The following is a 230,686-nucleotide window of genomic DNA, read 5'->3' as shown; positions in this document are numbered from 1 at the left end:
CAGACGCTACGACCCGGCGGCGCAACGGCCGACGGCTTCGCGCTTTGGCCACGCGACTTTCGGGAATTTCTGGACAAGCGCCTGAAGGACCTGTTCGAGCTCAACGCCCATATTTTGGACCCTGCGAGCTTCACCACGACAGGGCCGGTGGAGCCAAATCCCCTGCCGCCCTTGTCGGAGGGGATCGGTGCGAACCCATTTGCTGGCCTCATCCACATTCGTGAGATCAACGCGCAACGCGGTTTCGCAGATGCAGGAGACAGTAAGGGCGACGACGATGAGCCGAGGAACGCAACCAGCCGGAAGATCGCCAGCCAGATACAGCCTTATTTTCGCAAACATATCGACCCCGAAACAGACCCCACGCCGAACGACATCAAAGCGCTCAAAGCCATCCATGATGCCGAAACCACCTTCAATGCCCGTCTCAAGGATGGTTTCGCCGATGCCATCAAGGAACTGGAAAATCTTGGCTACCCCGGCGGACTTAACAATCCGAAACTCTCCATTGCCACGCAGATCAAACCCGTTGACGGACTCGATCACCCGGCGGCCGTGCAATACGATATCTCTGGCAACGCATCTGGGGTGAAACTGCCTGAAAGCTACAACGGCTTGGGCTTCCAGAACCTGATCTCCATGGTTTTTCAGCTCATGCGTTTCCGGGATGACTGGATGCAGGTGGGCAAGTTCAAATCACAGGTGGTGACCCCGGACGACAGGGGCATCGAACCCCTGCAACTGGTGCTGATTGAGGAGCCGGAGGCGCATCTGCATGTTCAGGTGCAGCAGGTCTTCATGGCTAGGGCACATAAGGTGCTGCGCAACCATGAGGATCTGGAGAGGGAGGACTCGGCTTTTACCACGCAACTGGTGGTGAGCACCCATTCGGGCCACATTGCGCACGCCGCTGCGTTTGATGAGTTGCGCTATTTCAAGCGCGAGCTACCCGGTAACGGAGTTGTGCCTACGGCCAGTGTGGCGAATATGACGGGGCTCTTTGGCGCGGACACACAAACCCGTCGCTTCGTGACGCGCTATCTGCTGAGCACACATTTTGACCTGTTCTTCGCCGACGCCATCATCGTGATCGAGGGCGCCGCGGAGCGGATTCTGCTGCCGCATCTGATCCAGCATCACTACCCTGACCTGGCTGCGGCCTATCTATCCTTCCTAGAGCTGGGGGGCAGCCACGCGCACCGCATGCGTCCCTTGATCGAGGCACTGGAGGTGCCGACGCTGATCATCACCGATCTCGATGCCGTGGCGAAGGTCGACAAAGACGGAAAGACTGTCTCGCAATCGGCCCGACCACGCTCGGGAGCGGCTCAAATCACCGTGAACCACGTGCTGAAAACCTGGCTCCCCGGAATCGTGGAGATCGATACGCTAATGGCCGCGCCGCCGAATACGCTCTGTCATACCGATGCCACCCGCCCAATCGCCGTCGCCTACCAGACCCCGCAAGAGGTGACGCAGGGTGCGCAGACCCAAGCCATCACGCCCATCACGTTTGAGGATGCTCTTGTTCTGGCCAATGCGGAGACCGTGACGGACGCAGCAAAGGCAGGGTTCGCTTGCCGCATGACTCGTGCTTTTGCGAAATCCATCACCGCAGAGCCCACGCCTGAGGACCTTGCCACGGCGCTCTTTGATCGATTGGCAAAATATCCGGAGAAGGCCGCCTTTGCCCTGGATCTTCTATACATCGAAGACATCAAAGTGTTGCGCGCGCCCCCCTATATCGAGAAGGGCTTGATCTGGCTCGCCGACACACTGACGGGCGGGGAGGGCGCGGCGTGACAGACGTGACCGACGACAACCGCGATGCTGACGCTGACGCGACGATCCGCGCGTGCCTGTCCCTCGATAAGCCACGCAGCTTCTTTCTCTTTGCCGGGGCGGGATCTGGAAAGACGCGATCTCTCAAGGAGGCACTTGAGGGATTGGACGCACAGACCCTGACCACCTTACGCAAACACAGCCGCAAGATTGCCGTCATCACCTATACTAACGCCGCCGCAGATGAGATCACACGCCGCGTCAAGGCCGATCCGGTGTTTCAGGTGCAGACTATCCACAGTTTCGCCTGGTCGCTGATCGAGGGGCGCACAGCTGATATTCGGGGCTGGCTAGAAAGCAACCTGCGGACAGAAATTGCCAAGATCCAGGCAGCCCATGCGAAGGGCCGGGCGGGCAACGCCCATGACGAACGCGTCAGGAAGATGGCCTCCAAGACAAAGCGGCTGGAGCGCCTGGCCGAGATCCGCACCTTCACCTACGCGCCAGAAGGGGACAATTTCGGCCGCGATGCGCTTCAACATACCGAGGTAATTGCGCTCGCCGCGCATTTCCTGACCGAAAGCGAGACGTTTCAGAACATCGTTCTGGCGCGCTACCCGTTCATCCTGATCGACGAGAGTCAGGACACGATGAAACCGTTGATGGAGGCGCTTTTGACCTTCGAAGCGCGCCATCGCGGCCGCATCGTCTTGGGGTTGCTCGGGGACACGATGCAGCGCATTTACACCGATGGTTTGCGCGATCTCGACAAACGGGTGGGGGATTTCGCGCAACCGGCCAAACAGATGAACCACCGCAGTCGCGCGCGGATCGTGGACCTGGCGAATGCGATCCGGCGCGACGATGATGGCCGCCAGCAGCGGGCGCGCGCAGACAAGCCGGGGGGCACCGTGCGTGTCTTTCTTGCGCCAAACGAGGGCACGGATCGCGCAGCCTTCGAAGCCTCCGCCCGAGCGGAAATGGCCCGCATCACCGGAGATTCCGCGTGGCAGAACGCGGAGGCGATCAAGACCCTCACGATTGAGCGTCACATGGCCGCCGCGCGTCTTGGTTTCAGTGAGCTGTTTGAGCCCCTGAGCAAACCCGACAAGCTCAAGGACGGGTTTCGCGACGGTACCTTGCCCGCGATGCGGCTTTTCACCCACCGGGTCTTGCCTTTGGTGACGGCACAACGGAATGGGGATGCCTTTGCCGCGATGGCAGTGCTGCGCGACGGCTCACCGCTGGTCGACAAGCGAGATATCCGGGCAGGGCGCGCGGGCCAAGCCACTGGCCTCGACGTGGCACGGGCAGGCGTCGCGGCGCTGAAGGCGCTGTTTGAGGGCGAACGGGATCCGAGTTGTGCCGAAGTGTTAGCGGTCGTGGCCGAGCACCGGCTGTTCCCGATTCCCGACCAGCTTCGGCCCTGTTTGCCGGACGGCAGTCCCGTGGCTCAGGACATGGCCGACATCCTTGCCGAGCTTGGTTCCTTCTTTGACGAGCTGGACCAGACCGCGTCCAAGGCCACACCAGCCACCGACACCACTATCACCAAGGCTTGGACGCTGGCGCTTGGTGCCCCGTTTTCCCAGGTGGCGCGCTACCTCGCCTATGTTGAAGACCGCAGCCCCTATGGCACCCACCAAGGGGTCAAGGGGCTCGAATTTGCCCGGGTCATGGTGATCGCCGATGACGCCCACACGCGCTTCAAGGGGCTTGCTTCCTACGAGACACTGTTCGAGGTGAAGCCCCTTGGGTCAACCGCGCAGAAGAAAGCAGACAACGGTGAGGAATCCACGATCGAGCGCACACGCCGCTTGCTCTATGTCACTTGCACCCGTGCTGAAGAGAGCCTCGCGCTTGTGCTCTATTCCGAGGCCCCCGACACGATCCGCACGTTCCTGAGCTCCAACGGATGGACGGCCGAGGACGAGGTCGTGATGGCTGCGGCCGACGGAACCTATCAGGAAGCTTCAGTGCAACGCTGAACCAGTTCTGTAGTGACCGCTTTGGGCTAACAGGATTCAGAATTGCCAAGCAAAGCGTCTACAAATCTAGGGACACCTCATTGCACCCATCGTGCTTCTTGCGCTTTCTATGGTTTGTACCCATCTTCGGTGTATGGACCTAATATACCCAATAAATTTCGTCGGCCACGATGAGTGGATAGACAGTGGATACGAACCCAAACTGGCGCATGGCGACGTCGTCACTCGCGACGGTGAAGTTCTCGGAAGCTGGCGAGTCGTAGATTACGACTCCAAAGACGAATATTCGAGTGGGCGCTTTGAGTTCATCTTGAACGGGGCAAGTGCGGTGAAATTCTCTGAGGATTTTGCGATGCTCGATGTCCGGACCAGCCGTGGGTTCACGTTATCAAACCTGACAAGAGCAATCCGCGCATGGCACCAAAATGAACAGCAATGAGAATTGGCCCACGTTTGCTTGCCTTGGTTGGGGGTCATTGATCTGGGAGCCTGGAGGCCTGCCCATTTCGCACGAATGGCACGGAGACGGACCAGACCTGCCGCTTGAATTCGCGCGAAAATCAAAGGATGGCCGCATGACACTTATTGTGTGTAAGCAGGGTACTCTGTGTTCGACACTTTGGAACACTTTGTCATCTACATCGCTAGATGAAGCGCGCGAGGCACTTGCCGAGCGCGAAGGCCTTCCAAGTACTAAGAATGCAGCATTTTGGACTGGTTCTGGCTCATCTGGTCACCATGGTGCGGAGCTTGTTGGGGCTTGGGCGAATAAACGTGGCTTCGCGGGCGTCGTATGGACTGGTCTTCCCCCAAAATCACCAGTCACGGATCAGAACGACGACCATCCGTCAATTGAGGATGTCATCTCGCATCTTCGCGGTCTCAAGGGAAACTCTGCGGTTCGGGCCGAAGAGTACGTTCGCAGAGCTCCAAACCAGATTTCGACTTCATACCGAGCTCGCATTATCGAAGAGTTCGGTTGGAACTGACTGATCCATCGTAGAATCCCAAACCAAGGTCGGCTCTAAAGACGCTGCAATGCCGCATCGGTTGGCAAGGCCAATGTCCTCAATTGGTCGTTCATGAAATTGCGAGCCGGTGACGGGCAGGTACGAAAGGCGGCGAGAACTGTTCTACGGATCATTCATCGCTTGTGTGGGCGGGTTGTGTGCCAATGGGCTGGCGCCTCGCTGACAGGCTGGGTTCAGGGGCGCAGCGCCTGATCGACATTTTGCGGGTGGGTGCGTCAGCAGCCGGGCCCCGCAAAATAATATTCGGTCACCAATACTTAGCGAGAACCACGAAGTTGGATCATGATGGATCAACTTAGGTCATTTTCCCGACCCCGATATCAGTCTGACGTGAAACGAAACACAGCCTTGGATTGTGGCGGGTCAGACACCGCATTCTGGGGGACTAGCGCGGCAACACCAAGCGCACGGTCGAGATCTCGCCGCGCTGAGGCTTCGATGTCGCGCCACGCTGGGGTTGCTTCAATTGTCCCCGCCAGAGTGTCAGGCCGTGAGGGCCAGCCGAACATCCGCTGCGCCGTGCGGGCGATCCGGTCTGCCAGTTCTTCCCACCGGAACCAGCGGGGTATCGCGGCGGCCAACCGGCTGGTCCAGTCCGTCACCATTGCCAGCATGTCGCGAAACCTCTCCGAAAGGCTGACACCCGGAGAGTCTGCGCTCAACGCATCGAGCCCCTCAAGAATGATCGGATCGACGCAGGCATGAAGTGCCGCGTTTTCATCGGCGTTTCGGGCCGGATAGCCACGCGGGTCTGTCCGGCGATCCAGACGCGCCAGCAGACGTTCATCTGTTTCTGCGACAGCAAGTGCGCTGATCAAACCTTCCGCTGCCAACCTCTGCCCAAGTTCAGCTTCTTGCAGCCACTGCGCAGCCGAGCGCTGTGAAGCGGCCAGCTCGCGTGCTTCGGCCTGCTCGGCCCGATCGTTGGCTGACGTCGCGCGTCGTTCTGCTTTTTCCGCATCCTTCAGGAGTGCGATACGGTTCTGCTCAGCCTTCCAGGTTGTCCTGTCTAGGCGGCGGCGCTTTGGCCCGGTGCGGGCCTGCCCGTGTTTTGATCCGACCTCGCTGTGATAGCGATCCTGCCAAGTGCTCATCACCCTCCGATAAGATCGCGATGGCGATCCTGACCAGCGATTCCTTATGTGCTCGTCCTGGGCAACGTGCCCTTCATGGCACAGCTTTGAATTCATGCGCGGGTTGGCGTCTGAGATCAGGGGCAAGGCGAGAATATGCAGGTGCGGATGAGACTCATCGCGGTGTTCGACGATCGTCATGACTTCGAGGCTGTTCGCCTCTGCATCGCGCTTGGCGAAGGCAATCACGGCTTCGCGCCACGCCTGATATTCTTCATTATCCGCGTCTTCGACGGTATCGGGATAGCTGAACACCGATGCCACCAGAACGTGCGTATCGACACGGATCCCGCGCAGTTCGGCCTTCTGGTCGGGGCATTGCTTGCGCAATTTTCTTAAGACCCGGTTCTGCTCGGCCACGCGTGCCTCGATCATGCCAATCAGGTCGCGCGGCTGCATCCCTTCTAGGATGCCGGGAGGCTGAGGGCATGGAACATACGGACAAGCACCCTCCAGCCGCTCAAGCTCTTCGATGATCGAGCGAACGGACCTGCTCTTGGAATTACCTTTCTGGCTGTAGGTTTGCTTATGGGCGAAGATAGATTTTCCCGTTACTGGCGGCACGTCAGTCATGGCACCCACCTTTGGCGAAAGCGATCAGTTCACCCAGCAGCCGGTCAAGAACGGCACTTTGGCGTGCTTCGCTCCGCACCATGCTGATGAACGCCGCAGCAGTATCCCTCACCCGGCATTTATCAGAGCGCCCAGCATTGTGATCGGCCACCAAAAGGCACAGAGCTGCCCTCGATCCGCCCAAAATCTCGCACTGGCGCTGCCAGATACCCTGCGCGATACCGATCTGACAGCCGCGCTCCCGCGCCGCCAGCTTAAGGCTTCGCCATGTTGCTGATCCCCCTGGCTCACCCATCGCGTAAAACTCAATAAGCTCACGAAACTCCAGGCCAGCCAGTCGCAAAGCAAGCGCGGGGCTGACGCGCACCGGCCGCGCTTCGCACTGCTTCTCAGCCCTACAGGTTTTATTGATATTTTCTTTACTTGTATTGGGTGGGGGTGAAATGTCGCACTGGTGGGGCTTTTCACCCCTACGGACTTCCGCAGAAAAATCTTCCCAGACCTCTTCCAAGGCTTCGGCCACCTGCTTCAGGCGCTCGAAGCTCTGAATGGTAGACGGGCGGCGGTTCGGCAGGATTTCTTCAGCGGCCTTTATTGCACCCTCGAAGCACAGCCTGCGAATGTCTCCGAACAGCTTTTTGATCCGGGCGCGCAGCCGTTCGGCCTCCTCCTCTTCAAAGGTCGCCATTCGAGCCGCCGCCTGAATCTCGGCGGCACGCGCAATCAGGGGCGCGAGGTTGATCCCGAATTCGTGGCCGATCCTGCCATCTCTTCGGGAGCCTACGCGGCGACTGTGATCGGAAGCTGATTTCGCCAGAAAGCCCCGCTCAATTAAACTAGCCTCGATCCGTGCGACCTGCCGCCGGTCAAGCCCGGCCTGCGATGCGGTTTTCGTTATCGAAATCCAGAAACCGCAAATCCGGCCAGCAACGTAATCTTCATCCATTATGTTGGAGATCGCGACCTTCAGATAGGCGATTGCGCCCTTGCTGAGTCCGAGCTGCCGCCGGGCTCTCTCGATCAATCCAAAGAACTGCCAGCGCGTCATGCCCTCCGGGAGGCCACCATGCGTAAGATGCTGCGTCATGACAGCACCTCTTTTCTGGACGGCATCTCTCTGGTGATGCTATAAGCGTCGGGAAAGTCGGATACTTTCACATGCACTTTGACCCCGGTTTCGGTTACCGCCGAGCCGGGGTTTTCATTTGGGCTGCACCTGGCCGCAGCAGCGTGAAGAGCGGATATCTGTACAGGTTTTGTACAGACGAAGCCCGGATTCCGTCCGAAATGGACCGGAAAATCATGCAAACTGCTGCATGAAGCTCCAAGGTTAATCCGGCAGTCATTTGATTTTAAATAAGAATTTGGTGACCCCGGCAGGATTCGAACCTGCAACCTGCCCCTTAGGAGGGGGCTGCTCTATCCAGTTGAGCCACGGGGCCGTGCCAGGCTCTCTGTAACCGGGATTTTCCGGGTTGTCATCGCCTTTGCACAATTGTTGTACACACTGACCTGTTCACGCTACCATCGGACAAAACAACAACGCAGGTGCCTCCCGTGAACAGTGAAACCAAACGCCCGCTTACCCTTCGTGATGTGTCCGAGGCTTCCGGAGTATCCGAGATGACGGTAAGCCGGGTTCTGCGTAACCGGGGGGATGTGTCTGACGCCACCCGCACCCGCGTTCTGGCCGCCGCCAAAGAGCTTGGCTATGTCCCCAACAAGATCGCGGGCGCATTGGCGTCCAGTCGGGTTAATCTGATCGCGGTGATCATCCCTTCGCTTTCGAACATGGTCTTCCCCGAGGTGATGACGGGCATCAACCAGGTGTTGGAAGACACCGAATTGCAACCCGTGGTCGGGGTAACCGATTATCTGCCCGAGAAAGAGGAAAAAGTGCTGTACGAGATGCTCTCGTGGCGGCCCTCTGGCGTGATCATTGCGGGGCTTGAACATACCGAAGCTGCGCGCGCCATGCTGGATTCGGCGGGTATTCCAGTGGTCGAGATCATGGACACGGATGGCAAGCCGGTGGATGCGATGGTGGGGATCTCACACCGCCGCGCGGGGCGCGAAATGGCGCAGGCAATCCTGAAGGCCGGATATCAGCATATCGGTTTCATGGGCACCAAGATGCCACTGGATCACCGCGCACGGAAGCGGTTCGAAGGCTTTACCGAAGTTCTTGGCAAACACGGGATCGAGATCGAGGATCGCGAGTTCTACTCCGGTGGATCGGCCCTGGCCAAGGGGCGCGAAATGACCCAGGCTATGCTGGAACGCTCGCCCGAGCTGGATTTTCTGTATTACTCGAACGATATGATCGGGGCCGGTGGTCTGCTGTACCTGTTGGAACAGGGTATCGATATTCCGGGACAGATCGGCCTGGCAGGCTTTAACAATGTCGAGCTTTTGCAGGGCCTGCCCCGAAAACTCGCGACGATGGATGCCTGTCGTCTGGAAATCGGCCGTCAAGCTGCCCAGATCATCGCCGAACGTCTGGAAAATCCTGATACCGAGATCGAGACACGCGTTACTCTGACCCCCACGATCAGCTATGGTGACACGCTGAAACGGCGATGAACACACCCCTGAAAAGGCTCGACAACCGGACGGCACGGGCGATCTTCATGGACCGCCACGCTTTGGGCGAACAACCCTCGGGTTCAGGCAAAGGTGTCGCGCTTCTGGATCTGATCCAACGGCTTGGGTTTGTTCAGCTTGACAGCATCAACACCGTTGCCCGAGCACATGACATGATCCTGTTCTCGCGCAGGCCCGCCTATCGCAGCGCCAACCTGAAAAGGCTCTATGAAAGGGACAATGCGCTATTCGAGCATTGGACGCACGATGCGGCGGTCATTCCGATGGAGTTCTATCAGCATTGGCATCTGCGCTTTCAGCGGGATGCGGATATGTTGAAGGCGCGGTGGAAGAACTGGCGGCGGGATGGGTTCGAACAGCAGTTTGACACAGTGCTGCAACACATCCGCGACCATGGGGCGGTGTCGTCATCGGATGTTGGCAAGGATGAAAAGAAGGGCTCGGGCGGGTGGTGGGACTGGCACCCATCTAAAACCGCGTTGGAGTATCTGTGGCGCTCGGGTGCCCTGACCGTCGTTGGTCGGGATGGCTTCCAGAAACGCTATGATCTGACAGAGCGCGTGATTGAAACACATCTCTGCCCCGGCAGCACGCCCTGTGATGCCGAGGGGACCGTGGATTGGCTGTGCAACGCCGCACTGGACCGGCTGGGATTTGCAACATCCGGAGAGTTGGCGGCTTTCTGGGACACCGTCAGCGCGGCTGAGGCAAAAGACTGGTGCGCCGCGGCGCTGGAAAGTGGCGATATTGAAGAAATCGAGGTTACCTGTGCCGATGGGCGCTTGCGCAAGACATACGCCCGACCAGATCTGACGACCGAAGTACCGCAGCCACCAGGCCGCATTCGCGTGCTCAGCCCGTTTGATCCCATGCTGCGCGACCGCAACCGGGCCGAGCGGCTGTTCGGCTTTCACTACCGCATCGAGGTTTTCGTCCCCGAGGCCAAACGAACCTATGGATACTACGTTTTTCCGCTGCTTGAGTGCGACCGTATGATTGGCCGTATCGATATGAAAGCCCACCGCGATCGTGACCTGCTTCACGTCAAAGCGCTCTGGCCCGAGCGCCGGGTCCGCTGGTCAGATGCCCGTACCCGACGCCTGAACGCCGAGCTGGACCGGGTGCGGCGACTGGCCGGTGTGGAACATGTGACTTTCGCCAAGGACTGGCTGAAAGAACCTGTTTAGGGTCTATTCTGCGTCTGACAGGGTCAACTTGACCGGCTCCAGCCTATCAATCTTACCTGTCAGAACATCCCCCGCAACAACCGGACCAACACCAGCCGGTGTACCGGTCAGGATCAGGTCACCGGGGCGCAGGTGGTAAAAGCCGGACAGGTGCATGACAATCTCGTCGATCTTCCAGATCAGCTCCTCCAGGGTCGCGTTCTGGCGCAACTCTCCGTTTACGCTTAGCTGAATGCGTTTGTCATCCTCCGGGGTCCAATCGGCAGCTGGTGTCAACGGGGCAAAGACCGCTCCGTTTTCGACGTCCTTTCCCAGATCCCAGGGCCGCTGCTTGTTGCGCTCGCGGATTTGCAGATCACGACGCGTCATATCCAGGGCGCAGCCATAGGCATAAACGGCTTCCCACGCCTGCGCACTGGTTGCGCGAAACACGGGCTTTCCAATGGCCAATGCCAATTCCATCTCATGATGGTAATTCTGGGTCCCGGCAGGATAAGGAACCGTCGCACCCGAGAGTACGGCGTTCGGGGCGGATTTGGTGAAGTAGAAAGGTGCCTCGCGATCCACCTCATTCCCCATTTCTGCGGCATGGGCGGCATAATTTCGACCGACGCAGAAGATCCGTCCAATGGGATATCCGGCTGCCGCGCCGACAACGGGGATGGTGATCGGGTCCGGAAGCGAAAAAAGGCTGTTTGGCATGATAATCCCTGAAGGTTGCGTAGCTGCCATATTACGTCTGCCAGACCCTCCAGCAAGCCCGGAAAACACGCTGTATTTCGCCAATCTCGAAGTGGTGTTTCAGCGTGAAACGGCTCAATTCTGACCTGATTGACTGACGCCGTGTCAAAAATTGGTTTCATCAGTTTTTATGGTCTCACCAGTACACAAACAGGTCGAAACAACTCTTGGCTCAGTCAAAAGCCGGGCAAAATCCTCAGGTGGTCAGGACCGCTCCGATTTCGGTGCGGTGTCATAATTCAGAACAGCAGCTTTGGTAAAGCATTCCACCAAAGTGACGTCGGCAAACCATAGGCTGACCCATTTACCGGTCGGCTAAGCCTAAATCAGTTTCGGAGAATATAGGTGCAAGGCCCCTCCCCCAAGGGCCGAAAGACCCTGTTCAGAGCCACATCACAGGCTTTTCATATACTCCGAAGCACAGGCCGGACCGTCAGGTTTGACGTAACCGGTCTTGGGCCAGGCACCAACGACCAGTCCGGGTCTGGCCGCCCCGTCGGAGACTCCCCCTACAGTTTCCGGCGGGGTCACTGCCGAAGACATCTCATGCAGTGCCAATGATCAGGATTCGAGGTCCTTCAACTCGTTCAGCAGATCCAGCAGTAACTCATGCTTGTCCGGTCCAAGCTGAGATCGAATACGTTCCGCCTGGGCCGTGCTTGCAGCCAGATTGGCACGAATGATCTGAACCCCTTTTGTGCTGATCTCAACAACCTGACGTCGTCGGTCTGCCGGATGGCTGCGCCGCGTGATCAGTCCGCGGTTCTCCAGCTTTTGCAGAATGCGCGTCAGGCTTGGCAGCAACAGGCAGGCGCGATCGGCGATGTGGGTCGGCTCTTGCGGGCCTTCTTCATTCAACACCCGCAACACCCGCCACTGCTGTTCCGTGACACCAGCGTCAGCCAGCATTGCTCGAATGGGTCCCATAACCTTTTCCCGCGCCCGCAAAAGCGCAATGGGCAAAGATCGCGACGTCAGAGGGAGATCGTCGGTCATAAGAAAATTATCACCGAAATCCGGGATATAAGCAAGCAACCCGACACGCAGCAGCAGCGCCCACTCCCGTATACGCACGTTATGCGGGCCGATTTCAGGCTGGACAATTAGGAACGACCGTTGATGATGCGACCGAGGTCCATTTCATGTCCTTCTCACCTGCTCCGGCTCAAATATGAGGTTTCAGCATGTCAGCCCCAAAGAATATGTTCAAACAGGCTCTAATAAAGGGCGAACAGCAGATTGGTTGCTGGATGAGCTTTGCTGAATCCGTCACCGCCGAGATCATGGGAACCGCGGGTTTCGATTGGCTGGTGATCGATGGTGAACATGCGCCAAATGAGATCCGCTCGATCCGGGATCAACTGACAGCTTTGGCCGGTAGCGCATCTCATCCCGTTGTTCGGGTCCCTGTTGGAGAGACCTGGCTGATCAAGATGGTTCTGGATGCTGGTGCCCAAACAGTACTGGTTCCGATTGTCGAAAGCGCCGCGCAGGCGCAGGATCTGGTCCGTGCCTGCCGCTATCCACCGGACGGGGTGCGGGGTGTTGGCGCAGCGGCATCGCGCGCCACGATGTATGGGTCGACAAGCGACTATATCCAGACCGCAGATCAGGAAATCTGCCTGTTGTTGCAGGTAGAAACCCGCGCCGGAGTGGCCGCGTTGGATGACATTCTTCAAGTCGAAGGTGTGGATGGCGTTTTCATTGGCCCCGCTGATCTGTCAACCGACATGGGGTACAAGGGCAACAGCACCGCACCCGAGGTGCGTGCGGTCATCGCGGACGCCCTGGCCCGGATCAAGGCCGCAGGCAAAGCGCCGGGCATCCTTGCCACCAATGACGAAGCGCGTCAGGCCTATCTGGACATGGGCGCCCAATTTCTGGCGGTCGGCATTGATGTGATGCTGCTGGCACAGGCGGCACGCGCGCTGGCCGCGCAATGGAAACCTTCCTAGACATTCAAGTGCGCATGGCCGTAGCGGCCTGCGCATAGCCGCCCGAGGCACCATCAACAAAATGCACATGGTCATCCCGTGTGGCCGAGGGGACGATACATGTCATCATCGCCTCGTCCTGTGCGTGCAAACCGTATCTGATTTTCCCACGGCGACGCGCCTCTTCAAGCAGGTGTTCGATTTGGCGCAATGTGTCCGGATCGCAGTCGAGCGTCATTTTCAGCCCGTCATCAAACTTTCGGTAATCGGCATTACTACTGACCATATGTCTGTAATGGTCCGGCTCAAAGCGTCCCATCCGCAGGCCAGTTTTGAACAATACCGCGATCAACAGGTTTTGAACCAGCAGAACGAGCTTGTGCAAAATCACATGACGCCCGTTGCGCGACACATGTGCGTCGATGTCAAGGCCGGGTGGAGGCCATGTCATGGGCGGACCCTTTTCCGACACCGGATGGCCAGCACGCTCAAGCGCTTCCGACGCGGACAAGACGGATTGCGCAAGATCGGCAAAGTCCCGTTCGGTTGCTGACGGTGTGGGCTGTACGACCAGTGAAACGATCTGACCGTGACGGGCCGGGCTGTTGGACCACCTGCAAGAAAGGCCTGTCAGATCCGGCTGCGCACCTGGCCCTGCGGGTGTGACCATATTTTGCCCGGCTTTCATCCCGGCCTCGGCCCAGGCCAGACCGCCGCCGGAAAACATGGCGTAATCCACTCCGGCAGAGGGTGCATAGCGCGCAACACGCAGATCCTTACCCGCTTTGCGAATATCAGCCACCGACACCAGCGCCGCCCGTAATGGCATGGAGAACTCTTCATCCGCCCAGCGCCGCAAATCCGCCAGCGTAGTCCGGGCGGTTTCAGCTTTTCCGGGTGGAACAGCAAACCCAGCCCCATCGCCGCCAAAGACGTATGGAAACAGCGCGCCGTCCATTGCATTGATCATGGCCGAAATTACCGCAGCGCCCACAGTATTGACGGTCTTGTACCGGCCCCGCGCGATTTCGCCTGTTGAATCGACAATGTCAGCAACACCCAGAACCCAATCATCGGGCAGTTTTGAAAACTGTGCGGGGTCTGCCAGGCGGGTAAAATCGCGCTGCAAGGGAAGGTTTTCGTAAAATGTGAACTGGAGGTCTTTCATGCTCCCCCTCGGAATCAATGTTTTGACAAAGATAGCCGGAAGGCGAGCCATGTCCTGACTTTGAAACATAATACACAGGCTTGTGCGTTGCATCACGGCGTGCCAAGCATTTTCCTCGGACGAGCAGGAAAGGGCTGAAGATGCAGGCAGGTTTGGTGGTTTTATGCCTGGGCTATGTGCTCAGCCAATTTTTCCGCGCTTTCCTTGCGGTTCTCAGCCTGGATCTGGAACGTGACATAAGTGCCATGCCCGAAGATTTGGCCTTTGCTTCCGGTCTTTGGTTTATTGTATTCGCCGTCATGCAGATCCCGGTCGGATGGGCGCTGGACAGGATTGGTCCCCGCCTCACGTCCGCCGCGCTGCTTCTGGTGGGCGGGGCAGGTGGAGCGGCGGTTTTTGCAGCCGCAACAACGCCCCTGCACATCAGCATAGCCATGGGCCTGATCGGTGTCGGGTGCTCTCCGGTCCTAATGGCCTCCTACTATATCTTTGCGCGTGAATACCCCCCGGCGCGGTTTGCCACATTGGCCGCCGTGATGTTGGGCGCAGGGTCCGTTGGAAATCTGGTGGCTTCTTATCCAACCGCGCTTGCCGTGGAATGGATGGGGTGGCGCGCAACGATGGTCGGGCTGGCCACAGTGTCCGCCGCAATCGCATTGGGCCTGTGGCTGACTGTTCACGACCCGGCGAAGGTCGAAACAGAACACAAGGGATCCCTGCTGGATCTGCTGAAGGAGCCTGCCCTGTGGCTGATCCTGCCCTTGATGCTGGTTGCTTACGCCCCCTCTGCTGCGCTGCGAGGGCTTTGGGCCGGGCCTTACCTGAACGATGTCTTTGGCTTAAGTGCCACTCAGATCGGCACTGCAACGCTGATCATGGGTGCGGCTATGATTGCGGGCACTTTTGTCTACGGACCGCTGGACCGCGTTTTTGGTACCCGGAAATGGGTGGTTTTCGCTGGCAACGCACTGGGCGCAGCTGCGTTGGGCTTGCTCTGCTTGTGGATCGAGGATGCAACATGGCTGTCTGTCCTGCTGATGGCCGTAATCGGCTTTACCGGTGCCAGCTTTCCGGTCATCATGGCCCATGGTCGGGCCTTCGTGCCTCCGCATCTGGTGGGGCGTGGTGTGACATTGCTGAATCTTTTCGGCATCGGCGGCGTTGGCATTGCTCAATTCGTCACCGGACGTATTCACGCAGCCACCGTGCAAGACGGATCAACGGCACCCTACACCGCAATATTCGGGTTTTTTGCGGTCACCCTTGCCATTGGTTGCGTGATCTATCTATTCAGCCGGGATAGTGTGGATTGACGCAGCCATCAGGAGAGTCCGTTGAAAGACCCCGTTGTCATAGCCCCAAATCTGAAACGCAGACTTTCGGGCGTAACAGCAACCATCGCAAGGCTGGTTCCTCTGCAGGCGCAATGGATCGAAATCGCCGCCACTGGACCGGGTCTGCCCGCCGACACGCCGCACATCCCGCTGGGTCGACTGCCCTTCCTGTCGCGTCGTAAAAGGCGGGTCTGGCACGCACGCCGCAACACCGAGATGTTGCTGGGGCTCATCCTGCGCGATGTGTTCCGGTTAAAGCTCAAAATGCTGTTCACAAGCGCGTCCCAAAGGCCGCACACAGGCTATACCAAATGGCTGATCGGAAAGATGGATGCGGTCGTTGCAACCTCGCGCAAAACCGCAGGGTATCTTGAGCGAGACTCGCAGGTGGTGATGCATGGCATCAACGTAGAAGACTTCGTTCCGCCTTCAGACAAGGCCGCCGTCCGTGCTCGGCTGGGGCTGCCGGATGGGGTACTGTTAGGGTGTTACGGCCGTATTCGACACCAAAAAGGCACGGATGCCTTTGTCGACGCCATGATTGACGTGTGCGGGCGGTTCGACACAGTGTCAGGCATCGTCATGGGCCGGGCAACCGAGAAACACACCGCATTTCTGGCCGAACTGAAGGATAAGGTCGCGAAGGCTGGCTTGTCGGATCGCATCCTTTTCAAGCCCGAGGTGACCGTAGATCAGGTTGCTGAATGGTATCAGGTTCTGGACCTGTTTGTTGCGCCACAAAGGTGGGAGGGGTTTGGTTTGACCCCTCTTGAAGCAATGGCCTGCGCTGTTCCGGTTGTAGCCACAGATGTCGGTGCGTTCTCCGAGATCATAACTGATCCATCCTTTGGAAAGGTGGTGGCCCCCGATGATGTTCCCGCCTTGGTCGAGGCGATTGCCCAGATGTTGAAATGCAATGATTCCCTGTCACAAGCGGGTCAGGCATCCCGCACCCATGTCGAGCAGAATTTTGACATTCAGGGCGAAGCAAAGACGCTGGTTGCGCTATATGAACGACTTTTGAACGATTGAACCGCTTGAATTCAGCATCAGTCGTTGAAAACCCCGCTGATAGCCCTTTTTTCTTCGCCGCAACGCGGCTATGAACGCGCGTCCTTAACTTTGGAGACATGAAATGGGCTATCGCGTCGTAGTCGTCGGCGCCACGGGCAACGTGGGCCGCGAAATGCTGAACATTCTGGCTGAACGCCAGTTCCCGGTTGATGAACTTGCCGCCCTGGCAAGCCGTCGCTCGCTGGGTACCGAAGTAAGCTTTGGCGACAAGACCCTTACGACCAAAGATCTGGACACGTTCGATTTCACCGGCTGGGACATGGCGCTGTTTGCCGTGGGTTCCGAGGCGACCAAAGTCTACGCTCCAAAGGCGGCGGCCGCGGGTTGCGTGGTGATCGATAACTCGTCGCTCTATCGCTATGACCCGGAGATTCCGCTGATCGTGCCGGAATGTAACCCGCAGGCGATCCACGACTACAAGAACAAGAACATCATCGCCAACCCCAACTGCTCGACAGCGCAGATGGTTGTCGCACTGAAGCCGCTGCATGACCGCGCCAAGATCAAGCGCGTTGTTGTGTCGACCTATCAGTCAGTTTCGGGTGCCGGCAAAGAGGGCATGGATGAGCTTTGGGATCAAACCAAGGCCGTCTACAACCCAACCACCGAAGTCGCTCCGAAGAAGTTCCAGAAACAGATCGCCTTCAACGTCATTCCGCAGATCGACGTCTTCATGGAAGACGGCTCGACCAAGGAAGAGTGGAAGATGGTTGTCGAGACCAAGAAGATCGTCGATCCGTCGATCAAGGTCACCGCAACCTGCGTCCGCGTTCCGGTCTTCGTCGGCCATTCCGAGGCCGTGAATATCGAGTTCGAGGAATTTCTGGACGAAGACGAAGCCCGCGATATCCTGCGCGAAGCGCCGGGCATCATGGTGATCGACAAGCGCGAAGCCGGTGGCTACGTCTCGCCCATCGAGTGCGCAGGCGACTTTGCCACATTCATCAGCCGCATCCGCCAGGATTCGACCATCGAAAACGGTCTGAACCTGTGGTGCGTCAGCGACAACCTGCGCAAGGGTGCCGCCCTGAACGCGGTTCAGATCGCCGAACTGCTGGGCCGTGAGGTCCTGAAAAAGGGCTGACAATCCAGCCTTTGCAAAAACTAAAAAAGAAACCCGCTGTTTGATCAGCGGGTTTCTTTTTAGAAAGCCAAACTTGCGGAACAAGACTGGCTTTGTGCATCAAGCATTTGGAATGTTGATAATATATTCAAACTACAATATTCAACTTTTCTGATCCGATAAAGCGTTGGACTTACTAAAACACTATCTCGGTTAATTAAATGGTGAACCGCCGTGGCTCGAGCCTTTTTCGATAAGCTAGAAGCAATCTTACGTCCAACTCCCAAAATCCGTATCGAAAATTTCGAGCGCGACCCAAAAGTAAGCTACGTCTCATCTAATAGCCCATTGAGCCAAGGCCCGTTAGGTTCAGAAATCGCTCGAACAGGACGCCTAAACTCGAATGAGTTTGCCGCCTGCATTGAAGAACTCAATCTTCCTCATACTCACCATCGCAAGTATTGGGAGCTGGCTTTCATTTTACAAGCTTTGCGCGAACGCGACCTACTCCAGCCCGGAATCAAGGGCTTGGGTTTCGCAGTTGGTAAGGAAAGAATCCCTGCCTACCTCGCAGCGAAGGGCTGCGAAGTTCTAGCGAGTGATCTGGCTGACAACAACAAGGGTAATGAAGGTTGGGAGACAACTGGCCAATGGAGCGCATCAGTCGAAGATTTACTTTTCTCTGAGATCTGCTCAAAGGAATTATTTAAGAAGAGCGTCAAATTTCGCCCCATTGATATGAACGATATTCCCAGCGATATCTCAGGGTACGACTTTACCTGGTCCACGTGTTCTTTCGAGCACTGCGGTTCTCTCGAACTCGGAGTTCGTTTTTTGGAGAAACAGATGGACTGCCTGCGTCCCGGTGGGGTCGCTGTGCATACAACGGAATTCAACCTATCATCAAACACCCGGACGTCAAAAGGCGGAAAGACCGCAATCTATCGCCTACGTGACATTGAAGATGCTGTGAAACGCCTTCAATCCAAAGGACACAAAGTGGAGCCGTTGGATATTCGCTTAGGCGACGATCCACTTGATTTAACCGTGGACAGGCGCAAAGGGGATCCAAGACAGTACTCTGGCACCAAGCACATGCGATTGCTGATGAAGGGGTACGTTACAACTTCTATAGGCTTGATAATCACTAAGTCTACAAAGCCAGTGCTGCGTTAGTTTAAGAAACGCGCAATGAAATTGTGTTGAATAGACCCGAGAATTTTCGGCACCTCGGGTGGCAACCGTTAATCAGAAAGCAAGGACGACAAAACCTTGCATCTGGGCTCGAAGCGGACCTCCGGTAACTTACACAGACCCACTTTCATCACCCGTTCCTCTCTAGTGGAACCTTTAGGCTCATCAGTCCGAACGAAATGTTCAAATACCGGTCCTGAATTCGGAACATTCCCCCGACCAGTTGACAAATTCAGGCGTGCTTGCCAGCTAAGCACGGATCTGAACGCAACGGATGAGACAGAGCAGACAACAGGTGGTGCCCTGCACAGGGCATCAGAGGCAGAGCATGGGAAATTCGGCCAAACGCAGAATTGGAAGATACCTGATCACAGGATGTACAGGCATTCTGGTTGGGCTTATCCTCATCGGGTTTACCGGACAATTCCTGGCGGTCGGAGATTCCTTTGCGCTTTTCCGCCCGCAAGCTGGCGTTCTGCTTTTGCCGTGTGCGGCGATCCTGCTGTATATGCGCGCCAGAAACCTTGCTTTGGTCACCCTGGCCTTTGCCGCTGTTGCTGTGGGATCAATCGCAACCAGTTTCGCCGCCCCGCCCAAGGACTGCGACGGTCCGTGTCTGACCCTGTATCAAAAGAACCTCATGAGCCGGGCGTGGCCCCGGTATTCGCTGGCCGACGACATCATTGAATCCGATGCTCAGATCGTGACGCTGCAGGAAGTCTCGAGTCACAACCGCGAATACATGAGCAACCTGTTCGAGCATTACCCCGAAAAGGTGATCTGTGAGTTTCGTCCCGAACAAAACGTTGCCATCCTGACAACTTTGCCGATTGTCGAAGGGTCCGGGTTCTGCCTGAAAGGTCATGGTCTTGTCGGAATACAAGTCGAAGCTCCGGACGGGTCTTTGGTCTGGATCGTATCGATCCACCTGAACTGGCCTTTTCCTTATGACCAATCAACCCAAAGCCGGATCATTGCGGAACGCATTGCGGATCTGGATGGCCCGGTTCTGATAGCCGGGGATTTCAACATGGTTCCTTGGGGTGCAAGCGTCCGGCGGATCGCGGCGGCAGCAGACAACCAGAGTTTTGGGGCCGTCCTGAACACTCATGATCTTGGCAGCTGGCACCTACCGTTGCCAATCGACAACCTTTTGTTCCCGAAGGGAACAACCGGAACAGTCGAACTGCGCCCCTTCATGGGATCCGACCATTTCGGCAAATTCGCGCGGTTTCGCTTGGACTAATCCGCGAGGTCTCCGCCGCCTTGGTGGACATACCAGAACGCATGTCGTGATCCCAAGAAGGGTCTAGGTGTTATTTTCGATCAGCACTTTCAGATTATTCAACCCCCGCTCGTAATCGCCGCCAACCCATTTATCCATCATCACCCCCATCCAGCGGGACATGGGGTTGAGCCCCAGATCGGATTCGAACCCCCAAGTCACATTGGTTGCGTCACCATCGGGTTTCAGAGTGAACGAAGCCGACGCCGTGCCCATCTGCCCAAAGTCCAGATCTGTTTTGACCAGTTGATTTTCCACGCTTTCGACGATTTCCTGCGACCCCGTACCGACCTGTGCGTGATCCGAGCTCCAGTTCAACTTGTTACCGACACCTTCCTCGGGGCCACTGTAGCTTAGTTTCGTCTCCGGATCGCGTGACAGCCAGGGTGACCATTTCTCGGTCGCTTGCATGGAATTCACAAACGGAAAGATCACTGCAGCCGGGGCGTCGATGGTGATGCTGCGGGACACTTCCGCCTTGCCGGGCAACACGTATGAGACGGCGACGAACAGAAAAACAAGAAGGCACAGCCCTGCGAGAATTCGTTTAAGTATCTTCATAGCAAGCTCCAAAATCAAACGTCATGTGTGGAGCATACGAAAAAACGGCCCGGAATCAGAGCCGTATTCCGCATCATTTATTTGCTATGAACTGTCGTCAGACCGGAACGAATTTCTTCTGTATGGGGTCGAAACTCTCTAACCCGCCAGCGCCGATATCGGTCCACAACCCGTGCAGGCTCAGGGTGCCCTGTTCGACCGCTGACGAGATGAACGGGAACGTCATCAGGTTTTCAAGAGACGCAACAACCGACTGGCGTTCCAGCTGCCGGGCTTGTTCGAGGCTGTCTTCGATATCAGCGACAAGTTCGAATTTTGGTTTCAGAATGTCCATCCAGCGACCGACAAAGCTTTCCTTTGCGTCCAGTTGCGGCGCCTGACCCTTGCACATGTCGATACAGCCCTGAACACCACCGCATTGCGAATGGCCAAGAACCATCAGATGCGCAACCTTGAGAGAAGTGACGGCGTACTCGATTGCTGCGCTGGTACCGTGATGATCGCCGTCCGGCGCATAGGGTGGCACCAGATTGGCGATATTGCGGTGGATAAAGAAATCGCCCTGATCGGCACCGAACATCGAGGTCACATGGACCCGGCTGTCGCAGCAGGAAATCACCATCGCCCGGGGCCGCTGCCCTTCATCTGCCAGCCGCTTGAACCAGACCTGGTTTTCCGAATATGTGGTCGCTTTCCAGCCGTGATACCGCGTGACCAGATAGCTCGGCAAAGGTTTGGCAAATTCCATTACGGTGTCCCCGTTCTTGTCGCTGACCGATCCTCTAAACCGAATTCTAGGAAAATTCGAGCAATTATCCGATTTCTCTGCAAGGTTTTGCAAAGGAATTTGTCACCAGTATCAAACCTGCGCCGTGGGGGCGTCAGAATTAGGGTGAATGTGGTGGAAAAAATAATCACGCTTGAACACAAGGAATCCGTCCGTCTGGATTCGGATCAACTAAGTGGCCTTTACCGTCAACTGGGCGACAAGAACGCGCTGGATGTGCTGTGCCGCACCATCGAAGAACTGGCAGTGCGCCTGTCGAACTGCGAACGCTTTTGGCGTCAGCGCGAATGGGCCGAACTGCGCAAATGCGCAAGGTCCCTGGTCGCGATTTCCGAACAGGTCGGGATGACGGTTCTGGCCAGGGTTGCAGGGGACGTGGCGCAGGCCGTCGATGCCGGTGACGCGGTAGCCGCAGGTGCAACGCTGGGACGTCTGATCCGCGTTGGTGAGCGATCATTGACAGCCGTCTGGGATCAACAGGACCTTTCCGTCTGACAGGGGTTGCGGGCAGAATATGCGCGGCTAGTCTGTGCACAGAAACAATCTGTCGAGGCGCCCATGACACTGTCCTTCGCCCCATCCTCTGACCCTTCCGTACCGCTTCATGTGATCGCGCAGCCGGATTTGGACGGCTGGCTTCTGGATCAGCCCGAGCGCGTGCAGTCCTGGGTCGCAGCAAACGGGTTTTCCGGTGCGCTGGGGCAGGTCCTGCTTGTGCCAGCCACGAACGGCGCAATTGAATTCGCGCTGGCCGGTTACGGAACCGAAGAAAAACGTGTGCGCAAACGGTTCCCCCTTGCCGCGGCGGCCATGGCCCTGCCGGAAGGCACCTACGGCATTGCTTCGGGCATTCCTGCGGATTTATTGGAGATGGAGTGTCTTGGCTGGCTGATGACCGCCTATGCTTTTGATCGATACGCGTCCCAGACCGGAGGGTCAGCGGCATTGATTGTGCCTGATGGCATCAACGCCGCCCGTATCGAGGCCATGGCAAATGCCGAGGCTCTGACGCGCGATCTGGTCAACACGCCCACTTCGGACATGGGACCGGATCAGTTACAGCAAGCGGTCGAGGTTCTGGCGAATGAGTTCGGCGCGTCTTGCAAGGTGATCACCGGCCATGCGCTGCTGGATCAGAATTTTCCCATGATTCACACGGTAGGGCGGGCCGCGGCGCAGGCCCCCCGGCTGATCGAGCTGAACTGGGGCACTAGTGGCCCCAGACTGACACTAGTGGGCAAAGGTGTATGTTTCGACACCGGCGGGCTGAATTTGAAACCGGGCGCTTCCATGGGCCTGATGAAAAAAGACATGGGCGGCGCGGCCAATGTGCTGGGACTTGCCCGGATGATCATGGCGCTGAACCTTCCCCTGCAACTGCAGGTTCTGATCCCGGCCGTTGAAAACGCGGTATCAGGCAATGCCTTTCGCCCCGGTGATATCCTGACCTCACGCAAGGGCCTGACCGTTGAAATCAACAACACCGATGCCGAAGGGCGTCTGGTTCTGGCTGATGCGCTGACTTTGGCGGATGAAGGGAGTCCCGATCTGGTGATCTCGATGGCGACGCTGACCGGTGCGGCGCGCGTGGCCGTGGGCCCTGATCTGGCACCGTTTTACACCGACGACGAAAGCTGCGCCGTGGCCTTGGCACAAGCGGCCAAAACGTCTGCTGATCCGGTCTGGAGAATGCCCTTTCACACACCCTACGAGGCGATGATCGAACCCGGCATTGCCGATCTGGACAATGCCCCCTCGGGCGGGTTTGCCGGGTCTATCACCGCCGCGCTGTTTCTGCGCCGGTTCGTAGGGTCCACCCGCTATATCCATTTTGACATCTACGCGTGGCAACCCAGTAATGAACCCGGCCGCACAAAAGGTGGTCTGGGTCAGGGAACACGCGCAGTGCTGTCGGCCTTACCGGAGGTATTGGGGTTATGACCAAGCACCGCATATCCAAACCGGTCGTCGACCTGTTGCGTGTCCCTGACGGGCCGCGTGACCGGCAATTGCTGCTGGGGGACACGGTTCATGTCAAAGAAAACCACGGCGGGTGGAGCAGGATCGTCGCGGAAAAAGACGGATATGCTGGTTGGCTGGAAACAGACCACCTGTCCGAGGATATGCCTGCGACTCATTGGATCAATGCGCCAGCAACACATGCCTACGCGGCCCGCGATATCAAAAGCTGCGATCTCGTGTCTCTGAGTTTCGGAAGTAAAATCCATGCGACTGCCGAAACGGATCGGTTTGTGCAGACCGAGTTGGGTTTTGTCCCAAAGGTTCACACGGCCCCAATTGCAGAAAAACCGCGTGATCCGGTTGCCGTGGCCGAGCTGTTCCTGGGCACGCCCTATCTGTGGGGCGGCAACAGCCGGTTCGGTATCGATTGTTCAGGGCTTGTTCAGGCCGCGCTGCTGGCCTGTGGTATTCCGTGCCCCGGCGACAGCGGCGATCAGGAACAAGCCTTGGGCGCTGTCCTGTCAGCTGAATCACCTGCGCAGCGCGGGGATTTACTGTTCTGGAAAGGGCACGTGGCCTGGGTTTCGGACGACAACATGATTTTACATGCGAACGCCAGCCATATGGCGGTTGTGTACGAGCCAATGGACCGGGCGATTCAGCGCATTCAGGATCAGGGCGACGGGCCTGTTACAGCGCGAAAAAGGCTCTAATCCGGGTTTACGGCCCGGATGAGCTTGCGTTCCAGCACCCGCAGTACCGCGCGCAGATCATGGCCGCGTTTCAGGATGCGGCCATCCATACCTATGACTGAGTACATCCCCTGCCGGGACTTCAGGCGCGGGTGCTTTTCGACGCGGTAGATCGGGTGCTCAGCGGTGCGACGGAAGATCGAGAACACTGCCATATCGCGCAGGTTTGAGATACCATAGTCTCGCCACTCTCCAGCGGCGACCATCCGTCCATAAACGGACAGAATTTGCGACATCTCATGCCGGTCAAAGGCCACGGGCATCTGCGCTGCGTTTGCCGAAAACCGGTTGGGAGGCTGCATGTTCATACCGCCAGCCTTGCCGGAAATCATGTTTGAATCAAGCCTGATGCGCTGTTGCCCGGCTTTTACAACACAAGTGTTACCGTCGACCAACCTGACGGCAGATCAGGATTACCGGCAGCAGGCCGACCGCCAGAATGACCAGCGACGGCACGGCGGCGCCCTCAAGCCTCTCATCCGAGGCAAGCCTGTACGCCTGTACGGCCAGTGTGTCGAAGTTGAACGGGCGCATGATCAGGGTGGCAGGCAATTCCTTCATCACGTCCACAAAGACGATCAACAGCGCGGTCAGCAGCGACGGCGTTAAAATGGGCAGGTGAACGCGCCGCAATGTTCCCAGCGGGGTTTGCCCCAACGAGCGGGCCGCGGCATCCATATTGGCATGAACCGTGCTTTGACCCCCCTCATATGCGCTGAGCGCGGCGGCAAGGAATCGCACCATGTAGGCGGCGACCAACAGCCAGATTGAACCGGTAACCAACAACCCCGTGGACACATCGAATGTCTGCCGCATCCAGGCATCCAGCGCGTTGTCAAAGCTGGCGAAAGGTACAATCAAACCGACTGCGATGACGCCACCGGGCACGGCATATCCCAGCCGCGCCATGTAGGCCGTCGCCGACGACGCGCGCCCGGGTCTCAGACGTTGAAAGAACCCGACACAGATCGCCGCAAAGACAGTGACGACCGCGGCCGTGCCAGCAAGGGTCAGCGAGTTCTGGATGAAACCGATATAGCGCCGCGACAGCAGGTTCTGTTCCGATTCCAAACCCATCTCGACCAGTATGATAACGGGCAACAGAAACCCGAAAATAACGGGTATCGTACATAACAGGAATGCCGCGACGGCGCGAAGACCGGTCAGGTGTTCCGCCGGTTGGGCAGCATGTTTCTTTCCGGCCTGATAGTATTTTGCCTTACCGCGCTGGGTGCGTTCGGCCACAGCCATGATCAGTGCAAAGACAAGCAGGCACCAGGCCAGCTGCGCCGCCGCCGCACGGTCGGCCATTGAAAACCAGCTGGTGTAAATCCCGGTCGCAAAGGTCTGCACACCGAAATAAGACACGGTTCCGAAATCGGCGATGGTTTCCATGATGGCCAGAAGAACACCACCGGCAATTGCCGGGCGCGCCATCGGCAGCGAGACGCGCCGAAACGCCAGCCATGGATTGTTGCCCAGCGCCCGAGCAGCCAGAAACGCCGAAGCACTTTGTTGCAGGAACGCAGCCCGCGCCAGCAGGTAGACATAAGGGTACAGCACCAGAATCAGCATCACCGCAGCGCCCCCGGTCGAACGGATTTCAGGGAACCAATAGTCGCGCGGCCCCCAACCCGTTACATCCCGCAAAGTGCTTTGAACGATACCCGGATGATCCAGAATAAAGGTGTACGCATAAGCAAGCACATATGCCGGAAAAGCCAAGGGCAAGACCAGCGCGATCTCAAGGATCCTGACACCGGGAAAGCGGGTCATCGTCACCAGCCAGGCAGCGCCCGTGCCGATACTGAACGTACCCGCCGCGACCAGCACCACAAGGATCAGGGTCGTCACAGTATAGCTGGGCAGCACCGTTTCCACCAGGTGCGAGATCGTATCTGTCCCGCCCGTCACTGCCGCCAGAACCACGGCCACCATGGGCAACAGGCATGCGGCAGCCACAAGATAAGCAACTGCGGCCAACAGCCGTGTGCCGCGTACACCGCGATTGCGTGATCCGTTTTCTGAATAGTCGATCTGGGCCATTATCCCGGCTTTTGATTGGCAAAGGCTTAGGGTACGCCTTTAATCGACCAAAATGCTCGGAAACACCAGTGCGTCGGTCAACAAATCTGCGGCACAAACTGCCGCAGACCTGTTATTCACCACTATTCGTAGACGCGCTGATCCTCGATCACCAACCCGTCTTTGGGCAGCGAGCCGGGGGCGACGACTTCGATTGCGCCTTTCAGTTTCAGCACTTCGGCCACCGATCTGGCATATGCCGTATCATCCCCGCCTGTGCTTTCGATCTGGACAGTCATCGAATCCATCTCGCCCTGACGGGTGGCGATGACACGAGCCTTGACGATTTCCTCATGCTTGTCGACCAAAGCGGCAACCTGTTCCGGACGCACGAACATACCTTTGATCTTGGTCGTCTGATCTGCACGCCCCATCCAACCTTTGATCCGGGTGTTCGTGCGACCGCAGGGGGAAATCCCCGGCATCACGGCGGAAAGGTCGCCTGTCGCAAAGCGGATCAGCGGGTAATCGGGGTTGAGAGAGGTCACCACGACCTCACCCACCTCACCCGGTGCCACCGGAGTTCCGGTTCCAGGTGTCACAATCTCGACAATCACGTGCTCGTCGATGATCATCCCGTCGATCGCGGCGCTTTCATAAGCAATATTGCCCAGATCCGCTGTCGCGTAACATTGCAGGCACGAGATACCCCGGTCGGCGTATTCCTGTCGCAGAGACGGGAACAAGGCCCCACCTCCAACGGCGGCTTTCGAGAAATGCAGTGAAACGCCCATCTCATCGGCTTTGTCCAGAATGACCTTCAGGTAATCCGGCGTTCCTGCATAGGCCGTACAGCCAACGTCGCGGGCGGCAGTCACCTGCAACTCGGTTTGTCCGGTTCCTGCGGGCAGAACAGCCGCGCCGACAGCCCGTGCGCCATTTTCAAAGATCATACCGGCTGGGGTTAGGTGATACCCAAAACAGTTCTGGACAATGTCCCCTGCGCCAACACCCGCGGCATTCAGGAAACGGCCCATGCGCCACCAGTCGTGATCAGTGCTGCCCGGCTCATAGATCGGTCCCGGCGACTGGAACACATGATGGAAATGCCGCGCCGGTTTCACTGTAAATCCACCAAACGGGGGGCGTTTGGCCTGTGCTCTGGTCAGGTCCGATTTCCGCAGAACCGGCAATGTTGGCAAATCTTCAACTGATTTTACCTTATTAGTGTCTGATTCTGACAGATGCGACGCAAATCCAGGGGCCGACATCGCGCGTTTGATCTGCTCCACTAGTGCCCTGGCCTGGTCCGAGGCGCGTTCGTCTGCCGAGCGTGTTTCGAGTGCGTCGAAATAGGTCATAGCCATATCCTCCATCCGCTCACAGCCACCTTTTGCGACGACGATAGGACCGCACATCGCGAAAGCTTTTGCGGCCTTCGTCGGACATGCCCAGGTAAAACTCTTTCACATCCGGGTTTTCGCGCAGGTCGGCTGCCGGGCCATCCATCACGACACGCCCGGATTCAAGAATGTAACCGTAATGTGCAAAGCGCAGGGCGACGTTGGTGTTCTGCTCTGCCAGCAGAAAGGACACGCCCTCTTTTTCGTTGAGGTCCTTCACGATACTGAAAATCTCTTCGACCAGCTGCGGAGCAAGACCCATTGAGGGTTCGTCCAGCAAAATCGTCTCGGGCCGCGACATCAAGGCCCGCCCCATGGCAACCATCTGTTGTTCCCCACCCGAAGTATAGCCTGCCTGCGACCGGCGGCGTTCCTTGAGCCGGGGAAAATATGCGTAAACCATCTCAAGATCCCGCTGGACCGCAGCCGCCCCGTCTTTGCGGGTGTAGGCGCCGGTCAGCAAGTTTTCTTCGACGGTCAGGTGCTCGAAACAGTGGCGGCCTTCCATCACCTGAATGACACCCTTTTCAACCAGATCGGCCGGATCGCTTTCATGCACGTTCTGGCCGCGATACTTGATCGAACCTTTGGTGACTTCTCCGCGTTCGGAATGCAGCAGGTTCGATACGGCCTTGAGCGTGGTTGTCTTGCCCGCACCATTGCCGCCCAGCAACGCTGTGATGCCGCCCTTTGGAACGCTCAGGCTGACGCCTTTCAACACGAGGATCACGTGGTTGTAGATCACCTCGATATTATTGACCTCAAGCAGGGTTTCCGCCTGCACGTCAGTGGTTTGTGCCGCATCCAGCATCAGCGCGTTTCCTCATGCCTGCCCGTTCCGGGGCTGTTCGTGAGGAGCGGCAGGTGACCCGCCGCTCCGGTTGTCTGAACGCCCCGGATCACATCCGTGGCGCAACATGCCTTACTCGCAACGTGGCGAGATGCTGTTTTCGGTTGCGTAGGCACCGGAATCTTCTTCGATCAACGCGCCGATAACTTCGGCATCTGTCGGTTTGAAGTCCTGTACCGGGTTCCAGGCACCAGTCGCCGCATCCCACTGAACAACACCGACAAGGCCGGGGCCGCCGTGGTTTTCGCAGGAAACCGAGAATTCAGGGCCGAACCCGGACATGCCAAGCGCTTCCATCTTGGCGTTGGTCATTTCCAGTGCTTCCATGCCGTCGCGCATCATCGACGCGTCGATATCAGCGGTTCCGTGCATCGCCTGCGCCGTTTTCACAGCCTCGGCTGCCAGCATGGCGGCATAAAGACCACGGTTGTACTGAACTGTACCCAGCTGATCGCCGGCACCTGCAGCCTTGCCCGAGTCAACGACGTACTTTTTCAGGTCGTCATAGACCGGATAGTCCATGCCAAGGCCGGTAAAGGTCAGCGCCTTGTAACCGGTCGCTTTTTCGCCAGCAGGCTGAACGTCGAATTCCGCGCCAGACCACCAGACACCAATGAAGTTTTCCATCGGGAAACGGATGTTGGCCGCTTCCTGAACCGCAACCTGGTTCATGACGCCCCAACCCCACATGATGACATAGTCAGGCTTTTCACGGCGAATTTGCAGCCATTGCGACTTCTGCTCCTGTCCTGGGTGATCAACCGGCAGCAAGGACAGCTCATACCCATGCTTTTCAGCCAGAGTTTCCAGCGTCCGGATCGGTTCCTTGCCGTAAGCAGAATTGTGATAGACCAGCGCAATCTTCTTGCCGCTCAGGTCACCGCCATTTTCATCCAGCAGATAGTTGATCGCACCGGACGCACCGTTCCAGTAGTTGGCCGGATAGTTGAACACGTGGCTGAACACTTTGCCGTTCGCAGCCGAGGTCCGGCCATACCCCATCGTGTGCAGAGGAATGCCGTCTGCGGTCACTTTGGGGATCAGCTGATAGGTGATACCGGTCGACAGCGGCTGATACACCAGCGCGCCTTCACCTTTGGTGGATTCATAGCATTCCACGCCTTTTTCGGTGTTATACCCGGTTTCGCATTCGATCACGTTTGCTGGTACACCGCCAATGCCACCGTCCCGCTCGTTCAGAAGAGTGAAATAGTCGGCGTAACCGTCCGCGAATGGAATACCACCGGCCGCATAGGGCCCGGTTCGATAGCTGAGCGACGGGAACACAAGATCCGCCATCGCAGGTCCTGCCGCCATCAGGGCGCTCAGCGCCACGGTTGCCAGTTTCTTGTTCATCGGGTGTCTCCTCCCTTGATTGATCCGATATTGAGTTCGGGCTTGATCACCCGTCTTTATGATTGGGCCAGCCCTCAGTGCGGGAACGGCCAGAGTCTGAGTTTCTCTTTCGCAACGCGCCACAACTGTGCCAGACCGTGGGGTTCCAGGATCAGGAACATGATGATCAGCGCGCCCACGATCACCAGCTGAAGATGGGCAACGATATCGGTCGGCCAACCCAGAAGATCGACGCCAACCAGTTTGAGCAGAACCGGCAGCAGCACGAGGAAGGCCGCCCCGGCAAAAGACCCGAAAATCGAGCCTAATCCGCCGATAATCACCATAAACAGCACCAGGAATGACTTCTGAATGCCGAATGCTTCGCCCACCTCGACCGCGCCGAGATAGACGGCAAAGAACAAGGCCCCTGCGATGCCCACAAAGAACGAGCTGACAGCGAAAGCGCTTATCTTGGCTTTCAACGGGTTCACCCCGATGATTTCGGCGGCGATATCCATGTCGCGGATCGCCATCCATGTCCGCCCGGTCGTGCCGCGGGTCAGGTTGCGCGCAATAATCGCGCTGAAGGTCAGGAAGATCAGGCAGAACAGGTAGGTCGCCCAGGCCGGGGCGTTCGGGCCCGAGATGATGATGCCGAACACGTCACGCTCGGGCGCGTTGATCTGACCCGAGGCCGAGTAGTTGTAAAACCACGGCACCCGGTTGAAGAGCCAGACCAGAAAGAACTGTGCCGCAAGCGTGGCCACCGCCAGATAGAACCCCTTGATCCGCAGGGAAGGCAGGCCGAACAAGACGCCTACAATCGCTGTGATACCACCAGCCAACAGGACATGAATGAACATGCTGACATCTGGAAATGCGGTCATCAACTTGTAGCAGGCATAAGCACCCACCGCCATGAAACCGCCTGTACCAAGGCTGACCTGCCCGCAATAGCCCACGAGTATGTTCAATCCGATCGCCGCGATGGCATAGATCAGAAAGGGCAGCAGCAGGGCGTTTGCCCAATAGTCGTTGATGATGAACGGAATGATCCCGAACGCCACCGCCAGAACGACATAGTACCGGTACCGGTCGAACTTGATCGGGAAAGTCTGGCTGTCATCCACGTAGGAGGTTTTGAAATCTCCGGCCTCACGATAGAACATCTGTTACTTTCCCCATTCTTCCTGCGCCCGGTTTCGGGTCGCGGCGTCCAGCTGGCTGGACCCTTTGGCATATCCGCTCGCCTCAGAGGCGCGCACCAGTTTCAGGTAGGCCAGAACACCCATGATCAGACCGGCAAAGGCCAGGATCGCGGCAATCGTCAACTGGCTGTCAGTCAGGTCATTCGAGGTCAGCGCGATATAGCCAAAGGCCCAGAACCCCGCCCATGCGATTACGTTGATGATGGCGATCAGCTTGGTCATGCGTTACACCCTCTCGATGATCTTCTCGCCGAACAGACCCTGCGGTCTAAACACCAGGAAGATCAGCGCCAGCACATAGGCGAACCAGTTCTCGGTCGCACCGCCGACCAGCGGGCCAACCGAGAATTCGAACAGCTTCTCGCCCACACCGATGATCAGTCCGCCGACGATGGCACCGGGGATCGAAGTGAACCCGCCCAGCATCAACACCGGCAGCGCCTTGAGTGCGATCAGCGACAGCGAGAACTGCACGCCCGATTTGGTGCCCCACATGATCCCCGCGACCAGCGCCACGAACCCGGCCACCGACCAGACCATGACCCAGATGAAGTTGAGCGAGATCCCGACCGAAAGTGCCGCCTGATGGTCATCTGCCACAGCACGCATGGCCCGGCCCTGTTTTGTGTACTGGCTGAAGGCCACCAGCGCCGCCACCAGAAGCGCCGCAATTACGGTTGCCACGATGTCGAGGTTGTCGATGAAGAAGCCATAGCCGAAGATGTTAAAGGTGACCTCGTCGATCCACAGGTTGATGCCCTGCGGCAGACCCACATCCAGCGTCTTGATCTCGGATCCCCACATCAGGTCGGCCACACCTTCAAGGAAATAGGCCAGACCGATCGTGGCCATGAACAGGATGATCGGCTCCTGCCCAACCAGATGTCGCATGACAAAGCGCTGCACACACCAGGCCAGCAGAACCATCACACCCATTGTCAGGATGATCGCCAGCAGGGCGGGGATGTTCCAGCCGAAGTTATAGACATGAGTGCCGAAGGTCGCGTTGATCAAATGCGCGAAAGGCACCTGCCCGTTCATGATCCCGACCAGTGTCATCGCCGCAAACAGGGCCATAACCCCTTGCGCGTAATTGAAAATCCCGGATGCCTTGTAGATCAGCACAAAGCCCAGCGCGACCAGCGCATAAAGCACCCCGGCCATCAGACCGTTAAGGATGACCTCCGTGGCAAAGATTAACTGCTCAGGCATATGTGCCTCCCCGGATATCTGCTTTGGTCTCAGTCATGGCTGACCCCCAGATAGGCGTCGATGACTTCCTGATTGTTGCGCACCTCGTCGGGTGTACCGTCACCAATCTTTTTTCCGTAATCCATCACGACCACGCGGTCGCTCAGGTCCATCACCACGCCCATATCGTGTTCGATCAGGGCGATGGTGGTGCCGAATTCGTCATTCACATCGAGGATAAAGCGGCTCATGTCCTCTTTCTCTTCGACATTCATGCCCGCCATCGGTTCATCCAGCAGCAAGAGCTTTGGTTCTGCCGCCAGTGCGCGGGCCAGTTCGACGCGTTTTTTCAGGCCATAAGGCAGGCGCGCAACGGGCGTCTTGCGGATGTGCTGGATTTCAAGGAAATCGATGATCTTCTCGACCGCCTCACGGTTTTCAACCTCTTCCGCCTCGGCCTTTCCCTTCCACCAGGCCTGCTGGAAGATGTTGGTCTGCATGAAATTCAAACGCCCGGTCATGACGTTGTCCAAAACGCTCATCCCTTCGAACAGGGCGATGTTCTGGAACGTCCGCGCGATCCCCTGCTGCGCCACCTCAAAGGGCCGCATCGCTGGGCGTTTTGATCCGTGGAACCAGACCTCGCCTTCCTGCGGGACATAGAACCCCGAGATAACGTTCAGCATGGATGATTTTCCGGCCCCGTTCGGCCCGATGATGGCGCGAATTTCGCCTTCGCGAATATCGAACGAGATGTCCTTGATCGCCACGACGCCGCCAAAGCGCAGGGTGATGTTCTTCATTTCCATCACCACGCCGCCGATCTTGCGACCGTCTTCGGTGACATATCCTTCTGCGTTATCCAGCATCAGTCACTCCCTGACTTGCGCATAAACGGGATGGCGGGCGTGGCGATGGCCGCAGGTCTAGCGGTGCAATGGCGGCCCTCATTCCGCTGCCACCTTGTGCTGCGCAACCGGTACGACCGGCGCATCCACGATTTTCAGCGTCGCGCTGATCGATCCCTTGCGCCCATCTTCATAGGTCACTTCGGTCGTGGTCGACACGCTTTCGGACCCGTCATAAAGCGCCGCAATGATGTCGTGGAACTTCTCTTCGACAAACCCACGCCGCACTTTCCGGGTGCGCGTCATCTCACCATCATCAGCGTCCAGTTCCTTGTGCAGAACGACAAAGCGATGCACCTGGCAACCGGACAGCATTTCATCAGCTGCTACCGATTTGTTGACCTCTTCCACATGCGCCCTGATCGTCTCTAACACACGCGGATGGCCTGCCAGTTCCTGATAGGAGGCATAGGCCACGTTGTTGCGTTCCGCCCAGTTGCCGACCGCTGTCAGGTCGATATTGATAAAGGCCACGCAGCGGTCCTTGCCGTTTCCGAACAGAACGACCTCGAGAATATCGGGATAGAATTTCAGCTTGTTCTCGACATATTTCGGCGCAAACATGGACCCGTCGGCCATTTTGCCCACGTCCTTGGCGCGGTCGATGATCCGCAGATGGCCGCTGCTTTCCTCGATGAACCCGGCATCACCCGTTGCCACCCAGCCTTCGGCATCTTTGGTCGATGCCGTGGAATCCGGGTTGTTGTAATATTCGACAAACACGCCGGGTGAGCGGTAATGGATCTCGCCCTTGTCGTCGATCCTGATCTCGACATCCGGCGCGGGCACGCCAACCGTGTCGGCCCGAACCTCGCCATCCGGCTGCACCGTGATGAAAACGGTTGCTTCGGTCTGGCCATAAAGCTGTTTCAGGTTGATGCCCAAAGATCTATAGAAATCAAAGATTTCCGGTCCGATCGCTTCACCCGCTGTATAACCAACCCGGAACCGGCCATAGCCCAGCGTATCCTTGAGCGGCCCGTAGACCAGCAGGTTACCCAGCGCGTATTTCATCCGGTCGCCAAACCCGACGGGTTTGCCATCCAGCAACTTGCCACCCACCTTTTTGGCATGCGCCATGAAGTGATGGAACATGCGCTGCTTCAGCTTGCTCGCATCCTCCATCCGGATCATTACATTGGTCAGCTGGCTTTCAAACACGCGCGGTGGGGCGAAGAAATAGGTCGGCCCGATTTCGCGCAGATCGGTCATCATCGTGTCGGCGCTTTCCGGGCAGTTCACGCAGAACCCACACCAATAGGCCTGACCGATGGAAAAGATGAAATCCCCGACCCATGCCATCGGAAGATAGGAAAGGATATCTTCATCGCGGGTCAAATGGTCGAAGATCGCTGAATTCTTGGCGCTTTCGATCACATTGCGGTTCGACAGAACCACCCCCTTGGGCTTGCCCGTTGTGCCCGAGGTATAGAGCATGACGCAGGTGTCGTTATAGGTGATCTCAGAGATGCGCTTGTCCAGCTCTGCATCAAACCGCTGATGTCCTGCCTGACCTTCGGCCATGAGGTCTTCCAGCGCGTTCATCTGGCTGTGGTCGTATTTCCGCATCCCCCGCTTGTCGGTATAGAGGATGTGCTTGATCTGGTGCACTTTTTCCTGAATCTCGATGACCTTGTCGACCTGTTCCTGATCACCGCAGACGACATATTTCGCGCCGCAATGCTCCATCACATAGGTCATCTCTTCGGCGACTGCGTCCTGATACAGAGGCACCGGAACTGCACCGACCATCTGTGCCGCGACCATGGTCCAGTAATGCGCTGGCCGGTTGCGTCCGATCACGGCAATGTGGTCACCGCGCTCAACGCCAATTTCAAGAAATCCAAGGGCGAGCGCGCGAATTTCCTTGGCCGCTTCAGCCCAGGTCCAGCATTGCCAGATCCCAAATTCTTTTTCCCGATAGGCCGGGGCATCCCCGAACTGGGTCGCGTTGCGGTGTAGAAGCGCCGGAAGGGAGTGCAACCCTTCGGCGCCCGACTGCGTCTGAGCCAATCTTTTTCTCCTCCCCATCCGGCCTCCTCAAAGCCGGAAATGGCGGATCCGGGAAAGCCCCCGGATGCCAGTGCCCCGATTTGGGACACCCGCACGATCAGCGTCAACTTTTTCCTGATGTTTTCTCAATTCTTACGAATTGTAACAGGTGCAGAGGGGTGATGTTACGTTTTGTACAAATTGTACAGATCGCCTTGCGTCGGAAAATTCGAACCACCTGACCCGATACTCGCAGCATCGGAGTCCTCGATAATTAAAGATCTTTCTAGCTAGAGCTTCTCACAAGCGATTTCAAACTCGTGCTGGAAATCATCTGGAGGGCAAACACATGACAATGCCGCGACCAAAGTTTTATTGGTTAGAGCTTCTTTAAAAACCACTCTGGAGAACTCTGTATAGTGCTCATTCAACAGATCCTCTAAAGGCCCGGAACCAAGCATTCCAATTTCCCATTCGCTCAGCTCCTTCTTTGATAAATCGCAAATTGCGCTCCAAAGAACATGCGGTTTTTCATGTGCCCAACTAATACGGGCATCAACAACCCATTCGCTTTCGAGCCAACGCTGACTGCCTGCCGGGTTTCTTTAAAAACTTAACCAAGACGAAACGAATTTTCTAATCAGCGCACCGCTGCCCATATTACGTTTCCCTCACTACAACCAATCCCTTAGAATAGGAATCAATGGCACATCCGCTGCGGGCATGGGGTAATTGCGCAGGTCATTTGCGCGGACCCATTTCAGCGCCTGCCCCTCTTTCGACTGCGGGATACCCTGCCATTTGCGGCAGGCGAACAGCGGCATGAGCAGGTGGAAATCGTCATAGCTGTGGCTGGCAAAGGTCAGGGGGGCGAGGCACGAGGCCCAGGTATCGATGCCCAGCTCCTCGTGCAATTCGCGGATCAGGGCGGCCTCGGGGGTTTCGCCGGGTTCGATCTTGCCGCCGGGAAACTCCCAAAGACCGGCCATGGATTTACCCTCGGGGCGTTGGGCCACCAGCACCCGGCCCTCGATGTCGATCAGGGCGACAGCTGAAACCAACACGGTTTTCACGAGCGGTAATCCGCGTTGATCTCGATATATCCGTGGGTCAGATCGCAGGTCCAGACGGTGGATTTGCCCGCGCCCAGACCCAGATCAACGGCGATGACCAGATCCTGACCTTTCATATAAGCGGCGGCTGCGTCTTCGCTGTAATCGGGGCTGACCCAGCCTTTTTCGGCCACAAGGATGTCGCCGAACGAAATGCTCAGCAGGTCGCGATCCGCCGCGGCACCGGATTTACCGATGGCCATGACGATACGGCCCCAGTTCGGATCTTCGCCCGCGATGGCGGTTTTGACCAGCGGAGAGTTGGCGATGGCAAGGCCATGGATCTTGGCGTCAGCGTCTGTTGCGGCCCCTGTCACGCGGATCTCGACGAATTTCGTGGCACCTTCGCCATCGCGCACCACTTGCTGGGCCAGATCCAGCATCACAGCTTCCAGCGCCTCGGCGAAGGCCGCATTGCCGGTGGCGTCCACACCCGAAGCGCCGGTGGCGCACAGCAGCAGGCTGTCCGAGGTGGATGTATCGCTGTCCACGGTGATGCAGTTGAACGTCCGGTCTGTCTGCGCACCCAGCATCGCCTGCAACGCCGATTGTTCGACCCGGGCGTCGGTAAAGATATAGACCAGCATGGTCGCCATATCGGGCGCAATCATGCCGGAACCCTTAGAAATCCCCGCAATAGAGACTGTTTTGCCATCAATTTCGACCTGCGCCACGGCCCCTTTCGGGAAGGTGTCCGTGGTCATGATCGCGCGTGCGGCGTCTTCGATCGCGTGACGGCTGAGACCCGCCTTCAGCGTTTCAAGCTTGGCAATGATGCGGTCATGCGCCAGCGGTTCACCAATCACGCCGGTTGAGGAGGTAAAGACCCGCTCGACCGGAACACCTGTCGCCTTCGAGACGGCCTGCGTCACCTCGGCCACCGAGGTCTGACCATAATGCCCGGTAAAGGCATTGGCATTGCCCGAGTTCACCAGGATCGCCGCCGGGCCATCGCTGGGCCCGCCGATCTTGTCCTGACAATCCAGAACCGGGGCGGCACGCGTGGCTGAACGGGTAAAGACCCCGGCCACAGATGTGCCCGGGTCCAGCACGGCCAGCATGACATCGGTGCGGCCCTGATATCGCACGCCCGCCGCGACGGTGGCGAACCGCACACCGTCAATTGCAGGCAAATCAGGGAAGGACGCTGGCGCCAGCGGCGAAACCTTGGTGATCTTGGCCACGGGGATTACTCCTGAATCAGGTCCAGCTGGCGCAGGACTTCGGGTCCGGCACCTTCCAGAGCGGGGCGGTCGATCTGGGCCTGCTGTGTCAGTTCATCGATGCGCGCCTGAATGGCGTCCTGCTGAACAGTTTGCGCAAGCTCTTCGCGCACGGCGTCCAGCGCGGGCGCTTCGGTTTTGCGCTTGTCGTTCAGCTTGACCACATGCCAGCCGAACTGCGTCTGAACCGGATCGGACACCTGCCCTTTTTCGAGCGCGACCACGGCTGTTTCGAATTCCGGTACCATCTGGCCCTTGCCGAACCAGCCCAGAGCACCGCCATTGGGGCCGGACGGGCCGGTGGAGTGCGCGCGCGCGAGCTCGGCGAAATCGGCGCCGTCATCAAGCTGCGCCTTGAGGTCGTTGGCCTGTTCTTCGGTCTCGACCAGAATGTGGCTGGCATCGAATTCGTCTTCACCCGCGAAATCGTTGTACTGCGCGTCGTAGGCTGCCTGAATGGCCTCGTCCGTGACAACGGTATCGGTCAGGGCTGTGACGGTCTGAACCGCCAGAAGAGAGCGTTCTTCATTTTTCAGCCGCAGCGTGTTCAGTTTGTTCAGCCCGTCCTGCTGTTGCCCCAGCAATTGCTGCTGGATCAGCTGTTCCAGCACGAAGTCGTACAATACATCATCTTCGGCTTGCTGGTATTGCGGCGGCAGGGCGGCAACGGTTGCGATCACGTGACCCAAAGTGATCTCATCCCCGTTCACACGCGCCACCACGGTGGATGCATCCGGCTGGGTTTCGGCGGCCAGCGGCAAGGCCATCATGGCGGTCAGAGCCAGCGATGGCAGAAAAGTGAGGCCTTTGGGCATTGAATCATCCTATTTCCTTGCCGCGGCAGGGCGCAGCGTTGACACTCTGGAACCTGCCGCTTACATCGCTTTGAAGCCTTGGACAGGGCCGCCTTTCACCCCCCGTATCTATGGGTTGCGCGCAAGGTGGGCAAGCCTGTCAAAAACCAAGACAAGAACAGATCCGCTGGAGTGAACATGCTGGGACTCGGAACGCTCGCCAAAAAGGTGTTCGGAACACCGAACGACCGCAAGATCAAGGCGACCCGCCCCCTGATCGAAAAGATCAACGCGCTGGAACCCGAGTTCGAGAAACTGTCCGATCAGGGCCTGATCGACAAGACAGAAGACCTGCGCAAACGCGCGCTGGATGGCGAAAGCCTTGACGATCTGCTGCCCGAAGCCTTTGCCAACGTGCGCGAAGGCGCCCGCCGCGCGCTGGGGCTGCGCGCCTTTGACGTGCAGCTGATGGGCGGTGTTTTCCTGCATCAGGGTAACATCTCGGAAATGAAGACGGGTGAGGGCAAGACACTGGTCGCGACCCTCCCTGCCTATCTGAACGCGCTGACCGGCAAGGGCGTGCATGTGGTCACGGTGAACGAATACCTGGCCAAGCGCGACGCGGAATGGATGGGCAAGGTGTTTGCTGCCGTAGGCATGACCACAGGCGTGATCTGGTCGGGCCAGCCTGACGCGGAAAAACTGGCCGCCTATTCCTGCGACATCACCTATGCCACCAACAACGAGCTGGGTTTTGACTATCTGCGCGACAACATGAAGGCCGATCTGGAGCAGGTTTACCAGAAGCACCACAATTTCGCGATTGTGGACGAGGTCGATTCGATCCTGATCGACGAGGCGCGGACGCCGCTGATCATCTCGGGTCCGGCACAGGACCGCTCGGACCTGTATACCGCCATCGATGCGCTGATCCCGAGTCTGACCGACGAACACTACACGTTGGACGAAAAGGCCCGCAACGTGACCTTCACGGATGAGGGCAACGAGTTTCTGGAGCAGCAGCTGTTGGCTGCCGGCCTGATTCCTGAAGGCCATTCGCTGTATGACCCGGAAAGCACGACCGTGGTGCATCACGTGAATCAGGGTCTGCGCGCGCACAAGCTGTTCCAGCGCGACAAGGATTACATCGTGCGCGACGGCAATGTTGTTCTGATCGACGAATTCACGGGCCGCATGATGCCGGGCCGCCGCTTGTCCGAGGGCCTGCATCAGGCCATCGAAGCCAAGGAAAACGTGCAGATTCAGCCTGAGAACGTGACGCTGGCCAGTGTGACCTTCCAGAACTATTTCCGCCTTTACGACAAGCTGGGCGGCATGACCGGGACCGCCCTGACCGAAGCAGAGGAATTTGCCGAGATTTACGGCCTGGGCGTGGTTGAGGTTCCGACCAACAAGCCGATTGCCCGTGTGGACGAGGATGATCAGGTCTATCGCACCGCCATGGAAAAATATGGCGCGATGATCGAAGAGACCAAATTGGCGCAGGAAAAGGGCCAGCCGGTTCTGCTGGGGACGACCTCGATCGAGAAATCGGAACTGCTGAGCCAGATGCTGACCAAGGAAGGCATCGCCCATAACGTTCTGAACGCCCGCCAGCACGAGCAGGAGGCGCAGATCGTCGCCGATGCCGGCCGTCTGGGCGCGGTGACCATCGCCACCAACATGGCCGGTCGCGGCACCGACATTCAGCTGGGCGGCAATGTCGAGATGAAGGTGCTGCAAGCGATGGCGGACAACCCCGAGGCCGATCCGTCGGAGCTGCGCGCCGCAGAAGAGGCGCGCCACGCGGAAGAAAAAGAAAAGGTTCTGGCCGCAGGGGGCCTTTATGTGATGGCGTCCGAACGCCATGAAAGCCGCCGCATCGACAACCAGCTGCGCGGCCGTTCGGGCCGTCAGGGCGATCCGGGCCGTACCGTGTTCTACCTGAGCCTTGAAGACGACCTGATGCGCATCTTTGGCTCGGAACGGCTGGACAAGGTGCTGACCACGCTGGGCATGAAAGAAGGCGAGGCGATCATTCACCCGTGGGTGAACAAGTCGCTGGAACGCGCGCAGTCCAAGGTCGAGGGCCGCAACTTCGACATGCGCAAGAACGTTCTGAAATTCGATGACGTGATGAACGATCAGCGCAAGGTGATCTTTAGCCAGCGCCGCGAGATCATGTCGGCCAATGACCTGTCCGAGATCGTCTCGGATATGCGCGAGCAGGTGATCGACGATCTGATTGACGAATACATGCCGCCGAAATCCTATGCGGATCAGTGGGATACCGACGGTCTGCATGCGGCGATCAAGGACAAGCTGACCATCGATGCACCGGTTCAGGACTGGGCTGCCGAAGAAGGCGTGGATGACGAGCAGGTGCGCGAGCGCCTGATCAAGGCCGCAGATGAGATGATGGCCCAGAAGGCGGTTGCCTTTGGTCCCGAAAACATGCGCAACATCGAAAAGCAGGTGCTGTTGCAGACCATCGACAGCAAATGGCGCGAGCATCTGCTGACGCTGGAACATCTGCGCTCGGTCGTGGGTTTCCGCGGCTATGCCCAGCGCGATCCGCTGAACGAATACAAAAACGAAAGCTTCCAGCTGTTCGAATCCATGCTGGACGGTTTGCGGGAAACCGTTACACAGCAATTGTCGCGCGTGCGTCCACTGACCGAAGAAGAGCAGAGGGAAATGCTGGCGCAGATGGCGGCGCAACAGGCGCAGGCACAACAGGCCGTGGATAAGGCTGCAAGCCAGGCCGAGGCCAAGGCCGAAGCGGCGGCGTCAGGCGATGCCCTGCCGGGGTTTGATGAGAGCGATCCGTCAACCTGGGGTAACCCGTCGCGAAACGACCTGTGCCCCTGCGGATCCGGAAAGAAGTTCAAACACTGCCACGGCAGATTGACCTGACGTTAACACCCTTTCATCACAATGAGTCCGTCTCGCGGCCACAAATTGGCCGCGATTGGTGGCGAGAGTGCAAGCTGCTCCTTCAACTGGGGAGGGTGTCTTGTTTGTAGTTCGCAACTACGTAACCATGTGCGGAACGGTCGCTTGTGCCTTGGGCATAGGCTATCTGATGCAAAACGGACCGGCTGCGCAGCAGAACCGCGCGCAGGGCGGTGTTGATGTGGCCTCCGTTGCCGATCAGTCTTCGATTCTGTCGGGGCTGGACAGTATCGTGCTGACGTCGGCTACCGTATCAGATGCCGATCCGGTCAATGTCACACCGGCACCCCGCGCTGTGCCCGCTGTCCCCAGAACATCGAGTTGCAGGATCAGCGCGCACGCGACCGCAGCGCCCGGTGCCTTGGCGCACCTGTCGCTGAAAGCGCCGTGCCACAAGAATGAACAGATTGAAATTCACCATAGCGGCCTCACTGTTAGCCAGATGACTGACGCTAGCGGCGCGCTGGATATGGCGATCCCGGCCCTTTCGGAATATGCGATTTTCCTGTTTTCCTTCGAAGATGAAACAGGCACCGTCGCCACCACTCACGTCCCCGAAATCGCCGGTTTTGATCGTGTTGTCCTGCAATGGCAGGGTGATACCGAGTTGCAGATTCACGCGCTGGAATTTGGCGCCAGCTATGGCGCGGATGGCCATGTCTGGGATGACGCATCTGCCGAAGGCGCCGGTAAGGTTATGCGCTTGGGTCAATCCGATTCCGGGATTACTCAGAATATCGAAGTGTATTCTTTCCCGGCCAGCACTTCGGATCAGTCGGGCACGATTGACCTGACTGTCGAGGCCGAAGTGACCGATGCAAATTGCGGCCACACGCTGAACGTGCAGTCGCTGGAGCTGTTGTCGGACCGCCGCCTGCGGTCGCGCGACATGTCTGTGACCTTGCCGGATTGTTCGCGCTCGGGCGAGTTTCTGGTGTTGAATAATCTGCTCTCAGACCTGACAATCGCGGCAAAGTAATCCGCAGGCAGGCTTGAACCTCTTATGACATTTTTCCGTGTGGCGGTGGCTGCGCTGTTTTCCGTGACGGTGGCGACCGGTGCTTTTGGGCAGGACATCACGTTGACCTCGCATGATGGCAAGGTCGAAGTGACAGGCAATCTGCTGAGCTTTGACGGTGAGTTTTATCGCGTCGATACGCAATTCGGGACGTTGACCGTGGATGGTTCGGGCGTCACATGCGAGGGACCCGCCTGCCCCAACCTGATCGATTTCGTCGCCGAGGTGCAGTTTTCCGGATCATCGGTGATGGCCGAAACGGTGCTGCCCGCCCTGATCATCGGCTTTGCCCGTCAGGAAGACCTGACCGCGACCCCCGCCCGCGTGGATGAGGACACCTTTGTTTACGAGTTGCATCAGGCAGGCCGGTCGGCGCCGCTTGCGCGGTTATTCTTTGACGTGGGCACCACGGATCGCGGGTTCAGCGACCTGATCGCAGACCGGGCGGATATCGTGATGGCCCTGCGCGAGATGCGCGAGGCCGAGCGGGAGGCTGCCGAAGCTGCGGGGTTGGGTGATCTGAAACGCTCGCGGCGATCACGGGTCATTGCACTGGATGCCATGGTCCCGGTCGTGGCCCCCGACAGCGTGATGCGACAGGTTTCGCTGGCGGATCTGGCCCGCATTCTGTCCGGCGAGGTCAGCAACTGGGCGCAGCTGGGTGGGCCGGATGCCCCTATTGCACTGCATGTGCCAGAGGCCGGGTCGGGTCTGGCGCAGGCGGTCGAGGATCAGGTTCTGAAAACCGCCGGTGTGGTGCTGACCGATACGGCGATCCGCCACAATCGCATACATGACCTGACCGCGGCTGTGGCTAAGGATCCGTTTTCCATCGGTATCGCCAGCAAGGCATCGGCCCATGGCACCCGCGCTGTGCCTTTGACTGGCGGGTGCGGGCATCCTCTGGCCGCGACCCGCCAGTCAATCAAGACCGAAGATTACCCGCTGAATATGCCCATGTTCCTGTATCTGCCGGAACGCCGCCTGCCCCGGATTGCGCGACAGTTTCTGGCCTATAGCCAAAGCCCCGAGGCACAGGTGGCGATACGTGACGCAGGATATGTGGATCAATCTGCTGAAACCCTGCCGGTTGGCGTGCAGGGGGACCGGCTTGCCAATGCGGTCGTCACCGGCGGAACTGAGGTCGGACTGGAGGAATTGCAGCGCATGATCGAGACCTTGCGCCCGCTGTCGCGCCTGTCCCTGTCGGTCCGGTTCGAGCCCGGATCGTCCCGTCCGGACGCGCAGTCACGCGCCAATATTCAGCAACTGGCGCAAATGCTGGACGCGGGTACGTTGCAGGCACGCAAGGTGGTGTTTGCAGGCTTCAGCGATGGGGACGGGGGTGCCGTTTCAAATGCCCGCATCGCCCTGCGGCGCGCGCAAACCGTGCGAAACGCGGTTATCGCCGCGCTTGAAGCCCCGATCCCTGATAGTATCACGGTCACCGCCGAAGGATTTGGTGAAGCGATGCCCATGGCCTGCGATGACACCGAATGGGGCCGCAAGGTCAACCGCCGGGTCGAGATTTGGGTGCAGTAGCCGCTAGAGATACCCTTCGGAACGAAAGCTGAGCTCGGTCGATTTGCCGATGATCAGGTGGTCATGCAGAATCAGCCCCAGGGCGGAACAGGCATCCTGAATGCGGTTGGTCATATCGATGTCTGACTGTGACGGCGTTGGGTCGCCCGAAGGATGGTTGTGCACCAATATCAAGGCCGAGGCATTCAGTTCCAACGCCCGTTTCGCCACTTCGCGCGGATAGACCGGCACGTGATCCACGGTGCCTTTGGCCTGTTCCTCATCCGCGATCAGGACGTTCTTGCGATCCAGATAGAAAACGCGAAATTGCTCGGTCTCGCGATGCGCCATTGTCGTGTGGCAATAATCCAGCAGCGCGTCCCAGCTGGATATTACGTGTCGTTGCATCACCCGCGCCCGTGCCATCCGATGCGCGCAGGCTTCGAGGATTTTCAGATCGGTGATGACCGTATCACCAACGCCCTTGATCTGCCGCAGCCGTTCTTCGGGTGCTGTCAACACACGGTTGAAATCGCCAAAGGCATTCATCAATGCCCGCGCCAATGGTTTCACATCCTGCCGAGGGATGGACCGGAACAAAACCAGTTCCAGCAACTCATAATCCGGGATCGCTGCGGATCCGCCCGCCATGAACCGTTCGCGCAGCCGCTTGCGATGGTCTTTGATGTAGGAGGGTAACCGACCATTCGGCAGCGGCTGCGCTGGCGCTTCGTCCGTATCAAACAGCATGGTGGCTTCGGCAAAGGCGTCCTGTGTCATGCGTTTACCCTGTCGCAGAATCACTTTCCGAAAGGTTAACGCACCTCTCCTGCCATATGCGCGGTGGCGCGGCGGACAATCATGTGCAGAAGGATCGAAAATACGCCCAGAGTCAGCATCGCTGCAAACATCAGGTCCGTCTTGGCGCGGCCATTGGCCAGCAGCATCAGATATCCCAGACCTTGCGATGAACCGACCCATTCACCGATCACGGCACCGATCGGCGCATACACCGCCGCAAGCCGCATCCCCGAGGCCAAAGACGGCAACGCCGCAGGGATACGGATGTGCCACAACACAGCGCGCTTGCCCGCCTGCATCGTGCGCGCAAGGTCCAGATACCCCTGCGGTGTCCGCATCAAACCGTCAAAAAAGGACGACGTGATCGGGAAATAGATGATCAGCACCGCCATCGCGACCTTGGACAACAGGCCATAACCCAGCCATAGCGTCAGCAACGGGGCCAGTGCAAAGACCGGCAGGGCCTGAGTGAACACCAGCATTGGCTGTACCAGAACCCGTGCGGCGCGGGAATTGGCCAGCTGCAATGCGGTGAAAACGCCCAGCAGCGTGCCGCAGGCAAGGCCGATAATGACCTCGATGGCTGTGATCCAGGTGTGTTCTGCAATCAGCCAGCGGTTCTGCCACCAGGTCTCGGCAACCACTGCGGGACCGGGCAGGATGAATTTTGGCAATCCGGTCAGGGTCACGATTCCCTGCCAGATGGCAAGGGCAAACAGGGTTGCTGCCAGAACAGAGAGGGACTTCATACCCCGCCCCCTCGCAGCAGCCGCAAAAGCGCGCCTTGTGTTTCCAGCGTCTGCAGATCATCCACGCTGCGCGGGGCTGGAGCAACCGGCGGGTCGCACGGCGTTAGCCCGTGCTGTGTCATGACGACGATGGATTGCCCCAGACGCGCGGCCTCGCCCGGATCGTGGGTCACCAGAAGGACAGTGCGGCCTTTTAGCGCCTCGGCGGCCAGATCCTGCATATCGGCACGGGTTCGGGCATCGAGGGCGGAAAAGGGTTCGTCCAGCAACACGATCGGCCGGTCTTCCATCAGGGTGCGAGCCAGTGCCACGCGCTGACGCTGCCCACCCGAAAGCTCGGGCGGTTTCTTGGTCATATGGTCCTGCAATCGCATCCGTTCGATCAGGCGGTCGCGCCGGTCAACGTCAACTTTCTCGCCCCGCAGCCGCGCGCCCAACGAGACGTTTTGCGCAACACTCGCCCAAGGCAGCAACAGGTCGTCCTGCGCCATATAGGCAACCCGGTCCGAAACCGGCTGGCCATCGCTGGCGGTGATCCGGCCCGAGAATTCAGCCCCGGTTTCCAGCCCCGCTATCAGCCGCAAGACCGTGGTTTTTCCGACACCCGATCCACCCAGCAGACAGGTCCACGCCCTGGCGGCAAGCGTCAGGGTCAGCGGCGCGAACAGAGTCGTGCCGTCGATCGTGGCTGTGCCGCTGATGGTCAGATCGGGTGCCGGGGTCATGGGGTCAGACCCATCTGCCAGAAATTGACCTCCAATTCCGTCGCTGTACGGAACGTCCGGCACAGACGATCCCAGCGGGGCGAAGATTGGAAATCCGCCCCAATCCTTCGTGTTAGAGCCGAATCCAGCAATTCGCCCACGGCCGCGCAGGCGTTTTGATAGCCTTCATCCGCGTAAGTATCGATCCAGCCACGATAGGATGTGGATGTTGCCTCTGCAGACAGGCGGGTGCCAATCTCACCATATCCCATGACGCACGGTACAAGTGCTGCCAGAAGATCTAGCAGATCGCCGCTATAGCCCGCCTCGAGAACAAAGCGGGTATAGGCCAGATTCTCGGGCCGTTCCGGCGTTGCAAACAGATCGGACTGCGAAATGCCTTCTGCTTCGCAAATGCCGATATGCAGCTTCATCTCTTCGCTGATCAGGCCGTTCACGGTACGCGACGCCGCCAGCATTTCAGCATGTGTTTCCGATTTCACCACGGCCAGCGCCCAGGCGCGCGAGAAGTGGATCAGGAACACGTAATCCTGACGCAAATAGTGCAGGAACGCCGGACGTGGCAGGGTGCCGTCTTTCAGGGCTTCGACAAAAGCGTGGCGGGTGTAGTCCCGCCACGGCCCCTGCGCCGCATCGCGCATCAGCGCAAAGGCTTTGCCATAATCGCTCATTGCGCGGTGACGTCGATGGCAATGTCGCTGACGGGCAGGACAGTGTCGATCATGCCGCTGTCGTTCAGGAATGCTTCGAACCGGGCATATCGGCCAGCGTCAAACCCGGCGGGACGCAGGGCAAAGCGCGGCAGCGTGTCGACCCATGCCCGCGCGTTCAGCTCGTCCTGCAACTCGGGTGAGGTGGCCGAGAAGACCTCCCAGCCTTTTTTCGGGTTGTTGACGATGTACTGAGTCGCTTTTTCGGTCGCGGCCAGGAAACGGGCGATCTTGTCTTTGTCCATCGTATCAGGGTTGGCGACATAGATCAGTTCGTCATAAGACGGCACGCCCTCTTCCTCGATATAGAAACAGGTGCCGGGGCGGCCTTCGATATCCATCTGGTTCAGCTCGAAGTTGCGATAGGCGCCGATCACCGCATCCACCTGACCGGTCATCAGCGAGGGCGAGAGCGAGAAATTCACGTTGATCATCTCAACATCATCCAGCGCGACGTCGTATTTGCCAAGCACGGTGCTGAGGATGGCCTCTTCCACACCGGCGACGGAAAAGCCGATTTTCTTTCCCTTGAGGTCAGCGGGCGATTTGATCGGGCCGTCCTTCAGAACCAGCAGGCAGTTCAGGGGCGTTGCGACCAGCGTGCCGACCCGTTTCAGCGGCAGCCCTTCGTGAATCTGCAAATGCAGTTGCGGCTGATAGGATACTGCCAAATCCGCTTGACCAGCGGCCACCAGACGTGGCGGTGCGGATGGGTCGGCGGGGGCAACGACTTCGACCTGCAACCCCTGCTCGGCAAAGTAGCCGTTTTCCTGCGCCACGATGATGGGCCCATGGTCGGGGTTGATAAACCAGTCCAGCAGGACGGTCATCTTGTCTTCGGCCCAGGCTGGCGCGGCGGCCAGAAGGGCAAAGGCTGTCATCAGCTTTTTCATATCTCACGTTTCCTTTTCTCAGGAGGTTGAGGCCGCGACGAGGACAATCTCGCCCGGCCAAATCGGTTGGATTTTCTCGGCAGCGCGCCATGCGCGCAGCCCGGTGGCACAGCAAAGAGCAAGGCGTTGCCCTTTTTTAGAGTCTATTATTTGAATTTCTTCGGGTGAAATGCGCGTCGCATTCGGGTGAGCTGGAACCGGCGCTTCGTCCGGGTCACGCAGTTCGACAATCTGGTCTGTCTCCTTCAACTGACTGGCAGAGAGAAAGCGGAAACAGCTGTTCGGTTCCGGCGCGTCATCAAAACGAAACCCGGTGCTGCGCAGGGTTCGCGCATCATATTGCACCATCTGCCCAAGCGGGGACGGGTCAAGCCGCAAGATCAGGTTCAGCGCCATCTGCGCCTGCATGGACCCGATCACACCGACAACAGGGCCTAGAACACCCGCCGTGGCGCAGCTTGCGCCGCTATCCGGCGCATCGGGGAAAACGGCTCGCAGAGAAGGCGCGCTGCCGCAGAAGCCGCCCACATAACCCGAAAGCCCCAGTACCGAGGCGCTGATCAGTGGCTTGCCTTGTGCCAGACAGGTATCCGACAGCAAATAACTGACCGCATAGCTGTCGGCACAATCCAGAATGATATCTGCCTGCGACACCAGATCGGGCGCATTTTCCCCTGTTAGAGCCATTTTCTTGGCAATCACATCGATTTCGGCATTCAACGCACGGCATCGGTCAGCGGCGCGTTCGGCCTTTGACAGCCCGCAATCTTTTTCTGAAAACAATGTCTGGCGATGCAGGTTCGACAGATCGACGATGTCACCATCGACAATTGTGATATGCCCCACACCGGCCCCGGCCAATAGCGGCAGCAGCGGCGCGGCCAGACCACCTGCGCCGACCACCAGAACACGGGCCGCAGTCAGGCGAGCCTGTCCTTCAGCCCCAACCTCGGGCAGCAGCGTCTGGCGGGCGTACCGGTTCATCTCGTGACCTCGATCCAAGCACGCACCCGCGCTTCGGGGTCGGCGTTCAGCGTGATGTCCGTGACAGCCGAGACAATGTCGGCCCCGGCAGCCAGCACCCCCGCTGCGCGCTCGACGCTCATGCCGCCAATGCCGACCAGAGGAATGTCGCCAACCCGCGCCTTCCATTCGGTCACGCGGGGCAGGCCCTGCTGATGCCATTTCATCTTTTTCAAAATGGTCGGATAGACCGGGCCCAACGCCACGTAATCGGGGTCTATGGCCAGAACCCGCTCAAGCTCATCATCGTCATGAGTGGAAACACCCAGCTTTAGACCCGCTTTTCGGATGGTTTTCAGGTCGGCATCATCCAGATCTTCTTGCCCCAGATGAACCCAGTCACAACCCAGATCGATGGCCTGCTGCCAGTAATCGTTGATCACCAGAACCGCCCCATAGTCGCGGCACAGATCGCGCGAGGCGGCAATCTGATCGCGCACCACTTCAACCGGCTGATCCTTGATACGCAGCTGCACCAGTTTGACACCCAGGGGCAGCATCTGCCGCAGCCAGTCCGAGTGATCGAAGATCGGATAGAAACGGTCCAGCGTCATGACAGGAAGGCCTTTCCAACAACAGGGGTCGAAGGTTCGGCCATATCGCGTGCCTCGATCGGGTCTGCCTGATGGGCCAGTTGTCCGGCATGGATTGCCTGCGCCATCGCCTTGGCCATCAGAACGGGATCACCGGCACGGGCCACAGCGGTGTTCAGCAGAACGGCATCATAGCCCAGTTCCATCGCATGGGCCGCGTGGCTGGGCAGGCCGATCCCGGCATCCACCACCAGCGGCGTGTCAGGGAACTCGGCCCGCATCGACCGCAGGGCGTATTCGTTGTTCAGCCCTCGCCCGGACCCGATGGGCGCCCCCCACGGCATCAGCACTTCGCACCCCGCTTCGAGCAGGCGTTCGCCCACGATCAGATCATCGGTGGTGTAGGGAAACACCTTGAACCCGTCTTCGGTCAGGATGCGCGCGGCCTCGACCAGCTGGAACACATCCGGCTGCAAACTGTCGGTGTGGCCAATCAGTTCCAGCTTGATCCATTTGGTATCAAACACTTCGCGCGCCATATGGGCTGTGGTCACCGCCTCTTTCACCGTATGACAGCCAGCCGTATTTGGCAGGATCAGGACACCAAGCTCGCGGATCATCTGCCAGAATGTCTGCCCTGCGCCGGATTCCCGCCGCAGCGATACCGTGGCAACCGCCGCACCGCTTTCACGAAAGGCCTGTTCCAGAATGGCGGGGCTGGGATATTGGGCGGTGCCCAGCATCAGCGGGTTCGGCAACTCGATGCCGTAGAACGTTCTCATCCTCAGCCCCCCTGCATCGGCGCGACAACTTCGATCCGGTCGCCATCGGTCAGTTTGTGCGCAATGCGCAGGCTTGACGGCACGAAATCTTCGTTCACTGCGGTGGCCACACAGCCCGAGAAGCCGCATTCCAGCAACAGATCCGACAGGGTTTCAGCGCGCACGTCCCGCGTCTCGCCGTTAAGCACGATCTTCATCGACCATCTCCGAATGTGTGTTGTCCAATGCCAGATCAGCGACACCCCGCGCCAATGCAGGGGCCAGCAGATAGCCATGGCGATACAGCCCATTGGCATAGATTGTCCGACCCAAGCGCCGGATACGCGGCAGGTTGTCCGGGAATGCAGGGCGCAGGTCGACGCCGATCTCCAGCACCTCGGCCTCGCCAAAGGCCGGGTTCACGGCATAGGCCGCGCTGAGCAGTTCCAGCATCGAACGCGCGGTGATGCGGCTGCTGTCCTCGGACTCGATCATGGTTGCGCCCAGCATGTAGACGCCATCCCCGCGCGGTACGATGTAAAGCGGCATCCGCGGATGCAACAGCCGCACCGGACGCGAAAGGGTCACATCGGGGCAACGAAGAACCAGCATCTCACCCTTCACGCCGCGCAGGTCGTGCAGATATTCGCGCGCGTGCAGGCCCCGGCAGTCTATGGCGTTGTCCAGTTGCGCCGGAGCCAGCTTTCGGTGGAATTCCACGCCTGCGCCTTGCAGGTGACGATGCAGATCCCGCAACGCCTGACGAGGATCAAGGTGAGCTTCGTTTTCAAAATACAGAGCTTTACCGAACTTGCTCAGATCAGGCTCTAATTCGCATATTTTCGCCCGATCAACCTCGCTGTACCCTTCGGTTCGGCGCGCAAACCGGCGCAGGTCAGGCAGGTCACGCGCGTTGGCAACAACAAGGGTTCCACGTCTGTTTACCTGCGTTCGCTGCGCCCACCATTCGATTGCTTCCTGCCCCAGCCGCAGCACCGGTTCTTCTGCGTTTTCGTATTCACACCAGGGGGCCAGCATCCCCCCGGCCCACCAGGAACACCCATGCGGGCCGGGCGGGCCGCCCGGATCAAAAACCTGCACCCTTGCGCCGCGTGACACAAGCTCGCTGGCCACGACCAGACCCGCTACGCCCGCACCTATGACCGACCAGAGTGTCATGCGGGCCAGAGCCGGTGGAAATGGTGCACAGGACCGTGCCCGGCACCAATCTTCAACTCATCCGCCCGCGCGATGGCCCCTTGCAGATAATCATGCGCCTGCGCAACCGCATCTCTCAGCGGCAGGCCCCTGGCCAGACCGGCAGCGATCGACGACGACAGGGTGCAGCCGGTTCCGTGGGTGTTTTTTGTGTTCTGACGCGGGGCCTGAAATGCGGCCACGATACCTGAGGGTTCGACCAACAGATCGTGGCAGACATCGCCCGACCCATGCCCGCCCTTCATCAAGACCGCACCCGCGCCCAGATCGCAAAGGGCCTGGCCTTGTGCGGCCATCTCGTCCGGTGATTGCGCCGGTGTCGCATCCAACAAACATGCCGCTTCCGGCAGATTGGGCGTCAGCACAGTCGCTGCTGGCACCATCACTTCGCGCAGCGTCCGAACCGCTTCCTGCGCCAACAGCGCATCCCCGGATTTTGCGATCATGACGGGATCAAGAACAACGGGCCCTTTGAACGTTTCCAGGCCTTGGGCCACTGTGTGAATGATCTCTGGCGTCGCAAGCATACCGATCTTAATGGCCTTCACGTCCAGATCGCTCAGCACCGCGTCGATTTGAGCGGCAATGACATCCAGCGGAACCCCATGCACCGCAGTGACGGCTTGGGTGTTCTGCGCCGTAATGGCGGTAATGACGCTTGCGCCGAATACACCCAACGCCGACATCGCTTTCAGATCGGCCTGAATCCCGGCGCCTCCGCCGCTGTCAGACCCTGCGATGGTCAGGGCAATTGCCGCCATGTCGTTGCTCCATCTTCTTTGGGCAACGAGGTAGGGAAAACGTCTGTGTTCATAAGACCGTTCCCTACGCCGGAATTGCCCGGATCAGGTTCGATGGGTTAGCGCGGTTGCGCCTCTCAGCCCTTATACGGGCACCCCAACGGTTGTCGCGGACAATTTCAGGGTCGACGGTCGGAATCAAGACCCAATTTGGCAAATGCATTGCCACTTTTGGTCATCTGATAAGGCCAATTGAGTTTCTTTGGGAAGTGTTTTGCGAGGCTCTGCCTCGCGCTCCGGGATATTTAGAGCCAGATGAATAAAGGATCCCTGCTTCATCTGGCCGGAAATATCCCGGGGGAGGCGCCCGGAACGGGCGGCGGGGGCAGAGCCCCCGGGGTAACCCTGGTTGTCAGCTTTTCATGCCGTCCCAGAAGGATTTGACGGATGAGAAAAAGCTTTTTGATTCCGGGTGGTTGTCTTCGCCCAGATCATCAAATTCACGCAGCAGTTCTTTTTGGCGGCTGGTCAGGTTGACCGGGGTTTCAACCGCCAGTTCGATGAACATGTCGCCAACACTGCCGCCGCGCAGTGCGGGCATGCCTTTGCCGCGCAGGCGCATTTGCCGGCCCGACTGGCTGCCTGCCGGGATTTGCACCCGCCCACGCCCGCCATCGATTGTCGGAACCTCGATCGATCCGCCCAGGGCAGCCTTGGCCATGCTGACCGGAACGCGGCAATAGAGGTTTACGCTGTCGCGTTCGAACAATTTGTGATCAGACACTTCCACAAAGATGTAGAGATCGCCCGGAGGGCCACCGCGCATTCCGGCCTCGCCTTCACCTGCCAGACGAATACGGGTACCGGTTTCGACACCAGCGGGAATGTTGACCGACAAGGCGCGATCTTTTTCGACGCGACCTGCACCCTTACAGGATTTGCAGGGGTTCTTGATGATCTGGCCCAGACCCGAACAGGTGGGGCAGGTTCGTTCGACCGTAAAGAAGCCCTGCTGCGCCCGCACCTTGCCCATGCCGGAACAGGTGGGGCAGGTTGTCGGCTCGACCCCGCCCTCTGCTCCGGTTCCTTCGCAGGAGGAACAGGCCACGGCTGTCGGTACATTGATGGTTTTCTGCTGGCCCGAGAACGCCTCTTCCAGCGATACGCGCAGGTTATAGCGCAGGTCCGAGCCGCGCGCGGCACGGCGGCCGCCACCTCCACGTTGCCCACCCATGAAATCGCCGAACAGGTCGTCGAACACATCCGAGAACGCGCTGGAGAAATCGCCCTGCCCAAAGCCGCCACCAGGCCGGCCACCGCCGCCCATGCCGTTTTCGAACGCCGCATGGCCAAAGCGGTCATAGGCCGCCTTTTTGTCGGCATCGCGCAGCACGTCATAAGCCTCGTTGGCTTCCTTGAACTGCGCCTCGGCATCCGGATTGTCCTTGTTGCGGTCCGGATGCAGCTCTTTGGCTTTCGTGCGAAAGCCTTTCTTGATCTCATCCGCCGAAGCGCCCTTGGACACGCCGAGCACTTCGTAATAGTCGCGTTTTGACATCAGTATTTCCTTCTGCCTCAACGTAAATAGGCCGGCCCGGCATCCGGACCGGCCTACATTGGCCCGGTTACCCGTTAGTTACGCTTGTCGTCGTCCAGATCTTCGAACTCGGCATCGACGATATCGTCATCACCATGTGCGGCATCTGCCGCGGCAGGCTCGTCCTCGGCCTCTTCGGACTGCGCCTTGTAGATGGCCTCACCCAGCTTCATCGCTGCTTCGGTGACGTTCTGGATGCCAGACTTGATCTTGTCGGCATTGTCGGTTTCCAGCTCGTCCTTGAGTGCGGCGATCGCCAGTTCGATAGCTTCGATCGTGGTCGGGTCGACCTTGTCGGCATGCTCTTCCATCGACTTTTCGGTCGAGTGGATGAGGCTTTCCGCCTGGTTCTTGGCGTCGACCAGCTCGCGGCGTTCCTTGTCGGCTTCCGCGTTCTCTTCGGCGTCCTTGACCATCTTTTCGATGTCTTCGTCGGACAGACCGCCCGATGCCTGGATAGTGATCTTCTGTTCCTTGCCGGTGCCTTTGTCTTTGGCCGAAACCGAGACAATGCCGTTGGCGTCGATGTCGAAGGTCACCTCGATCTGGGGCATGCCACGCGGTGCGGGCGGGATGTCTTCGAGGTTGAACTGACCGAGGATTTTGTTGTCCGCAGCCATTTCACGCTCGCCCTGGAACACGCGGATGGTCACGGCGTTCTGGTTGTCCTCGGCGGTCGAGAAGACCTGAGACTTTTTCGTCGGGATCGTGGTGTTGCGGTCGATCAGGCGGGTGAACACGCCACCCAGCGTCTCGATGCCCAGCGACAGCGGGGTTACGTCCAGCAGAACCACGTCCTTGACGTCGCCCTGAAGAACACCGGCCTGAATGGCGGCACCCATGGCAACCACTTCGTCCGGGTTCACGCCTTTGTGCGGCTCTTTGCCGAAGAACTTCGTGACCTCTTCGATCACTTTCGGCATCCGGGTCATACCACCGACCAGAACAACTTCGTCCACGTCAGCGGCCGACAGACCGGCATCTTTCAGAGCAGCCTGGCACGGCTTCATCGACTTCTTGATCAGATCACCGACCAGGGATTCCAGCTTGGCACGGGTCAGTTTCATGACCATGTGCAGCGGCTGACCGTTCGAACCCATCGAGATGAACGGCTGGTTGATCTCGGTCTGCGAGGTCGAGCTGAGTTCGATCTTGGCTTTTTCGGCGGCTTCTTTCAGACGCTGCAAGGCCATCTTGTCAGCAGACAGATCGACACCGTGTTCCTTTTTGAACTCATCCGCCAGGTAGTTGACGATGCGCATGTCAAAGTCTTCACCACCCAGGAAGGTGTCGCCGTTGGTCGATTTGACCTCGAACAGGCCGTCGTCAATTTCCAGAATGGTCACGTCGAAGGTACCGCCACCAAGGTCATAGACTGCGATGGTTTGGGTTTCCTGCTTGTCCAGACCATAGGCCAGAGCGGCAGCTGTCGGTTCGTTGATGATCCGCAGCACTTCCAGACCGGCGATTTTACCGGCGTCTTTGGTGGCCTGACGCTGTGCGTCGTTGAAGTATGCCGGAACGGTGATGACCGCCTGCGTGACTTCCTCACCCAGATAGCTTTCCGCGGTTTCCTTCATCTTACCCAGAGTGAAGGCCGAGATCTGGCTTGGGGAGTATTTTTCACCGCGGGCCTGAACCCATGCGTCGCCATTGCCACCATCAACGATGGTATAAGGCACCATTTTCTTGTCTTTTTCGACTTCGGCATCATCCACACGACGGCCGATCAGGCGCTTGACGCCAAAGATCGTGTTGTCGGGGTTGGTGACCGCCTGACGCTTTGCAGGCTGACCGACCAGTCGCTCATCTTCAGTGAAGGCGACGATCGAGGGCGTGGTCCGCGCCCCTTCGGCGTTTTCGATAACCTTCGGCTGCGAACCGTCCATGATGGCCACGCACGAGTTTGTGGTCCCGAGGTCAATCCCGATTACTTTTCCCATTTTTGCAATCCCTTTCTCTTCAAGGCGATGTCTCGACGACAGGACCCGTTACGGCATCCCGCCCCCGATCTGATGTGCGCGACAGCACTACCATCGCGCGTCCCGGCGTATATAAGGGCGAGACCTGAGGCCTGCAAGCACCGTAGAACGCAGGTTTTAGGGATTCTGATGCCTTTTTTGGCAAGGAATTGGAAAGGATTGGGGTTTCCGGAATGGCGCGATTGGTTTTGCGGGGGTTCGATATCAGGAAAGGTTATCTTGATCCTGCGGCCCAGTCGCGGGTGATCGCGGATTTGCGCCCGATTCTGAAAGCCGCGCCCCTGTTCCGACCGGTTACTCCTTCGGGCAAGGAGATGTCAGTTCGGATGACCTCGGCAGGCGATCTGGGTTGGGTGACCGACAAGGCGGGGTACCGTTATCAGGATCAGCACCCCAAAGGTGGTGACTGGCCGGAAATCCCCGCCGCCATTCTGGATATCTGGCGCAACCTGGTCAGTACCGAGCGAGCGCCCGATTGCTGTTTGATCAACTACTACGGGGAAGGCGCAAAAATGGGCCTGCACCAGGACAAGGACGAGGCAGATTTTTCATGGCCCGTCCTGTCGGTTTCGCTGGGTGACGATGCCTTGTTTCGGATTGGCAGCACGACGCGCGGCGGCAAGACCGAGTCGATCTGGCTGAGCTCGGGGGATGTGGTCGTCATGGGCGGTCCGGCGCGGCTTGCCTATCACGGTGTGGATCGGATCAGGTTTGGATCCTCGCGCCTGTTGCCCAAAGGCGGGCGCATAAATCTTACGCTGCGGGTCGCGCGCTAGCGGCGCGCATTCCAGCTTTTCGACACGTGCTGACGGGTAAAGAACTCACCCATAAGACCGATCATCAACAGGGCGATTCCAACCCAGGCCGCGTATTCCCAGCTGGTGTTTCTTGGATAATAGTTGCGGAACACGAACCCGCGGGTCTGGTCGATGATGTGAAACAGCGGGTTCCAGGCAAACATCATCAACAGCCCGCCACCCAATGCATTCGCAATGAACATCTTGCCGGAAAACACCATGTTCAGACGGCGATATATATTGGTCAGCATCGAAACGGTCGTCGGGGCCCACGGTTTCAACGCCATGAACACAAGCCCCACCGCGCAGCCGGTAAACCAGGCCAGCACCAGCATTGCGAAGGCGCCGCCAGGGTTCTGCACCTCAAGCGGAGCAACCGCGACGCTGTAGACGAACAGGATGATGAACATGGCCAGCAGGAACTTATAGAAAGTGCTGAAGGCCGCCGCGAGAATCGTGACCATTACGTTCATCGGCGAATGCAGCATCATCGGGTTATTGGAGGATCCAACCCCGGAAATCGCGCCGATCGATTGTATGTGCAACATGAACGGGAACACACCCGACAGGACATACAGCAGAAACTCGCCCCTGATCCTGGCAACCCCGCCCCGGCCCATCAACGACATGAGCAGATAGAAGGTGACCATCATCACCAGCAATTGCACGACGTTGAGCATAATCGCGATCACCGCATTCGGATGCTGCGCGCGCACGTTCCGCACCACCGCATGAAACACCAGTTCCGCAGTCGTCAGTGCACCGCCCAGCAGCGTTTGATTGCGCTTGTAATAGAACACTTAAAGGGTCTTTCCTGCCTCGTCGTCCCTAACCTGGCATGAATATCTTGCCGTTCGGTAACCGTCGCATCATAAGTCGGTCACGAGTTTGGATCAACAAACCACAGGAACGGAGCATTTTTGTGACCTACGACGCGCTTATTCCCGTCATCCGGCGTCTGGCCCTTGAGGCAGGCGACAGGATCATGGAAATCTATGAGGCAGACGATTTCGACGTTAAAGTCAAATCAGACTCCAGCCCTGTGACCGAAGCGGATGAGGCAGCCGATGCGCTGATTTCAGCCGGGCTGCGTCAGGCCTTCCCCGATATCCTGCTGATCACCGAGGAACAGGCCGCCTCGCATTCCGAAAAAGGGGATACCTTTCTGATTGTCGATCCGCTGGATGGCACCAAGGAATTCATCAACCGCCGTGGCGATTTCACCGTCAACATCGCACTGGTCGAGAACGGAACGCCGACACGGGGCGTGGTCTATGCCCCGGCGCGGGGTCGCATGTTCTATACGCAAGCCGATGGTCAGGCGGTCGAGGAAACAGGCGCGTTTGACAAGGATGCGCCCGGCACCCTGACCGCAATATCAGTCTCTAACCCGGACAATTCCGCGCTTTTGGTCGTGGCATCAAAGTCGCACCGGGATCAGGCCACCGAGGATTACATCAACAAGTATCAGGTCAAGGACAGCAAAAGCGCGGGATCGTCTCTCAAGTTCTGTTTGGTTGCGACGGGCGAGGCGGATCTTTATCCGCGGGTCGGGCGCACGATGGAGTGGGACACGGCGGCAGGGCACGCGGTACTGGCCGGGGCCGGAGGCCAGGTTGTGCGATTTGACGATCACGCGCCGCTTCTCTATGGCAAAGAGGGCTATGCGAACCCGTTTTTTATCGCGTACGCTCCGGGTGTTAAGCTGAAGGAGGCCTGATGTCAGTTCTGATCGCCATCCCCGCCCGCTATGCCTCGACCCGCTATCCGGGCAAGCCTTTGGTGCCGCTGACCGGCGCGACCGGCGTTTCGATGACACTGATCGAACGGTCCTGGCGGGCAGCCACTTCTGTCGCGGGTGTGGACCGGGTTGTGGTCGCAACCGATGACGACCGCATCCGCGAGCTGTCCGAAGGCTTTGGCGCCGAGGTGGTGATGACCTCGGAAAACTGCCAGAACGGCACCGAACGCTGCGCCGAGGCGCACAAGGTTCTGGGCAGCGGATATGACATCGTGGTCAACCTTCAGGGCGATGCACCCCTGACACCGCATTGGTTTGTCGAAGACCTGATCACAGGGCTGCGCGCGGCACCCGACGCTGGCGTAGCCACACCCGTCCTGCGTTGCGACGGGGACGCTTTGAACAGCCTGCTGAACGACCGAAAACATGGCCGTGTTGGCGGAACAACCGCCGTGTTCGGGCGCGACAACAGCGCGATGTATTTCTCGAAAGAGGTCGTGCCCTTCACGTCAGAAACCTTTGGCGGGGATGAACCCACGCCGGTGTTTCACCATGTCGGCGTCTATGCCTATAGGCCTGATGCGTTGGCGGCCTATCCGGGCTGGCCAACAGGCCCTCTGGAAAAGCTGGAAGGTCTTGAACAGCTCAGGTTCATGGAAAATGGCCGCAAGGTTCTGTGCGTCGAGGTTGACGCCAAGGGCCGTCAATTCTGGGAGCTGAACAACCCGCAGGACGTGCCCAAGATCGAAGAGATGATGGCCGCGATGGGGCTGGAATAGCCGGTTTTTGCCCATGACGCCCCGCGGTTTCCATATCTCGATGACAGGCAATCTGGTTCCAAAGGACGTTTCATGAAACCAATCCTCGTGACCGGTGGTGCCGGATATATCGGGTCGCATGCCTGCAAGGCGCTTGCGCAGGCGGGTTATGTTCCCGTGACCTACGACAATCTGGTCACCGGCTGGCAGGATGCGGTGAAATACGGGCCGTTTGAACAGGGCGACCTGTTGGACCGGGCACGCCTGGACGAGGTATTTGCCAAACACAAGCCGGTTGCGGTGATGCATTTTGCGGCGCTCAGCCAAGTGGGCGACGCGATGCGGCAGCCCGGTTTGTACTGGTCGAACAATGTGACCGGATCGCTGACGCTGGTCGAGGCTGCGGTTGCGGCAGGCTGTCTGGATTTCGTGTTCTCGTCCACATGCGCCACATATGGCGAACATGACAATGTGGTTCTGGATGAAGCCACCGCCCAACACCCGCTGAATGCCTATGGTGCATCAAAGCGCGCGATCGAGGACATCCTGAGGGATTTCGAAGCGGCCCATGGGCTGCGCCATGTCATTTTCCGGTATTTCAACGTTGCTGGTGCCGATCCCGAAGGCGAAGTGGGCGAGTTTCACCGGCCTGAAACCCATCTGATCCCCCTGATGCTGGACGCGATTGATGGCAAGCGTGAGGGTTTGACCGTTTTTGGCACCGATTACGATACGCCGGACGGCACATGTATTCGCGATTATGTCCATGTCTGTGATCTGGTCGACGCACATGTTCTGGGGCTGGGCTGGTTGGAACAGGGTAAAGAAAGCCGTGTTTTCAATCTGGGCACCGGCTCGGGGTTTTCCGTGCTTGAAGTGATCGAGCATTCCAAATCCGTCACCAACCGCCCGGTGCCGTATTCGGTTGGTGCCCGACGGGCGGGCGATTGCACCAAGCTGGTGTCCGGCTCTGTCCGCGCCCAAACCGAACTGGGGTGGAAGCCGAAAAGATCAACGTTAGAGACGATGATTGCGGATGCCTGGCGCTGGCATCAGAACGGCCACTACGAGAAATGAGGCCCCGGTGACGTCCAATACGGTTCAGACACTTCCTGATATCGGTTGGCGACAGGGATACCGGTTGCGCTGGAAACGGCGACGCCTTCTTTGGCGCTCGATGCGCAGCCGACATCAACTGACCTGCCTGAAAGATCAGACAAGCAGAATACGGGGCGGCGACGTGCTGGCCTTTACCACTTTGCGCAATGAGATTACCCGCCTGCCCTCGTTCTTCCGTCACTACCGCCAGCTGGGCGTGAACCATTTTTTGATCGTCGACAACGGCAGCGATGACGGCTCGGCTGAATTTCTGCAGGATCAACCGGATGTGTCCCTTTGGCAGACCCGGTCCAGCTATCGCGGATCACGCTTTGGGCTGGACTGGCTCAGCTGGCTACAGATGCGTTACGGCCATGGCCACTGGTGCCTGATGGTCGATGCGGATGAGTTGCTGGTTTATGCCCGGCACGACCGCCATTCCCTGCATGAGCTCACAGAATGGCTGGACCGGCAGGGACGGGCCGGGTTTGGCGCTTTGATGCTGGATCTGTATCCAAAAGGGCCGTTGGGCGGACAAACCTATGACCCGGACACGGACCCGATCGAGGTGCTGAACTGGTTTGACGCAAGCCCGTATCGCGCGCAGCGGCAAAGCCCGATGGGAAACCTGTGGGTTCAGGGCGGCGCACGCGAGCGGGTGTTTTTTGCCCAGACGCAGCAGCGATCCCCGACGCTGAACAAGATCCCGCTCATGCACTGGTCGCGGCGCTATGCCTATGTAAACTCGTGCCATTCCGCCCTGCCCCGCCGCCTGAACGCAGAGTATGACGGGCCGGGCGGCGACACCCCGTCCGGCGTGCTGCTGCACACGAAATTTCTGCCGGACATTATTGAAAAATCCAAAACTGAAAAGCTGCGCCGCCAGCATTTTCATGACCCGAACCAGTTCGGCGCGTATTACGATCAGATACTCAATCAACCAGACATGTGGACCCCGCAATCGGTGCGCTATACCGGCTGGTCGCAGTTGCTGGAAATGGGGCTGATGTGTGACGGCGGCTGGCGTTGAAAACAAATCGAGGGGGATCAACGGCACCTTTACCATTTCCGGGGTTTAAAAAAGTTGCCTCAGAAGAGGTAGAAGTGGCATAAACCCACAATGTCCTGTCGCACCAGCGGTCACGGCAGGTTCGGGGAAAGCTCGCGTCATAATAAAGGTTGGGCAGTCGCGTGAGCCTGTTTGATTCATACAAGATGAGATTGCGGCGCAAGCGCCGTATTCTGCGCTGCCTCAGACGTCGGCGCGAACTTAAGCCCGCCAGCACCAACACGTCTGCCATCCGCCGTGACGATATCCTGTTGATGAGCGTTGTGCGAAACGAGAAAATTCGCCTGCCCTACTTTCTGGAATATTACCGCAAACTGGGCATCGACCATTTTCTGTTCATCGACAATGACAGCGATGACGGCAGTTTCGAATTCCTGAAAGAGCAGGCCGATGTATCGGTCTGGCGGACAACAAGCAGCTACAAACGTGCAAGCTATGGTCTTGACTGGTCGAATTACCTATTGCGCAAATACGCGCATGGACATTGGGTTCTGAGCGTCGACCCGGATGAGTTTTTTATCTACCCCTTCTGCGACACCCGCCCGATCCGCGCCTTGACAGACTGGCTGGACGGAAGCGCCGTGCGCAGCTTTGGCACCATGCTGATCGACATGTATCCCGAAGGGCCTGTCGATGCCGAAACCTATCGCGAGGGGCAGGATCCCTTTGAAATCGCACGGTGGTTCGATCCGGGGAATTACACGATCACCAAGAACCCCGATTACAAGAACCTGTGGATTCAGGGGGGCGCGCGGGCGCGGGTGTTCTTTCGCGACAAGCCATCCAAAGCCCCGGCACTGAACAAGATCCCGCTGGTCAAATGGGATCGGCGGTATGTCTATGTCAGCTCGACCCACTCGCTTTTGCCGCGCGGACTGAATCAGGTTTACGACGAATGGGGTGGGGAAAAGGCCAGCGGTTCGTTGCTTCATGCCAAGCTGATCGACACCCTTGGCGACAAGGCACGCGAAGAATTGCAGCGCAGCCAGCACTATAGCGGTTCTGGCGAATACAAGGCCTATGCCGCACAGCTTGAAGACAAGCCCGTATTCTGGTGCGAATGGTCTGAGGCCTATATCAACTGGCGGCAGCTTGAGATTCTGGGCCTGATGTCAAAAGGAAACTGGGCATGAGCGGTCTGGGCATCGTCATGTTGGTTCATACCTCGCTGGACCGGGCCGAACAGGTCGCGCGCCATTGGACCGCTGCCGGATGCCCGGTTGTGATCCATGTGGATCGCAAGGTGCCCGGTGAAGAATTTGCGCGATGCGTCGCGTCCTGTTCCGACAACCCCCGGATCGCATTTTCTGACCGGCATCAATGCGACTGGGGCGGGTGGGGCATCGTTGCTGCTTCACAAAGCGCGTCCGAACTGATGCTGGAGCGGTTTCCGGAAACGCGCCACATATTCCTGTCGTCGGGGGCCTGCCTGCCGCTGCGCCCGGTTCAGGAGCTGATCGATTACCTGGCCGACCGGCCTCGTGTCGATTTCATCGAAAGCGCGACAACGTCTGATGTCAGCTGGACAATCGGCGGGTTGGATCATGAGAGGTTTACGCTACGGTTCCCGTTTTCCTGGCGAAAACAGCGCGGATTGTTCGACGCATATGTAAAGCTTCAGCGCGCGGTCGGGTTTCGCAGGAAAATCCCCGACGGTCTGGTCCCGCATATGGGCAGCCAGTGGTGGTGCCTGACCCGTCAAACACTGTCTGCCATTCTGCAGGACCCCAAGCGCAAACAATATGACAGCTACTTCCGCCATGTGTGGATTCCGGATGAAAGCTATTTCCAGACATTGGCGCGGCTGTATTCCACACATATCGAGAGCCGATCCCTGACCCTGTCCAAGTTTGACTATCAGGGCCGCCCGCACATTTTCTACGACGATCATCTGCAATTGCTGCGGCGATCAGACTGTTTTGTTGCCCGCAAGATCTGGCCCCGTGCGGAACGGCTGTATCAGGCGTTTCTGACCGATCAGGCCAGTGCGATGAAACCGGCAGAACCCAATCCCGGCAAGATTGACCGCGTGTTTTCCAAGGCGGTCGAGCGGCGGACACGGGGGCGTGACGGGCTTTACATGCAAAGCCGGTTTCCCCGGCACGGCAGTGAAAACGGCCTTACCTCGTCACCCTATTCCGTATTTCAGGGCTTTTCCGAACTGTTTGAAGATTTCGAAGATTGGCTGGCCGCGGCCACTGGCACACGCGTGCACGGGCATCTGTTTGGACCCGAGCGTGCGGAATTTGCAAAGGGTGAAACCATCACAAACGGTGCGCTTAGCGATTGTGCTTTGCTGCGCGATTACAATCCGACGGCCTTTCTGTCGAATCTGATCTGGAACACACGCGGCGAACGCCAGTGTTTCCAGTTCAGCCCCCGCGACACGCAGGACATCAATTGGTTTCTGGCGCGGGACAAGAATGCGCAAATCTCGGTCATCACCGGGGCCTGGGCGATTCCGCTATTCCGGTCGAACCTGAATTTTTCGGATATCCGGTGCGAGGCCGCGCGTCTGCAACAGATCGAAACCAAACAGCTTGAGGTACTGACCTCGGTCTGGACCAAAGCGCGGATGCGCAGCTGGTCTCTGGCCGATTTCATTGAAGCACCGATGGAGCCCTTGCAGACAATCCTGGACGAGATTGGCGCGCATCAGTCCAGCCACCTGACAGAAGCGCCCACAATGGTCGATCTGTCCGGCTTCGGGAAGTTCCTGCAAAACCTCAAGAACCAGGGTATGCACCCTTACCTGATGGGCGATTTTCCTTCGGACGATGTGTTCGGCCGTCAGACGAAACCCTATCGCAAACCCTATCTGGTGCAGTAATCACCCATGCCAGCCAATTTTGACTACTTCGTTGTTCTGGCTGCCATGCGCACAGGGTCGAACCTTCTTGAGGCCAATCTGAACGCGCTGGAAGGGGTTTCCTGCCATGGCGAAGCCTTCAACCCGCATTTTGCCGGCAACCTGAAGTCCGATACCCTTCTGGGTCTGTCGCTGGAAGACCGCGACGCAGATCCGATGCGGCTGTTGAAGGCAATCAGGTCGGCACCGGGCGACTTGAACGGTTTTCGATATTTCCAGGACCATGACCCACGCATTCTGAAGCCAGTGCTGAACGATCCACGCTGTGCCAAGATCATTCTCACACGCAATCCGCTGGACAGTTTTCTGTCCCTGAAAATCGCACGCGCCACGCAGCAATGGCTGCTGAAGAACGTGAAGCGCCGCGTCAATGCCCAGGTTGCGTTCGACGGGCTTGAGTTTTCTGAGTATCTCGATCAGGTCCACGGCCACCAACACATGTTGCAGCGGCATTTACAGAAAACCGGTCAGACTGCCTTTTTCATCACCTATGACGACCTGGCCGAGTTGGACGTTCTGAACGGTCTAGCCGCATGGCTGGGGGTTGAGGCGCGGCTGAGCAAGCTGGACGACACTCTGAAACCGCAAAACCCGGCACCTGCCGTATCGAAGGTCACCAACCCCGATGAGATGCAAGACGCCCTGTCCAGGTTGGACAGGTTCGGATTGCACCAGCCCACCCGTTTCGAGCCAAACCGAGGGGCGGCGGTACCGCAATATATCGCCGCAGCCAGATCAAATTTGATGTATTTGCCCATTCGCGGCGGAATAGAGCCTGTTATCGCGCAATGGATGGCCGAGCTGGATGGCTGTTCTGCGGACGATCTGGTCACAAACCGGAACCGCAAGAAAATCCGCGCCTGGATGCAAGACCACCCCGGACACCGGAAGTTCACCGTGTTGCGCCACCCGCTGGCACGGGCGCATTCGGCGTTTTGCCAGTACATTCTGGATACCGGGCCGGGCAGTTACAAGATGGTTCGCAATTACCTGCGCAACCGCCTTGACCTGCCGATCCCCGGGCAGGTGCGCGACACCAATTACTCGGTCGAACAGCATCGGGATGCGTTTCTGGCGTTCCTCGGGTTCCTGCGCATGAACCTCAACGGTCAGACGCCGATCCGCGTTGACGGGACGTGGTGCAGCCAGTCCCGCACGCTGGATGGTATTGCCAGCTTTTTGATGCCGGACCTGATTCTGCGGGAAGAAGAGCTGACCACGGCTCTGCCGGATCTGGCCCGCTCAACAGGCCACCCCAATCCGCCGGTTCCCGGCCCGTGCGCGCAAGATGTTCCGTTTACGCTGGATCAGATCTATGACGAACAGCTTGAAGCGCTGGCATCCGAGGTCTACCAGCACGACTATGAAACATTCGGGATTGCAGCGTGGGCGCCTGTGCCCCCTAAGGGCGCAGGGTGATCAGCGTCCCTCGGTTGACCATCGCATAGATTTCTTCGATCTCGTCATTCTTGACCGCGATGCATCCCGCGGTCCAATCCGGAGTTTTCTTGGCGCGTTTGAACTCGGATCGTAGATTTGGCTGCCCGTGAATGAAGATGTCCCCACCGGGATCAACTCCCGCAGCCTTAGCCTTGGCGATGTCCTGAGAGTTGGGATACGATATCCCGATAGACAGGTGATACCGGCTGTTGGGGTTGTGCCGATCGATCAGGTAACTTCCTTCGGGCGTACGACCGTCTCCGCGTTTGGTTTTGGTACCGTTTGGCGCAAACCCCAGATCCACATCATATTCCTTGAGGATTTCTTCATGGTGCAACAAATAAAGTTTGCGCGCGCCCTTGTTGACCACCAGCGAGGTGACCTCGGGCCCATTATAGGTCAAAAAATTTGGACGGGCTGATGCACAAGCCGATAGGCCCAGCGTTGCTACCGCCCCCAATCCGAATGCTCGACGATCCATGTTTCACTGCCTGCTTTGTTTTTTGGGGCTTATTATGCCAAAAAATGCGAAAACTGAAATCACTTTTTGATGTTTAAGTTTTCGGTCAGATGTCGTTCGATGCTTTCCAGCCGTTCCAGAACCTCATCACGATACGCGTCTGTTTTGACCTCATCCTCGGCATGATGCGCATCCTGCATGGAATTCACGATCAGACCCACCAATAGGTTAACCACGGCAAAGGTTGTGACCATGATGAAGGGGACGAAGAACAGCCAGGCATAGGGATAAACCTCCATCACCGGGCGGACGATCCCCATAGACCAGCTTTCCAGCGTCATGATCTGAAACAGTGTATAGGCTGACCGGCCAAGATCGCCGAACCAATCCGGGAAGGTTGCCGAGAACAGCTTGGTTGAGATCACGGCACCGATATAGAACAGAATTGCCATCAGCAGGAAAACACTGGCCATTCCCGGTAGGGCCGAGATGAACCCTTCAACCACCCGGCGCAGTCTTGGCGCAACGGAAATCACGCGCAATACCCGCAGGATTCGCAGGGCCCGCAGAACCGACAGGCCTCCGGCGCTGGGAACAAGCGCAATGCCGACGATCAGGAAATCGAAATTGTTCCAGCCGTTTGTGAAAAACCTGCGTCCGGTCGCGGTCAGCTTCATGGCGATTTCCGCCACAAAGATCGCAAGGCACAGCTTGTCCAGCATCACGATCAGCGGCCCGGCGGCTTCCATCAGGGTCGGCGACGTCTCCATCCCCAAAAGCACTGCGTTAAAGATGATGACAGCCGTTATGAATTGCCCGAATGCGGGCGCTTCGATGATGTTCAGCAAACGCTGTCTGAAACCCATGGGTCGCTTTCTCCTGTTTGATCAAGATGCGGCGTTCAGGGTAAACCGCGCAGCAAGTTCCGTATGTGACGACCATCGAAACTGGTCAACGACCTGCACCCATTCAAGGGTGTAGCCTGCGTTAACCAATATTTTTGCATCGCGCGCGAAGGTGACGGGGTTGCACGAGACATAGGCAATCACCGGGCGTCTGGCCTGTACCAGCTCGGCCACCTGTGCCTCGGCACCAGCGCGGGGCGGGTCCAGAACGACTGCGTCAAACGATTTCAGTTCATCCGGCATCAATGGACGACGGAACAGGTCGCGGGCCTCGGTCGTCACGCGTTTCAGACCTTGCGCCCTGCGCCAGCCCTGATCCAGCGCCTGCACCATGTCCGTGGCACCTTCGACCGCGTGAACCTCGGCTTTTTCTGCCAGAGGCAATGAGAATGTGCCGCTGCCCGCAAACAGGTCAACAATTTGTTTCGCACCCCGTGTTGCCTCGGAAACGGCCTGTAATAGAGCCTGTTCTCCGTCCTTGGTCGCCTGAAGGAAGGCACCGGGTGGTGGCGTGACGGCGGCGGCCCCAAAGCGCTGAACCGGAGCGTGGCGCATGGCGATCACTTCACCATCCCAGCTGAGCCGCGCCAGACCATGTTTTTCGGTTTCCTGCGCGAGTGCCAGTTCCAGCGGCCCATCCAGGGGCTTGCCGCCCTTGACGGCCACATCCAGCCCGCCTTCGGACAGGGTGAGCGTGACGGCCAAGACGCCCTTGCGGCTGCCGCCCAGAACCGCCAGCGCCTCGGCCACGGGAATTGCGGCGATCAGGGCCGGGTCAAGCAATAGGCAATCCGGGATTTCGGTGATCGTATCCGATGCACGTCCATGGAACCCGGCCAATGTACCTTTCTTGGTCCGCCTGACGGCAATCGTGGCGCGTCGGCGTGAGTGTTCGGGAGATGTGTGTGTCGGACGCATCGGCGCCTCAAGCCCCTGCGCGAACAGGGCGTTGCGGACAATGCTCAGCTTCCAGTCGGCGACAAACGCGTCGGAGGCGTGTTGCAGCTGACAGCCGCCGCAGGCTTTGTAATGGCGGCACGGGGCTTTCACCCGGACATCAGACGGTACTTCGACGCGGATATCGGTCAGCACCTGATCAACAAGGGTGCCGCTGACAACCTCACCCGGAAGGGTGCGCGGAGCGTAAATGGGCCCATCAGCGATGCCGTCGCCCTGATGGCCGAGCCGGGTGATTGTGTATTTCTGCGTCATGAGGGGCCTGATAGCCGGGCTTTGGGTTCAACAAAACCCTTATTCGGCAGCTTCCGCCTGAATGAAACCACCAGATTGCCGATGCCAGAACCGGGCATAAAGCCCGCCCTGATCCAAAAGATCCTCGTGCGTTCCGGTTTCCACGATTTGCCCCTGATCCAGAACGATGATCCGGTCCATCTCGCTGAGCGTCGACAATCTGTGGGCGATGGCCAGAACGGTTTTGCCCTGCATCACCCGATGAAGCGCCGATTGAATCGACGCCTCGACCTCGGAATCAAGGGCTGAGGTTGCTTCGTCCAGAACCAGAATTGGCGCATCCTTGAGAATGGCGCGTGCAAGGGCGATCCGTTGCCTTTGGCCACCGCTGAGCTTTACGCCACGCTCGCCCAGATGAGCGTCATAGCCGGTGCGGCCATGGCCATCCTTGAGGCTCAGGATGAAGTCATGCGCTTCGGCCTTGATTGCTGCTTCGATCAACTCGGCCTCGGACGCGTCCGGGCGACCATAGAGGATGTTTTCGCGGGCGGACCGGTTGAACATCGCCGTTTCCTGCGTGACCATGCCGATCTGGCGGCGCAAACTGTCCTGCGTGACCTGCGACACGTCCTGCCCATCGATGCAAATAGCGCCATTTTCCCTGTCATAGAGCCGAAGAAGCAGCGAAACGAGCGTTGATTTACCCGCCCCTGAGGCGCCGACAATCCCCAGCTTCTCGCCCGGTTTCACAGTCAGCGTCAGGTCCGTAACACCGCCCACATCCCGGCCGTATGCAAAACTGACATCTTCAAACGAGATGGATCCTTCGGTCACATCAAGATCCTTCGCGCTGCGCGCATCATCGACCCTGTCCCGTCTGGCCAGCGTCTTCATCCCGTTTTCAATCTCGCCCACATTGGCATAGAGGCCCATCAACGTGAAGCTGACCCATCCGGTCATCTGCGAAATCCGGACCGACACCGCGCCAGCGGCAACGATGTCACCTGCGGTTGCCATTCCGAACTGCCATAACCACAGCGTCGCCCCCAGCAGGAGAACAGGCAGAATGCCGGCAAGCGCCATCAGGACGAACCGGAAACTGGCCGACAGCTTGCCGAACGCCAGTGATTTTTTCCGCAGCTCGACCATTGAATGCCGCGCGGCCTGATCTTCGAAATCCGAGTGTGCAAAAAGCTTGACGGTTTTGATGTTGGTGATCGTGTCAACCACCTGCCCCGAAACCATCGCCCGCGCCCCGGCGCGTGCGGCCGAGCGCATGCGAATACGCGGAAGGTACCAGCGCACAAGCAGGAAATAGACCACCAACCAGGCCGCAAAAGGCAGCATCACCAAAGGATGAATAGACCCTAACAAAAGCAAAGAGCCCACCAGCGACGCCAATGCAAACACTATCGCACTGATCGTTTCGGACACGACCGAGGCCATGGCGTTCGACGTTTGCATCTGTTTCTGGGCAATGCGCCCGGCGAAATCATCGTCGAAATAGGTGACAGACTGGCCCAACGTCCAGCGGTTCAGCTTGGCCAGCACCAAAGGCGTGATGTTGGGCATCACGATATAGTTGTTGGAAATCGAAGACAGCCCAAACAGGATCGGGCGCAGCAACATGAAAAACACCACCGCCCCAAAGATCATCCACATATTCCCGGCGGTCATGAAATGCTCGGGCCCGCTGGATGTTGCAACATCAATCACTCGCCCCAGAATCCACGCTGTTCCAGCCTCCATCGCGCCTGCCAGGGCCGAAAAGAACGCGGCGACAAACAGCATGGGCCAGGCGCCCGAAAGGCTCCAGCGAATAAACGCCCCCAATGTCTGCGGCGGGGGCGTTTCAGTGGTCCTGAACGGATAGATGAGATCGGCAATCTTCATTCAGCGGCCTCCGGGTTCATGAAGCCGCCAGATTGCCGCGCCCAGAACTGCGCGTAAAGGCCACCCTGTGCCAACAGGTCAGAATGCCCGCCCTCTTCGACAATGCGGCCCCCGTCCATCACCAGAATGCGGTCCATTTGCGCAATGGTGCTGAGCCGGTGGGCGATGGCAATCACGGTCTTACCTTGCATCATTCCGTAGAGCGTTTCCTGAATTGACGCTTCGACCTCGGAATCCAGTGCCGATGTCGCCTCGTCCAGCAAAAGGATTGGTGCGTCCTTCAGGATCACCCGGGCCAGCGTTACCCGCTGCCGCTGACCACCAGACAGCTTTACGCCCCGCTCACCCACATGCGCGTCATACCCGGTGCGCCCCTGCGGGTCCTGCAGGTCAAGGATGAACGCATGCGCTTCGGCCTGTTTGGCTGCGGCAATCATCTGCGCCTCGGTCGCGTCCGGGCGGCCGTAAAGGATGTTGTCGCGCACAGACCGGTGCAGCAGCGCACTGTCTTGCTGGACCATGCCGATATGGCTGCGAAGGCTGTCCTGTGTGACACCCGCAATGTTCTGATCATCGATCAGAATGGCACCGCGTTCGACGTCATAGAACCGCAAAAGGAGCTTTACCAGGGTCGATTTCCCGGCACCCGACCGCCCAATGAGACCGACCTTTTCGCCGGGCTGAATGGTCAGGTTGATGTGGTCAAGCCCACCGGCCTCGCGCCCGTAATGGTGCGAGAGATCGCGAATCCGGATCTCACCCCTGGTCAACCGCAGGGGTTTGGCTTCGCGCGCGTCAAGCAGGTCGATGGGTTGGGCAATGGTCTCCATCCCCTCGGCCACGATACCAAGCTGGCGGAAAAAGCTGGTCAGCGCCCACATGATCCATCCGGTCATGGCGTTCAGGCGCAGGGTCAGCGCGGTTGCTGCCGCAACGACGCCAACCGAAGCGGAACCCTGCATCCACAGGGCAATTGCCCAACCCACGACACCAACGATCAGCACCCCGTTCAGGGTAACCAAAACCGCATCCATGATGGTGAAAATCCGCATCTCGATCTGGAATGTCCGGCGGGTTTCCTCGATCGCTTCACGGGCATAGTCCAGCTCTTGCGGGCCATGGGCGAACATCTTGACGGAATGAATGTTGGTATAGCTGTCCACGACGCGGCCCGTGACGGTTGACCTCGCATCGGATGCCGCCTTGGACGCCGGCCCGACACGGTGAACAGTCCAGCGCACCAGCATCGCGTAGAACGCAAACCAGATCAGCAGCGGGATCAGCAGGCGCGCATCCGCCGCATAAAGCAGGATTGCCGCCCCGATCAGGTAAGCCAGTGAAAAGGAAATCGCGTCAAAGACCTGAAAGATCACCTCACCGGCCGCGGGCGGTGTCTGCATGATCCGGTTGGCAATCCGCCCGGCAAAATCATTCTCGAACCAGCCAACCGACTGACGCAGAACGTGCTTATGGGCGCGCCAGCGGATCAGAGTGCCAAAGTTCGGCAGAATCGTGTTGTTCAGGATCAGTACGTCGACCAGATGCAACAAAGGGCGCAGAAACAGGACAAAGGCCGCGATCAACAGCAGCTCGGTCCCGTGGTTCTGCCACACCTCGGTTGGTGTGCCGCCCAACAGGTCAACGACACGACCCATATAATAGATCAACCCAATCTCGACACCGGCGACGATAATGGAAATCAGCGCAGCCCAGACAAACACCCGATAGAACGGGCGCGAATAGTCCAGCAGAAACGGCCACAGCCGGGTCGGCGGCGCGTCAGCCTCATGATAGGCGACAAAAGGGTCAACAAGGTTTTCGAAATAGCGAAACATGGAGTGTGCTCCGATTGAGCAGAGATAAAGACGTGCGAAGACAGATGGCGCCTGAACACCACCCTTTACGGGGCAAGTGTCCCGGCTTTAGCCGAACCAGATCCCGTAATACATTCGCATTCCTCCATCCATGTGACGGGCGCACCTAACCACAATGGACCAAAGTTGTCATCCCCTTTTGAGACTAAACATTAACTTGCAAGCAAGTCCTCGCGCGACAGCGCAAAACCCGACGCGATCCACCGGCTTTCAAGCTCGGCCAGCTTTTGGCCCAGCGCCGGTCCGGTAAACCCGGGGATCAGGTCTTTGGCTTGTATCGGGAAACGCGCGGCTGCGCCTGCGTGCAGGTCCTGTCTGAAGCTTTCGGACCAGGGCTGTTCAAAAAAAGCGCACCGCAAAAGGGTTTTGTTCAAACCGCCTTCGTCACCATACCGATAGCCCAGTTCAGCCACGCTGGTGGTTGACTGCGCTTCGCTCCGCATTCCGGTCAGGCGTTGCAGTTGCGAACGGCTCAGGCGCAGGGTTGCGGCGTCATCGGGTGTCGCGATGGCCGCCAGACGGCGCACGGGGTTCGGTTCGGCACCTGCCGCATGTTCCAAAGCGACCAGAGGAGCCAGTGACCGGTTATCCGCGCCCGGCAGCAATTTTGCCAATACGCCCGTGCTGCGCATCGTCGCAATGGCCGGGGCCGGATCAGGCGCGCCCAGCAGCTTCAGCAGTTCCGCCCCGACGCGTTCCCGCGACAACGAGGTCAGCCCGTCAAGATTGGCACCAATGGCAGCCAGCGCGTCCGGGTCGAAACCGGCATCCGGGTCCCCATACCAGGCGTGAAACCGGAAATAGCGCAGTGAACGCAGATAGTCTTCGCGAATGCGGTCCTCAGCCTCACCGATGAACCGCACCCGCCGGGCCTGAAGGTCGGGAAGCCCGCCAAGCGGGTCTAACACAGTGCCATCGGGCCTTGCATAAAGTGCATTCATGGTAAAATCGCGCCGCGCAGCATCTTCTTCGACGTGATCGGAAAAGGCGATGACGGCGCGGCGGCCATCGGTTTCGACGTCACGCCGGAAAGTGGTGATCTCGTGCGGGATACCGGCGCTGACCACTGTAATCGTGCCATGGTCGATACCGGTGGGGATGGCCTTGAGGCCCGCAGCCTGCGCCATCTCGACAACCTGTTCAGGCCGGGCATCAGTGGCAATGTCGATATCCGACACCGGCGCGCCCAGCAGCGCATTGCGCACGCACCCACCCACAAAAAGCGCCTGCGCCCCGGATGAGGTCAGGGCGGCGCATACCTTTTGGGTCGCCGGTTCGCTGACCCAAAGCTCCTCAATCTGCATCATTCATTCACCCGCGCTGCAAGCCCGCGCAATATGCGGGCCGTCGCACCCCATATGTAATAAGGGCCGTACGGAACTGTGTAATATCTGCGTTTTTGTCCGCGCCAACGGCGCGATTCCACCAGATAATTCTTGGGATTCAAAAGATGCGCAAGGGGGGTCGAAAAAACTTCGTCGACTTCGCCGGGTTCCGGAACAGGTTGAAATCCCTTTCGAAGAACGGCCACCACGGGTGTGACCGTGAATGAAGTGACAGTTTCATGCGTCGGCAGGTAACCCAGAATTTCGGGAAGGTCCGCGGGAAGGCCGATCTCTTCCTGTGCTTCGCGCAGGGCCGTTGCCGTGACATCCGCATCCCCTTCGTCCTGTTTGCCACCGGGAAACGCGATCTGACCCGGATGATGCTTGAGGGCCGAGGACCGTTTCGTCAGGATCACCCGAGGGGTGTCATCCGCAAGCGAGATTGCAACCAGAACCCCCGCCGGGCGCAGGCGGCGGCCGGGTGGCAGGACAGTATCCGGGTTCAGGTCAAAATCGCTGGACCCGTGACCGGGACGGCGCAGCGCCGTCCGGATCTGTTCAATCGGGTCAAGCACCCTTTCGGTCTTCGGCTTCAAAGCCAACCGTTGACGGGTCAAGCACATAGTGTGCGCCGCAGAACTGGCAATCGGCGGTGACCTGACCTTCGGGCGTCGTCATCTTTTCGAGGTCTTTTGCCGAATAGATCGACAGGCTCTGCCGTACCCGGTCTTCGGAACAGGTGCAGCCAAACTGCACGGACTGCGCATCAAAGACCCGTGGCTGTTCTTCGTGGAACAACCGGACCAACAAATCAGTCGGCGCAATCGAAGGACCGATCAGCTCAAGATCCTCGACTGTGTCCAGCAGGATATTGACCCGGCCCCAGTTCTCGCCCTCTTCGCCGTCGACCAGATCGCTGGCGGTCAGGATCTCGCCATTGCCCTCACCCGAGGCGGCAAATGGCGAAGCTTTGGGCATATGCTGCAACATGATGCCGCCGGCACGCCAATGTTCATCCACGCCGGGCTCGGTCGATTTGCCAAAGCTCAGCGAGAACCGGGTTGGCAGCTGCTCGGACTGTGCAAAATAGGCCTCGGCACAGGCGCTGAGAGAGGCTCCGGTCAGCGGAGTGATGCCCTGATATGGCTGTGTGCCTTCGCCCTGATCTATCATGATGGCAAAATACCCTTCACCCACCTGATCGAAGGGTGTCGCATCTGTCAGCCGGTCACGGTCAAAGCTGGCATAGGCCCGGATCTGCGCCGGCTGGCCTTCGGCCTTGGGTGCGTAATAGTCGGTCGCAATCATGCGCACAGGCCCCTTGGATTGCACCTGCAACGACAGTTTCCAACGCAGCGCAACCGTCTGCCCGATCAATGCGGTCAGCAGGGCCATCTCGGCCACCAGCGCCTCGACCTGTTCGGGGTAGTCATGTTGCTTGAGGATGCCATCCAGCACACCATCCAGACGAGCCACACGGCCACGCATATCCGATACATCGAGTTGAAAGGGCAGGACGGTATCGTCCCACGCGATTTTCGTTCCAAGAGACATGGGGTTTCCTTACGCGCCACAGGTTGGCATACCGGCACCATATAGGTCGAACAGATTAGGTTGTAAGGGGCCATACATGATCAGGCGGTTCGGTGAAACCCCAGAGCCGGGGCGGAAATACACGCGACGGGTCGGTGTTTATGCACTTTTGCCCCGCAGAAGTCACCTTTTGCTGACCTGCCAGACAGAACCCGGACCCGACCTGCAATTGCCCGGCGGAGGTATTGATCCGGGCGAATCACCCGTTACCGCCCTGCATCGCGAAGTCTTTGAAGAAACCGGGTGGCTTATTGCGGCGCCCCGGCGGATTGGTGCCTTTCGGCGCTTCACCTATATGCCGGAATATGACCTGTGGGCCGAGAAGGTCTGCCTGATCTATCGCGCCCGCCCCGTGCGACGCATAGGCCCGCCGACCGAGGCGTTTCACGAAGCGCTGTGGATGGAAACTGCTGACGCCGTCGGTTTACTGGGAAATGACGGTGACCGGCACTTTGCTGAATTGCATCTCGGGTCGCTTTAAGGTCCGTTATATTCAAAAAAGACGGCCGAGACATCATCGCCGATGCCGTCTTTGGGTGACATCACTTGCGTCAAACGCCAGAACATGTCGTCCAGAAACTCTGACCCGCCCCTTTCCGACATGCTCTGTTGGGCCATCTGACGCAAACCGTCTTCTTCCAGCAAGCCACCACCAGCCAGTTGGCATTCGGTAAACCCGTCCGAGTACAACAGCAGCTTGTCGCCGGGCTGCATCTGCGTCTCGACTTGTTGAAAGCGCGCATCTTCGATCAATCCTATGGGCAAGCCTCCGTCACCAAGAAACTCGGCGCGGCCACCCTGCCGCAGCAGCAGGGGGTGCGGATGCCCGGCCTGTACCATTTTCAGATGCCCGTTGCGCAGGTCGACGATGGCGTAAACCATCGTAAAATACTCTTCGATGCCTTCATCGGCCATCAGGCGGGAATTGAGCGTTTCAGCCACGTATTTCGGTGGAAGAAGTGCATAAAACTTGTCGAACCTCCGCTCCATCGCGACGTTCTGGTCAAAATGCTTGCTGGACAGATACCCCCCCAATCGCGCCGTCATCATGGCCGAGGTGATACCATGGCCGGATACGTCGATGCTGTAGAACCCAAGCCGGTTCACCCCGGGCGAGAACATCCCCACCAGATCACCACCGATATGACCACAGGGTTTCAGCAACAGACTGACTTGTGACTTCCCGAATGACCGGGTCAGTTCGGGAACCAGCGATTCCTGAATTTTTCGCGCCTGCATCAGGTCCTTGTCGATCGCGTCATGCGCCAGCCTGAGTTCCTCGAGCGCGGATTCAATCAGGCGGTTTTTCTGTGAGAGCTCGCGCTGCATGTCCAGAATGCGCGCACCGGCTGAAATCCGGGCGCGCAATTCGTCCGCCTCAAGCGGCTTGATCAGAAAATCGTCGGCCCCGGCATCCAGACCGCGCGCGACCTCCTGCTTTTCGCTTTTGGATGTCAGAAGGATGAAATAGCTGTATTGATCCGTTTCCAATGCCCGAAACGCACAGCAAAATTCAAGGCCGCTCATCCCCGGCATGACCCAGTCGCTTAGCACAAGATCGGGCGGATTATCGACGCAAAGCGCCAAAGCGGCATGGCCTGTATCGGCCTCGATCACCTCGAACCCCCACTTCCTGAGAGAGGCCACCAGAATGCGCCGTTGCAGGCGACTGTCATCCACCACCAGCACCGTGCGGATCGCGCCGAAATCCAGATCAGCTCTGGTTTCCTCAAGACTCGCCCCCGGCACCGTTTACCCTCTGCTCTGATGAGTTTCGTCACTGATGGCGACCCTATCGCCGACTGATTTAACATCCGGTGAAGAGTGACGATTGCGGAAGCGTGGCCGCGTTAACCTGCTTTTTACCGGGCGCGTCTATACAGAACCATGACCATTCATTAGCTGGTGTACATCATGATCCACTGGGCCAGAGTCAGACAATTGCGGGATGAAGTCGGCCCCGAGGAATTCGATGAGGTGGTCGAGATATTTCTGGAAGAAGTGCAGGACGTGATCACCCGCCTGCGCCGCGACACCAACCGGGCCGAACTGGAGCAGAACCTGCATTTCCTGAAAGGCAGCGCATTGAGCCTGGGGTTCGATCAATTCTCGAAACTCTGCCAGGATGGGGAACGGCAGGCCGCAGCAGGGCAAGGGGCCGAGGTTGATCTGCCAGCGCTTTTGGCTGCTTTCGACAGCTCGAAAACCATGTTTGAAGCCGAGCTGAATGAGAACCTGAACTAGATCACGAACTGTGCCAGCGTCTCGTCCTCGGTGATGTCGGTATAGGTGAACCCGGCATCGTCCAGATGGGCAAACAGGCGCATGAAGTTTTCGGGCTTGCGGGTTTCGATCCCGATCAGAACCGAACCGAAATTGCGCGCCGATTTCTTCATGTATTCGAACCGCGCGATATCATCCTCGGGGCCGAGAATATTCAGGAATTCCTTCAGGGCGCCGGGTCGCTGCGGCAGGCGCAGGATGAAGTACTTTTTCACACCGGAATACCGCTGCGCACGTTCCTTGACCTCGGGAAGGCGTTCGAAATCGAAATTGCCGCCGGATGTCAGGCAGACCACGGTCTTTCCGCGCACAAAGCTTTGGATATCACCTACTGCCTCGATCGCCAGCGCCCCCGCAGGTTCCAGCACGATGCCTTCGACATTCAGCATCTCGATCATGGTGGCGCAGATACGATCCTCGGACAGGACCAGAACGTCCGACAGGTGGCGTGATTTCAACAACTCGAACGGCTTTTCACCGATCCGCCCGACCGCCGCGCCATCGACAAAGGTATCCACATAATCCAGCGAAACAGGATGCCCCGCCGCCAGGGCTGCGCGCAGACAGGCCCCTCCGGCCGGTTCGACGAACAGGCAATGGGTGCGGTCCCCGAACCATGTAGCGACACCGGCGGACATGCCGCCTCCACCCACGGGAAGCACAACGTGATCGGGCGCACCGCCCATCTGCCTTTCGATTTCAACCGCCAGCGAGGCTTGCCCTTCGATCACATCGGCATCGTCAAAAGGTGACAGGAAATATCCGCCCTGCTGCGTGCACCATGCCTGAGCGGCAGCAAGCGTGTCATCGAAATAGTCACCGATCAGATGAATCTCGACGGTGTCCCCGCCAAAGATACGCGTTTTCTGGATCTTCTGCTGAGGCGTCGTGACCGGCATGAAGATCACGCCCCGGACCCCCATATGCTGGCACATATAGGCCACGCCCTGCGCGTGATTGCCCGCGCTGGCACAGACGAACAGGTCCTGCCCCTGTTGCTTTCGCATGGCGTTAAAGGCACCGCGAATCTTGTAGGAGCGCACCGGGCTCAGGTCTTCGCGCTTGAGCCAGATATCCGCCCCATAACGGTCGGACAGGTGGGCATTGCGCTGCAACGGCGTCGCCGGGAAGACAGAGCGCATCGCCTCTTCGGCGGCGCGGGCGCGGGTCATGAAGTCGGTCATGCCCGCCTCCCTGCCCCATCAGCGTGATAAGGGCAAGGAATACATATGTGTACGGGCGTCAGCGTAGTTCGCGCTTCTCGACGACAAAACCGTAAAGGGCCGTCATGATGCTGACGCCCAGCATGAGCAGAAACCATTGCGCAACTAGGAAATAGACAAAGCTGCCTATGATTGGGGCCAGAGGTGTATGTAGCAACAAATTCGGTATTGCTGTAAGAACTCCAACACAAAGTGCGGCAACAAAAATCGGCTTAGAGAACTCTTTGGTTTTGCGCCACGAATCTGGAACTTTCATAAATTCCCCAACTGCCGCAGCCGGTAACACGAGCGAAAGCCTAAACGAAATGTACGAAATGACGACACCAAGCAAAAAACCAAGAAAGGTGCCGTCATCAGTTGACACCCCGCCATCATAAAAAACGGCTGCAGGTACCAGAAAAATAAAAACAGCGACAAGACTCAGTAGAATGCTCAATGGGATAATCCGAAGAAATGCGCCGCCATAGGCCCACATACGGTCTCCGTCCCATACTGGCCACGCGAGATGTGGTTCAACGTTCTGAAGTACGTAACGATGCCAGCCTACGGCCACCCAAACCAGTACGATCAAATAGAGGACTGCGAGTACAAAGCCAGCTAGAGACACGCCCAACATCGGAGAGAGTTTATCGGTCTCCGGCAAACTTTCCGTCTGAAAAATAGTCAAAAAATAGAATGCGGTGCCTAAAACAAGAAACGGAAAAAAGCTTAATCTCAACGCGACTGATATGTTGTCCAAAAGCATTAATACCGCATGCCTAAAAATCTTGTAGCCCAGCATCCTAAAACTGCCCTCTCAACCAATCCTTGTTCTCTTTCCCTCCGTTTCACCTCATTTCCCGGCCTTCGTCAACGCGCACCAACTTGCCCCCGCGTCCAAAACCCGCTAGGGGCCAATCGTTCTACGCATAAAGGGAAGTCAGATGTCCGCGCCCAAGAAAGTTGTTCTGGCCTATTCCGGTGGCCTTGATACCTCGATCATTCTGAAATGGCTGCAGACCGAGTATGGCTGTGAGGTCGTGACCTTCACCGCCGATCTGGGTCAGGGCGAGGAACTGGAGCCCGCACGCCAAAAGGCCGAATTGCTGGGGATCAAGCCCGAGAACATCTATATCGAGGATATCCGCGAGGAGTTTGTCCGCGATTTCGTCTTCCCGATGTTCCGTGCCAATGCGCAATATGAAGGGCTGTACCTGCTGGGTACCTCGATCGCACGGCCGCTGATCTCGAAACGTCTGGTTGAGATTGCCGAGGCCACTGGTGCTGATGCTGTTGCCCACGGCGCAACCGGCAAGGGCAACGATCAGGTGCGGTTCGAACTGGCGGCTTACGCGCTCAACCCAGACATCAAGGTCATTGCACCGTGGCGCGAATGGGATCTGACCAGCCGCACCAAGCTGCTGGAATTCGCCGAGCAGAACCAAATTCCGATTGCCAAGGACAAACGCGGTGAGGCACCGTTCTCGGTTGATGCAAACCTGCTGCACACCTCATCCGAGGGCAAGGTTCTGGAAGACCCCGCCGATATGGCGCCCGACTATGTCTACCAGCGCACCGTCCACCCCGAAGACGCCCCGAATGAGCCTGAGTTCATCGAGATCGGCTTTGAAAAAGGCGACGCGGTCAGCATCAACGGTGAGGCGATGAGCCCGGCCACGATTCTGACCAAGCTGAACGAATATGGCGGCAAGCACGGTATTGGCCGTCTGGACCTGGTCGAAGGCCGGTTCGTGGGCATGAAGTCGCGCGGTATCTACGAGACACCCGGCGGCACCATCCTGCTGGAAGCGCATCGTGGCATTGAATCCATCACCATGGACCGCGGCGCGATGCACCTGAAAGACCAGCTGATGCCGCAATATGCGGAACTCATCTATAACGGTTTCTGGTACAGCCCCGAGCGCGAGATGCTGCAAGCCGCCATCGACAGATCGCAAGAGCATGTTACCGGCACCGTTCGTGTGAAACTGTACAAAGGTCTGGCCTCGACCGTGGGCCGCTGGTCGGATCATTCGCTGTATTCTGAGGCACATGTGACCTTCGAAGAGGATGCAGGTGCGTACGATCAGAAAGATGCGGCAGGCTTTATCCAGCTGAATGCGCTGCGTCTGAAACTGCTGGCTGCGCGCAACAAGCGCCTGTCCAAGTGATCGACGAAGACGATACCGACGACGAGCTCGATATGTTCATCGAGGCGCAGGACACGGTTTGGGCCGATGTCCTGCGCGAACTTGAACAGGGGCAGAAAACCAGCCACTGGATGTGGTTCGTGTTTCCGCAACTGGCCGAGCTAGGCCAATCCCATATGGCACAGCTCTACGGCATTGAAGATCTGGACGAGGCGACACGCTATCTGAACCACCCGGAACTGCGCGACCGGCTTAGGCAGACGGCCTCGCTGATGCTGCTGCACACGGGGCGCGATGCCCGCGACATTCTGGGCGGAATTGACGCGAAAAAGCTGCGGTCTTCGATGACATTGTTTTCATCTGTGGCAGATGCTCCGCCCGAGTTTCGTGCTGTTCTGGACGCCTTCTATGGCGGTAAGCCTTGTGACCGGACGGTTCAGATTCTCGGCGCATCGTGATCAGAAGTTCCAGTTGGGTCAGCCTTGCCTGTTCGGCACCTGACGCATTACGCATTCGGAAACCGTGAAAGGACCCCGAATGCTTCAGGACATCGCCGATGGAATTCAAAAAGGGCTGAACGGCAAAAGCTTTGACGGTTCGCTCAAATTCGATTGCGGCGCGGACGGTGTGATTGTTCTGGCGGACAATCAGGCAACGACGCAGGATCGGGACACGGATTGCACAATCCGCATCTCGCAGGAGAACCTGACCAAGCTGTTGACCGGAAAGCTGAACCCGATGACCGGCGTTGCTTTGGGCAAGCTCAAGATCTCGGGCAATATGGGTGTTGCGATGAAGCTGGGGCAACTGCTGGGCTGAGTTTACTGCAAAGCTGGCCTTTGTCCCAGGCCAGCCAGACCGGCGGTCCCGCCCGCGGTGTACCGCCGTTCCCCATCGGGATACCTATCGCGCATGATCCGTCGCAAATGAACGGTGGTTTCGTCCGCCTTTCAAGTGGGCCGTTTACGCGTGATCGCAGACGATAAACTAGTCTCACCAGCGCGTGACATTGCATGACAGGCAATTGCAAGGGGGTCGAACCCGCGTCAATCTCATCTTAAAAGGAGACCTGACATGATGCGGACTGCTTATTTTGAAACCGTCAGACCAGCCCTTCTGTTTACACTGATTGCATTGGCTGCACTGTTGCGCGCGCTGCCCGCCCCGGCTGCAGGAACCGAAACGCTGACGGTGGCTGGCGGGTGTTTCTGGTGCGTGGAATCCGATTTCGAATCCGTGCCCGGCGTAATCGGGGCGGTGTCAGGGTACACCGGCGGCACATCTGCGGACCCGACATATGATCAGGTTTCAAAAGGGGGAACCGGACACTACGAGGCGGTTCAGATCACGTTCGATCCGGCGCGCGTCTCTCGCGCGTCACTTCTGAACATGTTTTTCCGGTCGGTTGACCCGACAGACGCAGGTGGCCAGTTCTGCGACCGGGGCGACAGCTATCGAACTGCAATATTCGTCTCTAACAAAGGCGAAAAGGTGTTGGCAGAACAAGCCAAAGCAGACGCGCAGCAAGCGCTGGGGCAGACCATTGTCACCCCGGTTCTAAGCGCAGGACCCTTTTACCCCGCCGAGGCGTATCATCAGGATTATTACAAAGGCAACAAACTGGTCCTTACCCGTTTTGGACCAAAGCGCCAGCACAACGCCTACAAGGCGTATCGCAAAGCCTGTGGTCGTGACGCGCGCGTCAAGCAGCTTTGGGGTGGGGATGCGCCATTTGCAGGCTCCTAGTCAAAGGATGCGTCACGTACTTCTTTCAGATCGGGAATGACATCCGCCGTTCCGTGCCGCATGACCATCAGGGCTGCGGCGCGGTTTGCCTGCAATATGGCCTGTTCCATTGGCATTCCGCGATCCATGCCTGCCAGCACGTAGCCGGTGAAGGTGTCGCCTGCCCCTGTGGTATCCACCGCCCGCACCTTATGCGCGGGAAACTCGACCGGATCGTTGCCCTGCTGCAAGTACCTCGCACCTTTTGAGCCGAGGGTAACGATGACATGCCGAACGGGCAGATCGGCGATGCTCAGACCGGTTTCCTGGCGCAGCTGTTCAGCCTCCACCTCATTCAGGATCAGGAAATCCAGATAAGGCAGAACGCCCTGAACGGCCTGAGCCTGAAACGGGGCCGCGGCATAACAGACGGTCAGGCCAAGCTTGCGCCCCAGCTGCGCCGCTTCGACCTGGGCATTGGTTTCATTCTGCAAGATCAGCAGATCACCGGTGTTTGCCGAGGCCAGCGCCTGCCCCAGATGGGCGGGTTCCAATGCGTGATTGGCCCCGGGATACAGGATAATCAGGTTCTCACCCTCGGCATCCACCGCAATGATGGCGTGGCCTGTGGGAACATCCACCTCAGAGATATGGCGTGTATCCACACCATATTCTGTCAGTCGATCCTTGGCCCAGCGCCCATCGGGCCCCACGGCACCTATATGGCTGACGCGTGATCCCGCACGCGCCGCGGCCACCGACATGTTGGCCCCCTTGCCGCCCAGGAACCGATCCAGCCTACGGGCAGCCAGAGTTTCCCCCGGCGCAGGCAGATGCGGCAGGTCATAGACCATATCCGCGTTGATCGAGCCGAGATTCCAGATCGTCATGATTTATCCGATGTCGCAAGAGGCCAGAATGGCCATGTTCAGTATATCGTTCGCGGTCGAGACGGTCGAACAGATCTGGATCGGCTTGTCGATACCTGACAGGATCGGGCCAATCACGGTCGCACCACCCATTTCCTGCATCAGCTTGGTCGAGATTGATGCCGAATGCCGGGCCGGAACGATCAGGATATTCGCCGGACCGGTCAGGCGCGAGAACGGATAGGCCGCTTGCTGTTCGATGTTCAGGGCGACGTCCACCGTCATTTCACCCTCGTATTCAAAGTCGACGCCGCGCCGATCCAGAACAGCCGGGGCACGGTGCATCTTTTCAGCACGTTCTGACACCGGATAGCCAAAGGTCGAGAAGCTGACAAAAGCCACGCGCGGCTCCAGCCCCATATGCCGGGCAACTGCGGCCGAACGCTCGGCAATATTCGCCAGATCGTTTTCGTCGGGCCATTCATGTACCAACGTGTCGCCAATCAGAACAATCCGGCCTTTATGCAGCAAAGCTGTCACACCGGCGGCACCGTTGGCGGCATCGGCATCAAACACATGGTTGATCCGGTCAAGCACATGCGCGGACTTGCGGGTTGCGCCAGTGACAAGACCATCACCATGCCCATGGGCCAGCATCAGCGAGGAAAACACGTGCCTGTCCCGTGCGGCCAGACGGTGAATATCTTTACGGTCAAACCCCTTACGCTGCAGGCGCTGATACAGGAAGTTCGAATAGGTTTCGAGATGCGTGGTATTGGCCGCATTCACGACCTCGATTTCACGCACAGCGTCGCCCAGGCCCGTTGCTTCCAGTTTGGTCTTCACATCGTCCGGCCGACCCACCACAAGTGCCTTGCCGAAACCAGACCGCTGATACATGACCGCTGCGCGCAATACCCGGGGATCGTCGCCCTCGGCGAAAATCATGCGGCTTTGCGCCTGACGCGCTCGGGCGTTCAGACCGCGCAGGATGCTGGCGGTCGGGTCCATCCGGGATTTCAGACTCAGCTCATACGCGTCCATGTCGATGATCGGACGGCGCGCGGCACCGGTGTCCATCCCCGCCCTGGCAACAGCCGGTGGGATACGGTGGATCAAACGCGGGTCGAACGGGGTGGGGATGATATAATCACGCCCAAAGGTCAGCGACTTGCCATAGGCCATTGCGACCTCATCCGGCACATCCTCGCGCGCCAGATTGGCAAGTGCGTGGGCACAGGCGATCTTCATCTCATCATTAATGGCGCGGGCGTGAATGTCCAACGCACCGCGGAACAGGTAGGGGAAGCCCAGAACGTTATTCACCTGGTTTGGATAGTCGCTGCGCCCGGTGGCAACGATCGCATCCACGCGAACCTCGTGCGCTTCTTCCGGAGTAATCTCGGGGTCGGGGTTGGCCATCGCAAAGATGACAGGATTGTCGGCCATGCTGGCAACCATATCCTGCGTGACCGCGCCTTTCACCGAAACACCCAGGAACACATCCGCCCCCTTCATCGCGTCTTCCAATGTGCGCAAGTCGGTCGTGATCGCGTGGGCCGATTTCCACTGGTTCATGCCCTCTGTCCGGCCCTGATAGATCACGCCCTTGGTATCGCAGACAATGCAGTTTTCATGCCGCGCGCCCATTGCCTTGAGCAGTTCGATACAGGCAATCCCCGCGGCACCTGCGCCATTCAGAACGATTTTCACGTCCTCGATCTTCTTGCCCGAGATATGCAGCGCGTTCAGCAGGCCCGCCGCACAGATCACGGCCGTGCCGTGCTGGTCATCGTGAAAGACGGGGATGTCCATCTCTTCCTTCAGTCGCTGTTCGATGATGAAACACTCGGGCGCCTTGATGTCTTCCAGATTGATGCCGCCAAAGGTTGGCCCCATCAGACGCACCGCGCGGCAGAATTCATCCGGGTCTTCGGTGTCCAGCTCGATATCGATCGAGTTCACATCGGCGAACCGTTTGAACAGGACCGATTTGCCTTCCATCACCGGTTTCGAGCCCAGCGCGCCGAGGTTACCAAGGCCCAACACCGCCGTCCCGTTCGAGATTACGGCCACCAGGTTGCCCTTGTTGGTATAATCATAGGCCGTTTCCGGGTTTTCCGCGATAGCCTCGCAGGGAACGGCCACACCCGGGCTGTAGGCCAGCGACAGATCTCGCTGCGTTGTCATGGGGACGGTGGCCTGCACCTCCCACTTGCCGGGGGTGGGGTCCAGGTGAAAGGCCAATGCCTCTTCTTTGGTGATCTTCGCTTTGGGCATCTTAAATGTCGTTTCCATGACTTCAGGGCTGACGCCTCATAGCGCAGGAGAACGCCCGCCTCAACGAGAATGAGTTTTCGGCTTTTACAGAAGATGCGGGATTTGTAAGGTCGCGCCCGGAATACGCCAAAAGGGGGCCGCTTTTGTCCACAGTCACGCCAATGATGGCGCAATACCTCGAAATCAAAGAGGCCCACCCGGATGCCCTGCTGTTTTATCGCATGGGTGATTTCTATGAGATGTTTTTCGAGGATGCCGTCAACGCTGCCGAGGCGTTGGACATCGCCCTGACCAAGCGCGGCAAGCACAATGACGAAGACATCCCGATGTGCGGCGTGCCGGTGCATTCAGCCGAAGGGTACCTTCTGACCCTGATCCGCAAGGGCTTTCGCGTTGCGGTCTGCGAACAGTTGGAAAGCCCGGCTGAAGCAAAGAAAAGAGGCTCTAAATCGGTCGTAAAACGTGATGTCGTGCGACTCGTCACGCCCGGAACACTGACCGAGGATGCGTTGCTTGAGGCGCGCCGACACAACTTTCTGGCTGCCTATGCCGAGGTCCGGGACGAGGCCGCGCTTGCCTGGGCGGATATATCAACGGGCGCGTTTCACGTGATGCCCCTGACCTCGGTCCGGCTCAGCCCCGAGCTTGCCCGGCTTGCGCCCTCCGAACTGATCGTGGCCGATGGAACGCAGGAAAAGCTGAACGAAACGCTGCTTGATCTGGGGATTTCACTGACGCCGGTCGGGCGCGCCAGTTTCGACAGCACGGCGGCGGAAAAGCGCATCTGCGGGCTGTTTCACGTGGGTGCCTTGGACGCGTTCGGCAATTTCGGCCGCGCCGAAGTGTCCGCGATGGGCGCGCTGATCGACTATCTGGAGATTACGCAAAAGGGCAAACTGCCCCTGCTGCAAACGCCGCTGAAAGAATCTGAGGATCGGGTCGTTCAGATCGACGCTGCAACGCGCCGCAATCTGGAACTGACCCGCTCGCTGTCCGGCGGACGCGCAGGATCGCTTCTTTCTGTCGTTGACCGGACCGTTACCCCCGGTGGCGCGCGATTGCTGGAACAGCGGCTTTCAAGCCCTTCTCGAAATCTGGATGTGATCCATGCCCGGCTTGACGCAGTCAGTTTCGCCGCTGGTGACAGCCTGATCGCGTCTGATCTGCGCGAAGCCTTGCGCAAAACCCCGGATCTGGACCGCGCCCTGTCGCGTTTGTCATTAGAACGCGGCGGGCCTCGTGACCTGACAGCCATTCGCAATGGCCTGACCCAGGCGGCCACGATTGCCGAAATCTGCACCGGTCAGGATTTACCGGTGTTGCTGGCAACCGCGCTTCAGAACCTTGTTGGTTTCGATGACTTGCTGACCTTGCTGGACGAGGCGTTGGTGGCCGAGCCCCCGCTTCTGACCCGCGACGGAGGCTTTATCGCGCCAGGTTTTGACGCTGAACTGGACGAGGCCCGCACCTTGCGCGACGAAGGCCGGTCCGTCATCGCCGGGTTTCAACGAAATTACGTCGAACACACCGGCATCACCTCGCTGAAAATCAAGCACAACAACGTGCTGGGCTACTTCATCGAAACCACGGCCACCCATGCCGAAAAGATGCTGAACACACCCTTTAGCGAAACCTATATCCATCGCCAGACGACAGCCAATCAGGTGCGGTTTACAACCGTCGAACTGTCAGAGATCGAAACGCGTATCCTGAACGCCGGAAATCTGGCGCTGGAGATCGAAAAGCGGCTCTATCAAATGCTCTCTGGCGCTATTTTGGACCTCGCTTCCCGATTGAATCAAGCCGCCCGCGGGCTTGCGGAACTGGACCTGACGACCGCTCTGGCTGATCTTGCGCGGGGTGAAAACTGGTGCCGTCCAAGGGTTGATGCCTCTCGCTCATTCAATGTGCAGGGCGGTCGACACCCGGTTGTGGAACACGCCCGCCGGCAGCAAAGCGGCGATGCATTCATTTCCAATAATTGCGATCTGACCGTCGAAAACGGCGCGGCGATATGGTTACTGACGGGTCCGAACATGGCCGGTAAGTCAACCTTTCTGCGCCAGAACGCCCTGATCGCACTGCTTGCCCAAATGGGCAGCTATGTTCCGGCCGAAGAGGCGCATATTGGCGTCGTCAGTCAGCTGTTCAGCCGCGTCGGAGCCTCGGACGATCTGGCGCGGGGGCGGTCGACCTTCATGGTCGAAATGGTCGAAACCGCCGCCATCCTGAATCAGGCCGATGACCGCGCTCTGGTCATTCTGGACGAAATCGGTCGTGGCACCGCCACCTATGATGGCCTGTCCATCGCCTGGGCCACATTGGAACACCTGCACGCGGCCAACAAATGTCGCGCATTGTTTGCCACGCATTATCATGAGCTTACGGCTTTGGCTGGCAAACTCGAAGGTGTCGATAACGCCACCGTAGCGGTCAAAGAGTGGGATGGCGAAGTCATCTTCCTGCACGAGGTTCACAAGGGCGCGGCTGATCGGTCTTATGGGGTGCAGGTTGCGCAGCTGGCCGGTTTACCCGCTTCTGTCGTCGAACGTGCCCGGGTGGTTCTGGACCAGCTTGAAAAAACCGAACGCGAAGGCGGCAAGCAAAAGGCGCTGATTGACGACCTGCCGCTGTTCTCGGCAGCCGCGCCGCCACCCCCGCCCGCACCGAAAACCTCGCCAGTGACCGAGATGCTGGAGGGTGTCCTGCCCGACGAACTGACCCCGCGCGAGGCGCTGGATCTGATCTACAAATTGAAAGAGGCGGCCAGATCCTGACCGCCCTTCATCTTTTCAAAAATACTCTCGCCGAAGGCTTGGCTTTGAAAAGCCAATCAGCTTGCTGGCGTTGAAGAGACCCCGACCTGAGCCGGACGCAACAGTCGGTCGTGCAGCATGAAACCTTCGGCGGACACCTGGATGATGTCCCCTGCCCGCGTGCCCGGGACCGGGGCCTCGAACATTGCTTCGTGCACATTCGGATCAAACCGGTCGCCAACCTGGGGTGTAATCACTTCGATCCCGTGTTTCTGGAACACATCCTTCAGGGCACGCATGGTCAGTTCGACGCCTTCCAGCAGTCCGGCGGCAACCTCTTTCTGCTCGTCGGTCGCGGCCTCAAGCGCGCGCTTCATGTTGTCGTAAACAGGCAGCATATCGCGGGCCAGCTTGGAACCGCCATACTGCTCGGCATCGCGGCGCGCCTTGTCACCGCGTTTGCGCGCGTTCTCGGCGTCGGCAAGCGCGCGCATGAATTTGTCTTTATACTCATCCCGCTCAGCGCGCAGCTCGTCCAGCTCCAACGCCTCGTCACTGATCTCAGTAAACTCCTCGGCCAGCTCTTCCGCTTCTGCCGCCATGATATCGTCCAGAAAATCTTCGTTCTTGGGCTCTGCCATCTCTTACCCTCTAGCTCCGGTCGGATATCAGCTTGCCGACCAGTTGCGCCGTATAATCCACGATCGGCACGATCCGTCCATAATTCAGACGCGTGGGTCCGATGACCCCGACCGCACCGATTATCTTTCGATCAGCGTTCATATATGGAGACACCACCAAAGAGGAACCCGAAAGTGAGAAAAGTTTGTTCTCAGACCCAATAAAAATGCGCACACCCTCGCCGCCTTCCGTCAATTCGAGGAAATCAGCGATGTCGCGCTTGCGCTCCAAATCATCAAACAGGCTGCGAATACGCTCCAATTCTCCGGCCTGACCGGGTTCGTTCAACAGATTCGCCCGCCCCCGCACGATCAAACGGGCCGAGTCGGCTCCGTCTCCGTCCCAGGCCGCCAGCCCACTTTCCACCAGCTCGCGCGCCAGCGCATCTATTTCCTGCTTGCGCGCCTGAATCTGTTTCTGCATCTGACGGCGCACTTCACTGAGCGTGCGCCCCTCGATCAGCGCATTCAGAAAATTCGCAGCCTCGCGCATCGAACTGGGCGTCTGGCCGGGCGGCGGTGTGAACAGGCGGTTTTCAACATGGCCGTCAGAAAAAACCAGCACCACCAAAGCCCTGTCATGCCCTAACGAGACAAACTCGATATGTTTGATTTCGGCTTCATGCTTTGGCGTCAGAACCAGCGACGCACCTTGTGTTACGTGTGACAGAGCTGACCCGACCCGATCCAGCATTCCGCCAACATCACCCGTGTTAGAGCCTAAAGTCTCTTCCAGTTTTTGCTTGTCGTCGACGCCCAGATCGCCAACCTCAAGCAAACCGTCCACGAACATACGCAGTCCTTGCTGCGTCGGTACCCGACCCGCGCTGATATGCGGGCTGTCCAGAAGACCCAGAAACTCAAGGTCCTGCATCACGTTGCGCACGGTTGCGGCACTGACTTTTTCAGACAGGGTACGCGTCAGGGTGCGGCTTCCAACCGGCTCTCCGCTTTCCAGATAACTTTCAACGATCAACCGGAACACCTCGCGCGACCGGTCGTTCATCTCGTCCAGAATTTTGCTCGCTTCACTCATGCGTTTTCCCCTGCTGGTTCATCATTAAATAGCAGGCAAATGAAAGGTCAATCGGGGTTGCATCGTAACGCTGCGGGGCGGTATCCCCAACCCAGCAAACAAAGGATTTCCCATGCGACCCTCTGGAAGAGACTTAAGTGAAATGCGCGCCGTTTCAATTGAAACGGGGTTCACCAAACATGCCGAAGGTTCCTGCCTGATCAAAATGGGCGATACACATGTTCTGTGTACCGCTACGATCGAAGATCGCGTACCCCCTTTCATCAAGGGTTCGGGGCTAGGCTGGGTCACCGCCGAATACGGTATGCTGCCCCGCGCCACCAATACTCGGATGCGGCGTGAAGCGGCCTCGGGCAAGCAAGGCGGGCGTACGGTGGAAATCCAGCGCCTGATTGGTCGCGCCCTGCGCGCCGGCGTCGACCGGGTTGCACTGGGCGAACGTCAGATCACCGTTGATTGCGATGTGATCCAGGCCGATGGCGGCACCCGCTGTGCCTCGATCACCGGCGGCTGGGTTGCGCTGCGACTGGCCGTCAACAAACTGATGAAAGCAGGTGACGTGATTTCAGATCCGCTGGTTGATCCGGTCGCCGCCGTGTCCTGCGGGATCTATGCGGGCCAGCCTGTGCTGGACCTTGACTATCCGGAAGACAGCGAGGCCGGTGTCGACGGCAACTTTATCATGACCGGATCAGGCAAACTGATCGAGGTCCAGATGAGCGCCGAAGGTTCTGTTTTCAGCCGCGCCCAGATGGATCAGCTGGTGGATCTGGCGGAAAAAGGCGTTGCCGAGCTGGCCGCAGCCCAGAAAGCCGCCACCGCATGACCCGTAAGTTTGACAGCGACAGGCTTCTGGTCGCGACCCACAACAAAGGCAAGCTTGAGGAGATGGCGCATCTCCTCGAACCTTTTGGCGTGACGGTTGTGGGTGCGGCGGACATGGACCTGCCCGAACCGGAAGAGACCGAGGACACCTTTGTCGGCAACGCCCGGATCAAGGCCCACGCCGCCGCAAAGGCCACCGGACTGCCTGCCCTGTCAGACGATTCCGGAATCACCATCGACGCGCTGGACGGCGCGCCGGGTGTTTATACCGCGGATTGGGCCGAAACCGCCAATGGGCGCGACTTCCTGATGGCGATGACCCGCGCCCATACTGAGCTAGAGGCAAAGAACGCCCCCCATCCCCGCACAGCGCAATTCCGCAGCACGCTGGTGCTGGCCTGGCCTGATGGGCATGATGAAGTGTTTGAAGGCATTGCCCCCGGTCATTTGGTCTGGCCCATCCGCGGCGAAGGTGGATTCGGCTATGACCCGATGTTTGTTCCCGAAGGATACGACATTACCTTTGCCGAGATGGATCGCTGGGAAAAGAACAAGATCAGCCATCGCGGACGCGCGGTTGAGAAGTTCGTGAAAGGCTGCTTTGGCGGATGATTGGCGCAACGGGGGCTTTGGCCTGTACGTGCATTGGCCCTTTTGCGAGGCCAAATGCCCCTATTGCGACTTCAACAGCCATGTTTCCAAAACTATCGATCAAAAACAATGGCTTAACTCCTATCTGAGCGAATTGCGGCGCTCGGCCGTCGAAACCCCGGATCGGGTGCTGAACACGATCTTTTTCGGCGGTGGAACCCCGTCGCTGATGGACCCGGAAACCGTTGCCGCCGTGATCGGTGAGGCCCGTGCGCTCTGGCGCCCTTCCAACACCATGGAAATCACGCTGGAGGCTAATCCCGGATCGGTCGAGGCCGGTCGGTTCGCGGCCTATCGTGACGCAGGCGTCAACCGGATCTCGATGGGCGTGCAGGCGCTCAACGACGAAGACCTGCGCCGCTTGGGGCGGATTCACACTGTGGCCGAGGCCCGCGCTGCCTTTGACATCGCCCGTGATTGTTTTGAACGGGTCAGCTTTGACCTGATCTATGCCAGACAGCACCAAACGCTGGATGCCTGGCGGTCCGAGTTGAACGAAGCTCTGTCCATGGCTGTGGATCACCTGTCGCTGTATCAACTGACAATCGAAGATGGCACCGCTTTTGGCGATCGTTATGCTGTCGGAAAACTGCGCGGCTTGCCCGAAGATGACAGTGCGGCCGACATGTACCTTGCAACACAAGAGATTTGCGAGAAACACGGCCTGCCCGCCTATGAGGTGTCCAACCACGCCCGCCCCGGTGCAGAGTCGCAGCACAATCTGGTCTATTGGCGTTACGGGGATTATGTCGGCATTGGTCCCGGCGCTCATGGGCGGATTACTGTGGATGGTCAAAAACACGCGACCGAGACCCATCTGAACCCGCAACGTTGGCTTGACGCCGCCACGAAGGGTTGCGGAGAAAAGAAACGCTATGTCCTTTCGCTTGAAGATCAGGCGAGCGAATACCTTATGATGGGCATGAGGATTTCAGAAGGACTAGATGTAGATAGGTGGGAGGCCCTGTCGGGCCGTCCACTTCCAGACGAAACCGTGGACCATCTGGTCGGCATTAATATGATTGAACGTGATAACAACAGACTCAGAGCAACACCAGCGGGGCGCGCCGTGCTGAATGCTGTAATCCGGGAATTGATGGGCTAGATATGCAGTATCTTTGGGCGGGGCTGGGATTGCTTTGCGTTGCGATGGCCGCGATTGGGGTTGTTCTGCCTCTTCTTCCAACGGTCCCGTTTTTGTTGCTGGCAGCGTTTTTCTTTGCGCGATCCTCTTCACGGTTGCACAACTGGCTTCTGTCGCACCGGATTTTCGGGCCAATGATACTGGATTGGCAGAGTTCGGGCGCAATACGCCCGGCCGCAAAAAAGGCAGCAACCCTGTCGGTCGCCGCTGTTTTAGGAGTGTCTTTGCTCTTATCCGTTCCGCCCTTCGTGCTGATCCTTCAGGTCATTGTTCTGGGCGGCGTCCTGATATTTATCTGGACGCGCCCTAACGGCTGAGCTTTGCACAAAGATCGTCAAGCTGATCCAGGTTTTCATATGTCAGAACAACCTGACCGGATTCCGTTCCCGCCTTGTGGTTGATTGATACTTTCATTGCCAGAATCGCAGACAGGTCTTTTTCCAGCGCGCGTGTATCAGCATCTTTTCCGGCATCCAGATTCCTGGATCTGGGAGCAGGTCGTGCAGTGTCGCCCTGCTGCTGTTTCTTGACCAGCGCCTCGGTCGCGCGCACAGACAAACCATCCTTGACGATCAGTTTTGCCAATTCCGAGGGATTTTCCGCCGTAATCAGCGCCCGCGCATGACCAGCCGATAATTTCTCTTCAATTACAAGAGTTTGCACGTCAATTGGCAGAGACAAAAGCCGCAACAGGTTCGCAATATGGCTGCGGCTTTTCCCCAAAGCCTCAGCAAGCTTTTCCTGCGTGTGGCCAAAGCGATCCATCAACTGCCTGTATCCGGCGGCCTCTTCCACTGCGTTCAGATCAGCGCGCTGGATGTTTTCGATGATCGCAACTTCCAGTACCTCGGTATCATCGAATTCGCGCACAATCACAGGGATCTCGTGCAGCTGCGCCATCTGAGCAGCCCGCCACCGGCGTTCACCAGCGACGATTTCGTATTCTCCAACCCCTGTTGGACGTACGATCAAGGGTTGGATGATACCTTTTTCCCGAACCGACGCGGCAAGCTCATCCAATTGTTCGGGCTGAAATGTGCGTCGCGGCTGATTTGGGTTTGCCTTCAGCTTTTCAATCGGAACCTTCAGATCAGGTCTGCGCACGTCAGATGGTACTCGGTTGCCCGCCTCTGGATTAACGTCCGCCATGAGTGCGGATAATCCGCGGCCCAACCCTCTGGATTTCGCTTTCCTGGTGCTCATGTCGGCCTCCTCTCCACCGCTCATGCTGCGGTCTTGTTGTTCTTATGCATGATCTCACGGGCCAGATGCCGATACGCCATCGCACCAAGTGATCCCGAGTCATACTGCAATACCGGCAGCGCATAGGATGGCGCCTCGCTGACCCGCACATTCCTGGGTATCTTTGTTTTAAAAACCATCTCGCCCAAATTGTCACGCGCATCCTTTTCGACCTGGCGGGACAAGTTGTTGCGGTTGTCATACATGGTCAACACAACGCCTTCGATTCTCAGGTCTGGATTCGCGGTTTGCCGAACCTCCCGAATTGTCAGCATCAATTGCGAAAGACCCTCCAGCGCAAAGAACTCACTTTGCAGCGGCACTAGGACAGAATGGGCGGCAACCATCGCGTTTACCGTCAAGAGGTTCAGTGACGGCGGGCAATCAATCAGGATGAAATCCAGCTCAAACGCGTCCACCGCCGTCTGACGCAGCGCATCATGCAAAAGATAGCTGCGTTTTTCGTTGGAAATCAGCTCGATATCCGCCGAGCTCAGGTCAACCGTTGCAGGGACAACCAAAAGGTTCTCGATCTCCGTCTCTTGAACCACTGCCTCCAAAGGCGCGTCGTCCAGAATGAGGTCATAAGTGGTCCAATCCCGATCTTCGACCCCTAATCCGGTGGATGCGTTCCCTTGTGGATCGAGGTCAACCACCAATACCCTGCAACCAGCTTCGGCCAGTCCGGCCGCCAGGTTGATCGCTGTGGTTGTTTTCCCTACTCCGCCCTTCTGATTGGCAACCGCTATTATCCGGGGTCCGGACGGTCGAGACAGATCAACCACGTGATACTCCTTTGATCTTAAGGATAACGGCCTGAGGTTCAGTTAAACTTGTAATGGCCTCAGCATCGAAATTCCATTCCTCACGCGCCTCATCCAGCTCTTTTTTCCAGTTTGCACCTTTGGGCAACAGCGCGGTCCCGTTTTCACCTAAATGTCTGTCACAAAATGATAACAATGTACGCAAATCCGCCAGCGCGCGCGCCGAAACGATGTTTGCGCCGAGGGGTTCAACCACCTCAATCCGCTTGGAAATCACTTTACACGACACGCCACATTCACGGGCAACGTTACGCAGAAATGCCGATTTTCGCTGGTCGCTTTCCACAAGAGAGAAACTGGCGGCCGGAACTTCCTCGGCCGCAATAATGGCGCACACCATCCCGGGGAACCCGCCGCCACTGCCAAGGTCCACCCAGGTGTCAAACGTTTCAGCGCATCGAAAAACCTGGACAGAATCCAGAATATGCCGATCCCAAATGAATTCCAGGCTATTGCGCGAAACAAGATTTATCCTGGGGTTCCAGTGGTTCACCAGATCAACATAGATTTTCAGACGCTCAAATGTTTCACGTGAAACATTCAAGCCATCAAACTTGGAATAATCGACCGTCATGCCTGACGTGCTCGTTGATCCCGGCGCAATTTCGCCAGAACAAGGGTCAGGGCAGCCGGAGTAACACCTTCGACACGGCTTGCTTGCGCTATGTTCGACGGCTTGGCCTGCGACAGTTTTTGCTTCATCTCAGAAGACAGCCCGTCCAAACCAAAATAGTCAAACTCACGTGGGATAACATAGGATTCATCCCGCTTCATGGCCTCAACATCGCGCTTTTGCCGATCGATATAGTTTGCGTAAAGCGCGTCGCGTTCGATTTGAAGCCGGATCGCCACGTCTACATCTTGTAGATCAGGTATCAGAGGGAACAAGTCCTCGAAGGATGTATCCGGAAATGCCAGAATTTCCATTCCATCTCGGCGGTTTCCATCCTGGTTGACGTTGATCCCAGCCGAAAGAACTTCCTTGGGTGTGTATGTGCGTGCGGTCAGCTTGGATTTCGCCGCATCAAGCTGGTTCATTTTCTTTTTAAAATGTGCCTGTCGCTTCTCTCCGACACAACCAAGTTCCAAACCAATCGGTGTCAACCGTTGATCGGCATTGTCTGCCCGCAAAGACAGTCGGAATTCAGCCCTGGAGGTAAACATTCGATAGGGCTCAGCCACACCACGGGTCGTCAGGTCGTCTATCATCACGCCGATATAGCTGTCTGATCTTGTGAAAAAGACCGGTTCGCGGCCCTGTACGTCCAGCGCCGCGTTGAGACCAGCAACCATCCCTTGTGCCGCTGCCTCCTCATATCCTGTGGTCCCGTTGATCTGCCCTGCCAGATATAGTCCCGGAACGTCGGGTAGCGACAAGGACGCAGTTAAGATACGAGGGTCCACATAATCATATTCAATCGCATAGCCGGGTTGCAGAATATCCGCCTTTTCAAGCCCTTTGATCGACCGAACATATTCCAACTGCACGTCCTGAGGCAGTGACGTTGAAATACCGTTGGGATAAATCGTGTGGTCATTAACGCCTTCGGGCTCAAGGAAAACCTGATGCGAGTCCTTATCTGCAAAGCGCACAATCTTGTCTTCGATCGAAGGGCAATATCTTGGACCTATGCCGTCGATATGGCCGCCATACATCGCTGATTTTGAGAGGTTTGCTTCGATGATCTCATGCGTCTTTGCATTGGTGTGTGTAATACCGCAGGAAATCTGAGGCGCGACAACCGATGTTGACAGGAAAGAAAACAAGGTCGGGTCCTCATCCCCGTCTTGTTTTTCCAAACCCGACCAGTTGATCGTGCGCCCATCCAGACGCGGCGGTGTGCCGGTTTTCAAGCGTCCCAGCGGAAGGTTATAGCTATCCAACCTCTCGGCCAGTTTTATTGACGGGCGATCTCCCATTCGCCCACCAGCCCGTGACACGTCGCCGATATGGATGACGCCGCGCAGGAAGGTTCCGGAGGTCAGAACAACGGCTTTGGCGTACACTTCCGACCCATCTCCGAGGACGACACCGGCGACACGGTGTCCGTCCATCAGAAAGTCTACAACCTCCCCAACGATAACGGACAGGTTTTCCTGATTGCTGATTTCGTTTTGCATCGCCGCCCGGTACAAGGCGCGATCTGCCTGCGTTCTGGGACCCTGAACAGCCGGACCTTTTCGCCGGTTTAACAGTCGAAACTGAATACCAGCCTGGTCGGCGACACGGCCCATTACGCCATCCAGCGCGTCAATCTCTCGTACCAGATGTCCCTTCCCCAACCCGCCGATGGCCGGATTGCAGGACATGACTCCGATATCGGTCGCGGATAATGTCACCAAAGCGGTTTTCGCACCCATCCTGGCAGCGGCGTGCGCAGCCTCCGTACCGGCATGACCAGCCCCAACCACGATGACATCAAAGTTTGAATGTTTCACGTGAAACAATCCTTATTTTCCCAAACAAAAGCTGGAGAAGATTTCATCCAACAGTGTTTCGACATCTATTCTGCCAACCAGAGATTCAAGTGCCCGTATGGCGGTTCTTAACTCCTCCGCAGCGATATCATACAGGTCCGGACCTGATTCCAGAACCGTGATCGCAGCAGCAAGTGAAACCGACGCCTTGTTCATCGCAACGCGATGGCGCTCACGCGTGGCAATACCATGTGTTGTGGTTCTATCACTCAGGACCAACGAAATCTGGTCTACAAGCGCGTCAATCCCCTGTCCTGTCTTTCCTGAAACACCTTCAGCAGCGCCCTCTCGCAAGTCCGCTTTGGGTAGAACGTGGATATCACCATCCTGCATGGCCACACCCAGATCTTCCGGTGCTTCAGCCAGGAAAACACGCAGGTCCGCCGCATCTGCCCGTTTTCGAGCCAGCTCGATCCCAAGATTTTCGACATGATCTTCGGTATCCCGCAACCCGGCCGTATCCAGCAATGTCACAGGCAAACCAGCCAGATCCATTCGAACCTCAATCACGTCCCGGGTCGTGCCTGCGTATTCCGAAGTAATCGCAGCCTCGCGCCCCGCAAGCGCGTTCAGCAGTGTTGATTTTCCTGCATTGGGAAGACCGACTATAGCCACTTCAAATCCGGTACGAATACGCTCGGCGATTTTCACCCCATCAGCTTCTCGACGAAGATCTGCCAGAACTCCGCTTGTCAAACTACGGACTTCCGGCGTGACGTCAGTGGGGACGTCTTCATCAGCGAAATCTATGACCGCTTCCAGCAACGATGCCGCGCGGATCAAATCGCGCCGCCAGCGCTCGGCCAGCGTGCCAAGCTCACCGGCCAGAATGGTTTGGGCCTGCTTACGCTGTGCCTCGGTTTCCGCGTCAATCAGGTCTGCCAGGCCTTCGACCTGTGTCAGATCCATCTTGCCATTTTCAAGGGCCCGGCGTGTGAACTCACCCGGGTCCGCCAGTCGTAGACCAACGGTGTTCGACAAACAGCGCAGAACCGCATTGACCGAGGCCGTGCTGCCGTGGATCTGAAGTTCTGCCACGTCTTCACCGGTGAAACTTGCCGGTGCCTGAAAGGTCAGAACCAAACCATCATCCAGATGTGATCCATCCTGGTCCCGCAGGGTGCGCAAGACCATTCCCCGCTTGGGCAGTTCCGCGCCGCACAGATATGCGGCTGCGGAGTGCGCTTCGGGGCCAGAGAGGCGAATGACCGCCACCCCTGCTTTGCCTTGCGCGCTGGCCAAGGCGAATATCGTATCCATTCGAAGGCCTCGCTGGGGTCTAAGACCTGTGTCAGGTGTTCATCGAATCGAAGAACTCACCGTTTGTCTTCGTCTGTTTCAACTTCGACAACAAGAACTCGATTGCGTCGGTGGTGCCCATCGGATTGAGGATACGGCGCAGAACAAAGGTTTTGGCCAGATCGCCCTTTTCGACCAGCAGGTCCTCTTTCCGAGTACCGGATTTGAGGATGTCGATCGCCGGGAACACGCGTTTGTCTGCAATCTTCCGGTCCAGAACGATTTCCGAGTTACCAGTACCTTTGAATTCTTCAAAGATCACCTCGTCCATCCGGCTGCCGGTATCGATCAGCGCGGTGGCGATAATGGTCAGCGATCCACCCTCTTCAATATTCCGGGCCGCACCGAAGAAACGCTTGGGCCGCTGCAACGCATTCGCATCCACACCACCGGTCAGAACCTTGCCCGAGGATGGTACAACGGTGTTAAAAGCCCTACCAAGTCTTGTGATTGAGTCGAGTAGAATAACAACATCTCGTTTATGTTCGACCAGGCGCTTGGCCTTTTCAATGACCATCTCCGACACGGCCACGTGACGCGTTGCGGGCTCATCGAAGGTTGACGACACAACCTCACCCTTAACCGAGCGCTGCATGTCGGTCACTTCTTCCGGGCGTTCGTCGATCAGCAGGACGATCAGATAACACTCCGGATGGTTCTGTTCGATCGAATGCGCGATGTTCTGCAGGATCACGGTTTTACCGGTCCGCGGCGGTGCCACGATCAGCGAACGCTGACCTTTACCGATCGGCGCAACCAGATCGATCACGCGCGCCGACTTATCTTTTATGGTGGGATCTTCGATTTCCATCTTCAGACGCTCATCCGGGTACAGAGGCGTCAGGTTGTCGAACAGGATCTTGTGCTTGGCCTTTTCGGGATCTTCAAAGTTGATCATGGTGACTTTGGTTAGCGCGAAATAACGCTCATTCTCATCCGGCGCCTTGATCTCGCCCTCGACCGTGTCCCCGGTCCGCAGCGAGTGCAGACGGATCATATCGGGCGAGACATAGATATCGTCAGGACCCGGCAGATAGTTCGCCTCGGGTGAGCGCAGAAAGCCGAACCCGTCCTGTAGCACTTCCAGTACGCCATCACCGCCGACGGTCCAGCCATCATCGGCACGTTCGCGCAGAATCTGGAACATCATTTCGCCCTTGCGCATGGTCGAGGCGTTTTCGATCTCCAGTTCTTCGGCCATGGCCAGAAGGTCTTTGGGGCTTTTGGCTTTCAGGTCGGCCAGATTCAGGGATTCATTGGACATGATATATACCTTCACCGCTAAGAACGCGGCTTGAAGTGGAATTTCAGTACGGAAAATACGCCGCCCGGACGGGCGTGTTGTGATCTACATAAGCGCAGCGCCGTTCGGAGTCAAACAGGCGTTCAGAACTTCAGAATGACCGCCAGAACGATGGCAATCATCAGAATGGTAGGAACCTCGTTCATCATGCGATACTGCCGCCCAGTGAGCTTATTCTGGCCAGCCAGGAAATCCTTCCTTCGGGCCATAAGCCAATGGTGGAACCAGGTCATCGCGATCACGCCCGCACCTTTGACCCAGGGCCATGCAAAATCCCATCCGACGATCCCCGGTGTGAACACCATGATCAGCCCGCATACCCAGGTTACAACCATCGCGGGGCGCATGATCACCCGCAGCAGCTTGTCTTCCATTTCAAAGAAGATGTCTTGCGCGCCCTCTACGGTCTGCGCTTTTTCGACGTGATAAACAAACAGTCTGGGTAAGTAGAACAAGCCGGCCATCCATGAGATCACGGCCATGATATGTAATGACTTCACCCACGGGTAAATCGTGAAAAGAAGGTCTGTCATGCCGGCTCCGAACGTTGTTCGGAACTCTCCCTAATAAAAAAAAAAGAAAAGAAAAAGGATGATGGTTTTGTAGGGTGCCAAAAATCCGTGGATTACTTTCTTACCCTAGCGTTTTCCCCAAGGGGACAGAATATCTGAGATCGCCAGTGATTCTGTTGATATAAATAAATTGTTATCTAAATCAATAAGTTAATATTGAATCATCGTATCTGATCTGTGGATAACCCGATGGGTATCGCTGGATAGATCTGTTATCCCAAGAGTTGGAGTTATCCTTGTCCCGACAGGATGAGATTTGAGCGACTCGGGGATCTTTGCCGCAAAATTCCCGGGGTTGCGTGTCAACCGGAAAACCATACAAAACACCCCAGAACTCTCATCGATTTGCACACGGGGTTTTCCACATGTCTGTCCCCATTCTTCTGGCTTCGGGATCTGTTATTCGCGCGCAACTGCTAAGGAACGCAGGTGTGCCGTTTGCGGTTCAAACGGCGCGCGTGGATGAAGAGACGGTCAAACGGGCGTTGCTGGCAGAGGATGCCGCACCACGCGATATTGCGGATACGCTGGCTGAGATCAAAGCGCGTAAGGTCAGTGACAAAAACCCCGGCGCCATGGTGATCGGTTGCGATCAGGTGCTGGATTTCGAAGGGCAGCTGCTTTCAAAGCCCGAAACCCCGGAACAGGCGTTGGCCCAACTGAAAGATATGCGCGGCAAGCGACACATGCTTTTGTCCGCTGCTGTGATCTATCAGGATGGTGAGCCGATCTGGCGGCAAGTGGGGCAGGTGCGTTTGCGGATGCGGGCCAGTTCCGATGCCTATCTGAAAGACTATGTTGCGCGGAACTGGGACAGCATTCGCCATGCCGTCGGAGCCTACAAGCTGGAAGAAGAAGGCGTCCGCCTGTTCGCCACCATTGACGGCGACTATTTTAACGTTTTGGGTATACCTCTGTTAGAGCTTCTCAACTTTCTGGCTGTCAAAGGGGTGATCGAGCAATGACAGACAACCGGGTTCCTTTAGCCGGAGTGATCGGGCACCCCATCGGGCATTCGCGTTCACCCAAGCTGCACGGGCATTGGTTAAAGACCTATGGGCTTGTCGGGCATTATATCCCGATGGACGTCGCCTCTGCTGATCTGAAGACTGTGCTGCGAACCCTGCCCAAAGCGGGCTTTGTCGGGGCCAACGTGACCGTTCCGCACAAAGAAGCTGCGTTGAAGATCGCAGATCACGTTTCCGACCGTGCAACAGTGATTGGTGCCGCAAATACGCTGGTGTTCCGAACTGATGGTTCGATCCACGCAGATAACACCGACGGGTACGGGTTTATGGAAAACCTGCGCAATGGCGCACCTGACTGGAATGCGAAAGATGGCCCGGCGGTTGTGTTTGGTGCCGGGGGCGCTGCCCGTGCCGTTTTGCAGGCTTTGTCTGATGCCGGGGTGCCGGAAATCCTGCTGACCAACCGGACGCGCGCCCGCGCGGATCATCTGAAGGAAGAGTTCGGCCAACGCATTCGCGTGGTCGATTGGGTTCAGGCGGGAAATGTCATTGAAAACGCCGAACTGGTGGTCAATACGACTTCACTGGGGATGCAGGGCCAGCCAGAGCTGCGCGTGCCGTTGGACGGGTTGCAGCCCGGTGCCGTGGTAACGGACCTGGTCTATACCCCGTTGAAAACCCGCCTGCTGCAAACTGCCGAGGAGGCCGGATGCACCACAGTCGATGGTCTTGGGATGTTGCTGCATCAGGCCGTTCCCGGATTTGAACGCTGGTTTGGTGTCCGCCCCGAAGTAGACGCGGATACGCGCGCGGCGGCCTTGGCATGAGTATTGCGCTTGGCCTGACAGGCTCAATCGGCATGGGGAAAAGCACCACAGCGCAGATGTTCGTTGAAGAAGGGTGCGCATTGTGGGATGCGGATGCGGCGGTGCATCGGCTGTATGCCATTGGTGGAGCAGCGGTTGAACCAATGCGGGCAGCCTTTCCCGATGCGATACGTGATGGGGTGGTCAGCCGAGACGCGTTGAAACGAATTATCGCTGGTGACCCGGCCACGTTGAAAGCGATTGAGGCGATTGTGCATCCACTTGTCGCTGCTGATCGTGCGGAATTTCGCGAAAGCGCTACAAGCGACATCCTGGTGTTCGATATTCCGCTTTTGTTTGAAACGGGCGCTGATGCAGCAATGGACGCAGTGGCCTGCGTTTCGGTCCCGGCCGAAGACCAAAAGCGGCGCGTAATGGAACGCGGAACAATGACCGAGGCGCAGTTCGAGCAGATCCGCGCCAAGCAGATGCCGAACGACGAAAAATGCGCACGGTCGGATTTTGTGATCGTGACCGATACTCTGGACCACGCCCGCGCGCAGGTGCAGGATGTGGTCAGGCAGATACGGGCGGGGATGGCACATGCGTGAGATTGTACTGGATACCGAAACCACCGGGTTTGACCCCGAAAGCGGGGATCGGATCGTGGAGATCGGTGCCGTTGAGCTGTGGAATCACGTTGCCACCGGTGAAACCTATCACGTCTATATCAACCCCGAACGCTCGATGCCGGAAGAGGCGTTTGGCGTTCATGGTATTGGTCCCGATCTGCTGGAAACCCCGCGCCCGCCAGAAAAGGGCGAAGTGACGCTGAAAGACAAGCCGGTCTTTGCAAAGGTTGGCCACGGGTTTCGCGAATTCGTTGGCGATGCGCGGTTGGTGATCCACAACGCCTCATTCGACATGAAGTTCCTGAACGCCGAGCTGAAATGGATGGGTGCCCCGCTTATCCCGATGGAGCAGGCGTTGGATACACTGGCAATTGCCCGCAAACGGTTCCCCGGCTCTCCGGCGTCACTGGATGCGCTGTGCCGTCGCTTTAATATCGACAACTCGAACCGTGTGCTGCACGGCGCGTTGCTCGACTCGGAAATTCTGGCCGAGGTTTACCTGGAATTGATCGGTGGACGGCAGCCGGATTTTGGTCTGTCGACATCCGCATCTTCTGTGGACGGTGGCAGCGATGATTGGCGAGCTGCACCGCGCAGCACACCATTGCCATCCCGGATCACCGAGGATGAGCGCGCGGCACATGAAGCTTTCGTGGAAAAACTGGGCGAGAACGCCTTGTGGACCCGCGCCTGATCCGGACAGGCGCGGGTTAAAACCTTACGCGTCGGCTTTTTGGGCCTGTTCGGCCTGACGGCGCATCAATTCATTGCGATAGAGCGCAACGAAATCGATATTGTCCAGGTTGACCGGCGGGAAGCCGCCATCGCGGGTGATGTCGCTGACGATGCGGCGCAGGAACGGGAACAACATGCGCGGGCATTCGATCATCAGGAACGGGTGCAGCTGATCTTCTGGCACACCTTCCACATGGAACATGCCGCAATAGTCCAGTTCGCACAGGAACAGAATGTCATCCATGCCTTTGGCTTTGGATGTCAGGTTCAACTTGATCGAAACTTCGAACTGATGGTCCGCCGCGCGTTTTTTGGCGTCCAGATTCACCTGAACGGCGATTTCGGGTTGTACGTCTCCGGAAACGCCCTTTTGCGCCATCACGTTTTCAAAGGACATATCGCGGATGAACTGCCCCAGAACACGCATCTGAACCTGCGGGGCGGCTTGGGCCGCAGTGTTTTCTGCAGCGTTTTCTTCGGCCATGGATCTACTCCAAAAGTGAAATTCGCCACTGCTTAGCAAGTTGGGCGCGGCACCTCAATGCTGGTGGGGGCCTTCCACCCATTTCGAAGGCTTCGAGGAGTCTTTTTTTGGCCGAACTTCGGTGAATTCCCCATCGATGATATCGCCCTGATCGAACGGGTTCCCCCGGGTTTGATGTCCGGGGCCCGGCCCCATCTGGAACTGGGTCACGGTAACCTTGGATTTCAGATAGCGGAACACGGCGATGCGGACACCGGGAACTAACAACGCAAAACCAACGGCATCAGTGAAAAAGCCCGGTGTCAGCAACAAAGCACCCGACAACAGGATCATTGCCCCATGGGCCAGCGGTTCGGTCGGATCGTCCAATTCGGCAAAGGAATGTTGCAGCTGTCCAAGCGCCATGCGACCTTGTGTCCGTACCAAAACCGTGCCCAGAACCGCGGTCAGCACTACGATGGCAAGTGTCGGCCACAACCCAATCAAACCACCAACCTGAATAAACAGCGCGATTTCGATTATGGGCACCAACAAAAATGCCAAGAACAGATACATTTGCGTTATCCTTTCCCTTAGGCCGGGCTGTGGACTTGCCACTCACTGTCACCTACATAGTGGCATGAGGCCGTGTATACAAAGTCGCGGCGTTGAAAAGAGAATGAAATGAGCGACAACCCTATGATCCAGCTCCTGGTCCTGGCCGGAATTGCCATTTTCCTGATCCTGCGCCTCAAAAGCGTATTGGGCACGCGTGAAGGCTTTGAAAAACCGCCTGTGCAGCAACAGCCCGAAGCCCATAAATCGCGCCGCGGTTTCGAGGTGATCGATGGCGGCCCGGATCATGACATTACTGACCATGTCGCCGAAGACAGCGAACAGGCGCAAACACTGGCTGCGATGAAACGGGTCGAGCCCGGTTTTTCGGTCAGTGAGTTCGTTCAGGGTGCGCGCGGTGCGTATGAGATGATCGTGATGGGGTTTGAAAGGGGTAATCTGGATGAAATCCAGCCTTTCCTTTCGGAAGAGGTGTTCGAGACTTTCGTTTCGGTCGTGGCAGCGCGCGAAGATCAGGGCCTGACCATCGAGGCTGAATTCATCGGCGTACGGGAAACCACCCTGACGGATGTGAAATTCGACAAGGATACGAACCAGGCCGAAATCACGATGAAGTTCGTGGGGGAGCTGACCTCGGTCGTGCGCGATCGCGGAGGCGATATTGTCGAAGGCAACCCGAATACTGTGAAGCGCCAGAAGGACAGCTGGACCTTTGCCCGCGTCATGGGCAAGGACGATCCAAACTGGCTGCTTGTCGCCACGGACGCATGATTGCAACGCTTCGGTCGCTTTTACTGGTGGGTGCAATGACCATCGCCAGCGCTGCCGAAGCCGAGGCAACGCGATCCATACTGTCGTTTGACGATCTGCAGGGCTGGGCCGAGGACGACCACGGCGCGGCCCTTTCCGTATTTCTGAACACGTGCGGTGATCTGGATGATCCGGATTGGCACGCCTTGTGTGGTGTGGCCAGAACATATGAACCGGATGCCGCCCGCGCCTTTTTCGAGTTATTCTTCCGCCCTGTTCTGGTCCAGGATGACAAAGAGGGCCTGTTTACCGGCTATTTTGAACCCGAGCTTGACGGCGCGCGCACCCGGACAGACCGTTTCAAATACCCGATCTACAAGATGCCGCCCGAAGCCCGTGCCGAAGGACCATGGCTGAGCCGTCGTGACATCCTCACCGGTGATGTGATGCAGGGCCGCGGGCTAGAGATCGCCTGGGTCGACGACCCTGTCGAGCTGTTCTTTCTGCAAATTCAGGGCTCGGGGCGCATTCGATTGTCGGATGGTGGTGCGCTGCGGGTTGGATATGGTGGTGCGAATGGTCACCCCTATCGGTCGATTGGTGTTGAGCTGGTGCGACGTGGGGTTCTGGGTGCGCATGAGGTCAGCGCCCAGATGATCCGTGCCTGGGTGCGCAAGAACCCCGAGGCTGGTGCCGAGCTGCTGTTTCACAACCCGTCATACGTTTTCTTTCGCGAAGTCTCACGCGTTGCCCCCGAATTTGGACCTTTGGGGGCAATGAACCGGTCGATCACGACAATGCGCTCGATTGCGGCAGACCCCGCCTATACGCCGTTGGGCGCACCTGTTTGGGTGGAAAAGGACGGTGAAAACCCGTTGCGACGGCTTATGATCGCGCAGGACACGGGCGCGGCCATCAAAGGCGCGCAGCGCGCCGACATCTTTTTCGGAACCGGTGAAGAGGCCGGGCAGGCTGCGGGCAGGCTGAAAGATCCGGGTCGGATGGTTCTGTTGCTGCCTATTCAGCGCGCCTATGCCCTGTTGCCGGATGAATTCTGATGACACGGCGCAAACTGACAACCGACGAGATCGAGCTATGGCGCAAGGTCACCAAACAGGCCGAGCGACTGCATCCGGACAGTCCGCAGAGTGTCCATCCGACCACCCTGCCGAAGCCCAGACCCAGAAAAACACCAAAACCCCGGTTTGAGGTGTTTGAGCTTGGTCAGAACCTTCAGCCGAAACCTAATCCAAACGATCTGAAGCCATCGGTGACGGATGCGCTGCGTGCCGCGCCTGTTCAGATGGATATCAAGGCTTTTGGCCGGATGAAGCGTGGTAAGCTAAAGCCCGAAGGCAAGCTGGATCTTCACGGTATGCGGGTTGATACGGCCCATCCTGCGTTGATCCGTTTTATCCTGAGCGCACAGGCACAAGGTAAGCGACTGGTTCTGGTGGTAACCGGCAAAGGCAAGGACCGCGACGAACCCGGCCCGATCCCCACCCCGCGCGGCGTTCTGCGCAATCAGGTGCCGCACTGGCTGTCCATACCGCCGTTGGCGCAGGCGGTGATGCAGATCACACCCGCGCATATCAGCCATGGCGGCGACGGCGCCTATTACGTCTATCTCAGGCGAGTGCGCTAAAGATCCCGCCGGGAGCGGGAAATGCCGGTTTGGACCTGAACGCATACCAGCACGAAGAATACGCCAATCCAGATGAACTGCGTATTCAGCGAAATGCCAAGGTCAATCAGGACGCCAGTCAGGCCGGGACCTATGGCTGATCCAAGAACCATGACAGCCGCGGCCATCGCCTTGATCGCACCGATATGTCGGGTTCCGTAGAATTCGGCCCAGAATGCGCTGGGCAATGTGCTGTTTGCCCCAACGGTCAAAGCCAGGAAGACCAGCCCTAGGGTTGCGCCGCTGATCGAGTTTGTCATGCCCAGAATGACGAACCCAAGTGCGATCGGAAGCTGGTAGTAGGGCATGATCCGGGCGGTTCCCCATTTATCCAGCGCCCAGCCAGATGCAAACATGGACAGCAGGGATATTCCGGTAAAGATCGGAAATAGCGCCACCAGCTGGATATGCTGCCACCCCTTCACATCAGCCAGATAAACCTGATGAAAGAAAAACGCGGTGATAAATGCGGATGGCCCAAGCACTGATGGCACCATGAACCAGAACAGGGGATGGAACAGAGCGTCCCGGCGGGTCCAGTGTTTTCCCTGCATTCCCGATGCTGAAAACGCGTTGGCGAGGCTTTGTGGAGTTCTCTCTTCTCGCAGCAGCCGCATCAGGATCGGAATACCCAACGCCGTGATGCCCGCCGCGGCAATCCACAGCCAACGCCAATCCAGATAAACCATGGCGCCAACAAAGATCAGCGGCAGCAACGCCTCGCCAAGCGCATAGCCGGTGGACGCTATGGAAAGCGCTTTGCCCCGCGTAACCGTGAACCAGCGGGCCATTGCGACCACGGCAAGATGCGTGCTCATCCCCTGCCCAAATAACCGCAACAAAAAAATCACCAACGGCAACAGCAGCAGCCAAGTGTTCAGCGCCATTGCAATCGCGGCCAACGCCAGTCCCGCCAGCACAACCGGGCCCAAAACCCGTACGCGGAAGATATCCGTCAACCCTCCGGCCCAGATCATCACGACGGCGGACAGGGTCGTGCCTAACGTGTACAGCCCACCCCATGCGCCGTGGCTGAGGCCAAATTCCGAGCGGATTTCACCAGCAAAGACCGAGATGAAAAAGGTCTGCCCGAAACTGGACAGAAATGTCAGCAGAACGCCGGCCCCAAGCCAGGTCGCGTTGTCCGCAAGAAACCGGTGCAGGGAAACCCGCGTCACGGATTACTTACCTGGGCCTGGCCGGTTTCAGTCAGCACGATTTCTGTGGCGCCAGCAGGATTGCGCTGGCTTGGCGGCACGAGAATGTCGATCCCGCGCCGGTCATCGCGCCCAAATGTTTCGCTGACCCGGCGCACAGAGCGGAGGATAGTCAATAAGGCCGGAGAAGTAGCAGCCACAAAGTGGGAGGATTCCGCATCGCTGTTGAAGGCAGTCGTATCCAGGATTTCAATCGGATAATCGGACAGCTTCTCGGCCGATCCGATATTGCCAAGCCTTTCACCATCGGCGGTTCCCCTCAACCGGCCGGAGACGTTCAGGACCTTGTCTTTCTTGGACACCATCAGGACAAAAGGATCAGGAGGATTTTTGATACTGTTCATCTGCGACCGAAAAACATCCACATCCAGATCGGGCGATATCAGAATAAGGCCTTCCAGATTTCGCTTTGCCCAGCCCGGCTGTTTCAGTTCGGTTTGCCGTATCATCTCCATTGCCAGCGCGCCGCCCATTGAATGCGCCACAAGGGCTACTCGCTTGACCCCCATGGACTTGAGTAGACGAATGGTTTCTTCCAGCCCATCACGGGCAAACAACATACTGTCCAGATCATAGGCATAACCATAGCCTGTCGCGCGGCTGGGCCATGAATAGACAAGGATTTGACCGGGAATGCCGATATCATGCGACAGCTGAGCGGCCCGGAACAATGTCTCTGTCTGAGTGGAGTTATAGCCGTGCACAAAAATCGTAACTTCCTCGGCCCCACTCAGCCTGTCTTTCAGCTGTTGCGGCCCGCTTAGCTGATCTACCTCTGCCAGCACGAACTGTTTTCTCGGGTCAGGGTTTGCGTATGAAAATTTAAGGCTTCCCGGTGAACGCCCCGGTGGTATCGACACGGTGGTTTCCAGAAATTGCAGGCGTTCTGCGCGGCGGAATCCATACGTGCCATCGGGCTCGCGCGCACGCGTCGTGGCCGCAAAAACCGTTTCGGGAGTTCCGATTTCCAATGCAGATGGAAGCGTTTCGGATACAGTCCGGTCAACACATGCCGCCAGCACGACCGGACACAGAATGAAGATTAAAAAACGCAGCACGGACAGCCCCCGGAACCAATTGCCGACACGCTATCTTATTCTAATCCCGCGTCCAGCACGGCGACGCGAAAAAGCGGCAGAAACTGGCCCGAGCGGTTACAATCTGTAACAGACCGTATTCGTACGGAACCGATCTCTGCCGGTGCTGTTGGACCTAGACCTCCGTATCCTCGTCCTGTTCCTTGTGCGGCATTTCTTCGATCAGGCGGGTTTCCAGCAATTGCCCGTTCCGATACAGGATCGGATAGGCCACCGCAGCGATGTGGCTGTTGAATTCACGGAACGCGCGCAGGGTTTCCAGGTGTATATCGCTGGTCTCAAAGCTTTCCGTACTGCCGTGCTGCAGGCGTTTGAGGTGGCGTTTGCGGCTGTCGCGCTCGGCCCGTTTGATTTCGGTTTTCTCAAGGCTCAGCAGACGGGCGCTTTCCAGATCGTCCGAGATCAGAACGTTTGAGGCCAGTTTGAGGTTGGCCAGGATGCCTTCGTGCATCTCAACCAGTTCCGACCAGCCCTCTTTTGAAAATGAAGCGCCCTTTTTCCGCATGTCGCCCGCCAGAACAGTCAACCGCTTGGCAACAACGTCGCCCGCAGTTTCCAGGCGGATTGCGTATTCCATCAGGTCGCGCGCCACTTTTGCGTTCTGCTTTCCGAATGTCTCCTCGGGAATGGCAGCCACGAATTTTCGAATACCCGACAGGCAGTTGTTCACATCTTCGTCCATGTCCCTTACGGCGCGTATCTGGTCCTTGTCGCCGCTGCGGTACAATTCCAGTGACGGGCGGAACATCGACTCGACCAGATCGCTCATCCGCAGCAGTTCACGCTTGAGGCTGGACAGCGCCTGAGACGGGCTGCCGGCGGTGCGCACATCCAGCGCGCTGGCCGGGCGACCTGCCTGGGCCAGCGCATTCGCAGATTTCGGGTCCGGAAAAAACTGCTCGAACGGCGCGCGCAATCGCCCGCAGAACGGCAGTGCCAGCAACAGCAACGAAGCATTGAACGCCAGATGCGCATTGACCAGCATCTGACCGCCCTGCAAATCCCCCAGAACACCGGCACGCAGTGCCGCAGTCGCTGCGAAAAGGGTGACAATCGCCCAGCTGCCGCGCAAGACCAGGTTGGCAAAGGGTATGCGCCTGGCAGGCATTTCCATCCCCCTGCTCAGCCAAACAGGTATGAAAGCTGAACCGAAATTGGCCCCCAATACCAGCGACAGCCCGGCAGCAAATGGGATTGCGCCGATCTGGACCAGCGTCACACACATCAGGATCGCCGCGACCGAGGAATGCATAACAAAGGCCAGCGCGCCGCCGACCAGAAACGCTGTAATATAGTCGCGCGCCAGATACTCGGCGACGGCAGGTAGAAAGGCACTGTCCCGGATCGGGTCCATGGCTTCGCGCAAAAAGCGCAATGAGATCAGGATGAACGCAATCCCCATCAGGATGCGCCCCAATTGCCGGGGCTTCTTGGCCTCGGTCTTGACAAACAGATACCCACCAACCGCCAGAAGCAACGGTATCAGCCAACCCAGCTGGAACGACAAAACCTGAATGATCAGCGCCGAACCGAGATCAGCGCCCAGCACGATTGCAAGGCCGGTGGGAAAGGTCAGGAACCCCCCAGCAGCAAAACCCGATGTCAAAAGGGCAACCGCTGCCGAGCTTTGCAGAACCACCGCCATTACAATGCCGACCATTGAAGCCTGTGCATAATGGCTTTGGCCCGTCATGAGGCGCTGGAACGAAGCCCCATAGCTGCGCTCGATCCCTGTGCGGACCATCCGCACTGCGTAAAGCAGCAGCATCGTGGCTCCGGCCAGGCTGATGAGAAAGCTTACTATCGCCATGATCCTACCCGTTCACCAAGTCCAGCATTTCCCCGTGCAGCTCGGGTGTTGCCGCGGAAATCACCCGGCCGTCGGAGTTCAGGTCAAGCGGCCGACCCTGCCAATCTGTCATCACCCCACCCGCAGCTTCTACCACGGCCATCACTGGCAGGTAGTCATAGGGCTGAAGGTCATAGTCGATCACAGCATCCACATGGCCCGCCGCCAGCAGGGCATGGGGGTAGCAATCATAGGCGAACCGTCTGGTCTGTCCAGACTGCATCAGCCTGTCGAATAACGCCGGATGATCGCGATAGATCTTGTCCCCTTCGTTTACAAAAAGAATGGACTGATCCAGCCGCGTTTGGGCCGAAGTCGTGATCTCACGGCCATTCAACGTGGCGCCCCGGCCAACAACGCCGGTGAAAATTTCATTTATCGCCGGCATTCCGATCACGCCGATATCCGGTTTACCGTCAACCAGATGCCCCAACAGAAATCCAAACAGCGGATGCCCGGACAGGAATGACCGGGTTCCATCGATCGGGTCGATGATCCAAACCTCGCGACAATCCTGACCCTCGAACCCATGTTCTTCGCCAAAGACGCCGTGATCGGGAAAATGCTGTCCAAGATAGGCGCGAACCTGCGCTTCAACACCCTTGTCGGCCTGTGTCACCGGGCTTTCATCCGATTTGAACTCAACCCCCAGCGCGCCACGAAAATACCCCCGCGCTGCTTCGCTGGCCAAGTCGGCTATCTTTACCGCATGAGACAGCAGGTCGGTGCTTTCATCGGTCTGTGACGTCTTTGGATTCAGCATTTGTTTCTATCCTGTTTAACGATGATTGCGATCCCGGAGCGGTTACAAATCAGGAACGACCATTTGGCGGTCTCGCCTCGATCTCATCTCAACACATCCCACAATAATCCTACAAATCAACAAATACTCAAACAAAAAAACCCAAATATCCACGCTTTCACAAAAGTATGTGGATTTTGAAACATGATTCGATTCTCAGAACATGCAGGCAAAGGCTGGCTACACGCAAACAGGCGCACCCAAAGGCCAGAGGGCTGCGACGAAAACAAGAGTGAGCTCCTGTGGACGTCCCGGCCCCTACACACTTGAAGACAAGGATTTAACTTATCCAGTAAACAAGTTTCCGGGCATCGTGCCGCCTTTAGCAGCATTTCGGAGCTGAGCAAAACCGCGACCGCCGAAAGCCGTGATTCCGAAGACCGACTCCAGACAGTTAAATACACTGAAATCTACCTAATGAATTGTCATGGAATACACTTCTAGGTAACGCGATCCAGCTATCTGAATTAAGGTCAGCAGTTCCAGGGTTGGCTAAGGTCTCTACATTTCGCTTATCCAGTGATCACTGTAAAGCGGGCCCAGGTCTCGGAGGGTCAGCGTCTTGCCCGACGACAGATCGATAACAGGCTTATCCAAAATAAGTTCTGCACGATCGAGCCCGCGAAAAAAGGACATTGCCATATTCTCATCCCGCGAGTCCCGGTGCCGGGATGGCCATGCGCGAAATGTATCAAGTTTTGATGTGATATGTGAGGCGAGGTCATCACGTACAAAAAATGCGTTCACGCCGGCCGAGTTTGTTCCGACAAATTGATACCCTTTCGCAGCGGCCAGCATTTTGAACGCACCCAGAGATGCACCATAATACTGGCCTGAATAATGTGCCGAGAAACGTTCGAAGCCCGGATCGTAAGGGACAGTCAGATTATGCAAATCACCAAAGATCGCGTTGTATTCAACAATCAGTATCGCCGGAGATACGGAGCTAATCGCATCCAGCACCCAATAGTCGTTGCCGTCAATATCGACACTAAGAATGCCAATTTCGCCCGACAGATCGTGCTCGATCAGCAGAGTGTCGATATTTTCCGCAGTAATAAAGGCTTCAACGGGCGTTATGTCATTGAAGACGTGGATTGGATCTGCCCGAACATACGCAATATTCGCGGCTGACCCATCCATGATCAGACCGCGCCACCCCCTGTGGCGCACCAAAAAGCGCGTATTCGCTTCGGTATAGTTTTCAACTCCAAACTCAACAAAGACGCGTGGTATGCTTGGCAGTTGCGAGACCAACCATTCGATAATGCCATCTTCCCCGAATTGAGAATGGATGCGGAATTCTGCGTCGGCGATACATTCAAGCCTTTCCATCGCCTGAACCTGCCGGGCAGCAACCTGCCCAGTGGCCAGCAGTAACCGTTCCTGGCGCTCCGCAATTTCAGCGAGATGAGCTGCAGTCATCTGCGGGGCCGGCGCAGACAAAGGCAGCGTTTCGGAAGAATGCAAGAAGCGCGATAAGACCCGACGCAGTTTCACGATAGGTTTCCGTAGTTGAATTGTAACAATGGTATCAAGAGCCTGTAAGATTTGGCATCAGCAAAAGATCAGTATGCGGAGAACCGGCCTTGGACTCGCCTTGCCGCAATGCCTCGTACATCTGATCAAGCGCATCAAGAGATAGCTGGTTTAGGCTATTCGGGTTAGATGTGCCAAGATCAATGACCCGGATATCGTCGCGTGATGCGATTGCGTCGCGTAACATTTTGTAACCCCCGGAACGCTCAAGACCATAGGGCCAAAACTCAAGCACAACCGGGCAACGCATTGTGGCCATTCTTTTTGCACAGGCCAGCACGTGACCTTCATGCCCTTGCGTATCGATCCAAATCAAATCGGGCCCGTCTTCAGGCAGCAGGCCATCCTCGACTAAACTGTCAAAGGTCCGAACCGGCACATCCTGAAGGATCCAATCGCCCTCATCATGTAGATTATTCGCGATGTCGCCTGAGACGCGAAGGCGATGGTCTCCGAAATTGGAAGGCGAGAGCTCCATCTGCATCGTGCCGTTTCTGTCCGATACTGCCATTTGGTGGCAGGACACCTTGTGATCTACCTCATGCAGGAATGTGTTAGCGCGCAAAAGTCGAAAGTTTTGCGGGTCTGGTTCAAAAGCGATAACGCGGTCAAAACCACGCCGTGCCGCATGGATCGAATGGGAGCCGATATTCGCTCCGATATCCACGAAACATGACGTCGCGATTTCATGCCCATTTTGGGCAAGAATCTGCATTACATCATCAATGGCGTGCTCCTGGAACTGGCCAGTCTGACGAAGAGACCCGCCAATCACGGAATCATTTCGGTGCGTTATCCAGTGCCCTCCTTCGGCACCGCGCGACATGACGAGTTCCGAGTTTTGCACGAAGGGTTCGGGTGAAGCCCATTTTGTTGTCGAGATTTCAGCCTCCCCTGAAAGGAAAGTTGCCCCGTTGCCATCGTCTTCTGAGGATTTAGGTGCTGCGTTCAAGCGTTGGCTCGTCGGCCAGTGTAGCGCCAGATATTCCGGGCTTGCCATCCATTGCTGGAATTGGCGCCGAGGAGATCCGTCGTGATTCAATACCCACCTACGAAATATCCCGCGCGGCTTACCGCTCGCGTGGAAGAGCAGCCTCCGCAATGTCCGGACTGGACGCCCGTTCGTTGTGCGGAACAGCATTTTTTCAAGCGCTCCACGCTTGGGTTGAACTTGGGTCATTGTGTGCGCTCTTTGCAGTTGCATGATATCATCGCGAAGGCTCGACACTTCCGTGGCGAGAGGTGGAACGTTGCCCAGCGCCCGGTGAATCTCTGATAATGCTCTGTCAAACCGGTAGACACCTTGGATCAGGTCCATCCCAATTCGAAGCGAAAACGCCTCATCCAGAGCACCGATCTCTGGTCCATCAACCTGTGCTACCACTGCATAATCAAGCGAAACATCTGTGAAAAGACTGATCAAATGAGCAGCTGTTTCCTCTCTTGGCTCACTGCCCTGCAAACGAAGAATCACGTTGCGCTCGAACCCGACATGCTCGGTGAGAAAACTGGTTAACCCCGGAGGCAGCGGTCGCAAGTGCGTAGGGTCAAGATGAAAATTGACCAAGCTAACAAGTGGATTTTCCGGATTGGGTGTTTCCAAAATCAAAAGCCCACCAGGGCGCAAAACACGGTGCGCCTCTGTTACCAGTTCGCGAATATCGTCAAAAGGCAGATGCTCGATCAAATGAAATGCGGACACTAGGGCAAGCGCGTTGTCTGGCAGCGCTTTCAACGCCGGCAGAGCCTCCATCTGTTCAACCGCCAGACCTTTTTGGTGAGCGATATCAAGCATCCCTTTGTCGATATCGACGCCACGTGCACTCAGGCCAGCCTCTTCCAGAATTTCCAGCCATTCACCTCGACCGCATCCCAGATCAAGCGCCTGTGCGTCCCCTTTCTGAGCGGCAAGTGGCGACAGGAAGGGTTGGTATACTCGCAAACGCTCTCGAATAAGAGAAGGATCGCCACGAAATCGTGCCTCGAAATCGCGATAGAAGGTGTCAGTCATACTCCGTACTTTCACATTTGCATGGTTTTGTCCGAGATGATCGCGCTTTTCTCGGATATTTACCTGATTGTTAGTACAAGTCAGGACAGAGGTCATCCCGTTTCTGGCTCGGAAATCACGCGTTCCTTCGCGTTACGTATTAGGTCAGAGGATCTGCAAGCTTAGGTGTGATCGGCGAAGGATCAAAACACCCTTAATCTGATATCACTCTGACCCCAAGCCGTTCTGGATAAGAAAGTAGACGGCCATAAACGGTGATGTGAATCAGAGATCCAATCACCTTTTCCTGCAGTTCATATACAATCCAGTTGGCGATGGTATCCGGATGCTACGGCCGATTGTTCTGCCAAGAACCTCTGGCGGCGGCAATCGAGATGCTTCAGGTCACTCCTTCAGCATCCATTTCAGCGTCTCTTCCAGAGTGTGACGGATGCCGATCGGGATCAGGTTTTCCAGAAGTGTGGGATCGCCCATCAGAACCTTGATTTCTTGTGCACGCATAAAGGCAGGATTAGACACCACCTCGATCTCATGGCCGGTTATGGTTCGGCACATGTCCAGAATCTCTGCCAGCGCGGTTGCTTTACCGGAGCAGATATTCACGGTTTCACCTTCGGGCGCGTTTTCCAGAAGCAACCTGTATACTCGCGCAACATCGCGTACATCGGAAAAGTCCCGCGCGACATCCAGGTTTCCCAATTCTATCTGTGGCTGCTTACGCCGGAAATGAGAAACGATCTTGGGAACAAGAAACTTGGGGTCCTGGCCAAGACCGGTATAATTGAATGGTCGGGCAATAACGACAGGAAGACGGTCGTTATACAGCCGGGCCATGTGCTCCATTGCAAGTTTTGAAACCGCGTAATCGTTAACAGGTGCCGGGGGGGTAGATTCCCCTATGGATGGCACGGCGGCGTTACCATAGATATTCGCGCTACTGGCCAGAACGACGGCTTTGCGGCCATGTCCGGTGTTGGCAAGCGCTTCTAGTAAGCACCGCGTCCCCATCAGATTGACCTGATAAAAGCTCTCGGCGGTTCCGTGTGCCACAAATGCGACCCCTGCCAAATGCAGCACCGCGTCCGGAGCGACATGGGTAATGACCTGCTCTAGACCCGATGAATCTGTCAAATCTGCTTCCAGATATTGGGAATCAGGCTTGGGGGCCGGATTTGTTCCGGTGCCCCAAACGTCCCACCCTGCTTCTGCAAGCTCTATTGCGGCATAGTGTCCGGTAAAGCCATAGCGTCCGGTAATCAGAACTCGGGGTGCCGGCATCAAAAGGACACACCCTTTTCGTTACGTGCAAGATCCGCCTCAACCATCATCTGGCAGAGTTCCTCCAAAGATGTTGTCGCCTCCCAACCAAGCTCTTGTTTTGCCTTGCTCGCGTCGCCAATCAGCAAATCCACTTCAGCAGGGCGATAGAATTTGGGGCTAATCCTCACAAGAACACGGCTGCCTTCGGCGTCCACCGCCACTTCTTTCTCACCTTCACCTTCAAAACGCAGCTCGATACCCGCGCTCTTGAAAGCCATGGAGACAAAATCCCGCACTGTCTCGGTGCGACCGGTCGCCAGTACAAATGTATCGGGTTCATCAGCTTGCAGCATACGCCACATGCCATCCACGTAATCCCGGGCAAACCCCCAATCGCGCTTTGCGTCAAGATTGCCCAGCTCAAGGCAATCAAGTTGACCCAGTTTGATTTTGGCAACCGCGTCAGTGATTTTGCGTGTTACGAACTCCAACCCTCGCAAAGGGCTTTCGTGGTTGAACAGAATACCTGAGCTGCCGAATATATCGTAGCTTTCTCGATAATTGATGGTCATCCAATGCGCGTATAGTTTGGCAACACCGTAGGGGCTGCGCGGCCAGAACGGAGTCGTCTCGCGCTGCGGTACTTCCTGAACCTTGCCGAACATTTCGGAAGTGGAAGCCTGGTAGAACCGGATTTTGGGGTTCACTATTCTGATAGCTTCCAGCAAATAAAGTGCGCCAACGCCGGTGATCTGTGCGGTTGTGTGCGGTTGTTCAAACGAGACGCCCACAAAGCTTTGAGCCGCCAAGTTATAGATCTCATCCGGTTCCACCTTCTGAATAAGCCGGATCATTGTCCCCATGTCAGTCAGGTCGAGTTCCGACAGATCCAGATTGGGATGGTTACGAATACCAAGCTCTTCAATGCGCCAGAAATTCGTGGAAACAACCCGACGGAAGGTCCCCACGACGTTATAACCCTTGTTCAGCAACAGCTGAGCGAGATAGGCACCATCCTGTCCTGTGATACCTGTGACGATAGCAGTTTTTGTCACTCTTAATCCCTTTCTGTTTTGTCTTTTGCCTGTCGGAAAATCCTGGCCGACATGAGCAGTGCTTTTTTGTCAACTTAGTAGTGTGTGCAAGACCGCTTTAGTATTATTTCACGCGCAAGGGCTACAAAACTGGCCAATTCAAAGCTCTGTATTGGAATTGAAACCTGCGAACCCAAGCTTAGAACCAAGAGCGCGGACTTTCTGATGAAAGATTGGGCCTGCGATAAGTCGTGAAAGACGTCAATATGCATCGGTTTTTTTGGGTGCGTACATTGCCCGCCCCATATCCCGAGCCACATCTGACCAACTGCGCAGTGGCGCGGTTTTGATTTTTTCTTCCAGTTCTGAACGGTGGGCAGCGTTATTGAGCCTTAAGACGGCCTCGCCGATGCTTTGGACGCTCATTGCATCACAATATTCAACAAGATCCATTCCTACTTCGACGAGCGAGCTATTCTGGGCGACTACGGCCGTTTTTCCGTAGGCCAACGCCTCGCCCACGGGCAGGCCCCATCCCTCGTAAACACTCGGCATCAGCACGAACTGGCAGTTCTTGTAAAGGACGCCAAGCTCCTCATCTGTTGGTCCGTCAACCATGCTTACATAGCCGTATATATCGCCTGTCCCCTCCAATAGGTTATCGAACTCGTCTGTAAGCCAGCCTTTGCGGCCGGCAAACACAAGCTTAGGCAGATCAACATGGCCCTGATCAACAAGGTACTTCCACGCCATCGCGGTGCGCCAGATATTCTTGCGTGGTTCGACCGTACCAACACAAAGCGCATAAGGCTCACCAATAATTTTCCGCAGGTGGACACTTAGCTGGCTGGCGTCTTCAAGATGGGGGAAAGCGTCGAACGAAATCCGCGAAGACACGGGCCCTTGTTTCTGGGCATTCTCGTCTTCGAGCCCAATCTTGGACAACCCCGCCTGCGCCAAGGGAACAGCGGTCGCATTTCTCTGGATATCGTGTGCTTGAAAAAAGCGTAAAAGATCCTGCCGGGTCGCCTCAGAGATTGTCATGTAGCGGCTTGTGTACTCCCGACTGTCTAAAAGCCAGTCATAAAATACATAAGGCATGCTTCCAGCTGTAAACTGTGGTGCCACGATAGGGATCAGATCGTACACCAGCGAATGTACTTCCATCCCACTCGCTTTCGCCTTTTTGAACGCCTGAGTGTGGCGCGCCAGCCAACTGCTGTCCAGAAGCACAAGATGGTCACCTTCTATTGCCACATCGAACAAAGGTTGCTCGGTTCGGCGAGACCCCGAGGTTTCGACTGGTGCTTTCTTCCGCCGGGCCGCGCGCCACATCTCTGATGACATGTCCTTTTTTCGAAATACGGACTCTCTTCTGAGAAAGCTCATCACATCCAATTTGGTGCGGTGGAAGAAATACTTTGCAGGGCGGTTCCGGTACCCGTCCAACATTGGAAGATTTGAGCGCGCGGATTTCCAAGGATAGAAAATCTGCCGCAGCTTAGCTGGCGACGTAAGGGTTTCTCGACCCATTTCCTCCAGAAGCAAACAGCGCTGAACACCGGAGTTTGCATCGCACCAACAAAGGTAAACAAGCTTTGGATCGCTTAGTTTAGAAAACTCTGAGATCAACTCAACAACAACACGCTGAATGCCCGAGTAGCGATCAACTTTTTTGATATAGTCGATTAGTCCTGAGATATCGAAGAATACTTTTTTGCCATCTTGGTTAAACGTAGGGGCGTTCATAGCTTACTCTCCATGCAGTCTGCCAGATGAAGTGGTCTCATCTTCTTGGATTGTTTCGCAGTAATACCGAAGTGTACTGATTTTAAGGGCTTTTGCGACTAACTCGACTTCATGAGCAAGTAATCGCGCTTTTCTGGAAAATTGAGGTTCACACAACAGAAGGGCTGACTCTTGACGGCGAGTGTGGCGTCTGCCTGACAGAATGCCGAGTAATGCGGAGACCTGCGCGCAGCGCCGAGGTCGATTGGACCAAAACCACGTGACATTTTAGAGGGGAATTGCCAGGCATGACAGTCCTTTCAAAGTTTATGGGCTCTATTGCCGGGATGGGTAACGGTCCCGTTAGTCCAGTCTTTGCAATACCGCTCGCACGTCCGCTGCAACGTTCGACCAAGCGCGAAGCTGCGGTTTATGCGCAGCAATGCGTGCGCGAAGGTTCTGAGCGAACTCCGGATCTGTCAGCAGCCTTGTGATATGGTTTGCAAGTTGATCAGGCCGATCTGGATCGAAATAGACACCAAGATCTCCGCACACTTCTTTCAGAACCGCCGCAGTAGAGCAAAGCGCTGGTGTACCGAACCACAAGGCTTCACCGGCGGGTAAACCCCAGCCCTCCATTCGGCTAGGCATGACAAGTGCCAAAGCATTCTTGTACAGGTTTACAAGGTCTGTCTGATTGGGGTTCTCGCGGAAGACCACGTGCTCACGGATCGTTGTGCATTCGTCTGATTGCAGATAGGTGCTTGTTTTGTGACGCAACGCCCCTGCCAGAACCAAAGTGGGTACGTCTTTCCCGTCACGCTTCAGAATGCGCAATGCTTCGAATACGACATCCAGGTTCTTGCGGCCCAGCATCGATCCAACTGTCATGATATATGGATTATCCGGAATATCTTGCTCGGATTGCTCGGTTCCCTCGGGGCATTCATGAACCAAGGGGACTGCGTAGACCTCTGGCGCTTCCGGCAGAACACCTTTTTCGGAGAAGTCCAGAACTTCCTGTCGCGTAAATTCGGAGTTTGTTAACAGCGCCTTGGCGCGGGAAACCAGCAGTTGGTTATCCCCTATGAAGTTGCGCGGGAAACTTGCCAGCTGGTGTTCAAAATCGTGCATGGGGATCATGTCATGCAGCAATGGAATGATATCGCAAGACACCCCTTTACGATCCAGAGTGCACAGGATTTCAACGATCAACTTGGGCCGCCCACAACTCACCAACGTCTTTCCAGACATGTCGATGGGCGTCATGTCTGGGGCTATCGCCTCCCAGGCTTTGCGGTTTCTGCGCCCGACCAGCGGTCTGACGGCCGCCAGCACCAGATCCCTCATAATTGACTTGGTGTAGTGGTGACTGCGCACGCGCAATTGCCGGATACCGATTGGAACGTTCAGGTCAACGCCACCATCTGCTCGTATGGTTGGGAATACTTCTAGAAGTTCATTATGACCCTGCGAGAAAACGGCGAATCTGACGGACGCGTCCTGTTTTCTGAGCTCAGCGCCAATCTCGGCAACGACCCTGGCGATCCCGTAATAACGCAGCTTACCGGTCGAGGCTAAAAGCACCTCGGTCAGGTCATAGACAACCTGCCGCTTCTTGGCTGCATTGAGATCGTTTTCCATTTCCGTTTTCCTTCGGCCACCCGGTCAGTCTAAAGCGGTTATCCAACCGTGTCCTAGACCCTGGAATAGACGTCCTCATAGCGGATGATGTCATCTTCGCCCAGATAGCTTCCGGTCTGCACTTCGATCAGCACCATTGGAACCTTGCCTGGGTTTTCCATGCGATGCACAGCGCCAAGCGGAATGTATACGGACTGGTTTTCAGTGACCAGCTTGACGTCGTCATCGACGGTCACCTTCGCGGTTCCCTCAACAACAATCCAGTGTTCGGACCGGTGGTGATGGCTTTGTAGCGATAGTGCTGCGCCGGGGTGTACATGAATACGCTTGACCTGAAAACGTCCGCCAACCACCAGGCTTTCAAACCAACCCCACGGGCGGAAATCCTTGGGAAAAATGGTGGCCTGGCTTGCGCCCTTGACTTTGAGCGCCTCGACAGCCTTCTTCACGTCTTGCGCACGGGATTTGTCCGCCACCAAAACCGCGTCGGATGTAGCCACAGCGATTATGTCCTTCAGGCCGATGCCGACCACTTCCAAATTACCCGCCTCAGAACGCAAAAGCGTGTCATTACAGTCTATTGAGGTCGCATTACCTGTGGCCACAACTCCGTTGTCATCCGGTCCCGCCTCACGCCAAACCGAACCCCAGTCACCCAGGTCAGACCAGCCAGCAGAAAATGGAACAACGCTCAGGTTGTCGGCCTTTTCCATCACCGCATAGTCGATCGAGATATCTTCGGCCTGCTTCCAGGCCTCTGGGTCCAGCCGTAGAAAACCCAAATCCGTTTTGGCAGCTTCGCAAGCGGCCCGGACCGGAGCCATCAGTGTCGGGGCGTGGGTTTCAAAAGCGGCGATGACGTCACAGGCCCTGAAAAGAAAAATGCCACCATTCCACAGATGCTTGCCGTCGGCCAGCATCGCAGAGGCGGTTTCAACATCTGGTTTCTCGACAAAGCTGTCGAGTTTGACAGGAGCGGTGCCCTCCGGTGCTCCAGCCAGTTTAAGATAGCCATAGCCGGTCTCGGGCCGATCCGGTGTTATCCCAAAGGTTACCAACTGCCCGGCTTGGGCTGCTGGAATACCTGCAGCCACGGCTGCACGAAAGGCGTCAGCATCAGGTACAACATGGTCGGAGGGCTGAACCAGCAATAGGGCTTCGGGGTCGGACTTTGCCACATGGAGGGCTGCCGCCAGAACCGCCGGCGCGGTGTTGCGCCCCTCAGGTTCAATCAGAATCGTGCCTGGATCAATGCCAGCCGCCTGCAATTGTTCAGTCACGATAAACCGGAAATCAGATCCGGTCACCACTACTGGTGCATCATAGTCCGACCCTGACACGCGCCGGGCCGAGGATTGAAACAGGGTCTCGTCCCCGGTGATCGCTGTAAACTGCTTGGGATAGGATTTCCGGGACAGCGGCCAAAGACGGGTGCCAGAACCACCGCAAAGAAGAACAGGAGTGATGGACACGATCAGATAACCTTTGCCAATAAATGCAAGTGCCTAGTGTCAACTTAAGGGCGCAATTTCAAGGTTGTTCCACTACCACTGGGTACGTTTTGGCGAAAAAACGCTAAACACCTGCCCCCTGAGACCGCATTGTCCAGGCATTTCGGCCTCAATTTCCCAGTTGAGGTTCGATCGCCACGTGCCTCCAACGTGGCGTGCCTCAGACAAACCGCCACGCTTCCAGTTGGCAAAAGGGAAAAGCGGCAGTATCGGATCCGAATTGCTACAAGACATACCGGCTCAGGTCTGCTGATTTGGTCAATTCACCCAGATTGTCGTCCACGAATTGTGCGTCGACAGTTATTTCTGTTCCGGCCTGGTCTGGTGCAGTGAATGACAGCTCTTCGAAGACCCGCTCCATGACGGTATAAAGTCGCCGCGCACCAATGTTTTCAATGCTCTGGTTCACCTCGGCTGCGATCCGTGCCAAGGCGGCAATACCGTCTTCGGTAAACCCAACAGTGACCTCTTCGGTGGCCATAAGGGCCGTATACTGACGGGTCAGTGCGTTGTCGGTTTCGGTCAGGATGCGCACGAAATCTTCTTCGGTCAGCGCGCGCAGCTCTACCCGGATGGGCAGACGGCCCTGCAACTCGGGCAGGAGGTCTGACGGTTTGGCGATATGGAACGCACCGGATGCGATGAACAGGATGTGGTCGGTTTTCACCGGACCGTGTTTTGTCGAGACGGTTGTGCCTTCGATCAGGGGCAGCAGGTCGCGCTGCACACCTTCGCGACTTACATCACCACCACGTGCTTCTGTGCGGGCGCAGACCTTGTCAATCTCGTCCAGAAAAACGATGCCATTCTGCTCCACCGATTCCAATGCGGTGCGGGTGACCGTCTCATCGTCCAGCAGCTTGTCGGCCTCTTCCCCAATCAGCACGTCATAGCTTTCGGCGACAGTAAGACGTTTCCTGACAGTGCGCCCGGCAAACGCCTTACCGAAGATATCGCCCAGATTCATCATCCCCATCTGACCGCCAGGCTGTCCCGGAATATCGAACATCGGCATTGGGTTTGAACTGTCCGCGACGTCCAGTTCAATGACCGTCTCATCCAGCTCACCCGACTTGAGCTTTTTGCGGAACATCTCTCGTGTGCCTTCACGGGCATCCGTACCAGCGATGGCGTCAATCACGCGGTCTTCGGCGGCCTGATAGGCTTTGGCCTTGACATCTTCGCGCATGAATTCCCGAGTTTGCAGAATGGCGGCATCGGCCAGATCGCGGATGATCTGTTCCACGTCGCGACCGACATAGCCAACCTCGGTGAACTTCGTGGCTTCGACCTTGATAAAGGGTGCGCGCGCAAGCTTGGCCAGACGGCGGCTGATCTCGGTTTTGCCGACACCGGTGGGGCCGATCATCAGGATGTTCTTTGGATACACCTCTTCGCGAATATCGTCCGGCAACTGCTTGCGGCGCCAGCGGTTGCGCAGTGCAACGGCCACGGCGCGCTTGGCATCCTTTTGCCCGATAATGAAACGATCCAGTTCCGAGACAATCTCGCGCGGGGTCAGGTCGGTCATATGTGTTCTATCCGTTTGTTTCGCACCGGAACCTAATCATAAGCTGCGAAAACACAAGCTGATCACAAAAAACTCACGCCAACACACGAACCGAACACGGAAATTCGAGGTGATGTTAATCGCCACACAGATATTTGCTGCGCATAGTCTGCGTCAACGGGCAAAGTCGCCCGCACTTATCTAATGGAGAACGTAAAATGATGACTCGTCGTTCACTTTTTCTGAACGCGGCTGCCACTGGCGCGGCTCTGACTCTGGTCGGCACCAATGCGGCTTTGGCCGGGGGTGACAAGAAAAAGGGTCATTTCGAGGGGCGCTCGAAGCACGAAACCAGCGGCTCGGTCAAAGTAAAAAAGGATGGCGATCGTTATATCGTTGAATTAGGCAACGACTTTTCGTTGGACGGTGGCCCCGACCCGCGTGTGGCATTCGGTAAGGATGGCGAATACGACCCGTCATCTAAGCTGGGTGCACTGCTGAATTTGAAAGGCAAGCAATCTTATGCGGTGCCTCCAACTATGGACATCTCGGGCTACAACGAAGTTTACATCTGGTGTGAGGTCGCTGGCGTCCCGCTGGGTGTTGCGTCGCTAAAATAATCTGAACGACAGAGGCCGGATCATCCGGCCTCTAATCCGTCGTTAGCTGACACGGCGCATATCTGCTACACTCGCCCCAAAGCATTTGAGCACGGGGCGAGTGTATGACGAAAATTGCCAAGATCACCCTGCTGTTCGTGGTGTTCGTGGACCTGATCGGACAAGGTCTGGTCTTTCCCATCATCAATTCGCTGATCATGGAAACGAGCTCCGGTTTCCTGCCGGAAAGCACGCCTGTCGGCCGCAGGCATTTTTATTATGGTCTGGTGATCGGATGCTTTTTCCTGTCGTGGTTTCTGGGCGTTGTTTATGTCTCGAAAGTGTCTGACTCGATTGGGCGAAAGAATGCATTGCTGGTCTGCCTTGGGGGGGCGCTGGCCGGATATGCGTTGACCATTGTGGCGCTTTATCTCAATAACCTGCTTCTGCTGATCGTTGGCCGTTCGATTACCGGGTTCACTGCGGGTAATCAGCCCATCGCGCAGGCGGCGATGATCGATGGCAGCACCGACGCGTCTGACCGGGACCGAAACATGGGCTACATCGTGACAGGTGTTAGCTTTGGCCTTGTCGGCGGGCCGATCATAGGCGCGGTTTTGTCGGATTCGGCGTTATTCGGCGGCTTTGCCACGTTGAAAACCCCGTTCTATGGCGCGTTCGTGTTGGTTCTGGTGGCGATATTTCTGGTGCTGCTCTTTTTCAAGGACACCCGAACCAGGCGCGAGCCCTTTGTGTTTCGCCCCCGTGATATTACCGACAGCCTGATCGCAGTTGGCGAACACCCACTGGTTCTGAAAATCCTGCCGGTTTATTCGTTTTTCATGATCGCCAATGTCACATTCTACGTGTTTGTCGACAATTTCCTGACCAGCGCATTCGGGTATGGGGTCATCGGGGGCAGCGTGGCGATGGTGGTCATCGGTGTGGCGCTGGCCTTTTCCAGCACGTTCCTGGTGAAGCCTGCCCAGGAAAGGTTCAGCAAACACGCGATCATTTACACGTCGCTTGTGGTGATGGTCATTTGCGGGTTTGCCTTTGCCTTCAGCCCAAGCGGTGTATTCAGCTATGTCCCCGTGTTTTTCTTCTATTTCCTGTTCGGCATCGCCTATCCAACGCTGTTGGGCCTGTTCTCCTCAAGCGTGAGCGAGGCGGATCAGGGCTGGGCCATGGGCGTGGCCACCGCCGTGTTCTGTCTTGCGGGGGGGATCATGTCATTGATCGGTGGCGGGTTGATGAGCATCGATATCCGCGTGCCCTATTACATCGTGATCGTTGCAGCGATCCTGGGGCTGGTCGGCATGCACCGCCGATGGAAAGGCAAAGAGATCAAGGCGCTTTTAGCCTGAGATCGTCTCAACCGTCAGGTTGCCATTGGTGTAGACGCAGATATCTGCTGCGATGGCCATGGATTGCCGGGCGATGTCTTCTGCGGATTTGTCGCTGTCCATCATGGCACGCGCGGCGGCCAGAGCGAAATTGCCTCCCGAACCGATGGCCGCCACATTATGTTCGGGTTCCAGAACGTCCCCTGCCCCGGTGATGACCAGCAGATCCCTGCCGTCTGTCACGATCAGCATCGCCTCAAGCTTTTGCAGATACTTGTCGGTGCGCCAGTCCTTGGCGAGTTCAACCGAGGCGCGGGCCAGTTGACCGGGCGTAGCCTCAAGCTTGGCTTCGAGCCTTTCCAGCAATGTGAAGGCATCCGCTGTCGATCCGGCAAAACCTGCCACGACCTCGAACCCTCCGGGAGACAGGCGGCGCACCTTGCGCGCAGTGCCCTTGATCACCGTCTGACCCAGACTCACCTGACCGTCGCCGGCAATGACGACATGACCGTCCTTCTTGACGCCAATAATCGTTGTGCCGTGCCAACCGGGAAAGTCGCTATCTGCCATGATCGTCTCCGCTTTTGCTGGCGGTATATATGGGCCGGACCGGTTGTTGGCGCAACCCATTGCCAAACTGCCCAAAAGATATGCAAAAAATGCAAATCGGGGTTACCGGACCAGCAATTGTGAGTCCGGCCAAGCGGTACTAGATGAGGCTCACAACCGACGACGGGTCGGCTGTTTCTTCAATAAGGACTGCGCACATGGCAACTACAGCTAATATTCATGCGCCGCTCGGAGCAGCTACCATCCTGCACGTGGCGGACGTTTTCATCAATGCATTCGACAATGTTGTCGCATGGAATGAAGCCCGTAAAACACGGAACCTTCTGTCGGAACTCAGCGACACGCAGCTGGACGATATCGGTCTGAGCCGCGCGGATATCGCTAAAATCTGATCCAACCGACAGATCGTCAAACCGAACCAGCCGCCCGGATTTCCGAGCGGCTTTTTCGTTGCTCAGCCCTGGGCGTATTTCCCGGCAAGATCGGGTAAAAAGGCCTCGACCGCGGCAGTTGCAATGACGTGCAGAGTGCCAGCTTCTTCATCGGCGATATCCATACCACCTTTAACCGCGCGAACCTCGGCCCGGCCTCGCGGCAAGTCGACAGCAACCAACTCGCAATTCACCTGTTCCGGATTCTGAACGCCGATTGTCACGCGCACGCGCATTTCGTTGTGATCGATCCCCAGTTTTGAAAACAGCGTGATGGATGAATGATGCAGCGCGTCCTGAACCGCGCGGCGGGCTGCTTTGGTATAATCCTGACCATAAAGGTCATTGCCAGTGCCCATTTCCAGTATGATCCGCTTTTCACTCATTGCGTCGGTTCCATGTCGAAAGAAACGATCAGTGCAGCGTTGGCGATGACCGTGTGGCCGTCACCATGCGGTTTTTCGATGTCCAGCCCACCCTTTGTGACGGTAATGTTGGGCTGGCCATAAGGGAAAACGGCTTTGAGGGCGTCGGTATCCACTTGATCCGGCTGCTGCACGCCGATTTCGGCATCGATGATCATCGCCTCTTTCGGGAAACCAAACAGTTCGGCCATATTGACCGAGTTGTGCCACAGTGCGTCCCTGATCGCCCGTAGCGACGCTTCGGTATAGTCCATTCGGCGCAGGGATGTGCCCATCCCGAATTCTACAAGAACGCGCGTTTTCGCCATTGGTTTCCCCGCCGATTCAACAAAAAAGGCGCCCCGATCTGAGACGCCTTTCGAACAATTCGTTATCGCCAGATCAGATGGATTCGTCGATCCAGCTTTGCAGCGCGGCTTTGGGGGCAGCGCCTGCGCGGTTCGATACAACCTGACCGTCCTTGAAGATGAACAGCGCCGGAATGCCGCGCACGCCCATGGCGGCGGCAGAGTTCGGGTTGTTGTCCACGTCCACCTTAGCGATCTTGACCTTGCCGCCATATTCGGCGGCCAGCTCTTCCAGTGCCGGACCGATCTGCTTACAGGGTCCGCACCATTCGGCCCAGAAATCCACTACAACTGGAACGTCCGAGTTCTTGACTTCGGCGTCAAAGGTTTCGTCGGTGACGGCTACGGTCGACATATTATGTCTCCTGAATGAAATGCGCTTGGGTTGTGAAGGTAGGGGCGGCAGTAGGTAAGGTCAAGATATCTGGGTGCAGCCCAGGGCATCCGTCACAAGATCGTGTGGCAGCCACATAAGATTTGCCGTTCTTGTCCAAAGGATTGCGGTGCGTATCTTATGGTTTGGATAGATCTGCGACAGGGCCTGCGCATACGCGCCCATTTGGCGAAGCAACCCTTCGGGGCAATCTTCGACCCGGTTCGGAACGGTGGCATTTGATTTGAAATCAATTACATGGACTTCGGTGTCTGTCACGATCAGGCGGTCGACAATCCCATACATTCGCTGCCCGTTCAGGTCGGCAGTAACAGGTATTTCGGCCAATGTGTCCGGCGTGAAAATGTGTCGCAGGCTTTCGGATGTCAGCACGCCTGTGACTTCGGTCAGCAATGCGTTCTGATCCTCGTGCCTCATGTCGGGCAGCAGGCGGGCACAAAGCTCTGGCCAGTGGTTCTGCGTGACTTTGGGCAGATGCTCAAGCAGCAGGTGCACGCGGGTTCCGCGCAGTTTGGCAGCGTCTTCATCCAGACCAGCGTCACCCGGCAACGCCTTGGCACCACCCAGATCCGAAGGGCTGATAGAGGCCGCCGGTACAACTGGTTCTGGTGCGGGGTGCAGGAACATGTCGGGCAGTTCTGCATGTTTGGCCGATGCGTGTGACTGCTCGACCAATGGCAACCCATCCCAGTCGCCATGGGACAGCCGACGTTTATCTGAACCAGGCAGTTGCGTTGCCCCGGCCTTTTCCATCGCCGCTTCGACCATCTGGTACCAGCTGTCGCCATCTTTACCCAAATCACCTGCCGCTGACACGATCAGCCACTTTTCAGCCCTTGTTAGAGCCACATAAAGTAAGCGAAGCCGTTCATTTTCCTCGCGGGTGCGCGCCTCTGTCCGGGCGCGAGTGATCAGGTTCGGCGATTGGTCTGCCGAAACCTTCCACAGGGGTGTCCCGTCTGCCACCATGATTTCGGCGTCGCGTGGCGGCTGGCGTTTGCCGGTATCAGGCAGAATGACGATCGGAGCCTCCAACCCCTTCGAGCCGTGCACCGTCATCACCCGGATCATATTTCCGACCCCGCTTATCTGTCGTTTGATTTCCAGATCGTCGGTCTGCATCCAGACCAGAAATCCAGTCAGGCTGGGGATATCCGTCCGCTCGTAGGCCAACGCCTGCGATAGCAGGGCATTGATACCGTCCTCAGCCTCGGGTCCCAGTCGGCCCAACAGGTTTCGTCGCCCGTCGTGTCGGGTCAGAATGCGTTCAATCAGGTCATAGGGGCGCAGAAAGTCGATTTGACTGCGCAGATCGTTCAGCACGGCCAGGGTTTCGGGGAAATCGTCGGCGCGCCTGCGCAAAGCAGCCCACAGGAATTGCTCCTCCCGCCGATGGGCAAGATCGAAAAGCTGCTGCTCGGACCATCCGAACAGAGGGGATTTCAGAACTGTCGCCAGCGACAGGCTGTCTTCGGGCGTCGCCAGAAAGCTAAGCAACGCAGCCAGATCCTTGACCGCAAGTTCGGCACCCACTTTCAGCCGGTCCGCCCCGGCGATGGGAAGCCCGGCAACCTTGCAGGCGCGGATGATCTCGGCGAACAGGTCAGACCGGCGTTGCACCAGGATCAGAAAATCACCGGGCTGAACTTTGCGTCGAACAAACTGGCCCTGTGTCCCCCCGTCTTCAGGGATCGTTTCGCCGTCATCGATCATTTTCTTGATCGATGCAGCAACCCGTTCGGCCAGAATAACGGTATGATGCCGCGATCCGGGCCGGTCCACCGGATCGGTCCAATCCCCTTCTTCCGCGTCCTCGACTTTCTCGACGATGGGCCAAAGATCAACCCGACCGGGCAAATCGGATTTGAAGGCGCGGTGCTGACTTTCCTTCTGAAATCCTGCATCGGCGCGGTTTTCAAAAAGCGTGTCGACCAGAGACAAGATCGCGCTGGAGGATCGGAATGAATATTCCAGCGTCGAATCCCACAGTTTAGAGCCTGATTCAGAGAGTTTCCGGTCAAACTCTTCCTGCATACGGTCAAAGGCTTGCGGGTCGGCGCCCTGAAAGGAATAGATCGATTGTTTTTTATCGCCGACAACAAAGATAGTGCGCTCGACCCCTGATCGGGCCCCTTCCCCGCTGGTGAATTCCTGAGCCAGTTTTTCCACCACATCCCATTGATCGGGGCTGGTGTCCTGCGCTTCGTCGACAAGAATGTGGTCGATACCCCCGTCCAGACGGTACAGCACCCATTCGGCCACCGCCGGGTCATTCAGAACCTGACGTGCGCGCAGGATTAGATCGTCGAAATCCAGCCACCCCCGCAACTGCTTGCAGCGCTCATATTCCGGTAGGAATGCAGCGGCAAAGCGGTGCAAAACGGCGGTTTTCTGGGCAGCAACCAGCGCCAGTCGGCGTTCACGCGCAGCTTCGACCCGCAGCATGAGAGCTTCGAGTTGAGGCATCCGGTCAGTCAGCGCACCTTCGCGAAGGGGTTTGGTGGGAAAGCCGTTGGTCTTGGCGGTAAACGGTTCTTTTGCGCCTTTTCCGGTCAGCAGCACGTCTTCCAGCATGGGCAAGTGAGCCAATCGTGCGTCGGTGAACCCTGCCAGCCTTGCCGCAGCCTTGGCATTATTGCCGCCACTTTCGAGCAATACGGGCAGCATTGATTGGATCAGCTGGACCTCACCACCCTGAAAAACGCTTTGGAACAACGCATTATCGTCGAAATGCGAGGGCAGTTCGAAGCGTTGCAGAAGATCAGACCAATCCAGTTGCTGCGCGAACAGGTTGCGTTTCTGGGTGATCGCCGCAGTCAGCTTGTCAAAGCCTGTATCGGTGACAAACCGGGCCACGTCTTCGATCAGCCCGGCCTGCGGGCCTTCTGCAAAATCTTCAACAATTTCTTCCCTTAGCAAAGCTGCCGCACGGTCTTCCATTTCCGAAAACTGCGGGCTGACCCCGGCCTCGAGCGGGAAACGACGCAGCAACGAGGCGCAGAAAGAGTGAATTGTCTGAATCTTCAAGCCACCCGGCGTCTCAATGGCGCGGGCAAACAGGGTGCGCGCTTGGGCCAATCGATCTGAATCGATGGTGCCAGTCACGCCCAATTCGGCCAGGTCCTTTTGCAGCCTGGCATCTTCCAGCATGGCCCATTTGCCAAGACGGTCAAACAACCGGTTCTGCATCTCGCTGGCAGCGGCTTTGGTATAGGTCAGGCAAAGAATGTGCTGCGGTTGGACGCCACCCAGCAGCAGGCGCGCCACCCGATCGGTCAGAACCCGTGTCTTTCCAGACCCCGCATTGGCGGCCAGCCAGGTCGAGGCATCTGGTCGCGCGGCCTGCACCTGCCGTTCGGTTGCTTCGTTGCGCGCGCTCATGTCAAATCCTCGGGGCGCGTTTCGGCTGTCCGGTCCCACTCGCCGAACCTGGCCAGATGATCATAGTCACCGATATCCGTATCCTTGTGTAGCATTCGGCGGGACGAATACCCCTGATCAGATTCTAAATAAGCCGAAATCAGCTCTTTCAGCTCGGCTAGAACCTTGTCGGCGGGTTCTTTCAGCAGCGGCGCGGGCACCTCTTTATAGGCACCACCCATCCCGATGAAGATCGCCTCTGCCACCGCCATCGGGTCAAGCCCTTCGATACCGCCCTGCTCGGCCATTGCGGCCTCGATCAGCAATTGCTTGTCGAATTTGGACTGCTGGCTTTCTGTCGGAGGCGCGCCGGTTTTATAGTCGATGATCCGCAAGGCCCCCCGGCTGTTGTGATCGATCCGGTCGGCGCGCCCTGTTATGGTGAAGTCCAGCGGGTTCAGCACCAGCTTCATCGCCGCTTCAAAGGCCACTGGCCCGCCATCACCCCGGCGCGAAAGTTCGGCGCTGATAAAGTCGTCTGCGATCCGTTCCAGTCGCGCAAGCCACAGGTGCCGCGCCGTGGGCCAGGCGACATGCTGCTCCAGCAATGCGTGCGCGCGCTTCAGGAAATTCTCACGCGTCAGCAAGGCGTTGTCGAGCACGCTATCCTTGACGAAATGTTCGAGGATTTCGTGGATTACGATCCCCCGCAGCAACGCGTCGGGTGCCTGGACAAGCGGGTCGAGAGGTTTCAAACGCAGCACATGCTTGGCATAGATGGCATAAGGATCGCGAATTAGCCGCTTGATTTCCGTTACTGACAGGTGACGTGGACGCGCGGCAACTGGCGGGCGCGGGGATGGGCGTTGCGCGGGGTCAATGCGCGGCGCGTCTTCCAGAGCGTCGGACCAATTCAGCCAGTTTTGGCCACGGGCGCGCATTTCGGCCAGCGCTTGGGGGCCACCCTGCTCAGGCAGGCCTTGCAACAGGTTTGTCAGCCGGTTCACCCAACGGGACGGCACCGTTTCCGCATCGTCCGAGCGGGTTGCGCGGGTTAGCCAGACCTCGGGCGCGCTGATGGCCTGTTGAAAATCATGCGCCGACAGGCCAATCCGCCGTTCGGGCAGCAACAACCCCGCTTTGTCACGCATCTGCCGGTTCAGCCAGGGGTCAGGAGCCGGAGCTTCTGGCCAACTGCCTTCGTTCAATCCGCCAAGGATCAACAGGTCCGCACCTTGTACCCGCGCTTCGAGTGTGCCCCAGATCATGATATGCGGATGTGGCGCGTCGCGGTCGCGGACCTCTTCCCCTGCAAGCAACGCGCCCAGAAGATCGGCAAAATCATGGGCTGTCATCGGCCCGCCATGTTGCGCCTCATCCCTGAGGGAATTCAGCACTGCCAGTGCCTTTTGACCCGCGTTCTTGTCCCACAACGTGCCGGTTTCACCTGCACTGCCAGCCGAGATCGCCTCGGCCAGTGTTGTGACCTGATCTACCCAGTCGGAAAGCGCCAACTCGCCACCGATCTGTTGATCGCAGAAGTGGTGAACAACCCATTGAACCCAGGCCTCGGGGGCTTCTTTGCGTACTGCAAATGCGGTGAGGCTGGTGCCATCCGGAAATGGCGGGCCATTGCGGCGCAGGTCCAGTTCCAGATCACGCGTGTGCAGCAAATGGTTACCGCGTTCACTGCCGTCATGGCACAAAGGGTGTTTTAGCAAGGTAAGCAGCGCCTCGCCCTCCAGACGGCGCGTGAACAGACCAGCCACATGTCGCAGAAACCGGCCCGGAGGAGAGAGTTGCAGCGGCAAACCGGCGCTGTCATCCGCCAGAATGTTCCACCGATCCAGCGCGGCGCTGACCTGACGGGTCAACATGCGATCGGGCGTGATCAGGGCGGCGGTCTGACCGGTTTCAGCAGCCTTTCGCAGGCGCAGGGCAATGGCCAAAGCCTCGTCCCGCGGTGATTGCGCCTCGACCAGTGTCAGGTCTTTGGTTGCGCCGAGTAGATCAGCCAGTTTCGGGCCTTCGCTCATCCAGGCATTGGTGATCGGGGCCGGGCGCAAAGCCAGGGAAACCAGACGGTTACGGGCAGGCGAGGGGGCGTTCAGGTCTGTCCAGGGGGTGATCTGGCCGGGTGACAGGCCCAGCCCGTGCATCAGCTTGCGAAACCGGTATTGCGGATGATCTTCCGAAGTCAACGCATCATCCAACCCTTCCCAAACGCGATCCGGCTGGTCGAAATCGTATCCGGGCAGTACCAGCGCCCCTTGCGGCAAGCGCGCGACGGCGTCCATCAGCATCAGCGTGGTGCCGCGCGAACCGGTCGACCCGGCCAGTATAACCGGATGCAGGGGGGGATCGGTTTGCCAGCGGGCGATCAGGTTTTCGACCACGCGGCGTTGGCGGGCCTGCGCGTCCATCACCTGCGAGCCCGTGTCAATGAAATGATCTGCGATACCAATAAAGGTCTGAGCCCGCGCCCAATGGCCGGACATGTCGCTGACATCCAGCCCCCGGATTGTGTCCGGCGACACACCTTCACCCTGCATTTCGTCAATCAGCGCCGCCAGACTGTCGGACAGGTCAAAAACCGACGACCGCGCGGCCAGATCCGGTTGTTGTTCCAACAATTTGGCGACCAGCTGTGTCAACTCCAGACGCCGCCGAAGGGGCGGAATGGCAGGTGGAATATGCGCCAGATCAGCACTGTCCCCCAGATCGGTAACCAGAGAGATGCGGGGCAGCAGGCAAGGCGGCCCCTGATTGAACAGGTCACGTACGCGCCGTTCCATACGCCGCGTGTTCAACACCAGTTCCACCCGCGCCATAGCTTCGGGCGGGCCTGAACAACGCCGCCTCAGGCCGTCGACCAACGCCTTGGGGAAATCCGTACCGGGCGGGACGGCGAAGACGCGGGGCAGGGGTCCGGGGTCAAACATCTGCCAGCAAATCCTCGGCCAGAGCGATCCCATCGGGGTGACCCACATCACACCAGCGACCGGGATACTCGATGCCGAACAAACGCCCCTGATCCTGCATCTGGTTCCAAAGCAGGTTCAACGAAAACGCTGGCTGCGAGAAGGCGTGCAACCCTTGTGTCTTGAGAATCTGTGCACCCCCGTAAACCAATCCGGGTCCACGCGTGATCCGCCCCAACCGATCAGCGGTAAAATCACCCGGCCCGTTGTGACCAATGGCCTGCGCAGTCGGAACACACATCAAAAGCGCATCCATGCGGGACGGGTCCCATGCGTTTTGCAGCAGTTTCAATGGATTTGGGCCGGACCAGATTGCATCGGTATTCAGGGTGAACACAGGGTCGGTGCCCAGCAATGGCAGGGCTGCGCGCAACCCGCCGCCGGTTTCCAGGATATCCGGCTCCTCCCGCGATATCAGAATGCCTTTAGGCCCGAGATGCGCGTCGAGCTGATCGGCGTGGTAATGCACGTTTGCCACTGTGCGAACAGGGCCAAGGTTGTCGACAAGGTCCAGCGCATGGTCGATCAGGGGGCACCCGGACACTTCGATCAGCGGTTTGGGTCGGTCCTTGGTCAACGCGCCCATACGGGTGCCAAACCCGGCGGCAAACAACATTACGGCAAAGGGCGATCCGGTCATTGCGGCCACAGCCTGGCCAAATTCTGAGGTGTTGGTCGGGGCAGAGCGTCGTGCAACAGCGAGGCCACCGAAACAAGGGCAGGGTGTTCCAGATCCCGCATGAGGTGCGACCAGACCGCCGGGATCATGTCCAGATATTGCGGCTTGCCGTAATCGGTTGCCAGCCGCGAAAAACCGCCAAGGATGCGAAGATTTCGCTGCGCGCCCAATACGCTGTACGCGGTCCGAAACTCGTGATCATCCATACCTGACCCTGCAATATAGCGGTTGATCATCTGCATTTCTGTCCCGACCGAAACATCGCGGCGAATGTCCTGAAGCAAGGACACCAGATCATAGGCGGGGTGCCCCAGCATGGCCAATTGGAAATCCAGCAATCCGACGCGCCTTATGCCGTCGCGCTCGGGCAGCCAAAGAAGGTTTTCCGCGTGATAGTCCCTTTGAATGACAACTTTGCCCCCAGAGGTTTCACGGTGCAGAATATCGGCAAACCGAAGTTCGAACCGGTCCAGAACGTCCTGATCAACATTGCCCTGAATTCCAGCGGCATATTTCGTAAGCGCCAGCGCCGCCAGGTCCGTCATCAGGGCCGGGTCGTAGGACGGTAGCGACAATAATGGGGCCTGATGCAGGTGAAGCAACACGTCTGTTGCGGCCTCGTACAAAAGGCGTTCTTTGGACGGGTCTTTTTTCAGAACACGTGCAAACAGATCATCACCCAGATCTTCCAGCAGCAGAAATCCATATTCAGCGTCTTCTGCGTAAATCTCGGGCGCACTCAGGCCAATCGAACGCAGATACTCAGCAACACGCACAAACGATTCGACGCTTTCGCCCTTGTCTGGTGGCGCATCCATCAGGACAGCCGTTCGCCCACTGACCGGATCGGTAACACGTTCGTACCGGCGGTTCGATGCGTCGCCGGCCAGTGGTGCACGCGTTGCCCCGGCCCAAGGAGTTTGTGCAATAAGGGCCTCTGCCAGGACTGTCCTGTTTGTCATCCTGCACTCTCCAGCTTTTTTACCCATTTCGGATCGGTCCATGACAAGGACACGTGGCGGGTATCTTCTGTGTCAGGGTTTGTTTCGAAGGCCAGCTTTAACGAAGCGGCAGGGGCTAGTGCGCCCAGCTTTTCCGGCCATTCCACAAGGCAGATTGCTGTGTCAAAGGCATCGACCAAACCCAGTTCATCCACTTCCTCTAACGCGTTCAGCCGATAAAGATCGCAGTGCCAGATCTCACCGGCAGGGGTGTCATAGGTCTGAACCAAAGTGAATGTGGGTGACGGCACATCTTCCGGTTCAGGCATAAGTGATTGAATGAGGCTGCGTGCGAAATGCGTCTTGCCGCTGCCGATTGCACCACTAAGCAACAGGACATCCCCATCACTGAGCGAATACCCGACACGGGTCGCAAAATCTGCGGTTTCATCGGGCGATCTGAAGGTCAGGGTTTGGGGGGGCGTCGTCATGGCGCCACAATGACGTTCTGCCCAATCGGCTGCAACCCCGGTTCAGGCGCTGATCTGTTCCAACGGGGCGGTTTTTGTCAGAAGATCCACGGGTGCAAACCGCACGATCGTCGCACCGTTATGAACCGGTGAAACCGTGCAGTCCAAAGTGATGCCCGACCGCATCCGGATTTCAGCCGTCCACTCCGCCCGGTTATCCCGCATTTCGACGAAATCCCGGATCTCTCCCAGAATCGGCGTAGCAACACAATGCTCCTGCCACCGCCGCGTGACATCGGTGACCGTGTCGTTCTGAAAGCCGATTTCCTGTGCGTCGCCCCAAAGTTTTTCGTAGGCGTAGTTGGTAAGGGCCAGGGTGCCATCATCGGCAAATACAGCGATTGCATCGGCCAGCTTGTCCAATATGGATTGCATCAGATCCATCTCGGACCGGAAGCGGCGCGTCAACGTGATTTCTGCCGTAATATCTTCGAACAGAAACGCAACAGCCCCGTCGGGGTGCGGCCTGCCGCTTACAGAATAAACCGAGCCAGAGGGAAGCGACCATGTTTCGTGGTAATTGCCGCCCTCGGCCGCTTCGAGCAGGTCGTTCATCTGACGCCGCCATGTACGGTAGTTCTTGGGCTCTGGCATCATGTGCTGATCCCTTAGCCGGTCGAAGAAACTGCTGATATTCGGGCGGCAACTGAGGAAATCCGGCGGCAACGTGGTCAGATCAATCAGGGCCGGGTTGAACAGCGCCAGTTGCCGGTTGCGATCGAAAATGGCCAGGCCGATCGAAAGTTGAGCAAACGTCTTGGTCATGGTCTGCACGAACTTGCGTTGCGCGGTTTCCGCTTCGACAATGGCGTTGATGTCTGTGGCGTAACATAACCGCCCGTCTTCCTGTTCGATCTGCGTCAGATCGAACCACAACTTGCTGTTGGACCCAGTCACATCTACCGAAACCCTTGATTTTCCAAGCGACGGCGCATCAGAGGTGCCCGGAAACAGAGGGGCAGTCAGATCGGCATCCTGACCACGTGCCCGGCGAACAAGCGTGACATAAGCTGCATTGCACCACTGGACCTGGCTGTTGTGATCCAGCAACCATACCGGATAGGGGGCCTGTTCCATGGCCAGACGGCTCGGTTCACTCAGCGCGCTTGACCTGGTCGGAGAGATTCGGGCCGGTTCGTGCAGACGCACGCGGACAATCCCGTCGATCCATTCACACACCACTTCGCGTTCGACTGTGCAATCAATGGCCGAGATTACCAGTACGTTTTGGTCGCGAACTTTTTCGGGTGTTTCGGGGAAGGTGGGGAAATCTCTTTTCAGCAGGCGGCGCAAATCCTGCCAGCTTCCAACATGCTCGAACCCGGCAAGCGCGATATCGGAGTGGCTGATCAGGTGATCACCATCAAACAGGAATACCGCATCAAACAGGGATGTTGTTGAAAACAAGCCAAAGACATCGTCGCGTCGCGTCTGGCGTGGCAATAACCACTGTACGGCAAAGCATCCCGATACCAGGCTGATCGCGGCCAGAATGATCCAATCGGCCATTAATTTCCCCAAGGTAGAACCAAACCCCGGCTGACTATGGGCAGGATAGGTTAACGGCTCCTTAACTCATACTTGAATGCGTTTGTTGGAACCGGATGGAACCGGAGTGTCACCTTTTTGCGCGTCAATCAGGTTGCGCGGCCACGAGACCTTGACGATTGCACCTGTCCTGTCTTTTTGATCGGTCAGACGCTGATACGGATCCGTTCCATTAGCGAATTTCAGCTCGGCGCCGCTGCGTTCCAGCAACGTTTTTGCGATGAACAGCCCCAGTCCCATGCCTTCGTATTCCGGACGGGTTCGCAGGTCGGCTTCGGCCCGTCTGCGGCGCATGAAGGGATCACCGATGCGGCCAATCATGTGCGACGGGTAGCCGCGCCCGTCATCCATGATGCTGACGGTGATTTTGCTGTCCGTCCATTCGGCTTCGACCCAGACATTGGCGCGGGCGAAATCTACGGCATTCTGGATCAGGTTGCGGAGTCCGTGAATGATCTCGGGCTTTCGCAGAATCGAGGGTTGCAGCACATCTCCGTCCTGCGCCGGGCCTTCCGAAAAATGAACGACCTTGCCCCGGTCAACATGCGGTTCGGCGGCTTCGTTCACCACTGTTGAAAGTGGAGCCTGCCGCAAATGCAGGTCATCTTTTCCGGCACGACCCATATCGCGCAAAATGTCGCGGCACCGATCGGCCTGTTCGCGGATCAAGGCCGCGTCTTCCTTGAGGTCGGGGCGGTCGTCCAGCTCTTCGATCAGTTCCGCACTCGTCAGTTTGATTGTTGCCAGAGGGGTGCCCAGCTCGTGCGCGGCGGCGGCGACCACGCCGCCCAGATCGGTCAGTTTTTGCTCGCGCGCCAGCGCCATATGGGTGGCAGCCAGCGCTTCGGACATGGACTGAACCTCGGAACTGACGCGGTGAGAATAGGCACCGATAAAGACGATGGCGATAATAATAGCCGCCCAGTTGCCAAACAGCAGGATTTCCGGAATGTCCAAAACCACCCCGATGTTGGTCCGCAGCGGCAGGTGGAATTCCGCCAGCAGAGTGGTCAGAACAATTGCAACAGCCCCGACAATCAAGGTCGACCGTGTGCTCATCACATTGGCGGAAATCGTGACCGGCCCCAGAAGCAGAAGGGCAAAGGGGTTGTTCAGCCCGCCTGTCAGATACAGCAAGATCGACAGTTGCAGAAGATCGAACAGAACCATCAGGAAGTTTTCGAACTCGGACATCCGCTTATTCTGTGGAAACAACAGAATGGCGGTCAGGTTACCCATGACCGAGATCCCGATGGCCAGATAGCACAGGCCCAGTTCCAGCTGCACATGATAGTATTGCTGGGCCACGGTGATGGCGGTGATCTGACCAAAGATGGCAACCCATCGCAACAGGATAAGGGTGCGCAGGCGGATCCAACTGCTGCGTTCCTGGCCGCGCCAAAAAGTCTGATTGGAATCTGCCATTGGTCGCTTATGTCCTGTTGCAAAGGCTGGTCATCTTGTTAGGTGTCCCGGCCGAAACGATCAACAACTCCTTGCGACCGGAAAACCGAAATGACCCGCCTATACGCAATTCTTGCAACTCTCGTTCTGGCTATTGGCCTAGGTGCGATGTGGCTTTTGACACGTGGGGGCGGTTCTGGTGACCAGTTTGCACAGTGCCGGTCCGGGCAGATCGCCGGGGGGACCGCTGCTATCGGCGGGCCGTTTGAACTGGTGAATGGCAAAGGTGAGACGGTGACCGACAAAGATGTTATCACCGAACCCACACTTGTCTATTTCGGCTATACATTCTGCCCCGATGTCTGCCCGTTTGACATGTCCCGCAATGTTGAGGCCGTGGATATCCTGAACCAGCGCGGGCAGTCGGCAACGGCGCTGTTCATCTCGATCGATCCCGAACGGGACACGCCCGAGGTTGTGGATGATTATGCCTTTAATCTGGGCGGCAAAACGATTGCCTTGACCGGTTCACCCGAACAAGTCAGGGCGGCGAGCAAGGCTTACAAGACCTTTTACAAGGCACAGGATAAAAGCGACGAATTCTATCTTGTTGACCATTCCACCTTCACCTATCTGGTGACGCCCGAACATGGTTTCCTTGAATTCTTCAAGCGCGATGACACGGCCGAACAGATGGCTGACAAGGTCGGGTGCTTTCTGGACCAGGCTGCGCATTAACAAGGTTGTTTGACCTTTGTTTCTGCGCTGCTATTACTCATGTTTAAGCCAAAGGCATGAAATAGCGGAAAGACCTAACATATGGCAGACAGTTCTCAGCTTGATATCGGCCCTGACAAATCCCTGCTTTTGGTGGATGATGACGAGCCGTTCCTGAGACGTTTGGCCAAGGCCATGGAAAAGCGTGGGTTCGAGGTTGAAACCGCAGGATCCGTCGCCGCAGGTCGTGCAATTTCCACCGCCCGCCCACCGGCTTACGCAGTTGTTGACCTGCGACTGGAGGATGGCAATGGTCTGGATGTGGTTGAGGTTCTGCGCGAAAAGCGCCCCGACAGCCGGGTTGTGGTTCTGACCGGGTACGGGGCGATTGCGACCGCAGTCGCCGCGGTAAAAATCGGCGCAACCGATTATCTGTCGAAACCCGCCGACGCCACCGACATCACCAATGCGCTGCTGGCCAAGGGTGACGAATTGCCCCCGCCGCCGGAAAACCCGATGAGCGCGGACCGCGTGCGTTGGGAGCACATCCAGCGGGTTTATGAGCTGTGTGACCGCAATGTCAGCGAAACGGCGCGGCGGCTGAACATGCACCGCCGGACCTTGCAGCGGATACTGGCGAAGCGTAGTCCGCGTTGAGACTATAACCTAATCACCGCAAAAACCCCACTCAGCGTCACTGAAGGGAGCACTTTATTTCAGCGCAAAGCTGCTGTGTCAGGTGACGATAACCGATTGGATTGGGGTGTAGGCCGTCCGATGTCCACTTGTCGATGTTATTACTATACCCGGGAGGGGAGTTGAGAAACGTGCAGTTTCCCATTTCCAAGCAAGTTTGTTGTGCTGCAATGTTGTAGGCGGTTCGAAACGTTTCGTTTTCGATAGTCCAAGTTTCGCTGGCGACAGGCAGAACGGCACGCCAGATCAATCTGTCTACGGAGGTGAACACATCCGCTAACTGCTTAACATATTTCGGAACCTCCTCCAGAGGTGCGTCGTTCAGGGCGTCATTAACCCCAACACCCAAGTACCAGACCGGAACATGAGTGATGAGCTCCGGGTGTACCCTTGCTATTAAGCCTTGGGTTGTGTCCCGACTGATTCCCAGATTCAATGCGTTTGAAACGATGTTGCTGGTTAGCCATCCCTCGATGATGGAATCACCAATAAATGCGATTTGAATATTCGGTGACGCTAGAGCTTGGGAAATCGGTCGTTTGTGCAGCCACACCATTGTCTGATAGTGTTTAGTTTCTGTGACGGGAGTATGCGCTCCGGTAAGCTTGCGTACTGTCTTCGCCAGATACCCAGTTCTGATCAACACGGCTGCTAGCGCCAGGATCAGCACCAAATTTGTTGCAAGCAAGATCCGGTTCCCAATCGGCCGTTTCGCGCTCATTTCACCATTTCCTTTAGCTGTTCAGGTTGCAAGTCGCTAAAGTAGCGCGAGAAGCACTGTGTGCCGATCTGTGTAGGCTTTCCTTACTTCGACCGGTGGTCTCAACGTAATCTCCAATCCCTCCATCACCGCTTTATCCGGGCGACCAAAGAATTTCGTCGCCTCAGCCTCGGAAAAGCCCGCGATCTGGGTGGCCTCCATCCAGGCGCTGATCTTGTCGGCTTTCTTGATCTGCCGCTTCACCGTTTTCGGCACCGCGGCTGGCAGGCCGAAGCGGATGTGAATTGCTGCCGCCAGACGGTCATCCAAGGCGCCGTAACCGGGGCCCACAGCGGATTTGACCGGCGAAATCATGTCGCCGATCACGTATTCCGGCGCATCATGTAACAGGGCTGCCAACCGCCACTTGACGGGTGTCTTGGGGGCAATTCTGCCGAAGAGTTCCTCAACCAACAGGGAGTGTTCGGCCACGGAATAGGCGAAATCGCCGCGTGTCTGCCCGTTCCAGCGCGCCACAAAAGCAAGCCCATGGGCGATATCTTCTATCTCGATATCCACCGGGGTCGGGTCCAGCAGGTCCAGCCGACGCCCCGATAACATGCGCTGCCATGCCCTGGGTTGTGTTGCCATTTTGCTATGCCTCGCCTGACCGGACGCGATTGCGCCATATTTTTGTGTTATGATGTACCTGTCTGGATCACTTGCTGCCAACAGTTTCTTGAGCATTTGTGCTTTGAAACGGCGCGCCATGATCCCGACATCAAAACCGAGGGGGGCACATGCTTCTCCCGGTGTGCTCCTCTCGACCGTGAAACGCGAAACGATAGGAGTTTGTCATGTTCAAGCGTTTATTCGCCATTGCCTTGACCTTTGGAATGGCCGCGACCGCCCCACCAGCTTTTGCCCGAAGTTGCGCAGATCGCGACGATATTGTCACCAGATTGCAGGAAAACTACGCCGAAGAATTGGCCTTTGGCGGTTTGCAAAAGACGCGCGACGCGCAATCTGTGATGGAGGTCTGGGCCTCGAAGGAAACGGGCAGTTATACCGTTTTGGTAACCAATGCGAACGGAATCAGTTGTATTGTTGCCGTTGGCACAGATTTTTTTGAAGCGATACCAAAGATAAAAATCGAAGGCACGCCAAGCTGAAAGCGGCCAGCAGGCTTCCGGTAACAGTCTTCAAAGTTGCCACCTGCCCCAAGGAGTGCTAGGGGCAGCCGGGACTGTGATTTACCGAAAATGGAGCGCCTGATGGCCGTGGACTATATCGTTAAAGACATTTCGCTGGCCGGGTTCGGCCGCAAGGAATTGGATATTGCCGAAACCGAGATGCCGGGACTGATGTCTCTGCGTGCGGAATATGGGGACAGCAAGCCTCTGACAGGTGCGCGTATCGTTGGGTCGCTGCACATGACCATCCAGACCGGCGTTCTGATTGAAACGCTGGTTGCGCTGGGTGCGGATGTGCGCTGGGCGTCGTGCAACATCTTCTCGACTCAGGACCATGCCGCCGCCGCGATCGCCGAGGCGGGCATTCCCGTCTTCGCCATCAAGGGTCAGACGCTGGAAGAGCATTGGGATTATCTGGATAAATCCTTCCTGTTTGAAGATGGTCCGAACATGATCCTTGACGATGGCGGCGACGCGACCCTGTACATCCTGCTGGGCGCACGTGCCGAAGCGGGCGAAGACATCATCCCAGTTCCGGGTTCGGAAGAGGAAGAGGTGATCAAGAAGCAGATCGCCAAGCGCATGGCGGCCAGTCCCGGTTGGTTCACCAAGATGCGCGACCAGATTCAGGGCGTGTCCGAGGAAACCACCACCGGCGTGAACCGTCTGTATCAGCTGGTGAAAGACGGCCATCTGCCGTTCCCGGCGATCAACGTGAATGACTCGGTCACAAAATCGAAATTCGACAATAAATACGGCTGTAAGGAATCGCTGGTTGACGGTATTCGCCGCGCCACCGACACCATGATGGCCGGTAAGGTTGCCGTGGTTTGCGGCTATGGCGACGTGGGCAAGGGCTCGGCCGCCAGCTTGCGTGGCGCGGGTGCGCGCGTGAAGGTGACCGAAGTTGACCCGATTTGCGCGCTGCAGGCTGCGATGGATGGGTTCGAAGTGACCTTGCTGGAAGACGAAGTTGCCAGCGCGGATATCTTCATCACCACCACCGGCAACAAGGACGTGATCCGCATCGAGCATATGCGCGAGATGAAGGACATGGCCATCGTTGGCAATATCGGTCACTTCGACAACGAGATTCAGGTGGCTAGCCTGAAGAACCACAAGTGGACCAACATCAAGGAGCAGGTGGACATGATCGAGATGCCTTCGGGCAACCGTCTGATCCTGCTGTCTGAAGGCCGTCTGCTGAACCTTGGCAATGCCACAGGTCACCCGTCTTTCGTGATGTCGGCTTCGTTCACCAACCAGGTTCTGGCACAGATCGAACTGTTCACCAAAGGTGACCAGTACGAGAACAAGGTCTACATCCTGCCCAAGCATCTGGACGAAAAAGTGGCCCGCCTGCATCTGGATCGCATCGGCGTGAAGCTGACGAAGATGGATGCGGATCAGGCGGCGTACATCGGTGTCAAACCGGAAGGTCCATACAAGCCGGAACACTACCGCTACTGATTGTCGTCTGACGATGACGCAGAACAACGGTCGCCGCCGGTTTCTTTACTCGGCGGCGTTCTTTGTTTTCAGGGTTCTGGTTGTGGTGATCGTGCTGGGCGGCGGCGGCTGGGTGCTGTTGGCGCATCCAAAGACACCGGTGCCATCGCACTGGAACCCGTTGCGCGACCTGAAAGTCAGCGCGCCGGTCACGCCGGTCACCAGGTATCAACTGAACCGCGCCGTGGCGGACGAAACCCAGTGTCGGGCTACGTTGGCCGAAGCGGGGGTTCATTTCGAGGCGATGGAGGATCTGGTCATTGACCAGAACTGTGGCATTGCCGCACGCGGCCTTCTGACCCGACTGGCCACCTCGCATATCGAAGCCGTTGAAACCAGTTGCGCCACGACATTGCGGCTGGCGATGTGGGAACACCATGTCGTGCAGCCGGTCGCGCACGAACTGCTTGGAACCGGTATTGCCCGATTGCGCCATGTCGGAAGTTACAATTGCAGGCGCATGCGCACCCTGAAGGGTGAAAACAACGGATGGAGCAGCCATGCCCGTGCGGACTCGATCGATATCATCGGTGTAGAGACGAGCGATGGCCGCGTGCTGACCCTGTTAAAGGACTGGCACGGCTCTGGCGCCGAACCCGCGTTCCTGCGACAGATCTGGCGGGGCGCGTGCGACTGGTTTCGTGTGGTTCTGGGCCCGGACTTCAATCGCTTGCACGCGGATCATTTCCACCTGCAAGGTTCTGGCTGGGGGTACTGCAGATAGGTCTTGCATTCTGTGCCTTCCAGCCCCCGTTAAGGGGGAGGAAACGCAGTTTTTTATCCTTTTTGGCAGACCTGTGACACGTCTAATCTCGGCTATCGGTGATTGGTGCCGGATTAACGGATTAAGGAGATTAGGACATGGGCAAGCGCGACGAGCTGATCGCCAAATACGCTGAAGATCTGAAAAACAAATGTGGGATGAACCCCGATATGGACCTGCTGACCAAGGTCACAATCGGTTGCGGCCCGGCGATTTATGACGCAGATGCGGCAACTGTTGCAGCCAGCCAGGAGTCCGAGTTGGAAACCGTCAAAAACAACTTCCTGATCAAGAAACTGGGCTTGTCCGATGGTCCCGAGCTGATGGCAGCGATCAACAAAGCCATGGAAACCTATGGCATGTCCGAGCGCAACAAATACCGCGCCGTGGTCTATTACATGCTGACCAGGCATTTCGGAAAAGAAGCCGTTTACGGCTGATCTTTCCGCGCATTCCTGAAACGCCTGTCGCCTTCCCGGCGGGCGTTTTGTATTTGAGTTGTTTTTTAAGGACTTGGCGTTTGAAATGCTGGGCGCGGTTGGGCTAAGGTCAAACCGTGACCAGGACGGTCAGAACCAGACATTTCCATACGCGTGTGGTGAGTAGGGAGCACGCGGGGGTAGGGAAGGTTCTGTATCGTCAGAACCTTCCCTCATTATTCATCTGAACTCTTTTAGGATACGCGCGATAAGGTTTTCTGCGCTGTCAGGCTGAACGGTTGAATTATCGTCCGCATTTCCGCCGCTGCCTTCCAGATAAACCTCGATCCGCCCCGGGCGCGTCTTGCTGCCCGAGCTTGTGAAGTCCCGTGCGATACCCCCAAGTGCATCGGCGGCCATCGCGGCGTTTTCGGCGTCATCGGGATGGTAAAACCGGACCTGGGTTTCTCGGACCCGGTATCCCACCCGAGCTGTTGCCACCACCGTTGCCTGACCTCGGGCAAGCAGTTCCAATGCCCGGTTGCTGGTCTCTTGCGAAACTCTCGACGGTACAAAAAGCGAGACCTCCAGACCAATGGCTGGCGCCAAAAGAAGCGGTTTCACCTCGGTGTAGGGTCGATTGGCGGGTGTGTCGATCTCTTGCGGAACGGGATCATGGGCTATCTGCGACATTTGCGATAACCCGTCCTTGTTCAGCGGATTGAGATTGCGAAATCGTGGATCATACCAGGCTGGAATCGCGGCTTGAATGTCTGAAGCAGTTGCGACGGCCAACGTGGGCTCCAATTGGGCCGGAATGAAAATCCTGGGCGGTGTTAAGGAAATCTCCGGCTTCTCCGTTGCCGCTTCAGGATTCGGGCCGGTTGTAAACTCGCTTTCCGGCATGACAGCGCTTTCCGTCTCCTCGGAAGGGGTTACATCGGAGTGATCCAAAATTACCGGATCGACGGACTCGCTATTAGGCTCGTCCAGGGGTTCGCTGACGTCGGCGGGGATTGAGAGAGGCTCAGGCTCAGGGGCCCCTGAAACCAACAGACCCTCTGGCGTAGGAGTGTCTATTGCGTCCGGCAGGCTGGTGGTTGCAGCCTCAGGCTGTTCTTCGGGGACCAGAAAGGTTTCAGAAAGCGCATTCAGAACGGCCAGGTCTTCTGCATCTGCGGGCGGCCACTCATCTAAAAGATTTGCAATGACCCATTGCAAGGCGGCCCCACACAAAAGGGCAAACAGTACTAACGCGACCCAAGTTTTCCGTTTTTTTCTGACGCGCGGTTTGTCCAGATTTAGCGAGCGGACCCGCTCGGAAACGATCTGCTCTGTATCTGTATCATCCGGCGGGGGTGGTTCGTCTGTCTGGACAGATGTCGAAACAGGTTCTTCCGACGTCTCTTCTTGCGCCTTCGCAAGCACTGACGCGCGTTTTTCCCGCGCTTCTTTCAGGCGCGCTTCCCAGGTTTTCGTGCTTTTCGCAGCAACGGTGTTATCGAGCGTCCCGTTGCCGTTTTCGTTGTCAGACACGGGGTTCAAACTTTCAAAACATATCGAATTTATCCGAACAACACCAAGCGGTTACGACCAGAGCAATCATAACCTTCAGGTCCCCACCCGGCGTAACCCTTGGAAACATAACACCTTGCCGGACGTTTGAGAAGTTTTGCACTTGATACGGGTCGGCAGGTCAATCCGGCTGCGTTTCACCCAAGGCGCAGATCGCCTTCCATTGATCGTCAGTTACCGGCTGCACCGACAAACGAGAGTTTTTCACCAGCACCATGTCGGCAAGCCGTTCGTCGGCCTTGATCTGGTCCAGTGTCACGGGCTTGGAAAAGGACCGGACGGCCTTGATATCCACGCATTCCCAGCGCTCGTCATCGGTGGAACTGTCGGGATGTGCCTCGGCGCATACCTCGACAATACCCACAACCGATTTGTCCTTTTGAGAGTGGTAGAAGAATCCCCAATCCCCAATGGCCATCTGACGCATGAAATTGCGCGCCTGATAGTTGCGCACACCGTCCCATTCCTCGCCCGTGTCCCCCTTGGCCATTTGCTGTTCCCAGCTCCAGGTCGAAGGTTCGGACTTGAAAAGCCAATATGCCATCAGCCGATCACCTTTTTCCAGGGAATCAGTTCAACCGACTGGAACAATCCAGCCTTCGCATAGGGGTCATTATCTGCCCAGTTTTGCGCAGCAGCCAGATCTTCGACGTCGAGCACAACCAGCGAACCGATCATGGCGTCGCCATCCAACAGCGGCCCTGCCTGCGATACAACACCCGTTTCTTCGATATAGGCCAGATGGGCCGCGCGATTGTCCAACCGGGTCTGCAGTGCCCCGGCTTTGTCACGGGCGATGAGTGCGATCAGCATGTTATTCCTCCTTGAGTGGGCGATTGAGCAGGTTTTGGATGGCCTCGGTCACACTGTAGGCACCATGGCTCAGATCCGCCACAGTTGTACTGATGGGCATGTCCAGCCCTTCCTTGACGGCAATCTCTGACATGGCGCGCGCGGTGGCGACGCCTTCGACGGTAGTATGTTGGTCAAATGGTTGGCTCAGACCCAAACTAAGGCCAAAACGGTAGTTTCGGGACAGTTCTGAGGAGCAGGTCAACACCAGATCCCCAAGCCCGGACAAACCCATCAGGGTGTCAGAGCGCGCGCCACGCAGGGTGGCAAAGCGCTGCATTTCCGCAAAACCGCGAGTCATCAACGCGGCCCGGGCGCTGTCCCCCAGCCCCGCGCCGATTGCTGCGCCGCAACCGATGGCCATGATGTTCTTCAGCGCCCCACCAAGTTCAGCACCTATGGTGTCAGTGGTCCGATAGAGGCGCAGGTTTGCAGTGGCCAGTTTGGTCTGCAATGCTTTGCCAAGATTCGTATGACCGCAAGCCAGCGTTAACGCAGTGGGCAAACCGCGCGCTATGTCATCAGCAAAACTGGGCCCTGTCAGCAAAGCGATCGGGGCGTCGGGGACAACATCCCTGATGACCGCAACGGGCCCGAGGCCAGAATCCAACTCTATCCCCTTACAGCAAGCGACCAGTGTCTTGCCGCGCAGCACCGGGGCGTGATCCTGCAAGGCGCTTCGCAATTGCTGCATGGGAACGGCCAAAAGCAGAATGTCAGCCTTCGACGCCTCAGCGATATTTGCGGTTACGGCGATGTTCGTGGGTAAGGAAACCCCAGGCAGCCGGGTGGAGTTTTCGCGCGTCTCGTACATCTGCCGCGCCTGATCGGCGTTTCTGGACCACAGCGTTACTGGCCCGTTGCCTGATAGCGAGATCGCCAAAGCGGTACCAAACGCGCCGGATCCCAGGACAGATATGTTCATGCCTTGGCCCCTTTCTTACCGCTGCCCAGCATGGCCGGGCTGCGTTGATCCAGCGGCCAGCGGGGGCGGGCAATCAGGTCCAGACCGTCGCGCGCGCCGGTGCGAAAGCGTTCAAGACCCGCATAGGCAATCATCGCGGCATTGTCCGTGCACAAAGCCAGCGGAGGTGCAGTAAACCGAGCGCCTTGCTGGGCGCAAACAGACTCTAACGCTGTCCGAATGGCCGAATTCGCTGCCACCCCACCTGCGACCGCGACAACGGGATCAGCAGGGTTGTGATCAAGATACAGATCAATCGCGCGGCGGGTTTTCTCGGCCAATGTGTCCACTATGGCCTGCTGGAATCCTGCGCACAGATCAGCACGGTCCTGACGGGTCAACCCACCCTTGTCGGCCACGATCTGGTCGCGCATCCGCATCAACGCTGTTTTCAGCCCCGAAAAAGACAGGTCACAGCCGGGCCGGTCGAGCAGTGGCCTGGGAAAGCGGAACCGCTGGGGATTACCATCACGGGACTCAGCCTCGACAGACGGGCCGCCGGGTTGCGACAGGCCCAGCAGGCGAGCGGTCTTGTCAAAGGCTTCCCCAGGTGCGTCGTCGATTGTACCGCCCAGGCGGGCAAACTGCTCGGGACTATGGGCGATCAGGTATTGGCAATGGCCGCCCGACACCAGAAGCATGAGGTAAGGGAAGGCGATGCCGTCCGTCAGGCGGGGTGTCAAGGCGTGACCGGCAAGATGATTGACGCCAATCAGCGGCAAGCCCGTGGCGACGCTCAGCCCTTTGGCGCACATGACACCGGACATGACCCCTCCGATCAGACCGGGCCCGGAGGTGACGGCAATAGCGTCCATGTCGCGAAGTGACAGACCGGCGGCCTCCAGCGCCTGCATGACACAGACATCCAGCTTTTCGGCATGCGCACGGGCCGCAATCTCGGGTACGACACCGCCAAAGGCGCTGTGCAGATCGGTTTGACCGTGCACCACAGAAGACAGGATCTCGGCTTTGGCACCTTCGGTCTGGCGCACGACAGCTGCGGCTGTGTCGTCACAGCTGCTTTCCAAACCCAATACGGTAAGTGTTTGCACCATCACCCTGATCCGTTGCATCATGTATATACGGCGGGGTATCACCCTGCGCGGATGCAAACAATCCTGAAGGGTCAAGGCGCCACACGTTGTTTTTGTTGATGACCCGCCCCCGCTCCGCCTCGGAAAGGTTTGTCGAGCAGCTGCCAACCCGCGTCAGATCCCGGGTTCAGGTCCTCTATTCGCCGATCATGGAAATCCGGCCTCTGCCAGTTGCGGTGGATACCAAAGGTGTAAAGGGGTTGATCTTTACTTCGGCCAATGCGGTAAATGCGGCGGTCTCGAAAGGTGTTGACCGCACTCTGCCGGCCTATTGCGTGGGACCCGCAACAACCGGTACCGCGAAAGGGCATGGGTGGCAGGCCAAGATGGTTGGAACCACGGCAGAAGAATTGGTCGGGCATCTGCTCAAGCATCGGCCCAAAAGCCCCCTTTTGCACCTGCGGGGTGAGCATACACGGGGCAATGTCGCTGGCAGCCTGACCGAATCTGGTCTGACCGTTCGGGAACAGCCAGTCTATCAGCAGCGGTTGTTGCCGCTAACACCCGAGGCCACCGAGGCCGCCGAAGGAAATCTGCCGATAATTGCTCCGCTTTTCTCGCCGCGCACGGCGCGACATTTTGCCGATATTTGGGCCGGATCAGCCCCCCTTTGGCTGGTTGCGATCAGCCAGGCTACGGCTGACCCCCTTTATTCTTTGGACTATGAGCACCTGAAGATTGCAAAACATCCGACACCGAAGAAAATGCGTAAAGCTGTTAAAAAGCTTGTGAAACATGTGTTGCGGGTTGAGGGTGGCGAGGTCCCCGATTAACTTAACCTGGGCTGTTATTAATCTGAATTTGGATTCGATAAGGGGAATATTGCGGTGGCTGGTAAGAAGAAATCCGATCAAAAGCCGGTGGAACCCCTCCTAGCGGATGATGCAGTCGAAACTGATCTGCGGCAGGACGATACGCCTGTTGACCCGGCTGAACCTGTAGAAGAAGACCTGTCCGAAGCCGAAGCCGAAGCCGAAGCCGAAGCCGAAGCCGAAGCCGAAGCCGAAGCCGAAGCCGAAGCCGAAGCCGAAGCCGAAGCCGAAGCCGAAGCCGAAGCCGAAGCCGAAGCCGAAGCCGAAGCCGAAGCCGAAGCCGAAGCCGAAGCCGAAGCCCCGGTCACTGAAAAGACCGTCGAACGCGTAGTTGAAAAACGTGGCGGTTTCGTTCCGGCCCTGTTGGGGGGCGCGCTGGCTGCCGTTGCAGGTTTCGCGCTGGGCAACGGAGGGCTGCTGCCAACCAGCCCGGACAACTCGGGAGCGCTGGCAGAGCTGGAAGCAAAGCTGACAGAGCAGTCGGACCAGATCGCCAAACTGTCACAGGCGCTTGCAAACAGCCCTGATGTGTCTGGACTGGCAGATCAGGTCAAAACGTTGTCGGACAAGCTGACACCGGTTGAAGGCGACCTGAGCACGGTAAAATCCTCGGTTGATGCGCTGTCCGGTCAGGTCGCGCCATTGACGGAACGGATCGCTGCGCTGGAAAAAGCCCCGATTGCCTCCACTGCCTCGCCCGAGGCAACCGCCGCGTTTGAGGCGGAACTGAAGAAACTTCAGGATTCGCTGGCAGCGCAACGGGCTGAAGTCGAAAAAATGGTTTCGGACGCTCAGGCCCTTGAAGCGAAAGCCTCGGCAGAAGCACAAGCCGCAACGAATGCTGCCACTCTGGCGCGCCTGCGTGGGCAGCTGGATACCGGCCAGCCTTTTTCGGAACTGGTTGCTGAATTGAAGGCAGGCGGCGTGAGTGTGCCGGACGCCCTGTCCGGCCCGTCGGAAAAAGGCGTGGAAACACTGACCGCGCTTCGGGCGTCGTTCGAGCCTGCGGCGCGAAATGCATTGGCCGAGGCGCGCGAGGCTGAAAAAGGAACGGGTTTGGTCGCCTTCCTGCAACGTCAAACGGGCGCCCGTTCCGTCACGCCTCAGGAAGGTGATGGTCCAGACGCTGTTCTGTCGCGCGCGCAGGCTGCGCTGGCAGATGGCGACCTGACCAAAGCTTTGAATGAACTGAAATCACTTCCCGAAGTGGCGCAGGCTGCGATGGCCGATTGGGAGCAGGCGGCCGGGACACGAGCCGCCGCCGTTGACGCCGTGAATACGCTGGCTTCCAGCCTGAACTCGAACTGAAGGACCTGCCATGCTGTGGTCATTGTTTAAGATCCTCGTTTTTGTTGCGATTATCGGCCTGCTGGCGCTGGGCGGTCACTTCCTGATGCAAACCAGCGGTGGGGTGCAGATCACCGTCGCGGGCACGGAATTCACCCTTGGGCCGCTTCAGTCGGTGATTGCGCTGGGTATTCTGGTATTTGCGGTCTGGCTGTTCTTCAAACTGCTCAGCCTTTTGGTTGCGACGCTCAAATTCCTCAACGGCGACGAAACCGCCCTGTCGCGTTATTTCGACCGCAGCCGGGAACAGCGCGGCTATCAGGCGCTGGCCGATGGGTTGATGGCGTTGGCCTCGGGCGAGGGGCGCATTGCCATGACCAAGGCCAGTAAAGCCGAAAAGCTGTTGAACAAGCCGGAACTGACGGATCTTCTGGTGGCGCAGGCTGCCGAGATGACGGGTGACACCAAGAAAGCTTCGGACACCTACAAGAAACTGGTGACAAACAGTGCGACCCGATTTGTCGGGGTGCGCGGTATCATGAAACAGAAGCTGGCCGAGGGAGATGATGAAACCGCCCGCAAGCTGGCCGAAAAGGCACTGGCCATCAAACCGCGTCACGAAGAGACACAGGATGTTCTGCTGAATTTGCAGACCAAGGCGCAGGATTGGGCCGGTGCCCGGTCGACGCTGACTTCCAAGTTGAAAGCAGGGTATCTGCCGCGCGACGTCTTCAAACGCCGTGATGCGGTTCTGGCGCTGTCCGAAGCCAAGGGAATCCTAGATGAAGGCGCAACTGTCGAGCAACAGGAGCGCGCGATCGAAGCCAATCGCCTGTCGCCCGATCTGGTGCCTGCCGCCGCCATGGCGGCCCGCGCGTATATCGCCAAGGGTAAGTCGCGGGCGGCGACAAAGATCCTGAAAAAAGCGTGGGAGGTTCGCCCACATCCGGATCTGGCCCATGCCTTTGCCGAGATCGCGCCGGATGAAACCCCGGAACAACGGGTCAGACGATTCACGGCACTGACCCGCATTCATCCTGAAAACATGGAAACTCGTTTGATCCTGGCCGAGCTGAACATTGTGGCCGAAGACTTTCCCGAAGCCCGCCGTGCCCTGGGTGATGTTGTCGAAAAACGGGGTGATGCGCGCGCCTATACATTGATGGCTGCTGTTGAGCGCGGCGAGGGTGCCACGGATGCCGTTGTCCAAGGTTGGCTTGCCAAGGCGCTGAACGCGCCGCGCGGCCCGCAATGGGTGTGCGACAACTGTCATGACATTCAACCCGAATGGGGACCTGTCTGTCAGAACTGCCACAGCTTCGATACGCTCAGCTGGCAGACACCACAGACACCCGAGATTGCAACAGCAACCGGGGTTCACATGTTGCCCCTGATCGTCGGCGCACTTGAGAACCAGACCGAAGAACCCGAAACAGTCGAGCCTGCGGAAGACGATGACGTGGTTGAAGCCACGGTGGATGCCGTAGAGGTCGCGGACGATGCAGAGGCTCAGAAACAGGTCTGAGCCCTGCTGTTGCTAACTGTGAATTGTCGCAATCAATTCGGTTTGCTAACGTCATCCTCGCGTCGGGGAGGGCGTTCAAATCCAAATGCTGGACTACTCTCACAACACTTGGTTGGTGGTGGCTTCGCTTGCCGTGGCGCTCATGGCCGGGTTCACGGGTCTGTACCTGACGCATGGCGCGTCAAGGCTGGATAGCCAGCAGCGCAAGTTCGTGGTGGCATTGGCCGCTGTCATTCTGGGCGGCGGCATCTGGTCGATGCATTTCGTAGCGATGCTGGGGCTGCAACTGCCAATCCTGTTCTACTATGATGCCCTGATCACTCTGATGTCGGCACTGGTCGCGATCCTGATGGTCGGGCTGGCGTTGCTGCTGCTGCATTTCCGGCCTCGCTCGGTTCAGACGATGATCGGATCTGGTGTGATTGTCGGGCTGGGCATCGTCGCGATGCACTTTGTCGGGATGGCTGGTATGCAGCTTTGCCGCCCCGTCTATGACATTTTCGATGTTGCTCTGTCAGCACTGGCATCAGTAATCTTGTCGGTGGCTGCAATTTGGGTGGCTTATGGCAACCGGACACAACGGAACATCCTGCTTGGCACGGTTTGTTTCGGGCTGGCGGTGTTCACCATGCATTTTGTTGCCACGGGCCTGACTGATTTCGTCGCGAGCGACAGCCTCGGCGGGGCGGGTCCAGCGCTGGATAATCAGGTTTTGGCAATGGGGGTGACGGTATCCGTCTTTCTGATCTGTGGTGCTTTCCTGTTGACCGGTATTACGTTCATAGAGCCAAAGCCCGTGACTGCACCTGCCTCAGGACCTGTGTCGGAACCCACCCCAATGCGCGCTGGTGTTCCGTATGAGCGCGAAGGCCAGACTTTTTTTGCGCATCCCGCGCGGATCGCCGCAATTCGGGCCGAAGGGCATTACACGGTACTCTATATGGATGCAGAGAAACTGTTCTGCCCCTGGTCGATCACCGATGCGGAAACGCGGCTTTTGCCCGAAGGGTTCCTGCGGGCGCATCGCAGTTATCTGGTGAACCCGAAACACGTCTCGCGATTTGAACGTCACAAGGACAACGGCACCTGTTATTTCGATGGTGTTGACGCGCTGAGCAAGGTGCCGGTCAGCCGGTCCCGCCTGACAGATATTCGCGAGGCACTGGGGGTCTAGGCGCAACTCGTGCAGTTCTTTCGCATTTCGTGAAACAAGCCGCGCGCTCCGTTTTCCTTAACTGGATCAGTTAAATCCGCCGTTCTTTCCTTACCTCAGGTCCCCCAAGGCATATCGCCCGGACCCAGGGAGGAAAAACATGATACCAGCCGGCTTTGAGTATCACCGGCCAGGCGACATTGCCTCGGCCATCGGCATTCTACAGGAATATGGCGACGAGGCGCGCGTGATCGCGGGCGGGCATAGCCTGATCCCGATGATGAAGCTTCGCATGGCCGAGATGGGTCATCTGGTCGATCTTCAGGCCATTGAAGAACTCAAGGGGATAGAGGTCGGGCCTGACACCGTTACTTTGGGTGCGATGGTCACGCAGCACGAGCTGATCACCCACAGCGGTCTGGCCGAAGCCATTCCGTTGATCCGCGAGGCGGCGCTTCAGATTGCGGATCCGCAAGTGCGGTACATGGGCACTGTCGGTGGCAATGTAGCCAATGGTGACCCGGGCAATGACATGCCGGGTCTGATGCAATGCTTGAACGCCGCGTTCGAGTTGTCCGGCCCGGACGGGAACCGGACAGTTGCCGCGCGTGATTTTTATGAGGCCGCGTATTTCACCGCCCGCGAAGACGAAGAAATCCTGACCCGGATTTCGATCCCTGTACCGGGTGCAGGCGTGGGGCAGGCCTATCAAAAGCAAAAGCGCAAGATAGGAGATTATGCGACCGCCGCCGCGGCTGTGATGGTTGGCAACGGTCAGGCCTCGGTTGCGATGACCAATCTGGCCGACACGCCCATCTGGTCGGATGAGTCCAGCACCGCGCTGGCCGGGGGTGATGTCGAAGGGTGCGTTGCCGCAATGCTAGACGCAATCGATCCGGTCGCTGACAACCGCGGCCCCGTCGAATTCAAGAAACACGTGGCAGCCGTGGTGCTGCGCCGCGCCATCGACCGTGCGCAAAGCCGCGCGGGCTGAGGGAGAGGGAACCAATGTCGAAAATGCATGTCAAACTGACCGTAAACGGCAAGCAGGTTGAAGATCTGGCCGAGCCGCGCACGCTGCTGATCCACTTCCTGCGGGAAGACCTGAAAATCACCGGCCCACATATCGGGTGTGAAACCAGCCACTGCGGTGCCTGCACCGTGGATATCGACGGCAAGTCGGTCAAATCCTGCACCGCCTTTGTAGCGCAGGTAAACGGTGCTGAGATCACAACCGTTGAAGGCCTGACCAATGATGATGGCAGCCTTGGAGTGTTGCAGGAAATGTTTCGCGAACATCACGGGCTGCAATGTGGGTTCTGCACGCCGGGCATGATCACCCGGGCGCATCGTCTGTTGCAGGAGAATCCGAACCCGACCGAGGAGGAAATCCGTTTCGGCATGGCCGGAAACCTGTGCCGCTGCACGGGATACCAGAATATCGTCAAAGCGATCTCGGCCTCGGCTGATTTGCTCAATGCACAGAAGGAGGCCGCGGAATGACCGACCAGACTCTGACCCCCGAAGAACGCGCTGCCAACCTCAAAGGTATGGGCTGCGCCCGAAAGCGCGTCGAGGACGTGCGTTTCACTCAAGGCAAGGGTAATTACGTTGATGACATCAAGTTGGACGGGATGCTGTTTGGCGATTTTGTGCGCTCCCCCTACGCACATGCCCGCGTCATCAGCGTGAACAAAGAGGCGGCCTTGGCACTGCCCGGCGTGATCGCCGTTTTGACCGCCGAAGACCTGTCGCCTTTGGGATTGCACTGGATGCCGACACTGGCCGGTGACAAGCAGATGGTGCTGGCCGATGGCAAGGTGTTGTTTCAGGGCCAGGAAGTTGCCTATGTCGTGGCCGAAGACCGCTATGTCGCGGCAGATGCCGTTGAACTGGTCGAGGTCGAATACGAAGAGCTTCCTGTCATCACGGACCCGTTCGAATCGTTGAAGTCGGACGTGGTGCTCCGCGAAGACCTGGAAGGTCAGACCGAAGGCGCACATGGTCCGCGCAAACATCACAACCACATCTTTACGTGGGAACAGGGCGACAAGGACGCGACCGAAGCTGTGCTGGCCGAGGCGGACGTGGTCGCCGAAGAGATGATCTATTACCACCGCACCCATCCGTGCCCGCTTGAGACCTGCGGTTGCGTGGCGTCGATGGACAAGGTGACTGGCAAGCTGACTCTGTACGGGACGTTCCAGGCCCCCCATGCAATCCGGACAGTTGTGTCTCTGATTTCGGGGCTGGCCGAGCATAATATCCGCGTGATCAGCCCCGATATCGGTGGTGGGTTTGGCAACAAGGTGGGGGCTTACGCAGGCTATGTGTGTTCGGTGGTGGCCTCGATCGTTACCGGCAAGCCGGTGAAGTGGGTCGAGGACCGGATGGAAAACCTGATGTCCACTGCCTTTGCCCGCGACTACTGGATGCAGGGGAAGATTGCCGCCACCAAGGATGGCAAGATCACCGGATTGTGGTGTCACACCACGGCGGATCATGGTGGTTTCGACGCTTGTGCCGATCCGACCAAATTCCCTGCCGGCTTCATGAATATCTGCACCGGGTCTTATGACATCCCGACTGCCTATCTGGCGGTGGATGGTGTCTATACCAACAAGGCGCCGGGCGGTGTGGCCTATCGCTGTTCCTTCCGCGTAACCGAAGCTGCCTATTTCATCGAACGCATGATCGAGGTTCTGGCCATCAAGCTGAACATGGACGCGGCCGAGCTGCGCCGGATCAACTTCATCCGCAAAGATCAGTTCCCGTATCAGTCGGCGCTGGGCTGGGAATATGACTCGGGCGATTATCACACCGCCTGGGACAAGGCGCTGAAGGCCGTGAACTATGAGGGTCTGCGGGCGGAACAGGCGCAGCGGATCGCAGATTTCAAGGCTGGGAAAACGCGCAAGCTGCTGGGCATCGGCCTGACACATTTCACGGAAATCGTCGGGGCCGGACCGGTGAAGAACTGCGATATCCTCGGGCTGGGAATGTTCGACAGCTGCGAGATTCGCATTCATCCGACCGGATCAGCGATTGCGCGGCTGGGGACGATCAGTCAAGGGCAGGGCCACGCCACAACCTTTGCCCAGATCATCGCCAGTGAAATCGGCCTGCCCGCCGATGACATCACGCTGGAAGAGGGTGACACGGATACCGCACCTTACGGGCTTGGGACTTATGGGTCCCGGTCTACTCCGGTCGCTGGTGCGGCCACGGCGATGGCGGCCCGCAAAATTCGGGCAAAAGCCCAGATGATCGCGGCCTATCTGCTGGAGGTGCATGACAATGACGTCGAATGGGACGTGGATCGCTTTGCTGTCAAAGGCGCGCCTGAGCGGTTCAAGACCATGAAGGAAATCGCATTCGCCGCCTATAATCAGGCCATTCCTGGACTGGAGCCGGGTCTGGAGGCCGTCAGCTATTACGACCCGCCGAATATGACTTATCCGTTCGGGGCCTATATCTGTGTCATGGAGATTGACGTGGATACCGGTGAATGGGAGGTCCGGCAGTTCTACGCTTTGGATGACTGCGGCACCCGGATCAACCCGATGATCATCGAGGGTCAGGTCCATGGCGGTGTGACCGAGGCACTGGCTATCGCGATGGGGCAAGAGATTGCCTATGATGATATGGGCAATGTGAAGACCGGTACGCTGATGGACTTCTTCCTGCCAACCGCGTGGGAGACGCCGAACTATACCACCGACCATACGGTGACCCCGTCCCCGCACCATCCGATTGGGGCAAAGGGTGTGGGGGAAAGCCCGAATGTCGGCGGTGTGCCTGCGTTCTCGAACGCAGTGCATGACGCGTTCCGGCATTTTGGCTTGGTGCAGAGCCATATGCCGCACGACCACTGGCGGATCTGGAAGATTGCCAATGGTCTGGGGATGCATGGGTGAATGGGGTCGGACCGGCTGTTGCCGGTCCGACCGGACGGAGGGGGCTCTGCCCCCTCCGAACCTCCCCCGGGATATTTATGGCCAAATGAAGATAGGATCCTGGTTTTGACCTTTAAAGATGTGCAGAACGGGCTGGCCGCGCAGGGCTATGTTGCCGATGATCGGTTGGCCATGGCGCTGCATCTGGCGCAGCAACTTGGGCGCCCTTTGTTGCTGGAGGGGCCGGCGGGCGTGGGGAAAACCGAAGTGGCCAAAGCGGTGGCAGCATGGCGCGATACACGATTGATACGTCTGCAATGCTACGAAGGTCTGGACGCCAGTCATGCCATCTATGAATGGAATTATCAAAGACAGCTATTGGCGATAAGGGCGAGCGAAGCGCAAGGCGGCGTCGCGGAGGCGCAGCTGTTTTCGGATGAATATTTACTGAAAAGGCCTTTGTTAGAGGCGATTTTGGAGGCGAAACCGCCGGTTCTGTTGATTGACGAGATAGATCGGGCGGATGAGGAATTCGAAGCCTATCTTCTGGAAATCCTGTCAGACTTTCAGATCACCATACCCGAGTTGGGAACTGTGCAGGCACATGTGCGGCCTGTCGTCATTCTGACGGCCAACGGGACGCGGGATTTGTCGGATGCGCTGCGCAGAAGGTGTTTGTACAGCTTTCTTGACTATCCTTCGAGAGAGACCGAACAGGCAATCCTGCGGGCGCGACTGCCTGAAATCGAGGGGATTCTGGCGCGTCAGATCATCGGGGTTGTACAGGCGCTGCGTCAGGAAGATCTTGAGAAGAAACCGGGCATCGCAGAAATGCTGGATTGGGCAGCGGCCCTATCCGGGTTGGGTGTCAATGATCTGGTCAAATCCCGCGAAGACGTCCAGGCGACGCTGGTGTGTTTGCTGAAAACTGCCGCAGATTACAGTGTGGCACCGCCCGAGGTGATGGATCGCCTGATCGGAAAGGTCGCGTGATGCAGGTTACCCGCTTTCCTGCCCGGGCTTTGGGCCTTACCGACCGCATGTCGGGTTTCATAGCGCATCTACGCATGAATGGCATGCAAATGGGGGCGTTGGACGCGGGGGACGCGCTTGCCGCCCTGTCCGAAGTGGATGCAACGGATGCCAATCAGGCCCGACAAGCCATGTGCGCGGTATTGACCGGAGAAGCGGAAGATTGGCGCCGGTTTGATGAACTGTTCGATGCTTATTGGTTCAACGCTGGCGTACAGCGTTCGGGAACAGCGAAAAACAAGCATGTGCGGGTGCAGTCAGCCAAGCCAATGATCTGGCAGACCAGAACTCAGGGTGAGGACGAACCACGATCCGGGTCGGCGCAAGTGACCACTACGCCTGACTGCGGTGAAGGGGAAGCCGAAGGGGTGGACGGCAAGTTGATCGCCACGCGAACGGCCAACCTGTCACGCCGGGACTTGCGAGAGTTGATGGATGAAGAGGCCCTAAAACAGGCTGAAACAGCCGCGCTGACCTTGGCGCGGGCATTTCGGGACAGGCGATCGCGCCGCCGGAAACGGGCGTTGCGCGGGGCTGTTCTGGATATGCGCCGAATACAGCGCGCCAGTCTGGCGCGTGGCGGTGAGCCGCTGGACCTGTATCGCCGAGCGCGGCCACCGCGCCCGATGCGGATTGTGGCATTGTGCGACGTGAGTGGTTCGATGACCGCGTACTCACGCGTGTTTCTGGCCTTCCTGAAAGGGTTGATCGGCAGCGGGATCAAGGCGGATGCGTATTTGTTTCACACACGATTGATGCGGGTTACAGATGCGTTGCGCGACCATGACACCCTCCGGGCTGCGGGGCGATTGTCGCTGATGGCCGAAGGCTTCGGCGGCGGTACCGATATTTCCGGCAGTCTGGAGCGATTTCTGTCGGGATACGGCGCGCGGGCACTGAACGGGCGTACCGTCGTCCTGATCCTGTCGGACGGATATTGCAGTTCTGATCCGCAGGCTCTGGGGGATATGCTGGCGCGTATCAGGCGCAAGGCTCGCCGGATCGTCTGGCTGAACCCCTTGAAGGGCTGGAAGGACTATCAACCTATTGCGGCAGCGATGCAGGCGGCTGAACCCTATCTGGATGCGCATTTGCCGGCCAATACACTGGATGCATTGGCGGCGCTTGAGCCGCAGTTCCAAAAGCTGTGAAAGGAGTCTGACCTTGGCGAATTTCGACATTTTTGACACTATCGATCAGCTGCGCGGAACCGGAGAGGCATTTTGTGTGGCGACGGTTTTGCGCACGGCGGATGCGACTTCGGCCAAAGCTGGGGGGAAGGCGGCGATTACCCGGGCGGGTGAAATTCTGGGGCATCTTGGCGGGGCTTGTGTGCAGCGCGCAGTCCGGGCCGCGGCGCAACAGGCTTGGACGTCCGGGGTGCCGCAGATTATCCGTGTCAAACCTTCGGAAAAGGTGGTGAAAATGACCGATCCCGATGGTGTGCAAACGTTCAAAAGTGGGTGCCCGTCCGGTGGCACTGTTGATCTTTTGGTCGAGCCCTATCAACACGCGCCCCGGCTGGTGATTTTCGGCGAGGGGTCGATTGCCAAAGCTCTGGCGGCACATGGATCGCTGGCCGGATTTCGCACGGTTGTCGAGGATGGGCTTGATATTGCTGGAAACCATGTGCGGTTCGCCTTGGCTCAGGTCGATGCGCTGGGCGTGGAGCCGCGGGACTTTGTCGTGGTGGCTGCGCAGGGGCGCAGCGATGCGTCCGCTTTGAAGGCGGCCTTGGAAACCGATGCGGCACGTGTGTCGATGGTGGCCAGTCGCCGCAAGGCAGCTACGCTGACTGCAAAGCTTATCGCCCAGAGATTGGACCCTTTGAAAGTTGCGCGCCTGAAATCCCCGGCGGGGTTGGACATACATGCCATAGATCCGCATGAGATCGCCCTGTCGATTTTGGCCGAGATTGTGATGTGGCGGAACGGTGAAAAGGCAGCAAAGGTGCCGCATGATGAAAAGCTTGCTTGAACACCTTTGCCACATGTGGCCTGCGTGGCTGGCTCAAAGGATAGAAACGGCTGCAATGCGCCTATTTCCAAGATGTTGTTGAACAAAGGAAAGACCTGAATGGAACTGACTGATGAAATCCGTATCGCAGCGCCACGCGACGTCGTTTACCGCGCGCTTAACGATCCCGACATTTTGATGGAATGCATCCCGGGATGTGAGGAACTGACGCAGAAATCACCAAACGAGCTTGAGGCGAAAGTTGTTCTGAAAATAGGCCCGGTCAAAGCGCGCTTTGCAGGTGAGGTCACGTTGGACACAGCCAATGCACCAAATGGGTTCTCTCTGATGGGTGAAGGCAAGGGCGGGGCGGCTGGATTTGCCAAGGGCGGCGCAGACGTGTCGTTGACCGAAGAAGGAGACGAAACCGTACTGAAATACACGGCGAAAGTTGATGTTGGCGGCAAGATCGCGCAACTCGGCAGTCGGTTGATTGCAGGAACCGCAAAGAAGTTGTCGGCAAAGTTCTTTACGCGGTTCGGAGAGATTGTGTCAGAGCAGTCGGCGGCATGATCCGGGGCATCCATAGCCGAGAGGTTGTCAAAGAAGGAACCACTGTCGACACGCCGGGGAAACCCGCCCTAAACAGAATGTGTGGCAATCGGCGGTGCCTGCAAATACCCAGTCAGGACAACACCCTTCAGCGAGAGCTGCGAACACCCCTGTCAACGGGGGGTTGAAAATCGGGTTCTGCCCATAAAAAATTGGCTTTTCCCGAAATAACCGGTAGGTTTTCTGCAAAAGGTGGAAAACACCGGAGGCAGTAAGAGAGCAGATGTCACAGGCAAAAACTCGTGTTTTGCGGACCACGATACCTGCCGGTCTTGTCGGCAAACGGGACGGTCTTTTTTTCTTGTGGGGCGAGATTGAGCGTGCCCGTTTGAAAACTGAAGTCGGAGCCCGCCAGGATGCTGCAACGCCGGATGGGCCAAGTGCAAACATGGCTGGCGCAGCAAGGCGACTGGTACAGGTGCCGGTGGACGAGTTCATATTTTATTGATGGGCAACGTCTGGTTGGGAACAGCGGGATCTATCCTTTTTCAAAGATCAGGATAACTTCGCCGAGGCGTACGCCAAAGCGTGAGACGTAAGCGCGGTTTAACAGACGGTCCTCGGTCAGCAGCCACATCCAGTCGTCAAAACTGACGCGCATCGTGCCATCTTTGACAGGCAGGTCAATTTTGTATTTCCAGTTGAAGGTGTCGCCCCTTTCGGTCCCGCTGGCGGTTCCCAGCACACCGGGTGCAGTACCAGCCCACGTGTCATCACTAGTCTTTGTCAACGTCCAGATGCGCTGTTCAGTTGCGCCGTCGTCGTAGATAAAATCCTCGACCAGTGTCAGGGTTTTCCCGTCCCATGTGCCGTCGATATCGACTTCAAATCTGCGTGGAACATTCCCCAACACATCCTGAAACTGCCCGTAAGCCACGGTCTTTCCGTCGAAGAATTCCTCGAGGTTCAGCTGCCGTTCAGACAGAAAGGTTGTCGGAACCTTCGGTTTGCCAGAGCAGGCAACCAGAAGTGCAAAGCTTGCGACGGAAACGCATGTAATCAGAGAGCGACCTGTGATCATTGCACCAGCCGCCTTTCTGAAGTGATGCTATACTCATTTGCGCCACCTACGTGGATCGGATGTGATTTGGGGGTTGGGCGCATTGTTGCAACGAGCTCAGCAACCTTGATGCCAAACTTACGCATCTCGGAGCGATTCATGATAACGCCCTGTTCTGTCAAATACATCCAGTCTGTAACATCCAGCGTGTGTCCTCCTGCGTCCTTGGGCAGAATGATCCTGTAGGTCAGCTTGATCGTTGCGCCGGATATCGTGCCGTGACCTTCGCCAACGATATCCTCTGCCGTTGCCGTAAACGTATTTCTGGTGCCCAGCGTCAGATACCACTTACGGTTCATCTTTTTGCCATTTGAGTACGTGAAAAACTCGGAAAGTGTGCCTGTGTTCCCATTCCACTCACCAACCATGCGGGCCACAAAGCTGTTCGACATCCTGCCATTGGGGCCATAGATCAGACCTTCGGACAGGATTTCACCGTTCAGATGCTTCTTCAGCGAAAAAGTGGGCCCGGTACCGGCATAGTCTGACGGGCTCTGCGCACGAAAGCTCAGCAGTCGGGCGCGGACAAACATTGCAATCAGCAGAGCCAGCAGGATGATGGCGAAAGCATTCATTTGCTTGTGACCTCGGTTGGCAGGGTCAGGACCATTCCAAAGGCCCCAAGTTTCAGGATGCAGGGCAGCACCGCGTAGGCGAGATTGAGTGTATCAAGCGCTTGGGCGGAATTGGTTTGACCGGGGGTGAAGCCACTGCGCTCCAGCAATGGCAGGGTAAAAAAGGCTGCCAGGGCCAGGCCCAGCTTGCCAGCAAAGGACCAGATACCAAACGCTGTGGACGCGTTAAGACCGGCTCGGGTCAATGTGACCGAAAACATGGCGGGCAGCACGACCATATCCGCGCCCAGAGCGGCACCCGAGGCGAGGCAGATCACCGCAAAACCGGTGAGGTTCCCAGCGCTCAGTGTGGCGGCACCGATAAACCCCGCGATGGAAAGCGGCATTGCAATCATCAGTGTCTGTTTCGGGCCAATTTGGTTACTGAGCTTTGCCCAAAGCGGCACACTTGCGCCCGCGCTGAGGAAAAACAGGATCAGCAACGGTCCGGCTTTGCCGGGCAGTTGCAAACGGTCCTCTACGAAAAATAGAAACAGGGTCGATGTAATGGCCACGGGTAGGCTGTTGATCAAAGCCAGCACCAGAAGGCGCAAACCCCCGGCCTTGCCCAGGCTTGCGAAAGACAGACCGGATCCGGTGATTGGGGGCCGCCGCCAGATCGGAACAGTCAACAAAAGGGTTGCGACCGATAGCAGACCCAGAAACAGACCAAATGCGGGATAGCCTTGCGCGTGGGCTCCGGCGGCAACAAAAAGGGCAGGGGCACTTGCCGCGATGATAACGCCTGTCAGTTGTCCGCCTTCCCGATAAGCGGCGAGGGTCATCAACTCCTTCGCGTCTGCGCGTTTTGCTAGCGTCGCACTACGCCCGTAGAGCAGGATAGTCCCCAGGCTATAAGCCGAAAACAACAGTATCAGAAGAACAATCAATGTCAGTACATCTGCGCCTTGTTGCAGGCTGAACAGCGCCGGAAATCCAATGGCAAGGCCGAGAGCTGCCATGGACGCAAAGACAAGCTGGCCACCGGGCCATCTATCTATCGCCCAACCGATCAGTGGGTCCTGTACCAGATCGACCAATCGGATCATCAGCAAGACGGTGCCAATCACCCCCAGTCCAATGCCCAGATTCACCGCCGCAAAACGCGGTAGATGAATGTATAGCGGGATGCCCGCCGCAGCGAGCATCAGCGCGTATAAGCTGACCCGAGGGTAAAGCATCACTTTCCCTGAAGCATTTGGGTGAAGGACGCTGACCGTGTGTTTTTGCCGAGGAAAACCGACATGAAACTGCGTTTGATGCCCGGATATGCCATTGTGCAGGTCTTTCGACCGTTCAGCCAGAAACTGACCTTGTCTGGCCCGTCGGACACCGCCAGATAACTGTCACCCTTGGTGACACCCCTAAAACACACGTCCAGTTGGTCGCCGACCGGGGCAGGGTGGCCGACGCGTTTCATCTCGCCGAGCGTCGAGTTGACCAGCGCATTCTTCTTGATGCTTTTACGGTATGTCAGCTGAAGCCCGAAATCTTCACTCCAACTGAACGAAGCACCTTTGGGTGTGTAAAGCTTGGCGTCGTAAATCGGAAACCCGAGATAGCGGAAGGTTGCAGTTCCGCGAAGTTGTGCACCATCCAACTCTTCCGTCACAGGCGACGCGATCAACCCAGTGGGGGCCAGCAAGGAAAGGCTTAGAAGGCTCGCGCGCAACATCCCGCTATTCGGCGGCAACAGAGATGGCCGGATTTTGTCCAAGAATGGCATATTCAGCTCCGATTGTTTGCGGGGCACCATTTATCCGCTCAACAACATGCATCGCGCTGGCGATCCCGTCTTCGTGAAATCCGTGCCGGTTATACGCACCGGCGAACCAGGTTCGGTTCTGTCCTTGTATCTCGCGAATATGCCCCTGTGCTTTCAGGGCGGCTTTGTCGAATACCGGGTGGGCAAATTCGACCTGATCATAGATTTTATCCGCTGGAATCTCTGTCGAGGCGTTCAGCGTCACAAAAAGCGGGTCGTTGTCCGGTATGTTCTGTAGTCGATTCATCCAATATGTAACGCCTACGTCTCCGGCCTGTGATCGATAGGTCCAGCTGGACCAGCATGCACGCCGCTTTGGCATCTGGCCAGGATCACAATGCAGGGTGGCGGTGTTGGGTTGGAACCGAATTGCGCCCAGTGCAGCGGTTTCCGCCGGGGTGGCATTCCCGCCCAAAATGGCAAGCGATTGGTCAGAGTGGGTAGCCAGGATGATCTCATCAAACTGATCCACCGCACCCTGACTGCGGACCGTAACACCTGTCTCACTCCGGGAAATGTTCTGAACCGGACTGGCCAAACGGATTGCCGCCCCTCGTGCCCGTAGGGCGGCATCGATCCTGCGGACATATTCGATACTGCCACCTTTAACTGTGTACCACTGGTGTTGATTTGCGCGGCCACTGGCCAGAAGGGCGTGATTTCGAAAGAACTGCACCAATGAGCGTGCAGGGAACTGATCCACCAGTTCAACCGGAGTTGACCAGATCGCCCCACACATTGGCATCAGATAGTTGTGGCGGAACCAGTGTCCCAGACGAAGCTGATCCACCAACTCACCAATCGTGGTGTCGTCATCTCTTGCAGCCTCCGGAGCCATTTTGCCAAAGCGCAGAATGTCGGCAATCATCTTGTAATAGGCGGGGCGCGCAAGATTGCGTCTCTGCGCGGTCAGGGTGCGCAGATTGTTCAACCCATATTCGATACGACCATTGTCGATTGTCGCGCCAAAACTCATTTCGCTTTCGATAACGGGAACATTGAGCTCATTAAAAAGTCGGGTCAGAAAAGGATAGGTTGCGTAGTTGAAGACGATGAAACCGGTATCCACCGGTTGATCGCCGTTCTTCCCGGCCATGACAGTGCGGGCATGGCCACCTAAACGCGGTTCCGCCTCATAGAGGGTCACGTCGTGGTTTTCTGAAAGGTAGTAGGCGGCTGAAAGGCCTGAAATACCTGCACCAATAACTGCGATTTTCTTCCGTACACCCTGGGTTTCGTCGAACATTCCAGCCTCGTTATGTGGTTCTTAGAATGAAATACGCGGGGTAGGTGCAGCTGGATCAATCCGGTTGGAAGTTTTGTCAGAAGCGCGATCGCATTTGATCCAATTGCGTCACGGGCCCGTAGAATATGAAACATGACTGAATCGGCCCGCGCATGAGCAGCTTTGACGGAAAAACCTATTGGATCATCGGCGCAAGCGAAGGTTTGGGTCGTGCTTTGGCTAATGCGCTAAGCGACAGGGGCGCGCATTTGATCTTGTCGGCGCGTAATTCCGAACGTTTGGCTGACATCTGCTCCGAGCTTCCCAATGCCCGTGCGATCCGGTGCGATGTCACCGATTTAGACTCTGTTCGCGGTGCTGTGGCCGAGGCGGGTCTGGTCGATGGGCTGGTTTACAATGCCGGCGCGTATGACCCCGTGCGCTCGGCGGATTGGGATACAGAAGCGTCGCTCAGGATGGGTGATGTGAACTATCTGGGTGCTTTGCGTGTGTTGGGTGAAACCGTTCCGGACCTTGTCAAGGCAGGTCGGGGGGATATTACGCTGATCGGGTCGCTCGCGGGCTATCACGGGTTGCCAGCGGCCATCGGATATGGGGCCAGCAAGGCGGCACTGATTTCTCTGGCGGAAACGATGCGCCACGATCTGGCGGGCACCGGCGTGACCGTGCGGATCATTAATCCCGGCTTCATCAAGACCCGACTGACTGAGAAAAACAGCTTCAGGATGCCCATGCTGATGAGCCCCGAGGATGCGGCGGGTCGTGTGGTCAAGGCGATGTCGCGGCGCCGTTTCCGTACGGATTTTCCTGCACCATTCTCGTGGTTTATCCGTCTGATTGACTATCTGCCGGATCTGTTGGTGTACCGAGGGAAATAGACCCTAACCAAACTGCCCGTGACAGAACCAGCCTGCAGACATGGTTCCGCCATGGCCGTAAAACAGCCACAACCGCTCGCCCTGCTGTGTCACCACAACCCAGTAGTCCCGCACGCCGCTGCGCCAGTTCGGGTCATCCAGCCACCATTCCGGTGCGATCCGTTCCGGGCCGGTGGCCTGCGCCAGCTGCCAGTTACGCCCGCGCCAGCGAAAGGCGCTGGGCACGTCAGGGGTTTCCGGTGCCATCACCGGCTCAGGCTGCCACATCAGCAGGGGGCGGGGGCGTGGCGGCGCAGGCCAGTCGCGGGCAGGTTCCGACCATGCCGCCGCCAGCGTTTGCGCCGTTTTCTCAGGGATGTGCGAGGCCGCGGGATGGCGCCGGGTGATCGCCTCAAGCCCCACCCGCGCGCCCAGCTTGCCGATCAGATCATCCACGGCGGTGTTGCCCGCCAGCCGGTTGCGGGCCACACGGCGGGCTTCGGCATGGCCGGCCACGGTACGGGCGTGGATGGGTTCTGTCTGAACCGCCTCAAGCCGCAGCATGTCGATGCCGTAGCCTGCGTCGATCTTGTCAACTTTCATCTCTAACAAAGGGCGAATGCGGTATTTATCGTAAGTTGGGCGGGCCAGGCCGACCTCGATAACCTCAGCTGCCTGATCGGCGCGGTGCGCCTCCAGCCGCAGGGTGCGGGCACCGCGCCCCTTTTCTTCCAGCTTGGTGCAAAGCGTTGGCAGAACCCGATCAACCGCAGCCATGACATCCTCAACCAGACCAATCGGGTTGGGCAGGGTCATCCGCACCGCGAAATGGTGCGGCGGGCGGGCGGGCGAAACAGGCTCGGGCGCGCTGCCCATGGCCTGATCCAACCGCAGAACCAGCCCGCGTCCAAACCTCCGCGCAAGGCTGGCGCGGGGTTGACCCAGCAGATCGCCGATGCGGCGCAGGCCCAGACGGTTCAGCTGCACGACAACCTGATCTTCCAATCGCAGCGCGGCGATAGGCAGGGGGCTGAGTGCGCCATAAGATTGACCCGGCGGTGCGATCCGCGCGCCTCCACCTAGGGCCCTCACTTGCGGCGCGGTGCCGCCTTTGGTCCAGTGCCGCCGTTTACCCGCCCGGGCGCGGGTGGCACGGGCCTCCTGACTGATGGCGTCGCCATTGCGGTCGGATGTGGCCGCCTGCCCCGCATAGCGCGCCAAAGCCCAGGCTGCGCCCAGCGTGTCGGCGATGCCAATCTGTACGCTGAGGCCCATATCCGCGCAATCGGTTTCAAGAACGTTCAGCAACGCCTCCTCTCCGCCAAACAGATGGGCGCAACCTGACAGATCGACGATCAGCCCGTCCGGGGCCTCTTCGGCCACCCATGGGCTGAACTTTCCCGCCCAGCGACGCAACGCGGCCAGGAACGCGGCTTCGGCCGGGGCGTTACGGTGCCGCGTGATCAGGTTGGCACACATGGCATGAGCATCCCGCACCGGCTGGCCGATACGCAGCCCGACAGCCTGCGCATCGGCATTCACTGAGGTAATAACCTGCATGTTCGACTGTTCGGCCACGATGGCCAAAGGCCCGGTATGCAACCCCCGCGCAGCGCGGATCAGCCGTTCAGCCCCCAGACGGGGGAACCATAGCGAAAGTATTCGGCGTTTGGGCATTTGCAGGCATCACAATGTTCTTACTTTGTTCTTAAGTGAGAATCGATGCCTGAGTCGAGTCCGCCCTTATCCGCAGGTCAGCCGCAGGATGATCCCGTCGCCATTCACGTACACGTTCAGCCGGTCGATGCGGTAATCCTGTGTGGCGATGCCATCCGGGCCCAGCACGCGCGACCGTGCGGGCAGGTTTGCCTGAATGTTCGAAACCGGCTGGCCAACGGTATCGGAAAAATCTTCTCCCTGACAAAAGGCCAGATCGACCGGGGCAGGTTCCGGCGGCAGCAAAGCGTCTTCGGGCGCGGGCGGGGTTTCAGCACAGGCCGCCAGAAAGAACAGGATCGGGAAAAATCGGTGCATTGGCGTTCCTCATTCTGGCAATGTCGTTTCTGCAATATCAATTAATTAGCCAACCTGCCATGAAAGCACGGTTGAAAACACCCTGTAATTGACGCAGGGTCGGGGCAAAAGTGACAGGGAGATAAGTAGCATGCGTACCCGTGCCGCCGTCGCCATTCAGGCAGGCAAACCTTTGGAAGTGATGGATGTGAACCTCGAAGGCCCCAAGGCGGGCGAGGTTCTGGTCGAGATCAAGGCCACCGGTATCTGTCATACCGACGAATTCACCCTGTCGGGTGCCGACCCCGAAGGCTTGTTCCCGGCCATTCTGGGCCATGAAGGCGCAGGCGTGGTGGTCGAAGTGGGTCCGGGCGTAACCAGCCTGAAGCCGGGCGATCATGTGATCCCGCTTTACACGCCGGAATGTCGCGAGTGTGAATACTGTCTGCACCCCAAGACCAACCTGTGTCAGGCGATCCGGGAAACCCAGGGCAAGGGCCTGATGCCCGATGGCACCTCTCGTTTCTCGACCTCGGATGGCGATCCGATCCTGCACTACATGGGCTGCTCGACCTTCTCGAACCACACAGTTCTGCCTGAAATCGCCCTGGCCAAGGTGCGCGAGGACGCGCCGTTCGACAAGATCTGCTATATCGGCTGTGGTGTCACGACCGGTATCGGCGCGGTCATCAACACCGCCAAGGTGGAAATCGGCAGCCGCGCAATCGTGTTTGGTCTGGGCGGTATCGGCCTGAACGTCATTCAGGGCCTGCGTCTGGCCGGAGCAGACCAGATCGTCGGCGTCGACCTGAACCCCTCCAAGGTGGAAATGGCCACCAGGTTTGGCATGACAGACTTCGTGAACCCGTCTGAAGTTGAAGGCGATCTGGTGCCGTATCTCGTCAACCTGACCAAGGGCGGAGCGGATTATACGTTTGACGCCACAGGCAATGTCGGCGTGATGCGCGCAGCACTTGAAGCAGCGCATAAGGGATGGGGTGAGTCGATCATCATCGGTGTGGCACCTGCAGGGGCCGAAATCTCGACCCGGCCATTCCAGCTGGTTACCGGTCGTTCATGGCGCGGTACCGCGTTCGGCGGCGCGCGTGGGCGCACGGATGTGCCCAAGATCGTCGACTGGTACATGGAAGGCAAAATCGAGATCGACCCGATGATCACCCACACCATGGGTCTAGACGACATCAACCACGGCTTTGACCTGATGCATAAGGGCGAAAGTATCCGTTCGGTGGTTATCTACTAAGAGAAAATCCACAGTTTTCCAACCAAGGCGCGCTGATCGGCGCGCCGTTTTTGTTGGACCTACTTTCCAGGCCGTGACGCCCCGGTATCTGAACGCGGCGACCGAACCCGCAGAACCGGGGTGTTGACCGAGGTGGTGTTGGCCCGGCTTTCTCGCCAAACAACATAGACGCCGGACGCGATGATGATGCTGGCACCGACGGCGACCCAGATGTCAGGGCGCTCGTCGAAGAAGATCATTCCAAACAGTGTTGCCCAGATGATCTGGCTGTATTGGCTGGGGGCGACGACACCGGCGGGTGCGGCGCGGTAGGCCAGAATGATCAGGTGTTGCGCGATGACCGAGAACACCCCAACCAGCGCCATCATCGCCAGATGAAGCAGGGAAGGCGGCTGGTATACAGCCGGTTGGGCAAGGCTCATCACGACGATAGCCAGCAGCATCGGATAGAGGATCAGCACGGCCGAGCGCTCCTCCTTCCCGATCTTGCGCACCAGGACCGAGGCAAAGGCGCTGCAGAAGGCGGCCATCAGGGCGGCCATGTGGCCCAGTGTGATATCCGTTGCACCGGGGCGCAGAACGATCAGGACGCCGATCAGGCCGACACCAACCGCAGCCCAGCGCTGAACGCGGACCACTTCACCCAGTATCGGGATCGACAGTACCGTGACGATCAACGGGAATGAAAACAGCAGGGAATAGACCTCGGCCAGTGGCAGAACCGAAAACGCGTAAAACGCGCAGGACATGGCCGTAACCATCAGGCCCGAACGCAGCAAAACCAGCCATGGGTGATGCGGCAGAAAGTTTCCCGTCGTGCGGTCGGTCAGGATCGTGACGGCCATTGGAACGAACGAAAACAGCGTGGCGAAAAAGATGATCTGCATCACTGAATAGGTGCCGCCCAGCACCTTGATCAGCGCGTCGTGGCTGGCAAAGACGGCAAATCCCAGAAATGCATAGCCAAGCCCCCGCAGGGCGTTGTTTTGAGCACTCATCAATCCGGCCTCGGCCTATGTTGGTTTGGTGACGATACATCATAGCAGCGCAGGCAGGGTTCCCGGCTGTCCGTAGTGCTGCTTAACCCTATTCCGAGGGCGCGAATAGCCCTTATTTTATCGCTAACATCGCATGGCCGCCATGATCCGGGATCATCGCAGGATCGGCGGCGCGTCTTTGGGCTGTCGTGCGGATTGGACACCTGCCTTCATGCCGACACCGATGCGGCGGGCCAAGGCGACCCACGGGGTGGCCGTTTCCGCGGGCAGAGTCCGGGTGGCGACCTCCTCGAACAGATCCAGCCAATGGGCAAAGAATTTCGGTTTCACATCGGGCCGTTCGATATGGACCCGTTGCGGATTGCCGTCATAGCAGCGCTCATACAGGATGGCATTGCGCCAGAAGGCGGCGATCTTGTCTTCATGCGCGGGCCAGTCGGTGACGTGGTTGGCAAATACGGGCCCAAGAACCGCGTCTTGCCGGACACGGGCATAAAAGGCGCGAACTTGCGCGTTGATTTGCTCGGGCGTCGCGGGAAAGCGCGGGGGAAGGATGGGTCTGGTCATGACGGCCTGAATTTCGACTCTGTTTTCGGCAGATAGGGTGTTCCGGGGTTACGGAACAGAGGTGGTTTTGTCGCGCCCATCCGGCGTCAGCAGATGCCGCAGCAGGGCCACCGGGTGCGCCCGCAGGCTGAGGCGGGTGGCGACGTAATCTTCGACCACCTGTTCGCCCAGCGTCATTTGCGGCAGATAAGCCTCGGGTTCGTCCAGCGCCTCGCCCTCCAGATCTTGCGAAAACAGGGGCAGAGGCTTGGCTGTGGCAATTGCCTTGGCCTGCCACAGCGCCTCGCGCCGGGTCAGGTCGCAGGCGGCGAAGGCATCAGCCTCGGCCAGCCGTTCGATCACCGATGGTCCAAGGCCTGCGCGGCGCCAGACATCGTCGACCTGGGTGTAGCCGTTGCCGCGCGCGGCGGTCAGCCAGCTGGCGTCTTCCTCGCTCAGGCCCTTGATCTGGCGAAAGCCCAGCCGCAGCGCCAGCCCGCCATGGCCATCAGGCTCCATCACATTGTCCCAAAAGCTGGCATTGATGCAGACCGGGCGCACCTGCACCCCATGCTCGCGCGCATCCCGCACAATCTGGGCCGGCGCGTAGAACCCCATCGGCTGCGAATTCAGCAGGGCGCAGGCGAAGATGCCCGGATGGTGGCATTTGATCCAGGCCGAGGCATAGACCAGCAGCGCAAAACTGGCCGCGTGGCTTTCGGGGAAACCGTACGAGCCGAAGCCTTCGATCTGGGAAAAGCAACGTTCCGCGAAATCCTGTTCATACCCGTTGCGCTTCATCCCGCGCAAAAAGAGCGCGCGGAACTCGCTGACATTGCCATGTTTCTTGAAGGTCGCCAGCGAGCGGCGCAGCCGATCGGCCTGTTCCGGGGTGAAGCCCGCGCCGACAATGGCGATCTGCATCGCCTGTTCCTGAAACAACGGCACGCCCAGCGTTTTGCCCAGCACCTCGCCCAGCGCGTCCGAGGGGAAGCTGACCTCCTCCTCTCCGTTCCGGCGGCGGATATAGGGGTGGACCATGTCGCCCTGAATGGGGCCGGGGCGGATGATAGCAACCTCGATCACCAGATCATAGAAATTACGCGGCCGCATCCGCGGCAGGAAGTTCATCTGTGCACGTGATTCCACCTGAAACACGCCGATGCTGTCCGCCTTGCAGAGCATGTCATAGACTGCCGGATCCTCGGGTGGCAGGGTGGCGAGGGTATAGCTGGTCTGGTGGTGCTGGCCGATCAGGTCAAACGCCTTGCGGATGCAGGTGAGCATCCCGAGGCTGAGGACATCGACCTTGAGGATGCCAAGACTGTCGATATCGTCCTTGTCCCAGCAGATGACCGTGCGGCCCTCCATCGTGGCGTTTTCGATGGGGACAAGCTCATCCAGCCGACCCTCGGTGATGATGAATCCTCCCACATGCTGCGAGAGGTGGCGGGGAAAGCCGTCGATCTCATAAACCAGCATTAGAGTCTGTTTCAGGCGCCGATCTTCGGGGTCGAGACCAATTTCGCGCATCCGTTGCGCCTCAAGCCCCGAGGCCGAGAAAAAGCCCCAAAGCTGTGAGGAAAGCGCCGAGATCGTATCTTCGGTCAGACCCATGGCGCGTCCAACCTCGCGGATGGCGCGTTTGCCGCGGTAATGGACCACCGTGGCACAGAGGCCCGCGCGTTCGCGGCCATAGCGGTCATAGATGTGCTGGATCACCTCTTCGCGGCGTTCATGTTCGAAATCGACGTCTATGTCTGGCGGTTCATCGCGCGCCTCGGAGACGAAGCGTTCAAACACCATGGTGCCCATCTCGGGGCTGACCTCGGTGATGCCGAGGCAAAAGCAAACGACCGAGTTGGCAGCCGATCCGCGCCCCTGGCAGAGGATGCTGCGCGAACGGGCGAAATGGACGATATCGCGGACGGTCAGGAAGTAGGGTTCGTATTTCAGCTTGCCGATCAGCGTCAGCTCATGCGCCAGCATTTTTTTCGCCTTTTCGGGCGCCCCGGCGGGATAACGCCATTTCAACCCCTCATGCGCCAGACGGTGCAGGCGCTGGGTCGGGGTTTCTTGTGTGCTGCCCTCGTTGGGGTATTCATAACGCAGCTCGTCCAGCGAGAACGTGAGTTGTTCGCTGAGCGCATAAGCGCGGGCAACGGCCCCCTCATGACCTTTGAAGATGCGTAGCATCTCGGCCTCGGAGCGCAGGCGCTGTTCACCATTGGCCAAAGCGTCCCGACCCAATGCATCCACTTTGCGACGCAGGCGGATGGCAGTCAGCACATCGCCCAGTTTGCGGCGGGTGCCGTGGTGCATCATCGGTGTCGCGCTGGCGAGCGTTAGGATGCCAAGCTGTTTTGCTTCAGTCTCTAATAAAGAGAAAAATGCGCTATCGGCGCCATCATACCGGGGGTGCATCAACAGATGCATCCGCCCGGCAAAGCGGCGCGTCAGCTGCTGCGCCTGTGTCCGCCACGCGCCCGTGCCGCCCGGAGAGCCCGCCGCCTGTGGCCACAGCAGCAGGTGGAGGCCATCGGAAAATTCGAGCAGGTCAGACAGGTGCAGGATGCAGTCGCCTTTCTCGGCGCGCAGGCGGCCTTTGGAGAGGATGCGACACAGGTTGGCCCAGCCCTGCCGGTTCAGGGGCAGAGCGGTGACCGTGGGCGCATCGGTGAAGATCAGCCGCGCCGCCGGGATCAGGCGGGGAACCGCGTGGATGGGATAGGAGGGCGGCCTGGGGATGTGATCGGGGCAGGGTGGACCGATTGAGGTATTCTGTGCCTCCCACGCCAGCCGTTCGCGGACCTTGCGGGCGATCTCGCGCGCCTGAGTATGGGCGCGGACGATCCCGGCGACCGAGTTGTCATCGGCAATCGCAATGGCGGGTAGGCCCAGGGTGACGGCACGCTCCATATACTCCTCGGGGTGCGACGCCCCGGTGAGGAAGGTAAAATTCGACGTGATCGACAGCTCGGCATACATGGCGATTCCACATTATATTCACGTTTTGTTCTTTTTCGAGTCCTTTGCGCAGGAAACGGGTCGATTGGGTCCGGCCGCACGGGCATGGTCAGCAAAAAAGGAGATCCGAGATGTTCAAAATCACCGCTTTGCCCACCAACGATGTACGCGCCCTTCAGGAAGGTGGCGCGGATGCATATGGTTCAACGCCGGAACGTGCTGTTTCGACGGGTGCAGGTAACCCGTGCCGCCACTGCCTGCGACATATCCCCGAGGGCGATGAGATGCTGATATTGGCACATCGACCTTTTTCAAAGACACATCCCTATGCAGAAACCGGCCCGATCTTTCTGTGCGCAACACCATGTGATCGGTACGAAGAAGACGCGCTGCCCGAAATTCTGACCACCTCGCCCGACTATCTGATCAAGGGCTACGGTACGGATGACAGGATCGTCTATGGCACCGGGGCGATCACGCCGACGGATCAGATCGGCGCAAAAGTCAGGGATATCTTTTCCCGATCCGACGTTGCCTATATTCACGTGCGATCTGCGCGGAATAACTGCTATCAGGCGCGAATAGACCGGGCTTAAAGCTTGACGCGGTGGATGCCCCGGCGTGGCTGATCCTGATCATCCGCCGGATGATCTTCGGTACGGGACGAGGTCAGGGCAAGGAATACATCCTCAAGATCGGCCTCTTCGGTGCGGACGTCGCGGATGCGGATATTCGCGGCGCGCACCGATTCCAGAACCTGTTCGGCGCTGGTCTGGATGTTTCGGTATTGCAGGACAAGGCTGCCATCATCGCGGAGAGCTGCCTCGACGCCTTCTGACGCAGGCAGATCAGTGATCGGGCTGTCGGGCACAATCACCATGGTGCGGCTGTCCATGCGGCCCAGCAGGTTGGCGGTGCTGTCCTGCGCGACCTTTTCACCGTGGTTGATAATGGCGATCTCGTCGCACATCTCCTGCGCTTCTTCCAGGTAGTGGGTGGTCAGGATGATGGTCATGCCCTGTTCGTTCAGCTTGCGCACATTGGCCCAGAGCATCTGGCGCAGTTCGATATCCACACCCGCTGTGGGTTCATCAAGCACAAGGATTTTCGGGTGATGCACCAGTGCCTTGGCCAGCAGCAACCGCCGCCGCATACCGCCCGAAAGAGTGCGGGCATAGGCCTCGGCCTTGTCGCTGAGACCGACCAATTCCAGAATCTGATCACTGCGCCGTTGGGATTTCGGAACGCCATAGAGACCGGCCTGAACCTCAAGCGCGCCGCGCGGGGTGAAAAACGGGTCGAGGTTGAGCTCTTGTGGCATTACACCGATGGCCGATCGCGACTGGCGTGGACTCTGATCCTGATCGAAGCCCCAGATCGCCACGCGACCCGCCGATTTCACCACCAGACCAGCCAGGATATTGATCAGGGTCGATTTTCCGGCACCGTTCGGACCCAGCAGACCAAAAACCGAGCCGCGCGGGACGGTCAGGTCAATGCCTTTCAGCGCATGCTTTTCGGGCTGACCCTTGCCACCGCGATAGGTTTTGCGCAGCCCTTCGATCCTGATTGCCGCGTCGCACATGTGGCACTTGCCCCCGGTTTGATCATCGCTCATAAACGCACCTAATACATGCCCGCGTGGCCGACAACCGAAGAAGGATCGCCAGCCGTGACCATCGAAGCGCCGGAAACCAAGATCGTCGAAACCGCCCGTGTTGCCTGTGATGGCGGCGAAGGTGCGTTGGGCCATCCGCGCGTGTGGCTGCAAATTCCAGAAGACGCAGGCTGGGTCGAATGCCCCTATTGCGACTGCAAATATGTTCTGGCCGGGCATCAGACTGACGCCTGAGCCTGTGTTGCCCTGTGTGGGCATTGAGTATTTATGAAAAGATGAAGTTTGCGGCTGCGGTGCGGGTGGCTCTATCGTTGCACCCGTGGCATTAGTGTTTTCGCAAACGATCAGAGAGGGCGCGTAATGACCACGAATTTCGGAAAAGGGTGTCACCTGCATCTGATCGACGGATCGGCCTTTATTTTCCGGGCCTATCATGCGCTGCCGCCACTGACCCGCAAGTCGGATGGGTTGCCGATTGGGGCTGTTTCGGGCTTTTGCAACATGCTGCAGAAATATGTCGAGGGAAACACCGGGGCAGATGCGCCGACCCATGTGGCGGTGATCTTTGATAAGGGTTCCCATACTTTCCGGAACAATCTTTATGACCTCTACAAGGCCAACCGCGAGGCGATGCCCGAGGATTTGCGCCCACAGATGCCGCTGACCCGCGAGGCGACAAAAGCGTTCAACATCGCCTGCAAGGAGATGGAGGGTTATGAGGCTGACGACATCATTGCGACGCTCGCCGTTCAGGCGCGGGATGCAGGTGGCCGTGTGACCATCGTGAGTTCCGACAAGGACTTGATGCAGCTGGTCGGGGACGGCGTCGAAATGCTGGATGCGATGAAGAACAAACGCATTGACCGGGATGGCGTGGTCGAGAAGTTCGGGGTCGGACCGGAACGTGTGGTCGATGTTCAGGCGTTGGCCGGTGACAGCGTCGACAATGTTCCGGGGGCGCCGGGAATCGGGGTCAAGACGGCGGCTTTGCTGATCAACGAATTCGGCGATCTGGAGACCCTGCTGGACCGGGCAGATGAGATCAAGCAGCCTAAACGCCGCCAGACCCTGATCGAAATGCGAGACCAGATCGAGCTTTCGAAGAAACTGGTTCAACTGGACGAGAATACTCCGCTGGATTTCACCTTGGACGACCTTGAGGTGAAGGACCCCGATGCGGACACGCTGTTGGCGTTTTTGGCTGAGATGGAGTTCCGCACCCTCACCAAGCGTATCGCTGACAAGCTGGGGGTTGAGGCTCCGGTGATTGCCGACGCCCCTGCGCCAGCGGTGGCAGAGGTCGAGGCCGAGGTGATCCCGTTTGACAGCTCGAAATACGAATGCGTGCGTGATGCAGCGGCCCTGCAAAAGTGGATTGACCAGGCCTATGAGCGTGGTTGGGTTGCTGTAGACACAGAGACCACGGGCCTGAACGAGATGATTGCCGGTCTGGTGGGAATTTCGCTGTGTGTCGAGGCCGGAGAAGCCTGTTACATCCCGTTGACCCACCGCGATGGATCAGCGGATGATCTGTTTGGCTCGGATGCTTTGGCCGAGGGGCAGATGCAATTGGATGAAGCCCTTAGGCTTTTGAAACCGATGCTCGAGGACCTGTCGGTCCTCAAGATCGGGCAGAACATGAAATATGATGCCAAGATCTTCAGGCGGTATGGCATCGACGTGGCACCCATCGACGATACGATGCTGATGTCCTACGCCATGCATGGCGGTGAGCATGGGCATGGGATGGACACCCTGTCCGAGCGTTATCTGGGCCACACACCAATCCCGATCAAACCGCTGCTGGGGTCGGGAAAATCGGCAATTACCTTCGACAAGGTCGCAATTGACGAGGCCACGGCTTATGCCGCCGAAGATGCGGACATCACCTTGCGTTTGTGGCAGCTGTTCAAGCCGCAATTGCACCGGGCGCAGGTGACCACGGTCTATGAGACGCTGGAACGGCCGCTTGTGCCGGTGCTGGCCGAGATGGAGATGCATGGCATCAAGGTCGACCGTGATGTCCTGAGCCGGATGTCCAACGCATTTGCCCAGAAAATGGCCGGGTTAGAGGCTGAAATTCACGAGCTGGCCGGAGGAAGCTTTAATGTCGGGTCGCCTGCTCAGCTGGGCGAAATCCTGTTCGACAAAATGGGTCTGGAAGGTGGCAAGAAAGGCAAGACCGGCAAATACTCGACCGGCGCTGATATTCTGGAAGACCTCGCAACCGAGCATGAACTGCCGCGCCGTGTTCTGGACTGGCGGCAGCTGAGCAAGCTGAAATCGACCTACACCGACGCGCTGCAGACCCATATCAACCCCGACACAGGTCGGGTGCATACGTCTTATTCGATCACCGGAGCAAATACAGGGCGTCTGGCCTCGACCGATCCGAACCTGCAAAACATTCCGGTGCGGACAGAAGAAGGGCGGCGTATTCGTGAGGCTTTCATCGCCGAGCCGGGCAATGTGTTGGTAAGCCTCGACTACAGCCAGATCGAGTTGCGGATTCTGGCCCATATCGCCGATATTTCGGCTCTGAAACAGGCATTTTCGGACGGTTTGGATATTCACGCCATGACCGCGTCCGAGATGTTTGATGTGCCGTTGGATGAGATGACGCCTGATATCCGCCGTCAGGCAAAGGCAATCAATTTCGGTGTGATCTACGGCATCTCGGGCTTTGGTCTGGCCCGAAACCTGCGCATTCCGCGGGCCGAGGCGCAGGGCTTTATTGATCGTTATTTCGAACGTTTCCCAGGCATTCGCCGTTATATGGACGACACAGTCGAATTCGCGAAAGAGCACGGCTATGTGCAAACCCTGTTCGGGCGCAAGATTCACACGCCCGAGATCAATGCCAAAGGGCCACATGCCGGGTTCTCGCGCCGCGCAGCGATCAATGCGCCAATTCAAGGTACGGCGGCGGATGTGATCCGGCGCGCGATGGTGCGAATGCCCGATGCGATCAACGGGTTGCCTGCCAGGATGCTGTTGCAGGTTCACGACGAGTTGCTGTTCGAAGTGGCCGAAGATGCAGTGGATCAGGTGATCGACGTGGCCCGAGACGTGATGGAGGGCGCTTCGGATCCTGCGGTCAAACTGGATGTGAAGCTGGTCGTGGATGCCGGGAAGGGTGCAAACTGGGCTGAGGCGCACTAGCGGCGTTGTTCATCAGTCCTCGGCGGGCTGTCCTTGCAGCGGGTCAGCCCTGCGGCCTGACCATACGGTTCACCATTCGTTGCACGGACGGGCCAAACAGCAGGATTACGGTGAAGGCAATGGGCCAGCAAAATGCCCAGGACGCCATCCAGTCGCCAACTGTGCCGGGGTTAAACCCGATTGCTTTGACCGTCGCGATCCCCGTTACAATCAAGGACATGAGGCCGGACATGATCAGGCTGAAAACGGCACGGGCATAGCGGGCTGGTATCAAGGCAGGCATCCTAATGGTCGCAATGCCCTTGATGTGCGGTATCTGAATGAAAATTACCAGTGCAAGTCCCGCATCCAGTCGAGTGTGTCGCAGGTGCGTTGAGTTGAGGGTGTGTATTCCGCGCTGATCCAGCCGCTATAACCTGCCGCGTCCATGGCCGAGAACAAGGCCTTGAAATCCGTTGGTCCGCGACCCGGTTCCGTGCGATCCGGGGCTGCGCCAACTTGGGCATGGACCACCTGCGGATGAAAGCGGTCCCAGACAGCCAGCGCGTCGCCATGGATCATATGGGCGTGAAAGCTGTCATATTGCAGGCCGACATTCGGGCGATCCACCTGGTTGAGCACCTCTGCTGCCAGATCGTAATCGTTCAAAAAATATCCGGGCTGTGAAACCGGGTTGAGCGGCTCGATGGTGAATTGTTGCTGTGGGGCGAAATCGGCGGCCCATTGCAGATTTTGCACAAAACAACTCAATGCATCCGGCCCGGTAGCGTATCCGGACATGATGTGGATCAGGCCGGGGCGTAGCACCCTTGCATATCGCAGGACACGGCGAATGTCCGACTGGAACCGCGATTGACCGTCGGGGATCGCGGCGTAACCCGGCGCACCGCCGGTGTAGTTGGGCGGTGGCGCGTTGATCAGCACAAGCTCCAACCCGTTGGCAAGCAAGGCACGGCGGGTTTCCGTCGCGGCGATGTCGTAAGGAAACAAGACCTCGACCGCTGTGAACCCGGCATCTGACGCAGCCTGAAATCGCTCCAGGTAAGGCATTTCGGTAAATAGCAGTGAAAGGTTGGCAGCAAATCTGGGCATGAGCGGTCAGTGGTTGTGTTGATCCGACCATAACCAAGGGATGATTTTCGGGGAAGGGATCGAAAACGACAGATTGTCGAAAATCGACCAGATCGCTTGCACCGAATCAGCAAGGGTCCGCTCAGCACGGCGCGTCATTACGGGTGCCGTCTTAACAAAAGGTCCGAATCCAATGGCGATGAGCCCGGAACCCGTACGCGGGGCAACTACCGCTATGTCTGGTGGCCGAAACCCTGCGTTGTCAGGGAATGGGCTGGCGGTTGCCTCCATGATTACCTGGGCAGCGGGGTTCCCGGCGGCGGAAGTTTTGCTGCAAACCTGGCCCCCTGTTGCATTGCTGACCGCGCGCCTGGCGCTGGCGATTGCCGTTCTGATACCGGTCTGGATCCTGCTGGATGGCCCCAGCAGAGTGTTACGCGCAAGATGGGGTCGGGCGATGGTTGTCGGCGGCTTTGGTTTTGGCTTTGCCATGTTTCTGCTGATCGTTGCGCAGAAAATGACGGACCCGGTGACAGTCGCGATCATTGCATCCTGCGCGCCTTTGCTTGCAACGGTACTGGAGCTGATGGCAGGAACCCGACGGCTGAAGTGGACCTTTGCGTTGGGTGTTCTGGTGTCGGTTCTGGGTGGGCTGATTGCAACCAGCACCGCCGCGCCCGAACAGCTGGGGCTGGGCGCGGTTCTGGCGATCCTTGCAACGGGCCTGTTTTGCTGGGGTAGCATGGCCACTGCGCGCGACTTCCCCGAACTCAGTCAGATCGGGCGCTGTACAATTACTTTCGTCGGTGGGTTGCTCATGGCCGCAGTGCTGAGTTTTGGGGCGGCCCAGCTGGGCATGGATGTGCTGCCAACCGCCGCCATTGATGGGCAGCAATGGGGGATGCTTGGGATCTATGCCTTGATATCACTGGGGCTCAGCCAAGTGTTGTTCATCTCGGCCGTGGGAAAGCTGGGCGTGGCGCTGGCTTCGTTTCACATCAATATCGCCCCGTTTTACGTGATGCTGATCATGCTGATGCTGGGGGAAGACTGGAACTGGACCCGTGCGCTGGGCGCGGGCGTAGTCGCCTTGGCCGTCGTGCTGGCCCAGGATCGCGCTCCACGGTCAGCCAAGATCGGCTGAAGGGATCAGCGGGAAGAATTGCCCACCTGACCAGACACCAAACCAGCCCTCATGGTGGCCGCCAATCTCGACAAGGCGATAGAAGCTTTTGCGATCTATGCGCGCTTCGAGGTTCGTGCGGATCAGTATGTAGGGTGACGGTTCTTCTGTTTCAGGATCGATTACAATCCGGATTGGATGCGCGGGCCCTGCAACAGCGATGTCGTCCACTTGTGTGCGAAAGGTCAGGTCTTGCGTCCGACCTTCGCCGGTTTGCTCGAAATCCACGGCGATGAACGGCGCGTCCTCGACAGTGATTCCCACCTTTTCAACCGGCGTGACCAGATAGTATTTCCCGTCTTCTTTCTTAAGAATTGAGGAAAAAAGCTTCACAAGCTCGAACCGATTGATGGGCGAGCCTAAATAACTCCATGTACCATCTTTTGCGACACGGATGTCCAGATCGCCACAAAACGGAGGATTCCACAGGTGAACGGGCGGTAAACCCCGGGTTTTGGCGGCTTTTACCGATGCGGCCAATCCGTCGGGCGAGGGTTTCACAGGTTTTTGTCCGCTCATTGCTTTTGCCATTTCCTCTCAGCGCGATACACTTCAATCATATTCGTCCACGGAAGGGAAAGTCATGAACGAACCTGCCGACCTCGTAGCCGAGATCGAAGCGCTGGAAAACAAGCTGCAAGAGGCCAAGGCCTCGATCACCCGCCGCTTCATCGGGCAGGAAAGGGTCGTTGACCTGACCCTGGCTGCGCTTTTGTGCGGTGGTCACGCCCTTCTGATCGGTCTGCCGGGCTTGGGCAAGACGCGTCTGGTTGAAACCCTGTCAACGGTGATGGGGCTGCATGGCAATCGCATTCAGTTTACGCCCGACCTGATGCCAGCCGATATTCTTGGATCTGAGGTGTTGGATACGGCCGATGATGGCAGCCGTCATTTCCGTTTCATTCCCGGCCCGATCTTCTGTCAGCTGCTGATGGCGGATGAAATCAACCGCGCAAGCCCGCGAACGCAATCCGCGCTGCTGCAGGCGATGCAGGAACGTACGGTAACAGTAGCCGGTGAGGACCGTTCCCTTGGTGTGCCATTCCACGTTCTGGCCACGCAAAACCCGATCGAACAGGAAGGCACCTATCCCCTGCCCGAAGCGCAGCTGGACCGGTTTCTTGTGCAGATCGATGTAGAATACCCCGACCGCCAGACCGAGCGGGATATTCTGCTGGCCACGACCGGTGTTGACGAAGACGAAGCACATCAGATTTTCAGCAAGGAAGAGTTGCTGGCTGCGCAGGTCCTGCTGCGTCGGATGCCCGTCGGGGACTCGGTTGTCGAGCTGATCCTTGATCTGGTGCGGGCCTTCCGCCCTGAAGAAGCGGGTGTATCCGAACGGGTTGCCGAAACCGTCGCGTGGGGTCCCGGGCCACGCGCTGCGCAGGCGCTGATGATGACGGTTCGGGCACGTGCGATGTTGCAGGGGCGTCTGGCACCCAATGCCGAGGATGTGCTGGACATGGCGCGCCCGGTGCTTAGCCACCGGATGGCTCTCAACTTTGCGGCACGGGCACGCGGCGACAGTTTGGCCGACCTGATCGACTCGACTGCTGTCGGGTTGATTCGGACCGAGGCGGCAGCGTGAATGCCGCGCTGACCCTTCGCGAAAGATCCGAGGCTGAGGCATCGCGGCTGCCGCCCCTTTTGGCGCGGGCCGAGCATCTGGCGGGTACCGTTCTGCTGGGTGACCATGGACGGCGGCGCTCTGGCATGGGGGATGATTTCTGGCAATACCGCCCAGCGCAGATCGGCGACAGTCGCCGGATGATCGACCACCGCCGCTCGGCGCGTGGAGATCAGCAATATGTGCGGGAACGCGAATGGCAGATCGCGCAATCGGTAATGCTTTGGGTCGATCAGGGGGCGTCGATGCGGTTTGCGTCCGACAAATCGTTGCCGACCAAAGCGGACCGCGCCCGGCTGTTGGGGCTGGCGACATCCATCCTTTTGGTGCGCGGCGGTGAACGTGTGGGCCTGACAGGCACCACCTTGCCGCCCCGACGCGGCAATGCACAGATCATCCGGCTGGCGCAAGCCTGGTCTGAAGATGATCAATCGGATTACGCTCCGCCTGAACATCGCGCCATGATCCCGCATGCCCGTGCCGTGTTCATTTCGGATTTTCTTGGTCCAATGGACGAAGTTGAACTGGCCCTGACCAAAGCCGCAGACCGTGGTGTTCGCGGCGTCATCCTTCAGGTGCTGGACCCGGGCGAAGAGACATTTCCTTATCGTGGGCGTACGATTTTCGAAAGCGTCGGGGGGTCCGTCCGGCACGAAACGCTCAAGGCGGCAGAGCTGCGGGACCGCTATCTGCAACGCCTCGCCCACCGTAAGGATACGCTGACGCAACTTTGCCGGGCGACTGGCTGGCAAATGGGCCTGCATCACACGGGCGATAGCGCGCAAGCGGCTCTGTTGTGGATATATCGTGCGCTGGACGGGGGAACGCGATGACGGTTCTGGCGGGCATCGGCTTTACCGCTCCATGGGTGCTGCTGGGTCTTCTGACCCTGCCGATCCTGTGGCTGATCCTGCGCGCGGTGCCGCCGGCGCCGATCCGTCGGATGTTCCCGGCGGTGACGTTGCTCTTGGGCCTGAAGGATGACGAAAGCGTTTCGGACCGCACGCCGTGGTGGCTGTTGCTGCTGCGGATGCTGGCAGCTGCGGCGGTGATCATAGGTCTGGCCGGTCCGGTTCTGAACCCGTCGCGGGATGAGATCGGGTCCGGGCCGCTGCTGATGGTGTTGGACGCCAGTTGGGCAGGCGCGACCCGATGGTCGGCCACGCTGGATCAGATCGATGCGCAACTGACCGAGGCCGGTCGCGCAGGGCGCACGGTGGCTATCCTGCGCCTGACCGAACCGGAAACACCTGTTTTTCAGGCGGCCGAGGCATGGCGGGGACATTTGCCGGGATTGATGCCCAACCCATGGCAGCCGACCGAACCTCAGATCGCACAGGCCATTGCGGCACTAAATTCAATTGATGGGGGGTTTGACACCCATTGGTTCAGTGACCGGCTGGATTATGTGGATCATGCGGCGCTGGTCTCCAGCTTGCAGGCTCGTGGCGATGTGGTGGTTTATCAGGCGGCGTCCCGGCCCATGGCGATCCTGCCTGCCGCTTATCAGGACGGGTTGATCCAATTGACAGTGCAGCGCGCAGGCCCCGGACCCGAGGAACGTGTGACAGTATTGGCACAAGGGCGCGACCCGGCCGGAACGGCGCGTGTGCTACATTCAGTGGAACTGACCCTGGAAGCCGGGAACGCTTCGGCGCAGGTCGATCTGGCGCTGCCATCCGAACTCCGCGCGCGGATCACGCGGTTCGAAATCCAGGGCCAAAGGTCTGCCGGGGCCGTGACCCTGACCGATGACAGCCTGCGTCGTCGCGAGGTCGCGCTGATTGCCGGGAGTTTGAACCGCGAAGGTCTGGAGCTGCTGTCACCCCTGCATTATCTGACTCAGGTCCTGAGCCCCACGGCGGATTTCGTCGATGGTGGCCTACCCGAAGTTCTGCCCGCCAATCCGGATGTCATTGTTCTGTCAGATGTGGCCCAGATGTCGGAACCGGAAAAGGCGGACCTGATTGAATGGGTCGAACAGGGCGGTTTGTTGCTGCGCTTTGCCGGCCCGCGCATGGCGGCCAGCGATCTTGGGCGTGACACCGAAGACACCCTGCTGCCTGCACGGCTGCGCAGCGGTGGGCGATCTGTCGGCGGCGCGATGAGCTGGGGTGAGGCCAAGACCTTGGCACCATTCCCCGAAACCTCGCCCTTCTATGGACTGGACATCCCTGATGACGTGGTCGTTTCCACTCAGGTCATGGCACAACCAGACCCTAACTTGGCGGATCGCGTAATTGCCTCACTGTCTGACGGCACGCCTTTGGTGACTCGTAAGGCGTTGGGGTTGGGGCAGGTGGTGTTGTTCCATGTGACCGCCGATGCAGAATGGTCGAGCCTGCCACTGTCGGGCCTGTTCGTTGAAATGCTGGATCGGCTGGCCGTGGCTTCGGCTGCAAAGTCCCGGCAAGAGGCTCAGTTACTGGGAACAACATGGGAGCCGGTACAAATCATGGACGGATTTGGCACCTTGTCAGATGCCGGAACCCTGGCAGGTGTCGACGGGGTTGAACTGATATCGGGCCAGATCGGGCCGGAACTGCGTCCGGGTCTTTATGAAAGTGGCAAGCAGAAGCTGGCGTTGAACGTCGTTTCGGAAGAAACTCAGCTGCGCCCTGTTGTCTGGCCCGCGAATGTGCCGATCAAAGGGCAGGAGGTCAGTACGGAAACGCCACTGGGCGGTCTGTTGCTCAGCCTTGCACTGATTTTGCTGACAGTCGATGTTATTGCATCGCTTGCTTTGTCGGGCAGGTTGGGTTTGGCCCGAACAACGGCCTTGGCGTTGACCGGTGTCCTGTTGGTACCCGAAGGTCACGCGCAAACGCCTGAGGACACCGAGTTTGCATTGGCTGCGACCCACGAACTGGTATTGGCGCATGTCCTGACTGGCGATGCGCAGGTAGATGATATTGCGCAAGCCGGGTTGCGCGGGCTTGGCCAAACCCTGCTCTATCGCACATCGGTTGAACCCGCAGACCCCATCGGTGTTGATCTGGAACGGGATGAGCTGGCGTTCTTTCCGTTGCTTTATTGGCCGATCTCAGCGAACCAGTCGCAACCTTCAGCCGAGGCCTATGTCAAGCTGAACGCCTATCTGCGGTCCGGAGGGATGATCCTGTTTGACACACGTGATGCGGATATCGCCAGTTTCGGTGCCTCCAGCCCAAATGGCCGCAAACTGCAACAACTGGCCGGACCGCTGAATATCCCTGCATTAGAGCCGATTCCGCGTGATCATGTTCTGACACGCACGTTCTACCTGTTACAGGATTTTCCGGGCCGATATTCAGGCACCGAGGTTTGGGTTGAAGCCGCGCCGCTGGATGCAGAACAGATCGACGGGATGCCTTTCCGCAATCTGAACGACAATGTGACGCCGGTGGTCATCGGCGGCAATGACTGGGCCGGTGCCTGGGCGGTGGATCGCAACGGGCAGGCCCTGTTGCCCGTCGGGCGCGGTTATGCCGGGGAACGGCAACGCGAGTTGGCCAATCGTTTTGGTGTCAATCTGGTGATGCATGTGCTGACGGGGAACTACAAATCCGATCAGGTTCACGTGCCCGCCCTTCTGGACAGGTTGGGACAATGACAGGAACCGTCATCTTCGATCCGCTGATCCCGTGGGCGATGCTGCTTGTCGTGGGTATGATTGCCGTGGCCGGAGTCGTTCTGGCTTTGTGGCGTGGATTGTCGGGATGGGCCTTGCGTGGGTTGGCGGCGCTGGTGATCATCGCTGCGCTGTCCGGCCCGGTCTATCAGATCGAGGATCGTGCACCTCTGACAGATATCGTTCTGATGTTCGAGGATGAAAGCGCCAGCCAGGCGCTTTCAGACCGGGTGGAACAAACGGCTATGGCCGCAGAGGATTTGGCCACCGAGATCGAGGCACGCGACAATACAGAACTGCGCCGCATCCGGGTCGGCGATGGTGAAGGCGATGAGGGCACGCAGATCATGGCAGCCCTGAACGAGGCCCTGGCCGAAGAGCCGCGTGCGCGTATTGCCGGTATCCTCGTGGTGTCCGACGGGATAGTGCATGATGTCGATCAGGCCCCGGATCTGCCCGCACCGATGCACCTGCTGCAAACCGGGCGGGAAAGCGACTGGGATCGCAGGCTTATTGTCCGAAACGCCCCTGCTTTCGCCATCATTGGTGAATCGGTGACCTTGACCCTGCGCGTCGAAGACAGCGGAGCTGCCCCCGCAGGTGCAACATCTGCACCGTTGGAAATTTCGGTGGATGGGGGCGAGCCCGAACAGTTCAGCATTCCAATCGGTCGCGATGTCGAACTGCCCGTCACATTGCCCCATGGCGGGCGCAACGTGATCCAGTTTTCCGTTCCTCAGGCTGAGGGCGAGTTGACCGACCGCAACAACACGGCCCTGATCCAGATGAACGGCGTAAGGGACCGCCTGCGCGTGCTGCTGGTCTCGGGTGAACCGCATCCGGGTGGTCGCACGTGGCGTAACCTGTTGAAATCCGACAGTTCTGTTGATCTGGTGCATTTCACCATCCTGCGCCCGCCTGAAAAGCAGGATGGTGTGCCGGTGGACGAGCTGTCGCTGATTGCCTTCCCGACGCGTGAGTTGTTTCTGGAAAAGATCAACGATTTCGACCTGATCATCTTTGACCGCTACAAGCGGCGCGGGATTCTGCCTGCGATCTATCTGGACAATGTCACAAGCTACATCAACGAAGGCGGCGCGGTCCTGGTTGCCGCCGGACCTGATTTCGCCGGTGCCGACAGCATCTTCCGCTCGCCCCTGGCGCCAGTTCTGCCAGCTCAGCCAACCGCGCGGGTGATCGAGGAACGATATGTGCCGATGGTCAGTGATCTGGGGCATCGTCACCCGGTCACGACCAACCTTGGAGAATCCGAGGATTGGGGGGCGTGGTTGCGACAGATCGACGTGAAACATCGCTCGGGCGACGTGCTGATGACCGGGGTCGAGGATCGTCCGCTGCTTGTCCTGAACCGTGTCGGCGAAGGGCGCGTTGCGATGCTTGCGTCTGACCATGCCTGGCTTTGGAGTCGTGGCTTCGAAGGAGGGGGTCCGCAGCTGGAGCTGTTGCGCAGGCTGGCCCATTGGATGATGAAGGAACCGGAACTGGAAGAAGAGGCGTTGTGGGCCGAGGCCAACGGTCAGTCCATGCGCATCATTCGTCAGACGCTCGGGACAGAAGTCGGCCCGGTAACAGTCACCTTGCCGAATGGCGAGACGTTGGAGATTACTTTGAAAGAGGTTTCTCCGGGTCGGTTTGAAGCGCAGTATTACGGCCCCGAGATCGGCCTTTATCGTTTGCAGGAAGGCGACCACATGGCTGTGATCGGCCTTGGCCCTGCTGCACCGAAGGAGTTCGAGCGCACCATCGCGACTGGTGATGTCCTTGAACCGGTGCTGGCCAGGTTGCGGGGCGGTGTGATCCGGTTGGAAGATGGGCTGCCGTCGATCCGCAACGTACGCGCCGGACGCCCCGCCGCCGGTCGGGGTTGGATCGGTCTGACCCCACGCAACGCGTATGAGACGCGGGATGTCACGCAGGCCGGGTTGCTGCCGCCCTGGCTTGTCTTGCTGCTGGCTGGAGGCTTTCTGCTGGGCGGTTGGCTGCGGGAAGGGCGGCGTTAACGCTGGCCCATTGCTGTTCTTTAACGGGAACCGGGCGCGCTCTGGTCGATCCGGAACGAGGCCCGGTCGGATTGGCCCTGTGCATCCACCACCACAAGTGAGGTAAATCCGGGTCCGGGATTGGGAATTTCGAATTCTCGCTGCCGTTGCCCGGTCAAGACAGGCACGCCGTTGGTCAAAACGGAAAACGGCCCGACACCACCGCGTAGTTTCACCGTGAGAGGGCTCCCGAAAGTCTCTAACACAGCGTTTTCTGGTGGAAACAACAGATCAGGTGCGGTTTGGTCCGTTTCGAAAGCCGCCGCGCGGGGCCGGAAACGTTGCAACGGTTGCGGCAATTGCGCCGCGCCAACCAACAGTGTTGATGGTGGCGGTGGGCGCAGGGGCGTGAGTTCGGGTTTCAGCAGGCCGAAAGCCTCGGTCAGAAGCGGCGCGGCAACGTCCCCTCCGAATGCGCCGGGAACAGGTGTGCCATCCGCGCGTCCCAGCCAGACCCCGATGACATGCTGCCCGTCAAAACCAATGGCCCAGGCATCGCGGTGCCCATAAGAGGTTCCCGTTTTGAAGGCCAGCGCCCCTGAAGTGCTGCCCGTGGGTGGTGTGATCCCGGATAGGATATCCGCAATCTGCCATGCTGAGGTTTCGGACAAAACACGAGAGGTGAGCCGTGCATCAGCCAGGGCGTCATGGCGCAGAATCGGGCCTTGCCCACCAGCGGCCAGCGTCACGTAGATCTGCACAAGATCATGCAAGCTCAGACCGACGCCACCCAAGGATATTGCCAATCCGGGTGTACCACTGCTCAGGCGCGGTTCTGATCCTGCTGTCCGCAGTGCTGCCATCACGCGCGCAGGGCCCAGCTCGTGCGTCAGGCGCACGACAGGGATATTCAGCGACAATTGCAGCGCGTCCCGAACCCTTACATCGCCCCGGAAAACGCCATCGAAGTTTCGCGGGGCGTAACGCCCGAACATCACCGGGCTATCGCGGATCAGGGTTTCCGGATGGGCCAGCCCCTGATCGAATGCCAGCCCGTAAACCAGAGGTTTCAGCGTCGATCCGGGCGACCGCACGGCTTGGGTCATATCCACGAACCCTTGTCGTGCATCCTGATACCCGGCTGACCCGACCGAGGCCAAAATCTTACCGTCGCGATGATCTGCCACGATCAGCGCAGCGGACACGTGCGGCCCGACGCGCGCGGCGGCCCGAGCGACCACAGTTTCCAACCGGGCTTGCACCCCTGCATCCAGGGTCAGATCAAATACACCGGTTGCACGGGTTTGGCCTTTCACGCGGTCGGTCAGATGGGGTGCAAGGCGCGGAAACGGGATCATTCGACCAGGAATGGTTTCCGTCAGGGCTGCGTGCATTTCAGCCTTGGTCAATACGCCGTAGCGCTCCAACCTGCGCAAAATCCGATCTCGGGCAATTTGGGCTGCCTTGGGTCTGCGATCCGGGCGTCGCGCCTCCGGGGATTGCGGCAAAGCGACCAGCAGGGCCGCCTGTGCGGCGGTCAAACGGGTTGCTTCTTTGCCGAACCAGGCGCGTGCACCGGCACGGATACCTTCCAGATTGCCGCCATAGGGGGCATGGGTCAGGTAGAGGTTCAGGATCTGTGTCTTGCTCAGCTGCCGCTCCAGCGCCAATGCGACCCTAATCTGGCGAAACTTGCCACTCCAGCGTCCGGTCGATCCATCTTCGATCAGCCGCGCGACCTGCATGGTCAGGGTTGACCCGCCTGAAACAGCGCGCCCGCTCCAAAGGCTTTGCCCGGCTGCGCGCAGCAACGCGACAGGGTCCACGCCCGCGTGGGTCCAGAAACGTTTATCTTCGTACCGGATCAGCATAGCGGTGAAATTGGGATCGACCGCACCGGGTTGCAGCCTCCAGATGCCATCTGCAATCGGGAACACGCGCAGAAGGTCACCGTTACGATCCCGCATCTCGACCGAGGTTTCAGTCAGAACGGGCGGCAGCACTGTGGCGTCGACCCAGCGGTCAACACCATCCCGCGCCAACGCCGCCAGATAGAGAGCACCGGCCAACGCAAATAACAGGCGCGGCACCCTAGGCATGAGAGCCGCCCAAACAGGGGTATGAACGACGTCCGGTCACTGCACCTCGACCCGTCCCGTCGCCGTTCGCGCACGGTTCTGGGGGCGGTACATATCCTCGACCGAGGCCGCCGGATGGTGGAACACGCCCGGTGTGACAGCACGGGCGACATAAGCCAGTGTCACGGTCTGGCGCCTTGACAGGTCAACCGCAGCCAGGAACCTGTCCGAGCGGAACTCGGTATGTGTGGCATCAGACAGATCCAACCAGTCCAGCGACCGTACATCGCCCGATCGCAGCAGGTTCGGGTTGTCAATCTCGATTCCGGCGGCAAGGGGATCGTCCACCATCAGACGCGCCCCACCGCTTTCAAACGGCGTGACCGTCAGAACCGTGACAAACCGGTCCCCCACGGCAAAGCGGCCTGCGTCAATCAGATCGCCGTCCATCGAATAATACTGCCGTTCGATTGCATAGCCGGTGCCACCAGCCCCAGGCGGATCTTCGGGGATTCCGGTCACCGTCAGGGTGATATCGGTTGCCTGACCGTCGGTCGCAGTGATGTTGACCTCTTCCGCCTGCCCGGATTGCAGAACCTGAACAAAGGGGCCGGATACTGACACGCCATTGACCGTCAAACCGGAGCCGGACGGATCAGACACCAGCGCGTGCGCCGCCAGCAGGGACCATGTGGCCTCTTGCGTGGACAGGGGAGTGCGGCCCGTGCTTACCCGTTGGATCAATGCGTTGCGGTCAATCGCCTCGCTGCCCGCATCTACCGCCAGGGTCAGCAGGCCCGCCGCATCCCGCAGGCGGGTGCCGTAATCCGCGCGCCAGTGGTTTTCCTGATCGTTCGGCACCTGTTGCAGCATCCGCGCCGCACGGGCGAACATCGCGTCTGCGCGGGTCTGGTCCCCGTACGAGGCCAGCGCAGCGCCCAGTTGCGCTGCAGCCAACGGCGTGTCGAAAGCATCCCCTTTGACATCCGCATAATAACGCAGATCGCCCATCGCCGCCGCGCCTTCCCGCGCCAGAACCATCAGGGCATAAGCGATATCCTGACCACCTTCGTCAAAATCCGGCGCATAATTGACCCGATTGCGCAGGTTATCCATGGCCTGCGCAAAAGCCTGATCCGGTACCGGGTGCCCCTGCGCACGGGCGCGCGACAGGAAATCGGTCACATAGGCGTCCAGCCAGAAATCACCGCTGCCTGCGCGCCACAGGCCAAAGGCACCGTTTGCAGCCTGACGAGTCAGGATGCTTCGGATTGATTCCGTGATGCGTTGATTCACCTCCGGGCCATTGCCCAGCCCCGAGGCCTGCGCAACAGATGACAGGTAAAGCAGCGGCAGCGCCTTGCTTGTGATCTGCTCGGTGCAGCCATAAGGGTAACGGTTCAACTGATCCAGCAGGCCGGGCATATCGAACTTTGCCAGTGCTCCGGCGGACAGGATGGCCTTGGCCGAGCCGGGTTGAAACCCATCAAAAACATCCTGCGAAAACAAAAAGCTGTCGCCCGCACCCAGCGCAAAGCGCCGTGTCCGGGCAATCACGGGATCATTGGCCCGCACCGGCATCCGCAGGGTTTGCGACAGATCGCGCCCGTCTGGCGTGGTGATGGAAACGCTGATCTCTGGATCGCCAATAACATGGGCCGTTACAGGGATGTCGAACACCGCTTTGCCACCATCCTCCAGCAGAAAGCTTGCCGGTACCGGGCCCAGTTCCAGCCCACCAGTGGTGGTCAGGCCAAGCGCCATGTCTCCGGATGTGCCATCCGCATGGACAATCTCAAGCCGCATCCGACTTTGATCGCCGGGGGCCAGAAACCGCGGCAGACTGGCCGTCACCACCACCGGGTCGCGGACGATCATGTCCGCTTCGGCCTGACCGACGGCTTTTTGTGACCACGCGACGGCCATCAGTCGGACCGTACCATTGAAGGCGGGCAGGGGGATGTCGACCTCAACCTTTCCATCCGCACCGACCTGAACCGGGCCGCTGAACACCGCCATCAGATCTTGCGTCGGTGGCGGGGATTGGCGGCGCATCCCGTTGTCATTGTCGCCGCCAGAGCGAACCGTACCCATCGTTCCGTTCATGCCGTCGATCAGCCGCCCGTAAACATCTCGCAGGTCCACGCCCAGACGACGTTGCCCGAAATAGTACGCTTGCGGGCTTGGGCTTTCGAACCCCGTCAGGTTGAGGATGCCCACATCCACAGCAGCAAGGGTCAGCCAGACTGGATCATCGCTTGTAACATTTTCGACCCTAACAAGGGCCTTCTGTGTTTGACGGGGCGAGGTAACCTCGGGCACCTCAATGGCAACCGACAGCGTGCGATCCGCAGGATCAATGGCAGCATAGGCGACGCCCATGGCGCGTGCCGGGTTCTGACCGGCCGCAACATCCATCGGTCGGATCACCGTGGCAGTGACATAGGCACCTGCACCCCAATCTTCTGTCACCTCTATCGGGATAACACTCTCGCCCTCCTTTACGGCAACCATCTGGCGATGGATCAGTCGGTTCGACAGCACTTCGACTTGGGCGATACCTGCCATGCGCGGAACGATGCGCAGCTGTGCGGTTTCCCCGGCGCGATAGCTGTCGCGATCCAGCGACATCTCAAGCCGGTCAGGCGTGGTCGAAGCATCTGCGGCCTGATACCAGCCTGCGTGGAAATCGACAGCGGTTTCCGTAAAGGTGCCATCAATACGTTGGACCACCAGTTCATAACGGCCCCAGTCCACGGGCTGGGACAACGCCAAAGGATCAGTAGCGACGTCAATCTCTCCGGTGGCAACGCGAGTGCGTCTGGTTGTCGGTTCCCAATTCCAGTTTCCGTAAAGCTGATACCATTGATACCGCGTTTCGATCTTGTTCAGCGTCCAGCGCAGGCGCATCGGGCTGGGGCTCAGGTCGGGTGCAAGGCCAATGATCTGAAACGCTGCCTCGGTACCTTCGGGGAGTACGTCCTCGAACAGGGGTTTGACACCGATCACAGGTTGCGGCGGCAGGACAGGAACGCTCAGGCGACGTTCAACAGGGCGGCCTGAGCCGTCAGCCAGTCGCGCAATAACCTCGGCTTCAATTGGTTTCCCTTCCGTCTCTAACAAAGGGATTTCAACGGCAATAGATGCTTTGCCGTTTGCATCTGTGCGCATGTCACCAAAATAGGTGCTTTTGATCGATGTCTCGGCGTCATAGCGGCCAAAGCGATACCCGTCGTAGCCCGGCACTGTGTCCGCCGGGCGTGCGATAACCTGACCGTCGATGCTCAGGTCGGACCCCGGCGCACCAAACAAATAGCGCGCGTCGATCGAAAGCGGAGGGCTGTCGCCGGGACGCAGGGGCGCGTCCGGCAGGGTCAGCTCAAAATCTATACGTTCCGGCAGGAAGTCTTCTACCAGCACTGTTTGTCGCGCCAGCGCATCGCCTTTGGGATCAGACTTGATCTCGATCCGCCAAGCGCCGCGTGGTGCATCTGCCGCAACAGGCAGGGCAAAGATATGCCCCCCGGCGACGCCGCCATCCGAGACGGTTCGGCGGTATTCCACGCCGTCAGGGCGATACAGGATTGCAATCAGGGGCAGGCCCTCGATAGCCTGCGTCTCACCATCGCGCGAAAGGGCGGTGAGGTGTATCACCTCTCCGGCTCGATAAGCGCCGCGATCCGTGGCTAGAAAAACATCAACCGGCCCCGCAGGTGCACGCCCTTCAACACCACGATCTGACAGGTCAAAGGCAGGATCGGTCAAGGATAGAAAGCTGAAGTCACTGTCCCCGGTCGATGCCATCACCAGCGCGGGCGCACTGGCCCCCTTGCCCCGTGTCAGGCCGGGATCGAACCGGACATAACCCGATTCATCCGTCCGCGCTTGGGCGATGACCGCATTTGCGCTTGTGACCAGTGAAACCTCGACACCTTCACGGGGTGCCGCGTCGCTCAACCCGCGCACCGTGACGTGCAATCCATCGGTGCCAAGCACGCTGCTGATCCCAAGATCGGACAGAACAAACCATTGCGTCGCGCCCGGGTCGTCATAGGGATCAGCCCCCGGAACACGGGCGGTCAGCGCATAAATGCCAGCGGGCTGATCCGCGATCGCCTCGGCCATGGGCAGGCGCGCCGCCATGGTCTGGTTCAGTTCGTTGGCCACTTCGGCGGTACCGGTCCAGATATCCTCGGCAATTTCATCGGAAAATTCTGCTTCCTGCCATTCACTAAGCGGACGACCGAAGAAATCCTGCTGAACCGCGCGCAACAGGTTCCGGTCGCTGACCCTCCGCAGGATCAGGTTCAGCTCGGTGACGTTGACCGTTTCAACGGGCAACGCAGCATCAACGGATTTGGGCAGAACGTAGCTGCGCCCGGGAAACCGGACCAAAGGCGCCCGGTCGCGCACGTAATGGGTAAGCTCAACATTGCGGTTTAGCGCCTCGCCCGAGGCGGAGGGCAAGCCTTCGCGTAGCGTCAGGCGATAGCGCTGACCATGGGCGACACCGTCAACGCACAGCTGCCTGCCCTCAGCCTGTACCACCAACCCGTCATCGTTGCGCTGGACAAACGGATCATAGTCGACCCCCGCCTTGACCAACGGTTCCGAAAACTCAACACAGATCCGCGGCGCGGCGGCGTCGCTTTCGACAGAACTGTCGACCACGCGAAACCCGTATTTCCCGATGGCATCATTCAGTGCGGCCAGTACATCCTCGCGCGGTTGGATTTGCTCGGCCAGCCGCAGCACCGGGATCATATCGCGCCCACGCTCGACTTCCTCCAGGGCGCGGGCCAATGTCATCAGGGCGGCAACCTGCGTGCCGGGAGTATCGGCGCGCAGATAGCCATTGGTTGCGGCATTCAGCGCACGGTTGCGCAGATCGCGCCTTTCACTCCAGTCCGAAGAGTTTGTCTGCAACAACAGGCGCGCGTATTCCACCCACAGATCAGGCGCATCGCTGAGCGATACGGCCACACCAGTCCAATTCATCGCCTGCCGCGGGCTGCTCGCGCTGCGCGCCGCGTCCAGAACAGCCTGCAGGTCGTTACCCTGTGCCATATGCAAAAAGCCCAGATCGCGCGCCTGATCTGCGGCCTGCTTCAGGTCAGCAGTACCAAGTACATTCAACGCATTTGCACGCGTTTTTGCCAAAGTTTGGGTCTGATCTAGAGTAAGCACCTTCTGCGCAGACACAGCCCCCTGATAGGCCTCTTGCCGGTTTACACCGCTTTTTGGAAAACAGGCATTGGATCGGGTGTTGTAGGTGAACGCGGTGCAAAGTGTATTGGCGGAACAAGCCTGAATGCAGGACTTCAGATCGGTATCGAAAAGGGCGTCCAGATCCGAGCCATAAAAATCTGCGTCCCGTGTCGTGATGTAGCGGAAATCAGGCACTGCATCCTGCGCCTGGGTGGCGCCGGGCTGGACCAATAGTGAAAAGACGTAAGTTATTGAAATAAAAACAAAGCGGCGCATGGTGCCCTCCTCTTTGGGCACAGCGTTGCATGGTGTGCGCCTGTTGTGCAACGGCTTAAACAGTTTTTCATCTTCCGCCGGGATGCTGGGCGCAGAGCGTTCTGGAATCAATCAAATGAGTCTTGCACATAAATTGGCACAGGAACGGCGCGCGCGTTTGGCAGCTGAACGGATGCTGGCCCTGAAACAGGCCGAGCTTTCGGCAGCCAATCGCAAACTGGGTCAACATGCCATGGCGTTGACCAAACGAATTGGCGAAACGCAGGCTGAGGTTGAAACCGTTCGGGATGAAAACGAAAAGGTCAAATCCGATCTCTGCGTGGCCAACGCCAAGATCGAGGTTGCCGAACGCCGTTTGTGGCACTCGATTCAGACAATTCAGGACGGATTTGCCTTTTTTGACGGTGACAACCGGCTGATCGGCGCAAACACCGCGTATCTGAGCGTTTTTGAAGGCCTGGACGAGGTCGCGCCGGGGATATCATACCCGCGTATTCTGCATTTGCTGACGTCAGAAGGTATTGTCGATATCGGGGATGAATCTGCGGAAGACTGGCAGGACAGAATGCTGGCCCGCTGGAGCCGCGCCAACCCGCCACCAATCGTCATGCAGCTTTGGAACGGTCACTATATCCGCCTGATCGACCAGCGCGGCAGCGGTGGCGATATGGTGAGCCTTGCTCTCAACATCACGGCGTCGGTCCGGCACGAAATCGAGCTTAAGGCGGCGCGCGAGAGGGCCGAAGCAGCAAACCGGGCCAAGTCGGCCTTTCTGGCCAATATGAGCCATGAAATCCGCACCCCGATGAACGGCATCGTTGGCATGTCCGAATTGCTGGACGAGACACCGTTGGACGAAGAGCAGCGGCTATACGTCAACACGATCCGCAATTCGGGTGAGGCGTTGCTGGTCATCATCAACGACGTTCTGGACTATTCCAAGATTGAGGCGGACAAGCTGACTCTGCACCCCGAACAGTTCGATCTTGAACGTTGCATTCTTGAAGTTGCGATGCTGCTACAGCCCAGCGTGCGCGATAAGGGGCTGACATTGCTGGTGGATTACGACTTGTTCTTGCCAACCCTTTTTGTGGGCGATCCTGGTCGGATACGGCAGGTTCTGACCAATCTGGTCGGCAACGCCGTCAAGTTCACCTCCGAAGGCTACGTGCTGGTCCGGGTGACAGGGGTGCCCAACCCGGATGCGCAGATGTGCGACATCCATATCGCGATTGAAGACACCGGAATTGGCATCGACGCCGAGAAAATCGACCACATATTTGGCGAGTTCAATCAGGTCGAAGACGAGCGCAACCGCCAGTTTGAAGGCACCGGGCTTGGCCTTGCCATCACCAAGCGGCTGATCACCTTGATGGGCGGCACGGTCTGGGTTGAAAGCGAACCGGAACAGGGATCCTGTTTCGGTTTTCGCGTGACACTGCCCACGGTAGAAGGTCCGCAACCCGAGCCTCCGAACCTGGCGGAATGTTTGAAACATGTCCTGCTGGTCGAAGACCTTGCCGTGAACCGGGCCATTCTTGCCAAGCAGCTTGGGCGACTGGGGGCTGAGGTGACGGTTTGCACGTCGGGGACCGAGGCGCTGTCACAGATGAATGATCAGATTGATCTGGTTCTTTGTGACCACGACCTGCCGGATATGGATGGGCTGGACCTTGCGGTCTCGCTCAGGGATCGGGGGTGGGGTGATATTCCGGTGGTTGTGATGTCGGCAAACCCAGGCTTGATTCACGCGCATCCTGCCCGTGACCTGATCGACGGTGTCTTGCAGAAACCCATCCCGCGGTCCGAGTTGTATAGCAGGCTGATGGCGCTTGACAGCCCATCGTTGGAAAGGTGCCCTTTGGACGTGGGCAAAACAGTCTCTAAAAAGCGAGATTCTGAATCTGCGCACCCCCGACGTATGAGGGTTCTTGCCGCCGAGGACAACCGTACCAACCAATTGATCCTGAAGAAGATGGTTAAGGATCTGAATATCGATCTTCGCTTTGCCTCCAATGGGATTGAAGCGGTTGAGATCTATCAGGCGTTCGAGCCAGATCTGATCTTCATGGATATTTCAATGCCGAAGATGGACGGCAAACAGGCAACAGCGGAAATTCGCGGGCTTGAGGTTGCAACCGGTCGTCACGTTCCCATCGTTGCCCTGACGGCTCATGCCATGGCGGGGGATGATCAGGGTATTCTGTCAGCCGGCTTGGACCACTACCTGACCAAACCGCTACACAAGAACCGAATTCACCAGATGATCCTGCAACACCAACCCGATTGCGTCTGCTCGGTCGCAGACACCATGCCCGGTGTCAAAATCCGGCGTGAGCGGGGCGAAAACCCAAATCCGACCTCGTCGGGCTGACACTTCAGGCGTTTGCCATCGGGATGCAAGTTCAAGTGATCTGGGTTTCAGGCCGCATAAGGTCTGACGAAAACGGGCTTATCCGCTTCCGACAGATCAGGGCGGTATTCATAGCCGCCACTGTCGAAATCCAGCAGTCCCTTAGGGTCGGTCAAGCGGTGTTGGATGACATACCGCGCCATGGCACCGCGCGCCTTTTTGGCAAAAAAGCTCACAATCTTTGGGGTGCCGCCCTTATCTTCCATGAAGACCGGTGTGATGACGCGCAGGTTCAGGGCATTCAAATCCACCGCACCAAAATACTCCTGACTGGCACAATTCACCAGAATGTTGCTGTTAATCTCGGCACCTTGTGCATTCAGTGCCTTACTCAGCTGATCGCGCCAGTATTCGTAAAGGTTCTTCCCTCTTCGGGTTTTAAGCTTGCTGCCCATCTCAAGCCGGTAGGGCTGTATCGCGTCGAGTGGCCGCAACACACCATAAAGGCCGGAAAGGATGCGCAAGTGGTCTTGCGCCCATAACAGCTCGTCTTCGTCCAGCGAAGCAGCTTCAAGCCCTTGATATGTGTCGCCAGCAAAAGCAAGCGCAGCCGGGCGTGTGACCTTGGCGTCGGGTGCATCCGAAAAAGCGCGATACCGGTCGCGGTTCAGGCGTGCCAGATCGTCGCTCAGATCCATCAGTTTCTTCAGATCACTCAGCGTCAGGTTGCGAGCGGTTTTGGACAGCCGGATCGCATCCTCCTGAAAATCGGGCTGCGTTACCCCGACATTCCGCTCTGCCCAGTCCAGCCGTTTGGCCGGGGAAATCACGATCAGCATATCCGCCCTCTTTCTTGCCTGTTCGGGGGTATCTAGCCCGCCTCACGCAGCACGTCCAGAAAAGCGGCGCCAAACCTTTCGTGACGTCGATCACCCAGCACCTGCGCAATCCCACGGGGATCGTCTGGGCGGAGTTGCGCAACTTTTGCCAATTGTGAGGCCGAGCAGGTCAGGGGCTTGTCGATCCCGGCTGGACCGCGCGACAGCAAGGACTGAACTTCCATCAAACGGTCGTAAATCTCACCCTGATTGCGGCCAGCCAGTTTTCGGCGCGCCGGATGAACGCTTTTTGCTTCGCCCGCGATTACTTCAAGGAACGTATCGCCATAGCGTTCCAGCTTTTTGGCGCCTACACCGCCGATCCGGGCCATATCGTCCAGCGTTACAGGGCGCTTTTCGGCCATCTCGATAAGCGTGCGGTCGGGAAAGATGACATAGGCCGGAACACGTGCAGCTTCGGACAGGGCACGGCGTTTGGCCTTGAGCGCTGACAGCAGCGGGGCGTCTTCTTCGGACACCATAGCCTTGACCGCAGGCCGACGTACCGCATTGCGCAGCGTATCCTTGCGCAGGTTTATCTTTGCCTCGCCTTTCAAAATTGGTTTGGCCGCCTCGGTCATGCGCAATGCGCCGTGACGTTCAGGGTCTGGGCGCACCAGATCGTGGCCCATCATCTGGCGGAAAATGGCCTGCCATTGCGGGCGCGTCCAATCTTTGCCGATGCCAAATGTGGACAAATCCTCATGGCGGCGGGCGCGGATTTTGTCGGTCTCGTTTCCCAGAAGGATGTCGATCAAGTGGCCTGTCCCGAACCATTCCTCGGTCCGAAGGATCGCGGACAGGGCCATGCGTACCGGAGTTGTGCCGTCGAAAACTTCGGGCGGGTTGTCGCACAGATCGCATTTGCCGCAGCGTGCTGTGGCCTCGCCAAAGTAACCCAACAATGTCTGGCGGCGGCATTCCAATGCCTCGGCCAGACCCAGCAAGGCGTTCAGGCGCGCATGATCGGCCATGCGCCGCTCGGGCGGCGCTAGACCCTCGTCAATCTGTGATCGCCGCAGGCGAATGTCATCGGGGCCAAACAGGGTCAGCGTTTCGGCCGGGCCGCCATCGCGTCCGGCGCGCCCGATTTCCTGATAATAGGCTTCGATCGATTTGGGCAGGTCCGCATGGGCGACCCAACGGATATCGGGTTTGTCGATGCCCATGCCAAAAGCCACGGTTGCGACCACGATCAACCCGTCCTCGCGCGCGAAACGGGTTTCGACAATGCGGCGATCTTCGGGGTCCATCCCGCCGTGATAGTGGCAAGCCGAGTGCCCCTCGGCGCGCAGGGCCTGAGCAATCACCTCGGTTTTATTTCTGGTGCCGCAGTAAACGATACCGGACTGGCCTTTGCGCGCATCTGCGAAATCAAGGATCTGCTTGCGCGGTCCGTCCTTTGCGGCGAAAGCCAGATGAATGTTAGGCCGGTCAAATCCGCGCAGAAATTTGCGTGGCTCAATGCCATCGAACAGTTTTTCGACAATCTCATCCTGCGTTTCGGCGTCCGCCGTGGCGGTAAACGCGGCCAGCGGAACCTTCAGGGCGCGCCGCAACTCTCCGATCCGCAGGTAATCAGGGCGAAAGTCATGCCCCCATTGACTGACACAATGGGCTTCGTCCACGGCGATCAGGCTGACGTTGATCCGACGGAGCATCCCATGCGCCGACCCGGCAGCCAGACGTTCGGGTGCCATGTAAAGCAGCTTTAGCCGCCCGTCTTCCAGCGCGTCCCAGACGGCCTCGGTTTCCTCGGGCGTGTTGCCGGATGTCAGCGCACCGGCCTCGACCCCGGCCTCTTGCAGCCCCCGCACCTGATCACGCATCAGGGCAATGAGCGGAGATATAACGACCGTCACGCCATCGCGGAGCAGTGCAGGGAGTTGAAAGCAAAGAGACTTCCCGCCACCTGTGGGCATGATCGCCAGCACGTTTTCACCTGCCGTTACGGCGTCGACAATCTCTTCCTGCCCGGGGCGGAAGGCGTCGAATCCAAAGACATCTCGCAGCAAGGGTGCGGCGTCGAACATATGCGGGGGTGCCCTGTTTTAAGGTTTATCTGCTCTTAAGCCAGGACAATCACATACTAAGATTCAGTGAACAAGTGGTCAGTAGAAATAGGGCGCGTTGTTGATAAGGATGATCCGCAAGGCATAGACGCCGATCAGCACCACCAGCGGGGTCAAATCCAACCCACCCATATTGGGTAGAACGCGGCGGATCGGCCCGTAAATAGGCTCTAATATCCGATTTAATCCGTACCAGATTTGTGCAACCAGTTGTTGGTGGAGGTTGAGCACCTGAAAGTTGATCAGCCAGCTCATGATCACATGGGCCAGAATGATGAACCAGACAATGTCCAGGATCAGCAGCAGGATTTGGATCAGCGACAGCATGGGATCTCCGTTTTCTTGTTGGACGAGACCTAAGCACCCTTTCAGCAAAGAGCAAGTAGGCTGAACTCTGCGCTTGCGAATTGCCCCAAAGCCCCGTCTTATGACCGCAACAAGAAAACAGGGGCAGAAATGGCAGAAATATCCAAGCGCAGGCGTATCTGGGGCTGGTGGTTCTTCGATTGGGCCAGTCAGCCCTATCACACTCTTTTGGTCACGTTCGTGTTCGGCCCTTACTTCGCGGGCGTCGCTGCGGAATATTATCTGGCATCCGGCCTGGACGCGGGGTCTGCGGATGCACAGGCGCAGGTGGTCTGGGCCAACTGCATGACCATAGTTGGTTTGATTATTGCCTTCGGTGCACCGCTGATGGGGGCGATGGCCGATGTGTCTGGTCGGCGCATCCCCTGGATATTCGCCTTTTCCGTGATGTACGCAGTAGGTTCCGGCGCGCTTTGGTACACGATGCCCGATGGCTCGAACATGTGGTTGATGCTGTCTGCCTTCGGTCTGGGTTTCATCGGCGCGGAATACGCCCTGATCTTCATCAATTCCCAACTGCCCGATCTGGGTGACGACAGCGAAGTGGGCGAAATCTCCGGCTCGGGCTTTGCTTTTGGCTATTTCGGCGGCCTGATCTCGCTGGCGATCATGCTTGCGCTGTTTGTGGAGCAGGCCAACGGCAAAACGCTGATCGGGATGGACCCCTTGTTTGGGCTGGATGCGTCGCAACAGCAGGGTACGCGCTTTGTTGGGCCGTTTACCGCCGGATGGTTCATTCTGTTCATGGTGCCCTACTTCCTTTGGGTCCATGACGACGAAACGACAAACAAAAAGGGCAGCGTTGCCGAGGCGCTGCGGCTGTTGGCAAAATCAGTGTCTAACCTGCGCCATCGCACCAGTTTGGCCAGTTACCTGGGCTCATCCATGTTCTATCGGGATGCGCTGAATGGGCTTTACAGTTTTGGCGGCGTCTATGCCCGGCTAGTGTTGGAATGGGACCTGATCAAGATCGGTGTTTTCGGCATCGTCAGCGTTCTGGCTGCAGCGGCATTTTCCTGGGTGGGCGGCAAGCTGGACAAGAAATATGGTCCCAAGCCCGTGATTATCGTTGCGATCTGGGTGTTGATCCTTGTCTGCATCACCATCGTTTCAATGGACCGGTCCCAGATATTCGGTATCGCCATGTCCGAAGGGTCGGGCTTGCCGGATATGGTTTTCTTTGGTTGCGGTATCCTGATCGGAGGCATGGGCGGCATCCTGCAATCCTGTAGCCGGTCGATGATGGTCCGGCATACGGACCCGGCAACCCCCGTCGAAAGCTTTGGCCTTTATGGTCTGTCGGGTCGTGCCACCGCCTTTGCTGCGCCACTTCTGATCGGGATCGCCACCACGGTGACAGGAAGTGCTCGTCTGGGGGTGTCACCCATCGTTCTGTTGTTTATTCTGGGTCTATTCCTGATGCGCTGGGTGAGACCGGAAGGGGATCAGAGCAGATGATTTTAAAACGTTTTTTGGTAATTTTGGCGGCGCTTGCTATTGCTGGCACTGCGACGGCAGAACCGCTGGCAAAGCAGTTGTTCGGGGCGCAGAAACAAGGTTCACAGCAAAAACCGGCCGCTTTCGGCAGTTATTCGCGCGGATGTGCTGCGGGGGCAGTTCAACTGCCTGAAACGGGGCCTACTTGGCAGGCGATGCGCCTGTCGCGTAATCGCAACTGGGGGCATCCGCAGACGATTGACTACGTGCAGGACCTCAGCAGGTTTGCAGCCAGTCAACCGGGATGGAACGGTCTCTATATAGGGGATATCAGCCAGCCACGCGGCGGGCCGATGACCTCGGGCCATCGCAGCCATCAGCTGGGGCTGGACATCGATATCTGGATGCTGCCGGGCGAAAACATGCGCCTGAGCCGCAAGTCACGCGAAAACATCTCGTCCATCTCTCTTCGTCGTTCCAATGGCGCCTACGTCAACAGCAACTGGACCAAGCAGCATCATGCGCTGTTGCGCGAAGCGGCAAAAGACAAGCGTGTCGCCCGGATCTTCGTGTTTCCTGGGGCCAAGGTTCAGATGTGCGACGATGAAAAGGGGAACCGCGACTATCTACGTAAGATAAGGCCCTGGTGGGGACATCACTATCATTTCCACGTGCGACTGAACTGTCCCAGAGGGTCAAAGGGCTGTGTGAATCAAGACCCACCCCCCAAGGGCGATGGCTGCGCTGAGGCCCGTCAATGGGTGCACAACATCCTGAACCCGCCGCCACCCGATCCGAATGCGCCGCCGCCGAAGAAACGCCGGGAATACGTTCTGTCCGACTTGCCGCAACAATGCTCCGCCGTTTTGCAATCCAACTAAGTGTAGCGCTGTTTCTTGCCCCGGTGGCCGCCGCGCTGGATGTGAAATCCGCAGCCCACCTGAATAGTTTCGTTTGGCGGCATCCAGCAAGCTGGTTTGGCGGGTTTTCAGCGCTTCACATCTCGGACGACGGAGGCCAAATGATTGCGCTTAGCGACCGGGCGCGGATCGTGACCGCGCGAATTGAGCGGCGCGAAGGCCAGATCGCGGATATTCACGTTCTTGGTCAATGGCCGGTGCTGTCCAGCAATGGGCATATCATGAAAGGCGGCGTCGGCGATTCCGAAGGCATCGCGGTGACGCCGGATGGCGGGATATTCATCTCGTTCGAAGGGGTGCATCGTGTCGCCTATTACCCTACACCGGGCTCAAGCGCGCGTGTGTTACCTCGCCCGAATGCGTTTCGGGACCTTGCCGACAATGGTTCTTTCGAAGCTCTGGCCATTGATGGGCGCGGCTGGCTTTACACTTTGCCGGAAAAGAACCGCACCGCTAAAGGGGACATTCCGGTTTACCGTTGGAATGGCGGCACATGGTCGACCCCGTTTGTTCTGCCACAGCGCAGCGGCTTTAAACCCGTTGCCGCGGATTTCGGTCCCGATGGACGGTTCTACGTTTTGGAACGCAAGGTATCCTTGGTCGGTTTTCGATCGCGACTGCGGCGATGGGACGTGGTAGACGAGAAACCAGGCACCGAGGAAACCCTGTTCGAAACCGGAACGGGCGCGCATGACAACCTCGAAGGATTGTCGGTCTGGCGCGACGGGCAGGGCCGGTTGCGCGCCACGATGATTTCAGATGACAACTTTCTGGCGTTGCAGCGTACCGAACTTGTGGAATACCTGCTGCCCGATTGACAGGGCGCAGGCAAAGGTCTAAAGGCACGGCTTGCCTTGGGACGGTCCCTTGGCCAAGTCGCCGCTACCTTGTCAAAACGGGCATCAAAACATGCAACGTAACTTCATTCCCGGCATTATTGCCATGGCCACTATTGTTGTGGCCTCGAACATTCTGGTCCAGTTCCTGATCCTTGACGGGCTGCTGACATGGGGTGCTTTCACCTATCCGCTGGCCTTTCTGGTTACAGACATCATGAACCGCGTCTATGGCGTGGGTCCGGCCCGTAAGGTCGTGTTTGCCGGCTTTGTCACCGGTGTTATCTGCTCGCTGATCGGCAGCCAGATCATGTTGCAGGGTGACGGGTTCACCTATGCTGCTGTACCGCTGCGCATCGCCGTTGCATCGGGAACCGCCTTCCTGATCGCGCAACTAACGGATGTCACCGTGTTCAATTCCCTGCGCGGTGGTCGCTGGTGGCGTGCACCGCTGGTGTCGACGCTGGTGGGGTCGGCACTGGATACCGCGATCTTCTTCACCCTCGCCTTTTCGGCTTCGGTCACCTTCTTCGGCGCCAATGCTGACGCCGCAATCAACTGGGCGTGGGAACCTGTTCCGTTCATGCTGTCCGGCCCGATGGCACCGCTTTGGGTGACGCTGGCTTTTGCGGACTGGATGGTGAAGCTTTCGCTGGCGCTGATCGCCCTGATCCCGTTCAAGGTGATCGTTGCGCGGCTGACTGTGCAGCCTGTGTAAAAAAACGCTTTGAGAATGGCACAACTTGTGGCACGCTTCTTTTCAACCGCAACAGATAGAAAAGGAGGTGATCCAGTGTCAAGAAAGAGATTGGAGAGAGGTGTCGGAACAACCGGGGGGATCGCCCGTTAGGGCAGCCCTTGGCGGAGCGCTCGCTCCGGCTGGTCGATTGATCTAACCGACCCGACCTCCTGAACTTTCGAAGGGCCGTCCCGCTGGGGCGGCCCTTTTTGTTCCCTTCACCTTCTGGGGGTGTTCAAAACTTACCATGCGCGGAGGCTGGCTGCGTTTGACGCAGCATAAAGCTTGGTCGCGGCAACGGCGTGAATACGTGTCGTCAAAGCTTCGGTGTCTGGCCGCGTGCACTTGATGTCTGGCAAAGCTGCCGCGCGGCCTGACCCGGATATCCTTCTTCCTCGCTTTCATCGAACACGACATAGGCGGCATAAGCGAATCTGGGTGCCGTTTCGATCAACTTGAGCCAGCCTTTGCGAAGTTCCGGTTCGACAACGCGCCGTGGGAAATATCCGGCCGAGGGAACCGACCGAAGATATTGCAGGCCGAGGGTGCCAATGCCCAGCTGAAGGCGCGGTGCATCAAGTTCCGGAAAGTTCAACATATGATCGGCGCGAAACTCCGGGCCCCAGTCTATCAGGACATAAGCGTCGCCCAGATCAGCGGGCAGGGCTTCCGGGCCGCTGCTGACAAGAACAAACTCGTCCTCGAAAAGCTGGAGCGCGGACAAGCCCGGCGCGTTTCGCGGCCGGTACATGATGGCAAGATCCAGGCTGCCTTCCTCGATTTCGCGCGTGAGTGTTTCCGACGAGGCCGCTGTCGCGCGGATGGCGACGTCAGGGAGTGCCGCCATCAACTCGGGCAGGGCGTTGATTAGATAGCCGTCCCAAAGGCTTGGTGTTGCGCCGATTTCCAAGGCGGCTGCCATCGAAGCAGGCAGACCGGCATCCAGCTTGGCCTGGGTCCACGTTCGCACCAGAACCTGCGCATGTTTGAGGAAATGCCGCCCGGCAATGGTCAGGGTCGCACCGGACTTGCTGCGTTCAAACACGGGCTGTCCAAGCTGTTGTTCGAGCGTTCGGATCCGCATGCTGACGGTCGATTGCGTAACATGGACCTTGTCCGCTGCGTCAAGAAAAGTACCGGTTTCAACGACCGCAAGGAAGGTTCGGGCGAGCTCAATGTCCATCGTTCACCTATTTGAATATTCGATATTATGGGTGATATAAATTCGTTATTCAACGCTATGCGGATGTGCGATATATGCTGCGTAGCGCGAAAGTGCCCCCACCGGATCGGACCGCCAATCAACAGTTTTCATCGTATAGTGGACAACCCGATCTGCGGAACAGGTGTAATCTGTCTACCGTAGATAAGCCTCCGACACCCAAGCGCTGCACCAACCCCTCAATGGGTAAACCGCCCATTCCCTGATGGAGAACAAAATGAGTCGAGTTTCTGTTGTTGCTCTGCTCGCGTCATTCCTTGCCCTTCCGGCCGCTGCCTTGCCGGTAGGACTGGACACGGACGGTGATGGTCTGGCTTCGCTGACCGAGCTACAGACAAAGTATCCCGATATTACCAGTGAGAGCTTTGCTGAAATTGACACGGATGCCGATGGTTTCGTCAATGACGAAGAAATGGTCGCCGCGGTCGAGGCAAAGTTGCTTCCTGAACCCAAAGGTGACGAATAAGCCAGGGTTGCCAAGAACATGAGAAACCCCTCTCCGCCTTACAGGTGGATGCTTGCCGGGATGGGTATCTGGTTAGTGCTATCCCCATTTGTACTGTTCAGCCAGAAAACCCTAGCTCACGGTTCGTCTGACCGTGAGTCGCTCGCCTTCATGACGATCGGTATTGGTGTGTTGGTCATGTCAGGCGCTAGCGGCCGGGGCCACCTTCTCGCACGGGTGGCTCCGGTATTGGCGGTCGGGGCATTGCTGATCGCCGCGCCCGAGGTACTGCATTTTACCGGTCATGGTGTGGCAGTGGCAAATGCTTGGCTCACGGGATCTGCGCTGATCGCGCTCGCCGCTTGGGAGGCGCTGGCGAACAACAGATTGCGTGCGATCCTGTAGGCTGGCGCGGGGCAGGCAACTGCCCCGCGTTTCTTTTGGCTCCGGCGTCTAAATGATCTCGTCTTCATCGAACATCGGATCGCCTTCAAGCTGGCTGGCAATCGTATCGACCCGCATTTCGACATCCGAGCCGGTCGTTTCCGCAATATGAAACAACGCGTCACCTTCATGAACGACAGGCAGATTAGTGCGCCCCACGATGATACCCGTGGTTTCGCAGATGATATCGGTCCTGAGTTCTCCGAACGGGTCGGAAATGCGTCCAAGCAGGTCACCGGAAGCCACATATTCTCCGGTCGCTTTGAAAGTCCGCAACAGGCCACCGGCGGGCGCGCGCATCCACGAGCTTGACCGGACATGGACAGGCTTTTCGCGCACAGCGGCGATGCCACGCTTGGCAACCATGCCCTTTGCGTTCATCACCCGAAGGATGCCAGCAACCCCCGCCCGTGCAGACAGTTCGTCGAAACGCAGACCCTCACCGCCCTCGAACAGCAGGATATCCACACCACGCTCTTGCGCGGCCTTGCGCAGCGACCCGTCGCGCAGCTTTGAGATCATCACCACGGGCGCACCGAAGGCATCCGCGTATTTGAGGGTGACATCCGAAGCCGGAGAGACGCGGATCTGCGGCAGATTGGTGCGGTGAATCGCGGCAGAATGAAGATCGATCCCCAGGTCCGACCGCTCGACGATCTCGGTCATGAAAAGATGCGCCAGACGACCGGCCAGCGATCCCCCCTCACTGCCGGGGAAGGAACGGTTCAGGTCGCGCCTGTCGGGAAGGTACCGGGAATGTGTCATGAAACCAAAGGCATTCACGATCGGTATGACCAGCAAGGTACCCGCAAGCTTGTCAAGCTGTGGCGCCCGAAGCAGTCGCCGCGCGATTTCCACGCCGATCACCTCATCACCGTGAACGGCGGCACTGACGAACAGGACCGGTCCGGGGCGGCGGCCGTGAACCACGTGTACTGACATGCTCACCGGTGTATGATCCGACAGCACGCTAACCGGCAAATCCAGAGTGGTTCGTGTACCGGGCGGTACGCGAAAACCTCCGATTTCAAAGGGACCGCGCATTACCTCTACCCACGGCCTCGTGTCTTCGTGTTGCCTTTGGCTGCATTCTTTTCGAGAAACTCGATGATTTTGCCCGCGACATCAATGCCGGTGGCCTTTTCAACCCCTTCAAGCCCGGGTGAGGAGTTCACTTCCATCACCACGGCACCGTGATTGGCGCGCAGCATATCGACACCACACACATTAAGACCCATGGCTTTGGCCGCACGCACGGCTGTCGAGCGTTCCTCGGGTGAGATTTTGATAGGCTTGGCGCTGCCACCGCGATGCAGATTTGATCTGAACTCGCCCTCGGCCCCTTTTCGCTGCATCGCCGCAATCACTTTTCCACCAACCACAAGCGCACGAATATCCGTGCCGCCTGCTTCCTTGATGAACTCCTGTACCATGATGTTGACCTTGGCGCCGCGAAACGCCTCGACCACGGATTTTGCCGACCGGTTTGAATCCGCAAGCACCACGCCGATGCCCTGCGTGCCCTCCAGCAGCTTGACCACCAGCGGAGCGTCCCCCGCCAGTTTGAGAACTTCGTCGGTCTGTTTCGGGTCATGCGCGAAGGTGGTGACCGGCAATCCGATCCCGTCACGCGCCATCAGCTGCATGGATCGCAACTTGTCACGGGATCTGCCAATCGCAACCGACTCGTTGAGCGGAAAGACACCCATGATCTCGAACTGCCGCAAAACGGCCAGCCCATAGAATGTGACCGAAGCGCCGATCCGCGGGATCACAGCGTCATAGCGCCCTAACTTCTTACCATCGTAATAAACCTCGGGTCGGCGCGACGCGATATTCATGTAACAGCGCAGCGTGTTCACAATATCCAGCTGGTGCCCGCGTTGTTCTGCAGCCTCTTTCAGACGCTGGTGGGAATACAGGTTTGGGTTCCGGGCAAGCATGACAAATTTCATTAGCGTCGTCCCTCTGCGTCCTTGGATCTTGTCTTGCTCTTCATCTTTTCCGGGTCTTTTCTTGCATCCAAAAGATATGAATGACCGGGATCGACAAGGATCCCGCGCCTTCGAATGGCGGTACGGCCAAGGATCAGATCAAACTCCATCTTCGCACGGTTGGCCAGCGAAACGTCGATCAGCCAGCGATGTCGCCCAAGCAAAAGCTGTGTTCTGACAATCAACCGCCGTTCCGGAATGCCGCCTGTGTTCTTGATTTCCCGCTCGTCTACAACTCGGGTGCGCACCCGGCCCGATGAACGGCGGTTATGGACCGGGATCATGAACTCGACCCATCGTTCGCCATCAACCTCGAACACGGTCTGGTCCACGGCATGCAGGGCTGCGGTTCTGGCGCCTGTGTCTATCTTTGCGGGAATATGCTCAATCCCGAACTCGGGCAGGCTGATCCGTTCGCGCCATCCTATGACTTCGGGGTATCCTGTTTTCTTAGCCATGGCGACTAAGCCACGCAGTCATCATTGGCGCGCCGGTAATTCACAAACGAATTCGCGCTCATCACAACGTAAAAACTATCCATATCGATTAACACATACCCAAGTTCAAAAAGTGCGATCGACAGGGCGCGGATATCTGCTTCATACAAACGCCTGCGCCCGGCGATCCGACGCACCAACTTGTCCGGAATGCGATACCGTCCGCTGGCCTTGCCGCCAAACTCCTGATCGTACAAGACGGCCAGACGCTCGGCTGCGGCGGATATCCAGTCATTTTCCTGCATGCGCCTTCTTACAAATCAAAAATTTTTTTGTCTATAGGCAAAAAATTTCTGCTATATCGGCGTAAGTTAAGAATCTTGTACCCCCACAGGTCGGCGGATGAGCGATACGGACTCCTTACCAAAGGAAACAGGGACGCAGCTTCAGCTGGCGTTGGAAAATCGCGACGGGGCGGCGCTGGCAAACCTGCTTGATCCGCTTTCGCTCAGCGATGCCTTGCGGGAATTGCTCAACCTGCCCGTTGACCAGCGAAGCGCCGCGCTCTCGTTGCTGCCACCGGAACGTGCGGCCGAACTGGTCGAAGAAGCGCCAAACGCGCTGGCGGTCGATCTTGTTGAACGCTTGGTATCCGAACAGGCCGCCGAGATCATCCTTGAGCTGGATTCCGACATTCAGGCGGATTTGATCGGTGAACTAGAAGACGCCGATGCAGAAGCGATCCTTGCCCGGATGGACCCGGAAGATGCGGCGGATGTCCGGCGGCTGGTTGAATATGACGACGATGTCGCCGGTGGTCTGATGGTGGCCGAAGCCTTTACCTTTTCCGATGGCGATACAGTCGGAAAGGTTCTGCGGCGTTTCGCTCATGAAGAATACGATCTGGAACGTTACCGTGGCCAGCACCCCTACGTTTTGAATTCCGATGGCGTGCCTGTCGGAGTGCTGTCCTTACGCAGCCTGCTGTCCACACGGCGAAGCATCAAACTCACCGATATCATGGTGCCCCCTATCACGGTTCCGGCCGGCATGCCACTGGAAGAACTGGAGGACCTTTTCGATGAGCACCCTTTTCTTGGGTTGCCGGTTGTCGAAACGGACGGGAACCTTGTGGGTGTCGTTTCCCGTTCTGCCGTGGATGAGGCCCTGCTAGAGCGCGCGGAATCCGCAAGCCTGAAACGTCAGGGTGTCTTTGGGGACGAACTGCGATCGATGCCCTTGCCGCTCAGGGCGCGGCGTCGGCTTCAATGGCTGTCGGCCAACATCGTGCTCAACGTGGCCGCGGCCAGCGTGATTGCCGCCTATGAACAGACCCTTGCCGCCGTGATCGCACTGGCTGTGTTCCTGCCGATGGTCTCGGATATGAGCGGTTGTTCCGGCAATCAGGCCGTTGCTGTCAGCATGCGCGAGCTTTCGCTTGGTCTGGTTCGGCCCATTGATGCTATGCGGGTCTGGTTAAAAGAGGTCTCGGTCGGCATCATCAACGGCTGTGTCCTTGGCCTGCTAATCGGACTCGTTGCCTGGATGTGGAAAGGAAACCCGTTTCTGGGTTTGGTGATTGGCGGCGCGCTGGGCCTGAACACGATCATCGCGGTATCGATCGGTGGCGTTCTGCCGTTGTTGTTAAAGCGCATTGGTCAGGACCCGGCGGTCGCCAGTGGCCCTTTGCTGACAACGATCACGGATATGGCAGGGTTTTTCTTGGTCCTGAGCCTTGCAACAGCGATGATGCCGCTCCTGAATTAGTGTTTTTCATGCGCCCTGATCAACACAGGGGTCGGGCGCTCAACCACGAGGAAGAGATGACGATCTCAAGCATTGTCAAAACGCAGAACCTTAAAAAGCCGCCATTTTGCGACACTGACACAACGGTGTTCGACGCGGCCGTCACCATTGCGTTGCTGGATGTGAACGCGCTGGCGGTTCTCAGCGAAGGGAAGCTGGTCGGGATAATCACGGATCATGACGTGCTGCTGTGCCTGGCGGATTCCGGCTCAGCTTTCTACAAGCAGACAGTGGGTGACTGGATGACGGAAAAACCTGTCACCTGCGCGCTGGGCTCGAAGTTGTCCAATGGTCTTAATCTGATGGCCAAACACAAAATCCGAAACCTTGTCGTAACTCAGAATGGAAAAGCAATTGCCGTTGTGAGCAGTAAAGAAATCCTGGCACGGGTGCATGAGGAAGACGAGCTGGAGCTGAAGGTGTTGCGTGATATCGCCCGCGGGGCTCAGGGCCAGTCAATCGCCTGACACCGCGGTTCCATGTCTGCTCGCTCTCCACTCAGGACCGCTAAGGAAGGTCACTGTTGGAAATGTAAATGCTGACTTTCCAGGTGCCATCCGTCTGGCGTTTCAGGACGTTCACAAACTTCCCTTTTTCCGGCGGATCAGAGTCAGCAAATGCAAAGGATCCGACCTGATAGGCGGTATCACTATCGACACCGAAATCGATCAACTCATTTGTATGTGTTCCGCCGATGTTTTCCTTCATTCTTTCCTTATAGGCTTCGATGAACGCTTCGCGCCCGCGCAGCAGGGGCTCGCCGGGCGCCAACAACATGACGTCTTCGGTAAAGAACGCAGCTGACGCGAACAAACGTCCCGGCCACCGCCAGGATTCTGAATTGCGCGACCTGCCAAAGCAGGCTTGATCGCACATATGCACTGCGTTAGGCACCGAGGATGAGGAGACTTGCTGAAATGCTGTGCCGCAATGGCTTACGCCCGCCCGCATGTTGCGGGTATCCGACGGCACGGGTCGGGATCGCGACTCTTCTTTTTCATTCGCCCAAGTCACCAAGCTGACACTGCCATGCTGCACATCACCGATGATATCGCGCTGCAAGACTGGGAAATGACCGAAAGCTTTGTACGGTCGTCCGGTCCCGGAGGGCAGAATGTCAACAAGGTGTCGACCGCAGTCGAGCTGCGCTTCGAAGCTGCACGCTCGCCGTCCTTGCCCGATCCGGTCAAGGCCCGGTTAAAGCGACTGGCCGGGCGACGCTGGACCAAAGACGGCGCAATCATCATTCAATGTGAGGAAACACGCTCGCAGGCCCGCAACCGTGAAATCGCGCGCGCAAGGCTGGCAGAACTGATCTCCCGCGCGCTGGTCAAACCTAAACGGCGGATCGCAACGAAACCGACCTATGGCTCGGTCAAGCGTCGGCTTGCCGCGAAAAAGGCGCGTGGCGACGTCAAGGCGCTGCGGGGCAAGGTGTCTGAAGATTGATCTGGCATCTTGCCGGGGCGTTGATAGTCTGGCCCGCAAAGGCTGCAAAAGGGTAACGTCATGAGGCTGGAGGGAAAAACCGCAATCGTCACCGGCGGCGCATCCGGGTTCGGTGCGGGGATCGTGCAGAAATTCCAAGCCGAAGGCGCACGCGTCATGATTGCGGATATCAACGGTGACGCAGCCGCTGAGATGGCGGCGCAACTTGGGGCCGGGGCATTGGCGCATCAGGTCGACGTCGGCGACGGGGCTTCGGTTCAAGTGATGGCGGACACGGCACTTGCCGCCTTTGGGGCGCTCGATATTCTGGTAAACAATGCAGGTGTCACCCACTTGCCAACCCCTCTGGAAAACGTCACCGAGGATGATTTCGACCGGGTCTTCAACGTGAACATGAAGTCCGTCTATCTGACCGCCCGGGCATTTGTTCCCCATATGAAGGCGCGCGGCGCGGGCGCAATTCTGAACGTGGCCTCGACAGCGGGCCTGTCACCGCGCCCGAATCTGAACTGGTACAACGCGTCCAAAGGGTGGATGATCACGGCAACCAAAACTATGGCGGTCGAACTGGCCCCAACCGGCATTCGCGTGAACGCGATCTGTCCAGTCGCGGGTGAAACACCGCTGTTGAAATCTTTCATGGGCGAAGACACGCCCGAGATTCGCGCCAAGTTCCTGGCGACCATCCCATTGGGACGGTTTTCAACACCCGAAGACATGGCCAACGCCGCCTGTTTCCTGTGTTCGGACGAGGCCAGCATGATCACCGGCACCGCGCTCGAGGTTGATGGCGGCCGATGTATCTGATCCGCTCTTCATCTGGCCAAAAATATCCCCGCCGGAGGCAGCGCGCGCCCGCGCGCTTCCCCGCACCAATCCCGAGTTCAAGATGATCCCTGGACCAAGAAACCTGATTACCGATGTCCCCGGCCTGAAGGTTGGAAACGCACAGGACGACGCTCTGAAGTCCGGGACCACGGTTCTCACGGCAGATAAACCGTTTGTAGCGTCGGTCCATGTGATGGGCGGGGCACCGGGTACGCGCGAAACCGATCTGCTTGCGCCTGATAAAACCGTCACAGGGGTGGACGCGCTGGTTCTGTCCGGCGGATCGGCATTTGGACTGGACGCCTGCTCGGGTGTTTCAGATGCGATGCGGGCCGAAGGGCGCGGATTTCCCGTCGGGTCCGCGAAGGTTCCGATCATTCCCGGCGCGATCCTGTTTGATCTGCTCAATGGCGGTGCAAAGGATTGGGCGGAAAACCCCTATCGTGCGCTGGGGCGAGCCGCTTATCTGGCCGCTTCAAAAGATTTTGATTTGGGGTCCGTCGGGGCGGGCACCGGGGCGTTGGCCGCAATGCAGAAGGGCGGGCTTGGCTCTGCTTCGTCCATTCTGCCTGATGGGGTCACGGTCGGGGCCCTCGTTGCGACGAACCCGCTGGGCAGTGTCACAACACCGGGTGACCGGCACTTTTGGGCGGCACCCTTTGAACAAGGTGCAGAATTTGGCGGGCTGGGCCCCGATATGTCGCCGGATCAAAGCCGGATCCGCCCCAGCCGCAAAGCGATGGCCATGAGTCCAGCGCAACCCGAACAGACAAACACGACCATCGCCATCGTTGCCACGGATGCCGCATTGACCAAACCACAATGCCAAAGATTGGCCGTTGCCGCCCACGACGGAATTGCCCGGGCGATCCTTCCCGCACACACACCCGGCGACGGTGATCTGGTTTTTGGCATCAGTACCGGCGCCCGCCCCATCGCATCCGAGGCCGATCTCGCTCTGATCGGGCACGCGGCTTCGCTGTGCCTGTCCCGCGCCATCGCGCGGGCGGTTTATCTGGCGACCCCGGCGGAAGGAGACCTGTTGCCCTGCTGGACCGCTGTACATGACTTAAGTTAAGGACACACCATGTGTCGCAGTGGCACTGTAGATGCGCGCGGCAATCCGCGCGTTGACACTTTTATGCGCCGGGGGTCCATTCGGTGCAGCCAATTTGTATCGGAGCACAAGCTATGAATCGTATCCTCACTATCGCAATCGCTGGCCTGCTGGCGCTGCCCGCCCATGCCGAAGGCGATGCCGAAGCCGGTGAGAAAGCTTTCAACAAATGCAAGTCCTGCCACATGATCGCTGACCCGGCCGGAGAAGTCATTGTCAAAGGCGGAAAAACCGGCCCCAACCTCTTTGGTGTCGCTGGCCGCACTGCCGGAACCTACGAAGACTTCAAATATGGCGACAGCATCGTTGCAGCCGGTGAGAAGGGTTTGGTCTGGGATGAGGCCTCCTTTGCGGAATACACGCAGGACCCTAAGGGCTTCCTGAAATCGTATCTGGACGACACCGCTGCCAAGTCGAAAATGACCTTCAAGTTGAAAAGCGGCGGTGAAGACGTCTACGCCTATATCGTCAGTGTATCAGGCGAATAAACGCTAATATTGTGCACCCATGCACAAGGACCAAAGGCCGCAGCCCCTGCGGCCTTTGGTGCGATTGATACCAGTGTAGAACAGCGCCACTTTGGTATCTGACGGCAAACCGCAGAGTGTGCCGCAACGCCAAGCCGACCCGGCAACAGCTAAACCCAACATCGGCGCCCGTCAGGCGGATTGGCAACAGGAGAGGACAGATGGGCATTATGATCCCGGCTTGGGTCAATGGTGAATTGACTCCGGTAGACAAACTTGAAGCTCACGAAAAGGGCCTCAAGCACAAGGCCGTGTCGGTGTTTGTCGTTAGGGGCACCGAGATTTTGTTGCAGCGTCGGGCGCTGGGCAAGTACCACACGCCCGGCCTGTGGGCGAACACTTGCTGTACACACCCCGACTGGGACGAAAGCTCGTCAACCTGCGCCGTGCGCCGTTTGAACGAAGAACTGGGGATCACAGGTCTTTATCCTGAATACCGTCACCGTTTGGAATACCACGCCGATGTTGGGAACGGCATGGTGGAAAACGAAGTGGTCGACGTTTTTCTGGCCCATGTGCGCGGACCGCTGAAAATCGCGCCTGATCCGGACGAAGTCATGGATATCCGCTGGATCGACTACCATGACCTGTTGGCCGAAGTGGCCCGCCACCCGGATCGGTTTACACCGTGGCTCAAGATCTACCTGCACAACCATGCGGACACGATTTTCGGCCCGGACCTGATCATTTCAGCTAAATCCTGAGGCACTCCGAAAATCCCTGCCTTGCAAGGGCGGCTCAAGCCGCCTAAATCAACGCGTCATGGCCAAGCAGAAGACAGACCCGAATTACAAGGTAATCGCCGAAAACCGGCGCGCCCGCTTCGATTACGCAATCGAAGAGGACATTGAATGTGGCATCATCCTGCAGGGGTCCGAGGTCAAATCCCTGCGCGCGGGCGGCTCGAACATCGCCGAAAGCTATGCCACGGTCGATGACGGAGAACTTTGGCTGGTCAACAGCTATATCGCGCCGTATGAGCAGGCCAAGATGTTCAAGCATGAAGAACGTCGCCGCCGGAAACTGCTGGTGTCCCGCAAGCAGATGTCGAACCTGTGGAACGCGACGCAGCGCAAGGGCATGACGCTGGTGCCGCTGGTTCTGTATTTCAACCACAGAGGACTGGCCAAGGTCAAAATCGGCATCGCCAAGGGTAAAAAAAACCACGACAAGCGCGAAACCCAGGCCAAGCGCGACTGGTCACGGCAAAAGCAGCGCTTGTTGAAAGATCACAGCTAGAACGCCATCGCCGCCTGAACCGCCCGTTGCCAGCGATCATAGGTCGCGTCGCGTTCGGCTTGCTCTTGCGTTGGCTCGAACCGGCGGTCCAGCGCCCATGTTTCGGCAAAACCGGCCTGATCCGGGTATATCCCGGCTTTCATACCCGCCAGCCATGCGGCGCCAAGGGCGGTCGTTTCCTGCATAACCGGGCGATCCACCGGGGCACCCAGACAATCTGAAAGACCCTGCATTGTCCAGTCAGATGCACTCATCCCGCCGTCGACGCGCAGGATGACATCCGCATCGGCCCCCCAGTCGCCCTGCATGGCGTGCCACAGGTCGCGGGTCTGAAAGGCGATGCTTTCCAGCGTGGCGCGGGCAATCTCGGCCCTGCCGGAATTGCGTGTCAGCCCGAACATCGCACCGCGGCAATCCGGCTTCCAGTAAGGCGCCCCAAGGCCCGTGAACGCCGGCACCAGAATCACATGCTGGTTCGGGTCGGCCTGCGCAGCCAGATCACCGCTTTGCGGGGCCGAATCGATGATCTGCAACGCGTCGCGCAGCCATTGCACGGCGGCCCCGGCGATAAAGATCGACCCTTCCAGCGCATAGGTGCGCTGACCATCCAATTGGTAAGCGATTGTCGTCAGCAGGCGGTTTTTCGATTCAACTGGCTGCGCACCCGTGTTCAGCAGCGCGAAACAGCCCGTGCCATAGGTGGATTTCATCATACCGGGCTGGAAACAGGCCTGTCCGATGGTGGCTGCCTGCTGATCGCCTGCCACACCCAGAATGGGGATGTTCCCGCCAAGCAAGGTGGTTGCGCCGAAATCCGAGGCGCAATCCTGCACGGTCGGCAACATTTGAACGGGTACATCCAGCAATTCGCAAATCTCAGCGCTCCAGGCGCCTTTGTGAATGTCGAACAGCAGGGTGCGGGCGGCGTTGGTGGCGTCAGTGGCATGGACACGACCTTCGGTCAGACGCCAGATCAGGAAACTGTCGATGGTGCCGAACAGCAACTCTCCGGCCTCTGCCCGCGCGCGTGCGCCTGAAACGGTGTCCAGCAGCCATTTGACCTTGGTGCCCGAGAAATAAGGGTCCAGCAGCAGACCGGTCTGGGCGGTGACGTCATCTTCACATCCGGCTTGCTTGTAGCGGGCGCAGATTTCGGCGGTACGGCGGTCCTGCCAGACAATCGCGTTATGGATGGCCTTGCCGGTCTGCTTGTCCCAGACCACGGTCGTTTCACGCTGGTTGGTGATACCAATACCCGTGATCTGGTCAGCCGAAACACCGGCGCTTTCCATCACCTCGCGGCACACATGCAAGACGCTGGACCAGATATCCTCGGGGTCGTGTTCAACCCAACCTTCTTGCGGGAAATGCTGGGGGAACTCCTGCTGAGCGGTGCCAACACGGTTCATCTGCCCGTCGAACAGGATCGCGCGCGAGGACGTAGTGCCCTGATCAATTGCCAGAATAAAGGTCATGTCCGCTCTCCCCGGTGTCATTTTGCGCGACTTTAGCGCAAACAACGGCGCCGGGGCCAGAGCAGAAATCAGACCGGATCGACGGGAATATTGTCGATCAGGCGGACGCCATCGGCCCAGGCCGTAACGAACAAGCGCGCGGGTTTGCTGGCATTGGGCAGGCTTTCCAGCGTCTCGGCGCAGCGCAGATCGATATATTCCACTTCGGTAAAACCAGCGTCCAGCAATGCGGCTTTTGCGTCTTGCGCCAGCGCCGCGAAATCCTTGCCAGCGGCAAGCTTATCTGCCACCCGCCGCATGATCTCGTTCATGCGGGACGCGACCTTTACACCCTCAGGCGACAAAAGCAGATTGCGCGACGACATTGCCAGCCCAGAAGGCTCGCGCACGGTTGGGCAGCCGACAACCTCGATGGGAATGTCCAGATCGCGGGCCATGCGGCGCACCACCAGCAGTTGCTGATAGTCTTTTTCCCCGAAGTAGGCTCGGTCCGCCTGCGTTTGCAGGAACAGTTTGGCCACTACAGTGGCCACGCCTTCGAAATGGCCGGGGCGAAACGGGCCTTCCATCATGTCGGTCAAACCGGTCACGGATACCGTGGTGGAAAAGCCGTCGGGATAGATTTCCTGAGGGTCCGGCACATAGATCGCATCCACGCCATAAGGGGCCAGCTTTTGGGCGTCTTCATGTTCCGTGCGGGGATAGTTCGCCAGGTCTTCGGGGTTGTTGAACTGCTTGGGGTTCACAAAGATCGTCACGATCACCCGGTCACAGTTCTCCTTGGCGGCCTGCGCCAGCGACAAATGCCCTTCGTGCAATGCGCCCATGGTCGGAACAACGCCGATAACGTCACCTGCGCGGTGCCATTCTGTCGTCTTGGTCCGCAGTTCCGCCAGCGAGCGCAGGATCGGCGCGGTCACGTCTTTGGTCCTTTCGCCGGAGCCTGATCAGCAAAGACATGTTCGTCCGCCGGAAATGTTCGCGCACGCACTTCGGCCGCGTAATCTGCGATGGCGGCTTCGGCCAACGGGCCAAGCTCGGCATAGCGTTTGACGAATTTGGGTTTGAAGGCGGTGAAAAAGCCAACCATGTCATCGACGACCAGAATCTGCCCGTCACAACCGGCTGACGCTCCGATTCCGATGGTGGGGATGGCAACCTGTTCGGTGATCCTGTCGGCCAGACCTTGCGGCACTTTCTCAAGCACCACGGAAAACGCACCGGCCTCGGCCACGGCGCGGGCATCTGCCATGACGGTTTCGGCCTGTTCGTCGCGCCCCTGCACCTTGTAGCCGCCCAGCGTGTTGATCGATTGCGGGGTCAGACCGATATGCGCCATCACCGGGATGCCGCGCTTGACCAGAAAGCGGATGGTTTCAGCCATCTCGACACCGCCTTCCAGCTTGACTGCCCCTGCACCGGTTTCCGCCATCAGCCGCGCCGCGTTGCGAAACGCTTGTGCCGGGCTTTCCTCATAGCTGCCAAACGGCATGTCGATGACCATCATCGCCGTGCTCAACCCGCGTGCGACGGCCTGACCGTGCAGGATCATCATCTCCATCGTGACACCAAGGGTGGATTCCAGCCCGTGCAAAACCATCCCGACGCTGTCCCCCACAAGAACAAAGTCACAATGCGTGTCCATCAGGCGCGCCATAGGCGTTGTGTATGCGGTCAGTGAGACCAGAGGCACGCCGCCTTTTCGGGCGCGAATATCTTCGGCGTTCGGGGCCTTTTTGCGGGCGGTGGCGCTCATGGTTGGCTCCTGCAGGGCTTATGTTGCAGTGCGGCATAGCAGATCGGCTGGGGCCAAAGAAACCCCGGTTGCGCGAACATTCCCTTGATTGACCTCAGGTTTAAAGGAACACTGCCGATAAAACGGCCCGGAAAACATGGGCGCAGATTTTCAGTTGGGAGAGTTCACATGACAAAACACGTGCTTCGGACATTCGCGTCGACCGTGGCGATCGGCGCCAGCCTGTTGGCGACGCAGGTTTTGGCCAAATCCGACATCACCATCGCCATGCAGCTGGAACCCCCGCATCTGGATCCGACCAGCGCCGCTGCTCAGGCCATCGATTCGGTTGTCTACACCAACATCTTCGAAGGTCTGACCCGTTTCATGGGCGACGGCTCGGTCGTGCCCGGCCTTGCGGAAAGCTGGGAGATTTCCGAAGACGGCAAAACTTATACCTTCAAACTGCGCGACGGCGTGACCTTCCATGACGGCACGACCATGGATGCCGAGGATGTTAAATTCACCCTTGACCGGGCCACGGCCGAGGACAGCGCCAACGCGCAGAAAGCTCTGTTTGCAGGGATCGAAAGCGTCGAAGCCGTGGATCCGCTGACAGTCAGGATCACCCTGGCCGATCCGAACGGCAATTTCCTGTTCAACCTTGCCTGGGGTGACGCGGTGATCGTCGCGCCTGAAAGCATCGAGAACATCAAGACAAACCCGGTTGGCACCGGCGCTTTTACCTTTGGCGACTGGGTTCAGGGCGACAGCATAACACTGAACCGCAACCCCAATTATTGGGGCGACCAACCGGCGTTAGAGACTGCGACGTTCAAATTCATCTCGGACCCGACCGCCGCATTTGCGGCCATGATGGCCGAAGATGTGGACGTGTTCGACAACTTCCCGGCACCGGAAAACCTGCCCCAGTTCGAGGCTGACCCGCGGTTTCAGGTTCTGGTTGGATCGACCGAGGGGGAAACGATCCTGTCCACCAACAACAAACAGCCGCCATTCGATGATATTCGGGTCCGGCAGGCGTTGGCCCATGCGATTGACCGGCAGGCCATCATCGACGGCGCCATGTTCGGGTACGGCACCCCTATCGGCACGCATTTTGCGCCACACAACCCCGCTTATGTCGATCTGACGGGCCAGTCCGCGTATGATCCCGAAAAGGCCAGGGCTTTGCTGGCAGAGGCGGGATTTGAAAACGGGTTCGAGACAACTCTGCACTTGCCACCGCCATCTTATGCGCGCCGGGGCGGTGAAATCATCGCCGCACAGCTGGCCGAGGTCGGCATCACGGCCGAGATCATCAACGTCGAATGGGCCCAGTGGCTGGAATCGGTGTTCAAGGGCAAGGAATTTGGTCTGACCATCGTCAGCCATACCGAACCGATGGATATCGGCATCTATGCGCGGCCCGACTATTACTTCCAGTATGACAGCATCGACTTTCAGACGCTGATGGAGACGCTGAACACCACCACCGACCCCGAGGAACGGACCCGTCTTCTGGGTGAGGCACAGCGCCTCATCTCGAACGATTATGTCAATGGGTACCTGTTCCAGCTGGCCAAGCTAGGCGTCGCCAAGGCCGGTGTTCAGGGCCTGTGGGAGAACGCACCGACTGCGGCAATCGACCTGACCGCCATTTCCTGGTCTGAATGACATCAGTTTGCTGGGCCTGCTTATCGGGCCCAGTTTCACCATTGCGAAATGCGTTTCTAACGATCATGAAAAGCTTGTTTGCAGGTTTCGTTCTTTTGCTTTTCGCGTCTGTCCTTCCAGGCGCTGTTTTTGCGCAGGGCTTGTTCCAAGGGCAGCAGGATACGCTGGTGGGAACCCCGGACAACCCGCTGAAAGTCGGGGTTGGTATCAAGATCGACCAGATTACCGGTGTCGATCAGCAATCCGAAAACTATGGTGCCGTGGTTGTACTGCGGTTCGAATGGACAGACCCGGAGCTGGCGTTTGATGCGGAAAGCCTTGGTCGTGATTTTCGGGTTTTTGAACCGCCCGCTTTCGTGAAATACGCCGCTGAGCTGGATGTGGTAACCCCGGCTTTTGTTATCCATAACCAACAGTCCAATCGATGGATTCATGAATCCGCAGTTGCCGTGCGTCATGATGGTCATGTGACTTTTGTCGAAAAATCCTCGCTGACCTTGCAGGCTCCGCATTTCAACTTTCGCAAATACCCGTTCGATACGCAGGAATTTCACTTCGAGGTCGTATCGGTGTTTCCTTCGCAATTCGTTCACTATCACTCGCTTGATGAATACTCCGGCCTGGGTGATATGCTGGGCGAAGAGGAATGGATACTTGGCAATGCCAGGGCTCTGACGTCAACGACGACCGGTTTGTCAGGAAACGAAAGCGACCGGGTCGAACTTGTCTTCGAAGGCACCCGGCACCTGACATATTACACCATCCGCATATTCCTGCCGATGCTGGTGCTGATCACGGTAGGATGGGCGCTTTTCTTTCTGGATGAATACCGAAAACGGATCGAGATCGCAGGCGGCAACCTGTTAGTCTTTGTGGCCTTCAACTGGGCCATTTCCGCTGACTTGCCCAAGCTTGGCTATCTGACGTTTCTGGATTTCATTCTGCAATGCATGTTCCTGATGACAGGAACGATTATCGTCTTCAGCGTGATGTTGCGTAAATTGAAAGTTTCCGGTCGGGAAGAGACGGCCAGAAAGCTCGACAATTACGCGATCAAATGGATTTACCCGTTGGGATATGCCGCCATCATCGGCTATGCCGTCGTTGTCTTTCTGATGACGTCTTAGGCGCTGAACCCCACAACTATGTGGTTCTGAAATCGCGTGTATAGCTTTGGCTACCGGCTGTTCTGACCCTTGTCGGCGCAGCAGGACGGCGTGGCGGACACCGCGCGCTGAAAGCAACAGTAAAAAAAAATCGCAAGATTAAGCATGCACCGCTGATTGTCGTGGTGTCTGATTCAACACAACAGATGTCGGATTCTAGAGTATCCAAATTCGGTTTTTTCGCGGATTCTGAAAAAAAAGGTCCGATTCATGCGATACTCTGGTTTCAAAGTCATCAAAGAGGCTCTTACCGGGCACAAAGGGTGGACACCGACCTGGCGCGAGCCGGAGCCCAAGCCACATTACGACATTGTGATCATCGGCGGTGGCGGTCATGGCCTTTCAACGGCGCATTACCTGTCAAAGGTATTTGGCCTCCGCAATGTGGCGGTGATTGAAAAAGGCTGGATCGGTGGCGGCAATGTCGGGCGCAATACAACCATTATCCGCTCGAATTATTTGCTGGACGGCAACGAACCTTTCTACGAGTTCTCGCTGAAACTGTGGGAAGGTCTTGAGCAGGACGTAAACTATAACGCGATGGTCAGCCAGCGCGGGATCATCAACCTGATCCACACAGACGCCCAGCGCGATGCCTTTACGCGACGGGGCAACGCCATGATCCTGAACGGCGCGGATGCCGAGCTGCTGGATGCCGAACAGGTGCGCAAGGAATACCCGTTCCTGAACTTCAACGATGCCCGGTTCCCGATCAAGGGCGGGCTGGCCCAGCGGCGCGGCGGCACAGTTCGGCACGACGCGGTGGCCTGGGGATATGCCCGTTCAGCAGACAGCCACGGTGTCGATATTATCCAAAACTGCGAAGTGACCGGTTTCCGGATCGAAAACGGAAAATGCCTGGGGGTTGAGACGTCGAAAGGGTTCATTGGCGCAGGCAAGGTTGGCTGTGCGGTGGCCGGAAATTCGGGGCGTGTCATGGGCATGGCGGGTATGCGGTTGCCAATCGAAAGCCACGTCCTGCAAGCTTTTGTGTCAGAAGGTCTGAAGCCGGTTCTGCCCGGGGTGATCACTTTTGGCGCGGGGCATTTCTATGTCAGCCAGTCCGACAAGGGCGGACTGGTCTTTGGTGGCGATATCGACGGGTACAATTCGTACGCACAACGCGGCAACCTGCCCGTGGTCGAAGATGTCTGCGAGGGCGGCATGGCCCTGATGCCGATGATCGGTCGCGCGCGCCTGCTGCGGATGTGGGGCGGGATCATGGATATGTCCATGGATGGATCGCCCATCATCGACCGGACCGGCATCGATGGCCTCTATTTCAACGGCGGCTGGTGTTACGGCGGGTTCAAGGCAACTCCGGCGTCGGGGTATTGCTTTGCGCATCTGCTGGCAAAGGATGAACCGCACCCGACCGCAACCGCCTACCGGTTCGACCGGTTCCGCACTGGTCGCATGATCGACGAAAAAGGTATGGGCAACCAGCCCAACCTGCACTGAGGGGAGCAGCACCATGATCATCCATCATCCCTTGCTGGGCCCGCGTGACAGTTCCGAATTCGTCTATCTGGGAGACGCCTCCTTGATCAACAGGCCCGACTGGCAGGCCGAAAACGCGGCCGAAGCGTTTTATGACTACGCCTATCTGCGCGACAATCCAGCTGGCGAACACCGCGAGTTGTGGTTCCACGAGGGGGGCGACCGTTCCTGGTTGGTCGTGACCCGCAATACCGCGACACATGAGATTTCCAAAGTGGAACTGGCCCGTGACGTGGCCCGGGCACAGGGGCGCTCCAAATGACTCAAGACAACAGGCTGAGCGGCGGTCAGATCGACCGCACCAAAACCCTGAACTTCAAATTCGACAACCGCAGTTACACTGCGCATCCGGGCGATACGCTGGCCTCGGCCCTTCTGGCCAATGGCGTGCGCCTGATGGGCCGGTCGTTCAAATACCATCGCCCGCGTGGGGTGCTGACTGCCGGTTCGGAAGAACCCAACGCCCTTGTCGAACTGCGCACCGGTAACAGTCAGGAACCCAACACCCGTGCCACGACCGTTGAGATGTTCGAGGGGCTTGAAGCCCATTCCCAAAACCGCTGGCCCAGCCTGAAATTCGACGCTCTGGCGATCAACGACAGATTCTCGACCTTTCTGACGGCGGGGTTCTACTACAAAACCTTCATGTGGCCTGCCGCGTTCTGGGAAAAGCTGTATGAGCCGATGATCCGCCGCGCTGCGGGACTTGGGTCGTTGTCGATGCAGGAAGACCCCGATGAGTATGACAAAGGGTTCCGGCATTGCGATCTGCTGATAATCGGCGCGGGTCCAGCCGGATTGATGGCGGCACTGACTGCGGGCCGGGCCGGTTCCGAGGTCATTCTTGCGGATGAGGATTTCGCACTTGGTGGGCGGCTCAACAGTGAAACCTTTTCGCTGAACGACGGTGATGCGACCGAATGGGTTAAGCAGAGTGTCGCTGAACTGTCAGCAATGCCCAACGTCCGCCTGATGCCGCGCACGACCGTGATCGGTGCCTTTGATCACGGCATCTATGGTGCAGTTGAGCGGACGGGCGATCATCTTGCTTCTCTGCCTTCCGGTAAACCGCGCCAGATACTCTGGCGCATCTACGCCAAACGCGCCCTGTTATGCGCTGGCGCGACCGAGCGGCCCATCGCGTTTGAAAACAACGACAGGCCTGGCATCATGCTGGCAAGTGCTCTGCGCACCTATGCCAATCGGTTTGCAACCACGGCGGCGCAACGTGTCGCCATCTTTACGAACAACGATGACGGCCACCGCACCGCTGCGGACCTGCACGCAAAAGGTGTCAGGATTGCTGCTGTCGTCGACGTCCGTGACGACGCCCCGACCAGCCATGAATATGAAGTTCTGCGCGGCGCGCAGGTCAGGGACACCAAAGGCCGACTGGGGCTGACCTTTGTCGAGGTTGAGCTGGCAGACGGATCGTCGCGCACGCTGGACTGCGGGGCGCTTGGCGTTTCGGGTGGCTGGAACCCCAACGTGCATTTGACCTGCCACCAACGGGGGCGTCCCGCCTGGAACGACGATCTGGCGGCTTTCGTGCCCGGCGCGGACTTGCCGCCTAAGCTGTCCGTCGCAGGGGCGGCGAATGGTGTGATGTCCACCCATGGTGCCCTGCAATCCGGGGCAGAAGGTGCGGCGCAGGCGCTGGGCCTGAAAGGCCCGCTGTCCGATCTGCCTAAGGCCGAGGATACCCCGATCTCGCAGACACCGTTCTGGTATGTTCAGGGTTGCAGCCGCGCGTGGCTGGATCAGCAGAACGACGTGACCGTCAAGGATGTGAAGCTCAGCCATCAGGAAGGGTTCCGTTCGGTCGAGCACTTGAAACGCTATACCACCTTGGGCATGGCCACCGATCAGGGCAAGACCTCGAACATGGGCGGGCTTGCGATCATGGCCGAACTTGCAGGTAAGTCCATTCCGGAAACCGGCACAACGATCTTCCGCCCGCCCTATACGCCCGTTCCGATTGCAACCTTTGCTGGCCGGATGAAAGGCAAAGAGTTTCATCCAACTCGCCTGACCCCGTCACATTACTGGGCCAAGGAACGCGGCGCGGTGTTTGTCGAGGTCGGCAATTGGCTGCGCGCACAGTGGTTCCCGCTGCCCGGTGAAACCCATTGGCGGGAATCCGTGGACCGTGAGGTGCGCCAGACCCGTGCCTCGGTCGGGGTGTGCGACTGCACCACGCTTGGAAAGATTGATGTTCAGGGTGCGGATGCGGCGGATTTCCTGAACAGGGTCTATTGCAACGGATTTGCTAAACTGGCCGTCGGCAAAACCCGCTATGGGCTGATGTTGCGCGAAGACGGAATTGCGATGGATGACGGCACCGCCGCGCGTCTGGCCGAGGATCATTTCGTGGTCACCACCACAACAGCCAATGCGGTCAAGGTCTACCAGCATATGGAATTTGTCCGGCAATGCCTGTTCCCGGACATGGATGTGCAGCTGATCTCGACCACCGAAGCCTGGGCACAATACGCGGTAGCCGGACCCAATTCGCGCAAACTGCTGCAAAAGATCGTGGATCCCGAGTTCGACATCTCGAACGAAGGCTTCCCGTTCATGGCTTGCGGCAACATCACCGTATGCGGCGGGTTGCGGGCGCGGTTGTTCCGGATTTCCTTCTCGGGCGAATTGGCCTTTGAAATCGCGGTTCCATCGCGATACGGCGACGCGCTGATGCGGCGTTTGATGCAGGAAGGCGAAGAGTTCGATGTCGTACCATACGGCACCGAAGCGCTGGGCGTCATGCGGATCGAAAAGGGTCACGCCGCAGGCAACGAGTTGAACGGAACCACCACCGCCCTGAACCTTGGAATGGGTCGGATGGTATCCAAGAATAAAGACAGCATCGGCTCAATCCTGTCCGAGCGTGAAGGGCTGAACGAACCAGACGCTTTGATGATGGTTGGCATCAAGCCTGTGAACGCTGGCGACAAGGTAACCGCCGGAGGGCATCTGATGGATGCCACGGGTCCCGTGGATGCTGCCCATGATCAGGGCTATGTCACATCGGCGGCATTTTCGCCGTCGCTGGACAGCCATATCGGCCTTGGCTTTTTGAAAAACGGCGGCACACGTCAGGGCGAAAAGATGCGCCTTGTGTCACCAGTGACCGATCTGACGGTCGAGGTTGAAATCGTCTCGGCCCATTTCGTCGACCCCGAGGGAGAACGGCTCCGTGCATGATCTTGTAGCAATAACCGCGCTGGGTGGAACCGAACCCAAGATCGACAGGGTCGGAAGCGTGACCTGTACCGAAACTCCGGGTGTGGCGCTGGCCTCGGTCGCCGCTCGGCTGGGTCGGGAAGACAAAACCCGGAATGCCGTATCCCAAGTGATCGGAGCGGAAACGCCTGCCGTCGGGCAATTTACCGGCGGGCCGATCGTTGCCTTCTGGACCGGGCCTGATCAATGGATGATCGAAACGCCCTTTGAGACACATGAAGATCTGGCGCATCTGGTGAAAGAACGCACTGGGGACAACGCATCGGTTTCCGAACAGACAGACGCATGGGTCAGGTTTGATCTGGACGGAGAAGGCGTGTTGGCAGTGCTGGAATTGCTAAGCAATCTGGATTGCCGAAAGATGGCGGTTGGAGCCGCATCCCGCACGTCTATCCATCACCTGGGGTGTTTCGTCCTGTGCCGTGCTTCTGGTTCGTTCAGTATTTACGGGCCAAGATCGTCTGCCGGGTCACTGCATCATGCGATTGTGGCCGCAATGAAATCGGCGCTTTGAGGGCAAGATCAGCTTGAGGGCAGCGGAGCGTTATCTTCGACCCGAAACCGGTTGATCCGTCGCCGGTCCTCGCTGGGGCTCAAACCAAAGGCAGATCGGTAGTGCGTCACCAACGGCGTGACCGAACTGTATCCGATGGCCGCGGCAATGTCGGCAATTGGGTCCTTGGTGTAGACAACCATCTGACGGGCCGCCTTCATCCGCATGGAGCGGAAATAATGGCTGGGGCTTTGCCCTGTGGCCTGTTTGAAGGCGCGCTCGATCTGGCGGGGGGTGACGCCCGTTTGATCCGCTATGTCCGCGATCGAGATCGGATTGCCGATACGGCTTGCGAACAGGTCGACACATCGTGCCACAAGCGGCGGCAGCTTTTCACCCGTGGCAGGTTTGCTTGCACTGGGCACCTGTTGCTGAACACCTTCCCCTCGCATCATCGGATGCTGGAACCAGCAGGCCACCTCATGCGCGACTTCGCCGCCCAACCGGTCCTGAATCAGATGCAGGGCGAGATCAAACGCGGCCGCCGCCCCGGCCGCAGTATACCGCGTGGCATCCGACACGATCACTTCGCGCCGTGCATCGATCTGTGGAAACTCGGCCAGAAACGCGGCTTCGTAACACCAGTGCACCGATACCGGATGGCCGGTCATGACCCCCGAGCGCACGAGCGGGAAAACGCCGCCGCTGATACCGCCCAGAATTGTCCCGTGTCGTGACAAAGCCCTCAACGCACCATTCCCCTGGGCAGGGTTTCTGAAGCCCGAGGTCGGACTGCTGAGCAGGAACAGAATATCAATCGGCTTACAGTCTGCGAGGTTGCGTTCAGCCTCAAAACGCACATGAGCGCTGGAGCTGACCTTTCCCCCGTTTTCCGCCACAAGAGACCAGCGAAATGCCTCTTGCCCGGCGATCTCATTTGCAGCGCGCAGCGGTTCGATGACCGAGGTCAGGCAAGCCATCGGAAAGCCATCGAACAGCAGAAACCCGATCTCAATTCTATTTTCTGTCAGCATGAGCGCTACACTATCAGTAAATCCTGGTTCGGCCCGGATTGCTCCTTGGCCGCTCTGGCCTGCGGAAACGGTTCGAACAAGTGTAGCAAAACTCGGAACGTGCGAAATCGAAAAAACGCGCAACAAACATGGTGAAAATCGGGGTCAGGTCCTGCATTCGGATTGACAGGCGGAAAGGAACAAAGGTTGCGCAGCGCCATTTGCCGG

211 protein-coding genes, 1 tRNA gene, 1 pseudogene and 1 riboswitch (1 of these 214 cut by a window edge) are annotated in these 230,686 nt (G+C 58.0%); of the genes and pseudogenes, 94 read left to right on the top strand and 119 right to left on the bottom strand.

The window, feature by feature from the left end:
- Positions 1-1,803 carry the 3' portion of an ATP-dependent nuclease gene (locus tag ACR3E2_RS13325; RefSeq protein WP_480482398.1) on the top strand. Its footprint begins 432 nt before the window's first position, so only the last 1,803 of its 2,235 coding nucleotides appear in the window; its start codon lies beyond the left edge, outside the window; it ends in the stop codon at positions 1,801-1,803.
- Positions 1,800-3,770, top strand: a complete 1,971-nt coding sequence (locus tag ACR3E2_RS13320; RefSeq protein ID WP_480482400.1) for a UvrD-helicase domain-containing protein — start codon at positions 1,800-1,802, stop codon at positions 3,768-3,770. Before ACR3E2_RS13325 ends, ACR3E2_RS13320 begins: the two co-directional genes overlap by 4 nt.
- 1,351 nt (positions 3,771-5,121) lie before the next feature.
- Here ACR3E2_RS13320 and ACR3E2_RS13315 read toward each other — a convergent pair.
- The 3 genes from ACR3E2_RS13315 to ACR3E2_RS13305 form a co-directional block, all read right to left on the bottom strand.
- Positions 5,122-6,507, bottom strand: a complete 1,386-nt coding sequence (locus ACR3E2_RS13315; RefSeq protein WP_480482402.1) for a plasmid recombination protein — start codon at positions 6,505-6,507, stop codon at positions 5,122-5,124.
- The gene (locus tag ACR3E2_RS13310) at positions 6,500-7,594 is read right to left on the bottom strand and encodes a helix-turn-helix domain-containing protein (protein ID WP_480482404.1); all 1,095 of its coding nucleotides are present in this window, start codon (positions 7,592-7,594) and stop codon (positions 6,500-6,502) included. The genes ACR3E2_RS13315 and ACR3E2_RS13310 overlap by 8 nt, the downstream gene beginning before the upstream one ends.
- Positions 7,595-7,872: 278 nt before the next feature.
- Positions 7,873-7,949: transfer RNA gene (locus ACR3E2_RS13305), tRNA-Arg, on the bottom strand.
- A 115-nt stretch (positions 7,950-8,064) separates the two neighbouring features.
- Between ACR3E2_RS13305 and ACR3E2_RS13300 the strand changes: the two genes are divergently transcribed.
- A complete protein-coding gene (locus tag ACR3E2_RS13300) occupies positions 8,065-9,090 on the top strand; it encodes a LacI family DNA-binding transcriptional regulator (protein WP_267366879.1) in 1,026 nt (341 codons plus the stop codon).
- Complete coding sequence (locus tag ACR3E2_RS13295; RefSeq protein WP_480482406.1) at positions 9,087-10,298, top strand: winged helix-turn-helix domain-containing protein; 1,212 nt, start codon at positions 9,087-9,089, stop codon at positions 10,296-10,298. The genes ACR3E2_RS13300 and ACR3E2_RS13295 overlap by 4 nt, the downstream gene beginning before the upstream one ends.
- A gap of 3 nt (positions 10,299-10,301) precedes the next feature.
- On the opposite strand, the gene ACR3E2_RS13290 is transcribed toward ACR3E2_RS13295, so the two are convergent.
- The gene (locus tag ACR3E2_RS13290) at positions 10,302-11,000 is read right to left on the bottom strand and encodes a fumarylacetoacetate hydrolase family protein (RefSeq protein ID WP_480482408.1); all 699 of its coding nucleotides are present in this window, start codon (positions 10,998-11,000) and stop codon (positions 10,302-10,304) included.
- A 600-nt stretch (positions 11,001-11,600) separates the two neighbouring features.
- Positions 11,601-12,035 (bottom strand): homoprotocatechuate degradation operon regulator HpaR, encoded by a 435-nt coding sequence (gene hpaR, locus ACR3E2_RS13285; RefSeq protein WP_480482410.1) that lies wholly within the window; start codon positions 12,033-12,035, stop codon positions 11,601-11,603.
- A gap of 188 nt (positions 12,036-12,223) precedes the next feature.
- On the opposite strand from hpaR, the gene ACR3E2_RS13280 reads away from it, so the two are divergent.
- The gene (locus tag ACR3E2_RS13280) at positions 12,224-12,994 is read left to right on the top strand and encodes an HpcH/HpaI aldolase family protein (RefSeq protein WP_480482412.1); all 771 of its coding nucleotides are present in this window, start codon (positions 12,224-12,226) and stop codon (positions 12,992-12,994) included.
- A 4-nt stretch (positions 12,995-12,998) separates the two neighbouring features.
- Here the strand turns inward: ACR3E2_RS13280 and ACR3E2_RS13275 are convergent, their stop codons facing one another.
- On the bottom strand, positions 12,999-14,141 hold the full coding sequence (locus ACR3E2_RS13275; RefSeq protein WP_480482414.1) for a DUF3095 domain-containing protein: 1,143 nt from the start codon (positions 14,139-14,141) through the stop codon (positions 12,999-13,001).
- Positions 14,142-14,281: 140 nt separating this feature from the next.
- Between ACR3E2_RS13275 and ACR3E2_RS13270 the strand changes: the two genes are divergently transcribed.
- The 5 genes from ACR3E2_RS13270 (at position 14,282) to ACR3E2_RS13250 (ending at position 20,052) form a co-directional block, all read left to right on the top strand.
- Complete coding sequence (locus ACR3E2_RS13270; protein WP_480482416.1) at positions 14,282-15,454, top strand: MFS transporter; 1,173 nt, start codon at positions 14,282-14,284, stop codon at positions 15,452-15,454.
- 21 nt (positions 15,455-15,475) lie between these two features.
- Positions 15,476-16,507 (top strand): glycosyltransferase family 4 protein, encoded by a 1,032-nt coding sequence (locus tag ACR3E2_RS13265; protein ID WP_480482418.1) that lies wholly within the window; start codon positions 15,476-15,478, stop codon positions 16,505-16,507.
- 103 nt (positions 16,508-16,610) lie between these two features.
- Positions 16,611-17,633: an aspartate-semialdehyde dehydrogenase gene (locus tag ACR3E2_RS13260; RefSeq protein WP_480474325.1), complete on the top strand. Its 1,023-nt coding sequence runs from the start codon at positions 16,611-16,613 to the stop codon at positions 17,631-17,633.
- A 213-nt stretch (positions 17,634-17,846) separates the two neighbouring features.
- Positions 17,847-18,788, top strand: a complete 942-nt coding sequence (locus ACR3E2_RS13255) for a class I SAM-dependent methyltransferase (RefSeq protein WP_480482420.1) — start codon at positions 17,847-17,849, stop codon at positions 18,786-18,788.
- A gap of 346 nt (positions 18,789-19,134) precedes the next feature.
- Positions 19,135-20,052: an endonuclease/exonuclease/phosphatase family protein gene (locus ACR3E2_RS13250; protein WP_480482422.1), complete on the top strand. Its 918-nt coding sequence runs from the start codon at positions 19,135-19,137 to the stop codon at positions 20,050-20,052.
- Between the two features lie 63 nt (positions 20,053-20,115).
- Here the strand turns inward: ACR3E2_RS13250 and ACR3E2_RS13245 are convergent, their stop codons facing one another.
- Both ACR3E2_RS13245 and ACR3E2_RS13240 read right to left on the bottom strand, forming a co-directional pair.
- Positions 20,116-20,652, bottom strand: coding sequence for an SRPBCC family protein (locus tag ACR3E2_RS13245; protein WP_480482424.1), 537 nt, complete (start codon positions 20,650-20,652; stop codon positions 20,116-20,118).
- A 97-nt stretch (positions 20,653-20,749) separates the two neighbouring features.
- The gene (locus tag ACR3E2_RS13240) at positions 20,750-21,400 is read right to left on the bottom strand and encodes a carbonic anhydrase (RefSeq protein WP_267363919.1); all 651 of its coding nucleotides are present in this window, start codon (positions 21,398-21,400) and stop codon (positions 20,750-20,752) included.
- A gap of 144 nt (positions 21,401-21,544) precedes the next feature.
- Here ACR3E2_RS13240 and ACR3E2_RS13235 point away from each other — a divergent pair, with 144 nt between their 5' ends.
- The 3 genes from ACR3E2_RS13235 to ACR3E2_RS13225 all read left to right on the top strand — a co-directional run bounded on the left by ACR3E2_RS13235 (position 21,545) and on the right by ACR3E2_RS13225 (position 24,114).
- Positions 21,545-21,934 carry a hypothetical protein gene (locus tag ACR3E2_RS13235; RefSeq protein ID WP_267363938.1) on the top strand — a complete coding sequence of 130 codons (390 nt, stop codon included), beginning with the start codon at positions 21,545-21,547 and terminating at the stop codon, positions 21,932-21,934.
- A 63-nt stretch (positions 21,935-21,997) separates the two neighbouring features.
- Entirely contained in the window at positions 21,998-23,380 is a 1,383-nt protein-coding gene (locus tag ACR3E2_RS13230) for a leucyl aminopeptidase family protein (RefSeq protein WP_480482426.1), read from the top strand.
- Entirely contained in the window at positions 23,377-24,114 is a 738-nt protein-coding gene (locus tag ACR3E2_RS13225; protein WP_480482428.1) for a C40 family peptidase, read from the top strand. Before ACR3E2_RS13230 ends, ACR3E2_RS13225 begins: the two co-directional genes overlap by 4 nt.
- On the opposite strand, the gene ACR3E2_RS13220 is transcribed toward ACR3E2_RS13225, so the two are convergent.
- The 14 genes and pseudogenes from ACR3E2_RS13220 to ACR3E2_RS13155 all read right to left on the bottom strand — a co-directional run bounded on the left by ACR3E2_RS13220 (position 24,111) and on the right by ACR3E2_RS13155 (position 38,218).
- Complete coding sequence (locus ACR3E2_RS13220; protein WP_209598949.1) at positions 24,111-24,461, bottom strand: DUF2794 domain-containing protein; 351 nt, start codon at positions 24,459-24,461, stop codon at positions 24,111-24,113. The two genes, ACR3E2_RS13225 and ACR3E2_RS13220, sit on opposite strands and share 4 nt — an antisense overlap.
- A 73-nt stretch (positions 24,462-24,534) precedes the next feature.
- On the bottom strand, positions 24,535-26,199 hold the full coding sequence (locus ACR3E2_RS13215; RefSeq protein ID WP_480482431.1) for an ABC transporter permease: 1,665 nt from the start codon (positions 26,197-26,199) through the stop codon (positions 24,535-24,537).
- A gap of 122 nt (positions 26,200-26,321) precedes the next feature.
- Positions 26,322-27,539, bottom strand: a complete 1,218-nt coding sequence (locus tag ACR3E2_RS13210) for a phenylacetate--CoA ligase family protein (RefSeq protein WP_480482433.1) — start codon at positions 27,537-27,539, stop codon at positions 26,322-26,324.
- A gap of 19 nt (positions 27,540-27,558) precedes the next feature.
- Positions 27,559-28,392 carry an ABC transporter ATP-binding protein gene (locus tag ACR3E2_RS13205; protein WP_480482435.1) on the bottom strand — a complete coding sequence of 278 codons (834 nt, stop codon included), beginning with the start codon at positions 28,390-28,392 and terminating at the stop codon, positions 27,559-27,561.
- Positions 28,393-28,503: 111 nt separating this feature from the next.
- Positions 28,504-29,787 carry an ABC transporter substrate-binding protein gene (locus tag ACR3E2_RS13200; RefSeq protein WP_267363927.1) on the bottom strand — a complete coding sequence of 428 codons (1,284 nt, stop codon included), beginning with the start codon at positions 29,785-29,787 and terminating at the stop codon, positions 28,504-28,506.
- Positions 29,788-29,861: 74 nt separating this feature from the next.
- Positions 29,862-30,938 carry a branched-chain amino acid ABC transporter permease gene (locus tag ACR3E2_RS13195; protein ID WP_480482437.1) on the bottom strand — a complete coding sequence of 359 codons (1,077 nt, stop codon included), beginning with the start codon at positions 30,936-30,938 and terminating at the stop codon, positions 29,862-29,864.
- Between the two features lie 3 nt (positions 30,939-30,941).
- The gene (locus ACR3E2_RS13190) at positions 30,942-31,199 is read right to left on the bottom strand and encodes a hypothetical protein (protein WP_209506939.1); all 258 of its coding nucleotides are present in this window, start codon (positions 31,197-31,199) and stop codon (positions 30,942-30,944) included.
- Positions 31,200-31,202: 3 nt separating this feature from the next.
- Positions 31,203-32,189: a branched-chain amino acid ABC transporter permease gene (locus ACR3E2_RS13185; RefSeq protein ID WP_267363929.1), complete on the bottom strand. Its 987-nt coding sequence runs from the start codon at positions 32,187-32,189 to the stop codon at positions 31,203-31,205.
- Between the two features lie 29 nt (positions 32,190-32,218).
- Positions 32,219-33,037 carry an ABC transporter ATP-binding protein gene (locus ACR3E2_RS13180; RefSeq protein WP_267363930.1) on the bottom strand — a complete coding sequence of 273 codons (819 nt, stop codon included), beginning with the start codon at positions 33,035-33,037 and terminating at the stop codon, positions 32,219-32,221.
- A 78-nt stretch (positions 33,038-33,115) separates the two neighbouring features.
- Positions 33,116-35,107 carry an AMP-binding protein gene (locus ACR3E2_RS13175; protein ID WP_480492782.1) on the bottom strand — a complete coding sequence of 664 codons (1,992 nt, stop codon included), beginning with the start codon at positions 35,105-35,107 and terminating at the stop codon, positions 33,116-33,118.
- 251 nt (positions 35,108-35,358) lie between these two features.
- Positions 35,359-35,631 (bottom strand): annotated as a pseudogene (locus ACR3E2_RS13170) (DUF6869 domain-containing protein); the annotation flags it as partial.
- A 111-nt stretch (positions 35,632-35,742) separates the two neighbouring features.
- Positions 35,743-36,141, bottom strand: coding sequence for an 8-oxo-dGTP diphosphatase MutT (gene mutT, locus ACR3E2_RS13165; protein WP_209506934.1), 399 nt, complete (start codon positions 36,139-36,141; stop codon positions 35,743-35,745).
- Complete coding sequence (gene argJ, locus ACR3E2_RS13160) at positions 36,138-37,364, bottom strand: bifunctional glutamate N-acetyltransferase/amino-acid acetyltransferase ArgJ (RefSeq protein ID WP_267363934.1); 1,227 nt, start codon at positions 37,362-37,364, stop codon at positions 36,138-36,140. The genes mutT and argJ overlap by 4 nt, the downstream gene beginning before the upstream one ends.
- Before the next feature lie 5 nt (positions 37,365-37,369).
- Positions 37,370-38,218, bottom strand: a complete 849-nt coding sequence (locus ACR3E2_RS13155) for a peptidylprolyl isomerase (protein WP_480482443.1) — start codon at positions 38,216-38,218, stop codon at positions 37,370-37,372.
- Between the two features lie 177 nt (positions 38,219-38,395).
- Here ACR3E2_RS13155 and secA point away from each other — a divergent pair, with 177 nt between their 5' ends.
- The 3 genes from secA to ACR3E2_RS13140 all read left to right on the top strand — a co-directional run bounded on the left by secA (position 38,396) and on the right by ACR3E2_RS13140 (position 43,712).
- Positions 38,396-41,113 carry a preprotein translocase subunit SecA gene (gene secA / locus ACR3E2_RS13150; protein ID WP_480482445.1) on the top strand — a complete coding sequence of 906 codons (2,718 nt, stop codon included), beginning with the start codon at positions 38,396-38,398 and terminating at the stop codon, positions 41,111-41,113.
- 100 nt (positions 41,114-41,213) lie between these two features.
- Entirely contained in the window at positions 41,214-42,131 is a 918-nt protein-coding gene (locus ACR3E2_RS13145) for a hypothetical protein (RefSeq protein ID WP_480482447.1), read from the top strand.
- A 24-nt stretch (positions 42,132-42,155) separates the two neighbouring features.
- Complete coding sequence (locus ACR3E2_RS13140) at positions 42,156-43,712, top strand: phosphate ABC transporter substrate-binding/OmpA family protein (protein ID WP_480482449.1); 1,557 nt, start codon at positions 42,156-42,158, stop codon at positions 43,710-43,712.
- A gap of 3 nt (positions 43,713-43,715) precedes the next feature.
- Here ACR3E2_RS13140 and radC read toward each other — a convergent pair whose 3' ends face one another.
- The 13 genes from radC to dnaK all read right to left on the bottom strand — a co-directional run bounded on the left by radC (position 43,716) and on the right by dnaK (position 55,384).
- Positions 43,716-44,471: a RadC family protein gene (radC, locus tag ACR3E2_RS13135; RefSeq protein ID WP_480482451.1), complete on the bottom strand. Its 756-nt coding sequence runs from the start codon at positions 44,469-44,471 to the stop codon at positions 43,716-43,718.
- 35 nt (positions 44,472-44,506) lie between these two features.
- A complete protein-coding gene (locus tag ACR3E2_RS13130; RefSeq protein WP_480482453.1) occupies positions 44,507-45,241 on the bottom strand; it encodes an ABC transporter permease in 735 nt (244 codons plus the stop codon).
- Positions 45,238-45,966: an ABC transporter ATP-binding protein gene (locus ACR3E2_RS13125; protein ID WP_480482455.1), complete on the bottom strand. Its 729-nt coding sequence runs from the start codon at positions 45,964-45,966 to the stop codon at positions 45,238-45,240. The genes ACR3E2_RS13130 and ACR3E2_RS13125 overlap by 4 nt, the downstream gene beginning before the upstream one ends.
- A complete protein-coding gene (gene tenA, locus ACR3E2_RS13120) occupies positions 45,963-46,637 on the bottom strand; it encodes a thiaminase II (protein WP_480482457.1) in 675 nt (224 codons plus the stop codon). The genes ACR3E2_RS13125 and tenA overlap by 4 nt, the downstream gene beginning before the upstream one ends.
- Complete coding sequence (locus ACR3E2_RS13115; protein WP_480482459.1) at positions 46,634-47,569, bottom strand: ABC transporter substrate-binding protein; 936 nt, start codon at positions 47,567-47,569, stop codon at positions 46,634-46,636. Before ACR3E2_RS13115 ends, tenA begins: the two co-directional genes overlap by 4 nt.
- 18 nt (positions 47,570-47,587) lie before the next feature.
- Positions 47,588-48,553, bottom strand: a complete 966-nt coding sequence (locus ACR3E2_RS13110; protein WP_480482461.1) for a HesA/MoeB/ThiF family protein — start codon at positions 48,551-48,553, stop codon at positions 47,588-47,590.
- On the bottom strand, positions 48,550-49,146 hold the full coding sequence (locus ACR3E2_RS13105; protein ID WP_480482463.1) for a thiamine phosphate synthase: 597 nt from the start codon (positions 49,144-49,146) through the stop codon (positions 48,550-48,552). The genes ACR3E2_RS13110 and ACR3E2_RS13105 overlap by 4 nt, the downstream gene beginning before the upstream one ends.
- Complete coding sequence (locus tag ACR3E2_RS13100) at positions 49,143-49,907, bottom strand: thiazole synthase (RefSeq protein ID WP_480482465.1); 765 nt, start codon at positions 49,905-49,907, stop codon at positions 49,143-49,145. Before ACR3E2_RS13100 ends, ACR3E2_RS13105 begins: the two co-directional genes overlap by 4 nt.
- A gap of 2 nt (positions 49,908-49,909) precedes the next feature.
- Positions 49,910-50,104 carry a sulfur carrier protein ThiS gene (gene thiS / locus ACR3E2_RS13095; protein ID WP_480482467.1) on the bottom strand — a complete coding sequence of 65 codons (195 nt, stop codon included), beginning with the start codon at positions 50,102-50,104 and terminating at the stop codon, positions 49,910-49,912.
- Positions 50,088-51,065: an FAD-dependent oxidoreductase gene (locus ACR3E2_RS13090; RefSeq protein ID WP_480482469.1), complete on the bottom strand. Its 978-nt coding sequence runs from the start codon at positions 51,063-51,065 to the stop codon at positions 50,088-50,090. Before ACR3E2_RS13090 ends, thiS begins: the two co-directional genes overlap by 17 nt.
- Positions 51,062-51,865 carry a bifunctional hydroxymethylpyrimidine kinase/phosphomethylpyrimidine kinase gene (gene thiD, locus ACR3E2_RS13085; protein ID WP_480482471.1) on the bottom strand — a complete coding sequence of 268 codons (804 nt, stop codon included), beginning with the start codon at positions 51,863-51,865 and terminating at the stop codon, positions 51,062-51,064. Before thiD ends, ACR3E2_RS13090 begins: the two co-directional genes overlap by 4 nt.
- 44 nt (positions 51,866-51,909) lie before the next feature.
- Positions 51,910-52,014: riboswitch (TPP riboswitch) on the bottom strand.
- Between the two features lie 242 nt (positions 52,015-52,256).
- A complete protein-coding gene (dnaJ, locus tag ACR3E2_RS13080) occupies positions 52,257-53,402 on the bottom strand; it encodes a molecular chaperone DnaJ (protein ID WP_209506917.1) in 1,146 nt (381 codons plus the stop codon).
- Between the two features lie 74 nt (positions 53,403-53,476).
- Positions 53,477-55,384, bottom strand: coding sequence for a molecular chaperone DnaK (gene dnaK, locus ACR3E2_RS13075; protein ID WP_480482473.1), 1,908 nt, complete (start codon positions 55,382-55,384; stop codon positions 53,477-53,479).
- A 212-nt stretch (positions 55,385-55,596) separates the two neighbouring features.
- On the opposite strand from dnaK, the gene ACR3E2_RS13070 reads away from it, so the two are divergent.
- The gene (locus ACR3E2_RS13070) at positions 55,597-56,199 is read left to right on the top strand and encodes an alpha-ketoglutarate-dependent dioxygenase AlkB family protein (RefSeq protein ID WP_480482475.1); all 603 of its coding nucleotides are present in this window, start codon (positions 55,597-55,599) and stop codon (positions 56,197-56,199) included.
- Here the strand turns inward: ACR3E2_RS13070 and ACR3E2_RS13065 are convergent.
- Positions 56,196-57,020, bottom strand: coding sequence for an ABC transporter permease (locus ACR3E2_RS13065; protein ID WP_480482477.1), 825 nt, complete (start codon positions 57,018-57,020; stop codon positions 56,196-56,198). The genes ACR3E2_RS13070 and ACR3E2_RS13065 overlap by 4 nt on opposite strands.
- Positions 57,021-57,142: 122 nt before the next feature.
- Between ACR3E2_RS13065 and cysQ the strand changes: the two genes are divergently transcribed.
- The 7 genes from cysQ (at position 57,143) to ACR3E2_RS13030 (ending at position 65,174) form a co-directional block, all read left to right on the top strand.
- Positions 57,143-57,940, top strand: coding sequence for a 3'(2'),5'-bisphosphate nucleotidase CysQ (gene cysQ / locus ACR3E2_RS13060; protein WP_480482479.1), 798 nt, complete (start codon positions 57,143-57,145; stop codon positions 57,938-57,940).
- Positions 57,940-58,740, top strand: a complete 801-nt coding sequence (locus ACR3E2_RS13055; protein ID WP_480482481.1) for a 3-deoxy-manno-octulosonate cytidylyltransferase family protein — start codon at positions 57,940-57,942, stop codon at positions 58,738-58,740. Before cysQ ends, ACR3E2_RS13055 begins: the two co-directional genes overlap by 1 nt.
- 72 nt (positions 58,741-58,812) lie before the next feature.
- Positions 58,813-59,796, top strand: coding sequence for a UDP-glucose 4-epimerase GalE (gene galE / locus ACR3E2_RS13050; RefSeq protein ID WP_480482483.1), 984 nt, complete (start codon positions 58,813-58,815; stop codon positions 59,794-59,796).
- Between the two features lie 7 nt (positions 59,797-59,803).
- The gene (locus ACR3E2_RS13045; RefSeq protein WP_480482485.1) at positions 59,804-60,847 is read left to right on the top strand and encodes a glycosyltransferase family 2 protein; all 1,044 of its coding nucleotides are present in this window, start codon (positions 59,804-59,806) and stop codon (positions 60,845-60,847) included.
- Between the two features lie 185 nt (positions 60,848-61,032).
- Positions 61,033-62,019: a glycosyltransferase family 2 protein gene (locus tag ACR3E2_RS13040; RefSeq protein ID WP_480482893.1), complete on the top strand. Its 987-nt coding sequence runs from the start codon at positions 61,033-61,035 to the stop codon at positions 62,017-62,019.
- Entirely contained in the window at positions 62,016-63,716 is a 1,701-nt protein-coding gene (locus ACR3E2_RS13035) for a DUF5927 domain-containing protein (protein WP_480482487.1), read from the top strand. The genes ACR3E2_RS13040 and ACR3E2_RS13035 overlap by 4 nt, the downstream gene beginning before the upstream one ends.
- A 6-nt stretch (positions 63,717-63,722) precedes the next feature.
- Positions 63,723-65,174 (top strand): nodulation protein NodH, encoded by a 1,452-nt coding sequence (locus ACR3E2_RS13030; RefSeq protein ID WP_480482489.1) that lies wholly within the window; start codon positions 63,723-63,725, stop codon positions 65,172-65,174.
- Here the strand turns inward: ACR3E2_RS13030 and ACR3E2_RS13025 are convergent.
- From ACR3E2_RS13025 to hslO, 8 genes are all read right to left on the bottom strand, one after another.
- Positions 65,158-65,676, bottom strand: a complete 519-nt coding sequence (locus ACR3E2_RS13025; protein ID WP_480482491.1) for a L,D-transpeptidase family protein — start codon at positions 65,674-65,676, stop codon at positions 65,158-65,160. The two genes, ACR3E2_RS13030 and ACR3E2_RS13025, sit on opposite strands and share 17 nt — an antisense overlap.
- A 59-nt stretch (positions 65,677-65,735) precedes the next feature.
- Positions 65,736-66,521 carry an ion transporter gene (locus ACR3E2_RS13020; RefSeq protein WP_480482493.1) on the bottom strand — a complete coding sequence of 262 codons (786 nt, stop codon included), beginning with the start codon at positions 66,519-66,521 and terminating at the stop codon, positions 65,736-65,738.
- Between the two features lie 21 nt (positions 66,522-66,542).
- Positions 66,543-67,772: a class I SAM-dependent RNA methyltransferase gene (locus tag ACR3E2_RS13015; protein ID WP_480482495.1), complete on the bottom strand. Its 1,230-nt coding sequence runs from the start codon at positions 67,770-67,772 to the stop codon at positions 66,543-66,545.
- Between the two features lie 39 nt (positions 67,773-67,811).
- A complete protein-coding gene (locus ACR3E2_RS13010; RefSeq protein ID WP_480482497.1) occupies positions 67,812-69,644 on the bottom strand; it encodes an ABC transporter ATP-binding protein in 1,833 nt (610 codons plus the stop codon).
- Entirely contained in the window at positions 69,641-71,479 is a 1,839-nt protein-coding gene (locus tag ACR3E2_RS13005) for an ABC transporter ATP-binding protein (protein ID WP_480482499.1), read from the bottom strand. The genes ACR3E2_RS13010 and ACR3E2_RS13005 overlap by 4 nt, the downstream gene beginning before the upstream one ends.
- A 191-nt stretch (positions 71,480-71,670) precedes the next feature.
- Positions 71,671-72,825, bottom strand: coding sequence for a CCA tRNA nucleotidyltransferase (locus tag ACR3E2_RS13000; RefSeq protein ID WP_480482501.1), 1,155 nt, complete (start codon positions 72,823-72,825; stop codon positions 71,671-71,673).
- Positions 72,822-73,418, bottom strand: a complete 597-nt coding sequence (locus ACR3E2_RS12995; protein WP_480482502.1) for a CoA pyrophosphatase — start codon at positions 73,416-73,418, stop codon at positions 72,822-72,824. Before ACR3E2_RS12995 ends, ACR3E2_RS13000 begins: the two co-directional genes overlap by 4 nt.
- Positions 73,411-74,397: an Hsp33 family molecular chaperone HslO gene (gene hslO / locus ACR3E2_RS12990; protein ID WP_480482504.1), complete on the bottom strand. Its 987-nt coding sequence runs from the start codon at positions 74,395-74,397 to the stop codon at positions 73,411-73,413. Before hslO ends, ACR3E2_RS12995 begins: the two co-directional genes overlap by 8 nt.
- A 76-nt stretch (positions 74,398-74,473) precedes the next feature.
- Here hslO and ACR3E2_RS12985 point away from each other — a divergent pair, with 76 nt between their 5' ends.
- A complete protein-coding gene (locus ACR3E2_RS12985) occupies positions 74,474-74,917 on the top strand; it encodes an NUDIX hydrolase (RefSeq protein ID WP_267363745.1) in 444 nt (147 codons plus the stop codon).
- Here the strand turns inward: ACR3E2_RS12985 and ACR3E2_RS12980 are convergent.
- The gene (locus tag ACR3E2_RS12980; protein ID WP_480482506.1) at positions 74,914-76,185 is read right to left on the bottom strand and encodes a PP2C family protein-serine/threonine phosphatase; all 1,272 of its coding nucleotides are present in this window, start codon (positions 76,183-76,185) and stop codon (positions 74,914-74,916) included. The two genes, ACR3E2_RS12985 and ACR3E2_RS12980, sit on opposite strands and share 4 nt — an antisense overlap.
- Before the next feature lie 165 nt (positions 76,186-76,350).
- On the opposite strand from ACR3E2_RS12980, the gene ACR3E2_RS12975 reads away from it, so the two are divergent.
- On the top strand, positions 76,351-76,680 hold the full coding sequence (locus tag ACR3E2_RS12975) for an Hpt domain-containing protein (protein ID WP_209506897.1): 330 nt from the start codon (positions 76,351-76,353) through the stop codon (positions 76,678-76,680).
- On the opposite strand, the gene ilvA is transcribed toward ACR3E2_RS12975, so the two are convergent.
- Positions 76,677-77,903, bottom strand: a complete 1,227-nt coding sequence (gene ilvA, locus ACR3E2_RS12970) for a threonine ammonia-lyase IlvA (protein ID WP_480482508.1) — start codon at positions 77,901-77,903, stop codon at positions 76,677-76,679. The genes ACR3E2_RS12975 and ilvA overlap by 4 nt on opposite strands.
- Before the next feature lie 58 nt (positions 77,904-77,961).
- Complete coding sequence (locus ACR3E2_RS12965) at positions 77,962-78,723, bottom strand: hypothetical protein (RefSeq protein ID WP_480482510.1); 762 nt, start codon at positions 78,721-78,723, stop codon at positions 77,962-77,964.
- A gap of 142 nt (positions 78,724-78,865) precedes the next feature.
- Between ACR3E2_RS12965 and ACR3E2_RS12960 the strand changes: the two genes are divergently transcribed.
- The 4 genes from ACR3E2_RS12960 to msrA all read left to right on the top strand — a co-directional run bounded on the left by ACR3E2_RS12960 (position 78,866) and on the right by msrA (position 81,817).
- Positions 78,866-80,092: an argininosuccinate synthase gene (locus ACR3E2_RS12960; RefSeq protein WP_480482512.1), complete on the top strand. Its 1,227-nt coding sequence runs from the start codon at positions 78,866-78,868 to the stop codon at positions 80,090-80,092.
- A 32-nt stretch (positions 80,093-80,124) separates the two neighbouring features.
- Entirely contained in the window at positions 80,125-80,529 is a 405-nt protein-coding gene (locus ACR3E2_RS12955; RefSeq protein WP_480482895.1) for a DUF1810 domain-containing protein, read from the top strand.
- 79 nt (positions 80,530-80,608) lie between these two features.
- A complete protein-coding gene (locus tag ACR3E2_RS12950; RefSeq protein WP_480482514.1) occupies positions 80,609-80,890 on the top strand; it encodes an SCP2 sterol-binding domain-containing protein in 282 nt (93 codons plus the stop codon).
- Between the two features lie 255 nt (positions 80,891-81,145).
- Positions 81,146-81,817, top strand: a complete 672-nt coding sequence (gene msrA, locus ACR3E2_RS12945) for a peptide-methionine (S)-S-oxide reductase MsrA (RefSeq protein WP_480482516.1) — start codon at positions 81,146-81,148, stop codon at positions 81,815-81,817.
- Here the strand turns inward: msrA and ACR3E2_RS12940 are convergent.
- Positions 81,814-82,686: a ribokinase gene (locus tag ACR3E2_RS12940; protein WP_209598988.1), complete on the bottom strand. Its 873-nt coding sequence runs from the start codon at positions 82,684-82,686 to the stop codon at positions 81,814-81,816. The two genes, msrA and ACR3E2_RS12940, sit on opposite strands and share 4 nt — an antisense overlap.
- Positions 82,687-82,689: 3 nt before the next feature.
- On the bottom strand, positions 82,690-84,945 hold the full coding sequence (locus ACR3E2_RS12935; protein ID WP_267363735.1) for an NADP-dependent malic enzyme: 2,256 nt from the start codon (positions 84,943-84,945) through the stop codon (positions 82,690-82,692).
- Positions 84,946-85,106: 161 nt separating this feature from the next.
- Between ACR3E2_RS12935 and mutS the strand changes: the two genes are divergently transcribed.
- Complete coding sequence (mutS, locus tag ACR3E2_RS12930; RefSeq protein WP_480482897.1) at positions 85,107-87,722, top strand: DNA mismatch repair protein MutS; 2,616 nt, start codon at positions 85,107-85,109, stop codon at positions 87,720-87,722.
- Positions 87,723-87,778: 56 nt separating this feature from the next.
- On the opposite strand, the gene ACR3E2_RS12925 is transcribed toward mutS, so the two are convergent.
- Together ACR3E2_RS12925 and hrcA are read right to left on the bottom strand one after the other, a co-directional pair.
- On the bottom strand, positions 87,779-88,342 hold the full coding sequence (locus ACR3E2_RS12925; RefSeq protein WP_480482518.1) for a nucleotide exchange factor GrpE: 564 nt from the start codon (positions 88,340-88,342) through the stop codon (positions 87,779-87,781).
- Between the two features lie 10 nt (positions 88,343-88,352).
- Positions 88,353-89,417 carry a heat-inducible transcriptional repressor HrcA gene (gene hrcA, locus ACR3E2_RS12920; RefSeq protein ID WP_480482520.1) on the bottom strand — a complete coding sequence of 355 codons (1,065 nt, stop codon included), beginning with the start codon at positions 89,415-89,417 and terminating at the stop codon, positions 88,353-88,355.
- A gap of 112 nt (positions 89,418-89,529) precedes the next feature.
- Here hrcA and rph point away from each other — a divergent pair, with 112 nt between their 5' ends.
- From rph to ACR3E2_RS12900, 4 genes are read left to right on the top strand one after another with little or no spacing between them, the layout of a single operon-like run.
- Entirely contained in the window at positions 89,530-90,243 is a 714-nt protein-coding gene (gene rph / locus ACR3E2_RS12915; RefSeq protein ID WP_267363729.1) for a ribonuclease PH, read from the top strand.
- Positions 90,240-90,854, top strand: coding sequence for an RdgB/HAM1 family non-canonical purine NTP pyrophosphatase (rdgB, locus tag ACR3E2_RS12910; protein ID WP_480482522.1), 615 nt, complete (start codon positions 90,240-90,242; stop codon positions 90,852-90,854). The genes rph and rdgB overlap by 4 nt, the downstream gene beginning before the upstream one ends.
- Positions 90,844-91,998: a radical SAM family heme chaperone HemW gene (hemW, locus tag ACR3E2_RS12905; RefSeq protein WP_480482524.1), complete on the top strand. Its 1,155-nt coding sequence runs from the start codon at positions 90,844-90,846 to the stop codon at positions 91,996-91,998. Before rdgB ends, hemW begins: the two co-directional genes overlap by 11 nt.
- 2 nt (positions 91,999-92,000) lie before the next feature.
- Complete coding sequence (locus ACR3E2_RS12900) at positions 92,001-92,354, top strand: YbaN family protein (RefSeq protein WP_480482526.1); 354 nt, start codon at positions 92,001-92,003, stop codon at positions 92,352-92,354.
- Here ACR3E2_RS12900 and ACR3E2_RS12895 read toward each other — a convergent pair.
- The 7 genes from ACR3E2_RS12895 to ACR3E2_RS12865 all read right to left on the bottom strand — a co-directional run bounded on the left by ACR3E2_RS12895 (position 92,344) and on the right by ACR3E2_RS12865 (position 99,716).
- Positions 92,344-93,240 (bottom strand): ParB/RepB/Spo0J family partition protein, encoded by an 897-nt coding sequence (locus tag ACR3E2_RS12895; RefSeq protein ID WP_480482528.1) that lies wholly within the window; start codon positions 93,238-93,240, stop codon positions 92,344-92,346. The genes ACR3E2_RS12900 and ACR3E2_RS12895 overlap by 11 nt on opposite strands.
- Positions 93,241-93,260: 20 nt before the next feature.
- Positions 93,261-94,064, bottom strand: a complete 804-nt coding sequence (locus tag ACR3E2_RS12890) for a ParA family protein (protein WP_209506882.1) — start codon at positions 94,062-94,064, stop codon at positions 93,261-93,263.
- The gene (rsmG, locus tag ACR3E2_RS12885; RefSeq protein WP_480482530.1) at positions 94,057-94,677 is read right to left on the bottom strand and encodes a 16S rRNA (guanine(527)-N(7))-methyltransferase RsmG; all 621 of its coding nucleotides are present in this window, start codon (positions 94,675-94,677) and stop codon (positions 94,057-94,059) included. Before rsmG ends, ACR3E2_RS12890 begins: the two co-directional genes overlap by 8 nt.
- Positions 94,674-96,542 (bottom strand): tRNA uridine-5-carboxymethylaminomethyl(34) synthesis enzyme MnmG, encoded by a 1,869-nt coding sequence (gene mnmG, locus ACR3E2_RS12880; protein ID WP_480482532.1) that lies wholly within the window; start codon positions 96,540-96,542, stop codon positions 94,674-94,676. Before mnmG ends, rsmG begins: the two co-directional genes overlap by 4 nt.
- Positions 96,543-96,554: 12 nt before the next feature.
- Positions 96,555-97,841 carry a tRNA uridine-5-carboxymethylaminomethyl(34) synthesis GTPase MnmE gene (gene mnmE, locus ACR3E2_RS12875; protein ID WP_480482534.1) on the bottom strand — a complete coding sequence of 429 codons (1,287 nt, stop codon included), beginning with the start codon at positions 97,839-97,841 and terminating at the stop codon, positions 96,555-96,557.
- A 31-nt stretch (positions 97,842-97,872) separates the two neighbouring features.
- On the bottom strand, positions 97,873-99,144 hold the full coding sequence (gene rho, locus ACR3E2_RS12870; RefSeq protein ID WP_480482536.1) for a transcription termination factor Rho: 1,272 nt from the start codon (positions 99,142-99,144) through the stop codon (positions 97,873-97,875).
- 122 nt (positions 99,145-99,266) lie between these two features.
- Positions 99,267-99,716: a CopD family protein gene (locus ACR3E2_RS12865; RefSeq protein ID WP_480482538.1), complete on the bottom strand. Its 450-nt coding sequence runs from the start codon at positions 99,714-99,716 to the stop codon at positions 99,267-99,269.
- Between the two features lie 404 nt (positions 99,717-100,120).
- Between ACR3E2_RS12865 and ACR3E2_RS12860 the strand changes: the two genes are divergently transcribed.
- Genes ACR3E2_RS12860 through dnaQ form a run of 4 tightly spaced genes read left to right on the top strand, consistent with a single transcriptional unit; the run spans position 100,121 to position 102,855 of the window.
- Positions 100,121-100,720: a Maf family protein gene (locus ACR3E2_RS12860; RefSeq protein WP_480482540.1), complete on the top strand. Its 600-nt coding sequence runs from the start codon at positions 100,121-100,123 to the stop codon at positions 100,718-100,720.
- Positions 100,717-101,550, top strand: a complete 834-nt coding sequence (locus ACR3E2_RS12855) for a shikimate dehydrogenase (protein WP_480482542.1) — start codon at positions 100,717-100,719, stop codon at positions 101,548-101,550. The genes ACR3E2_RS12860 and ACR3E2_RS12855 overlap by 4 nt, the downstream gene beginning before the upstream one ends.
- Entirely contained in the window at positions 101,547-102,140 is a 594-nt protein-coding gene (gene coaE / locus ACR3E2_RS12850) for a dephospho-CoA kinase (RefSeq protein ID WP_480482544.1), read from the top strand. The genes ACR3E2_RS12855 and coaE overlap by 4 nt, the downstream gene beginning before the upstream one ends.
- A complete protein-coding gene (gene dnaQ / locus ACR3E2_RS12845) occupies positions 102,133-102,855 on the top strand; it encodes a DNA polymerase III subunit epsilon (RefSeq protein ID WP_480482546.1) in 723 nt (240 codons plus the stop codon). The genes coaE and dnaQ overlap by 8 nt, the downstream gene beginning before the upstream one ends.
- A gap of 24 nt (positions 102,856-102,879) precedes the next feature.
- Here the strand turns inward: dnaQ and secB are convergent, their stop codons facing one another.
- Both secB and ACR3E2_RS12835 read right to left on the bottom strand, forming a co-directional pair.
- Positions 102,880-103,380 (bottom strand): protein-export chaperone SecB, encoded by a 501-nt coding sequence (secB, locus tag ACR3E2_RS12840; RefSeq protein WP_209506872.1) that lies wholly within the window; start codon positions 103,378-103,380, stop codon positions 102,880-102,882.
- Between the two features lie 54 nt (positions 103,381-103,434).
- Positions 103,435-103,935 carry an FxsA family protein gene (locus ACR3E2_RS12835; protein WP_480482548.1) on the bottom strand — a complete coding sequence of 167 codons (501 nt, stop codon included), beginning with the start codon at positions 103,933-103,935 and terminating at the stop codon, positions 103,435-103,437.
- A 108-nt stretch (positions 103,936-104,043) separates the two neighbouring features.
- On the opposite strand from ACR3E2_RS12835, the gene ACR3E2_RS12830 reads away from it, so the two are divergent.
- The 3 genes from ACR3E2_RS12830 to ACR3E2_RS12820 are packed head-to-tail and all read left to right on the top strand — an operon-like array spanning position 104,044 to position 106,330.
- Entirely contained in the window at positions 104,044-104,706 is a 663-nt protein-coding gene (locus ACR3E2_RS12830; RefSeq protein ID WP_480482550.1) for a Tim44/TimA family putative adaptor protein, read from the top strand.
- Positions 104,703-105,743, top strand: coding sequence for a murein transglycosylase A (gene mltA / locus ACR3E2_RS12825; protein ID WP_480482552.1), 1,041 nt, complete (start codon positions 104,703-104,705; stop codon positions 105,741-105,743). The genes ACR3E2_RS12830 and mltA overlap by 4 nt, the downstream gene beginning before the upstream one ends.
- Complete coding sequence (locus ACR3E2_RS12820; protein WP_480482554.1) at positions 105,743-106,330, top strand: Smr/MutS family protein; 588 nt, start codon at positions 105,743-105,745, stop codon at positions 106,328-106,330. Before mltA ends, ACR3E2_RS12820 begins: the two co-directional genes overlap by 1 nt.
- Here ACR3E2_RS12820 and ACR3E2_RS12815 read toward each other — a convergent pair.
- From ACR3E2_RS12815 to hslU, 12 genes are all read right to left on the bottom strand, one after another.
- The gene (locus tag ACR3E2_RS12815; protein ID WP_480482556.1) at positions 106,327-107,547 is read right to left on the bottom strand and encodes an MFS transporter; all 1,221 of its coding nucleotides are present in this window, start codon (positions 107,545-107,547) and stop codon (positions 106,327-106,329) included. The two genes, ACR3E2_RS12820 and ACR3E2_RS12815, sit on opposite strands and share 4 nt — an antisense overlap.
- Positions 107,544-108,644, bottom strand: a complete 1,101-nt coding sequence (locus ACR3E2_RS12810; protein WP_480482558.1) for an alpha/beta hydrolase — start codon at positions 108,642-108,644, stop codon at positions 107,544-107,546. The genes ACR3E2_RS12815 and ACR3E2_RS12810 overlap by 4 nt, the downstream gene beginning before the upstream one ends.
- 154 nt (positions 108,645-108,798) lie before the next feature.
- Positions 108,799-110,493 carry a Na/Pi cotransporter family protein gene (locus ACR3E2_RS12805; protein WP_480482560.1) on the bottom strand — a complete coding sequence of 565 codons (1,695 nt, stop codon included), beginning with the start codon at positions 110,491-110,493 and terminating at the stop codon, positions 108,799-108,801.
- Positions 110,494-110,497: 4 nt separating this feature from the next.
- A complete protein-coding gene (locus ACR3E2_RS12800; protein WP_480482562.1) occupies positions 110,498-111,295 on the bottom strand; it encodes an inositol monophosphatase family protein in 798 nt (265 codons plus the stop codon).
- A gap of 540 nt (positions 111,296-111,835) precedes the next feature.
- Positions 111,836-112,834 carry a hypothetical protein gene (locus tag ACR3E2_RS12795; RefSeq protein ID WP_480482564.1) on the bottom strand — a complete coding sequence of 333 codons (999 nt, stop codon included), beginning with the start codon at positions 112,832-112,834 and terminating at the stop codon, positions 111,836-111,838.
- Between the two features lie 34 nt (positions 112,835-112,868).
- Entirely contained in the window at positions 112,869-114,884 is a 2,016-nt protein-coding gene (locus ACR3E2_RS12790; protein WP_480482566.1) for an FkbM family methyltransferase, read from the bottom strand.
- A gap of 384 nt (positions 114,885-115,268) precedes the next feature.
- Entirely contained in the window at positions 115,269-116,162 is an 894-nt protein-coding gene (locus ACR3E2_RS12785; RefSeq protein WP_480482568.1) for an NAD-dependent epimerase/dehydratase family protein, read from the bottom strand.
- Positions 116,162-117,199: a GDP-mannose 4,6-dehydratase gene (gmd, locus tag ACR3E2_RS12780; protein ID WP_480482570.1), complete on the bottom strand. Its 1,038-nt coding sequence runs from the start codon at positions 117,197-117,199 to the stop codon at positions 116,162-116,164. The genes ACR3E2_RS12785 and gmd overlap by 1 nt, the downstream gene beginning before the upstream one ends.
- A 240-nt stretch (positions 117,200-117,439) precedes the next feature.
- Positions 117,440-118,927, bottom strand: a complete 1,488-nt coding sequence (locus ACR3E2_RS12775) for a glycosyltransferase family 4 protein (protein ID WP_480482572.1) — start codon at positions 118,925-118,927, stop codon at positions 117,440-117,442.
- 342 nt (positions 118,928-119,269) lie between these two features.
- A complete protein-coding gene (locus ACR3E2_RS12770; RefSeq protein WP_480482574.1) occupies positions 119,270-120,550 on the bottom strand; it encodes a glycosyltransferase family 4 protein in 1,281 nt (426 codons plus the stop codon).
- Between the two features lie 53 nt (positions 120,551-120,603).
- Positions 120,604-122,022: a mannose-1-phosphate guanylyltransferase/mannose-6-phosphate isomerase gene (locus ACR3E2_RS12765; protein WP_480482576.1), complete on the bottom strand. Its 1,419-nt coding sequence runs from the start codon at positions 122,020-122,022 to the stop codon at positions 120,604-120,606.
- A 262-nt stretch (positions 122,023-122,284) separates the two neighbouring features.
- Positions 122,285-123,592, bottom strand: a complete 1,308-nt coding sequence (gene hslU, locus ACR3E2_RS12760; protein ID WP_480482578.1) for an ATP-dependent protease ATPase subunit HslU — start codon at positions 123,590-123,592, stop codon at positions 122,285-122,287.
- A gap of 200 nt (positions 123,593-123,792) precedes the next feature.
- On the opposite strand from hslU, the gene ACR3E2_RS12755 reads away from it, so the two are divergent.
- Complete coding sequence (locus ACR3E2_RS12755) at positions 123,793-124,191, top strand: DM13 domain-containing protein (protein ID WP_480492781.1); 399 nt, start codon at positions 123,793-123,795, stop codon at positions 124,189-124,191.
- A 104-nt stretch (positions 124,192-124,295) separates the two neighbouring features.
- Positions 124,296-125,537, top strand: a complete 1,242-nt coding sequence (locus tag ACR3E2_RS12750; RefSeq protein WP_480482582.1) for an MFS transporter — start codon at positions 124,296-124,298, stop codon at positions 125,535-125,537.
- Here ACR3E2_RS12750 and hslV read toward each other — a convergent pair.
- Positions 125,529-126,086, bottom strand: coding sequence for an ATP-dependent protease subunit HslV (gene hslV, locus ACR3E2_RS12745; RefSeq protein WP_480482584.1), 558 nt, complete (start codon positions 126,084-126,086; stop codon positions 125,529-125,531). The two genes, ACR3E2_RS12750 and hslV, sit on opposite strands and share 9 nt — an antisense overlap.
- A gap of 197 nt (positions 126,087-126,283) precedes the next feature.
- Between hslV and ACR3E2_RS12740 the strand changes: the two genes are divergently transcribed.
- On the top strand, positions 126,284-126,478 hold the full coding sequence (locus tag ACR3E2_RS12740; protein WP_209505251.1) for a DUF1127 domain-containing protein: 195 nt from the start codon (positions 126,284-126,286) through the stop codon (positions 126,476-126,478).
- Positions 126,479-126,540: 62 nt separating this feature from the next.
- Here ACR3E2_RS12740 and ACR3E2_RS12735 read toward each other — a convergent pair whose 3' ends face one another.
- The 10 genes from ACR3E2_RS12735 to regB form a co-directional block, all read right to left on the bottom strand.
- Positions 126,541-126,903 carry a Lin0512 family protein gene (locus ACR3E2_RS12735; RefSeq protein ID WP_480482586.1) on the bottom strand — a complete coding sequence of 121 codons (363 nt, stop codon included), beginning with the start codon at positions 126,901-126,903 and terminating at the stop codon, positions 126,541-126,543.
- Positions 126,900-127,250, bottom strand: coding sequence for a Lin0512 family protein (locus ACR3E2_RS12730; protein ID WP_209598521.1), 351 nt, complete (start codon positions 127,248-127,250; stop codon positions 126,900-126,902). The genes ACR3E2_RS12735 and ACR3E2_RS12730 overlap by 4 nt, the downstream gene beginning before the upstream one ends.
- A 73-nt stretch (positions 127,251-127,323) precedes the next feature.
- Positions 127,324-127,644 carry a thioredoxin gene (trxA, locus tag ACR3E2_RS12725; protein WP_209505247.1) on the bottom strand — a complete coding sequence of 107 codons (321 nt, stop codon included), beginning with the start codon at positions 127,642-127,644 and terminating at the stop codon, positions 127,324-127,326.
- Between the two features lie 60 nt (positions 127,645-127,704).
- Positions 127,705-131,064 carry a double-strand break repair helicase AddA gene (addA, locus tag ACR3E2_RS12720; protein WP_480482589.1) on the bottom strand — a complete coding sequence of 1,120 codons (3,360 nt, stop codon included), beginning with the start codon at positions 131,062-131,064 and terminating at the stop codon, positions 127,705-127,707.
- Complete coding sequence (gene addB / locus ACR3E2_RS12715) at positions 131,061-133,985, bottom strand: double-strand break repair protein AddB (protein WP_480482591.1); 2,925 nt, start codon at positions 133,983-133,985, stop codon at positions 131,061-131,063. Before addB ends, addA begins: the two co-directional genes overlap by 4 nt.
- Complete coding sequence (locus ACR3E2_RS12710) at positions 133,978-134,664, bottom strand: nucleotidyltransferase family protein (protein WP_480482593.1); 687 nt, start codon at positions 134,662-134,664, stop codon at positions 133,978-133,980. The genes addB and ACR3E2_RS12710 overlap by 8 nt, the downstream gene beginning before the upstream one ends.
- A complete protein-coding gene (locus ACR3E2_RS12705; protein WP_480482595.1) occupies positions 134,661-135,665 on the bottom strand; it encodes an aminoglycoside phosphotransferase family protein in 1,005 nt (334 codons plus the stop codon). Before ACR3E2_RS12705 ends, ACR3E2_RS12710 begins: the two co-directional genes overlap by 4 nt.
- Complete coding sequence (gene tsaE / locus ACR3E2_RS12700) at positions 135,662-136,135, bottom strand: tRNA (adenosine(37)-N6)-threonylcarbamoyltransferase complex ATPase subunit type 1 TsaE (RefSeq protein WP_480482597.1); 474 nt, start codon at positions 136,133-136,135, stop codon at positions 135,662-135,664. Before tsaE ends, ACR3E2_RS12705 begins: the two co-directional genes overlap by 4 nt.
- A gap of 42 nt (positions 136,136-136,177) precedes the next feature.
- Positions 136,178-137,683, bottom strand: a complete 1,506-nt coding sequence (locus ACR3E2_RS12695) for a PAS-domain containing protein (protein ID WP_480482600.1) — start codon at positions 137,681-137,683, stop codon at positions 136,178-136,180.
- A 66-nt stretch (positions 137,684-137,749) separates the two neighbouring features.
- A complete protein-coding gene (gene regB / locus ACR3E2_RS12690; RefSeq protein ID WP_480474439.1) occupies positions 137,750-139,147 on the bottom strand; it encodes a sensor histidine kinase RegB in 1,398 nt (465 codons plus the stop codon).
- 90 nt (positions 139,148-139,237) lie between these two features.
- On the opposite strand from regB, the gene ACR3E2_RS12685 reads away from it, so the two are divergent.
- Positions 139,238-139,864: an SCO family protein gene (locus tag ACR3E2_RS12685; protein WP_480474441.1), complete on the top strand. Its 627-nt coding sequence runs from the start codon at positions 139,238-139,240 to the stop codon at positions 139,862-139,864.
- 81 nt (positions 139,865-139,945) lie between these two features.
- Positions 139,946-140,500, top strand: coding sequence for an ActR/PrrA/RegA family redox response regulator transcription factor (locus tag ACR3E2_RS12680; RefSeq protein ID WP_050604676.1), 555 nt, complete (start codon positions 139,946-139,948; stop codon positions 140,498-140,500).
- A 37-nt stretch (positions 140,501-140,537) separates the two neighbouring features.
- On the opposite strand, the gene ACR3E2_RS12675 is transcribed toward ACR3E2_RS12680, so the two are convergent.
- Both ACR3E2_RS12675 and ACR3E2_RS12670 read right to left on the bottom strand, forming a co-directional pair.
- Complete coding sequence (locus tag ACR3E2_RS12675; protein WP_480482602.1) at positions 140,538-141,260, bottom strand: SGNH/GDSL hydrolase family protein; 723 nt, start codon at positions 141,258-141,260, stop codon at positions 140,538-140,540.
- Between the two features lie 36 nt (positions 141,261-141,296).
- Positions 141,297-141,890, bottom strand: coding sequence for an HD domain-containing protein (locus ACR3E2_RS12670; protein WP_480482603.1), 594 nt, complete (start codon positions 141,888-141,890; stop codon positions 141,297-141,299).
- Positions 141,891-142,096: 206 nt separating this feature from the next.
- Here ACR3E2_RS12670 and ACR3E2_RS12665 point away from each other — a divergent pair, with 206 nt between their 5' ends.
- The 4 genes from ACR3E2_RS12665 (at position 142,097) to ACR3E2_RS12650 (ending at position 145,144) form a co-directional block, all read left to right on the top strand.
- The gene (locus ACR3E2_RS12665; protein ID WP_480482605.1) at positions 142,097-142,411 is read left to right on the top strand and encodes a hypothetical protein; all 315 of its coding nucleotides are present in this window, start codon (positions 142,097-142,099) and stop codon (positions 142,409-142,411) included.
- Between the two features lie 102 nt (positions 142,412-142,513).
- A complete protein-coding gene (ahcY, locus tag ACR3E2_RS12660; RefSeq protein WP_267366313.1) occupies positions 142,514-143,902 on the top strand; it encodes an adenosylhomocysteinase in 1,389 nt (462 codons plus the stop codon).
- A gap of 13 nt (positions 143,903-143,915) precedes the next feature.
- Entirely contained in the window at positions 143,916-144,665 is a 750-nt protein-coding gene (locus ACR3E2_RS12655) for an extensin-like domain-containing protein (protein ID WP_480482607.1), read from the top strand.
- A gap of 137 nt (positions 144,666-144,802) precedes the next feature.
- Positions 144,803-145,144 carry a DUF2853 family protein gene (locus tag ACR3E2_RS12650; RefSeq protein ID WP_480482609.1) on the top strand — a complete coding sequence of 114 codons (342 nt, stop codon included), beginning with the start codon at positions 144,803-144,805 and terminating at the stop codon, positions 145,142-145,144.
- Positions 145,145-145,363: 219 nt separating this feature from the next.
- Here the strand turns inward: ACR3E2_RS12650 and ACR3E2_RS12645 are convergent, their stop codons facing one another.
- The 5 genes from ACR3E2_RS12645 to tsaD all read right to left on the bottom strand — a co-directional run bounded on the left by ACR3E2_RS12645 (position 145,364) and on the right by tsaD (position 149,569).
- The gene (locus ACR3E2_RS12645) at positions 145,364-146,659 is read right to left on the bottom strand and encodes a hypothetical protein (RefSeq protein WP_480482611.1); all 1,296 of its coding nucleotides are present in this window, start codon (positions 146,657-146,659) and stop codon (positions 145,364-145,366) included.
- 160 nt (positions 146,660-146,819) lie between these two features.
- The gene (locus tag ACR3E2_RS12640) at positions 146,820-147,242 is read right to left on the bottom strand and encodes an EVE domain-containing protein (protein ID WP_480482613.1); all 423 of its coding nucleotides are present in this window, start codon (positions 147,240-147,242) and stop codon (positions 146,820-146,822) included.
- On the bottom strand, positions 147,242-147,511 hold the full coding sequence (locus ACR3E2_RS12635; protein ID WP_480482615.1) for a YciI family protein: 270 nt from the start codon (positions 147,509-147,511) through the stop codon (positions 147,242-147,244). Before ACR3E2_RS12635 ends, ACR3E2_RS12640 begins: the two co-directional genes overlap by 1 nt.
- Before the next feature lies 1 nt (position 147,512).
- Positions 147,513-148,475: an NAD(P)H-dependent glycerol-3-phosphate dehydrogenase gene (locus tag ACR3E2_RS12630; protein ID WP_480482617.1), complete on the bottom strand. Its 963-nt coding sequence runs from the start codon at positions 148,473-148,475 to the stop codon at positions 147,513-147,515.
- Entirely contained in the window at positions 148,472-149,569 is a 1,098-nt protein-coding gene (gene tsaD, locus ACR3E2_RS12625; protein WP_480482619.1) for a tRNA (adenosine(37)-N6)-threonylcarbamoyltransferase complex transferase subunit TsaD, read from the bottom strand. Before tsaD ends, ACR3E2_RS12630 begins: the two co-directional genes overlap by 4 nt.
- Before the next feature lie 98 nt (positions 149,570-149,667).
- Here tsaD and ACR3E2_RS12620 point away from each other — a divergent pair, with 98 nt between their 5' ends.
- The 12 genes from ACR3E2_RS12620 to ACR3E2_RS12565 all read left to right on the top strand — a co-directional run bounded on the left by ACR3E2_RS12620 (position 149,668) and on the right by ACR3E2_RS12565 (position 162,329).
- The gene (locus ACR3E2_RS12620; protein ID WP_480482621.1) at positions 149,668-150,381 is read left to right on the top strand and encodes a uroporphyrinogen-III synthase; all 714 of its coding nucleotides are present in this window, start codon (positions 149,668-149,670) and stop codon (positions 150,379-150,381) included.
- A 54-nt stretch (positions 150,382-150,435) separates the two neighbouring features.
- A complete protein-coding gene (locus ACR3E2_RS12615; RefSeq protein ID WP_480492780.1) occupies positions 150,436-151,728 on the top strand; it encodes a COG4223 family protein in 1,293 nt (430 codons plus the stop codon).
- A gap of 10 nt (positions 151,729-151,738) precedes the next feature.
- Positions 151,739-153,232 carry a heme biosynthesis HemY N-terminal domain-containing protein gene (locus tag ACR3E2_RS12610; RefSeq protein ID WP_480482625.1) on the top strand — a complete coding sequence of 498 codons (1,494 nt, stop codon included), beginning with the start codon at positions 151,739-151,741 and terminating at the stop codon, positions 153,230-153,232.
- 85 nt (positions 153,233-153,317) lie between these two features.
- The gene (locus ACR3E2_RS12605; protein WP_480482627.1) at positions 153,318-154,406 is read left to right on the top strand and encodes an MHYT domain-containing protein; all 1,089 of its coding nucleotides are present in this window, start codon (positions 153,318-153,320) and stop codon (positions 154,404-154,406) included.
- Positions 154,407-154,545: 139 nt separating this feature from the next.
- Positions 154,546-155,379 carry an FAD binding domain-containing protein gene (locus tag ACR3E2_RS12600; RefSeq protein WP_480482629.1) on the top strand — a complete coding sequence of 278 codons (834 nt, stop codon included), beginning with the start codon at positions 154,546-154,548 and terminating at the stop codon, positions 155,377-155,379.
- A 14-nt stretch (positions 155,380-155,393) separates the two neighbouring features.
- Positions 155,394-155,888: a (2Fe-2S)-binding protein gene (locus tag ACR3E2_RS12595; protein ID WP_480482631.1), complete on the top strand. Its 495-nt coding sequence runs from the start codon at positions 155,394-155,396 to the stop codon at positions 155,886-155,888.
- The gene (locus tag ACR3E2_RS12590) at positions 155,885-158,302 is read left to right on the top strand and encodes an aerobic carbon-monoxide dehydrogenase large subunit (RefSeq protein WP_480482633.1); all 2,418 of its coding nucleotides are present in this window, start codon (positions 155,885-155,887) and stop codon (positions 158,300-158,302) included. The genes ACR3E2_RS12595 and ACR3E2_RS12590 overlap by 4 nt, the downstream gene beginning before the upstream one ends.
- Before the next feature lie 105 nt (positions 158,303-158,407).
- A complete protein-coding gene (locus ACR3E2_RS12585; protein ID WP_480482635.1) occupies positions 158,408-159,274 on the top strand; it encodes an AAA family ATPase in 867 nt (288 codons plus the stop codon).
- The gene (locus ACR3E2_RS12580) at positions 159,274-160,464 is read left to right on the top strand and encodes a vWA domain-containing protein (RefSeq protein WP_480482899.1); all 1,191 of its coding nucleotides are present in this window, start codon (positions 159,274-159,276) and stop codon (positions 160,462-160,464) included. Before ACR3E2_RS12585 ends, ACR3E2_RS12580 begins: the two co-directional genes overlap by 1 nt.
- A gap of 13 nt (positions 160,465-160,477) precedes the next feature.
- Positions 160,478-161,290, top strand: a complete 813-nt coding sequence (locus ACR3E2_RS12575) for an XdhC family protein (protein WP_480482637.1) — start codon at positions 160,478-160,480, stop codon at positions 161,288-161,290.
- 99 nt (positions 161,291-161,389) lie between these two features.
- Entirely contained in the window at positions 161,390-161,842 is a 453-nt protein-coding gene (locus tag ACR3E2_RS12570) for an SRPBCC family protein (RefSeq protein ID WP_480482639.1), read from the top strand.
- A 262-nt stretch (positions 161,843-162,104) separates the two neighbouring features.
- Positions 162,105-162,329 (top strand): hypothetical protein, encoded by a 225-nt coding sequence (locus ACR3E2_RS12565; protein ID WP_209505213.1) that lies wholly within the window; start codon positions 162,105-162,107, stop codon positions 162,327-162,329.
- Positions 162,330-162,359: 30 nt separating this feature from the next.
- Here the strand turns inward: ACR3E2_RS12565 and ACR3E2_RS12560 are convergent, their stop codons facing one another.
- From ACR3E2_RS12560 to ACR3E2_RS12540, 5 genes are read right to left on the bottom strand one after another with little or no spacing between them, the layout of a single operon-like run.
- Positions 162,360-162,902: a DUF3833 domain-containing protein gene (locus ACR3E2_RS12560; RefSeq protein WP_480482641.1), complete on the bottom strand. Its 543-nt coding sequence runs from the start codon at positions 162,900-162,902 to the stop codon at positions 162,360-162,362.
- Entirely contained in the window at positions 162,899-163,516 is a 618-nt protein-coding gene (locus ACR3E2_RS12555; RefSeq protein WP_480482643.1) for a DUF3833 domain-containing protein, read from the bottom strand. Before ACR3E2_RS12555 ends, ACR3E2_RS12560 begins: the two co-directional genes overlap by 4 nt.
- Positions 163,513-164,736, bottom strand: coding sequence for an MFS transporter (locus ACR3E2_RS12550; RefSeq protein ID WP_480482645.1), 1,224 nt, complete (start codon positions 164,734-164,736; stop codon positions 163,513-163,515). The genes ACR3E2_RS12555 and ACR3E2_RS12550 overlap by 4 nt, the downstream gene beginning before the upstream one ends.
- Positions 164,736-165,230 (bottom strand): hypothetical protein, encoded by a 495-nt coding sequence (locus tag ACR3E2_RS12545; RefSeq protein WP_480492779.1) that lies wholly within the window; start codon positions 165,228-165,230, stop codon positions 164,736-164,738. The genes ACR3E2_RS12550 and ACR3E2_RS12545 overlap by 1 nt, the downstream gene beginning before the upstream one ends.
- A 4-nt stretch (positions 165,231-165,234) precedes the next feature.
- Positions 165,235-166,566, bottom strand: coding sequence for an NAD(P)/FAD-dependent oxidoreductase (locus ACR3E2_RS12540; protein ID WP_480482649.1), 1,332 nt, complete (start codon positions 166,564-166,566; stop codon positions 165,235-165,237).
- Positions 166,567-166,718: 152 nt separating this feature from the next.
- On the opposite strand from ACR3E2_RS12540, the gene ACR3E2_RS12535 reads away from it, so the two are divergent.
- Positions 166,719-167,444 carry an SDR family NAD(P)-dependent oxidoreductase gene (locus ACR3E2_RS12535; protein WP_480482651.1) on the top strand — a complete coding sequence of 242 codons (726 nt, stop codon included), beginning with the start codon at positions 166,719-166,721 and terminating at the stop codon, positions 167,442-167,444.
- Positions 167,445-167,447: 3 nt separating this feature from the next.
- Here ACR3E2_RS12535 and ACR3E2_RS12530 read toward each other — a convergent pair whose 3' ends face one another.
- Positions 167,448-169,100, bottom strand: coding sequence for a DUF6504 family protein (locus ACR3E2_RS12530; protein ID WP_480482653.1), 1,653 nt, complete (start codon positions 169,098-169,100; stop codon positions 167,448-167,450).
- Between the two features lie 66 nt (positions 169,101-169,166).
- Positions 169,167-169,457, bottom strand: coding sequence for an I78 family peptidase inhibitor (locus tag ACR3E2_RS12525; RefSeq protein ID WP_267364411.1), 291 nt, complete (start codon positions 169,455-169,457; stop codon positions 169,167-169,169).
- Between the two features lie 130 nt (positions 169,458-169,587).
- Between ACR3E2_RS12525 and ACR3E2_RS12520 the strand changes: the two genes are divergently transcribed.
- Positions 169,588-170,700, top strand: a complete 1,113-nt coding sequence (locus tag ACR3E2_RS12520; protein ID WP_480482655.1) for an S-(hydroxymethyl)glutathione dehydrogenase/class III alcohol dehydrogenase — start codon at positions 169,588-169,590, stop codon at positions 170,698-170,700.
- Between the two features lie 59 nt (positions 170,701-170,759).
- On the opposite strand, the gene ACR3E2_RS12515 is transcribed toward ACR3E2_RS12520, so the two are convergent.
- From ACR3E2_RS12515 to ACR3E2_RS12505, 3 genes are all read right to left on the bottom strand, one after another.
- Entirely contained in the window at positions 170,760-171,698 is a 939-nt protein-coding gene (locus ACR3E2_RS12515; protein WP_480482657.1) for a DMT family transporter, read from the bottom strand.
- Positions 171,699-171,851: 153 nt separating this feature from the next.
- Complete coding sequence (locus ACR3E2_RS12510) at positions 171,852-172,265, bottom strand: group III truncated hemoglobin (protein ID WP_480482659.1); 414 nt, start codon at positions 172,263-172,265, stop codon at positions 171,852-171,854.
- A 48-nt stretch (positions 172,266-172,313) separates the two neighbouring features.
- Positions 172,314-175,232, bottom strand: coding sequence for an error-prone DNA polymerase (locus ACR3E2_RS12505; RefSeq protein ID WP_480482661.1), 2,919 nt, complete (start codon positions 175,230-175,232; stop codon positions 172,314-172,316).
- Positions 175,233-175,342: 110 nt separating this feature from the next.
- Between ACR3E2_RS12505 and ACR3E2_RS12500 the strand changes: the two genes are divergently transcribed.
- On the top strand, positions 175,343-175,807 hold the full coding sequence (locus tag ACR3E2_RS12500) for a DUF1203 domain-containing protein (RefSeq protein ID WP_480482663.1): 465 nt from the start codon (positions 175,343-175,345) through the stop codon (positions 175,805-175,807).
- On the opposite strand, the gene ACR3E2_RS12495 is transcribed toward ACR3E2_RS12500, so the two are convergent.
- Positions 175,804-176,796, bottom strand: a complete 993-nt coding sequence (locus tag ACR3E2_RS12495) for an ABC transporter ATP-binding protein (protein WP_480482901.1) — start codon at positions 176,794-176,796, stop codon at positions 175,804-175,806. The genes ACR3E2_RS12500 and ACR3E2_RS12495 overlap by 4 nt on opposite strands.
- Positions 176,797-176,883: 87 nt before the next feature.
- On the opposite strand from ACR3E2_RS12495, the gene ACR3E2_RS12490 reads away from it, so the two are divergent.
- On the top strand, positions 176,884-177,063 hold the full coding sequence (locus ACR3E2_RS12490) for a zinc-finger domain-containing protein (protein ID WP_267364399.1): 180 nt from the start codon (positions 176,884-176,886) through the stop codon (positions 177,061-177,063).
- Between the two features lie 126 nt (positions 177,064-177,189).
- Entirely contained in the window at positions 177,190-179,991 is a 2,802-nt protein-coding gene (polA, locus tag ACR3E2_RS12485; RefSeq protein WP_480482665.1) for a DNA polymerase I, read from the top strand.
- A gap of 43 nt (positions 179,992-180,034) precedes the next feature.
- Here polA and ACR3E2_RS12480 read toward each other — a convergent pair whose 3' ends face one another.
- Together ACR3E2_RS12480 and ACR3E2_RS12475 are read right to left on the bottom strand one after the other, a co-directional pair.
- Complete coding sequence (locus ACR3E2_RS12480) at positions 180,035-180,265, bottom strand: DUF2798 domain-containing protein (protein WP_480474477.1); 231 nt, start codon at positions 180,263-180,265, stop codon at positions 180,035-180,037.
- Positions 180,266-180,318: 53 nt separating this feature from the next.
- On the bottom strand, positions 180,319-181,083 hold the full coding sequence (locus ACR3E2_RS12475) for a hydroxypyruvate isomerase family protein (RefSeq protein WP_480482667.1): 765 nt from the start codon (positions 181,081-181,083) through the stop codon (positions 180,319-180,321).
- A 268-nt stretch (positions 181,084-181,351) separates the two neighbouring features.
- Between ACR3E2_RS12475 and ACR3E2_RS12470 the strand changes: the two genes are divergently transcribed.
- A complete protein-coding gene (locus ACR3E2_RS12470; RefSeq protein WP_480482669.1) occupies positions 181,352-182,206 on the top strand; it encodes a DMT family transporter in 855 nt (284 codons plus the stop codon).
- Here the strand turns inward: ACR3E2_RS12470 and ACR3E2_RS12465 are convergent.
- A complete protein-coding gene (locus tag ACR3E2_RS12465; protein WP_267365918.1) occupies positions 182,189-182,764 on the bottom strand; it encodes a DUF1285 domain-containing protein in 576 nt (191 codons plus the stop codon). The genes ACR3E2_RS12470 and ACR3E2_RS12465 overlap by 18 nt on opposite strands.
- A 64-nt stretch (positions 182,765-182,828) precedes the next feature.
- Between ACR3E2_RS12465 and ACR3E2_RS12460 the strand changes: the two genes are divergently transcribed.
- From ACR3E2_RS12460 to ACR3E2_RS12445, 4 genes are read left to right on the top strand one after another with little or no spacing between them, the layout of a single operon-like run.
- A complete protein-coding gene (locus ACR3E2_RS12460; protein ID WP_267365919.1) occupies positions 182,829-183,836 on the top strand; it encodes an AAA family ATPase in 1,008 nt (335 codons plus the stop codon).
- Positions 183,833-184,708 (top strand): DUF58 domain-containing protein, encoded by an 876-nt coding sequence (locus ACR3E2_RS12455; protein ID WP_480482671.1) that lies wholly within the window; start codon positions 183,833-183,835, stop codon positions 184,706-184,708. The genes ACR3E2_RS12460 and ACR3E2_RS12455 overlap by 4 nt, the downstream gene beginning before the upstream one ends.
- Complete coding sequence (locus ACR3E2_RS12450; RefSeq protein ID WP_480482673.1) at positions 184,705-187,467, top strand: DUF4159 domain-containing protein; 2,763 nt, start codon at positions 184,705-184,707, stop codon at positions 187,465-187,467. Before ACR3E2_RS12455 ends, ACR3E2_RS12450 begins: the two co-directional genes overlap by 4 nt.
- On the top strand, positions 187,464-189,506 hold the full coding sequence (locus ACR3E2_RS12445; RefSeq protein WP_480482675.1) for a hypothetical protein: 2,043 nt from the start codon (positions 187,464-187,466) through the stop codon (positions 189,504-189,506). The genes ACR3E2_RS12450 and ACR3E2_RS12445 overlap by 4 nt, the downstream gene beginning before the upstream one ends.
- A 20-nt stretch (positions 189,507-189,526) precedes the next feature.
- On the opposite strand, the gene pbpC is transcribed toward ACR3E2_RS12445, so the two are convergent.
- Positions 189,527-191,584: a penicillin-binding protein 1C gene (gene pbpC, locus ACR3E2_RS12440; RefSeq protein WP_480482677.1), complete on the bottom strand. Its 2,058-nt coding sequence runs from the start codon at positions 191,582-191,584 to the stop codon at positions 189,527-189,529.
- Between the two features lie 36 nt (positions 191,585-191,620).
- Entirely contained in the window at positions 191,621-197,047 is a 5,427-nt protein-coding gene (locus ACR3E2_RS12435; RefSeq protein ID WP_480482679.1) for an alpha-2-macroglobulin family protein, read from the bottom strand.
- Between the two features lie 115 nt (positions 197,048-197,162).
- Here ACR3E2_RS12435 and ACR3E2_RS12430 point away from each other — a divergent pair, with 115 nt between their 5' ends.
- Positions 197,163-199,421 carry a response regulator gene (locus ACR3E2_RS12430; RefSeq protein ID WP_480482681.1) on the top strand — a complete coding sequence of 753 codons (2,259 nt, stop codon included), beginning with the start codon at positions 197,163-197,165 and terminating at the stop codon, positions 199,419-199,421.
- A gap of 47 nt (positions 199,422-199,468) precedes the next feature.
- Here the strand turns inward: ACR3E2_RS12430 and yaaA are convergent, their stop codons facing one another.
- From yaaA to ACR3E2_RS12415, 3 genes are all read right to left on the bottom strand, one after another.
- Positions 199,469-200,239 carry a peroxide stress protein YaaA gene (gene yaaA, locus ACR3E2_RS12425; protein WP_480482683.1) on the bottom strand — a complete coding sequence of 257 codons (771 nt, stop codon included), beginning with the start codon at positions 200,237-200,239 and terminating at the stop codon, positions 199,469-199,471.
- 32 nt (positions 200,240-200,271) lie between these two features.
- Positions 200,272-202,311 (bottom strand): DNA helicase RecQ, encoded by a 2,040-nt coding sequence (gene recQ / locus ACR3E2_RS12420; RefSeq protein ID WP_480482685.1) that lies wholly within the window; start codon positions 202,309-202,311, stop codon positions 200,272-200,274.
- Positions 202,312-202,389: 78 nt separating this feature from the next.
- Positions 202,390-202,677: a YggT family protein gene (locus tag ACR3E2_RS12415; RefSeq protein WP_170382138.1), complete on the bottom strand. Its 288-nt coding sequence runs from the start codon at positions 202,675-202,677 to the stop codon at positions 202,390-202,392.
- A 129-nt stretch (positions 202,678-202,806) separates the two neighbouring features.
- Between ACR3E2_RS12415 and ACR3E2_RS12410 the strand changes: the two genes are divergently transcribed.
- The 4 genes from ACR3E2_RS12410 (at position 202,807) to ACR3E2_RS12395 (ending at position 206,627) form a co-directional block, all read left to right on the top strand.
- Positions 202,807-204,174 (top strand): MFS transporter, encoded by a 1,368-nt coding sequence (locus tag ACR3E2_RS12410; RefSeq protein WP_209598483.1) that lies wholly within the window; start codon positions 202,807-202,809, stop codon positions 204,172-204,174.
- Positions 204,171-205,034, top strand: a complete 864-nt coding sequence (gene mepA / locus ACR3E2_RS12405) for a penicillin-insensitive murein endopeptidase (protein WP_480482687.1) — start codon at positions 204,171-204,173, stop codon at positions 205,032-205,034. The genes ACR3E2_RS12410 and mepA overlap by 4 nt, the downstream gene beginning before the upstream one ends.
- A complete protein-coding gene (locus ACR3E2_RS12400) occupies positions 205,007-205,891 on the top strand; it encodes an esterase-like activity of phytase family protein (RefSeq protein WP_480482689.1) in 885 nt (294 codons plus the stop codon). Before mepA ends, ACR3E2_RS12400 begins: the two co-directional genes overlap by 28 nt.
- Positions 205,892-205,982: 91 nt before the next feature.
- The gene (locus tag ACR3E2_RS12395) at positions 205,983-206,627 is read left to right on the top strand and encodes a queuosine precursor transporter (protein WP_480482691.1); all 645 of its coding nucleotides are present in this window, start codon (positions 205,983-205,985) and stop codon (positions 206,625-206,627) included.
- 337 nt (positions 206,628-206,964) lie between these two features.
- Here the strand turns inward: ACR3E2_RS12395 and ACR3E2_RS12390 are convergent, their stop codons facing one another.
- Positions 206,965-207,831: a LysR family transcriptional regulator gene (locus ACR3E2_RS12390; RefSeq protein WP_480482693.1), complete on the bottom strand. Its 867-nt coding sequence runs from the start codon at positions 207,829-207,831 to the stop codon at positions 206,965-206,967.
- Positions 207,832-208,087: 256 nt separating this feature from the next.
- On the opposite strand from ACR3E2_RS12390, the gene ACR3E2_RS12385 reads away from it, so the two are divergent.
- Together ACR3E2_RS12385 and ACR3E2_RS12380 are read left to right on the top strand one after the other, a co-directional pair.
- Positions 208,088-208,336, top strand: coding sequence for an EF-hand domain-containing protein (locus ACR3E2_RS12385; RefSeq protein WP_480482695.1), 249 nt, complete (start codon positions 208,088-208,090; stop codon positions 208,334-208,336).
- Positions 208,337-208,486: 150 nt separating this feature from the next.
- Positions 208,487-208,720, top strand: a complete 234-nt coding sequence (locus tag ACR3E2_RS12380) for a hypothetical protein (protein ID WP_480482697.1) — start codon at positions 208,487-208,489, stop codon at positions 208,718-208,720.
- Between the two features lie 48 nt (positions 208,721-208,768).
- On the opposite strand, the gene ACR3E2_RS12375 is transcribed toward ACR3E2_RS12380, so the two are convergent.
- The 4 genes from ACR3E2_RS12375 to ACR3E2_RS12360 are packed head-to-tail and all read right to left on the bottom strand — an operon-like array spanning position 208,769 to position 211,495.
- Positions 208,769-209,803 carry a succinylglutamate desuccinylase/aspartoacylase family protein gene (locus ACR3E2_RS12375; protein ID WP_480482699.1) on the bottom strand — a complete coding sequence of 345 codons (1,035 nt, stop codon included), beginning with the start codon at positions 209,801-209,803 and terminating at the stop codon, positions 208,769-208,771.
- Between the two features lie 5 nt (positions 209,804-209,808).
- Positions 209,809-210,714 carry a 30S ribosomal protein S6--L-glutamate ligase gene (gene rimK, locus ACR3E2_RS12370; RefSeq protein ID WP_480482701.1) on the bottom strand — a complete coding sequence of 302 codons (906 nt, stop codon included), beginning with the start codon at positions 210,712-210,714 and terminating at the stop codon, positions 209,809-209,811.
- On the bottom strand, positions 210,714-211,211 hold the full coding sequence (locus ACR3E2_RS12365) for an ATP-dependent zinc protease family protein (protein ID WP_480482702.1): 498 nt from the start codon (positions 211,209-211,211) through the stop codon (positions 210,714-210,716). Before ACR3E2_RS12365 ends, rimK begins: the two co-directional genes overlap by 1 nt.
- Before the next feature lie 5 nt (positions 211,212-211,216).
- Positions 211,217-211,495 carry a hypothetical protein gene (locus ACR3E2_RS12360; protein ID WP_480482704.1) on the bottom strand — a complete coding sequence of 93 codons (279 nt, stop codon included), beginning with the start codon at positions 211,493-211,495 and terminating at the stop codon, positions 211,217-211,219.
- 97 nt (positions 211,496-211,592) lie between these two features.
- Here ACR3E2_RS12360 and mgtE point away from each other — a divergent pair, with 97 nt between their 5' ends.
- Entirely contained in the window at positions 211,593-212,957 is a 1,365-nt protein-coding gene (gene mgtE / locus ACR3E2_RS12355; RefSeq protein WP_480482706.1) for a magnesium transporter, read from the top strand.
- 56 nt (positions 212,958-213,013) lie between these two features.
- The gene (locus tag ACR3E2_RS12350) at positions 213,014-213,463 is read left to right on the top strand and encodes a CBS domain-containing protein (protein WP_480482708.1); all 450 of its coding nucleotides are present in this window, start codon (positions 213,014-213,016) and stop codon (positions 213,461-213,463) included.
- Positions 213,464-213,503: 40 nt separating this feature from the next.
- On the opposite strand, the gene ACR3E2_RS12345 is transcribed toward ACR3E2_RS12350, so the two are convergent.
- Positions 213,504-213,809 carry a YybH family protein gene (locus ACR3E2_RS12345; RefSeq protein ID WP_480492771.1) on the bottom strand — a complete coding sequence of 102 codons (306 nt, stop codon included), beginning with the start codon at positions 213,807-213,809 and terminating at the stop codon, positions 213,504-213,506.
- Between the two features lie 216 nt (positions 213,810-214,025).
- Between ACR3E2_RS12345 and arfB the strand changes: the two genes are divergently transcribed.
- The 6 genes from arfB (at position 214,026) to smpB (ending at position 218,156) form a co-directional block, all read left to right on the top strand.
- Positions 214,026-214,445, top strand: coding sequence for an alternative ribosome rescue aminoacyl-tRNA hydrolase ArfB (arfB, locus tag ACR3E2_RS12340; protein WP_209505170.1), 420 nt, complete (start codon positions 214,026-214,028; stop codon positions 214,443-214,445).
- A gap of 60 nt (positions 214,446-214,505) precedes the next feature.
- A complete protein-coding gene (locus ACR3E2_RS12335; protein ID WP_480482712.1) occupies positions 214,506-215,252 on the top strand; it encodes an SDR family oxidoreductase in 747 nt (248 codons plus the stop codon).
- An 82-nt stretch (positions 215,253-215,334) separates the two neighbouring features.
- Positions 215,335-216,351, top strand: a complete 1,017-nt coding sequence (locus tag ACR3E2_RS12330) for a P1 family peptidase (protein WP_480482714.1) — start codon at positions 215,335-215,337, stop codon at positions 216,349-216,351.
- A 113-nt stretch (positions 216,352-216,464) separates the two neighbouring features.
- Complete coding sequence (locus ACR3E2_RS12325; protein ID WP_480482716.1) at positions 216,465-216,878, top strand: c-type cytochrome; 414 nt, start codon at positions 216,465-216,467, stop codon at positions 216,876-216,878.
- Positions 216,879-217,078: 200 nt separating this feature from the next.
- The gene (gene idi / locus ACR3E2_RS12320) at positions 217,079-217,621 is read left to right on the top strand and encodes an isopentenyl-diphosphate Delta-isomerase (protein WP_209505166.1); all 543 of its coding nucleotides are present in this window, start codon (positions 217,079-217,081) and stop codon (positions 217,619-217,621) included.
- Positions 217,622-217,679: 58 nt separating this feature from the next.
- Positions 217,680-218,156, top strand: coding sequence for an SsrA-binding protein SmpB (gene smpB / locus ACR3E2_RS12315; RefSeq protein WP_480482719.1), 477 nt, complete (start codon positions 217,680-217,682; stop codon positions 218,154-218,156).
- Here smpB and glpK read toward each other — a convergent pair.
- The 3 genes from glpK to panB form a co-directional block, all read right to left on the bottom strand.
- Positions 218,153-219,631, bottom strand: coding sequence for a glycerol kinase GlpK (gene glpK, locus ACR3E2_RS12310; protein WP_480482721.1), 1,479 nt, complete (start codon positions 219,629-219,631; stop codon positions 218,153-218,155). The genes smpB and glpK overlap by 4 nt on opposite strands.
- Before the next feature lie 68 nt (positions 219,632-219,699).
- Complete coding sequence (panC, locus tag ACR3E2_RS12305; protein WP_480482723.1) at positions 219,700-220,551, bottom strand: pantoate--beta-alanine ligase; 852 nt, start codon at positions 220,549-220,551, stop codon at positions 219,700-219,702.
- On the bottom strand, positions 220,548-221,387 hold the full coding sequence (panB, locus tag ACR3E2_RS12300; RefSeq protein WP_267365865.1) for a 3-methyl-2-oxobutanoate hydroxymethyltransferase: 840 nt from the start codon (positions 221,385-221,387) through the stop codon (positions 220,548-220,550). The genes panC and panB overlap by 4 nt, the downstream gene beginning before the upstream one ends.
- A 168-nt stretch (positions 221,388-221,555) precedes the next feature.
- On the opposite strand from panB, the gene ACR3E2_RS12295 reads away from it, so the two are divergent.
- The 6 genes from ACR3E2_RS12295 to ACR3E2_RS12270 all read left to right on the top strand — a co-directional run bounded on the left by ACR3E2_RS12295 (position 221,556) and on the right by ACR3E2_RS12270 (position 229,466).
- Positions 221,556-223,043, top strand: coding sequence for an ABC transporter substrate-binding protein (locus ACR3E2_RS12295; protein ID WP_480482725.1), 1,488 nt, complete (start codon positions 221,556-221,558; stop codon positions 223,041-223,043).
- Positions 223,044-223,108: 65 nt separating this feature from the next.
- On the top strand, positions 223,109-224,170 hold the full coding sequence (locus ACR3E2_RS12290) for a ligand-gated ion channel (RefSeq protein ID WP_480492766.1): 1,062 nt from the start codon (positions 223,109-223,111) through the stop codon (positions 224,168-224,170).
- Between the two features lie 249 nt (positions 224,171-224,419).
- Positions 224,420-225,670 (top strand): sarcosine oxidase subunit beta family protein, encoded by a 1,251-nt coding sequence (locus ACR3E2_RS12285; RefSeq protein WP_480482729.1) that lies wholly within the window; start codon positions 224,420-224,422, stop codon positions 225,668-225,670.
- Between the two features lie 13 nt (positions 225,671-225,683).
- Positions 225,684-225,971, top strand: a complete 288-nt coding sequence (locus ACR3E2_RS12280) for a sarcosine oxidase subunit delta (RefSeq protein ID WP_480482731.1) — start codon at positions 225,684-225,686, stop codon at positions 225,969-225,971.
- A complete protein-coding gene (locus tag ACR3E2_RS12275) occupies positions 225,968-228,913 on the top strand; it encodes a sarcosine oxidase subunit alpha family protein (protein WP_480482733.1) in 2,946 nt (981 codons plus the stop codon). The genes ACR3E2_RS12280 and ACR3E2_RS12275 overlap by 4 nt, the downstream gene beginning before the upstream one ends.
- Positions 228,906-229,466, top strand: a complete 561-nt coding sequence (locus ACR3E2_RS12270) for a sarcosine oxidase subunit gamma (RefSeq protein ID WP_480482735.1) — start codon at positions 228,906-228,908, stop codon at positions 229,464-229,466. The genes ACR3E2_RS12275 and ACR3E2_RS12270 overlap by 8 nt, the downstream gene beginning before the upstream one ends.
- 8 nt (positions 229,467-229,474) lie before the next feature.
- On the opposite strand, the gene ACR3E2_RS12265 is transcribed toward ACR3E2_RS12270, so the two are convergent.
- Complete coding sequence (locus ACR3E2_RS12265) at positions 229,475-230,479, bottom strand: GlxA family transcriptional regulator (protein WP_480482737.1); 1,005 nt, start codon at positions 230,477-230,479, stop codon at positions 229,475-229,477.
- Positions 230,480-230,686 lie beyond the last annotated feature (207 nt).

Source organism: Ruegeria sp. AL7 (assembly GCF_056536105.1).
The sequence above is the reverse complement of the archived record's forward strand: the minus strand, read 5'-3'. Positions and strand labels throughout refer to the sequence as shown.

Bases quoted from the DNA above. Each gene is read 5' to 3' on its own strand.
- recQ (WP_480482685.1), bottom strand. From the start codon at position 202,311: ATGTTCGACGCCGCACCCTTGCTGCGAGATGTCTTTGGATTCGACGCC.
- ACR3E2_RS12965 (WP_480482510.1), bottom strand. From the start codon at position 78,723: ATGCTGGGCTACAAGATTTTTAGGCATGCGGTATTAATGCTTTTGGAC.
- rimK (WP_480482701.1), bottom strand. From the start codon at position 210,714: ATGAAATTTGTCATGCTTGCCCGGAACCCAAACCTGTATTCCCACCAG.
- ACR3E2_RS12470 (WP_480482669.1), top strand. From the start codon at position 181,352: ATGATTACCTGGGCAGCGGGGTTCCCGGCGGCGGAAGTTTTGCTGCAA.
- ACR3E2_RS12520 (WP_480482655.1), top strand. From the start codon at position 169,588: ATGCGTACCCGTGCCGCCGTCGCCATTCAGGCAGGCAAACCTTTGGAA.
- ACR3E2_RS12530 (WP_480482653.1), bottom strand. From the start codon at position 169,100: ATGCCCAAACGCCGAATACTTTCGCTATGGTTCCCCCGTCTGGGGGCT.
- ACR3E2_RS12400 (WP_480482689.1), top strand. From the start codon at position 205,007: ATGCTCCGCCGTTTTGCAATCCAACTAAGTGTAGCGCTGTTTCTTGCC.
- ACR3E2_RS13090 (WP_480482469.1), bottom strand. From the start codon at position 51,065: ATGACACTCTGGTCGGTCATAGGTGCGGGCGTAGCGGGTCTGGTCGTG.
- dnaJ (WP_209506917.1), bottom strand. From the start codon at position 53,402: ATGTCAAAACGCGACTATTACGAAGTGCTCGGCGTGTCCAAGGGCGCT.
- hslO (WP_480482504.1), bottom strand. From the start codon at position 74,397: ATGTCTCTTGGAACGAAAATCGCGTGGGACGATACCGTCCTGCCCTTT.
- ACR3E2_RS13215 (WP_480482431.1), bottom strand. From the start codon at position 26,199: ATGGCCCAGATCGACTATTCAGAAAACGGATCACGCAATCGCGGTGTA.
- rdgB (WP_480482522.1), top strand. From the start codon at position 90,240: ATGACCCGTAAGTTTGACAGCGACAGGCTTCTGGTCGCGACCCACAAC.
- ACR3E2_RS13005 (WP_480482499.1), bottom strand. From the start codon at position 71,479: ATGTTTCGCTATTTCGAAAACCTTGTTGACCCTTTTGTCGCCTATCAT.
- ACR3E2_RS12695 (WP_480482600.1), bottom strand. From the start codon at position 137,683: ATGGCCGATTGGATCATTCTGGCCGCGATCAGCCTGGTATCGGGATGC.
- ACR3E2_RS12800 (WP_480482562.1), bottom strand. From the start codon at position 111,295: ATGCTGAATCCAAAGACGTCACAGACCGATGAAAGCACCGACCTGCTG.
- ACR3E2_RS13315 (WP_480482402.1), bottom strand. From the start codon at position 6,507: ATGACTGACGTGCCGCCAGTAACGGGAAAATCTATCTTCGCCCATAAG.
- ACR3E2_RS13055 (WP_480482481.1), top strand. From the start codon at position 57,940: ATGTCAGTTCTGATCGCCATCCCCGCCCGCTATGCCTCGACCCGCTAT.
- ACR3E2_RS12280 (WP_480482731.1), top strand. From the start codon at position 225,684: ATGATCATCCATCATCCCTTGCTGGGCCCGCGTGACAGTTCCGAATTC.
- ACR3E2_RS13030 (WP_480482489.1), top strand. From the start codon at position 63,723: ATGCCAGCCAATTTTGACTACTTCGTTGTTCTGGCTGCCATGCGCACA.
- ACR3E2_RS12860 (WP_480482540.1), top strand. From the start codon at position 100,121: ATGTCTGTCCCCATTCTTCTGGCTTCGGGATCTGTTATTCGCGCGCAA.
- ACR3E2_RS12925 (WP_480482518.1), bottom strand. From the start codon at position 88,342: ATGGCAGAGCCCAAGAACGAAGATTTTCTGGACGATATCATGGCGGCA.
- ACR3E2_RS12285 (WP_480482729.1), top strand. From the start codon at position 224,420: ATGCGATACTCTGGTTTCAAAGTCATCAAAGAGGCTCTTACCGGGCAC.
- tsaE (WP_480482597.1), bottom strand. From the start codon at position 136,135: ATGACGACGCCCCCCCAAACCCTGACCTTCAGATCGCCCGATGAAACC.
- ACR3E2_RS12670 (WP_480482603.1), bottom strand. From the start codon at position 141,890: ATGGCAACACAACCCAGGGCATGGCAGCGCATGTTATCGGGGCGTCGG.
- ACR3E2_RS12380 (WP_480482697.1), top strand. From the start codon at position 208,487: ATGACGATCGGTATTGGTGTGTTGGTCATGTCAGGCGCTAGCGGCCGG.
- ACR3E2_RS12820 (WP_480482554.1), top strand. From the start codon at position 105,743: ATGACACGGCGCAAACTGACAACCGACGAGATCGAGCTATGGCGCAAG.
- ACR3E2_RS12430 (WP_480482681.1), top strand. From the start codon at position 197,163: ATGAGTCTTGCACATAAATTGGCACAGGAACGGCGCGCGCGTTTGGCA.
- msrA (WP_480482516.1), top strand. From the start codon at position 81,146: ATGATGCGGACTGCTTATTTTGAAACCGTCAGACCAGCCCTTCTGTTT.
- ACR3E2_RS13140 (WP_480482449.1), top strand. From the start codon at position 42,156: ATGACATTTTTCCGTGTGGCGGTGGCTGCGCTGTTTTCCGTGACGGTG.
- ACR3E2_RS12655 (WP_480482607.1), top strand. From the start codon at position 143,916: ATGACGCAGAACAACGGTCGCCGCCGGTTTCTTTACTCGGCGGCGTTC.
- galE (WP_480482483.1), top strand. From the start codon at position 58,813: ATGAAACCAATCCTCGTGACCGGTGGTGCCGGATATATCGGGTCGCAT.
- ACR3E2_RS13015 (WP_480482495.1), bottom strand. From the start codon at position 67,772: ATGACGCAGAAATACACAATCACCCGGCTCGGCCATCAGGGCGACGGC.
- ACR3E2_RS12605 (WP_480482627.1), top strand. From the start codon at position 153,318: ATGCTGGACTACTCTCACAACACTTGGTTGGTGGTGGCTTCGCTTGCC.
- ACR3E2_RS12710 (WP_480482593.1), bottom strand. From the start codon at position 134,664: ATGACCGGATCGCCCTTTGCCGTAATGTTGTTTGCCGCCGGGTTTGGC.
- arfB (WP_209505170.1), top strand. From the start codon at position 214,026: ATGCTGCACATCACCGATGATATCGCGCTGCAAGACTGGGAAATGACC.
- ACR3E2_RS12290 (WP_480492766.1), top strand. From the start codon at position 223,109: ATGAAAAGCTTGTTTGCAGGTTTCGTTCTTTTGCTTTTCGCGTCTGTC.
- ACR3E2_RS12735 (WP_480482586.1), bottom strand. From the start codon at position 126,903: ATGAGTGAAAAGCGGATCATACTGGAAATGGGCACTGGCAATGACCTT.
- ACR3E2_RS12975 (WP_209506897.1), top strand. From the start codon at position 76,351: ATGATCCACTGGGCCAGAGTCAGACAATTGCGGGATGAAGTCGGCCCC.
- ACR3E2_RS12630 (WP_480482617.1), bottom strand. From the start codon at position 148,475: ATGAACATATCTGTCCTGGGATCCGGCGCGTTTGGTACCGCTTTGGCG.
- ACR3E2_RS12335 (WP_480482712.1), top strand. From the start codon at position 214,506: ATGAGGCTGGAGGGAAAAACCGCAATCGTCACCGGCGGCGCATCCGGG.
- ACR3E2_RS12775 (WP_480482572.1), bottom strand. From the start codon at position 118,927: ATGAACGCCCCTACGTTTAACCAAGATGGCAAAAAAGTATTCTTCGAT.
- mltA (WP_480482552.1), top strand. From the start codon at position 104,703: ATGATTGCAACGCTTCGGTCGCTTTTACTGGTGGGTGCAATGACCATC.
- ACR3E2_RS12465 (WP_267365918.1), bottom strand. From the start codon at position 182,764: ATGAGCGGACAAAAACCTGTGAAACCCTCGCCCGACGGATTGGCCGCA.
- ACR3E2_RS12790 (WP_480482566.1), bottom strand. From the start codon at position 114,884: ATGACTGACACCTTCTATCGCGATTTCGAGGCACGATTTCGTGGCGAT.
- ACR3E2_RS13250 (WP_480482422.1), top strand. From the start codon at position 19,135: ATGGGAAATTCGGCCAAACGCAGAATTGGAAGATACCTGATCACAGGA.
- ACR3E2_RS12705 (WP_480482595.1), bottom strand. From the start codon at position 135,665: ATGACAAACAGGACAGTCCTGGCAGAGGCCCTTATTGCACAAACTCCT.
- ACR3E2_RS12835 (WP_480482548.1), bottom strand. From the start codon at position 103,935: ATGTATCTGTTCTTGGCATTTTTGTTGGTGCCCATAATCGAAATCGCG.
- ACR3E2_RS12740 (WP_209505251.1), top strand. From the start codon at position 126,284: ATGGCAACTACAGCTAATATTCATGCGCCGCTCGGAGCAGCTACCATC.
- ACR3E2_RS12750 (WP_480482582.1), top strand. From the start codon at position 124,296: ATGACGAAAATTGCCAAGATCACCCTGCTGTTCGTGGTGTTCGTGGAC.
- dnaK (WP_480482473.1), bottom strand. From the start codon at position 55,384: ATGGGAAAAGTAATCGGGATTGACCTCGGGACCACAAACTCGTGCGTG.
- ACR3E2_RS13280 (WP_480482412.1), top strand. From the start codon at position 12,224: ATGTCAGCCCCAAAGAATATGTTCAAACAGGCTCTAATAAAGGGCGAA.
- ACR3E2_RS13155 (WP_480482443.1), bottom strand. From the start codon at position 38,218: ATGCCCAAAGGCCTCACTTTTCTGCCATCGCTGGCTCTGACCGCCATG.
- ACR3E2_RS13020 (WP_480482493.1), bottom strand. From the start codon at position 66,521: ATGGGTTTCAGACAGCGTTTGCTGAACATCATCGAAGCGCCCGCATTC.
- ACR3E2_RS13200 (WP_267363927.1), bottom strand. From the start codon at position 29,787: ATGAACAAGAAACTGGCAACCGTGGCGCTGAGCGCCCTGATGGCGGCA.
- idi (WP_209505166.1), top strand. From the start codon at position 217,079: ATGGGCATTATGATCCCGGCTTGGGTCAATGGTGAATTGACTCCGGTA.
- hpaR (WP_480482410.1), bottom strand. From the start codon at position 12,035: ATGACCGACGATCTCCCTCTGACGTCGCGATCTTTGCCCATTGCGCTT.
- ACR3E2_RS13125 (WP_480482455.1), bottom strand. From the start codon at position 45,966: ATGACCCCGGCACCCGATCTGACCATCAGCGGCACAGCCACGATCGAC.
- ACR3E2_RS13310 (WP_480482404.1), bottom strand. From the start codon at position 7,594: ATGACGCAGCATCTTACGCATGGTGGCCTCCCGGAGGGCATGACGCGC.
- ACR3E2_RS12330 (WP_480482714.1), top strand. From the start codon at position 215,335: ATGATCCCTGGACCAAGAAACCTGATTACCGATGTCCCCGGCCTGAAG.
- ACR3E2_RS12635 (WP_480482615.1), bottom strand. From the start codon at position 147,511: ATGCTGATCGCACTCATCGCCCGTGACAAAGCCGGGGCACTGCAGACC.
- ACR3E2_RS13010 (WP_480482497.1), bottom strand. From the start codon at position 69,644: ATGAAGATTGCCGATCTCATCTATCCGTTCAGGACCACTGAAACGCCC.
- ACR3E2_RS12360 (WP_480482704.1), bottom strand. From the start codon at position 211,495: ATGCAGGAAAATGACTGGATATCCGCCGCAGCCGAGCGTCTGGCCGTC.
- ACR3E2_RS13130 (WP_480482453.1), bottom strand. From the start codon at position 45,241: ATGAAGTCCCTCTCTGTTCTGGCAGCAACCCTGTTTGCCCTTGCCATC.
- ACR3E2_RS13100 (WP_480482465.1), bottom strand. From the start codon at position 49,907: ATGAGAACGTTCTACGGCATCGAGTTGCCGAACCCGCTGATGCTGGGC.
- ACR3E2_RS12500 (WP_480482663.1), top strand. From the start codon at position 175,343: ATGTTCAAAATCACCGCTTTGCCCACCAACGATGTACGCGCCCTTCAG.
- ACR3E2_RS13205 (WP_480482435.1), bottom strand. From the start codon at position 28,392: ATGCTGGATGCGGCACAAACCACTGACGTGCAGGCGGAAACCCTGCTT.
- ACR3E2_RS12770 (WP_480482574.1), bottom strand. From the start codon at position 120,550: ATGGAAAACGATCTCAATGCAGCCAAGAAGCGGCAGGTTGTCTATGAC.
- tenA (WP_480482457.1), bottom strand. From the start codon at position 46,637: ATGAGCGATTATGGCAAAGCCTTTGCGCTGATGCGCGATGCGGCGCAG.
- ACR3E2_RS13180 (WP_267363930.1), bottom strand. From the start codon at position 33,037: ATGCTGGATAACGCAGAAGGATATGTCACCGAAGACGGTCGCAAGATC.
- ACR3E2_RS13000 (WP_480482501.1), bottom strand. From the start codon at position 72,825: ATGATGCAGATTGAGGAGCTTTGGGTCAGCGAACCGGCGACCCAAAAG.
- ACR3E2_RS13195 (WP_480482437.1), bottom strand. From the start codon at position 30,938: ATGTTCTATCGTGAGGCCGGAGATTTCAAAACCTCCTACGTGGATGAC.
- ACR3E2_RS12610 (WP_480482625.1), top strand. From the start codon at position 151,739: ATGCTGTGGTCATTGTTTAAGATCCTCGTTTTTGTTGCGATTATCGGC.
- ACR3E2_RS12505 (WP_480482661.1), bottom strand. From the start codon at position 175,232: ATGTATGCCGAGCTGTCGATCACGTCGAATTTTACCTTCCTCACCGGG.
- ACR3E2_RS13290 (WP_480482408.1), bottom strand. From the start codon at position 11,000: ATGCCAAACAGCCTTTTTTCGCTTCCGGACCCGATCACCATCCCCGTT.
- ACR3E2_RS12675 (WP_480482602.1), bottom strand. From the start codon at position 141,260: ATGAGCGCGAAACGGCCGATTGGGAACCGGATCTTGCTTGCAACAAAT.
- ACR3E2_RS13210 (WP_480482433.1), bottom strand. From the start codon at position 27,539: ATGACCTATTTCGACGCACTCGAAACACGCTCGGCAGACGAACGCGCC.
- ACR3E2_RS12415 (WP_170382138.1), bottom strand. From the start codon at position 202,677: ATGCTGTCGCTGATCCAAATCCTGCTGCTGATCCTGGACATTGTCTGG.
- ilvA (WP_480482508.1), bottom strand. From the start codon at position 77,903: ATGACCGACTTCATGACCCGCGCCCGCGCCGCCGAAGAGGCGATGCGC.
- trxA (WP_209505247.1), bottom strand. From the start codon at position 127,644: ATGTCGACCGTAGCCGTCACCGACGAAACCTTTGACGCCGAAGTCAAG.
- ACR3E2_RS13185 (WP_267363929.1), bottom strand. From the start codon at position 32,189: ATGCCTGAGCAGTTAATCTTTGCCACGGAGGTCATCCTTAACGGTCTG.
- ACR3E2_RS12985 (WP_267363745.1), top strand. From the start codon at position 74,474: ATGATCAGGCGGTTCGGTGAAACCCCAGAGCCGGGGCGGAAATACACG.
- regB (WP_480474439.1), bottom strand. From the start codon at position 139,147: ATGGCAGATTCCAATCAGACTTTTTGGCGCGGCCAGGAACGCAGCAGT.
- ACR3E2_RS12830 (WP_480482550.1), top strand. From the start codon at position 104,044: ATGAGCGACAACCCTATGATCCAGCTCCTGGTCCTGGCCGGAATTGCC.
- ACR3E2_RS12410 (WP_209598483.1), top strand. From the start codon at position 202,807: ATGGCAGAAATATCCAAGCGCAGGCGTATCTGGGGCTGGTGGTTCTTC.
- ACR3E2_RS12650 (WP_480482609.1), top strand. From the start codon at position 144,803: ATGGGCAAGCGCGACGAGCTGATCGCCAAATACGCTGAAGATCTGAAA.
- ACR3E2_RS12515 (WP_480482657.1), bottom strand. From the start codon at position 171,698: ATGAGTGCTCAAAACAACGCCCTGCGGGGGCTTGGCTATGCATTTCTG.
- ACR3E2_RS12375 (WP_480482699.1), bottom strand. From the start codon at position 209,803: ATGCGCGGTCCCTTTGAAATCGGAGGTTTTCGCGTACCGCCCGGTACA.
- smpB (WP_480482719.1), top strand. From the start codon at position 217,680: ATGGCCAAGCAGAAGACAGACCCGAATTACAAGGTAATCGCCGAAAAC.
- thiD (WP_480482471.1), bottom strand. From the start codon at position 51,865: ATGGCGGCAATTGCCCTGACCATCGCAGGGTCTGACAGCGGCGGAGGC.
- ACR3E2_RS12565 (WP_209505213.1), top strand. From the start codon at position 162,105: ATGTCACAGGCAAAAACTCGTGTTTTGCGGACCACGATACCTGCCGGT.
- dnaQ (WP_480482546.1), top strand. From the start codon at position 102,133: ATGCGTGAGATTGTACTGGATACCGAAACCACCGGGTTTGACCCCGAA.
- ACR3E2_RS13115 (WP_480482459.1), bottom strand. From the start codon at position 47,569: ATGAAAAAGCTGATGACAGCCTTTGCCCTTCTGGCCGCCGCGCCAGCC.
- ACR3E2_RS12855 (WP_480482542.1), top strand. From the start codon at position 100,717: ATGACAGACAACCGGGTTCCTTTAGCCGGAGTGATCGGGCACCCCATC.
- ACR3E2_RS12450 (WP_480482673.1), top strand. From the start codon at position 184,705: ATGACGGTTCTGGCGGGCATCGGCTTTACCGCTCCATGGGTGCTGCTG.
- ACR3E2_RS13245 (WP_480482424.1), bottom strand. From the start codon at position 20,652: ATGAAGATACTTAAACGAATTCTCGCAGGGCTGTGCCTTCTTGTTTTT.
- ACR3E2_RS12960 (WP_480482512.1), top strand. From the start codon at position 78,866: ATGTCCGCGCCCAAGAAAGTTGTTCTGGCCTATTCCGGTGGCCTTGAT.
- thiS (WP_480482467.1), bottom strand. From the start codon at position 50,104: ATGAAGATCGTGCTTAACGGCGAGACGCGGGACGTGCGCGCTGAAACC.
- ACR3E2_RS12365 (WP_480482702.1), bottom strand. From the start codon at position 211,211: ATGGCTAAGAAAACAGGATACCCCGAAGTCATAGGATGGCGCGAACGG.
- yaaA (WP_480482683.1), bottom strand. From the start codon at position 200,239: ATGCTGATCGTGATTTCCCCGGCCAAACGGCTGGACTGGGCAGAGCGG.
- mnmE (WP_480482534.1), bottom strand. From the start codon at position 97,841: ATGGATACGATATTCGCCTTGGCCAGCGCGCAAGGCAAAGCAGGGGTG.
- ACR3E2_RS13040 (WP_480482893.1), top strand. From the start codon at position 61,033: ATGAGATTGCGGCGCAAGCGCCGTATTCTGCGCTGCCTCAGACGTCGG.
- ACR3E2_RS13035 (WP_480482487.1), top strand. From the start codon at position 62,016: ATGAGCGGTCTGGGCATCGTCATGTTGGTTCATACCTCGCTGGACCGG.
- ACR3E2_RS12865 (WP_480482538.1), bottom strand. From the start codon at position 99,716: ATGACAGACCTTCTTTTCACGATTTACCCGTGGGTGAAGTCATTACAT.
- addA (WP_480482589.1), bottom strand. From the start codon at position 131,064: ATGAGCGCGCGCAACGAAGCAACCGAACGGCAGGTGCAGGCCGCGCGA.
- ACR3E2_RS12395 (WP_480482691.1), top strand. From the start codon at position 205,983: ATGCAACGTAACTTCATTCCCGGCATTATTGCCATGGCCACTATTGTT.
- ACR3E2_RS13295 (WP_480482406.1), top strand. From the start codon at position 9,087: ATGAACACACCCCTGAAAAGGCTCGACAACCGGACGGCACGGGCGATC.
- ACR3E2_RS12550 (WP_480482645.1), bottom strand. From the start codon at position 164,736: ATGCTTTACCCTCGGGTCAGCTTATACGCGCTGATGCTCGCTGCGGCG.
- ACR3E2_RS12435 (WP_480482679.1), bottom strand. From the start codon at position 197,047: ATGCGCCGCTTTGTTTTTATTTCAATAACTTACGTCTTTTCACTATTG.
- ACR3E2_RS12895 (WP_480482528.1), bottom strand. From the start codon at position 93,240: ATGAGCACCAGGAAAGCGAAATCCAGAGGGTTGGGCCGCGGATTATCC.
- ACR3E2_RS12295 (WP_480482725.1), top strand. From the start codon at position 221,556: ATGACAAAACACGTGCTTCGGACATTCGCGTCGACCGTGGCGATCGGC.
- rho (WP_480482536.1), bottom strand. From the start codon at position 99,144: ATGTCCAATGAATCCCTGAATCTGGCCGACCTGAAAGCCAAAAGCCCC.
- coaE (WP_480482544.1), top strand. From the start codon at position 101,547: ATGAGTATTGCGCTTGGCCTGACAGGCTCAATCGGCATGGGGAAAAGC.
- ACR3E2_RS13175 (WP_480492782.1), bottom strand. From the start codon at position 35,107: ATGGGGAGGAGAAAAAGATTGGCTCAGACGCAGTCGGGCGCCGAAGGG.
- ACR3E2_RS12495 (WP_480482901.1), bottom strand. From the start codon at position 176,796: ATGTGCGACGCGGCAATCAGGATCGAAGGGCTGCGCAAAACCTATCGC.
- ACR3E2_RS12535 (WP_480482651.1), top strand. From the start codon at position 166,719: ATGAGCAGCTTTGACGGAAAAACCTATTGGATCATCGGCGCAAGCGAA.
- ACR3E2_RS12595 (WP_480482631.1), top strand. From the start codon at position 155,394: ATGTCGAAAATGCATGTCAAACTGACCGTAAACGGCAAGCAGGTTGAA.
- ACR3E2_RS13225 (WP_480482428.1), top strand. From the start codon at position 23,377: ATGACCAAGCACCGCATATCCAAACCGGTCGTCGACCTGTTGCGTGTC.
- ACR3E2_RS12560 (WP_480482641.1), bottom strand. From the start codon at position 162,902: ATGATCACAGGTCGCTCTCTGATTACATGCGTTTCCGTCGCAAGCTTT.
- ahcY (WP_267366313.1), top strand. From the start codon at position 142,514: ATGGCCGTGGACTATATCGTTAAAGACATTTCGCTGGCCGGGTTCGGC.
- ACR3E2_RS12325 (WP_480482716.1), top strand. From the start codon at position 216,465: ATGAATCGTATCCTCACTATCGCAATCGCTGGCCTGCTGGCGCTGCCC.
- ACR3E2_RS12940 (WP_209598988.1), bottom strand. From the start codon at position 82,686: ATGACGATCTGGAATCTCGGCTCGATCAACGCGGATATGGTCTATGAC.
- ACR3E2_RS12935 (WP_267363735.1), bottom strand. From the start codon at position 84,945: ATGCCCAAAGCGAAGATCACCAAAGAAGAGGCATTGGCCTTTCACCTG.
- ACR3E2_RS12275 (WP_480482733.1), top strand. From the start codon at position 225,968: ATGACTCAAGACAACAGGCTGAGCGGCGGTCAGATCGACCGCACCAAA.
- ACR3E2_RS12510 (WP_480482659.1), bottom strand. From the start codon at position 172,265: ATGACCAGACCCATCCTTCCCCCGCGCTTTCCCGCGACGCCCGAGCAA.
- ACR3E2_RS12685 (WP_480474441.1), top strand. From the start codon at position 139,238: ATGACCCGCCTATACGCAATTCTTGCAACTCTCGTTCTGGCTATTGGC.
- rph (WP_267363729.1), top strand. From the start codon at position 89,530: ATGCGACCCTCTGGAAGAGACTTAAGTGAAATGCGCGCCGTTTCAATT.
- ACR3E2_RS13270 (WP_480482416.1), top strand. From the start codon at position 14,282: ATGCAGGCAGGTTTGGTGGTTTTATGCCTGGGCTATGTGCTCAGCCAA.
- ACR3E2_RS12570 (WP_480482639.1), top strand. From the start codon at position 161,390: ATGGAACTGACTGATGAAATCCGTATCGCAGCGCCACGCGACGTCGTT.
- pbpC (WP_480482677.1), bottom strand. From the start codon at position 191,584: ATGCCTAGGGTGCCGCGCCTGTTATTTGCGTTGGCCGGTGCTCTCTAT.
- ACR3E2_RS12950 (WP_480482514.1), top strand. From the start codon at position 80,609: ATGCTTCAGGACATCGCCGATGGAATTCAAAAAGGGCTGAACGGCAAA.
- ACR3E2_RS13110 (WP_480482461.1), bottom strand. From the start codon at position 48,553: ATGAACCGGTACGCCCGCCAGACGCTGCTGCCCGAGGTTGGGGCTGAA.
- ACR3E2_RS13230 (WP_480482426.1), top strand. From the start codon at position 21,998: ATGACACTGTCCTTCGCCCCATCCTCTGACCCTTCCGTACCGCTTCAT.
- ACR3E2_RS12460 (WP_267365919.1), top strand. From the start codon at position 182,829: ATGAACGAACCTGCCGACCTCGTAGCCGAGATCGAAGCGCTGGAAAAC.
- ACR3E2_RS12390 (WP_480482693.1), bottom strand. From the start codon at position 207,831: ATGGACATTGAGCTCGCCCGAACCTTCCTTGCGGTCGTTGAAACCGGT.
- ACR3E2_RS12350 (WP_480482708.1), top strand. From the start codon at position 213,014: ATGACGATCTCAAGCATTGTCAAAACGCAGAACCTTAAAAAGCCGCCA.
- ACR3E2_RS13275 (WP_480482414.1), bottom strand. From the start codon at position 14,141: ATGAAAGACCTCCAGTTCACATTTTACGAAAACCTTCCCTTGCAGCGC.
- addB (WP_480482591.1), bottom strand. From the start codon at position 133,985: ATGTTTGACCCCGGACCCCTGCCCCGCGTCTTCGCCGTCCCGCCCGGT.
- ACR3E2_RS12955 (WP_480482895.1), top strand. From the start codon at position 80,125: ATGTTCATCGAGGCGCAGGACACGGTTTGGGCCGATGTCCTGCGCGAA.
- mepA (WP_480482687.1), top strand. From the start codon at position 204,171: ATGATTTTAAAACGTTTTTTGGTAATTTTGGCGGCGCTTGCTATTGCT.
- ACR3E2_RS12665 (WP_480482605.1), top strand. From the start codon at position 142,097: ATGTTCAAGCGTTTATTCGCCATTGCCTTGACCTTTGGAATGGCCGCG.
- rsmG (WP_480482530.1), bottom strand. From the start codon at position 94,677: ATGACGGTCGATTATTCCAAGTTTGATGGCTTGAATGTTTCACGTGAA.
- panB (WP_267365865.1), bottom strand. From the start codon at position 221,387: ATGAGCGCCACCGCCCGCAAAAAGGCCCCGAACGCCGAAGATATTCGC.
- ACR3E2_RS12545 (WP_480492779.1), bottom strand. From the start codon at position 165,230: ATGTTGCGCGCGAGCCTTCTAAGCCTTTCCTTGCTGGCCCCCACTGGG.
- ACR3E2_RS12640 (WP_480482613.1), bottom strand. From the start codon at position 147,242: ATGGCATATTGGCTTTTCAAGTCCGAACCTTCGACCTGGAGCTGGGAA.
- ACR3E2_RS12590 (WP_480482633.1), top strand. From the start codon at position 155,885: ATGACCGACCAGACTCTGACCCCCGAAGAACGCGCTGCCAACCTCAAA.
- ACR3E2_RS12265 (WP_480482737.1), bottom strand. From the start codon at position 230,479: ATGCTGACAGAAAATAGAATTGAGATCGGGTTTCTGCTGTTCGATGGC.
- glpK (WP_480482721.1), bottom strand. From the start codon at position 219,631: ATGACCTTTATTCTGGCAATTGATCAGGGCACTACGTCCTCGCGCGCG.
- ACR3E2_RS12600 (WP_480482629.1), top strand. From the start codon at position 154,546: ATGATACCAGCCGGCTTTGAGTATCACCGGCCAGGCGACATTGCCTCG.
- mgtE (WP_480482706.1), top strand. From the start codon at position 211,593: ATGAGCGATACGGACTCCTTACCAAAGGAAACAGGGACGCAGCTTCAG.
- ACR3E2_RS12475 (WP_480482667.1), bottom strand. From the start codon at position 181,083: ATGCCCAGATTTGCTGCCAACCTTTCACTGCTATTTACCGAAATGCCT.
- ACR3E2_RS12730 (WP_209598521.1), bottom strand. From the start codon at position 127,250: ATGGCGAAAACGCGCGTTCTTGTAGAATTCGGGATGGGCACATCCCTG.
- ACR3E2_RS13190 (WP_209506939.1), bottom strand. From the start codon at position 31,199: ATGACCAAGCTGATCGCCATCATCAACGTAATCGCATGGGCGGGGTTC.
- ACR3E2_RS13240 (WP_267363919.1), bottom strand. From the start codon at position 21,400: ATGGAATTTGCCAAACCTTTGCCGAGCTATCTGGTCACGCGGTATCAC.
- polA (WP_480482665.1), top strand. From the start codon at position 177,190: ATGACCACGAATTTCGGAAAAGGGTGTCACCTGCATCTGATCGACGGA.
- ACR3E2_RS12540 (WP_480482649.1), bottom strand. From the start codon at position 166,566: ATGTTCGACGAAACCCAGGGTGTACGGAAGAAAATCGCAGTTATTGGT.
- secB (WP_209506872.1), bottom strand. From the start codon at position 103,380: ATGGCCGAAGAAAACGCTGCAGAAAACACTGCGGCCCAAGCCGCCCCG.
- ACR3E2_RS13070 (WP_480482475.1), top strand. From the start codon at position 55,597: ATGGCGCGATTGGTTTTGCGGGGGTTCGATATCAGGAAAGGTTATCTT.
- ACR3E2_RS12580 (WP_480482899.1), top strand. From the start codon at position 159,274: ATGCAGGTTACCCGCTTTCCTGCCCGGGCTTTGGGCCTTACCGACCGC.
- hslV (WP_480482584.1), bottom strand. From the start codon at position 126,086: ATGGCAGATAGCGACTTTCCCGGTTGGCACGGCACAACGATTATTGGC.
- hrcA (WP_480482520.1), bottom strand. From the start codon at position 89,417: ATGAGTGAAGCGAGCAAAATTCTGGACGAGATGAACGACCGGTCGCGC.
- radC (WP_480482451.1), bottom strand. From the start codon at position 44,471: ATGACACAGGACGCCTTTGCCGAAGCCACCATGCTGTTTGATACGGAC.
- ACR3E2_RS12620 (WP_480482621.1), top strand. From the start codon at position 149,668: ATGACCCGCCCCCGCTCCGCCTCGGAAAGGTTTGTCGAGCAGCTGCCA.
- mutS (WP_480482897.1), top strand. From the start codon at position 85,107: ATGATGGCGCAATACCTCGAAATCAAAGAGGCCCACCCGGATGCCCTG.
- ACR3E2_RS12525 (WP_267364411.1), bottom strand. From the start codon at position 169,457: ATGCACCGATTTTTCCCGATCCTGTTCTTTCTGGCGGCCTGTGCTGAA.
- ACR3E2_RS12900 (WP_480482526.1), top strand. From the start codon at position 92,001: ATGCAGTATCTTTGGGCGGGGCTGGGATTGCTTTGCGTTGCGATGGCC.
- ACR3E2_RS12555 (WP_480482643.1), bottom strand. From the start codon at position 163,516: ATGAATGCTTTCGCCATCATCCTGCTGGCTCTGCTGATTGCAATGTTT.
- tsaD (WP_480482619.1), bottom strand. From the start codon at position 149,569: ATGGTGCAAACACTTACCGTATTGGGTTTGGAAAGCAGCTGTGACGAC.
- ACR3E2_RS13105 (WP_480482463.1), bottom strand. From the start codon at position 49,146: ATGACGCTGGACCGTTTCTATCCGATCTTCGATCACTCGGACTGGCTG.
- hslU (WP_480482578.1), bottom strand. From the start codon at position 123,592: ATGACCGACCTGACCCCGCGCGAGATTGTCTCGGAACTGGATCGTTTC.
- ACR3E2_RS13025 (WP_480482491.1), bottom strand. From the start codon at position 65,676: ATGGATCGTCGAGCATTCGGATTGGGGGCGGTAGCAACGCTGGGCCTA.
- ACR3E2_RS13260 (WP_480474325.1), top strand. From the start codon at position 16,611: ATGGGCTATCGCGTCGTAGTCGTCGGCGCCACGGGCAACGTGGGCCGC.
- ACR3E2_RS12385 (WP_480482695.1), top strand. From the start codon at position 208,088: ATGAGTCGAGTTTCTGTTGTTGCTCTGCTCGCGTCATTCCTTGCCCTT.
- ACR3E2_RS12785 (WP_480482568.1), bottom strand. From the start codon at position 116,162: ATGCCGGCACCCCGAGTTCTGATTACCGGACGCTATGGCTTTACCGGA.
- ACR3E2_RS12805 (WP_480482560.1), bottom strand. From the start codon at position 110,493: ATGGCGATAGTAAGCTTTCTCATCAGCCTGGCCGGAGCCACGATGCTG.
- ACR3E2_RS12445 (WP_480482675.1), top strand. From the start codon at position 187,464: ATGACAGGAACCGTCATCTTCGATCCGCTGATCCCGTGGGCGATGCTG.
- ACR3E2_RS13220 (WP_209598949.1), bottom strand. From the start codon at position 24,461: ATGAACATGCAGCCTCCCAACCGGTTTTCGGCAAACGCAGCGCAGATG.
- ACR3E2_RS12680 (WP_050604676.1), top strand. From the start codon at position 139,946: ATGGCAGACAGTTCTCAGCTTGATATCGGCCCTGACAAATCCCTGCTT.
- secA (WP_480482445.1), top strand. From the start codon at position 38,396: ATGCTGGGACTCGGAACGCTCGCCAAAAAGGTGTTCGGAACACCGAAC.
- ACR3E2_RS12755 (WP_480492781.1), top strand. From the start codon at position 123,793: ATGACTCGTCGTTCACTTTTTCTGAACGCGGCTGCCACTGGCGCGGCT.